The organism is Nitrospira sp. M1 (genome assembly GCF_965152605.1).
The window spans coordinates 2035657-2266342 of sequence record NZ_OZ224217.1 but is presented as its reverse complement, the minus strand read 5'-3'; the positions used below and the strand labels follow the sequence as shown (position 1 = coordinate 2266342).

Genomic DNA, 230686 nt, shown 5'->3' with positions numbered 1-230686 from the left:
TTGGGATCAATCCCAAGAAGAACAGGTCCGTTTGGATCAGAGTGATCATGTCTATGACAATGAGGAGATTACAGCATATGTGAATCAAGTCGCCGCAAAATTGGTACCCTCTAATCTGAAGGATATGGGTTTCCACGCGCAGGTCCAGGTGTTACGTAATCCTATGCTTAATGCCTTTGCGTTTCCGCATGGCGTCATCTATCTCCATACCGGAATCCTCGCACGCATGGAAAATGAAGCACAATTGGCCACCTTATTAGGGCATGAGTTCACGCATGCGAGTCATCGACATGCAATTCAAAGTATGCGTTCCATAAAGTCCACTTCTGACACGCTTGGTACCCTTGGGGTCGTCTTCGTCCCGTTTGGTCTTTTAGGAGGCTTAGCGATGGTCTTAGGCAATGTTGCAGGAGTTGCGGCGGTAACTGGCTATTCGCGTTCCTTTGAGGCGGAAGCAGATCGAGTAGGGTTGGACCTTGTGGTCGCGGCAGGATACGACCCCCATGAATCACCAAAGTTGTTTGAACATTTAAAGCATGATCTCGAGGAACAAGATCTTGATGAAGCATTTTTCTTTGGCACGCATCCTCGTTTAAATGATCGGATTGAGGAATATCAGGAGATTCTCGAAGAACGATATGCCACACAATCTGGTGTCACGAATCAAGAAACATTTCTTACCGTCATGCAGCCGTTGTTTCTGGATAATGCGAAGCTGGATGTAGCGAGTGGTCGGTTTGCTTCGGCAGAGGCAGGGATTCAACGGTATCTCTCACGTCACCCTCATGATGCAGAGGGTTATTATTGGCTAGGGGAGGTGTACCGACAGCGTGGAGAAGAGGGTGATGAAGAGAAGGCCATTCAGACGTTCTCTCATGCGGTCGAATTATTTCCGAGTTTTGCCGACCCTCATCGAAGTTTAGGAATCATGCATTTTAAACGTGAACAGTGGAATGACGCGGAAAGTCATTTGAGACAGTATCTCTCTCTTTCCCCAGCGGCATCGGATCGGGAGTTTATTCAAAGCTATGTCAAGCAATTACAACAGAAATAATCTTTGGGCCCTCAGTTTAGTCGTCCTGGTGATTAGTGGCTGTATGTCACCAACTTGGGAACCCGTCAAGGGGCAGCTCCAAGAAGAAGAGTTGAAGGTAGAGGTTGTTCCTCCACAGGGATGGTACAGATTTCGGGATTCGAGTGACGATATTATTTTCACCAAGCATGGGCTAGAGCTTCAGCACATACGTGTGTCAAAACGACTTCTGGTCGACCTCAATGAAGATACGAAAAAAAAGCTGTCAGCAAAAATGCTGCCCCATGAAGTAGCGAATTGGGTCAATGATGGTTTTCTCGCTAATCCGAGCTTCATGAATCAGCATGTGTTGAAAGTTCGCTTAGCCAACATTGTCGGTCGTTCTGGCTATCGATTGCTTCTGTCTTTCAAGACGACGGAAGGTTTGACCTATCGAGTTCTTCAATACGGGTATCTTGATAAAGAAACTCTGGTTCAATTGTCGTATGTAGCGGTGAGCCGTGCCTATTTTGATCAAGCAGTCTCCACCTTTGAACAAGTCGTTGCGTCATTTCAGGAGATGCAGGAAACTCCCGAAACGTAAAATTGAGAATAGGGAGGAAATTGAAGATGAAATGGATAGTCTTAGGGCAGCTATCGTGAATGTAACCCGTTTCTCATAGACCGGATGTGATTCAATCAATAGGTTTATTCAAAACCAGCTATCAACTTCATCGTCTAGCTCAGCCTTACAGGTTTTCAGTTGTTTATTGTACCGCATGGCACGCCGCCGCACTTTCTTGCCGACACCTTTCAGCCAGGGCTTTCGTTGATAGGTCTTTCGCTGATATCCGCCACGCCCTTCATGATAGGCTAAATACTGCCGATAGGCATCCCACTTGGAAAGCTTGAGCCGTTTCTGCGTCCCGTCCGTGTACCAGCCAATAAAATCAATCGCGTCTTCGAACTCATCACGATCGGCTCCCCAATTATCCGTGTCTTCCAGATATTCCTCCCATGCAGGATCCTGCGCCTGTGCATATCCATAGGCGGACGAATTTCTCGGCAACGGAATAATCCATAAGAACCACTCACGTGGAGGCTGCGCATCATCGATAAAGCGTGATTCCTGGTGCATGAAGGCCATCATGATATACATGGGCGTGCCCCATTTTTCTTGCGCATCACGAGCCGCTTCATACCAGTCCGTTTCACCAAAGAAAATATGGCAAATGTTATCGGGGTTACTCGGTATATACGTGGCGCACCCCGAGAGCAACATGGCGGTGCTGACAATAAGGATTCGTATGATAGACATGCTTACGGTATTGAGTGGATTCCGATTCACGCAAGAGACGTGTTGAGTGAGTATATCAAATGATTTAAGACCTCTGTGAACTCACCACGAGTGAACCAAAGGTCCATTGGTTTCTTGCGAATGTGCGAAACAAACTTCTTCAATATTCTATAATTTGAAATGACTTGTTCTGTAAGCCTCTCAGTCTCCAGGCAGACTTCACATACACCAATTGACAAGTTATTTCCAAATGATATCTTAGTGGTATTCATTGGGGTACGTTCGTTTAAACATATTGTTTTATGTAGATTCCTAAGCACGTATTTTTAAAAGAACACGATGCCTATGGATATGGCCTAGAAATGGCATGTCCTTTTTTCAATCTCTGGGTAAAACATACTGTTCACTGCGTATTCGTAGCCACGAAAGGTGTGGCGAGCATTCTTGTGAAAATTATATTATGATTTATCGAAGAAAATCTATTTCGCAAAAATGACAGTACAGAATTTAATCGATACTTAAAAATATGGGCGGGGAGGGATGTGCTCAATCGCGCCTGATCGTTCGAGCGAAATTGCACGACAAAGTGCTTCATCCAACCGAACGCTCGCTCATCATAAGCCGGGATTAAGTGGTTGGCTCGTACGAGGGGGAAATCCTGCTGAGTAAGATGTTCTGCGCGGCTTGTCACTCTTCATATCGAAGAGACTAAAAATAATCGAATGCCTATTGATGGCGAGCAGAATAGTCTGCAAACGATTTTAATCTGAACCTATAGCAATTCTATTCTTTATGAGGAGCGGGAATTGATAGCAGGCAAGATAAGACGTAACCTCTTATTATTCGATACAAATACGAAAGCAAAGTAACGAGAGAATACCATGCTACAATTCAACGTATGAAGGGCGACACTTGGAAGCATGTGCACTGATTCACTTGTCCTTATTTTTAGAAAATATAAATATATAAAACTAGATTTGACCCCATGGCATGTTCATCATGATATGGGTCATGATCCGAGCCATCATCTCACGTCTATTTGTCGTCCCGTTTCCAGGGTCGCATTCAGACATGCTTCATCTTACGTCTGACAGCTTTGCTGCCGAAGACACACAACACTTACTCGTCCTCGGACCTCCTGGATCCGGCAAATCCTCCTTGCACAAAGAGAATGTCAAACTAGAATTGTGTGACATCATTGACATCCGAAAGATCAGTACTCCGGAAGCATGGAGGGTTGAGGAGTACCGAGCCTTGGTCAGTAAAAAGCCCATCATTGTTCTTGACCACTTTGAACATGCGTTCGGGTCTCCTGCCCATGACCAAAACAAATGGAATTTAATCGAACGATTGCTCACTGAAAACAAGACGCTCCACATTCTTTCCAGCGTTAACCCTTTAAGCGATATCCCATCTCGACTCCGACTCCCGGGTGTGCATGAAACGGGAAGCCAGGGCAAACTTGACAAAGAAAACGGCAATGTCGAATATTCATCGATGCCTCTAGCAGCAGACCGTCCCCTTGACTGGGCAAGTTTATTACGAGGTTTTGCCTTGTGTTATTACCGGAAACCTTTCGCTCGCCTCAAGAATACTGAGGAAGGGGACGCAACTGCTAAACTTCAACACTTCCAGGAGGAAGCCGCTGAAGATAAACACCTTCATCGTCTTGGGGAATGGGTGCTAGGAAAAAACAGAGAATTAGATGGATGGGGGGACGCCGATATCGTTCCGCAATGGCTGGGCCTGGCTAAACCGTATTATCAGGCTAGGTGGGAATCCTGTACGTTAGAAGAACAACTAGCCCTGTTTCATCTCGCCAAAGATGGGTTTCTCCATGCTCACCATCCTGAGTTTCCTCGCCTATTCTTGAAAGGGCTCGTTCAGCTAACACCTAATTTACGATTGATGAATGACAGTTTCCGATTGTTTATTTTGTCGGCAGGGTTTAAGGCGCAGCTAGATAGATTCAAACACGAACAGATTCATAGCACATGGAAATCCTTGAAACAGCCGCTGATGTTGGTGCTAGCTGTGGTGGTGCTTTTCCTATTCGGAACCCAAGAGGAATTAAAAACTTCTTTCAATGCCGTCTTGGGCGTGCTTCCGTTCTTGCTCCCCATCCTTTCTGAATTGCTTGGCCATATGGGACAGCGAGCCGAAGGTGAGCAATCCAGTTAAGAAAGATTTACCCAGCCTCACTGGTCAAAAAATCAGTAAGGTTGTTGTGCAAAACCCTGAGAAATGCGTTCTGATAATACACAGGAAAAAGCCGGGCAAGAGTTCGCGTGGATTTTCAAAACCAGCTATCAACCTCATCGTCTAACTCCGCCTTGCAGGTTTTGAGTTGTTGGTTATACCGCATGGCACGCCGCTTCACTTTCTTGGCGACACTTTTCAGCCAGGGCTTTCGTTGATACGTCTTTCGCTGATACCCGCCACGCCCTTCATGATAGGCTAAATACTGCCGATAGGCATCCCACTTCGAAAGCTTGAGCCGTTTCTGCGTCCCGTCTGTGTACCAGCCAATAAAATCAATCGCATCTTCAAAGTCATCACGATCGGCCCCCCAATTATCCGTCTCTTCCCGATAGTCTTCCCACGCAGGATCCTGCGCCTGCGCATATCCATAGGCAGACGAATCTCGCGGCAACGGAATAATCCATAAGAACCACTCACGGGGTGGCTGCGCGTCATCGATAAATCGCGACTCTTGGTGCATGAAGGCCATCATCACGTAGATTGGCGTGCCCCATTTTTCTTGCGCATCACGAGCCGCTTCATACCAGTCCGTTTCACCAAAGAAAATATGGCAAATGTTATCGGGGTTGCTCGGGATATACGTAACGCAACCCGAGAGCAACATGGCGGTGCCGACGACAATGATTTGTATGATCTGCATGCTAAAGTATTAAATGAATTCCGATTCACGTAAGAGACGTGTTGAGTGAGTATATCAAATGATTTAGAAATCGTGTGAACTCACGACAGTGAATCGTCAAGCAGTTTTTTGCGAATATGCGAAACAAACTTCTTCAGTCTTCTATACTTTGAAATGACTTGTTCTGTAAGTCTTAGCCTCCAGGCAGATTGACAAGTTATTTCCGAATGATATCTTAGTGCTATTCATTGGGACACGTTCGTTTCGAGATATTGTTTTATCTAGATTCTTGAGCACGTATTTTCAAAAGAACATAAGGCCTATGAATCTGGCCTAAAAATGGCATGTCATTTTTTCAATCGCAGAACACTACATACGGTTCTCAGTGTATTCGCAGCCACGGAAAGGTGAGGCGAGCATTCGTGTAAAAGATAATATTGTGATTTATCGAAGAAAATCTATTTCGCAAAAATGACAGTACAGAATTAAATCGATACTAAAAAATATGGGCGGGGAGGGATGTGCGCAATCGCGCCTAATCATTCGAGTGAATTTGCACGACGAAATGATTTATCCAATTGAACGCTCACCCACAAGAAATCTGGATTTGTAGGAATGAGATTGGGTGACAATGAATTAATCAAGGGCTAATCTATGAATATTGTTCTAGTTGTTGGGTAGCAGTGGATACTGCCATTGATGATTGGTATATCGCCACTTAAGTAAACATTATAGAGAATTGACAAGGTCGAGGAGCAGGCATCACTAGTTCTGACGCAGTCGCGTATTCAATTCGACGAAAGATGTAAGCCCATTTCTTTTAGATGATTAATTTAAGTAACTCGTTACCAAAAAGTATTCCTGAGCTTGATTTGCGTTGTTCTGTAGCAGGGACAAGATCAGGCATCATTGCTTTGTTACTTTCAATGCTTGCGATGTCTTTAGTGCCTGCGCTACAAGGTGTCAAGGCGTTAAATGCTCTTGAAGAATATGTGGTTCTCAGAGCTAATCTTGAACTAGCCATTAACCTTTTTGAAGGAACCCCATGCTGGCGTCAGATTAGGGGAAGTGAAATTGGTCAAAAAGCAGCTAAGGTGTGGAACCTTGATGAATTTGTTGATCATCCTTTTCCCTGCTTTGGAGATCTTCCGAGCAGTGCTAGTAGTAATTCTGACCTAAAGAAAAAGAAAGAAGTCATTCCTCAGATCCTAAAAGAAGACGATGCCACAAAACTCAGAGATTCCCTTGCTCCGCTCCCTAAGCCTACAGGATTCAGAGTTCAAGTCCAAAAAAGTGAGCCCTTATATTCTTTGAAATTAGTTAATTTAGCGCTCGACAATCTTGATAACCAAAACCTTTTAGAAAAAGCCAAATCTGTCGCTTCATATAAATTAAAGCATTCTATTATTAGATGGGAAACTCTCCGAACTCGGTTGATTTTGAAGAAGGTTGAAGGTTTTGTCAAATACGAATTTAAAAAAGAATCTGCTAAATCAAGTCATTTGACTTCTTCATATAAATTCTCAATGAGTGGGGCAAAGCATTCAGAAATATTGACATATGAAACTGCTAGACAGTTGGCTAAGTATGAAGTTCCTGATATGAAGCTGATTGATGAAATAAGAGAGCAAAAGGCTTGGGTTCGTTTACCCCGGAATCCACTCCTTCTGCAACCTGCAGTAGGTGCTACCTTTTTGGAGTTCTCCATGTTTCTTTCGGTTGCGTATTATTGGCTAATTCTACAAGAAGCAAGACAGTCAAAATTTTATCCAGCTCCTGGAACGCTTTTTAGGATGTTTTCACGCACAAGATTTTCTCAAAGTATATTTCTAATTTTTGTATTACTCCCTTGTGTCTCTGCAATAATACTAGCCCAGGAGTCGAACACGATAAATTTTTCAAATATTGAGTGGATTGAGGGCATTTCTTTGAGTCTGGATTGGATCTTCGCTTGGCTTATTGTCATTATTTCAATTGCCATTCTAGGCATGACTTTTGGGGATGCTTATCATGCCAATCGAAAAGATAAGTTGCCAGATAATGAGCTTCGGTCTTAATGAGCTGTTCTTGGCTTTGGGTAGAGTAGAGAACTGGCACTGACTTGGAGCTGCTCTCGAACGGTTCGGTGCACGCACCTACTTTGGACCTCAGCAGGCAAGACTGGCCAGCCCTCCCTCATCAAACCGTGCATGCAGTTTTCCCGCACACGGCTTTCCGATGTTCTTCACACCAAGGCATGCGCCGAGCGTCAGCTCGGTCCCACAGGAACCTTGAAAATGGGGTCAAGTCACTTGTTTTAGAATGAATAGTTGCTCCTCAATTGGCGATATTGGTATTAGGGTCAGATCTAGTTCTATACAATATTCCTGTAAGGAAATATTTTCAAAGCATCGACAGAAAGATGGGTGAGACGTTTATTTTGGCCCACATTTGCCCATCAAATCGTTCCAACTCCACGTAGTGTTATGCTGTAATTGCCCTTGGCAATTAAGCTGATCTCTGGTAATGTATATACAAGTGAAATGCATGTGGAGGCATGGAAATGAGTGCACATAATCTATTGCGTAAAGCTAAGCCCGTCAATGTTCGAGAGGCCCAGGCCCAGCTCTCGAAGCTGATCAAGTCGAAATCTCCTTCGATGGTTCTCTCCCATGGCAAGCCGGTTTCATTTCTCGTTCCTTATGACGACATGCTGGATTTAGTGGAAACCCTTGACGAATTAAAAGACAAGAAAACGCTCGGCGAAATCGAACGTGCGCGAAAGGAGTATTCACAGGGAAAAGCCGTTCCGGCGGAGCAGCTCTTCAAGAAAATGGGTTTCTAGATGGCGTACGAAATCGTCTTCCCAAGTGAACGGGTTGAGCGCCTCTTCCAAAAATTCTTAACAAAGATTCCTCCCAACTCCCAAGAAACCATCATTGGTGCCATTCGATCATTCAGTACTCATCCACGACCACAAGGTAAGCGTATTAAAAAGTTATCCGGCGAGCTAATTGTGTCACAATTTGTTGCGCAGTACAGGCTGCGGGTGGATTCGTACCGTGTGTTATACGATATTGACGAGCAACGGAAAAATGTTGTGCTCCTGAAACTCGCAAAGCGAGATGAACAGACATACAACTAAAGAGTAAGTATGCGCTTGTTTCTTTTTTTTACTTCTAGGTGCCCTATGTCTGTAAAAGGATTGAGTCAAGTGTATACACGAGTCTAAGGCTATATTAGATAGAGAGTTGGGTGATCGGCCTGAAGTTAACGCCGATGATGCAATACTCATTAGAATCTTAACGGATCACAGGGGAAATCATGTTTGGAATCATTCGCAATATTGAAGGTGAAAGGATCGACTATACATTCCATCGAGGCGATCCAGAGAAGAAGGATATCGTTATTATGGGGCATGGGGTCACGGGCAATAAAGATCGCCCATTTGTTGTTGCGCTGGCTGAAGCATTGTCAACCGACGGTATTCCAGCGCTCAGAATGTCGTTTTCCGGCAACGGCAATTCGGAAGGACGATTCGCGGACTCCACGATCTCAAAGGAAGTGGAAGACCTGGGTTGCGTGATCGACGCGCTTGCCGGATGGAACATCCTGTATGTTGGGCATAGCATGGGCGGAGCTGTCGGAGTTCTTCGGGCAAGCACTGACACTCGCATTGTCGGACTCGTTTCACTTGCCGGAATGGTGCATACGAAAGCATTCACGCAGCGCGAGTTCAGTGATGTGACGCCGGATACGGGCTGTATGTGGGACGAGCCGACATGTCCGCTGTCGCAGGCGTTTATTGATGACACCGAGGCCATTGGAACCGTTCTTCCCCGCGCTCCGTCAATTCAGGTTCCCTGGCTGCTTGTCCACGGAACCGAGGATGACGTGGTTCCCTTCCAGGACTCGCTCGACATTTACGAACAAGCCAATGACCCCAAGCAGCTCGTACAGATCGAAGAGGCAGACCACGTGTTCTCCGAGCACACACTGGAGATGGTCAAGATCGTACATGAATGGGTTCGGGGGCAGGTCGGAGGCAGTTAAGTCCGTCTTGTTTCAGATGAGGCAGCGAAATCCAATCAGCAACATTGTCGGGATAGAGAGATGAGCCGTCGCATAGCTTTTAGGGCAGTGCTGCCATTCATTTTTCCTCTTTGAGTTGATACATCTCGTGGCATGTTAGACATTTGCTCGTGATAGCCGATAAGCGCTGAAGGATGTGCTGAGTTGTTGTCCCAGCAATGATTATATCTGCCAGTTCGTCGAAATCACGATGTACCGACATTCCGAGCTGCTTCATAGGAAGTGGAAGCTTGAGCAGGAGGGTGAGATTGTCATCGGCCGCCATCTTCATCCCTGCCGAGCGGGCAGCTTCTGCTGCTTGTGCATGTCCTTGAGTTGGCTCAGTATCACTCAATCCCGTCACGATCCCATTCACAGCCCGTAACAGTTGCCGCATTTCCGTCAGAATAAAGTCACGTTCGACTGGCGTAAGCAGCACAGCGGTTCGACCATCGGGAGAAGGAGCCGTTGCTCCATTGATAAAAACCCAACCCAGTACCCCAGCGCTGATCAACCAGAGTACAAGAGCGATTCGGCCAAGATATTTTGAGAATACAGTTGGAAATGACAATTGGAGTCTCCTGAGAAATTTGAGTTATGCGTGGATTTTAAGCATGAGTGTAGGGATAAGACTACATCATTAGTAGGTCAATCATATGGAGTCTATAGCCGATTCAATTAACTTCCGTACCCTTGAAGCGTTTGATACCGCGTTGAAAGTCTTCATGGTTTAACTGGAACTTATTTGGATTCGCTATAGTATAGCTCTTGTCCACTGCGTTGTCTGCGTATATCACGAAATGGCCCCTGATACAGACAGTGATGGAGGGTAAATTTGTCGTAATTATCAAAATGATACCGTTCTTTCCTTACCCTTTCCAAAGACAACGTTCTCTGCAAAAAATTCTAAAATTGCTCAAGTCCTTTTGTCTAAAACGGCTTTCATGTATAACCCTAGACGTTTGTGTGAAATGTCGCCTTCTAAAATGAGGGGTTTGACTTGGTATGATGGTAGTTGAATCCTGGCCAATCAATTGATGAGCCGACTGATATGTCGAGGTCATTTTGATGCCTGCTGATATCGATAAATTCTAGTAGGATAGATTATACGTACGCTTGTGAGTTGTACTCCAGATATGACCCATAAGGCATCTTGAAGCTAAGCACGAGGTTGATCATCTTTCAAAATTCGTTCGGGGATAACGAATAGATGAATAGTGTAGGTACGTGATTCATCATGGTATTTTTCGACGCTTGTTACGACGGGATACACATAACATGGTGCTTGTGCATTCAAGTTGTGGAATGGTTTCCAGGTTAGATTATATCCTCCCTTGCCAATACGAAATGCCCAAATCTCACTCGCTAGTTCGTCGGCCCATTCCATGTTTGAATTTGGATCATTAGTGGTAGACTTCCAGTACTGGAACATCTGATCTAATGTGATATTGTCTTCGATAGTTTTCTCTAAATCTGTGAAACCAAAATGCCTCAGTCCAAAGTCAATTCCACCTGAAACTGTAAGAGATTGTCTTAGTATCTGAGCGAAGTCTTGCTTTTCAGATTTGGTGTCGTGTTCTAGGCATTTAGTATAGTTCTCATAGGAAAGACGGAAACAGATCTGTGACCATCTCGGTTCTTCCTCATATGGCTCTGGTTTACGTTCAGAAATTGGCTTACTCCTATGCTCTTCCAGCATGGCATACAGATCATTAGCCTCACTTTTGGTATAGGCTTTCCACGGTTGTGATTTTTCGAGCTGAACTGCGGCATAACCAGGAAAGAAATTAGGTTTATGGAATAGATTATCAATGAATTTTTGTACTTCTAATATATTACGCGTGTCCACAAAGAAATGACACATCCCAGCTGGAATCCGAATATTTGGTGAGTCTTCCAGGACTTGAAGCACTATTGTATTGGTCGGAACTTGAGGGCCATGTGCCGTACCGATCTCAGAATCACATTGGCCCCAATCAGCATTTGTGTCGGTGAACAATAAAATAACAAGGTGACATTCCCAAAGGAAATTGACGATTTCGCGACCAGAAGAACTCACAGTTTCTCCCGAAGGTTTCTTTGAATGCGACAACATGACTTTGAAAAAGCTCCAACTCTCAATCTTATCTTTTAACTTTTCAGCTAATGCAATATCTTCCACTCGAGAAGAAATAAAGATGCTCAGTTCGGGCACTGTTTGGTTTACAGGTTTTAAGTCTGCTGAACCTAACTTGGTTGCGGTTTCACTCAGCTGCAGATATAGCTGCTGGCTCTGATTTTCGATATAATCGTTATGGCTCTGTTTTTTGAACCCTTCCTCTTCAGGATCAGGGGAAACTGGAGGATGCCCAGGGAAGAAGCTATCTTTGGTGAAAAGCGAATGTACAAAACGACGTATTTCAATTTCCTCTAAAGGGACTCTCATACTTGATTGTCCAATGCTCGGTTCATCTTCAAAGATCTGAAATGTAACGATACGTGGAGGATTCGAGAGTGTTTCAGCTATTCCAATTTCTCGAGCGACCCACTGCCAGTTGTGGCTTGAACGTGTAAAGATGTGAATTAATAAATTACAGTTACTAAGGTTTTCCTTAACGCTTTGTTCAATATTGTCCCCAGGAACTACACCCCCTTCGGGTCTCGAAGAAGCAAAAATGTGATCTGTACTGAATCCCCATTCTCGTAGTCTTTCTGTAATAACGGAAGCAAATTCACCATCAGCATGCCGATGGCTAATGAACACTTTTAGTTGTTGAAGGTCAGCCGCAATCACTTGTGATATCTCAGAATTGCTTGAAAGGTTACTTATGTCGGTTGTAACTGACATGGTTCCTGCTCCTTCTAATGCCTTGCTGACAATGTTGGTGGCTAGATGATAATGCTGAACGGTATCTCATTGATTGTTCTTGAGGAAACAAAGTGCACAAAGTAGACCATTGTATAATACTGCGTAAAAAAATAGTTTTTCCTTACTTTAAAAATGATGACTTCCTAGAAAGACCTAGGCTACTTGCAAGAAAGATACATTTTGTATCTAAATTGATAGTTTGAATTTTGACATTTTTTTATGAGAGTCTAGGTTCAAGGGAGAATTCCAGGGTATTTGTATTTACTCCCAATTATTATTGAGGTGGGTGCCTTAAGAGGAAGAAAGGAACGTAACTAGATAGTCTGTTTGAATGTATATTTTGTTATATTCTTCCTTGTGATCTGGAGTGAAGGACCACCATGTCCTACCATCGAGGTAGGTTTCACATCTGTTTCTGTCTTACATCATTTAATTCCTGTGTAAACTATGTTCGAGTATCGACGAATGTTACTCACTATTATCCTCCCTTGGCTTCTTTCCGTAGAGGGGGAATATTGAGTGAGGGAAAGATTGAGTGAGGGAAAGATTGATCAGTTTGTCTTGCTTCGAACTGTTTTAATTGAGAGTGAAATGTATTTTCGTGGATTGTCTAATGTGTAATCTGCACAAACTTATTGGGATTGCCGACATTCCAATTGGTGAGCAGACTGATATGGGCAAATCTACCTTGATGTACCGACAAAGGTATCAATAGTTTTCAGATAGATGATTACCCCGAAAGACCTAAGGCTAAAGTGAAGAAGGTGAGTACCTTTGAATATGTTGGTGAATATCGGTATGGTCTGTCTTGTCTCGTTGAAACCTCAAGCGTTGTGATGTTTACCTTTTTCTGAACGTGGAGATTGTATGAAAAACCTCAGCCCCTTCGCTGGAAAACCACCCGAACCTTCCATGCTTGCCAATATTCCTCGATTAGTAACCGCCTATTACACCGGTCGTCCAGACCCGTCGGTGCCCGAGCAACGAGTAGCTTTCGGGACATCGGGGCATCGTGGTTCCTCGTTGAAGCTGTCATTTAATGAAGCTCATATTTTTGCAACGGCTCAGGCTATCTGTCTGTACCGTCAGCAACAGCGCATTGACGGACCGCTCTTTTTAGGAATGGATACGCATGCGCTTTCAGAGCCTGCGTTGGTCAGTACGCTGGAAGTGTTGGCTGCCAATGGTGTAGTGGTGATGGTGGACCGTGATAACGGGTACACGCCGACTCCGGTTATTTCCCATGCCATCCTGACCTACAATCGAGACCGGAAGCGAGGAGTCGCCGATGGCATCGTGATTACTCCTTCACATAACCCACCTGAAGATGGCGGATTTAAGTACAACCCGCCCCATGGCGGTCCGGCTGATTCCGACGTGACTGCGTGGATTGAAAAACAAGCCAATGCGTTACTGGCGGATGACCTACGCGGGGTGAGACGCATTTCGTATGAGAAGGCCTGCCGTGCATCGACCACCAAGCCGTATGACTATGTGGGTTCGTTTGTTGAAGATTTAGGCTCAGTAATCGACATGGAACTGATCCGGGGTGCGCAACTGTCCATTGGAGTTGACCCGCTTGGTGGAGCGGGTGTGGCCTATTGGGGACCCATATCCGAGCGATATCAGTTTGCCGTTACTGTCGTGCATGAAGAGGTGGATCCCACGTTTCGCTTTATGAACCTGGACTGGGATGGGAAGATTCGTATGGACTGCTCTTCCCCGCATGCCATGGCCGGGCTTATTGCCTTGAAGGATCGTTTTGATATTGCGTTTGCGAATGATACCGATCACGACCGGCATGGGATTGTGACCCGGAGTGCGGGGTTAATGAATCCCAACCATTATCTCGCGGTGGCTATTTCTTATCTGTTCACCCAGCGCTCTGGCTGGGGGAAGGATGCTGCGGTTGGGAAGACGGTCGTTAGTAGCGGGATGATTGATCGAGTGGCTGCCAAGTTAGGACGACGTCTCGTTGAAGTACCGGTCGGATTTAAGTGGTTTGTGAATGGACTGCGTGATGGCTCTATTGGTTTTGGGGGTGAAGAGAGTGCCGGGGCCTCGTTCCTTCGTCGTGACGGAACGGTGTGGACAACGGACAAAGATGGAATCATCATGGATCTGTTGGCGGCAGAGATGATGGCTTCTAGCGGTCGTGATCCGGGGCAACTGTATCTCGATCTCACGAAAGAGCTAGGAACTCCAGTGTACGAACGCATTGATGCGCCAGCCACGCCTGCGCAGAAGGCCATTCTCAAGAAACTGACGCCTCAGCAGATTCAGGCATCGGAATTAGCGGGGGAGAAGATCACCAACATTGTGACCGAGGCGCCGGGAACGGGCAGTGCGATTGGTGGCTTGAAAGTAATGACCGAAAATGGATGGTTTGCCGCTCGCCCGTCGGGAACGGAAGATGTCTATAAGATTTATGCAGAGAGCTTTCGAGGCGAGCCGCATCTCAGAGCAATTCAAGAAGAAGCGCAGGCTTTGATTGCAAAGGTCTTGGCGTCGGCATCATAGTAGGAGGTGACATCTCAAGTCAGAATATGTATAGCGAATCCAAATACGTTCCAAACGGAAAAATAGAACTATAGCGAATCCTCATATCAGTATGCTTGACCACGATACATGCAAGGCCTCGTGGTCTTCACATACATTTGACATCATCACTCAATAATCCAACTGCCCTCTGGATTATAGGTGTCCAAGTCTAGTTGAGCCACCCTGACTTTCCCTGCGGAATTATAGCGAAACCTAATAACTTCCACCCGAATTGACATCATATACACAGCGCAAAAACACACGTCGTACAGACTAAAGTAAATTGGAACGGCTATAAGGACTTCAAGGTATCGAAGTTCATGGATCGGCTATAGCTCCGCGCTGTACAACGTTTGAATCAGCGGAAGTTATTGGAAATGGCTATAGAGGAGTCGATTCTCTATGGGTTTCCTGAAGTGGTCGATCTTGAGACGCTGACGCCCTGAGGCGCTAGGGGGCCAGTAAGTGAAATATGACTGAACCGAGGGAAATGATCATCGCCGCAAGACTGAACTGGAAGGCGCGTTGATAATGTGATTTGGTCTCTATGGCAGACTGTTCGAGCGCGGCAACGGTGTGTTGCAATTGTTCGGCGAGTTCTTTGACATGGGTGGCGTTTTGAGAGGCGGCCGCTTGTAACTCACGAATCTGTTTTTGCAAGACGTCGGTTTGATCCGCTGTGGCATTCGCTCCTTTTTTTGTAAAAGCTGGAGCCGTGGCCGAAATAATTGTCCCGATGTGTGGAAGCACTGCCTTGAGCGCTGGAATGAACCATGTAGCCATAAACATATCCTTATTTTACTCCACACCATCAACTTTGACGAATGACTCTACACAATATGCTGTACCCGTTGACGTGTGTCAAAGCCGTGACGATGAAGCGACAGCGATATTCAACCCTTTTGTATGAGGTGCTGATTATCATATGATTTTTACACATCTTGATCAGTATTCAAGAACACTCGGTATAGGGAAATCAACACGACAACTCAGTCCTTGATGAATTCAGCAGATGCATGAGCGGATAACTGAGAAGAGGAGATCGATGGGGTTACTATTTCAAGCGGAATTCCTCAATGCAGGATTAAGGAATTCCGCTATGCTCGTTGTGCAAGGCTATTTAATTCGCTGCATCTTCCATTTCTTCACCAGCGTCTTGGATATCTTCGCCGGCACCCTCTAGGGTATTACATCCAGTGGAAAACAAAAACACGGCTAGCAACAACATTCCCCAAGCTCCGATCTTCTTTGTCGGCATGTGAATCTCCTTATGATGAATAGAATGAATAAATCACGCCCACCAGTTTAGCATTATAGCCGTTCCAATTTACTTCCGTCTGTACGAGGTGTGTTTTTGCGCTGTGTACATGATGTCAATTCGGTTGGAAGTTATTTGGTTTCGCTATAATCTGGTGAGTTTTCTTCGCGACGCACAAATCCTTTGTGTTAAGTAGCGAGAATACAATAGCACTACTCACGAGAGTTGAGATATGGATAAGTCCGAACCATGCGAGACCTTTTTGTCTAAGGTCGCCCACATGATTCCTTGATATCATTCACTCCAAATACTCTAAATATTCTCCCTTGGTTTTTCCTTCCAAAGAACTGAATCCTGCATGGGTTCTTGACATTTAAATTTTTAAAAACGTTAAGTGTTCTTACGTCTGGCCGATTGGAACGGCCTTCATCGACAACGCTATGCGCTTGCGTGGAATATCGACTTCCATAACCGTCACTTTGACCTGCTGATTGACTTGGACAACGGTGTTCGGATCACTAATAAACCGATTGGCAAGCTGACTGATATGGACGAGGCCATCTTGATGTACGCCAATATCGACAAAAGCGCCAAAGGCCGTCACGTTCGTAACGACACCGGAGAGAATCATGCCGGGTTCAACTTGTTCGATGCTTTGCACGCCTTCATCGAATCGTACCGGTTCAAATTGTTCGCGTGGATCACGGCCTGGCTTGGCCAGTTCGGTTAGAATATCCGTCAACGTCGGTTTTCCGACATCCTCTGTGATGTATCGATTGAGGTCGATGGTTTTTTGCCGATCCGGGTCTTTCATCAATTCTTGTACGGTACAGCCCAAATCTTTGGCCATCGCATGAACGACAGGGTACCGCTCAGGGTGGACGGCACTGCCGTCTAACGGATGTTCACCTTCTGGAATACGTAAAAATCCTGCGGCTTGCTCATACGCTTTCGCCCCCAAACGTGGGACGTTCTTTAATGCCGTACGGCTTTCAAATGGGCCATGTTCCTGTCGATAGGCCACGATATTTGTCGCCAGTTGCGGCCCCACGCCAGACACGGCGGTAAGGAGTTGTGGACTGGCCATGTTGACGTCCACGCCAACCCGATTCACACAACTAATGACCACATCCTGAAGACGTTGTTTTAAAATCGTTTGATCAACATCGTGTTGATACTGCCCAACTCCGATGGCTTTGGGGTCGATCTTTACGAGTTCAGCTAACGGATCCATCAAGCGTCGACCGATTGACACCGCTCCGCGTACCGTCACATCCTGATCAGGGAATTCTTCACGAGCCACGGCTGAGGCAGAATAGACTGATGCTCCGCTTTCGTTGACCATCACGAGGGGAATAGCTGCCGGTAAGGATAACGTACGAACAAACGTCTCAGTTTCCCTCCCTGCGGTTCCATTCCCAATGGCAATGGCTTCAATCTGGAAACGCGTGCATAGCGCAATCACGGTTTCTCCCGCTTTGGCAGTGGCCGCAGCTCCCTGATGCGGATAGATGGTCTCAGTATGACGGAAATTGCCTTGACGATCGAGGCAGACCACTTTACATCCTGTGCGAAATCCCGGATCGATGGCTAACACATGTTTCTGACCTAAAGGTGAGGCCATCAGTAATTGCTGTACGTTTTGCGCAAAGACCTCAATGGCCGTTTGATCCGCACGAGATTTGGTCGCCACACGGGTCTCCGTTTCCATCGAGAGTGATAACAGGCGAGTAAAGCTGTCTTGAATGGCCAATGTCACCTGATCCGATGCTGGCCCCTTGCCTTTGAGGAAGAGACGGTGGAGAAGCGCGCGGGCTGCGGCTTCAGGGACGATCACACGAAAGGTCAGATACCCTTCCTGTTCCCCTCGACGCATGGCGAGTACGCGATGGGAGGGGGCGGTGGCCACGGGTTCCTCCCATTCGGCATAATCCCGATACTTGCTCCCTTGCACATCTTTGCCGCGCATCCCCGTGGTTTTGAACATCCCGTGTTCCAAGTACAACGCACGCATGGAGGCGCGAGCCTGCTGATCTTCGTTAATCCATTCAGCCATAATATCGCGTGCGCCGGCCAAGGCGTCATCTCCCGACTCTACGCCCTGGTCTGGGTTGAGATATTGAGCTGATTCCGTTTCGAGATTTATGTCGGCACCTTGCGCCCAAAGGGTTTGGGCTAGAGGCTCAAGACCTTTTTCTTTCGCAATCATGGCACGGGTACGGCGTTTCGGTCTGTAAGGCAGATACAGATCTTCTAAATCTGTCATCGTATGCGCGTTGTGAATCTGACTCTGGAGATCATCTGTGAGGTTGCCTTGTTCTTCAAGCGAAGCCAAAATCGCTGCGCGTCGTTTATCTAATTCGCGCAGTTGTGCGACTCGATCACGAATAGACGTAATTACTACTTCATCTAACCCACCGGTTTTTTCTTTTCGGTAGCGTGCGAGAAACGGGACCGTTGCACCGTCATCGAGCAGTTCCACCGTAGCTGCCACTTGTTTGCTGTGAATACCGAGTTCCGAGGCGATGGTGTTGTCATGTACTTCTGATTGCATAGTGTTCAGATATCCTTGTTATTGGAAGGGAATATACGATCTCAACATAACATAGGCTCTAGCCATTTCACATAAATTCCGATAGTTGCACCTCATTGTTGACTGAGGTTCATGTGGTCATGGAATAGAAATGGCGTGGAATGGTTATCGGCTACAGTCAACGCTACACTGTGCGTTCATATCTAGAATCTCGTCACTGTATTCTCCAGCGATTTCTTGACATGCGTAGATTGGCCGACTAGGCTTTCGGCCAACATGCTATCGATGGATTGTGGAGGATCTTCTCATGCCACGAGTGATTGAACAACCGTCAGTGATTACCGCAGCGGGCAATAAACCAAAACGTATTGAGGAATATGCAGGACGAGTCGCGACTCACGACGAATCCATCAGCGTGGCGCGGATGGTGTCGCCGCAAGGCTGGGTGGAACCGGGCCAACGTCCAGATTTCACCGAAACGACTGTGGTACTCAGAGGCATGCTTCGTGTCGAGCATGAGCAGGGAACCATTGAAGTTCGTGCTGGGCAAGCCATTGTATGCTCACCGGGAGAGTGGGTTCGGTATAGCTCACCTGAGGAGGGTGGGGCGGAGTATGTTGCCGTCTGCGTACCAGCTTTTTCTCCTGACACGGTTCATCGAGATCCTGAGTAAAAGGTCCTCGGTCGTCTCTGTTGCCTGTATTTCACATTTTGGGGATGTGCGTATGATCCGTTACGCTGTCGATGGTGACACGCTTGCCTAAGCGCATCTCTCTATTTCTTGGCATAGACGAATATGGCATACTATCTCAAGCATAGAAGTCGGTTTTCTTCACAATTTCACATGGAGGTGCCAGATGGGACCAACGAAAGCCGTGGTGAAAGATGATGGAATTTACGACGCAAAAACAGGGGTACTCATCAAAGGTGAGTTGACGACGCATGAAGCCATTCAAGATTATGCCAATCATCATTACATCGCGTTGCCAGTTGTCAATAAAGCTTGTCAGCCGTGGATGCTAGATGGGCAACCGATTTACTGCCTGCGCGGGACACGATATGAAAACCTTCAAGACGAAGTCATGCATCTCACGCAATGTCCGGATTGTGGAGGTATGGGTATCCGGGATGATGAACCCATTGTGGAATCCGACTGTATTCGATGTGTGAGTTGTGGGCATGAGTTTGATGCACGGTTAGAGATGATGGAAAGTTAGGGGGCCTAGGTCTCCGCTTCAATATCCCCGAAACATCCTGTTGGTAATTCGTGACAGCATAGCTGCGCGTAAGGCCCATTTCGACTGGTCCATTTCTTACATCCTCTAGGTACCTGTCCTAACCTCATGCCCATATCGTCTGATGTGTCATTTGGTGCCTCCTTACAAAGTGCTCACCGCCTGCGTTTTTACGAACAACATACCCGCATCGCGATTGCGATGATTTTCATCGTGTTTGTTCTTCCACTGGCTGGCGTCTTTCTTCGTGGATTATCCGGCGCAGTTTGGGGCGTGGGCCTTTCCGTCTTGGCCTATTACCTTGCTCCGTATGCTGTACTCAAGCTTCGCTCACATATACTGTTGTAGTCGTAGGCTGTTGTGAGCAGGGTAGGGTGACGTATTGAGTGATGATTTCAAATGTATGTGAGGACCACGAGGCCTTGCATGTATCGTGGTCAAGCATACTGATATGAGGATTCGGTATAGTTCACAAGACACGAGCATTGCGTGAATGCTGTAGAGCCTTGAGGATCTTTCAGGGTCGACATTGGTATGCTCGTGTTTCTACGTTAAGACTTTTACTGCAGGTTTTACGGTGTTTTTGATACGACTGTGGGGAATGGCATACGAATCTGTATCGCCGACTCCGTGGTTGAGAGGTTTGTGTTCTGGTTCCTTGATGAACGGTAAAGCCAGGAGGCGTAGGACGGTGAGTTGCGTCGGATTTCTAAACTGTTCGAGACCGAGTGGCATATACTCATGGCCCAGAGATGGGTTACGCTGGTAGGTCCGAAAAGCACGATCCCAGCATGACAGATTAAACCCATAGTTACGATTGGTCTCTTCTGCGAGTACCGAATGATGTATACGATGCATATCCGGTGTGACCACAAGCCATCGAAGCCACTGGTCCATCGACAACGGAATTCGAATATTGCTGTGGTTAAACATGGCTGTCGCATTGAGCAGGACTTCAAATATCAGTACCACACCCGGTGAGACGCCAATGACGATAATCGTTCCCATTTTGATGAGCATCGAGATGCCCATCTCGCCTGGATGAAAGCGTACGCCGGTGGTCACATCGAGTGCGGTATCGGAATGATGCACTTTATGGAAACTCCATAAAAATGGAATAGTGTGAAAGAGTACGTGCTGTCCGTACACAACAAGATCGAGCATGATAAGGGCAATGAGACTTTCGACCCACTCTGGCCACATGACAAGGTTGAAGAATCCCCATCCGGTTGTTTCAGCGAAGATCGCCGTCCCGATTCCCCCGGACATAAAGAGCATGCGCAGGACCAGGACATTGATGCCGGAGATCCCTAAATTAATCACCCAACGTGTTGATTTCTGTGAAGGAGTTTGCCGTCGTGGAGCGAGGGATTCCCAGCATCCCATCAAGATGAGAATACCGAGGAAGGCTGATATGCGAATGAGAAGGTCAGTGTTCACTCAGGACGTTTGCTCAGTTGGGGTTCGTGAACAATCTGGTTGTGTATTCTTATATATTTCGGTCACTTTCATTACATTCTTAATGGATGTGTGTTGCTTGGCTCGCTCAAGCGGGTAGGGAAGTTCTGTGTTCCAGACAAAAATCTGGAAGATCGATGGTCCAGGGTGAGATAGGATCGATCAATTGTGACGAAACTGGCGTCAGTGAGTCGGATGCGTCTTCCTGACGTGATAAAGACGAGGCGGGTGCGTTAAAACTTTGATGCTGCAAGACTTTTAATGAGTTGGAGTTTGAACGGGAGTTGTTCTTCGAGCAGTCGAATAGCTGGTAGAGTTCGGCCCCACTCCCAACATGCAATGCCAACAACACTCCCTACAATGTCTGCCAGAAGATCTAGGACTTCAGTGCTGCGCAGTGGGATAAACCATTGATGGAACTCATCCGTGCACCCGAATAGTGCAACAACGATGACGGTGAGAAACGCCGCAAACGGCCCTAATTGCCTTCCCCAAGAGAATCGAATCGCTCGATAGGTCAGTAAGCCGAGTATCGTATACTCAATGAGGTGGACGATTTTATCGTTCATTTTCGTAAAGAAGCTAACTGAAACTGAGAGATAGGTCTGGGCGAATGTTTCGAAATGCATTTTGGGCATTGATAATGAGGAGATGAAGACAATCGCTCCGGCATAGACAAATAACGGAAGCCAATAACAGATGAATGCGACTGTCCGTTGATCCTGAGGCGTGGAAGGTTGTGTTGTCATTACGATGTTTTGGGGGACCGTAGTGTTCCCTGGCGGTCTTTTGACCTCCGGCTTTTTCCCTATTTCCTTCATGAACAGGTGTGTATTTCGTTTCGAGTAGTTCTCAGACTTTCTCACCGCACATAGTACCGATACCACTCTGACTGGTCATTTGCAAGGGGGCGGCTTCTCACTGTGTTGCCGCCTTATGTTCATCAGCATATTCATGTTCTGTGGACTCAATATGTTCAGAATAGATGGGTAAAAGAAACCGGCTCTGATAGTGCACGCCCTGCTGTTCTGCCGTGACTTCCAGTTCCCAATAGGTCGCTGGGCGTTCGCTGGGTGTTGAGGAAAGGGTGGTATCGTCTGGGAGTATCCAGAGCATGTCAAGGTCAGCTTCGGCATGCCCATTGCCAGGTTCTAGAATTTGGATGTCTTGATATAACTGATAGCAGACGACGACCGACCGTGTATCGTGTCGTGCGTGATCTGATAAGTAGACTTCCTCAATACATCGCAGAGTGAGGTGAAACGTTGAGATATTCGTGGGAACATTTTTGAGTGTCAGGGACATCGGATTTCCCAGGAAAAAGGGGAAATCGTTAAACGCGAGTTGGCTATTGCCGAATCTGAGATATTGTTTAAGTTTCGCCACGAATCGGTCGCCCACACTCAAGATGATAACGAGGTCGAGCAGACCTACGATACCCTGCCAAAAGAATGAACGCTCTTCCCAGGAAAAGGCAATCCAATGAAACGGTGAAAGAAACAGGCTGAACAGGATAAGTGCGGCAAGGCTTCGAAGGGCGCTCTTGAGATAATTGTCGGTGCTTCCCCACGCTTGCCAAGGATAGTCCCAGAGCCAAGGGGTTGTAGGTAACTGTTGTTGCCCATGTTTCCTATTCCTAATACGCTGTAAGTCTTCAAATCCAAAGACGATGAGCCAGATGCCACCGCTCACACCTGTTCCACCACCAACCCCTAGAACCCACAATGGGATATAGATTGGAAATGGAGAGCCAGCTATCCATCCCATGCGAATGAAAAGAATGGATAGGCCCATGATGACGAAGAACAGTCCAACGGCTATGGCCAGCTTTCCATAGAATACCCTTCTATGAAGCGGATGGTGGTCTTTCAGCAGGATGCGTGTGGCGAGGGCTTGTTCGAGTTGCATATGGTGATGTGTTGTATGAAAACGTATGAGCGTAATTGTTTATCGTTTTTTCACAGCATTGAAGGATGTGACAATCATCATTGTGTGAGTTGATTCCTGCGGTACGAACACGAATCTTTCGAATGCCTATTATGACGATACCGCTCTCAATGTCGACGCCTTGTTAGGGCCGGTGTGTTACCGGTCTGGCAACAGGTAAGGACGAAGTATCAGCGAGAAATTGATCAAGAATATTTGTGAGTGCATGATTATAGGCCTCAATTGCGGCAGCAATGTCATAGCTGTGCGTGGGTTCTTCAACATGATACGTGCGTAGCAGAACGGTTTCACGTTCTCGCATGTGCGACAAGCCAAGCTCCATTTCGATGATGACGCGTGGTGAATCATCGACAAGGCGTTCGAGTTTTGTCATGCGGCATGAGAATCGGTAGTCCGCTTTGACGCGCAAATCTGGCGTGACAACGTGTGTGGCCATGCCTGAATGACGCAGGTACTGGGCGATTTGTTGTTGTATGATCAGCGTCGGTGAGTCGATCCAATGGTGATAGGCATGACGATGGACTTGGGCGGTTCCCGTCGCTGTACGGTAGAGCAAATGCCGTTCGCTGGTGAGAGCATCCGCCCAGGGTCGAGTGATTTGGAGTGTGCCTTGTAACAGGGGAGAGGTGAATGATGATTCCGGTGGCGGGAGTTCTAAGCGATAAAAATGATCTTGTGGTGCTGGTCCGCCGACACATCCCCCTAAGAGTACTGCTGTACCGATTACGAGTGTCGAAATGTATTGTGTGATCATACGTTGCATAATGATGCCCTACTCATCGACTATGAATTGACGTTGTGTGCCTATCCGTAAAACAGACCTAATTGGTCTATTCAGGCTCATTGTCTGATAGTTCCGTTCATTCGTGAATTAATCGTGCACAATGGCGTGGTCGTCACGAAATTGTTTGCCGCGAATAATGACTCCAGGATTTCGTCTCAGCTCGGATGTAAATTCATTCATGTTTCGTGTCGTGGCTTCGAGGTTATAGCTGATTTCTTGTGCATGACTCGCCATGACCTCCAATGTGTGATGGAGGTCACTGATCGACTGCTCGATATGTTGCTGATTTTTAACTAAGAGTGTATTCATCGAATAGACAAGTCGGTCTACACGCTTTGAGGTTTTCCGAAAATCAGTGGTGAGATCCGACACATTACCGGATGCGGATTCGACATTGCTGAGGATCGTATCGACATGGCCTCCGCTTTGGGCGATGAGTGTGTTCAGTTGATTGGTGGTCCCGTTTAACTGGGCGGTAAAGGTTTTGAGATTGCCGAGAATAACCGGTGCATCTTGAGCCAGAATTCCCAGTGAGTCAGTTCCGTCAGTGAGGTTGTTGAGTAACGGTTTGAGACTGGTGTTAGCCAGCTCTCCAAGTTGATGAGCGACCGAGGTCATTGTGGTGAGGATATTCGTGGCTCCTTGACTAGGAATGCGATCGCCGGGTTGTAGTATTTCAGGTGAACGTCCGTTCTGGATATCAATGACCATGGCAGAAAGAAATCCGGCTTGGGTGATGACGGCGAGACTATCCTTTGGAATATTCCAGTCCTCGCGAACCGCAATGCCTAATCGATACACCGAGAGATCTGATCGCCGAGTGAATCGAATTGTTTCAATCTCCCCAACAGGATAGCCTTCGTAGAGGATTTGCGCGCCTTCGGTCAGACCCATCACATTCTCAAATTCGAGATAGTAGTGATTGGTTGGCTGAGCTATCCCAGACAGCATGCCAAGCCACACCACTAATGTCGCAAGCAACGTTACAAGAACGGTGCCGACGATGAGGTAGTTCGTTCGAGAATCGCGCATAGGTTAGTCCCGAGGTTCTTAGATGGGTTCCCCTGTGAGTCGTGCCAGATATTCATCGGGGTCCAGTGTCGTTTCTTCAAAGCGTCGATTGAGTAGATCTTGAATGCGTGTATTTGTGGAGGCCCGCACTTCATCGACGGATCCGATGGTGAGAACCTCGCCTTTATCCAGGACGGTGATCCGGTCGGCGATCCGAAATGCACTCTCAAGCTCATGCGTGACGACGACAATTGTCATGTTGAGCGCCTCACGGAGTTGCAGGATGAGTTCATCTAATGATGAAGAGACGACAGGGTCGAGGCCCGCTGAGGGTTCATCGCAAAACAGTAGGGCCGGGTCCATGATGACGGCCCTAGCAAAGGCTGCGCGTTTGAGCATGCCGCCAGATAATTCAGATGGCATGAGATGTTCGAACCCTGCAAGATTGACGACTTCTAATTTCATGCGTACCATAATGGCCATGGTCTTTTCGTCCAGATTGGTGTGTTCACGAAGCGGAAGCATGATATTTTCTCCAACCGTCATTGAACTGAAGAGGGCTCCTCCTTGAAAGGCCACACCCAATTTTCGGTAAAACCGTGTGAGTTCATGATGACTCATTTCTCCGATGTTTTGGCCAAGAAGCCGAATGCATCCTGCGCTCACGCGTTCTAACCCAATGAGATGCCGTAATAACGTGCTTTTCCCCGAACCACTTCCTCCCATCACGACCATGATCTCTCCAGGTTGAATATCGATGTTCACATGATTGAGAATTTTGCGGGAACCATAATGCGTGACGACGTCTTTGACCTCAATCACCGGTGTCATGTGGCTCGTCTCAGTCGTCATAGTTCTCATTATTTCGTTAGTATGAAGACGATGAGTAAGTCTGCAAGAATAATCGCGAGGATCGAATGTACGACAGCATTTGTCGTGACGCGTCCAACACCTTCTGCCCCTCCAGTCACAGATGAACCATTAATGACTCCGACGAGGGTGATGAGTGCGCCGAACACAAGGCTTTTGCCTAACCCATGCATGACATCATGTATGTGTAATAGAGACATCGTTTGTTGAAGATATCTGCTGAATGAAATCCCAAGATCAGTCGTGATATACAGTCCCGCCCCGCTGAGCGCGATGAGATCCGAGAACCACGTCAGAGCCGGAAGCACGATGAGCATGGCGATGAAATTCGGAACGACTAAGAAACGAATCGGATTCACCCCCATGACTCGCAAGGCGTCCACTTCACTATGAATGGTCATTGTACCCAGGCGTGCGGCTAATGCCGCCCCAGATCGTCCGGCCACTAAAATTCCTGTCATGAGTGGAGAAAATTCTCTGACGACAGAAAGTGCGACGCCATAGGTCACTTGCTGCTCCGCCCCAAACGCTTTGAGGGCCACGATACCTTGAATGGCCAGCATCAGGCCGATAGTGAGAGAGACAAGCGCAATAATGGGGATCGCCCGGATCCCAACTTCCATGATTTGCGCAACAATTGGTGCAAGGTGAACCGCTTGGTGATGGCGACGACCGAGCAGGAGCCAGTAGCCGGTTTGATACACGAGTGAGGCTCCGAATCCAATTGAATCGACCAATTGAATCGTGCGCTGTCCTAAGGCTTCGACCTTTCGAATGATTGGATGTGAGAGAAGTTCAGAGGTTGGCATGTTGCGCATGTTCCAAGGTTTCGTGAATCATAAAGACCTTATCAAGACGTGCCATCTGCAACACACGCAAGACGGCTGGGCTTGTCGAAATGAGCACGAATGCCACATCGGTTTTTTTTGCCCGTTGATAGGCTTCAACCAGACTGGCAATGCCTGAGCTGTCCATGTAGGTCACGGCCGTGAGGTCGACAAACACTTTCGTGGCTTGTTCGATCACCTCCAAGAGTAGGGTGCGTGCTGCGGGTGAATTCTCAAGATCGATTTCCCCACTGAAGGACACAATGTGACCATCCGGCTGCGCGTGTATCGAATGTTCCATAGAATTCCCCTTTTTATCAACGCTGGTAGATTAGGTGAATCGCTTGTGCATGTGAAGAATATTGCCGTTTCCATCAGGTGCACATTCCACTGAGATATCATCCATAATGTGATGGATAAAATGTCCTCCGAGCCCTCCTGGACGAATGTCGCGTAAGTCACGAAGCTTTATGCAATCGGCGTCAACCGGCGGTGCATAGTCTCGCAAGGTAATATGTAGGTCATGTTGCTGATGTTGCACATACAAGATGATTGTTTCTTCGGTTTCCTGTCCGTACGCATGTCGAATGATGTTTTGGCAGGCTTCATCAATGGCGATCACGACCTGCTCAATCGTGTCGGGACAGTATCCCAATTGTGTCAGTGTTGCTCGCACCTTCGCCCGTGTGTTTTTTAAGTTCTTTGCCTGAGCTGGAAATCGGTGGACGAGTGCATAATCATCAGACGTGTGTGTTTCAAAATGGTTCATGCGTCGTGTGATCCTGAAGGATGTTCCACTGCAAGAATCGAAAGGTCATCGTGCATGTGACCATGCTGAGTCCAGCTGGATGCAGCCGTGGCGATGGACTCGACGCTTGCTTGGAGATTGATGTGGCGTGTGTGTTGAAGCGCGGCAACTAATCGGGCCTGGCCAAATATTTCTCGTTGTGAGTTCATCGCTTCGATGACGCCGTCAGAGTACAGATAGAGTCGAGAGTCGGATTCAAGTTGTATCGTGCAATCTTCATATTGTTCGTCTTCGAAAAGACCAATTGGGAGGCTAGGAGCTTCACCGATGATTGGAGCTTGATCATTCGTGCATACAATAGGCGGTGGATGGCCAGCGCAGACGTATCGAAATGTTCCGTCCCGTGTGTCGAGAATGCCATAGACAAGGGTGAAGTATTGATGCTCACCTTTGCTCATGGGAAACATATCATTGAGGCGAGTCGCGACTTCAGCAGGAGAGGTGAGAGTGGGCATTTCACTTTTCGTGTGTGACTGAACAAAGAGACAAGATGGATCATTGCGTGGAATGAGGACACGACTGAGTGTGACCGAGAGCAAGGATGCTGGAACACCATGTCCGGTGACGTCTAAGACATACATGCCAACTTGATGATCATTGAGGGAGAACACGTTTAATGAATCACCTCCCAGCTCTGCACAGGGACGATAGGTCCAGGCAAAGGTTGCCCCTGGGATGTTCGGCGCGACATCCGGCAGTAAGGCTTGTTGGACACGTGCGGCGGCAGCCAGGTCTTGCTTCATTCGTTCGTTGGCTTGTTGAGTCTGTTTCATTGCGAGACTGGCAGCTTCTTCTGCACGTTGACGTTCACGGATTTCTTGTTGAAGCGTGACAATCGTCTCTTCGAGTTGTATTTGTAGGTGGCGTAATTTTAAATGCGAGGTCATTCTGGCAAATGTTTCTTCTAATTGGAGCGGCTTATTGACGTAATCTACGGCTCCGACAGAAAAACCTTTGACTGGACTGACATGATCATCGGGAGATTTCATGAAAATGACGGGAATGTCATGAATGATATCTTGCGCCTTGAGCCGCCGACAGACTTCAAACCCATTCATGCCAGGTATATTGACATCCAACAGAATCAAATCAGGCTGTAGCAACTCACATTGTTGCAAGGCGGTTTCGCCATCTTGTGCGACGATCAGTTCAAATCCAAATGCCGAAAAACATTGGAGCAGTGTTTCCACGTTGTCTGGCATGTGTTCGACCAGGAGAATTTTCCCGAAGTTTGGGGCATGCTCTGTTCGTCCGTCTTGATTGGATGGAAACGATTGGGACATTGGCATTCGATACGTTTCGTTCGTGTTTGTTAGTGCATGATGATGCTGGTTATAATCGTATGAGAGACAACCTGGCAGGCTGCTTTCTATAGTTTTCGGATAAAGGTCTTCTTTTTATGATAGGCCGGAGTCAGATTCTTTGTTTTTTCAGTTTTGGATATGTTCATGCTCGTCATTTTGTGAATGTGAAACACGCACATGTGGTTTCAGGGATTCGCTGACCTTGTCCTCGTGCTTCACCTCGGGTTCATTCTCTTTGTGCTCCTAGGAGGCTTGTTGTGTGTGCGTTGGCGTTGGATTCCCTGGCTGCATCTCCCTGCTGTGCTATGGGCTGTCGCGCTTGAATTTGGCGGCTGGATCTGCCCCCTCACGCCACTTGAGAACAGCCTAAGGCGGAGCAGTGGTGAGGCTGGGTATTCAGGCGGGTTTATTGAACACTATTTGATGCCGGTCATCTATCCAGCCGGACTGACTCCATCGATACAATGGTACCTTGGGCTTTTCGTGGTTCTTCTGAATCTTGGCCTCTATAGTTTTGTGTATTCACGAAGGGGAACAGTCATGTAGAGTATGCGTCATGTGGAACCGCCGACATATCATGGAAGTGTTTGGATATCCTGTTGTAGTTGAATAAGGAGTGATGCAGTGCATACGTTGATGATAGACAAAATTGTATATGTGGCCTTCCTGACGATTCTCTCCTTAGCAGGACATGACGTCGTGTTGGCCTATGAAGAAATTACGGTAAACGATGGTGCTGAGGTGAGTGGAACCGTGACGCTATCCGGACCAGTACCGCCTCCGTTTAGCTTTCAAGTGACGATGGGAGCGTACCCGGAGCACTGTCAATCCATTGCGGATGAAGAGGGAAACGTGCTGCTACCGCGTGCAAGGGTCTCACCGGCTTATGAAGTTGCGGATGTTGTAGTCTTTATTCAAGGGCTGGAACAAGGAAAGTCTGCTCCTGAGAAAATCCCAACACTAAATGTGAATCGGTGTCAGTTTGATCAACTCGTGATGGCTGGTATGGACGGCTCACAGTTGCGTGTCATGATGAATGATTCAGTGCTTCATCCGCTGCGCGGATGGGAAATGTTGAGCAACGGGCGTATCCCATTGTTTACATTTTCTAATTTAGAAACCGGCGAAGAAAAGTCCGCGAAGCTGACGACTCGGAATAGTGGCATGGTAAAGGTCGAATGTGATCAACATCGATTCATGCAAGCGTGGATCCTTGTTCCACTCAATCCTTACTTTTCGACGACAGATGAGACGGGACACTTTACGATTACGAATATTCCGGCTGGGACGTATACTGTCAGCGCATGGCACCCATCACTGGGGTATCTCGAAAAAACGCTTACCCTCAAGAGCGGTGAACAACAAGACCTTGGGTTTGTGTATGAAACTTCAGGGTCTAATCCTTCATAATGTTCCTGCATTACTAGCACGTCCACAACCCGAATTCTGGTTGTGTTGATACACACGTTACTCAAACGCTAGAAAGAAAGGCATAGACTCGGACCATGATACCAAATCTTATGAAGAGACAGATTCCTATATTACGAAACAATCAAATGTTTCTATTGGCCTTCATTGTGTTGGGCGTGTTCGGTGGAACGTCGATTGTATGGTCGGCCCAATCGCCTCAGAATAAAATTACGTTTGAAAATCACTCTGGGCAAAATGCTGTGGTGAAGTTGATCGGCCCAACGAAAGTGGTCGTGAGTCTTGTCAGGGGGCAAAAGCGCATTGTTCGTGTCGCTGAAGGAGACTATCATGTCTTGGTGCGCTACGGGAGTGGTCCCAAAGAATACAGTTACACCAAAAGCGCTTCATTTTCTGTCGATCAACCTGATAATCAAGTGTCGATTATCACATTCACGCTTCATCGCCGGAGCGGAGGAAGTTTTCAGTCGCAGCCTGTTTCAGGAGACGAGTTTGAAGGGAACGCTCTGACATCGTTGCCTTCTTCGGACTCTCCTTCGTCTACGCCTTAAGGAATTGTTGTGCCAAAATTTATTGAACAACCCTCTGTAATCCCACCACCCGGGAAGAATCCGAAACTCATTGAAGAGTATGCTGGACGAGTTGCAACGCACTCAGATGTGTTGAGCCTGGCAAGAATTGTGTGCCCAGCGGGATGGTCTGAAGTTGGTCAGCAACCAAAGTTCACTGAAACCAAGGTTGTGCTCAAGGGGATGCTACGGGTTGAGCACACGCATGGTGTATTAGACATTCGTGCTGGGCAGGCCGTGATTTGTGAAGCTGGTGAATGGGTTCGCTACAGCACGCCTGAATCTGATGGGGCAGAATATGTCACTGTCTGTGTCCCGGCATTTTCTCCTGCCACGGTTCATCGTGATTCACAATGAATCTATCTAATCTGGCACAGGGGTCACGGTCGGATGAGGTATTCTTATGAGCATACGAGCACATGCCGAGGCTGTGTATGATGGACTGAAAGCATTGTTTGGAAATCATGATGCCGATCAGGTCAAAGCCAAGATTGAACGTGATCTTCGCCATATCATTCCTCATTGGACCGATCGACTTCCTGACTGTCCAGGATGGTATTGGTTGAAAGCGCCAGGTGTTGGCGACCCACAGCTCTTATATGTCGGACATGGTCGGATCGATACGAAGTTGATGGCCGACTTAGGCCCTCCGAATCATCTTGTCGATGTGCAGCGCGTCAAAGGCCAGTGGGCAGGCCCCTTGGTTCCTCCAACCTAAGTAGAGTATCCCAAAGAACGAATTCTTGCAGTTTTGCCTATGTACTGTGGCCAGTCCGGATTTGGCGATATCCCCAAAGACCAAGGAGTCCGCTGCCTAGTAACAGGACTGTTCCTGGTTCAGGAACCGCAGACACTTGTCCTCGAATTGCTCCAGATGGGTCATTTTCAGTATGAAGATTAAGGTAGAGTGGAACTTCTTGACCGGCTTGAGCATTCAAAAGCGCTGGAACAAAGTCCGTGAGCGTTGCGCCTCCATTGCCTTCAGATTGATCCCATTCACCTGTGACTGTCGTGGTGCCGTTGGCATTGAGGTTAGCCATCGTGTCGCCATCTAGATCTGAACTCGGACCGAAAATTCCAAAGACGACTGGTCCATTGAACCCTCGATCTTGGTTGTGGAAGTGGAGGGCCGAGACAGATTCCCCTCCTAGTGGGTTTGGTGTGCCGAAGTTCTGAAAATCAAATCCGCTATCCAATGTAATCACATACGATAATGAAAAGGTTCCATTGCTATGGTTTAGCGTCATCTGGGCTAAGCCAGTGAGTGGAGAATTCGTCGAGCCAGCTGGAGCGACTTCTTGAGAACTGTTTAGAAAAGCCGTGAAGGATACCGCGTTGGCAGGTGTGAGTGCACCCATGAACAGCATGAGGGTACAAGCGGTTAGCATGGAAAATATGATGGTCGGGTATTGGGTTCTCTTCCTCATTGTAAGCCTCCTTGCCTATAAGGTTGTGAAACATATATGGATGAGTATAAAGGGACCCGTATCCTAGCGTGTTCGTCAAGGTTTAGGCAACGGCGGCCCTGGCGATCGGAAAATTTTCACCTCTTGAGTCATGCAAACGTGTGTGTGTCGTGTACCTTGCATGGTATCGAAATCTGTAGGGAGATACCAGGGTATGCCCTATGATATTCATAGTTACTTTTCTAATGTTGCCATATCGATCACGAAGCGAAAACGTACATCGCCACGCACGATACGTTCATAGGCCTGGTTAATGTCGTGAATGGAGATGATCTCGACATCCGATGTTATTCCATGTTCTCCACAGAAGTTCAACATGTCTTGTGTTTCTTGGATGCCGCCAATCAGTGATCCAACGACACGACGTCTACGGAGGATGAGGGAAAATGGATCGATTGACAAGGGGTGTTCGGGTACCCCGACGACAATCATCGTTCCATCGGTTTTCAGTAACTCAAGATACGCATTGAGATCGTGAGGCGCAGAAATCGTATCAATCATAAAATCAAATTTTCGTGCATAGCGTGCGAAGACCCCGTCTTGAGAGGTGACCACATAGTCTGTGGCACCAAGATGCTCAGCTTCGAGCTGCTTGCTGTCCGTGCGACTGAAGACCGTCACGTCAGCTCCGAGTGCACGTCCAAGCTTTACCGCCATATGTCCAAGGCCTCCAAGTCCCATGACGGCCAATCGATGCCCCTTTCCAACGCCCCATTGACGGAGTGGGGAGTACGTCGTGATGCCTGCGCAGAGCAGTGGCGCGGTTCCTTCAATTTCTAGCTCAGAAGGAATGCGCAAGACGTATCCTGCATCGACAACGATGTGGTTGGAATAGCCTCCATAGGTCATGTCGCCTTGTTTGTCTCGTCCATTATACGTCAGAATCATTCCGGTATCGCAGTATTGTTCCTGCCCTTGGGTGCAAAATGTACATGTGCGGCAGGAGTCCACGAAACACCCAACACCAACAATGTTGCCTTCTTGAAATGTTGTGACTGCCGATCCAACCTCTTGAATGGTTCCGACAATTTCATGTCCAGGGACCATCGGGAATAGTGAGTCTCCCCATTCATCTCTGGCTTGATGGATATCCGAATGACACACGCCACAATATCGAATGTTGATTAAGACATCATGTGTGCCGACTGTTCGGCGTTTGAAGTTGAAGGGCTCAAGGTTGCTTCCGGCTTGTAACGCGGCAAATCCTTTAGTCGCGAGCATCGTGGTCGTCCTCCTGACGGTCTGTGTGGCCTGGCGATATGTGAAAGATGAAAAATGCTCCTCATGATGACATAATCAGGAGTGATTCGTCGAGATAATGTGGTTGATGGCGTACACGGGTTGATAGATTTATTATTATAGATTTGGCTAGGAGAACGTATGATGACGTATGTGCATCTCGGACGATCTGGACTGAAAGTGAGTCGTCTTTGCCTCGGAACCATGAACTTTGGACCGGAGACGACAGAGCCTGATAGTTTTGCAATCATGGATCGAGCGCTCGAATTGGGAGTCAATTTCTTTGATACGGCAAATGTCTATGGGTGGAAAACCGGGGAGGGGATTACCGAGCAAATTGTGGGACGGTGGTTAGCGCAAGGGAACGGCCGTCGAGACAATATTGTGCTGGCGACAAAGGTGTTTGGCAGAATGGGTGAAAGGCCAAATCAGTCACGACTCTCAGCTCGACATATTAAACTGGCATGTGAAGACAGTTTACGTCGTTTGCAGACGGAGTATATCGATCTCTATCAGATGCATCATATTGATCGTGAGTCGCCATGGGAAGAAATTTGGCAAGCGATGGAACAGTTGTGTCGTGAAGGAAAAGTGCTCTATGTCGGCAGTAGTAATTTTGCTGGTTGGCATCTGGCTCAAGCTCAGGAAATGGCCAAGAGCCGTCATTTTTTAGGTCTCATCTCTGAACAGAGTTTATATAATCTGAATGATCGAATGATTGAGCTAGAAGTGATTCCTGCGTGTGAAGCCTATGGCATTGGGCTCATTCCCTGGAGTCCGGTGGCTCGAGGGTTATTAGCAGGAGCATTGACCCCTGCGACAAGCGGTCGACGTGCCGATGAAGATTTGCAGAAAGCTATACAGACATGTCGGACTCAACTGGAAGCCTATGAAGGCCTGTGTCGAACGCTTGGAGAAGAACCGGCAATCGTGGCATTGGCGTGGTTACTTCACCAGAAGGCTGTGACATCACCGATCATTGGACCTCGCACGTTGGAGCAATTAAATAGCACGATGCGAGCGAGGGAACTCACATTGTCGGAGGACACGCTCAAGAGACTGGATGAAATTTTCCCCGGTCCAGGTGGGGCTGCTCCGGAAGCATATGCATGGTGAGAGGGCATGCGTACCGAAGAGCGGTAGCCCCGACAGAGAGTCGGAGCTACCGAGATGGGCGCTGTAAGGTCTTAGTAATGACCGGCTTTCTTATATACGAAGACATTATCGGGAATTTCATGCTTGATAGGAGTATTCCGACGGATAATATCAGCCAATGTGGTGTTCTCTAATTTTGCTACTTGTCTTCTCGAAAATGCATGTTGGTACCAAAATCGATCACCGTCTCTGAGACGCTCAAATTGATCTTTGAGGATCCTAAAAAACAATTTGCCGACCATGGCTCGCCGATGATGATCTTCTGCGAGTCCCCCAATCCAGACGTCAACATCTTCGACTGACAGATACGCGTTCGCAAGGCGTTGTTGCAGAGCGACGTCCGATGTCATGTCGGCGAAGGAGGTTGCTGGATTCAAGCCCATGGCTATTCGAACGCCATTATAGCTTTAGAGGCCGTGGTCTCGTCCTCGTTGGATATTCAGTGAAGCGAGGTCAAAGCCACCGTTTCCTGGAAGTCCGAAGAGAAAATTTCTCACATCGTCGATGACATACGGATCAATGTTTTGAGCCCGTTGACTGGCCAGGCCACGAAGCACAGGCGCGATACCTTGTTCTGTTGTGATTCGCCAAGGAGCAAAAAACGCTTCTCGAAGCGGTAGGTGACCAGCACGAATGGGCCTGCCGTTTTTCTTTAAGCGTAGGAGTTGTGGTGAGAGCATGCTATGACCGAATCGGTAGGCAGCGGTGGAGAACACATTGGCAATACTTGGATTGACCCATGGTTTGTATCCGCGATATGGGCGCAAAGCATGTTTGCCAAGGAGAACAGGAAGAAATTCGTTGTAGGTAATGACTTGTATAAGCGCGCCGACCTTTCGTCGTGCTCGTTCGTATATTTCATCTCCCGTCAAGGCGCGATGGTTGTGTCGAATTATTTTCGCAAGACGGTTATGTTCACGTACGAAAAGTGTGTGCATAGCGGTCAACCCTATCTGTTCATTTGCTCGAATATCACCAGCTAAAAACAAGCTTGGGTCTGGCCCGCCAGCATTGGGAAGGCCGGCAATGTTATAGGGAAGAAACCGCCCTTTACTCATTTTCAGTCGACCGGTTCCATCGTTCGTTCGGAGAGCATGTGCGCGAATCGGGTCAGAACCATACACCATCGACGCATCAAGTAATGCTGTAATGTGATTTACCTGTTGCCGAGGTGTATTCTGGAGGTCAGCATACGCCGAGCGTGTGAATGGCATGACTTGGGTGCCAGTATTATGGGGATCAAAATGAGTATCGCCGGTTGGAATTTGGATGTTATGGGGTTCCGTCGGGTGTGCTTCTTCCGTGAGATCAATATCATGATCGATGAACTGTCCCCATTGCCAAACAAAGTCGGAGGCGTGTTTTGCATTTTGCGTGAGATGAGTTTGTGCCACAACAATATTTGAAATGGCGCGTGCACTTAATCGATTCGTACCACTTGGTTCCTTCTTTCCATCAGTGTAATCAGAGTCCATAAGACGAAGGAGCGGCGTGTTGGCACGGCCCCACTCTGGATTGTGTATATTCGTGTTTTCCCCATCAATGGTCCGTGGTTCAAATGCTTGCAGATCCTGGCTGCTGACTCCTAAGGCCGTCACAAGGGTCATCATCATAAAAGCCGCACGTTGTAATCTGTTTGATTGAGGCATTTTTAACGCAAATGTGGCCTGTCGAGTCGCCATATTCCCTCCTCTGTCGATGCTTCTCAGTAGTTTAGGTTTTGGTGAGTTGTAGGTTTCCTTGCCTGATATACAACCCTAGACTATACAGAGTGCATTTCTCGTAACTATTCCTCGAAAGAGGGGATGATTCATTTCTCGTAGCGATGGAACGGCGATATTTTAGGAGAGTACAGAAGGCAAAAACATAGAATATGTCACGATGAACAAACGACATTGGGATTTGGAGGAAGAAATTGGAAAGTAACACAGAGGGAACCTGTATTACGTAGGTAGCAGTATTTGGGGAGGCCTAGCCTGAGCGGCGTCAATGTTCAAGAGTCATTACAAGAATCGCGTCACTCGTGATGGATTTGTTCACAAACATTACCTACCCTGTTGTTTGGATTCTAACGCAGCCCACCGTGCGTAGAGCTGTTCCACGGTTTGTGTGGCCGCTTTAAGTTTGTCGTAAGCTTCCTGTAATTTCACGTGATTGGATGCAACGTCGGGATCTTCCGTCTGTGCAAGACAAAAGTCTCGTGTGGTTTCCGCCTTGAGGATTCGAGACTCCATGGCGTCGTATTCTTTCTGCTCTTTAAAGGATAGCTTTTTCGCTTTGACTTTTGGTGTGGATGTTTCGTCTCCTGTTGTCGCCGGTGTTTTGTTTTTTTGTTTTTTCGCTTTTTTCTTTCGAAGCCAAGATTCCCATTGTTCATATTCGGCAAAGAGCCCGTATGCGCCATACCCATCTAATCCGACAAATTGCGTACAGACTTTCGTGAGCATAAAACGGTCATGCGTAACCAGGACCAAAGCACCGGGAAATTCCAGCAAACTTTCCTCTAGCGTTTCTCGGGTTGGGATATCCAGGTCATTGGTCGGCTCATCGACAATCAACACATCGGCTGGTTGTAACATTAGGCGTGCGATGACGGCTCGAGCCTGTTCGCCACCAGAGAGTAGTCGTGTCGGGAGATCCAACTGCTCAGGTTGAAATCGAAAGCGTTTGGCCCAACCGGTGATATGAATAGTGTTTCCACGGTATTCCACGGACTGCCCCGTATCCGACAACGTTCGTCGTAAAGTTTTTTCCGGGTCAAGTTGCGCACGGTTTTGATCAAAGTAGACAATTTTGAGGTTTTCCGCATGTCGAACGGTGCCCTGATCGGGGGCAAGTTCTTTTGCAAGGAGTTTGAGCAAGGTGGACTTTCCAGAACCGTTATGTCCTACGATGCCCATGGCCATTCCCGGCGATAGTAAAAGCTCAAGATTGTGAATCAGCGTTCGTGATCCGAAAGATTTTGTCAGGTCTGTCACCTCAATTAACTGTTTGGTGCGGCGCCCGGAGGAAACGAAGTCAATTGTGGTTCCCTCTTGTCGAAGGCGTGTGGCGGTTTCCGCGAGTTCGGCTTGAAGTGCATGTGCGGAGTCGATGCGATATTTGGCCTTAGTGGTTCGTGCTTTGGGGCCACGGCGAAGCCATTCTTCCTCACGACGGACTTTCCCTGCCAATGCTTGAGCTTGTTGATGTTGAGTGTGATGATGTTCTTCGCGTTGCCGCAGGAATTGATCATAGGTGCCCGTGACCAGCAAAAGTCCATCGACGTATCGGGTGTTGATTTCGGCAATTTTGTTGGTTGCATGTTGAAGGAACCACCGATCATGGCTGACCATGATCCATGGCCATGGTGCTTGTGACATCATGTGTTCTAACCACTGCAAGCCTTCCAGATCCAAGTGGTTCGTGGGTTCATCCAGCAACATGATGTCCGGATCTTGGACAAAACCGCAGGCAATCGCCAGTCGTTTTCGCCAACCACCAGATAATGGCGCAACGGGTTGATCCCCATCCTCAAATCCAGTCTTTCCTAAAATTTCTTGCACACGAACCACAGCTTCAGTGCTTTCCATGCCAGAGCCAATGGCCGAACGTTCCATTTCTTCTATGATCGTCGAGCCTGGAGTAAATTCTGGTTGTTGCGGAACATAAGCCATTCGAAGATGTTGGCGGCGAGTGATGGTCCCATCATCTGGTTGTTCGAAATCAGCAAAAATTTTGAGAAGGGTGCTTTTGCCTGATCCATTGGGACCGATGATGCCGATGCGATCTTGTTCTGAGACGCCAAGCGTTAAATCATTAAATAACTGTTTCACGCCAAAGGCTTTTGAGAGTTTCTGTCCGTAAATAAGCGCTGCCATAGAAAACCCTATTCACACATTATGAAGTAATGAGCTGTGTAGAATGAAGACCGAGAGTGATTCGCTATTGTTGCCGTAAAAATCTTGGGCGATCTCTGAGGGCAACCATTCGAATGAGGTCTCTGACGGAAAGTATTCCCACAATGTTGCCATTTTCTGTCACTGGTAAGTGGCGGATCCATTTTTCCGCCATTAAATCACTGGCGTCATGAACCGTTCTATTAATATCAATGCCAATCAGCGGCTGGTTCATGATTGAATTGACGTAGACTTGCTTGGGATCATGATTGTAGGCCATGACCTTCTGGATCAAATCTCGTTCTGTCACAATACCGATCATTGCTGAGTTTTCTGTGATGAGTAATGCGCCGATTTGTTTCTCGGCCATTCGCTGAGCCGCGGTGAAGATTGTTTCCTCTCCAGAAATTTGCTCGATCGTTCGTCGCATGAGTACGCTCAGCGGACGGTAGACATTATCGAGTTCTCGAATCGGGCCTGAATCTGCGTAGACGAAATGTCTCACGAGATCACGAATGGAAATCAACCCTACAATCTCATCTCCGTCAGCAACGCAAAGGTGCCGAACGCCTTGCTGTTCCATGAAATGACTGGCGTCAAGCATGGAACGATTGGAGGCAATGGTATGGAGGGGCGTCGTCATGATCTTCGCGACAGGAGTCTTGGAATTTACGTGATCGAGGGTCATGACTTTGCGAACTAAGTCAGTTTCGGAAAACACTCCAATGATCGGCGGCTGTCCAGCTCCAGAGGTTTCCCTATGAACCATCAAGCACCCTATGCGTTGTTCAGCCATCTTTGCCGCCGCCTCTATTGCACTCGTGTGTTCATTCACAGTTTCAAGATCTTCTTGCATAAAATCAGCAATTGGTGCTGATGGCAGGTTACTCATAAATCCTCCTGTATGGTGATCTTTGTAGAGACATCATGGCCGCGTCATTGGATGCGCATATGAGTCACATACGCACTTCGTCTCTTTATCTCATCATCTTTGATGGGCAAGTTTGTGATCATAATAATCTGGCGACTATACCATAGTTGAGGAATTGGAGGTATGGATGAGACCTAAGAATTTTTCCGGACATCGTTTTGGGAGATTTGGGCAGCATGAACAGTCTCTACCGTTTGGGAGGTCATGATCCCTAAGCGGCAGAGGGAAGGAGGGCGAAGGGCAGGACGGGATTTTCAGGATGACAGTCTCGATTGTCCTTACTTTTTGACGAATTCGAGGTTAAGCGTCACTGGGTGTTGCGGGGTAATGGTTACATTGTGTTTCTGGGTTCCAAGAACAGGATGCCATACAACCATGGTGTAGGTTCCAGGTGGAATCTGATCGATGTTGAACCGCCCCTGTTCATCCGAAATCGCGAAATATGGAGAGTCCGCAACATAAAGCCAATTCTCCATGAAGTCATGTCGATCACACGTAATGGCCACGACCCCGGGTTGTTTGAGCTTCTTATGCGTGAATGTTTCATTGAGAGTTCCTAAGGCTGGGATGCCTCGATTATGGACGGTCTTGAGAATCGTCGCCTTATTTCCTCGCAACACGTAGGTATGTAGTGTGTGTTTGATTGAATCGTTATTGGTGAACTGAATGGGTTCATCTCGAGCGAGTACGCCGGTAAATGGGCCAAAATTACATTTTTTTGTTCGGACTTCAAGATCGAGGGTGTCGCCTGCACGATAGTGAAACTCTCCCTGGCCTGGACGGTCAGCTCGAATATGTTTTTCCTCAAACGCCTTGCCGCGTGTAATGCCTTCAAGGGCAATGACGGCTCCTTGTAATTTTCCATCGTTCACCGACACTTTGGTTAACGACCGTGTTTGGCCACAAATTTCTGGGTTTTTTTGAACGGTAAATGTGCGTGGGGCTAGGATTTTCCCTTCAAACGTTACGTGACCACTGAGTGTGCCTGGATTGACTACTTCCGTTGTCTCATAGGCGAATAGAGGGTTCCATAACCCAAGACTCACCAACGGGACACTAAGCCAAAACGTATATCTTGCATTCATGATCGTACTCCTTATGAAATCCTAGCCCACAGCCGTATAGCGATACCTAGAGAATGTATTAATGAATAACTTGCCAGCCAACGGTCACAGCCCAGTCCGTCTCGAGTTGAGGGCCATCTAAGTTTTGATAGATCGGTACGCCGCCTTCGACTCCGAGTCGATGTTCCAACCCAAGAAATTCCGGTAATAAGAAATTCACGCCTCCCATGATATCCAGTTGTTTTCCACCCCGCAGATCAGGGTCGGCGGTAAACACCAGTTGCTGAGCCGCAGGTCTGGTAATTCTGGTATCTTGCCCGTCGTAATCAAACCAATGCCGCCATTTAAATCGTACTGAATTGCTGATCCAATTGGTCCAGGCATAGGCTCCGTAGGCTCCAACTTCATAGGCATCACCCTTCGAATACCCAGCCTTATTTCGAGCGATTCGGTATGTTCCAAGCGTTTGGAATCCCCAAGAGGCGTTCCCTTTTGCTCCACCGTAGGTCAGGCCGGGAAGTAGGTCGACGGTACCCGACCCCAGTTGCATGGGGTAGGGAAGTCTAATGACTCCAAGTGGAGTTGTGCCTTTATGCGTAATGTCGCCGGTGGGCAAGCTCACGTTGAAGTTTAAATGGAATCGGTGCGCTCCAATACTTGGTGCTTCAAAGGCATAGAGGCGCCATAGCGATCCAATTTTAAAATCTCCAGCTCCTTCTGTTCGTGTTCGGAATTTTGCCGCGCCAAGTGGCGTCCCGGCGACATGGTCCATGTTGTTACGGAGATATGGCAGCATGGCGGTAAGCGTGAGGGTATCGTTCACGCCATACATGGCGCCGAACATATGCATTTCCATTCTCATGAATGTCGGGATGACCGCAAAGCCTTGAGCACGGACATCTGCCGGAGATAATCCTGAGGTTCCGTCTCGGATACCATTCATTTCCATTTGCATATATCGATAAGAGAACATCAGCTCTCCTACATTGTGCGTATGCTCGCCCATCATGCCAATCGGGCCGTGAGAGTCTGCGCGTTCAGGGGTATAAAAGTTTCCAATAGTCAGTTGTTCGCCATTGTTCGCCAGTCGTTGTGATAGGGATTCTTCGAATCCATCGAACATGCCATCGAGGAGAGCGGCCAAGCTATTGCCACTACTGATGGTGAAAATGAGGACGCAGGTAAGGGTGATAATTCTCGGTACCCGGCGCCGTCTATATGAACTTTTAGAATGGTGATACATAACAGATAAAATTCCTTCGTATTGCATAATGGTATGTATAAATAATATCGCTGCATGCGGAAGTAACGATCATGTTGCACAGTCGCGTATGGCGAATGCATGCAGCGCAATACGCTGACCTACAGATCAAACAAGTCTCTTTAGTTGAAATTTACGAGAACGATACAACTGGGGAAAGATCAGAAGGAGGCGCACGAGGGTTGGAATAGCGAGAAAAGACGATTTCTATTGAAGTCAGGATGGGCAAATCAACATCAACACTGGTAAGCGCTGGCTCACGTAATTCAAAGTCGATGGTTTGCAGGACATGGCCTGCCGCACACATCCATGAACAAATGTTATTCGAATGCGTGGTTGCCTCATGATGAGCTTCGTGATGTGTGCTGTGAGTGGTGGCTTGTACGGTGAGCGTACCGCTGACAAATAAAAAACACGTCAGGAGAGTTAGGATGAGGGCAGGATGTAGAATTCGTTTCATATGCACATAGGCCTTTTTCTGTATCCTACGTATAATTTAGAATGCCTGTCAAGAAAACCGCCTTATTGAGGGTTCAGTCCCTGTCCAACCTTCGTGCCAGCAATATATCCAGTGGCCCATGCCCACTGAAAATTAAATCCTCCTATGCGGCCGTCACAGTCAAGTATTTCTCCAACGGCATAGAGGCCTGGGATTTTTCGAGATTCCATCGAATTGATATTGATTTCTTGTAATGGAATGCCACCGGCGGTGACTTCGGCAAAATTCCACCCACGTGTTCGTTCAATTGGAAGACGTAAGCCCGTTAAGATGTGCGTTAACATTCGTCGAGCGGTTCGTGTCAGTTGACTGATTGGTAAGGCCGAAAACTCCACGTTGGCTGTATGGGGATTGGCCGATACCGTCATTTCTGTTGCGACATAGGTGCATAACGTTTTGGCCACTCGTTGAGGAAGACGTTTCGAGAGTAGCGCAACAAGCGTTTTTTGAGGGTCATGTGATGCTTCATCAATAAGCCAGCGATCAATTTCTTCAAATGTCTGATCTGGAAAAAATGACAGCAAAAGTGTTGCGTCAGATCCTTGCGCTTGTCCCTTTATCCAAGATCGACTGGCATCCATGATGGCTGGTCCGCTCACCCCAAAGTGCGTCCAGAGCAAACTTCCCGTTCGACGGTCAGCAATTCTACCGTCACTGGTTGTCGTGAGTGTGACGTCGTGTGATGTCCCTGAGAGCTCTTTATGGAAAAAACTTTCAGAAAGTACGAGTGGAACTAGAGCCGGATCACATTCAGTAATCGTATGGCCAAGCCGTTGCATGAGGTTCCAGCCTGACCCGTCAGACCCGGATTTTGGCAAAGACTTTCCTCCAGTGGCCATAATGATTCGATCTGCTGTCATCACGCCTTCGTCTGTTTCAAGAGCAAAATGATCAGGTGTTTTATGGATGTCCTGGATTCGGTGCTGTGTTCGTATGACTATTCCAAGCTCCTCGCATCGACGTAGGAGAGCATGCAGGACGGTCCGTGCTTTATTGGAAACGGGAAAGATCTTTCCTGTGGCTTCTTGTTTCAGTGGCACTCCCATGGATTCAAACCATCGCATCGTGTCCTGTTCAGTGAATCGTTTCAATACGCGCTCAACGAGTCGAGGTGGAGCGTGGAAGTCCTTGGAGGTAACCTGTACATTGGTCACGTTACAACGCCCTCCGCCCGATACTAAAATTTTTGCTCCAATCGAGCGAGCGCCGTCAAAGAGCACCACTCTCAGGTCAGGCCTCGCTTCTGCGGTAAAGATGGCTGCCGCCAAACCTGCAGCGCCGGCTCCAACGATGGCTATCTGAATATCAGCGGGCATTGTGACGTATAGATGGCAGTGCTTGTGACATGATGTGTGGCGTGCAGATCCCCGTTATCGTAACGGAGATGCTCGACGGAAGAAACACATATTTAAAGATTGGATAGTGTAGGAAATATGTTGTCGAGAAGGTGTTTGGAGCTGGTTCAGGGTAGCACCAGCTCCAACGAAAATGAAGGCTTTGTTCCTGGATCGACGCTTGATCGTGAAGCGTGTTACGAGGTTAGTGTGGCCATTGTTTCCATTCTTGCGTATTCGAGTCAAACCACCAATCTGGACCATTGAGATAGAGTTTCTTGTGGCAATCCAATGTTTCTCGCATGGAATTATTGGGCCATTCACGCCATTTCTGAGCGCGAGTCGCAGAGTCAGACCACCAGTCCGGACCACTTAGATACAGGTCTTTATACTCCTCCAAACTATGAGATGCATTTCTCGACGGCCATTCTTTCCATTCCCGAGTGTTTGAGTCAAACCACCAGTCCGCTCCGTCTAAAAACATTTGCTTATGGTCCTCTAATGTCTGTCTTCCTTGTTCGTCAAAATCATCCTGATGGGTGTCGCAATAGTCGCCATGGGTATTTTGAGCCATAGCATGTGAGGCAAATAAACACGAACAGAACAAGAGCAGTGGAATGCAGAGGTGCTTGGATCTCATGGTATTTCTCCCGTTCGAATAAAAGGGTATAAATTGTGAGTGAAAAAACGGACCATACGTGACGGTCTCTACCGAGGTTCAACATTCCATTCCTGAAAGAATGGGAGTTTCAACCTGTTGTTGGGAACCTTTTTACGTGACGAGGGGGAATCTTCGAGGGGGATCGTATCTAACCATGAATCTCTGTCTGAAAGCAAGAACACGGCAGTGGATGAATGTGTGGAATATTCAGTCGATGGATAGAGTCATGGAACTGCACACATATTCTCCAGTTGTTCTTTCGTGGGAATCGTATTGATGATGCGAGTGCGGCCTTGGTTGCATGTCACCGTTCCTTCTGTCATGTGTCCATAGGTTTTTTTAACAACACGACGTCTTGGTCGACAATCAGTAGCTGCGCTTGCCATTTGTTCGCCAACCATTGAAAGGTCGGCTGTGAAAAAAAACAGACGTGCGTCAGGTCGTTTTTATAATGCCATGTCGTGAATGCCTGCTGATTATACACGCGTTTTGTCATGATGCCGAAGAGACCCCCAGGCTTGAGGATATTCCATAATGCGTCTAACTCTTCTTGAGGACGGTGAAGATGTTCAACCACTTCGGACGCGGTGATGAAGTCGTATGTTTCTTGAAAAACTGAACGATCATCTGCATAAAAACAATCGTAGAGTGCAACGGAGTGCCCGGCTTCTTCGAACATCACGGATAGAGTTGGGCCGGGGCCGGATCCAAAGTCGAGACCATGACTGTGGGAGGGGATGTGGCGATGCATAGGGATGAAGATGCGGCTCAGAAAAGATCGATAGGCGTGATCCTCTGGTGAATTTTGGTGATGGTCATAGGCGGATTTTTCCGTTTCACTCGAAAGATATTGATGTGGCGGGACAAAGACCAGCTGACATGTGTGACATAAATAAAAGTTTCTTCTGTTGTCACGGTGATAGGTATCGTGAATATTGACGTGATGGCAGAGAGGACACGGAGAGCCAAGAGTCATAGTCTGGGCCGAGAGCGAGTAGAGGTTATCTTTCGTCCTGATTCGCGCAGTCAATGCATAAAAGAACGGTGGGGTCAAATGCTAATCGTTTTGGGTGAATGTCCTCTTCGCATCGTACGCACAATCCAAATGCCTGCGTTGCTATACGTTGTAGCGCGGTTTCAATTCGCTGCTTTCGTAGTTGTCTTCGTTGTTGCGAGTCTTTGGCCATCGCTTGATGTTGAAGGGCATCCATTCGTGAGACACGGCCGATTTTTGTTTGGTCTAATTCGACGGTTTGCGCCGCTTCATCTCCGGTTGCTTCGATTTGCAAAATTTCATCGCGAAGGGTTAGGAGCTTCTCACGAAAATGTTCGATGTCTAAGGTTGGGTGATCCACATTGTCCTCTTGTGTGCCAACAATAAAAGAAGCCTGGACTTGTCAAATGAGTGTGTGAACAGAATGGGTGGGTGTTAGGGCCTTAGCACCCAACGAGTTCATCAATCCCACTGTTGCCTCCGATGTTGAGCAGTAAGGTGAGATTTCCGCTTGAAAGTTTGGTGAGTTCCATATGTGTGTCTTGTTGGGAATTTGTTTCTTGGGTATCGATAATGAGTGTCGCTCCGTTGGTGGTCACGGTGCGAATCTCCCAGTTCCCCAAAGACAATTGCTTATCCGCCGCATACATGTGCATTCCACTTCCTTGAATGTTCATATAATATTTCGCCTGGCTACATCCTCCGGCTCCCCACATTCCATGATAGTCCCTTGGGATAGCCATTTGAGCATTTCCGAGTGTAAGACTTGTGATGAAGGCTCCAACAACTACGCTGAATATCAGAGTTTTTTTCATAGGATCGTCTCCATACGGGGGATTCTTGTCGGCAGTCTGAGCGATGTAAACATCGTTGAATCGTCCATCATAATCCAGCGCGCTGATTCTGTTGAGTTTCGTCTAGTCATTCGCTTTTAAAAACTATACGATCTCTGAATCAGGAACAATCTTGAGTTCGACGGATCTGTTGAGATGTGACTGTGAATTGTCTGTGTAATCTAACGAAAATTCTGCTCTATGTAAAACAGATTTTGTGATACGATTAGAGGTATTCAAGATTGTAGTCTCTATCAAAGCCTGACAACCCTATGGCATATAGCATTCTACAATTGCTGAATGGTACATTCCCTTTTTCTGACATTCCCTGTATCCTGTTTCTTTCGTTTCTGCAGAAATACGTACGAGCAGATACAGTGAGTCAATAGTGATGTGACCATTGACTTGAAGACTGTAAGACCAGATTTGCACTATTACTTCTTACCGATAACGGAGCGTTCATGACAGACAACTCAACAACAGGCACCTCCAATGAAATTTTTGTGCGTGACTGCCTTCCACGACTCCATGAATTATCCAACAATCTTTGGTGGAGTTGGACTCCCAAGAGTCGGCAACTGTTTGAAGTCTTTGACCAAACTCTATGGCGTCTGACCCATCATAATCCTGTCAAACAACTTCAAGAGGTGAAGCCTGAGCGCCTTCAACAACTAGCCGAAGATGTTGTCTTTCGCCGGCGTTATGTTGAGGCCTTTAAGACCTTTGATGAGTACATGGCCAGTCACGAACATTGGTTTGGAACGAATTATCCAGCGTTTTCGAATGCACCGATTGCCTATTTTTCAGCAGAATTTGGGCTTCATAATTCCGTGCCTATTTATAGCGGCGGCCTCGGCATTCTCGCAGGCGATCATTTAAAAGAAGCCAGTGATCTTGGAGTTCCTCTCGTTGGTGTGAGTTTTATGTATCGCCAATCCTATTTTCGTCAAGTTATTGGGTTGGATGGGTGGCAGGAGGCGAAATATGAAAACCTCAACCGACATGACCTACCGATTCAGCCGGCGATGACGGATGCGGGAGAGCAATGTCGTATTACCGTGAAATTGAACCACCGCTCGGTCACATGCGTAGTCTGGAAAGTGTTTGTTGGACGTGCGTGCTTGTACCTGCTTGATACGGATGTACCGGAGAATATGCCTGACGATCGTTTGTTATCGGCACGACTGTATGGTGGAGATCGAGCTGTCCGGTTAGCGCAAGAAATGATCTTGGGCATTGGAGGGGTACGAGTTCTCAGAGCTTTGGGCATACATCCTCAGGCGTGGCACGCCAATGAAGGCCATGCCGCATTTCTCCACATTGAACGGCTTCAAGAATGTATACAAAAAGGGATGGCGATTCCCAGAGCAATTGAAGCGATTCGGCAAAATTCCGTCTTTACGACGCATACACCCGTTGAGGCTGGCCATGACTTTTTTTCGCGTCACCTCATCGAAGAATACTTCGCCGGGTTTTGGAAGCAATGTGGTTTTTCACCGCAAGCCTTCTTTGAGTTTGGGAAGCATCCGAAAGACTCTATCGACCATTTTCACATGACGGCGTTAGGGATGTACTTTTCTTCTCAGGTCAATGGGGTCAGTGCCGAACATGGCCGTGTCTCTCGTCGAATGTGGCAGTGTCTCTGGCCTGACCTTCAAGAACACGACGTGCCCATTCATCATGTGACGAATGGTGTGCATGTGCCAACATGGATTGCTCCAGAGATGAATCATTTATATAGCAAATATCTTGGGCCAGACTGGATGTCGGGGTCAGATAATTCTGCGATGTGGCAGCGAATTCTTGAAGTTCCAGACCATGAAATTTGGGACGTTCGTCAAGTCCTCAAGCGCAAGTTATTAAATTTCATTCGGCATCGTACTCGTTCAGGTTGGGCATCTGGTCGTCTGCAGGCTGAGCAAGTGATGGCAGGTGGAACATTTCTTGACCCCTATGCTCTTACGATTGGGTTTGGTCGAAGATTTGCCACGTATAAGCGGGCCAATCTGTTGTTTCGCGATCTTGATCGTCTTCGAACCATTCTTCAAGATCGATGGCGACCCGTGCAATTCATCTTTGCCGGTAAGGCCCATCCTGCCGATGAGCCAGGCAAGCAGTTGATCCACGAAGTCTATCGCCATGCGCAATCCAGAGATATGGGTGGTCGCATTGTATTTTTAGAAGACTACGATATGCATGTGGCGAAGTTTCTCGTACAAGGCGTCGATGTGTGGTTGAATAATCCGCGTGCTCCGTTTGAAGCCAGCGGGACGAGTGGGCAAAAAGCGGCCTTGAACGGCGTGCCGAATCTCAGTGTCTTAGATGGCTGGTGGAAAGAGGGGTATGATGGTTCCAATGGATGGGCATTCCCCACGACATCGGAACAATTAGATGAACAGGCTCAGGATGATTATGATGCGAATGTTCTCTACAATGTTCTGGAAGAAGAAGTCATTCCCCTCTATTACCAAAGTGACCAGGACAGAGTTCCGCATGGTTGGGTGACAATTGTGAAAAATGCCATTCGCACGAATGCACCGCAGTTCAGTGCTCGTCGAATGTTGAAGGAATATGTCGATAAATTCTATGTGCCGCTGTTACGTGCAAACAGCGAACCGTCTGAATCTGTCGAGCAGATTGAATCGACAGGTTGATGTCCTGCGAATAGAAGTCTGCGGAATGTGTGTCCGCATTCTTCATTGGGTGCGAGCTAGGCATTATCGGCTTGAGGAGTGGGAGTCGGTAAACATAAAAGAATGGCTTTCTGAGGTAATCCCAGCTATTCGACTGAAACCCAACCCATCCCAGTGAGCATACGAGCGGAAGAATACTTAAAAACCAATTCCAATGCTGAATCCGCCTCCGGACCGTCCCCCTGTCCCTCCGCCTCCAAAAATACTCCAGTGAGGTCGAGGGTGATTATTCGGCGAATTCTTTTCCCAAACATGCAGATGTTGAATCGTTAATGTCGGATACTGATACTCTGTCTCATCGAGTGAAGCGCGTTCCGATCCTGTCATCTCGCCAACGATGGTCACACGGGTGTTGGATGGAAATGTGGCTGGATCCAGGAATCTTTCATTGAATGCGAGAAATCGACCATTGGATGTCGTTCGTTGCTGCCGTGGTTGTTGCCACTCATTCAACGGTAATTGAAGGATTTCAAGCCGAGTCCCGCCGTCTACGCTTTGCGCATGCAGGACTTCACCTCCAACGAGAAGCCACTTGCCTGTATGACTGTCTGGGTTTTGCATGACTTGGGAAAAGGACAACTGTCTGTCGATTCGAGATTCGAGTGCTTCCGGGATGATAAGGGATGAGGAGGTGCATGCTGGTATGAATATGAGGCAAGGAGCAAAGAGCAGTTTGAAAATTTTATATCGAAACATGTATTGATTCTATCAGAAATAATGACAATCCGGCTGAATGGTTTCTTCCCAAGACTCAATATCGTGTTAAGATAGGAAACTGAATACTCGGAAGCCCAAGTTTCTGTCAAATTGAAAGTACGTATTGTACACATCGAATGATGTTTCGATCTATTCTCTTGACAATACTGAAGCATGAGGCGATTTCCTTGATAGAAAAACTAGGACGGAAGTACTGTCGTATGAGTTTGATATGAAGAAAATTTGGTTTCTTCTTTTCATTTTTCTCCTTGGCATTGGACTTGGGCTTGGCGCGCCGTCTGTTGCGCCGAAGTATCTTGGCAAGTATTTTCCGACAGGACTTTCTGCAACACGTTCTGGGGTTCAAGGTGTAGTCGTAAAAAAACAATCTGAAGAAACTCGTCTCTTACTCACCATTTCAGCTCCCGATGGTGCGATGTTGGTGACATTTGAAAAACGAATTACCGAAATTTCCCTCCTAGTGGACGAAGGAGATGTTGTCACATTGGACACCAGAGTCTATGCTCCATTTGTGATTGATCCGCCGATTCTTCGTGTGCAAAAAACAGGCGAATTTTCTCCTCACGTGCCAGAGCCTGTATCCGATGACGTTCCTGCTGACTTCGACCAGCCGGTTTCTCCTGCGTTGCCTAGTCTTCCTGCGCCTGAACCCCTCACGGATGAGAGCGATGAACCGGATGAGAACGATGGGCCTTCAGATGCCGCTACTCCGTCGGTTATTACCGATCCACTGTTTTAATGAGTCGGGGTGCGTTCAATCTGTCTGTCTGATCGTACCGTCTCTTTTTTTCTATCTCAGATGCGTGTAGATCAAGCTATACCTTTTCCTAACCTCTTCCGCTCAGGTAAACTATAGCCGTTCCAGTTATGCCGAATCCACAGGTTGTCCTATTGAATGCTGATTGACCCTTCGTTATTGAACCGTCAACCGTCTGCCGGGCATCCAAGCGGGCATAACCTTCATCATGATCAGCGTGTTTTTGCGCTGTGAACATGATGTAAATTCGGTTGGAAGTTATTTGGTTTCGCTATAGCCCTCAGTGAAGTTCTTGAACTGAAAGGAAATAGATAATGGAGTTTAACCCTGGGTTTCAAGTGTCGTTGAACATGCAAGGTCAATCATGTCTTGTCCTCGGTGGCGAGGACGAAGCCGTGGAGAAAATTGAACGGTTGTTGGACGCTGGAGCAAAAGTCACGGTCGTGCATCCCACGCTTCATACCATTCTTCGGAAATATACCGCGTCTGGCAAAATCATTCATCGCGGAAGAATGTTTCGTATCACCGATGTTCAAAATGGAGTGACTGCGGTGATGAATACGGTAGCCGAGGATCATGATCTGGCCAAACAGCTCTATGAGCTTTCAAAATCTGAACATTTTCTCGTGTGGTCCATTGACCAACCCGACCTTTCAACGTTCACGATGCCGGCTTTGGTCAAGCGAGGTCATTTGCGAGTGGCGATTAGCACCAGTGGGGCCTCACCCTCACTCGCCAAAGCGCTTCGGCAGGATTTAGAGGTGGTATTGGATGAAGAACTTGTTGATATACTCAGCTGGCTTTCTACGGTTCGTGAAAATCTTCGTGATTCGGAACCAAGTCCGAGCAAACGACGAGAACAACTTCAAGCGATTGTCGAGGGATTCCGTCTTTCGGGCACACTAGAATATCCGAAAGCCTGGCAGGAACAACAGTTAGCGCATTCAGTAAAGGAGTCATAGGTTATGGTGTTGTTAGAATTTAGTATGTCGCCACTTGGAAAAGGTGAAAGTGTGAGTAAGTATGTGTCACGATCTTTAGATATTATCGATAAAAGCGGTGTAGATTACCGACTGAATCCGATGGGAACGGTTTTAGAAGGGGAGTGGGATGAAGTCTTTGGTGTCGTGAAACAATGTTATGAACGCATGAAGAAAGATTGTGGGCGAATATCTTGCGTGGTAAAGGTCGATTACCGTCAAGGGAAAAAAGGTCGACTGGGTGGCAAGGTGGCCAGTGTGGAAAAGAAACTTAAGCGAAAACTAAAAACCTCATAAGGATAGCTCTTCACTGCACTCACCTGGGGTTATTCAGATAGGCGTATACACGTGATGGGCTCGAGCCCCAATATTGCAGAGGACTTCATACGGGATTGTGCCCAGCCAGTCAGCTATATCTCTCGCCGAAATTTCCTCCCGTTGTTGTCTTCCCAGTAGCACCACTTCTTCGCCAACACTGACTTGTGCGAGGTTAGTGACATCAACCAGCATCATATCCATGCATATTTTTCCAACGATTGGAACCCGTTGGCCTTGAATGAGTACGATGCCTCGGTTCGAGAGACTGCGAGAGTAGCCATGGGCATACCCGACTGGCAAAATGGCTATTTTTGATGCTCGAGTTGTCTGGTAGCTTCGGCTATAGCCAATGAACTCCCCCGACTTGGCGGATTGCACATGAACAACATGCGTTGCCACTTTCATGACCGGTTGTAACGCAATATCGGTGTCGTGTGCCTTTCGTGTTGTATATCCATAGAGCAGGAGGCCCGGACGAACCATATTGAAATGGGATGAGGGATAGTACATGATTCCAGCGCTGTTGGCCGCATGAATCATGGCAATAGCATGCCCTGCATTTTTCAATTGTGTGAGGACTGTTTGAAAGCATGCTAGTTGAGCCTTGGTGAATTCCTGTTGAGAGTCATCAGCATCCGCAAGATGTGTCATCATTCCTTCAACAGCAAGTTTCGAGGCAAATGGCTGTGCGTCAAGGAGCGATACCACGGATTCTGCATGAAACCCCAGTCGCCGCATTCCCGTATCGATTTTAATATGAACGGGGTATGAGGGAAGATGCGGGTCAAGGCATTCAGCCAGTGCATGGGCTATGTCTTCATTGGAAAGCACTGGAGTCAGTCGATGGTGCAGTAGTTCAGGAATTTGGTTTGGAATCAGTCCACCCATGACAAGAATGGGTTGCGTGACCCCTTGCATGCGTAATGCACTGCCTTCTTGAACGGTGGCCACGCCAAAACGTTGAACCCCCAGGTCAATCAATGCACGGGTGATGGTCTTGGCTCCATGGCCATAGGCATTGGCTTTGACAACGGCAAGAATGTCGCATGCAGGGTGCAAGAGGCGGCGGACTTCTGAGAGATTATTGGCTAACGCCGAAATGCTGATTGTGGCGGTAATGGGCGAAAGGTCTAAAGGGGTAGACTGTCTGGAAACTGTGGGTGGAGGTGTCACAGAATACACTCTAAATTTCGAGTATCTCCTCTTCTTTTTTCTTTAACAAATCATCGACCTTATGTATATACGTATCGGTCAACTTTTGGTTGTCAGCTTCAGCTCGCCGAAGATCATCTTCGGAAATTTCTCCATCTTTCTGAAGATGTTTTAACTCGTCATTCCCATCTCGACGAAATCCCCGTATTTGAATTTTTGTTTCTTCTCCATACTTCTTGCACAGTTTCACGAGTTCTTTTCGCCGTTCTTCGCTCAGTGGAGGGATAGGGAGGCGAATGAGTTTTCCGTCGTTTGACGGCGTCACGCCTAATTCTGACGTGGTTAAAGCCCTCTCAATATCTTTAATGATTGAGGGATCCCACGGTTGTATGTGTATGAGGCGGCTTTCCGGAACAGAAAGATTGGCGACTTGTTTGAGCGGTGTCGGCGTTCCATAGTACTCAACCGTAATATGGTCGAGGAGGGCGACTGATGCCCGACCTGTGCGTAATGTCGTGAATTCTCGTTTGAGATGGTCGATGGCCCCTTCCATGAGCTTCGTGACTTTTTGAAGTGATGCATGTGCCATGACAAGACGTCCTTTTACTGAATTGTAGCATTATGAGCGACGCGAGTCCCAATGGTTTGTCCTTCGAGCAGGCGACGAATATTACCTGATTTAGTCAAATCGAAGACAATGATTGGAAGGTTATTGTCCATACACAAGGTGATGGCCGTCGCATCCATGACTTTCAAGTTTTTATTGAGCACGGAGAGAAACGGCAATTCTGTGAATCGTTTGGCTTCCGGGTGGGTCACCGGATCGGCATCATAAATTCCATCGACTTTCGTCCCTTTCAGGATGACATTCGCTCCAATTTCCATGGCTCTGAGCGCAGCGGCCGTGTCAGTGGTAAAGTATGGATTTCCCGTTCCCGCAGCAAAAATGACGACGCGTTTTTTTTCTAAATGTCGGATCGCTCGCCGACGAATATAGCCCTCTGCAAGTTGCCGCATTTCAATGGCTGAAAGGACCCGTGTGGCAACGTTTTTTGCTTCGAGGGCATTTTGCAGTGCGAGCGCATTGAGCAAGGTTGCAAGCATGCCCATATAGTCTGCAGAGGCTCGCTCCATTCCAGAGGCGCTTGCCGCCAAACCTCTGAAGATATTGCCTCCGCCAATGACGAGTGCCACTTCCACGCCCATGGTCATGACATCTGAAATCTCAGAAGCCAAATTATCAAGAATGGAAGGTTGAATGCCGTATCCCTGATCACCAGCCAACATTTCCCCACTAATTTTGAGAAGAATGCGCTGATATTGAGGAGGGTTCATTCCTGTCCCAACTGATAGCGGATAAACCGTGTCACAAGAATATTTTCACCGAGTTTGGAAATTTTTTGGGTTAACAATTCTTTGATAGAGGTGTTTGGGTCTTTAACAAAACCCTGCTCAAGCAAACATTGTTCTTGATAAAACTTTTCAAGCTTTCCCTGAACGATTTTATCCCAGGCGGCTTCAGGTTTTCCCATCTCTTTGGCTTGTCCCTCGTAGACGGACTTTTCGCGTGCAATGATGTCTTCCGGAACGTCTTCTCGCTTGACGTAGTTTGGGTTTGCCGCAGCAATTTGTAAGGTCAGGTCTTTTGAGAGAGCAGAGAATTCTTCGTTGCGGGCAACGAAATCTGTTTCGCAATTAATTTCCAACATCACCCCGATTTTTGAACCAGGATGGATGTAGGCATAGATCAATCCTTCTTTCGTCTCACGTCCAACCTTTTTTTGAGCAGCCGCCAATCCTTTTTGCCGCAAATGGTCAATGGCTTTTTCGATATTATTATCATTTTCTTGAAGAGCTTTTTGACAATCAAGGATCCCTGCCCCGGTCTTGCCACGAAGCTCTTTCACCAAGGCAGCAGAACTAGCCATGAGTGAACCTCTCCTTTTTGATGTGTAGGTGTGGGTCGTTACTCTATGTATGATAAAACAGGACTCTACGTTAGGGCGTCTTGACACTCTCTGTGCTGTCAGCCGCAGTTCGTACTGAGAGCATTTCCGCCATCACGCCATCTTCGCCGTCAGCCGACTGCTCCTGTTTTTTGCGAAGTTCAACGCCTTCAATGCAGGCATCGGCGATACTCGACGAAAAGAGTTTAAGCGAACGTATCGCATCATCGTTGCCAGGAATAGGGTAATCAATTCCATGAGGGTCGCAATTGGTATCAACGATCGCAATAACGGGAATTCCTAGGCGGTTGGCTTCTTTCACTGCGATATGTTGTATTCTGGTATCAAGGACAAAAATACAACCTGGAAGGTTTGACATGTCCTTGATCCCGTTGAGGTACTTTTGTAATTTACTTCGCTCTTTTTCCATGCGAACGATTTCTTTTTTCTTCAACCGCTCGTAGGTGCCGTCCGTTTCAGCCTCTTCAAGTTTCTTCAGTTGTCCGATGCTTTTACGAAGTGTTTGAAAGTTCGTCATCATCCCACCTAACCATCGTTGGTTGACGTAGAACATCTCGCATCGCGTCGCTTCTTCTTCGACAATATCCATGGCCTGGCGTTTTGTTCCGACAAATAACACCGACTCCCCGGAGGCGACAGTGTCACGCACAAAATGATAGGCCTTTGTGAACAAATGTAAGGTAATTTGAAGATCAATAATATAGATGCCGTTTCGTTCACCAAAAATATACGGTTTCATTTTGGGATCCCATCGATTGGTTTGATGCCCAAAATGTACGCCAGCTTCCAACAGAGATTTAATCGTTACCATAGTAAAGCTTTCCCACCCCCTTTCATGTGATTGGAAAAAGAACCGGTTTTGTCACGATTATGTGACGGAATTTAATATATTCTTGCTATGCTGATCCGTGTTCGAGAAAGAAAAGCTATCAGGTGCCAGATGGCAAAGAAGACTGTACAAAAAGACTTTTACATTCACAAACTTAGAAAGATTAGCATAGAGTCTGTTTTAATTCAAGCAAGCAAAGGCCTGGAACTGGTGATGCCTGGAGGCATTTTTAAAAAATGTTCGTCTCGTATTTCTTTTGACTCCCTTGTTTGAGGCTCTGTATAGTCCACTCGTTTATACGATCAGACCTAACGTATGCGAAGAAGGGAAGTGAACGATGGTTGAAATTCCTGCGAAATTATATGTTCAAGCACTCGCCAAGAAAGCCAAAGAGGCGGCACGGCCATTTGCGCGGCTTTCGAGCCAAGTGAAAGCACAGGGGCTTGAAGCCATGCTTACAGCATTTCATGAGAATAAACAGACATTTCTTGATGCCAATCGACAAGACTTAGAGCAAATTTCCAAAGATATGGATAAGCAAGTCTACCGTCAACTCGTGGAGCGGGTCAGGGTGTCGGAGGAGTCTTTGGAGAAGATGGGTGAATGGTTTCGGCGGGTGATCGAATACCCAGATCCTATTGGTGATATATCCGCGATGTGGATGACGATTGATGGGGTACAAGTTGGGCGTGTTCGAGCCCCCTTGGGAGTTATTGCGGTTATTTCAGACATGGCTCCTCATGTCACGCTGGAAGCCTTTGCCATGTGTTTGAAAGCCGGAAATGTATGCCTCTTTCGAGGAGGGAGTGAATGGTTCCATACCAACAAGGCCATTGCGGAATGTTTCATCAAAGCGGGGTCTGATAGTGGATTGCCGGATGGTGTGATGACCTTTATCGATCGGCCACAGCCGGAGGCCGCCCTGGAACTTGTTCGCTTAGTGAAGTATGTGGATGCGGTCATTCCTCGAGGGAAAACATCATTGAGAAAAGGTATTTTAGAACAAGCCAAAGTGCCGGTGTTGGGGTATGATGGTGGTCTGTCGCATGTGTATGTCGATGGCGATGTTGATATTCCATTGGCCCAAACCATCGTCGTCAATGCCAAAGTCCAAAATCCTGAGGCGTCGAATTCCGCCGATACGGTGCTGATCAATCAAAAAATCGTCCGGCACCTCCTTCCGGGATTGATGCGGCGTTTACTGGATGAATTTAAGGTGACGCTCACGGGGTGTCCGAAAACGGTGTCGATTATGGGAATCATGGCTATGACCGGCCATTTAGGCATTAAAGAGGCAACCGAGAAGGACTGGAGCGAGAAATATCAGTCGTTAACCTTGAACATCAAAGTGGTCAATGATCTTGATGAAGCGCTTGCCCACATTGGGCAATTCAGCCCTGGACATACGGATTCGATTGTGACGAGGAATTATGAGACGGCCATGCGCTTTGTCCAGGAAGTCGATTCAAGTGCAGTGATGGTGAATGCGTCGACCCGTCTTCATGGTGGTGAACAGTTTGGGCTGGGTCCTGAACTTGGTATGAATACCACGCATTTCCATGCACGTGGTCCCGTAACCTTTGACACATTAACTACAGAAAAGTTTGTCGCACTGGGGACGGGGCAATTGCAGCAACCGCATCCTGTACCTCAGGCATATCAAGATGCCATGATGTTGTCAGCAAAATTTTAAACGGTTCCTGAACCGTAGGATTGTTCGTTAGACATGGGGACACCACTTTCACAGATTGAACTCTCGCAAAAAATTGAACAGTATTTGCAGTCGTGGGGCCTGAAGTTATTCAAGGATGAACCTGACTATTTTGCATGGCAAAGAAGCGTCTTATCGCCAACCGATCTGTCTTCCCTTCAGCAATTAATCCAGTATCGACAAGATCAGAATAATGCAACCGCCGACATTCAATTTTACGACCTGGCGGCCAATCCAGATATTCTTCCAGTACTGTATAGCCAACGGTATAACTTCTTTGCTGAAGTTGCCGTTGCGATCGCACCGCGATTGTCTGCTGCGCGACAAGTGCTTGATTTTGGATGCGGGGTAGGCATTTTGACAACGTTTTGGGCCACATTGTTTCCAGATATTGAATTTGTGGGCATTGATCGTTCCTCGCATTCCATTGATGCGGCCTCACAGCAAGTCGCTCAACGAGGGTTACAGAATATTCGTTTTGAATGTTGTCAGATTCCTCATGACAAGATGACGGGAACCTATGACTGTCTTGTCTCGACGCATGCGTTATTTCAAGCTGAAGATTCCCCAGGCCTGTGTAGTGCAGATTGGAATACGTTTGAGCGAAACCATGATGCCGCACGTCAGCTTGTCGCGGAAGAAACGACGGGCATTGGAAAACGCATGGATGCCCTGTGTGAACTCTTGGCCGTCAATGGGAAAATGGTACTCTGCGAAAAAACTCGGCATTTAGGGCGAAGAGTGTTGTTGCAACAGGCGTTCGCTCGACGGGGATTTTATCCAGTATCGACCCCGGTCTCTTTAGGCTATGAGATGGTGGGAGTGCAAGTGGAAGATGGACCGCTGTATGAGATCGTTCGCGAAGGGCAGGAGCAGACGCTGACCTGGCATGAGAAACCCGAATGGAAAGAAGGCCAAAGCCTCTATGATTGCTCCGGCGTCATCGCCGGTCACATGGTCGAAGCCTTAGGTATTTTTCAACGCACGACATCTCATGACATTCAGCTTAATCATGTGGTTGGTTGCTGTACGTTGCAAGCAGGAATTTGGCGAAATGCCATAGCCTATGGCTCTCTGTCAACGACGTCTGGATTCCAAGGGCTGTTGCTGGGAAGCGTACGGGATATAGCGGTCATAGTAGAAAGCTGGAAACGCTTTGCACAGATGACGGAATCGGAAATTCTGGAATCGATTCAGCAGGTTTGGGGGAAAGACGAGGCAACGCCTCCGCAAGACCCTGTTCCCGCATATGAAAATCATACGATTGCCGCACAGGAGGTCTGGTCGGCCTTGCCAGATCGCACGATACAAGAAGAGCAAACATTTCGTGAGCCCGACGGCCGTGCGATGCACGTTGAATTGGGGAAGAGCGGCCCGCTCACCTATATCTACTGGGCGAACACCTACGATCAACGTCAATTAATGCTCGTGGGTTCTCTCCATGATGATTGGTTGGTCGCGTACTACCAAGAATCACTCGCCGATATGCAGACGACTTCACACTTCTAATCTTCTCTTTTTTTCTATAGCCGTTCAGATGTTCGTCCGCTAGTGGTGGCCACCGGGATAATCGTGTGTCGCGTGACTGCTGATTCATGAATCCACGATGGGATGATTTGAAAGGCCACATGTTTTTCGTGAGCGAGGCATCCAAGGGCACGATAGAGATGTTCTTGCGAATGCTTGCTCAAAGAGTCCCAGCCTTGCGAGACGGTTATTGAGAGGACGATCCCATCATTCCACATCTGGGTCACAATGCCGTCGGTCATGCTTTGAAAGATCTGTTGATTCGTCGTCTTTGGTTGGCATTGCGTTTTCGTTTGTTGTTGTGCGTCAAGATGAACCGGCACAATGTGGATAGAGAGCGTCCAGGCGAGTAGGCCCACAATTCCCACAACGAGTCGCTTGATGAATGGCTTCATTGTTGTCTATTTCGTTTTCTCGTGGAGCGTTGGCTTATTTTCTCATGGCCTGCTGTCGCCTGTGTCATGCACAGGAAGCGGTTGAGGTGTTAGCTTGGAACGTTGTTCATCGACGCAGTGTGGCGTAATTCGTGGCAAAAGGTAAATACCACAAAAGAAGGGAAGACGGTTCGTGGGCACTATTTCTTGGAAAGTTGGTAATGCTGTGGGCTGCAAGAAGGAATGGTGGCGGTGGAGGGTCTCGAACCCCCGGCCCGCGGCTTATGAGTCCGCTGCTCTACCACCTGAGCTACACCGCCACAAAGAAACGGAAAACCTGCACGTGCTCTTTCAAGTTGTTATCTTCCCTTCTATACCATAGGTGTAGGCGTTCGCTCAATTCAGCTTGCCGTATAAAACGTCATCTGGAGAAAATAATTGTTTCTGGTGAATACGTCGACTGATCGTTCCGGCTCTCGCCTCTCTGTGAGTGCATCAAAACATGAGCTATTCCATAAACGGTGGAAACACGCTATTCCCTTTTATCTTGTTTGGGCGGTTTCGCATGTTCTTTTGCTCTTTGTTCTCAAGCTCGCGATTTTTGCTACCGATAAGGAGTCAGAAAATGCGATAAAAACTGGACGTATCGTATCGTGATGGTATAAAAATATTAACTTAGGTATTTTAACGTGAGAATGAGATGTTAGGTACCGTTGCCGCTCCTCAAGTATATATAATTTCCATAATTAGTGTTTAGATCTTCCCTCGCATGCCAATGCCTGATACCCCCACTATAAAGAACACGACTGCAATGGTTGGGCGTCAACCCATCTATGGAAATCGCGTCGATGTGTTTGCGTATGAATTATTGTATCGAAGCGGAGAAGCCAATCAGGCAAATTTTGTCGATGGTGATGCCGCGACAGCGAATGTCATGCTCAATGCCATGTTGGAAATTGGCCTTCAACCCATCGTTGGCAATCATCTCGCGTTTATCAATATGACGGAAAATCTTATTTTGAGCCAACTCTGTCAGACGTTGCCCAAAGAACAAGTGGTGTTAGAGATTCTGGAAAACGTGAAGCCGACAGAGCAGATCATCGAGGCGCTAACCGCATTAGCCAATCAGGGGTATACGATCGCGCTTGATGATTTTATTTATCATGACTCATTGCTGCCGTTAGTCAATATCGCGAATATTGTCAAAGTGGACGTGATGGCGTTGTCCCATGAAGAGATTGCAGAGCATGTTCTGTGGCTACGACAATATCCCATTAAACTGTTGGCGGAAAAAGTTGAAACCCATGAGGATTTTGAATTTTGCCAAGGACTCGGGTTTGATTACTTTCAAGGGTATTTCTTTTGTAAACCGAATGTGATTGCTGGAGCGCGAGTGCCTCCGAATCGCATGGCAATCTTAATGTTACTTGCGAAATTACAAGAACGTGACATCGAAATTACGAAAATTGAGAAAGAAATAAAAAGTGACGTCTCGCTGAGTTATAAGTTATTGCGATATGTAAATTCCGCCTATTGTGGGTTGCCGAAAAAAGTTGATTCCATTGCACAAGCGGCCTGTATGGTGGGGATTGATAAGCTCAGGATGTGGGTAACCTTAATGAGCTTGGCCAGCATGGAGGAGAAACCCTTTGAATTATTGGTGACAGCTACCGTCCGTGCCTACATGTGTGAACAACTCGGACGAGCGCTTCAGCAGGATGCCGTCGATCAGTTTTTTACCATTGGCTTATTCTCAGTCCTGGATGGGTTTTTTGATTGTGAATTGTCCGAAGTGCTTGATTCGTTGCCATTATCGCCGGAAGTGAAAGGTGCGTTGTTGGAACGAACGGGATTGTTGGGCCAAGTGTTGGGATGTGTGATTGCCTTTGAGCAAGGAAAGTGGCAAGACGTGGCCTGTGAGAATATCGATCCGTCCGTCATTCAGAATGCGTACATCGAAGCAATCGGATGGTCAACGCAGATTTTAGGCAGTATGAGGGGGTAAGACCGACGGCAGGGCAACCTCTGTCGTGGGATAGACGTGAGTTTATTCGTGTAGAAGAGTGCAATTCGTCAAAAGGCCGGAGGCTGGTGCCGGCTATGTTCGTCGCTTATCGTCAAGTTCTCCCGCCATTTTCTGTAATATCCCAACGGCTTCTTCGTTGAGCTCATCCGTATCCTCTGCCTGTTCCGGTTCTGGAAGTTGTTCAGCCGAGGTTGGAGGAGCTGTTCTGTTGTGCAAGTCCTCTGCGATGGCCTCGTCTGATTGATCAACTTCTTTCAGGATGGCTGAGAGTCGTTGTAACGAAAAAATCGCACGCTCATGCGACGTCCACATGCCAGCATGTTCACTGTCATGAATTTTGCTGATAGAAACCCAGAATTTTGTTTCCTCAGCTTCGGGGATTCTTCGCATGACAAAGGCTTCAAGTTTTTCCATTAGCTGTTCTTCTGTCCGTTCCTGTCCGCCATAGGCGACGACGGATCGTTCAAGCGGCTGTGTTGACAGCGTTTTTAGCGTTATCTGCCAAAAATCCTGTCGAGGTTCCGCTGCGTGGGATGCTGCCGATTCACCACCCGAGTGGCCATTGGTGCTCTGGAGGGATTTCTGTATGGACGTCAGGTATAGATGCAGCGCCTTTACTTTTCTTGCCGCCAAACTACCTAAGGGAATTCCCCATATGTGTGCAATCTCATGGTCCTTAAGGGGCGTGCTTCCAGAGATCAGGAAGTCTTGCTTGGCCACCTTGAGTTGCCGTCGTTGCCGCTCCTGTCTTCGAAGAAGGAGTTGATGCTCAAACAGTAATCGTTTTTTCTGATAGTCTTCGTCCGGAATTTCGCCTTGTTCAATCGCGCGACTCAGTTTCCGCATGTTTTGTTTGAGTAAGGCTGTCATGGCTTGCGCTTTATTGTCAGCCTGCGTTTGCTGGTCAATGCCAAAATCCTCAGTCATGACCCGTTCGAGAACTTCGATTTCTTTGGCTATGTACGCTAGGAGTAGCTCAAGGCATTCGACTTGAAGTCCTGGTCGCTCACGTTTTTGCCGAAGGAGTGTTTGATACTGTGAGGCTCGACTTGAAACATTAACGATTGCTTCTTTCGAGAAAAGGTTTTCTTTTGGTTGTTCGCCGGACATAAACCGAGAGTCTGGTTGGTCGGCTGCCATAAACTCAATTTCTTCTTGAGCAAGAGGGAAGTACTGGAGCAGCAACAAGCGAAGCATTGTGCGATTTTGAATGGGAAGCTCATTCAAGGATGATTCAATATGATTATACGCTAAAGTTGGCATGTGGTATCCGTATGTCCTAGTTGGGAATCTCGTTTGGAAAGAATTGCTTGAAGGTCATGACTCTTGTGATTCATTCAATGTTTCTAAATATGTTGCGGCATGCTCACGAAGTTGCTGTACTGTGCCTGTGACGTAGAGTTCTCGAGGAATAGGGACGGTAATGAGTTCAGCAGGGTTGACGCCCCGTTCTATAGCCCAATCTTCATCAGCGTAGAGCGTGACTGCGCCATCTTTATCTCGTCGAACGAGGAGTGTATTTTCTTCATCTTCTGCCATAATGAGGGGTCCTTTGCATGTGTGTTTTTAGATACCATACCCATGTAAAGACTGTCAAAATGCCTGTACTTCATGGGTATTTTCTTCTCTCAGCTCTCGCACACTTTCTCGATTCCATACAATATCGAAAGAGAATTCAAGGTATGGATGGAAGTCAGGTCATCACAATCCGCAGTCTTGGATATTATGTATTCATAGGAGGGTGTTCTTCAGTCTGTCGTAATATAGCGAAACCAAATAACTTCCAACCGAATTTACATCATGTTCACAGCGCAAAAACACACTGATCATGATGAAGGTTATGCCCGCTTGGATGCCCGGCAGACGGTTGACGGTTCAATAACGAAGGGTCAATCAACATTCAATAGGACAACCTGTGGATTCGGCATAACTGAAACGGCTATATCGATACGGTTGTAAAGGGGAGGAGGCATTCGCGACGTAACGTGTGGAAAGTTATTGATCAGCCAAGGTTTATAGCTGAAGGCGGGCTTACCTCGAAGTTGAGACCATAGGCTTCATGAACATATTCCGAACACCTTTCCTCAAAAGAACTAGAAAAAGCGCATGTCTGTGGTGCAGCTGGAAGACAGGTTAGACCAGTCCGTGGGGAGGATTTAACCTCCTAATGTATCAACCATCTCTTTCAGACTTTTCATAATGCAGGTAAAAATCGGAATATCGCGTTTGGTATATCGACTGCCTTCAGCTTCCCGAAGGGCCATGACCAGATCGAGGAAGTCCTCTGGAGAGTCAGTTTCAAATGCGACGACAAATTCTTGATCATCAAGACCAAATGAGTAGGTGGTATTGAGCTTCACCGATGGGTAGCGGTGACCGATTTCAATGTGTTCATCCATCATGCCCTGCCGGGCAGCTTTTGACATCAAGTACCAATCTCGTGTTTTTTCGAAAGGATAGACGAAGATATACTTTGACCGCCCTGGAGTAATCTTCAGGCGCCGACCCTCTTGGTCTTCATGGCTGTGATTATCAACATAGACAGACCGCTTGGTCATTGCCAGGTAGGAGTAGGGGGTGGTGAGGTATTGCCCTAAGCCTGTTGCGAGCATCTTCGAAGTCATTTCTTGAAAGAGCTCGAGTTCATAGCTAATACGCCACAGAAGGAAGTCGCAATCTCCTCGAATGCCGACAGTGGTATATGGAACGACAATGACTTTCCCTGCATATTCTTCGACTGCTCGAATGAATTCTTGTTTGCCCGCATCTCGTTCATCTTTCGGAAGACGACGCCATTGTGGGTCAACTTTATAGTAGGAAAAATTTACAAATTGACGCTTGGCGGGTTGTTGACTAGCCATGGAAATTCCTCCGACTCCAATGTCAGGATTGGTATGAAAAACGATTTTTACTAAAGCCTAGGCCTATCTAGCACCTCTTCTGTAAATTTGTCAATATTTCTCTGCAATTTGAAAGTGATGCGCAAGGCGCGGTCTCTTGAATCACGCATGTTTCGTGAAACGAGAACGTTTTGTGAAATTCATTAATGTAAAGTCTTACCTTAAGTTTTACCTTCTGCATTTTTATTGACAGGCCATGCGAGATTTGCTATCCGCATCGAGGGGAATATTCTATGTGTGCATTTCGATATCTTCTGGTCAGTCTTTTACCACGTCTCATGCTGTACGCCTCAATCCTCATGGCGGCTGAAACGGCTCATGCCATCGTTGTGAATCCAACACACACCCAAGTTCAAGCGGCGATTGCGAAAGGACAGGCGGCCGTAGAGTCAAAAACTCCTCCGTCGCAACTGTACTGGCGGTTTGGCTCAACAGAGACTTTACGTCCGCATGGGTTTATCATGACAAAACTTGGTGGGTTGGCAGTGCTCTCTGCGCACTATGCGTTTCGAGTCGAGTCCCCGACAGAGCAGGATATTTCCAGGATTACGAAGGGTACAGCTCTCCAAGTCAGTGTCACCGTGTTTGGACTATTGCCTGAGTTTGCGAAGGATAGTTATATGGTCCTGAAGCAGGGAGAACGATTAATCAAGCCGATGCATGTTCGATTTGATGCACAAGCCCATCGAAGCGATGTTTGGCCGAACGATCCACCATTTCAAGCGAAAGTGGTTGCCTCTTTCCCCTATGAACTCTTCAATCCTTTACTCCCTACAACGATTACAGTCTTTCCTGGTGTAGGTGGGGAAGTACATTTTGACTTGGATTTCTCAAAAATTCCTTAAATAACCCATTGTCGTTTTCATGATTTTCCATGATTCGGTCTCGGCCCAAATCCATAAGAAAGGAACATCGTGCCTCGTAAAACCCTGAATGCCGAAATTATAGCGATAGGGTCGGAATTTCTTCATGGTCGCCGCCTAGAGTCAAATTCCATTTTCCTTGCTGAAGGCCTGGCCAAATGCGGCATTGAAGTAGAGTGGAAGAGCTTGGTGGGCGATAATGAAACACACATCGCCCGTGCGCTGACAACCGCAGCTCGTCGTGCCTCTGTTGTTGTTGTCACAGGCGGGCTTGGGTCAACCGTCGATGATTGTACACGGGAAGCCGTGGCTACGGTGACCGGGCGAACATTGCGACGACGCTCGAAAGCCTTTGCTGCCTTGAAAGCACGCTATGCCTCTCGAGGGAGGCCATTGACGAAAGCTGTGGCTCGTCAAGCATGTCTTCCGGTTGGAGCGGACATGCTTGAAAATCCGGTTGGTTCAGCCCCCGGTTTTCTTCTTGAATGGAAGCGATCTTTGATCCTGGCCCTTCCAGGCGTTTCAAAAGAGGCTCAGGCCATCTTCGAAACTCAAGCGGTTCCGCGCTTGGCAGCACGGGTTACTCAATCATCAATATTACAGCAGAAACTGTTATCGACCGTTGGACTCACGGAGTTACAGATTGATGCGTGTCTGCAACCCATCATTCGTCAGTCCCAAACCATTCAGCTAAGCCTGTTAGCCTCGGCTTTGGGCGTTAGCGTGATTCTACGAACCTGGTCTTCGCAAGGACCAGGAGGTTCGGGAAAGCAAGGCTTCTCTGAGTTCGAGAGTCTCGTGTCAGCTGTTCGCCAGTCTCTCGGTGACAGTGTCTATGCAGAAGACGAACAGGCCATGGAAGAGGTGGTTGGACAGCAGCTCACATCCGCCTCTTTAACCTTAGCGGTTGCCGAATCATGCACTGGAGGACTGATTGGCCATCGTCTCACGCAGGTTTCTGGAAGCTCTACGTATCTCGATCGATCCTGTGTGTGTTACAGCAACCAAGCCAAGCACGATCTATTAGGCGTTCCCACGAAACAGTTGCGACGGTATGGAGCGGTGAGTACGCCAGTCGCCAAAGCCATGGCCATGGGTGTACGTACGCGAAGTCAAACGGATCTAGGCTTAAGCGTGACAGGAATCGCTGGGCCTGGAGGCGGGACGGTGAACAAACCTGTGGGACTTGTGTGTATTGGTATTGATGGACCGTATGGGACCGCGACCAAGCAGTTTCAATTTTACGGTGATAGGCAGGATGTGAAAATGCGAGCCTCTCAAGCCGCGTTAAATATCCTTCGCTTATATCTTTTGCGTACCTTCAACTCTTAGATTCTTCTATGTCGATACGCACATTTCTTGCCATTGATGTCAATTCCAGAGTTCGCGAGGCTCTTCAGCACTTTCAAGATCAAACCGACTCGCTACTTTCCGTCAAATGGGTATCGCCTGAGTCCATGCATCTGACCGTGAAGTTTCTTGGTGATATCGAATCTGAACAGGTTTCGGTGTTGCAGGACCTGCTTCAAGAAGTCACCAAAGAGACGGCGACGTTTTCGCTAAGGCTCAAGGGGATAGGGGGATTTCCCTCGCTGTACAAACCGAGAATCTTATGGGCCGGCGTATCTGGTGAGATGGCTCGTTTGAATACATTGGTATCATATGTTGAATCGGCACTCAGTTCCATTGGGTATGCACAGGAGGCGAGGCCCTACCATCCACACCTCACGCTTTCTCGAATCAAATCCGGTTCCCGGGAGATCGGAAAGGTGTTTAACACATCCGATCTACTCAAAAAAGAATGGGTGTTTGGGGATGTCACCGTCGATCGACTCTGTTTATATCACAGTCAGCTTTCGCCCAAGGGGGCTCTCTATTTACGTTTGTGGGAATTACCGTTCCAAAAGTCTCGAGATTAAATATGCGTCGTCAGGTAGTATGTGGGCATCTAAATTCTTGAATAATTAAAGGAGATGTCGAAATGAACATGAAGGTTTTGGTAGTTGCCACGGTCTTGTGGGCAATGACTGGCGTCTCAACATATGCCGAGACCCCTGATAACCATGTGACGGTTCTGACTTCTGGATATGTTCGACCCATTGAAGGGCAAGAGTTTCTTCCCGGCGTACAACCTGATGGTGTGCGAAAGGTCGCGAGCAGCATTTCGGTTGTTCAGGGAAAAGACCTTGTGCTAATCGTCGATCCCGGCATGGCTGCTGCGGGTGTCTGGGATGATAATCTTGCGACCCTTCAGGCACTCGGCATTACTCCAAAGGATGTCACGCATGTATTCATCAGTCACCACCATCCAGACCATACGACGCATCTGGGACTATTTCCCAATGCCACAATTGTTGATTTTTGGGCAACGTATAAAGATGACCTTTGGAAAGATCACCCCGATCCCTATGAATTAGCCCCGGGAGTCAAAGTTGTCCGTACGCCAGGTCATACGGATGAAGACGCAAGCTTGTTGGTAGAGACGATTGAAGGGAGCTATGCGTTCACGCATCTCTGGTGGGGGCCAAAGCTTGCGCCCAAGAAAGATCCGTTAGCGGAAGACCCCGATGCCCTTCAAGAATCCCGGCAACGCATATTGCTGCAGGCGGACTGGATTGTTCCAGGGCATGGAAAGACGTTCCACAATCCTCATCGAAAAGAAGCGGATATTACAAAGAAGCAACGCGAGACATTGCTTGCCGCCGTTAAAAAAGCGAGCGCCGCATGGGTTGAAGCCTTTAACAAAGGTGATGCCGCAGGGTGTGCACATGTCTATGAAGCCAATGCCATCATGTCCGCCAAACCCTTTGGGACATTTACTGGTCGGAAAAATATTCAGGCATTTTGGAAAAAATTGATTGCGGAGGGATATGCAAAGGTCCGGTACGATGAACCGACGATTGAGGTCATCAATGCGAACACGGCGGTGGTTTCAGCGAATTGGGAAATGAACAAAGCGCATGGGGTGATTACAAAAGAACTGTGGGTTTTACAAAAAAACGGTCAGGCCAAGCTCAAGGTCGATGCATTTAAAGTGCTGGGCAATAAGTGAACTCTGATTATCCGGTCACGGAAACGTCCTGAGGGTATGCGATTCGCCCTGTATCAGGAACCCGTGCATGGGTATTTTCTTCAAACATCTCTTTGCAGGTTCAATATTTCCAGTCCATCTCAATGGCGCTTTCCGGTTTCCCCCCGGTCTACTGGCCCGTAGGTTTGGTGGTTCAGCGAGAGACTGTGGCTTATGCAAGAGATCCTGTCGCGTAATTGTGACCGGCAAGCGTCTAATCTGAAGTATTTATGCGTATTTGTGGAATCCCACCCATTTACCTCTTCTCCAAGGTTCGGTATGATAAAGTCCTCCACGTAGATTGAAGACCCAAAAGACGATTCATTTACAAAAGGATCACGAATGAGTAACCAGGCTGCTGAAAAAGATGGAAAAAAACGTGCACTTGATCTTGCCCTGACGCAAATTGAAAAGTCGTTTGGCAAAGGTGCGATCATGAAGCTCGGAGGGGCCGAGGTACAGGCCGATATTCCAGCCATTCCAACTGGATCGCTGGGACTGGATTTAGCCCTTGGTGTTGGGGGATTGCCTCGTGGGCGTGTGGTCGAGATATTTGGTCCTGAGTCTTCAGGGAAAACTACGTTGTGCCTGCATGTGATTGCGCAGGCGCAAAGGGCTGGCGGTGCCGCAGCCTTCATCGACGCAGAGCATGCGCTTGATATTGCGTATGCCAAGAAATTAGGGGTTGAAACAGATGATTTACTCGTGGCTCAACCCGACACGGGAGAGCAAGCGTTAGAGATTACCGAAACCTTGGTGCGAAGCGGGGCCTTAGATGTCATCGTCGTCGACTCAGTGGCGGCGTTGGTGCCGCGAGCGGAAATAGAAGGAGAAATGGGCGATTCTCACATGGGTTTACAGGCCCGACTGATGTCTCAGGCGCTTCGTAAGCTGACAGGGGCTATTTCCAAATCGCATGCCACCATCATTTTCATTAACCAAATACGGATGAAAATTGGCGTCATGTTCGGTAATCCAGAAACGACCACAGGTGGAAATGCTTTGAAATTTTATTCGTCAGTCCGTCTCGATATTCGACGCATCGAATCGATTAAAGAAGGTCAGGACGTGATGGGAAATCGTGTTCGCGTCAAAGTCGTCAAAAATAAAACGGCGCCACCATTTAAACAAGCCGAATTCGATATTATGTTTGCTGAAGGGATTTCGAAAGTCGGCGAACTCGTCGACTTGGGTGTAGATCGACGAATTGTGGACAAAGCCGGTGCGTGGTATTCCTATAAGGAAGAACGTTTAGGACAGGGACGAGAGGCGGTGAAAACGTTTTTGAAGTCCAACCCAGATATTGCTGCGGACATTGAAAGACAGATCCGAGAAGCCGCCGGCCTCGTTTCCCCAACTGCGAACTCAGAACAGACAACGTCTGAACCAAAGGTTGTCGGGAAAAAGGCTGTGGGAAGCAAAGGGTAATATCAATCATCGAAGAGGTATGCATCGTTTTGGTTGTCTCTCTTATCCACTGTGCATGTGTTAATTCATGACTCTTTCTGCCAATGATCTTCGTCAGTCGTTTCTCGATTATTTTTCAGCGCAGGGCCATACCTCTGTCCCAAGCGCTCCTCTCATCCCCCAAGCCGACCCCACGCTCCTGTTCACCAACGCTGGCATGAATCAGTTTAAGCGTGTGTTTCTTGGTGAGGAAACACGTGCGTATGCCAGGGCGGCCAGCATTCAAAAATGTATGCGTGCTGGAGGCAAGCATAACGATTTGGAAAATGTTGGATATACGAATCGACACCACACATTTTTTGAAATGCTCGGTAATTTTTCGTTTGGTGATTATTTCAAGGAAGAAGCGATTGTGTTTGGGTGGGAATATCTGACTGACGTTGTTGGCTTGCCGGTTGAGCGTCTCTGGGTCACAGTCTATCGCGAAGATGATGAGGCCTTCGATCTCTGGGAACGGCGCATGGCGGTGCCGTCTTCTCGTATTATTCGGCTTGGCGAAAAAGACAATTTCTGGCAAATGGGAGACACCGGACCGTGTGGCCCATGCTCTGAGATTCATATCGATCAAGGTGAAGCCTTAGGGTGTGGTCAATCGACTTGTGGTGTGGGTTGTGACTGCGATCGATATCTTGAGATATGGAATCTCGTCTTTATGCAATATGACCGTGATGCATCAGGGACTCTTCATCCATTGCCAAAGCCGAGTATCGATACTGGAATGGGGCTTGAGCGATTAGCGGCGGTGAATCAAGGGGTGACTTCGAATTTTGATACTGATCTCTTCCAGCCGCTCTTACAGTCAATTGGCGAACGGACAAAGAAGACGTATGGCCAGGATCCAAGCACAAATCGATCAATGCGGGTGATCGCCGATCATTTGCGAGCCATGACCTTTCTCATTGTCGATGGTATTTTGCCTTCCAATGAAGGGCGAGGCTATGTGTTGCGACGTATTCTCCGACGGGCTTCCCGATATGGTCGTCTTTTGGGTTCTACGGAGCCGTTTTTATATGAACTCACCCAAAGCGTTGTTCAAGAAATGAAGGTGGCATATCCCATGCTTGAACAAAGTGCGTCCATTGTGACTGAAGTTGTTCAGCGTGAAGAAGAACGGTTTATTGGCACATTAGAGCAAGGGACGCCCATCCTCGATCGCCTTGTGAATGAGGCAAAAACGCAAGGGTTGAGCACGCTTGAAGGGGAGACCGTGTTTAAGCTCTACGATACATATGGATTCCCGTTAGATCTTGTAGAGGATGCGGCTCGTGAAGAACATTTAGCATTAGATCATGAAGGGTATCAGCGTGCGCTGAATGCTCAGCGTGAACGTGCGAGAAAAGCGACAACGTTTGTGTCGTCCGAGATGAAACCGTATCTGAAAGAACTTAAAACCCTGGCTTCCCCCACAACGTTTATTGGGTATCAATCGTACGATGGGGAGGGAGTTGTTCAAGCCATGTTGCGCGAGGAACAATTGGTTCAGGATGTGACCCAAGGTGACGAGGTCGAGTTGGTTCTGGAGACGTCTCCGTTTTATCCAGAAGGTGGAGGACAAGTCGGCGATCAGGGCATGCTCATTGGCCCGAATGGTCAAGTCCAGATTCACACAACATCAAAAAATGATCTTGGGTATTTTTTGCATCGAGGGAAGGTTCTTGAAGGAAGTATACATGTTGATGATGCTGTGCGCACACACGTAGATGTCACAACACGAATGGATGCCGCGAGAAATCATACGGCCACGCATCTGCTTCATGCTGCATTACGTGAACTGTTAGGCCCCCATGTCAAGCAGTATGGATCGCTTGTCGCCCCGAATCGCTTACGATTCGATTTTGCTCATTTTAAGCCACTGTCTTCTCGAGATATTGATGACATTGAATCCCTGGTGAATGAGCAAATACGAGCAAACACAGTCGTTCAGACGAATGTAATGGGCATTCAGGATGCGATCGATGAAGGAGCGTTAGCCTTTTTTGGAGATAAGTACGGCACTGAAGTTCGTGTGGTCGGCGTCGGGTCCTTCAGCAAGGAGTTATGTGGTGGAACGCATTGTACGCAGACGGGAGATATCGGCATCTTTCGAATCGTCTCGGAAGGGGGGATATCCGCTGGGGTTCGTCGAATTGAGGCTCTTACCGGTGCTGGCGCGTTACAGTATACGAAACAGGTTGATGAACACGTACGTCAACTTGCGGCATTGATGAAAGCCAGTCCCAACGATTTGATTGCGAAGACGCAAAAAACCCTCGCGACGCTTAAAGACACGGAACGTGAACTCGAACAGCTCAAAATGAAGCTGGTTGCCAAGGAACAGACTGATGCATCTATTGAGTCTCGCGTTATTCATAATATGCAGGTGCAGACGCAACGGGTAGATGGGCTGACCATGCCGGAGTTGCGAGCGCTTTCTGACAGAATTCGTCATACCGTTCCGAGTGGCGTATTGGTCCTTGGCTCGGCCAAGGATGGGAAAGTGTCGTTGTTGGTGATTGTTACGAAAGATTTAACACAGCGCATCAAGGCAGGGGATGTCGCAAAATCGATTGCGACGCATGTCGATGGTTCAGGAGGTGGTCGTCCGGATATGGCGCAAGCCGGTGGAAGTCTGCCGGAAGGCATTGACCCGGCTCTTTTGAAAGTCTTTGAATTTGTTGAAGAACATGGAAAGTCATAGTCATTCGCTCAATTATGGAACACTGAACCATGCTGCGTGTTAACTTATCCGGGATATAACCGAAAGTAACAGTATCCCTCATCATCGTTGCATTCTTCTTGAACTTTCTGTATGTGTCGATGAGCCGGTAATGATCCAAGATCTTCGGAAAGTCTTGAAACACGCACATGATCGCGTCATCAATCGACACATAATGCGAACGTATTGAAGACTTCGTGTGAAAAAACTCTTCTTTATCGCTCTTCTTCTATTCCTTACAGTGCTCACGAGCACTCTTCTACTCAATCGACCCGCTGGAGATTCAGGCACGACACAGATCGTGAATATTCAACGAGGTATGTCGCTGGGAGAAGTGGCTCAATACCTCCACGAGCAAGGCCTTATTGCCAATGCTCAATGGTTTCGCGTTATGGGGAAACTCACAAGGGCTGATCGGAAAATTCAACCAGGAGAATACGAGCTACACGCAGGATTAACGCCAACAGAAATTCTTTCGCGACTGAAGGAAGGCAAAGTGTACTATCATGCTGTCACTATTCCCGAAGGGTATACGGTGCGTCAGATTGCTGAGGTGCTGTCAGACAAGGAGCTGGTTGATGAAGCACGGTTTCTTGCGCTGACACAGAATGCAAAATTTATTACGAGTCTGAATATAGAGGCCAAGAATTTAGAAGGCTACTTATTCCCTGATACCTATTTCGTGGCTCGCTTGACACCTGAAGAAGAGATCATTCGAACATTTGTTCACAGATTCCGGAAAGCATTTTCTCCGGAATTGCAGACGCGGGCCAAAGAAATGGGAATGTCCGTCCAGGAAGTCTTGACGTTGGCATCCGTGATTGAAAAAGAGACGGGTTTGTCGCAGGAACGATCAATGGTTTCCGGAGTTTTTCATAATCGTTTGGCCAAAAATATTCCGCTTCAAAGCGATCCTACTGTGATCTATGCGATTGAAGCCTTTGATGGAAATATCCGAAAGCGTGATTTGTCTATCAAGAGTCCCTATAATACCTATCAGGTGCGAGGCCTTCCTCCTGGTCCCATTGCGAATCCAGGTGAGGCGTCCATTCAGGCAGCGTTGTATCCAACTCCATCAGACTATGTGTACTTTGTCTCCAAAAATGATGGAAGTCATAAATTTTCTGTGACGTTGGCTGAACACAATCGCGCTGTCCAAAAGTATCAAAAAAAACTGCGTAAACAAGCTTCCTGAACATAGGTTCCGCTACCCATGAGCATTGAAAAAAACCTCCAAGAACTTGGAATCGTTCTTCCATCGGCTCCTAAGCCTCTGGCTGCCTATGTTCCAGCGTGTTTAGCTGGCGACTTACTTTTTGTCAGTGGGGTTCTTCCCTTTCAGAATGGGAAGTTGACCATGACGGGCAAGCTTGGTCACGAGTTGAATGTCGCGCAAGGCTATGAGGCTGCGCAAACAGCGGTACTCAATGCGTTGGCAATCATGCAACAAGAACTCGGGACCTTGGAGCGAGTCAAGCAGATTGTGCGAATGACCGGACATGTGGCTTCGGCGACAGGATTTTCTGAGCAACCAGCTGTGATCAATGGCGCCTCAGACTTTTTGGTGAAAGTGTTCGGAGAGGCAGGACGACATGCTAGGCTCGCCGTCGGAGCGGCTGAACTTCCACTTCATGCTCCCGTCGAACTTGAATTGATTGTTCAAGTGACCGTGTGATACGGACGTTGGAATGCGTAATAATTCCTTGCTCTACACAATCTTTCAGTAGGGCTCTCTCATTTGGTGCCTCATGAATCAACTTTCAACCGCCAGTTCTCCTTTCGCCATGCTGCAGTTTCTTCCGGCTCTCCTGTACGTTGTTTGACTCCCCAAAAGACTGCTTGATATAGTCTTCGCAAGGTACTAGATCGCATAAAAGTGCATGTTATAGCCGTTTCAAATAACTGCTGCTGCTTGAAACGTTGTCCCTCGCTGGGTGAGTTCTGTTTTCCTGTTGGGAACGTATTTGGATTCGCTATACTAGGAACTATTTTGAGTTTTCGGCCATAGAGGCATCTCGTCGTCTTTTTTTTGAGTCCTGCGTATTATTACCCTCTACCGAACTCTAATTTTTTCACATCATAAAAGGTGTATTGGATATGAAGAATGCATTGGCTTTTTTAATAGCGGGCTTCGTTGTATCTGTCGGTGTACCCACCATGAGCTACGCGGAACTTCACCCGGAGTCAGGTCCTTTGGGGACGACAGTCACAATCAGTGGTGGTGAATTTGGAGACTTTCAATCCACACAAAAAAATCGGGTTGAGTTCAATGGCGAATCGGCACTTGTTCAACAATGGGAACCTGACTTTATTATGGTCAAAGTTCCACTGAAGACCACAACTGGGAAAGTAACCGTTATCAATGGAGAAACCAAAGTTGAAGTTGGGTCGTTTGCTGTTCAAACAGTCCAGATTCATAGCCTTGAACCAGAGACAGCCGAGGCTGGATCAACCTTGATTATTCACGGAAAAAACTTCGGCAATACCGCTGGTTCACGCGACCCCAATACGATGTTTGGAGTCAATCAAGTATTGGTGAACGGCATTCGGGCTCAAGTCCAAAAGTGGCGTCCCAATAAAATTGAAGTCGCGATTCCAGCCAATGCGAATACCGGAAATGTGGAGGTTCGTTTAGCCTCATCGGACCCTCTGCCTGACGGATCGTGTTGTGCCCCAGTTGATTATATTCTCAGCAATACCGTTCCTCTGACGGTTATCCCGAAAATTTCGCTTCAACCTACAGAAGGTCCGGTAGGCAGTAAGGTTGTATTGTCTGGGCAAGATTTTGGAGACAGTTTACCGACAGATGCTGCGGTGTTAATCGGTGGCCAGCCTGCTGGTATTGCACAATGGACGAATCGTACGATTGTGATTCATGTTCCGCTTAACGCAAAAAGCGGTCCGGTGACATTAACGAATCGAGGAGATACCCGTGAGGTTGCCCATTTTACCATTCAGCAGAGTGAAGTGTCTGAACTGAGTCCTGCCCGTGGGCCAATCGGTACATTACTGACGATTAAGGGCAAGCATTTTGGAGTACTCGCTGAAGCGGGAGCAACAGCCTACGCCTTTGACTTCGAGACAGGGGGGAATGGCGTTGATGTGGGTGGGGTTCCGGCAGTTATTCATCGTTGGCTTGATACCCAAATTGATGTGTGGGTTCCCTTTAGTGCCAAAAGTGGAGATGTCGTGGTCAAGAGAGGGGCATCCATTCTTCGTCCCGATGGTACATGCTGTCAAGAGCGAGAAGTCGTAACGCTCGTTGCCGGCACATTTTCTGTTGTTGAACCTACTGTCACCTCATACTCTCCCAAGTCTGCAGGGTTAGACGAGGTCGTTACGATCAAAGGATCAGGATTTGGCAGCTTTTTGAAAATTGCCGAGCCGACGAAATTGAGTATCAATCAGAAGGGACATGACTGGGAAATATATCGTTTAGATGCTGATATCTCACGAAGTGAAGTCCTCCTCAATGGTCTTGCCGCGCAAGTTGTGTCTTGGAGTGATAAAGAAATTCAAGTTCGCGTTCCCCGAAGACAAGCATTCGGGGTCACGAATCCCGAGGGCATTAATTTGGACTTGCTGCACGGAGAACTCGTCGTCAAACGCGGTTCGTGGGATATTTTAGAGAACAAGAAATGCTGTACCCCCAAAAAATGGATTTCTGCAGTTGCCGGACCTTTTACGATTTTAAAACGTGGGTTACCGGATCCAAGTGGCTTCAATCCTAATTTTCATTTATCCGATTAAGTCTGATCGAGTTCATGGGAGTGTGTAACTTGAAACGAATATTGACGTTGTGGTGCGTGCTTGTGGCGATCTGTGCTTCTGCTGTCAGTCAGGTGTCCGCGAATTCAAAGCCTGTGACCGCGAGTATTCAAGATAGTGGAACGAAAGTGACGCTTCTTGATACGCACTTTACAGGCAAGGCGAATGGATGGGTTGTTGGGGCAGGTGGAACAATCTTACGAACGCAGGATGGTGGCAAGAGCTGGGCTCCGCTTCCTCGTCGTACAAATGTTTTGCTCACGGTCGTGACGTTTGTCAGTGAGCAGAATGGGTGGGTTCTTGGGCAAAATGGAACCATTCTTCATACAACGAATGGAGGGAAAGTCTGGATCCCGCAAGTGAGTGGGACGAATGCCACGTTGTACGGTAGCCATTTCCTAGACTCACAGACAGGATGGATCGTTGGAGCCAGGGGAACGATTCTGTTTACCACTGATGGCGGAGAGAGTTGGGATGATCAAGGAAGTGACACGACCGCAGATCTATTTGGAATCACGTTTATCGACGAAACGACTGGCTGGGCAGTCGGGGCGTTAGGCGTCATATTAGTGACGAAAGATGCCGGAAAACACTGGACCTTGCAATCTACAGAACAAAGCCCGGCAACGTTTTTTGATATCGAATTTATCAATGCTCGCATTGGATGGGCTATTGGAACGCAAGGGTCAATTTTCCAAACGATCAATGGAGGCGAGACCTGGAATGACCAGACTCGCCCATGTGGAGCTCCGTGCATTAAACCATCTGATCTCGTCAAAATTTACTTTATGGATAAAAAGACAGGGTGGATTATTGGAGAACGTGGCATTCTTCTCTATACAGAAGATGCTGGTTTTACCTGGACAGAATCTGAGCCAGTCAGCCCTGTATCTCTGTATGGTCTTTCTTTTCCTAATCGCGTAAATGGCTGGGCTGTTGGGGATCAAGGCACGATCGTAAAGTTTACTCAGATTGGTTCGGATAGCCAGTAATTGTTTTAAACGTTAAGTGATTTAAGCGTTCTTGCAGCATGACTAACCCGGTTATTGCTGCGGTTTCCGATCGAAGGATACTCTCGCCGAGCGTTACTCTAGTCATGTTTGCAGTTTCTGCCTTTTGGAGTTCGTCCTGACTCCATCCCCCTTCTGGTCCAATTGTTAGGACAATATTTTTCCTTGCGAGTACGTGTGGGTTAATTGGAAGAGCATGTCTCTTACTATCTATCGCTTTTTCTCGTTCTGTGAACAACAAGTTGATATGAGTTTCTGACAGGCCTTGAAGAAATACAGGGAATGTTTGCGGGTTGAGAATGCTTGGATAATCCCAACGCTCAGATTGTTGGGCAGCTTCCAGAGCAATTCGCTGCCATCGTTCCCGGTGCGACTTCATGGAACTACCCCCTGTTCGGCTTTGCACTCGTTCAGTGATGATTGGCGCTATGGTGTTGACACCCAATTCGGTGGCTTTCTGAATAACCCAAGCCATATGCTCACCTTTTAACACAGATTGAGCTAGCGTAATGCTGGGTTGTGCTTGAGGCGGGCCAAGCACGGTTTCTTGAACATCACCAATGAGCGCCTGTTTGGTAATGTCGGTTACTCGTATAGAATATCGCGTACGTCGTTCGTCACATACCGTGACTAGCTGTCCTGGACGAACACGTAGACTCTTCACAATGTGGGTATAGAGGATACCCTCAATGGTAATGCGGTGATTGTGGATTGTCGTGGAGGAAACAAAAAAAACCGGCATAGGAAAGATCCGCCGGATATTGATAGCGGTGATGTCGCGCGTTATTCAAACAAGTTTTTGACTTTATCGAAGAGGCCTTCTCCATCGCCTTGATCGGATAAGACGTTACTCTCTTGGGCAAAAGCCATAAGTAGTTCTCGTTCTCGTGGAGTGAGTTTTGTCGGGATTTGCACTTGGACTCGAATCAGTTGATCGCCTGGTTGACCATTTTTGACGCTGGGAATCCCCAAGCCTTTCAATCGAAGGACCTTATCGGGTTGAGTTCCCTCTGGAATTTTGACCATCGTGCTCCCTTTGAGCGTTGGAACTTCTACTTTTCCTCCAAGGGTGGCCGTGACAAAATGCACAGGAAGCTCGTAAAGGACATCGTTGCCTTTTCGTGTGAAAAACTTATGTGGCTTGACAGATATCGCAACGTATAAATCTCCTGGAGGCCCACCATTTGAACCGTGTTCTCCCTCGTGGGCGAGACGAAGCCGCATGCCTGACTCCATTCCAGCTGGAATCGTCACGGACAATGTTCGCTCTCGATATACCCGTTTCTTTCCACGGCATTCTCGACAGGGGTCCGATATGATTTGTCCTGATCCTTGGCACTCTCCACATGGCCTATTTATGGTGAAAAATCCTTGCTGAAGTCGAATTTGCCCAACGCCTCGACATGTGGTGCAGACTTTAACTGACTTGTCAGAATTCGCTCCAGTTCCATGGCAGGTGTCACATGTTTCCCACCTTGGAATTTTCAGCTTGGCTTCTTTGCCTGTAACGGCTTCTTCAAAAGAAAGTTCAAGATTGTATTGAAGATCGGTGCCAGACTCAGCTCGAGATCGTCCTCTCCCGCCACCAAAAAACCCTTCAAAAATATCTCCGAATACATCATCAAATCCACGGCCAAAATCAAATCCTTCTGCACCACCAAAACCTTGTGGACCTCCTGAATGTCCGAACATGTCATACTTTTTTCGTCGTTCGGCGTCACTCAGAATTTCATAGGCCTCACCGGCTTCTTTGAATTTGTCTTCTGCAGCCTTCTTTTTCGTTGCATCGCTTTGAAGGTCGGGATGATGCTGTCGAGCCAGTTTTCGAAAGGCTTTTTTAATATCGTCGTCTGAAGCATTTCGATCGATGCCGAGTACTTCATAATAATCGCGTTTTCCAGTTTGTGCCATTATGTCAGAAGTATCTCCATGTCAAAATGATTGTATGTGCCAGACTAATCATGTGTGCGTCATAGGTACTCACTCTAGTTATTCTACTTTATTTTGCTTCTTTGTCGACTTCCTCAAATTCCGCGTCAACAATTTTCTCGTCGGAATTTGAAGTCGTATTCTCACCGCCGCTCGTGTCGTCAGACGGGCCTTCTGAGGCTCCCGATGTGGCCGCATCCGCTGACGCTTTCTTGTACATTTCTTCTGCAAGTTTATGTGAAGCCGTCGTGAGGTTTTGCATTGATGATTGAATGGCCTCAGCGTCTCCACTCTCCAATGCAGTCTTTAAGTCTGCAATGGCGGTGGTAATCTTCGTTTTCTCTTCTTCGTCAACTTTGTCACCATGTTCAGATAAATTTTTCTCTGTACTGTAGATGAGTGTGTCGGCTTGATTTTTGAGCTCAACGAGTTCTCGCTTCTTTTTATCTTCTTCGGTATGGGCTTGTGCGTCCTTAACAAGTTGATCGACTTCTTCTTTACTCAAGCCGCTAGATGCTGTGATTTTAATGGACTGTTCTTTTTGGGTGGCCATATCCTTTGCGGAGACGTGGACAATGCCATTTGCATCAATGTCAAACGTCACCTCAATCTGCGGCAGGCCTCTCGGTGCAGAAGGAATACCGACTAAATCAAATTGTCCTAACAACTTATTGTCGTTGGCCATTTCACGTTCGCCTTGAAAAACCCGAATTGTCACAGCGGTTTGGTTGTCAGCGGCCGTGGAGAAAACTTGGCTTTTTTTCGTTGGAATCGTCGTATTTCGATCAATGAGTCTCGTGAAAATTCCACCTAAGGTTTCAATGCCCAATGACAGAGGTGTCACATCAAGAAGGAGGACATCTTTTACGTCACCCTTCAGTACACCACCTTGGATAGCTGCTCCTATTGCAACGACCTCATCAGGGTTGACACCCTTGTGGGGTTCTTTTCCGAAAAACTCTTTTACCCGTTCGATCACTTTGGGCATTCGAGTCATCCCGCCGACGAGAACGATTTCATTGATATCACTGGCAGAAAGGCCGGCATCTGACAAGGCTTTTTTGCATGGGTCGATAGAGCGCGTGATCAGATCATCAACAAGCTGTTCTAACTTGGACCGTGTCAATTTAAGGACAAGATGTTTGGGGCCACTGGCATCGGCCGTAATGAAGGGCAGATTGATTTCCGTTTCTTGTGAAGAGGATAATTCAATTTTGGCCCGCTCTGCGGCTTCCTTCAGTCGTTGGAGGGCCATGCGGTCTTTTTGAAGGTCAATGCCTTGATCTTTCTTGAATTCTTCAACGAGCCAATCAATGATGCGAAGGTCAAAGTCATCACCACCGAGAAAGGTATCGCCATTTGTGGATTTGACTTCAAAAACTCCATCGCCAATTTCAAGAATTGACACATCGAATGTTCCGCCACCTAGGTCGTAGACGGCAATGCGCTCATCTTTTTTCTTGTCGAGCCCGTAGGCGAGAGATGCTGCCGTTGGCTCATTGATGATGCGAAGCACATTGAGGCCGGCAATTTGTCCGGCATCCTTCGTGGCCTGTCGTTGGCTGTCATCAAAGTAGGCCGGAACGGTAATGACCGCATCGGTGACTTTCTCTCCGAGATAGTCTTCCGCCGTTTGTTTCATTTTTTGGAGAATCATGGCAGAGACTTCTGGTGGGCTATGACGTTTCCCACGAATTTCAACGTCGACATCACCATTCGCCGCTTCGACAATTTTATACGGTAGCCGTTTGACGGCATCGGCCACTTCGGCAGCACTAAACTTTCGTCCCATCAGTCGCTTGACGGAAAAAATGGTATTTTCTGGATTCGTAATGGCTTGTCGTTTGGCAATTTGTCCGACTAACCGTTCATCTTTATCGTTGACGGCAACAACCGACGGAGTCGTTCGGCCTCCTTCTGAATTGGCAATGACACTAGGATCTCCACCGCTCATTACTGCGACGCAAGAATTCGTTGTCCCCAAATCTATTCCAATAATCTTACTCATGCTCTTATCCTCCTTCGGTACAGCTCTGTTCGCTATTAGTGTTTGTTTCGTGATCAGATTGTTGTTTGGCGACAGTCACCATCGCCGGTCGAAGAATGCGTTCATGTAAAAAGTAACCCTTTTGATATTCTTCAATGACGGTATTCGGTGGCGCTGTGTCTGACTCGACCTGCGCAACAGCTTGATGTTTAGCAGGGTCAAACGGTTCGCCAAGGCTGGAAATTTGCTGAAGTCCCAGTTTTGTCAATGATTCAAGGAATTGTTTATGGGTCAAGACGACGCCTTCGAGTAACGCCCCAGTGATATTCTGTTCTTGTGCAGATTGGATCGCCCGCTCCAGATTTTCGAGCGTTGGAAGTAAATCTTTAATCAATTTTTCATTGGCAAATTTGATTGCGTCGCTTTGGTCCCTCTGCGACCGTCTTTTGTAATTATCAAACTCTGCGGCCAATCGTAAGTACTTATCGTGATTTGTGTGTGCTTCTTCAGTTTTCGCTTTGAGGTCTTGCTGAAGCGTCTCAAGATCGTTAAGTGTTGGTGTTTCTTGAGCGACGTCTTCCGTCTGTTCAGTAGAAGAGCAGGGGGTCTCCCCTTTGCTCTCGGGAGCATCTTCCTGAATGGGTTGATCGCTAGTGCTCATAAATAGCCTTTTCTCCTCAAATGACATCAGAACAAACTCATGTGAGTCCCAGATAGTCATGGGAAGAGTTAAAGTCAACCCACTGGCTGAAATTTCCTACATTTTTCAGTTTTTTGCGAGGAAGTTGACGAATTTGTGGTGATTCACGATGAGATAGTGGTTCGTCGATACAGGAGTTCCAAGCCTTCAAGTGTGAGATTTGGCCTGACTTCATCAATCGTAGACGAAATTTGAGAAATAATTGACGCTAAACCGCCAGTTGCGATCACATAGGTCGTTTGCTTGATCTCTCCTTGGATTCTTCGTACTAATTCATCCACAAGTCCGGAATATCCAAAGATAAGACCTGATTGCATACTGGTAATCGTATCGGTCCCGATGACCTGAGGTGGTTGGGCTAAATCAATCACGGGGAGCTGGGCAGTTTGAAGGTGAAGCGAATCCGCAGAACTTTTTAGGCCTGGAGCGATTGCACCACCTAGGTATTCACCTGAGTCCGTGACGGTGCAAAAGGTTGTCGCTGTTCCAAAATCTACAATAATAAGCGAACGTTGGTAGCGAGCAAAGGCTGCCGCGGCATTAACCAGTCGATCTGTTCCAATCTCCTGAGGGTGTGCGTAGCGCAAGGTGAGTCCAAGTGGGCTTTTAAAAGATGCCAGGATCGGACTTTGATTGAAAAATGCTTTGACCATTGACTCAAAAACCACCGTAATAGGTGGCACGACACTTGATATGATGCATCCTGTAATATCCGAAGGTTGTAGGCCATGAGCGTTGAGTAGGGAAAGTAAGAGAATCCCGTACTCATCAGTCGTTTTCGTATGATCTGTAGCGAAGCGCCAGGCCGCACCAAGATGCTGCTGTTCGAATATTCCACCAACGATATGACTATTTCCTATGTCAATGGCAAGAAGCATAATTCGCTACATTCCCTTGCTTGCGTAATTAATCTACTTTTCCGACTTTGTGCATACGCCGTGAGGATTTTCGAACATGAAAAACATCGCCAGAACGTATCGGGATAATTGCGTGACGACTCTGATTGTCGGATGGCATAAGGTGGAGTTCGCCATTTTGGCCAATATCGACCGCTCTCCCTTCTAATCTCTTGCCAGAATGAAGGTGGACTTCAATGGCACACTCTAATGTTGTGCACCGTGCAATATACTGAGATCGTATAGCCTCAATCGGTTCTGAATGCAATCTCGTATAGTGCGATTCAACGTTTGCCAGAAAGGTTGAAAGAAACGAAAGTCGATCAAATTCTTGCTGGCTTTCCAGTTTCAAGGATGTTGCGGTGTCTCGTAATTCTTCGGGAAAGTCGTTTGTATCACTATTCATGTTAATGCCAATTCCCACCACAATGGCCCCACCGGCCTTTCCTTGTTGTCGAACTTCACAGAGTATTCCGGCTAATTTTCTATCGTGAATCAAAATGTCATTGGGCCATTTAAGAGAGATTGAACATTTTGCTGTCAGCTCAAGGCTTTCGGCAAGGGCAATGCCGGTGACTAAGGGAATCCAAGAGGCGTGAGCTTTATAAGTGGCATGCGTTAAGACAATGGAAAAATAAAGGTTTTTTCCTGACGGGGAATGCCATGTTCGACCTTGCCGTCCTTTTCCTGCAGTTTGACTTTCAGCAAGAATGACGGTGCCATGAGGGGTGTGACCTTGTGCGGCCTCAAAACCTAATGTATTTGTTGAGGAAACCTCATCGTAGATCAACGTCGGTCGACCAATCGCCTTGGTCGAGAGCATCGATTGAAATATCTCCGAAGAGCGGGACGTGGATTCTGACGGAGCGTTACGCATTGAAAGATGCACGACGGCGACTTGCATAATCAAGAGAGGTGAGAGAAAGGCTCAGATCCATGGATCGGGCAGAGTGGGTTAAGGCTCCTATGGAAATAAAATCGGCTCCAACCTTCGCCATCGTATGAACAGTCTTCAAAGTGATGCCTCCTGATATCTCAGTCAGGGCACGTCCGTCTATCAGCTTAATTGCTTTACGAAGAAGTTGAGGAGACATGTTGTCGAGGAGGATACTATCAGCACCACCCTGAAGAGCAGCTTGAACTTGAGCGAGCGTTTCAGTTTCAACGCAGACTTTCAGGTGAGGGGGCGCATGTTTTTTTGCCAAGCGACAAACTGCCTCAAGGGTTAGTCCGTGTGAGTTCAGTAAGGCCAAATGATTGTCTTTAATGAGAATCCCGTCTTTCAAGGATTGTCGATGATTGTTCCCGCCCCCAAAAGTCACGGCTTGTTTTTGCAAATATCGTAATCCAGGAATGGTTTTGCGAGTATCAAGAAGCTTCGTTGAGGATGCACTCGCTGCAAGGCAAAATTGATGCGTGAGCGTAGCGATCCCCGATAAATGCTGTAGGAAATTTAAGGCTACACGCTCTGCTTTGAGGAGAGCCCTGGCGTTTCCCGATATCGTACAGCAGACGGTTCCTGCATCGATCATGTTTCCATCTTTTTGTAAGTCCACAAACTTTAAGGATCGATCGACTTGCGTAAATACTTGTCGTGCGACCTCTAGTCCCGCAATCACCAAGTCTTCTTTGGCTGTAATGGTCGCCTTGGCTTGTTTGCGAGGCGGGATGAGAATATTGGTGGTGACATCTTCATCAACCGAGTCTTCTTCCAATGCAAGTTTAATCAGCGAACGAATGTGAGTGTTGTGTGCGGACATGGTCACAGCGAAGGTTATCCGAGGATCGATGAGAGCTGGTCTTCACTGCTGGCCAGCAGAGTTAATTCCTCGGTCAGGGCTTTGAGACGAGTTTGCGATTCAAGAATCACATCTGGTTCGGCTTTGTCAGTGAAGTTTTTTGACGCAAGGCGAGCTTGTAAGCGGCTCGCTTCTTTTTGTTTCTCTTGTGCTTGTTTCCGCAAACGATCTAACGCACGTTGTAAGTCAATTTCCTGATCGATCGTGGTTCCAACCGTAATGGAGCCCATGACAAGGCGTAGGACATTGTGAGTAGACCAAGTATCGGCTTCAGTTACGGTTACGGCTCCGCGAGTCAGATGCGTGATGTACGGTTTCAGTGTATTGAGGGTCGCACGTTCCTGTGGGCTTGTTGAGGTTCCCCAGAAGGTCATGGGTTGGACCGGTGAGCAATTGAGTAAGGCCCGGCTTGTGCGTGAGGCATTCACGAATTGTTCAAATATGTGAAAGTCTTGTTCCGTTGTCTGGGAATTCCAGTCTTTTTTTTCTGTCGGAAAAGGTTGCGTCACGATGGATGTTCCTGAGTGAGGAAAGGCTTGCCAGAGTTCTTCACTCAAAAATGGCATGAAGGGATGAAGCAGTCGTTGAATGATTTCAAATGATTCAAAGAGTGTCTGTCGAGTCGATTGAGCTTCTTCAGACTGTGGATCCTGAAAGGCCGGCTTGACTAATTCAATATACCAATCACAATATTCGTGCCAGAGAAATTGATAAAGGGTGGAGGTGGCTTGATCAAATCGGTACTCTTCCAAAAAATTTGTACAGTCACGAATCGTGTGGTTCAGACGGCTAAGAATCCATCGATCGGCGAAGGATCGTTCTGACACGGGGAGTGTCTTTCGTGCGCCATCACCATAGAGTGCGATGAAGCGAGCCGCATTCCATATCTTTGTCACAAAGTTTCGATAGCCCTCAATGCGTCCTTCTGCAAGCTTAATGTCGCGTCCGGGTGAAGCCATAGACGCTAAGGTAAATCTCAAAGCATCGGTTCCATACTCCTGCATCTTCGTTAGGGGATTAATGACATTCCCTTTGGACTTACTCATTTTCTGACCTTCGGCGTCTCGGACGAGGGCATGAATATAGACGTCACGAAAGGGAGCTTCATTGGTAAATTTCAATCCCATCATGATCATGCGTGCGACCCAGAAGAATAAAATATCGAGTCCTGTGACGAGTGTTGAAGTTGGATAAAAGGTTTTTAGGTCGACATGTTCTTTGGGCCATCCAAGAGTAGAAAATGGCCAAAGCGCAGAAGAAAACCAGGTATCCAGGACATCTGGGTCTTGGAGGAGGTCGTCACCTCCACAGCGAGGACAGGTAGTCGGTGTTGTTCTCGAGATGATCGGAATGGCTTCGGGTGCGATAAAGCCCGTCATTGTTGAAGCTTCAAAGCTCTTTGAGTCTTTGTCTTGGCTTGCTTGATCATTCACAGGGAAATGCAGGTGGTCGGCATTGCAGGTCGTGCAGTACCATGCTGGAATCTGATGTCCCCACCAAATTTGGCGCGAAATGCACCAATCTTTCACATTCCGCATCCAACCAAAATAGTTGCCTTTCCAGCCGTCTGGAATGATTCGAATCTTTCCCGACTCAACGGCTTCGATAGCTGGGTCGGCAAGCGGTTGAATTTTCACAAACCATTGAGGAGAAGGGTAGGGCAAGACGATCGTTTTGCACCGGTAGCATTTTCCAATGGCCATGGTGTGATCTTCAACCTTCTCCAGTAACTCGATATTCTCTAAAGCCTCAACGACAAGTTTTCGAGCTTCTTGTTCGCTTTTACCGTGAATACGGTTCCTGAGATCTGAATCAATATCCTCCGGTTCGAATAGTTCCGCATCAATTCGAGCTCTGTGATCAAAGATTGGTTTTGACGGAAGATGTAAACGTTTGCCGGCTTCTTCATCATTAAAGTCACAGGCCGGAGTGATTTTTACGGCCCCTGTGCCAAATTCTCGATCGACAAGGATCGCGTCGCCGACAATTGGAATCCTTCTCGATGTGAGAGGTAAGTCAATGTAGTGCCCAATGAGGTGATTGTAGCGTGGATCTTCAGGATGAACGGCAACGGCTGTGTCGCCTAGCATCGTCTCTGGTCGAGTTGTAGCAATCGTGAGGAAGGAGTCCTCTTTCCCATTTACAGGGTAATGAATGTGATACAGCTTTCCCTTGATGGTTTCATGTTCTACCTCGATATCTGACAGTGCAGTGAGGCATCGTGGGCACCAATTAATTAATCGTTCTCCCCGGTAGATCAGCCCCTCTTGGTACAGCGTGACAAAAACTTCACGTACTGCATGAGATAATCCTTCGTCGAGGGTGAAGCGTTGACGGCTCCAGTCGCATGATGCCCCCAACTGCTTGAGTTGCTCGATAATGGTGTCGCCGGATTGTTGTTTCCAAGCCCAGACTCGTTCAATGAATGCTTGGCGACCAATGTGTTCTCGAGAGCTTCCCTCAGCTATGAGTTGTCGTTCAACCACATTTTGTGTAGCGATACCGGCATGGTCTGTTCCGGGAAGCCAGAGCGTCTTATACCCTTGCATGCGCTTCCAACGGACCAAAATATCTTGGAGTGTGCTATTTAGTGCATGTCCAATATGCAGAGAGCCTGTCACGTTGGGAGGTGGAATGACGATCGTGTAGGCTTGTTCAGGCCCATCAGTTTTTGGCGTAAAAAGGCCCTCATCAATCCAAAATTGGCCCCAGCGTTTTTCAACTTCCTGAGGGTCATACGTTTTATTGAGTTGTGGTGGGGACATGTGCCTTTAACGAATTGTAGTGAAGAAGCCGATCTTATCATGCGCTTAAGGGGGCTTCAAGCAAGGACAGTCCTACTTGTTGGTGCATGTGGTGTTATGATATAGATCATGTCGAGTGTTCCTGTTGTCAAAATGATGTGGAGGAGTTTATGCCTAGAGGCCGACAAAAAGATCGTGATCTTCGAAAGAAACATCGAAAAAATAAAGACCGCTTAAAGGCCTTGGAGCGCGAAGGCAAAACAAAAAAATCCAAATAAAAGAGAGATGCGGTTCTCTCTTGCACAGATTACTTGAGTCTTTGTTCTCAGTTAGTACTACGTTTCCCCAACAATCCTACGTATATCAATATTTATGTTTATAGCTGTGCTTTTTCATGGCATCAGCTATGAATCGTTGCGCTTTTTCGAACACCGTGACTCCATCAGTTGAATCCGCCTCTTTTGTCTCATTGAGTTTGGATTGGGCTGCGAGATTGTTAGGTCAACTATGAAAGAGATGCCTCATTCAGTGATAAAAGTGGTGTTCTTTGATGCCGCTGGGACCCTCATTCATATCAATGGGTCGGTGGCCGATGTCTATCTTCAGTATGCTAAGCGTTATGGCGTACAGGCCACACCTGAGTTAGCCGGTGCGATTCAATCCGCCTTTTCTCAGGCGTTTCGAGATGCGCCTCCTGCTATTTTTCATGTTTCGCAACCTGAAAAATTAAAGCAATGCGAACGGCTATGGTGGTTTGATATTGTTCATGCCGTATTTTATCGCGTTGGAATGTTCGAGCGATTTGACGAGTACTTTGAGGAAGTCTATGAGGCGTTTGGCACTGGCTTGCATTGGAGAACAGACTCGGAGTTAGTTCCTGTTCTCCAAAGATTAAAAGAGCTTGGCTATGAGTTAGGTATTATTTCAAATTTTGATACCAGACTCTTCCAGATACTCGAAGATCTTTCGCTCAGACCGCTGTTTGATACCGTGACCATATCAAGTCTGGTGCAGTCCGTAAAACCGGCAAAACAGATATTTCACTACGCCCTAAATGAGCATGCCATAGAACCGCATGAAGCCTTACACATTGGTGACAGCTTGAAAGACGATTGGGAGGGTGCGACCCAAGCGGGTCTTCATGCTGTGTTGTTGAATGGTACGACGGAATCTCGTCAGTCACCCCCGCGTATTCAAAGTTTCACTCAATTGCCAGAATTTCTTGCCAATATTTCTTCCAGATGAAACGATGGTCGGCAAATTTCCGTCGTCTGAAGCATGAATGATGATCAAGGTCTCGTTTGGCTCTGGCCTAGCTACTCTTCTCACGCAATAACAGTCACTCATTTGGATGTTTCCTGATTGTGGAGGCTTCTACGTCGATCTGGCAGCCTCAAGTTGTTTCTTTATCGAGTCAATCCCAACATACTCTCTCTCTCAGTGGAAGCTTTACACTTAAATATAAATACCTATTAACATCTCGAGACCTCACATGTCGATATGTCTTTTTAGACGTTACTCTATGGAATATTAGGAGAACACATTGTACGACATAATGAGATGAAAATGATCGTTGATGTCTCATCTATTCTTACTTACCTAAATCTGAATTATTATTGTGTTTTCTGCATCATTACATATGCAATTTACGATTTCCTCGCTTCCCAGTTTGTAGCATCCTTGGTATCGGGAACATCTTTACTTACAATCACAACCTAACCTCACTTGACCTTCTTGCGTTTATTACGTACTGTGCTTGTCAAATTCTTATAATTGACCATGCCTTATGGGTTTTTGCATGTCGTACATGCAGAGAAGGGGACCCACCAATCCGTGAATTTTTTTGCTATTAGCGGACTGCTAAACGGTATTGCAGCGATTAGTCTTGCAATTCTTGTGTATACACGTTCGCCCAAGGATCCTCGTCACTGGTCGTACGGTTTACTAGGACTGAGCATTGCCGTCTGGAGTTTGGCCTATTTCAGTTGGCAACTTGCAAGCACGCATGATACCGCACTTGTCTTCGCCAGGTTACTCATGGCTGGAGCCATTTTTATCCCCGTGACACAGCTGCATCATGTTTTATATTTGACCAATGACAGTGATCGCTTAGGGACAGTCTTGAAAGGTACCTACCTTATGGGTGGGTTTTTCTTACTGGTTGATGCGACCCCCTATTTTGTTGCTGATGTTCAGCCAGCTAGCTATTTCTTATTTTGGCCGCAACCTGGCCCATTTTTTCATTTGTTTTTAGTATGGTGGGGAGCCGTCGCATTATATTCGTGTTATCTGTTAGCGCTGGCGTATCAACGGGAAAAACGGCTTCGTCGGAAACAGTTTTTTTATCTGTTAATTGCTTCCATCGTTGCCTATTTGGGTGGCGCAACAAACTTCCCTCTCTGGTACGGAATTGAAATCCTTCCATATGGAACAATCTGTTTTACGTTCTATGTCGCTTTAGTCGCGTACACGTTACTACGCTATCGTTTAATGGATTTTTCGGTATTTCTTGAAAAAGGGCTCAGCTATCTCGCAGTCTTGTTGTTGATCTCGCAACCAGCGTACCCGGTCTTACTCCTTGCTCAAAAGTCGGTATTTGGAGCGATCAGTTATCGTTATTCGATGGTGCAGTTATTTGTTCATTTGTTAACGGTTGCAGGGGCCTACCAAATGCGGTTAGGAGCTCGTCGCTCTGTATCGGGTACCGTGTTCAGAGGGCAAGATTCCAGCATGAAAGCACTTTCTCAATTTTCAACAAATATTTCGACCTTACAGGACATGAATCTATTGGGTCAGGAAATTGTCAATACGTTAAGCCGTGGTATGCGTGCACACACGGCTATACTTTATGTCTTAAACGAAGAGAAAAGTATCTATACGCAAGTCTCAGACTTTGGGGACAGTGTTAATCATGGTGTGTCGAATGTGACATTTGCGATTACTGACGACCTTCCACGTTATTTGTCAATCGTGCAAACTCGGGTTTTCTGTCAGGAGCTGAAGCAGTCATTTCCCGATCAATGGAAGCAACGTGTGTTGATAGATCTGGAGAAATTGGGTGCTGATGTCTGTTTTCCTTTTATTCGGAAGAATCGATTGTTGGGGTTCTGTCTCATTAGTCCCTGTTCGCCTGAGTCGTTTGAAGCGATTGAAGCCTTGGGCTTTGTCTCGACCTTGGTTCGTGAGGCGGCACTCGCGCTTGAAAATTCCATACTTCGTGAAGAAGTCATTCGTTCCCAGGCCATTGTGCGACATATGGATCGCTTACGATCGCTTGAGACCATGTCAGGTGGATTAGCGCAAGAACTGACAAACTCGCAATCTTCTATTAAGGCTTTTGTTCAATTAGCACAACTACGAAAGAATGATGAAGAGTTTTTAGGCCGATTCCAGACGGTTATTTCTTCGGATGTCCTGCGTATAGAAAGTTTGACCAAAGAGATCAGAGAATATGCCAGCCATGAACTGTCAGGAGAACACACCCAAGAAAACATGAATGAGCTTGTTGAGTCGTGTGTTGCCTTTATTTCTCTGAATCTAGACTATCAGCACATTAAAATTGAAACATCACTCGATCATGAAATTCCCACGATGTATTTTCGGCGGCAGGAAATGCGACAGGTGCTCTTTAACTTGCTGCTCCATTATATCAATCGAGTCAACAATGTTGAGCCGATGGAAAAGTCTCTTTTTCTTAAGACGCAAAGCATTACGAGTTCGACTGGCGACAAATGGATTCAAGTCGAGCTTTCAGACATTCAAGTTGCGCCGACCTTCGATGTGTTGTTGCCCTCATTTCATTCAGGCGAAAGCACCTATGCGGGTTTAGAAAAATCCGACCTTGATGATCACGGCCTCACCATAGCTCGGGAAATAGTTGGAATGTATGCCGGATATATTCAGGTATATAGTTCGAAAACCGGTGAACGACTGGTCTTGCTCAGTCTGCCAGTCGTCACAAAAAGTAGAAGTCTGCGTATTCGGGAGCAGCAGTCTCTGCTTTCTTCTTCTTGATTGGATTGGATGTGTTTGAGCATGTCAAAACATCATAGGACTGTTCACATCAGTGATAGAGCCAAACATTCAAGGACTATTCAATTCTTTCACGACACGTGCTCTCTGCCTGTGATGATACTTCTTAGGCTATGAATAAACTGACAACCTATACATCCGATCAATATCGGTTGCTTGTCGAACATATTCCCGGCATTGCCTATACGGCAATCTTAGAACAAGACGGGATTGTCTTTCGCTATATTAGTCCACAAATTGAGACGATCTTAGGTATTCACCCATCTGAGTGGATTGATAATCCTGAGCAGTTCATGAAACACATTCATCCCGAGGATCGTGAACGTGTTCGGCCAGAGCATCGAGCCTCTTTTCAAACCCAGGAGCCTTTTCGTGCAGAGTATCGTGTGATCGGAAGCGATGGGCACACCTTATGGTTTCGAGATGAGGGCAACGTAATGAGGGGACCGGATGGTGTCTCTTTTCTCCTTCAAGGTGTCATGCTCAATATAACTGATCAGAAACGTCTTGAAGATGAATTATTACGTTGGGATCGAGAAGCTCGCACCTTGACCGATCATCTTCCAGATATTATTGCACGGCTTGACCCTCGTGGAAGATTCTTATATTTAAACCGCTGGTTCGATGCGAGTCGTGACGTTGTGCCAGAGTGGTATTTGGGTAAAACCGCGACTGAATTAGATGTTCCTGATACGATTTCATTTTTCTGGGAAAAGTCTCTGCGCCGGGTTTGCCATGAGAAAACCATGGTGATCATTGAATTTTCTTTCTCATCTTCTGATGGACAAAAATTCTTTGAGTCGCGCTTAGTCCCAGAATGGGGAAACTCTGGCGGCATCGATAGTATTTTGATTGTGACAAGGGACTTAACAGAAAAAAAGCTCGCAGAAGTTTCTCTCCAGGAAAGTGAAGAGCGGTTTCGTCAATTGGCAGAGTCGATTGCTGATGTGTTTTGGCTCGTCGATTCCGTTTCACAACAGTTTATTTATGTAAGCCCAGTATACGAAAAATGTTGGGGGTCTTCTTCTCAAGAGCTGTATCACAATCCTGAAGCGTGGATGGCGGCAGTGCATCCTGAGGATCGCATGAGGGTTGAGCGAAGTTTTTATCAGAAATTGGGAGAAGGGACCTTGGACATTGAATATCGAATTTTACTGCGCGATGGCGAGATTCGATGGATTCATGATCGTGCGTACCCTATTCATAATAAAGAAGGAAAGATTTATCGCATTGCAGGGATGGCGGAAGATGTGACCATTCGAAAGCAATTTGAAGAAGAACGGTTGCGTGTGAGTAAGCTTGATTCCTTGGGGTTACTGGCTGGAGGCCTTGCTCATGATTTCAATAATCTTCTTACGGCGATCTTAGGGCAACTGTCGCTCGCTAAGTTTTTTATTGCGTCCGACAATCCTCTTTTCCCTCGACTGAATGAAGCGGAAATGGCCTCGTTACGTGCCCAAGACTTAACTCAACAATTATTGACATTTGCCAAGGGTGGGACTCCCATTCGAAAGCCAGCTTCTCTCAGTCAAATTGTTGAGGAAAATTCTCGATTTGTGTTGACCGGCTCGAATGTGAAGTGTGAGTTTCATATCACCAAAGAATTATGGACTGTCGAAGTTGATGTTGGTCAAATTAGCCAAGTCGTGCAAAATCTAGTCATTAATGCGATGCAGGCCATGCCTGATGGTGGCACCATCACCGTGTTTGGTCAAAATATTACCATTGAGAGTGAAAGTAGTTGGACTCGAGGCCATCTCTCTGTCGGTCATTGGGTGAAAGTTTCGTTTATGGATCAAGGGGTCGGGATTCAAAAAGAACATGTGAGCAAAATTTTCGATCCGTATTTTACCACTAAACCAAGTGGGCATGGCCTGGGATTGGCGACGTCCTCCTCCATTATGAAGAATCATGGAGGGAGTGTAGCGGTTGACTCAGAAATTGGCATTGGCACAACATTTACGATATTCTTACCCGCTTCTACTGAAAGTCAGATTGCCATGCACAAACCATCCACGCAAATACGTATTGGGCATGGAAATATTCTGATCATGGATGACGACGCTCCAATTCGAAAAGTTCTAAGTGAGATGCTGGAAGTCTGTGGATATTCGCAGAAAACAGCAACGAATGGCGAAGAAACTCTCGCCGTGTTTGCGCACGCTCAAGAGCAAGGCACCCCATTTGATGCGGTCATACTCGATCTGACGATTCCTGGCGAGATGGGTGGCCGGATTGTTATTCAGAAATTGCTCAAAATAGCTCCATCAGTCAAGGCCATTGTCGTGAGTGGTTATTCCAATGACCCTGTTCTTTCGAATTTTCAAGAGTATGGTTTTCATGGAAGAATCTCCAAGCCATTCAGACTTGGTGAAGTGAGTGAAGTCCTCCATTCAGTCCTTTCGAGTTAGTTTCTTCTTTACGTTTCTCGCAATAGCCTATCTCCCAAAATTTATTTTTTGTGCCGATGTGTTCTGACTCTTTCCGAGTGTTTTGGTTTTCAACGTGTTCCTGTCGTTTCTAAATGACGTATTCGAGTTATGTGTAAATGAATACCAGAAATGACTCTCCCTTGCCTTCTTTTTGAGAAGGCAAGGGAGAGTGCCGTGATCTATACATGACTCATGCATGATTGTTCACAGACTAAATGGGTGTATAAGGATGCCATATTGTTTGTAGCAATAAGAACTCAAAGCTGTATGATAATCCGTTGTATTGTGTTCTTTGAGTCTCATGGTTCTACTATCATTCGAACTTTCATCAATGTGCCTCATGCGCAAAGCAAACCTGATTGTTCCCTGACCTGTACCTGCGCCTAAGTCGTACAGGCTCTGGGGTCACGCGAGAGTCCGCCAAGCTTCTTGAGGGGGATTGACCAATATGGCTAGGCATTGACGATATGCAAAAACAGATTCACGCCCTCTGGTTCCTGTTCGATCCAAAAGTTTTTTGGTGAAACCCCACATTCAATAGCTAATCGACCAAGGGTCTCGCGACTGCGATGAAACAGGACCCAATCAAAAAAGTCCATGTAACTTTGCGTTGGATTGTTTTCAGAGAAATTGCCGATCACCAGTTTCCCATTTTTTTTCAATGCACCAAGAAATCGCGTAAGCATTCTTTTAAACAATTTCTCATTGAAGTAATCAAACAACCCACCAGACCAAATGAGATCATAGTGTTTTTTTGGCGAAAACCGGCACACATTTCGGTGAATAAATGAAATGCGTTCAAGGTAATCACCGCAAAGTGATTGAGCATACTGAATGGCGGTCGCATCCTGTTCGACGCAATCAATATGGATTTTTGAGTTCCCAATGACTCGAAACGATTCGAGCATATCTCGTCCAGGGCCACTGGCGAGATTTAATACAGAGGCTCCCTGGGGGTAAGCGAGTTTGAGATCCCACATTTCTTCTAAAAAATAGGACAACCTGTTTTTGACTGCCTTAAATGCCGGTTGATAGTGAACAAACCGATCCCAATTCTGAAGCTCTGGAATTGGAGAAAGGTGATTTCTGTAAATTTTGTCAATTATTTCAAAGTCTCCAGCATACCCATGTGGTTTCAGATAGCCCAGTCCTTGAATCGTTTCACGTGAAAGTGATTCCCCAAAAGCTACCAGAATTTCTTGCAACTGTTCTTGAGTGACGGACGCTGATTTTCGAGCCTGTGCCAGAAGATCTAATGCAGAGTTCAAGTCGTCATAATCTGCGAGAGTTGGACCGCCTTTGCTAACCAGCTTTGAAATGTACTGGCAGAGTGCATGAAATGTATCCTCCGTAGATGATGGGACAGCTGAAGAAACAGGGTTGATGAACAGACTCCCAGAAATAGTAGACATAGGACCCTCCTTTGAATTAAAAGCCCATCCAATGAATTTTGAATAGACCAATGGTAATGTTGTGAAAAACGACAAGACTGTTGAATGAAAATCGTATGAGGCTTGAGACAGAGTGGGAAGGTAGTGGAAAATGAAAGTCGAGCTCCCTGTATCTTAGAAACACTCTAAGAAAGGAACGGTAACTTTTGGACCTGCCCGCACAATCAGGATCGAAAGTGAAAGATTTTTTAGGTATTACATTCGGTATGAATTATGGCAAGGAATTATGGGAAATACACTGAGACTTGAACAGTCGTTAATAAAGAGATATTCCCTAAGAATACGGTACGGCTTGTTGTAATAAGGCAAGTATGCACTGTTCTCACCACACGCGAAAATAGTTTGCGTTTGTTGTAATATATAGCGGTGTTTTCTTTATGTACGAACAGTTCACTGGGAAGAGAAAAGTATGTCCTTACTGGCATGCATCAAGGTTAGCGGAATTCTTCGTAGATTGTCTAGTAAGGGGGAGCTTGGGGAGGCGCGTACAGTGTTGTTAGTCAATGGCTCTGCAAAACGACGTCACCGGCATGCTTCAATGGCAGTCTTTTAGAATGTACTTGACTCCATCGATTTGAACGAAAGGCATGATCATGCCAAGGTCTGAATTGTCATGAGAGAACGCGTACATTACTGATTCTTGAGGAATCAAAAACCCTGTATACAGAATAGTAATTTCAATTTCTTTACCTTGCTTCGCTTGGGCTTGTAATTTCTTCAGGAGACCCTTTGAGGGAATCGCAACCATTTCAGACGGTATGTTTACGGGTTTAAATCGTACGATTCCCCACTTGGTTTTTGTGAGCATAGGCCCGACAGCAATGCGAAATCCTTGGTGTTGATCATCATACTTTCGCAAGATCCCACTCCAAAAAAATGCGATATGCGCCTTAAGGAGTTGATGCCCATTTCTTGCTTCGTCACGTGCTCGATTGAACTGGAATATCCGCGCCCCATGTTCAGCTTCAGGGGGATCATGTAAGGATTCCCAATTTGGAGGGACTCCTTCTAGCTCAGTCAAAAATCGATCCAACGCCGATGCGGTTAGAAGGGGGCGAGTGGACGGAACGATTAAATTTTGTATCGATGATTCTGGAACTTGAACGAGTTGGCCAATGCCTGTAGATTCCGTTGCAAAAGCATGGGTAAGCATTTCTCCAAGACTCAACGAAATAAAAAAGACGAGTATGTGAATAACATGAAGAAGCATTTTCATGGTGAGTTTCCTGGGAAAAGCATGCGTGAAGAGTATAACATAATATCGCAAGCCGATTTTTTGCAAAGCTGGTAGACTGTCATCGTAATTGTGGGACAGAACAACATGTCGGTTCGTATGTCAAAAGAATGGCCAGTGCACTCAGAACGCGTACGATATGTGTGGACGGCCTCCTATATTGAGTCATTAATGATTTGGCGGCAGGCTCGAAGGAATCCTTGCTGAGGTTATTTATGGAAGAAGTGAAAAGCACAGGTCAGCCTTTGGACGATTACTCACGAGTCATTCTCTTCGATGGAGTGTGCAATTTTTGCAATGCCACTGTGGATTTTGTCATCCGCAGAGATCCCCAGAGAAAATTTATGTTTGGCACCTTGCAGTCTGAACCGGGACAGCAAATTTTACGAAGGAATAATTTTGACACGCAAGACTTCGAAACATTTCTTTACCTTGAAAATGGGCAGGTTTTTACAAAGTCGACGGCAGCCTTACGAGTCGCAAAAGAACTGACGGGCATGTGGCCTCTTCTGTATGTCTGCATTGTCATTCCCCAGGTTATCCGAGATTTGGTCTATCAATTTATTGGACGCCGGCGATACCAGTGGATGGGGAAGCGCGAAAGTTGCCGACTCCCCGATGAGAGTGAACGTGCCCGTTTTGTCTAGTCGTCAGTGCGTCATCATTCTACGGAATTGCGTATGAGCACTGCCTTGCAATCTGCAACAGCCCTCCATACAATCCAGCTGTATTATGGCTCGTTCTGATCGATTACCCAGCAACACTTCTTCTAAAAAGAAAAAGTCGGTAAAAATAAAACCTTCCCCCCTTTTAGATCCTCGTATCAAGCGAAAATTTCAAACACAATTATTGAAATGGTACGGCGAGTTTGGCCGTGATCTTCCCTGGAGGCGAACCAATGATCCGTATAAAATCCTTGTCTCGGAAGTGATGCTTCAGCAGACTCAAGTAGACCGGGTTGTTCCCAAATATCATGAATTTTTACAAAAATATCCAACAGTTGCGGACCTTGCTGCGGCCAAACCTCAGCAGGTACGAGAGACATGGTCTCCATTAGGGTACAATATTCGTCCCTATCGCTTACATAGTATTGCCCGTGAATCAATGGCACGGTACGGGGGAGAAATTCCGAAAGATCCAGATGAATTATTATCCTTAAAAGGGATTGGCCGGTACACAGCAGGGGCTGTACGTTCATTTGCATTTCAAGAAGATGCTGCGATTCTTGATACGAATGTCATGCGAGTGCTGTATCGCGTATTTGTGGGAGAAGGGGACCCCAAGACTCAAAAGACAAAGTTATGGGCTATTTCAGAAGAGTCTATCCCTAAAGGGAAAGGCTATGATTTCAATCAAGCATTAATGGATTTTGGCGCAATGGTCTGTACAGCGAGAAAGCCGTATTGTTTGTTGTGTCCGATGCAGAAGTTCTGCAAAGTGTTCCCATATAAAGCTCCCTAACACGTAGTTAGCCATGAAACCTCATCTTCAGGTTGGTATCGCGTTGATCGTACAAAATGGGTATTACTTGATTGCACAGCGCAAGCCGGATGTCCATTTAGGGGGGCTGTGGGAATTCCCAGGAGGGAAATGCCAAGAGGGGGAGTCACTTGCGGAATGTGTGTCTCGAGAGGTTCTCGAGGAACTCGACATTGAGGTAAGCCAGCCCGTACATTTTCTGACGAATCATCACGACTATGCGGAGAAAACGGTTGAATTGAATTTTTTTGAATGTTCAATTATCCGTGGCAGGCCAAGGGCTGTGGAATGCGCAGATTTTTGTTGGGTGAAGCCTGAGAATTTTCATGAATTTGAATTCCCTCCAGCCGATATTCCGGTCATAAATAGGCTCCGCACGCACGCGGCTCACTCATCATTGCAATAGCAGTGTTTCATGACGACTGAATAGGTGTGTGGGTAACCGTTTCTTTTTTACCGAAAGAGCCGATCCTCCAGAATATGCATCTGCTTGCAGTGGGGGAGAGTATTCAGTTGAAGCCCTGGCAATCGTACACATGAGGGTTTTGCACTTATCCAAATGGAGCTGCAAATTTCCTCGTTGCTGGCACTATAGCGAATCCAAATACGTTCCAATAAGGAGAATATCACGAACTCCGCGCGGTACCACATGAACATACAGGAAGGTTCTGCCCGCCTGGATGACCTACAGGCGATTGACGATTCAATAACGAAGGGTTATAGCGAATCCCAAAAAGTTCCATACAGGAAAATACAGCGAACTCCGCGCGTTACAATGTTTCCACCAGCGGAAGTTATTTGAAACGGCTATAACCAGCATTCAGTGCGACGACCTACAGATTCGGCATAACTGAAACGGCTATAGAACAGAAAATCCTGGCAGTTATATTTTTCTTGGAAAGTATGTGAACATGCTGGTGCTCGGGAATGGTGAGAGTCCGGTGTGTCTACTGACGTAGCCCGCAAGATCTCGCGATGCCGTCCTGATATCTAGACCATTGACGTAACGCTTCATCCATTTTCTGTAAGACAATCTGTTGTTGTTCAGCTTCAATTGTGTGATGAATGATCATGTCGTATATCGCACGGCGATTGACGGGTTCAACGATCTGCTGGACGCGTATATAATCCATGTGTTTGGGCGAGAGTCCTTGGTATTCGACTAATGGGTGCTTCATAATAATATCCTCAATCTCGGCTGGAGATTTTGGCCCCTTAGGATACATGACATCATCTGGATCCATGGATGTGCCTTCGACAAAGACTGTTAACACGGTAGCTCCGACAAGCCAGTCTTCATCTTCACAGACTTGATCCAACCATTCACGATAGATCCTACTGCTCGACAGAAGTTTCACATCGCGGAATCCTGATCGGTCGAATCCCAACCCGATCATCATTTGCAGAAAGAGCTCTTGATGCGGTTGCTGAAAGGAAAGACCGCCTGTCTCTTCTTCATAAATCGTGGTAGCCAATCGTCGACGAACTTCCCACGGTGGATTTTTCCCTAAAATTCGTGCGAGCAACACGGCGAAATCACGGATATAGACAACATATTCTTGATGATAGAGTTGATGTAGATGATCCTTGGTAATTGTGTTTCCATCGAAATATGTAGAAGCCCAATGCTGCTTGCGGCGTAGCACGTCAAACAACTTCTCACGGAATTGATCAGGGGAGAGAGTTCGCATGATGGTCCTTTACATTCTGCAGGATATGAGAGGAGAGACAATACAAAGCGGAGGTATGTACGGTAGCCACACAACCATCAGCTATTGGAACGGAATTGATTTTTCATTCACAACACTTATAGAATACCACAATATTGAGGAAGCTGTAAGTCTATGGAAACAGTAAATTTAGGAAATCCAGATGAAATCTTAACCTTTTTAGCTGAGGTGTCGCTCAGTGGAAAAGGTGTGACGGCTGACAATCTGATGGATTACGTCTTAGATGAGGGTTTTACGGAACCGACATATCTTCAGGCTAAGGGTGAAGACCCTGAGGCGTATTATAAAGGGCAGCCCAATGCATGGGCGGTCTACCAAATTCGTGAATGGAAACGAGTCTTAATTATTAGCGGAGGTAGTGGGCGAGAGAGAAGAGCTCAAATTACTGAAACTCCCTAATATTTGCCTCGTCCTCTTTCACGTTATCACAGAGTTCGTTCAAAGCCTGCCGGGATAACGGTTGCTCCAACGATAGAAGGCTTAAGTTATTTCCAGCCACCGATTAATCGGTTTTCTTCAAAATACAGGTAGCGATGAGTGATGGTTCCAGCGTCTAGCCAGTCTTCATAGACCCATTCTTCCCGTCTGATTCCTTTAGACGTATAGCTGACATTCATTTGGTATGGTGAGCCCCATGCTTTCATGGCTTGATCACGGGTCATGCCAACAATCACTTTTTTCTCTTGTACATGCTTTTCAAATGTCGGATCTAACAGCGGGGGAATAAGGCCCCAGCCAATCATCCAGAGAAAAAATGCGGTCAGTCCGACATAGAAGACTATTCGAACCGGTCGTCGGCAAAGAAATGGAAGTGGATCAAGCTGAGATGGGAGTGTATCTTTGGGCACGTTATTCAAGGGGAAACGACTTTTAAGATTGTGTGATTGATCAACTGATGCTGAATTGGCTGTATGGTATCAGTAGAGATTTTCAGGGGTCAAGAAAGGGTGAACGATGTTTGTAGAAGTCGAGAGCAATGCTAATTGCGAAACCTCCGTCTTTCTGCGGTTCAAAGAGGTTGCTCCCCCTTCATCTATTACACATATTAAGATCTATGATCGTATTCCACAAGGAGAATGGTGTTTCATTACAGGATGGAGTGATGACCCCGAACAACCGTTGTGTAGGGCCTTTGCTCAGAGGGTGGAAGATTCCGGGGCTGGAATGGCCATGCTCATTTTTGGAGGACCGTACGGGATTCGACTCAAGCTGGAATCGAGCTCAGATGCGTGGGACCTAGAGAATCAATTGCAATGGGGGGAACCGTACTTATTACTCAGTGGGGATGGAGATATTCGGTATGAGAAATTGTAAAAGAGACGTACGAATTGAAAATGTCAAAATGTAATATGGAAATGCAAAAGGGATTGCGTTCTTATATAATTTACATTTTCCACTGTACGCCCTGAATATTGCGTTGCTTCTAGTCCGCATATTGCGGCTGAGGTATAGATTTATTTTTCTCACCTTGGGCAGGCGGAGGTTGGTTCGCAACCTCTTCTGAAAAAGGATTCAATATTGGTTCATGCGTAAGCCGTTGATTGGTTTTCACGATTTGGAGGCTTTGCGTGGTAATTTCCATACGGTCAATTTTCGCATCAAGTGTCAGGAAATCGGGCAGCCCATTAATGGCAAACATCTGATACGCCAACGACCATGGGAGGCTTTCCTTGCCTTGTTCTTTTGAAATAAAAGATGCTTCCTGTGACGGGGCGCCTTTAAATATGAGCAGCCAGAGGTTTGATCGAAAGACCGATGCCGTCGAAGCTGTGGGAGGCGAGAATTCAGAAATTAAGTCAGGGATTTTAGAGAGAGTCACCGCAGGAGTGAACTCAATTTCAACTCGTTTCACGTAAAGCGTCGGTGAGTCCGTACGTTCAGTAAGATCGGGAGTGTAGGCAAAGGAATACCGCACTTGCGTTTCGTCGCGGTTGTAGGTGTACACATCTTCTCCGTTTCCCGGCGCAACAATCTTTCTGAAGTATTTCTCCCAATCTTGGAACGTATAGTAGCTGAACACGCGAAGTGCGGCTTTACGAGAGCGAACAGCCATGGGCATGCCTAATTGCTTGTGTAATTCCGTTTGCTTGAGTCCCAGGTAGCCGTCTTCAAAGTATGCTTTGGCGTGGCTGTGTGCTGGAGTCGACAACTCCGTCAACCCGAAGACGAAAACGACAAGAAAAAGGGTAAGATGTAATTGGATAGGGTAGTTGAACATGAATGAGGTTCCTATTTGCCATCGTATTTGTTACGGTCAAAAGAAGTCAAGAACAGTACAAAAGGTATGGATTTGATCTGTCCATGAAGTCGGTCGCCTCCCGTTAGTGCTAAGGTAGGAAAGTAAACCGATTGTTATGAATGTTGTTTTCTGAGGAGAAAGAGCGAATGTCAAATTTAGAGTCGTTGTTACGTGATCGAATTGTGGTGATGGATGGAGCCATGGGCACCATGATTCAAAAGCATACGTTAGAAGAGCCAGACTTTCGAGGAACTCGATTCGTCGATCATCCAAGTGACGTCAAAGGCAATAATGATCTGTTATCCATCACGCAACCCAAAATCATTCAATCCATTCATCAAGCCTATATGGATGCAGGTGCCGATATTATTGAAACGAATACATTCAATTCCAATATCATTTCCATGGCTGACTATAAGATGGAGTCCTTAGCCTATGAGTTGAATGTTGCGGGGGCACAAGTTGCGCGTGAGGCAGTTAAAGCGGTCATGGCGAAAGACCCGAGTCGTCCTCGATTTGTTGCCGGGTCGATGGGGCCAACGAACAGAACCGCATCAATGTCTCCCGATGTCAACGACCCGGCGTTTCGGGCTGTGACGTTCAATCAACTGGAAGAAGCCTATTACGAGCAAGTGCGTGGGCTGATGGACGGTGGTTCGGATCTCTTGTTGGTTGAAACCATTTTCGACACATTGAATGCGAAAGCTGCGCTCAACGCTATTGATCGCTACTGCCAGGAACAGGGCCAACCTGTCCCGATCATGATATCCGTGACCATTACCGACCAGAGTGGGCGAACCTTATCAGGACAGGTCATCGAGGCATTTTGGAATTCCGTCTCGCATGCCAACGTACTCAGCGTCGGGATCAATTGTGCGTTGGGAGCCAAGCAAATGCGTCCGTATATTGAAGAACTCTCCGGCATCGCGCCAGTGTATATCAGTTGCTATCCCAACGCCGGATTACCGAATGCGTTTGGCGGGTTTGACGAAACCCCTGAGCGCATGGGTGAAGACTTGCGAGAATTTGCCAATAATGGATGGTTGAATATCGTTGGCGGATGCTGTGGCAGTACGCCGGATCACATTCAGGCCATAGCCGAGGCCGTTTCAGACTTACCTCCGCATGAGCCGGTATCGTCCTCTCATGTCACCCGTCTTAGCGGACTGGAAGCCATTTCCATTCGACCGGAAGCGAATTTCATTAATATCGGTGAACGGACCAATGTCACCGGTTCGCCGAAATTTGCCAAACTCATTTTGAATGGAAATTTCGAAGAGGCCTTGGCCGTTGCCCGTCAACAAGTCGAAGGTGGAGCGCAAATTATCGATATCAACATGGATGAAGGCATGCTGGATTCGGAAAAAGCCATGGTGCATTTCCTGCACCTCATTGCCTCGGAACCAGATATTTGTCGAGTGCCTATCATGATTGATAGTTCTCGGTGGTCGGTGATTGAAGCAGGCCTGCAATGTATTCAGGGAAAAGGCGTGGTGAATTCTATCAGTTTGAAAGAAGGGGAAGAAAAATTCAAAGAACAAGCTCGAATCGTCCGGCGGTTTGGTGCGGCAGTTGTGGTCATGGCGTTTGATGAAGTTGGCCAAGCCGATACGGCGGAACGAAAGGTCGAAATCTGTAGTAGAGCCTATAAGATCTTAACCGAAGAGATTCATTTTCCTCCCGAAGACATTATTTTCGACCCCAATATTCTCACCGTGGCAACGGGCATTGAAGAACATAATAATTATGCCGTGAATTTTATTGAAGCCACCAAGCAAATTAAGGCCACGTTGCCGCATTGTAAAGTCAGTGGCGGGTTGAGCAATATCTCCTTCTCGTTTCGAGGGAACAACGTGGTTCGGGAGGCCATGCACACGGCCTTTTTATATCACGCGATCAAGGCCGGTCTGGACATGGCCATTGTCAATGCGGGGCAGCTAGGGGTGTATGCAGAGATTCCCAAAGACCTGCTTGAATTGGTTGAAGATGTGTTGCTGAATCGGCGTGAGGATGCGACGGAACGCCTGGTGACATTTGCCGAAACCGTCAAACAAGGCGGAAAGGTGGTTGTCAAAGACGAAGCTTGGCGGCAAGGCACCGTACAGGAACGCCTTTCGCATGCGCTGGTGAAAGGTCTTGTAGAATTCATCATTGAAGATGTCGAAGAGGCACGTCAGCAATATGATAAGCCGTTGCATGTTATTGAAGGACCGTTAATGGACGGTATGAACATCGTTGGGGACCTCTTTGGCTCTGGCAAAATGTTTCTTCCGCAAGTTGTGAAAAGTGCTCGCGTAATGAAAAAAGCCGTGGCCTACCTACTGCCATTTATGGAAAAAGAGAAGGAAGCCACGGGTAGTAGTGCGCAGGGAAAAGTCCTCATGGCCACGGTCAAAGGCGATGTCCATGATATTGGGAAAAATATCGTGGGCGTTGTGCTGGGATGCAACAATTATGAAGTCATCGATCTCGGCGTGATGGTGCATTGCGATAAAATTTTGCAACGAGCCAGGGAAGAAAAAGTCGATATGATCGGATTGAGCGGACTCATTACACCTTCCTTGGATGAAATGGTTCATAACGCCAAGGAAATGAATCGGGAAGGCTTTGACATTCCGCTCTTGATTGGCGGCGCCACCACGAGTAAGGCCCACACGGCGGTGAAAATTGCTCCTGGCTATCAGCATCCGGTCGTGCATGTCCTAGACGCATCGGTGGCGGTCAATGTCGTGCGGCAACTCCTGAGTCCAGAAGGCAAGGCCGAATTTATCGAGAACGTTCAGGAGCAACAAGCGAAAACCCGTGAAGCTCATAAAAATAAGAAGTCGACTAAACGCTTGCTTTCACTGGAAGAGGCGAGAAAAAAACGGACGGCAATTCAATGGGAGTCGACGGAAATTGCGACACCGAGTTTTCTAGGGACTCGTGTATTTGACGACATGTCGTTGCCGGACTTAGTAGAGATCATCGATTGGACGCCGTTTTTTCATACATGGGAATTAAAGGGCCGGTATCCAAAAATATTCGAAGATGAAACCGTCGGGAGCAAAGCCAAAGAACTCTTTGACGATGCGAAGAAGCTTCTTCAAGAAATTGTAGACCAAAAATTATTTCAGGCCAAAGGCATCTATGGGTTTTACCCGGCTAACAGCGTAGACGATGACATTCAGGTGTATGCTGATGAGTCACGCACCAAGGTCATCACCACCTTCCACACGCTTCGTCAACAAATGGAAAAACCACAGGGCGATGAGAATTATGCGCTCGCCGACTTCATTGCGCCAAAGTCAACAGGGTTACACGACTATATCGGCGGGTTTGCTGTGACGGCGGGACTTGGAGTTCAAGAACTGTGTGAGCGATTTGATAAAGATCATGATGATTACAACTCCATTATGACGAAAGCGCTGGCCGATCGATTGGCCGAAGCCTTTGCCGAATGGCTGCATCGTGACGCTCGAAAAGAGTGGGGGTATGGACAAGATGAAAAATTTTCAAACGAAGAGCTTATTCGGGAACGCTATCGCGGCATCCGTCCGGCACCGGGATACCCAGCAAGCCCCGACCATACCGAAAAGCCTGTCCTGTTTGACTTACTCGATGTGGAAAAACATACCGGGATTACATTGACGGAAACCTATGCGATGTTACCAGCGTCGTCAGTCAGCGGTTTATATTTTGCTCATCCGCAAGCCAAATACTTTGGCGTCGGGAAGATCGATAAAGACCAGGTCAAAGACTATGCCGCCAGAAAACAAATGGACCTGTCGATTATTGAGCGATGGCTGGCACCGAATTTATCGTATGATCCAGATTAAATTATTATTGTCTACCTCTCAATGAAAGTTGATGGGAGAACGCATGAGTTAGACCAAGGCATAGATAGTGGTTTTATAGCTCTTAAACTTTTCATTGGGACCTATAGCCGTTCCAATACACTTCGAACATACTCAAGGTATTAGGACGGCTATAGCCTGAAGGCTTCAGAGCATATGTACTAATGAGAAGTTCACCTACTCATTCACGAAACGTACGGCGGCAAACCCCTTATGAATTGGCGCGGCGTAAGCATTGAGGTCCGAAGGCGTTGAGGTCGATGGGCCTTTGATGTCTCCAGCTGTGATGGGGATGGGCTGCGTCACCTTCAATTTAATCGTGCCTCGAACATCTCCCTTCACAAACTCTGCAGTTTTAACGGCAAAAATGTAGGCTTGATCGGAAGACACCGAAAGCGTTTCTTTGGAAGTTTTCGTGACATTCAAGCCAGCTTTCCCGCCTAAAGGAATGTGTTTAATCGTTTCGACTTCAAGACTGGGAGCAATGTCATGCCCACTTGCAGCGGCAATATGAAGGCGTGTAGCCGAATGAACTTCATAAGCCACAAAGGCCTGTTCCCCGTCATTCAGTGAATCCAGAATTCTTTGGTAAATGGGTTTGGCCTCCCTGGTGCGAAGGAAAGCTTCCAGGTCGCCGATGCCGATTTTCTCGTATCGCGAGTCTAGTTGTTGGACAGACACTTGTTCCGTTAGTTCGAAATCGACGGCAGGTTGTACGCGAAACAGACTATGGAAAAACGAGAGCGCCGCGGATGCGGTTGTGGTGCTGTGTGCTTGGTGGCCACTCAGAATCCCTGGACATCCTTGCAGGGTTCCGCAGTTGTGAATCGGTAAATGAGCGGGATTTCGTTTGTCCGGAGGCAGGAAGTTGAGCAGTCTGTCCACCAAACGGGCCTCTCCAGACTTTCCGACGAGAATTAACGTCCCTGGTTCAACGTCCGTGCGAAGTATAGCCAGCCCATTCAAACCTTTTTTCGTAAAGTATTGTTGAACAGTCTCTTCTGGGTCACAGGCGACGAGGCCGATCCCCAAAAAGAAGAATAGAACCAGGTTGCTGAGAAATCGGCGTATACATGAGAGATGTGAGTTGAATGGAAGTTTCATGGAAAGGTCCTTTTAAATAAACAACCTGATGTTGGCTGTATGAAAATACTTTTTGGCTTCGTGCAGCGGACGGTAGACATCCAGAAGTATTTACTCTGTATTCCCCTGTGAGTCTTGCGCATAAATTCCAGGGAACGCTGCTTTCAAGTCCGGAAGTAATTGGGTGATCGTCTCATTGAGTTTGGCTTTTCTGAGAAACTCGACATAATTGGTTAATACGGTTTTGGTATTAGGATGTTTGAGTCCCAGCCGGACTTTAAGAATCTCATAGGCGCGCTGGTAGAGGGGCTCAGCTTCGGCGTACTGACCTTGTATTCGATAGAGTTCCGCCAGGTTGTTGAGGTTCAAGGCCACTTGGGGATGGTCGGCACCCAAAGCCTGTCCATTGATGGTTAGGGCGCGCTGGTAGAGGGGCTCAGCCTCGGCGTGCTTGCCTTGGGCGTCATAGAGGAGCGCCAGGTTGTTGAGGTTCAAGGCCACTTGGGGATGGTCGGCGCCCAAAGCCTGTCCATTGATGGCTAAGGCGCGCTGGTAGAGGGGCTCAGCCTCGGCGTACTGACCTTGTATTCGATAGAGTTCCGCCAGGTTGTTGAGGTTCAAGGCCACTTGGGGATGGTCGGCGCCCAAAGCCTGTCCATTGATGGTTAAGGCGCGCTGGTAGAGGGGCTCAGCCTCGGCGTACTGGCCGTGTGTGTCATACAAGAGCGCCAGGTTGTTGAGATTCAAGGCCACTTGGGGATGGTCGGCGCCCAAAGCCTGTTCACTGATGGCTAAGGCGCGCTGGTAGAGGGGCTCGGCCTTGGCGTACTGACCTTGTATTCGATAGAGTTCCGCCAGGTTGTTGAGGTCCGCAGCTAGACCCGGATGCTTGGGACCCAAGGCGATTTCGTCGATTTGAATGGCGCGCTGGTAGAGAGGCTCGGCCTCGGCGTATTGGCCTTGCGTTTGATATAAGGCCGCCAGGTTGTTGAGTGCGGTGGCAACATTGGGATGACTTGACCCGAGGAAACCCTCAAAGATCTTGATCACGCGCTGGTAGAGGGGCTCGGCCTCGGCATACTGGCCTTGTGTTCGATAGAGTTCCGCCAGGTTGTTGAGGTCCGTAGCCAGATCCGGATGGTTGGGACCCAGGGCGATTTCGTCGATTTGAATGGCACGCTGGTAGAGAGGCTCGGCCTCGGCGTATTGGCCTTGCGTTTGATATAAGACCGCCAGGTTGTTGAGACTTACAGCCAAGTCAGGGGCATCGGCTTTCAGCGTTTTTTCTCGAAGGTCCAGTGCTTCTTTATAAAAGGGCAAGGCCTCTCTGAATTTTCCCGCTCTATGCCAGGCTTGCCCGAATTCGTTCAAGAATGCGGGGTCTTTTGTGGGCTTAAGCGCGACACGTTTTTGGTACCAGGAAAGTGCGTTCTTGTAGTTCCCGGCATAGATCATATTTCTTCCGCGCGCCAGGTAAATCTTGGCAAGTTTTTCTTTATGCTCTTCTTCGAGTTTTTCGGCTTTCTCGAAGAATGCGTTGGCGTCTTCTAACATACCTTCGGCTTGAGCTTTAATACCAAGTACATAGGGATCGTCATTCGTTGGGGTGAGTTGTTTGGCCAAGATCTGTGCATCTTGAGGAATCTTCGGCTTCTCTGATTTCTCTGGTGCACCCGTCGGCATGGTAGGAATGAGACTCCGTTCTAGCGCCACCAATGTCAGCGCCTCTCGTGTGCTGGATTCCCAACGACGGACTTCTTCTCTCTTATACGCCAGAATAACTTCCTCATGATGACCTCCAACGAGCTGCGGTCGCATCTGTTCCGGTATCTGCCCCTGCTTGTGCAAATTTCTTAGTTGATTAAAACTATAAGTTTTGATTTCCCCAAAGCGAAGAATGCCGTCTCCATTGTCGTCGGCTTTTCGCCAATCTTGTCCCAATGCCTGTAAGATTGTATGGGTAAAGGCGCTAGGTTTTGATCCAGTATTGAGTGTGACGGGATATGAATTTTGTGTTGTGGCGCTCGACGTGAAAATGGTGGTTTTGGCTCCGACTTCTTTGAGCGTCAACGCGCCAGTGAACGCGCCGGTTCCGCTAAAACAGGCGTCGATGATCAAATGTAGTTCTCCAAGATAGGTGGTGTCTCTTGCCGATTCAATTAAGTCTGCGACTTGAATTCCCAATCCATAGTCGAGGTCATTTTGTCCAGCGAGCTGGAGTGAGACGTCCTTGTCATTCGGGCTGGCCACGCCATGCCCACTGTAATAGATGATGACAGAAGCATACTCTTGCAGGGTGCGGATACGTTTGAGTGCGGCGTTGACTTTGTTCTTGGTGGCGGTTGCCCCGATTAACTGTTTTTCGAGCAGCGGAAGGTAGCCTAGAGATTCAAACTGTTTGGCCACCAAATTTCCATCCGTCAGCGTAAATGGCAGTTCCGTTCCTGGAACTCCGGTTTGATCCACAGCGATGACCAGATAGTACTTGGCCTTTTCATTCCAGATCAGGAGTGGACCATCGGCCTGTTCCGGGATGGAAGCAGTGGAGGCGCTTGCCGGTGAGGGTTGAGAATTCAATGCCAGAAGCCACAGACATCCGATAAGTAGGCTTCCCAATCCAGGGAGTATGTTCCGTCCTGGGGAATGTCCCATCCTTGGACCCTTCCAATGAAATCAAGTAAGTGAGAATCAGTATAGCGAGCCGAGATAAAAAGACAAGCCAATGTTACGTAACGACGATGCACATGGAACAAGAGGTGGAATCTATGAGGTCAGCATGACCTAGGGCTATTGGAGGAAAATGGGTCTCTATCCAATCCCTGTAGCCGAAATGAGAAAGAATTGACGGCAGGGGGTTGAGTCTAGGAGTGTTCGCGATGGCAGGAAAAGTTTACATAGGCCTATAAGTCGCTACAATCTTAAGATTATAGGGTTCGTCCTCGAATACGGTTATATTTCAGAATCGTACGGGTGATCTTGAAGATCCAACTATGGTATGGTAAAAATCGTAGTTTTGTGAATTTCCCTATAAGGTTCTGATTATGTGGTGCGGCAACTCATTTCAGCGTTTTTCCTGTTGCGTTCAGATCGGTTGAAGTCCCCCCTCACGCCCATTCGGATACCCCCTTCGAGCATGAGTTTATAAGCTGTATCAATTGTCACTGGATTATCATTTTCCTGTATGAGTACTCTTTACTCAAATAATTACTGCTCGCTTCGTATGCCAGATATTGGCAGATATTACATACCTGACGATGTCTTGGGCTGGCAGGTTCGTCGTCTAAGACGCCCTTGTGTCGATTGAAAGGATTGCACGGTCTATACATATGATGAAATCTCTCCTCATAGGATTCGGTGGCCTGGTTGGTATTGGTGCATTGGTTTGGATGGGTAGCCAGGGCCAATCGTCTAAAGAGTTTGCAGCGGGTGACACGGAACAGGGAGCGACGATTGAAGAACATGCGTCGCCGCTTTCTGTTGACTCTACTGCATTTGCCCAGAACCCAGGTGCGACTCCTTCACACGTTCAAACAGCCGCTGGTGACGTGGAATCTATTCCAGTGCGTGATGAGAGTAAGAGTCTTCCACGCTCATCTTCTTGTGAATCACCAGACCCAAGCTCCTGTAAGCGTCCGCAGGCGACTTCCGAAACGACGATGCTGGTTCACGAAGCTGATGGTGAGCGAGATCGCATTGCTGTACCTTCCCAACGAGCCTGGCGTACAACAGAAGGCCAACGTATAGAGCCGGTCATAAAGACATCATTTGAAGAAGAGGTAAGTGACGTTGTGGATCCAGCAAGGCTGCCAGTACGGCTGAATGATGACATGCGTAACGAACCACAAATATTGCAGTCTGATAGGCTCGTGCGTAAAACACTTGCGCCTGAACTCATTGCTCCTCCGGTCATAGCAATGCCAATTGCCGAGGAACCACTCGACACTCCTGTGATCGATAGTCTGGCTATGTCGACGAATGATGTGTCAGCAGACACGGCTCCTCGCATTCTGGCAACAAACGATGTAGATCGCGAAGACGCTGTCTCTGAGAAAAAAGGATCGACGGCAAGGCCTCGTGGTGATGAGGAGCGTTTTGGATGGGATGAGATTGGGATTCGAGGCGGATTTAATGCCGAATATGTGGCAATTCCACCGACCGAAAAAGAAAGCTTTGAGCAATTTGATATCTTTGGCGCAATGAGATTTCCTACGCAGTATTATTATGATTCGGGCTGGGAAATATATTTTCGCATGAACGGTTCGCTCGGAGCCTTGCGTGGGGACGGCGATCTTGGATTTATTGGGACAATTTCACCGGGCATTGTATTTTGGTATCCCGAGTGGAATATCAGCATCAATGGCGGGCCTGGTCTTGCCTATGTGAGCCGAGAGAAGTATGGCCGACAGGACCTTGGTGGTCCTATTCAAATCGTGGGACAGGGTGGTCTCACGTATTATGTTACGGACCATATTGGAATTGGTTGGCGGTTTCACCACATATCGGATGCCGGCATGTGGGGGTCTGATAATCGTGGGGTTGATGTGAACTTATTTGAATTGACGTATAAGTTTTAACGCGCGTGAATGACGATAGGATTAATCCGCATAGCGTTTCCCATCTTCTGTTGACCACCGTGTCAGTCCGATTTCTTGAGATTCCCAAAGTGCCTCTATTTCTTGGGCCGCGAGATCTGATTCTGTTTGTGCGTCATTTTGTTCGCTTGCCTCTTTCGTAGTTCCCTGTACTGCAACCGGCCCGTTTCCTCGTGGCGTATCTTTCTTTAATGCATTTGTCGGCATATCGATGCTTCCTCCCTTGATCTATGGATGATTTTAGGTTTCTCATCTCATATGATAGCCTATCCCCGCTCATCTTGTCTCAGTCAAGATTTCTTCCGGCCTTTTCTTGAAATACGGCTCTGAGCATTATCCAAGAAACAGAGTTGTGCAACAAAACGCAATTTGATCGATCTTGAGCAGTTCAATTGCATTGATTGAGCCTTTCTTTCATGAACACGCCTGCTCATTTATTGGTGAACCTGGCTTTACTTGGTCGACAAGAGTCGCCGCGTCATCAGTTGTATATCCTTACAGGCGCCATTCTTCCCGATGCCCCGATGTTTCTCTTTTATTTTATTGAAAAAGTACTTCGAAACATTCCAGAACATGTGATCTGGAGTCATGATTACTACCTCGAAGCTTGGCAAAATTTCTTTGATTGTTTTAATTCGCTTCCCTTTATCATCATAGGATTGCTTATCGCATGGATAACCCATTCGAAAGCTGGTCTCTTTCTCTGTACAAGTATGATGTTGCATGTATTTGCAGATTTACCGCTTCATCATGATGATGGACATCGACATTTTCTCCCCTTGTCCGATTGGCGTTTTGAAAGTCCCATTTCCTATTGGGACCCTCAGCATTACGGTCATCTTGTGACAGGCTTGGAAGTCGTCGTTGTCCTTATTTCTGCCATCAGTGTACTGCACGGTACATCGTCATCCCTTACGAAATGGTTTGTCGGAATTGTCGGTATCTCGTACTTCGCCTTCTTTGGGTATGCGCTATGGGTGTGGGCGTAGTGAGGGATGGAAGGCCGATGATCAAGCCATTTATAGAGAAAAGATTAGAGTAGGGAGAAGCGATGGCGTTGCAAACACAACGCGCCCTCTCAACAGTCAAGCATTGAGAAGGCGCGTAGAATTGATCACGAACGACGAGGCTTTATACTAACTGTGCCATTGCTGGTTCTTCGAGCGTTTCTGATGGCTGCCGTGTGTCGGTGGCAATGGATTGAAGCGCTTGGGTAATCCATTGGTAACGCTCTTCTGCCCATAGATTGAATTGCGTTTCTGACTCAAACACAAGATCCCAGGCAGGAGCCGAATCAAGGAGTAAGAGTTGGTGAGGCTGGTTGTCCCCAGGAAAATAGACGACAAGGACCGCTGACTTCCCGATAAGACTAATATCGGTGAACATGTGAATCATGGCTTGCGTTGGCAGGTCAATGGTTCGAGAGGCTGCTTCCACAATTGGTCCATAGACACGATTCAAAAATTGCTGAGTGGCTTCATAGGGAGACTTGGAATGGTGAAGGTGAGAATTGGGAGATTCTCCAAGAAGATTCGTTGTGACATAATCGAGAGCTTCCCAACTGGGGAGCGCCCCTGAATTTACGAGCGAATCAATGAGATATGACATCCAATGTTTTGGTTCTGTTGTCGCGCACTTAGTCATGGGGCTATCCTCACATGTTGTCCCACAGGAGGGAATGGTTTTAGGGATTAAAGGAGTTAAAACAAGCAGGCGGGAATCAGACGAAATCTAAACCTGATACACAGCCGGTCACAAACTCGTAATCCTATAGATAACTGACAACTCTGTCAATGAAATTTTCTCAAAAACAAGGAGTCATCTTAAGGCCTTGACCATGGATTTTCTGAGGACATAGAATGGTCCATCAGTAGAATTTCTGAATAGAAAACACTCGTTGGTTTGTTCATGGTCATTCTCAGTATCGGCCTCAACTCAATCTGACTTAATTTATTGTTGTAGAAGGGTTACCTATGAGAATTGATTACGATAAAGGGGGGTTAATCACTCCATCATTGATCCAGCCTGTCCGTGGTGAGGACAAGCTGACGCCACAACGTCCGAGCAAGGTCATGTTGGTGTTTCCGCCAGATTGGTTTCCCTCTGAACCATACCTGAGTCTTCCGACGCTTACCGCCTTTATTCGCGCGGCCGGCCATGACGTCGTTCAAAAAGATGTCAATCTTGAAATGTATGATTGGTACTTCAGTGGTGATTTTTTAGGAAAAGTTTTAAAGCGGGTTCCGCAACAATTAGATCGACTGAAAAAACTTTCTCGAACCCGTGATCTCACTGAAGCTGAGATTGACCTTCAGATCGCGCTGTGCGAATGCACCAGAAGTCATATCGGCGAGTTAACGGAACGAGCCGAGGAAGCCAAGCGCATTGTTCGCAGTCCTGATCTGTATGACATTAATAAGCTGGAGTGGGCGATCAATGTGTTTCGGGAAGTCACGACCACCATTTCGTTGGTCTATGCCCCTGCGAGAATCTGTATGCCACCAATGGAAACAGATTTGTCCTATAAAGTCTTTATGTCGTCTGAAATTCTTGAGGCGGTGGAAGATACACAAGTCAATGTGTATCGAGATGTGTTTGAGCACATTTTGAAACCGGCCATTGAAGCCGAACAACCGGAAATTATCGGCATTTCGATTGTCCTGCAGCAACAGCTCTTTTCTTCGATGACGTTCTGTTCGTTAATTAAGGAACAGTTTCCGCATATTCATGTCACCATTGGCGGAAACACCGTCACGCGGCTTCGTGACGTGTTGCCTCAGTCTCCCAAGTTGTTTGCCCTATTTGATAGCGCCGTTGTGTATGAAGGCGAGACAGCATTTCTTCGTCTCATCGAAGCAATCGGGTCAAAAGGTGAGCTGGCCAATGTTCCCAATTTAATCTATCGAGACGCAGAGGGTATTCATGTCAGTACGGCGACCTATGCGGAAAATATGGCGGAACTGCCTCCCCCTGACTTTGATGGATTACCCCTCGAAAAGTACTTTGTACCTGATCGCGTCTTACCGTACTTAGCGACACGCGGGTGTTATTGGGGGCGCTGTGAGTTTTGTGATCATGGCGAAGGCTATACGGCAGGCTATCGAACCAAAAAGATTCAAGAAATCATACAGGAGATTTCACATCTCAAAGAAAAATATCAGACACGCCATTTCCACTTTACGGATGAGTCGTATCCACCGGCGTTATTTCGAAAACTCACCAATTCTCTCGTCGAACATAAAATGGATATTGCCTGGACGACGCATATTCGTTTTGAAAAAAGTTTGCTTGATGATCACGTCTGGCAAACGGCCCAGGAGTCCGGCTGTAAATATCTCCATATGGGCTATGAGTCAGGCAGCGAGCGCGTGCTGCAACTCATGGACAAAGCCACGACCCGCGATGTCATTCAACGAAGCTTGGAACTGTCTTCTCGTCATGGAGTCTGGAATCATATTATGGGTTTCTTTGGGTTTCCTGGTGAACGCTACGAAGACGCGAAAGTTTCTACGCAATTACTCGAAGACAATAAAGAACATGTTCATTCAATTGGCTTTGGAACGTTCGATTTGAGTAAGCATACGCCGGTTGCCAAGAATCCTGAAAAATTTGGCGTGACTTTTTATAAGAACCCAGAATGGGATCTGGCCTTGGATTATTATTTTACCGTCAAGGACGGTCTGGGCGTCGAGGATGCCGAGCGGGTGTTTGAAGAATTTGAACGTGAACATTATGAAGGATGGGACCTCAAGATTTTCATCCGTGAGTACGTGTTTCTCTATGTGGCACATTTTGGAACGAATAAGCTTCCAGCCTTGCAGTTCAAAATAGCACCGGAAGACAATCAATCGGTACTGACCTCGGTCTCATAAATTTTCACGTCAGGATTTCGACATGTCATCAAGTTTAATTCAAGTCGATACAGCTTCTCTTTCCTCCACACCTCGAAAAACAATGAAGACCCTGTTGCTCTTTCCTCCGGAATGGGTCCCAACAGCACCCTATTTGGCTTTACCGAGCCTCACGGCCGTGCTGCGAGAGCATGGCCACCATGTCATTCAAAAAGATGTCAATATTGAAATGTATGATTGGTTTTTCACTGATACCTTTCTTATTTGGCTGAAAATACGGATGGATCAGCAACGAAAAACACTTGAAAACATCGAGCAGTCGGGACGTGAATTGACTGAGCAAGAAACCGCGCAACTCGCATGTCTCAGAGCAAAGGCTGAAGTCGATGTCATGGAATTGGCAAGTCGTGCCGAATGGGCAAAGGCGGTCACGCGTGGTGAGGAATTTTATGATGCTGGAAAGCTCGAGTCGGCGCTCAATGTCTTTCGAGAGGTGATGCATTTTATCTCGGCTGCCTACTATCCCGCATCGCTGGTCTTTTATCCGATGGAAAGTAATTTAGGCTATCGCCCGGGCGTTTCCAAAGAAGTGTTTGCCTGTTTAGAAGATGAACAAGTGAATGTCTATCGAGATGTGTGCCAACAGTTGGTCCTTCCCACTGTCAGCAAAGAGGCTCCGGATGTGGTAGGAGTCTCGATTGGAACGCAAATGCAGCTGATGGCTGGATTAACGTTTTGCAAAATGATCAAAGCCGCATTTCCTCATATTCATGTCACCGTTGGCGGAAATGTGATTACGCGGTTACAAGAAGAGATTTCCCAAAAGGAAGAATTTTTCACGGATCTTTTTGATTCGGCGATTATGTATGAAGGCGAACATGCACTGCTCTGGCTACTGGAAGCCTTGGCGGGAGATCGAGACTGGAGTGCGGTTCCAAATTTAATGTTTCGAGGCCAGAAGGGCGTCCAAGTCAGTGAGGAAGTCTATACCGAAAAGACTACCGCCCTGCCATTGCCGGATTTTGATGGGTTACCGTTAGATGCCTATTTTGTGCCGGAGCGTATTCTTCCGTATCTTGCAACGCGTGGATGTTACTGGGGTCGATGTACCTTTTGTGATCATGGTCAGGGCTATTTTGACCAATATCGTGGGAAACCGGCTACTGACGTCGTTCGTGAGGTTGCCGCGCTCAAAGAAAAATACCAGGCAAAGCACTTCTTGTTTGCCGACGAATCATACCCTCCTGCGCTCTTTAAGAAAGTTGTCCAGTTGCTCGTTGAGCAAGATGTGGGGATTAAATGGACCACGTTGATTCGGTTCGAAGAATCGCTTCAAGAGCCTGAGATTTGGAATCAGGCGGTCAAGGCCGGGTGTTGTACGCTCTACTATGGAATGGAGTCCGCCAACGAGCGAGTACTCGAACTCATGGATAAGCATGCGAAAAAAAGTGTCATTGAAAATAACTTACGAGAAGCGGCCAAAGCTGGAATTTGGAATCATGTCATGGCATTTTATGGGTTTCCTGGCGAGACTCGAGATGAAGCCGAAGATACACGACAATTTTTAATTGACAACAAACGATATATTCATTCAACGGAACTGTTCTATTTTGTCGCGTATCGACATACCCCCATGGTACGGAATCCTGAAAAGTTCGGGATCACAATCCACAAACAAGATGAGTATGACATTCCATTGGATTATTACTACACGTTGAATGACTCGACAGGCATTAGCTGTTTAGATGCCATGCAGCTTTGTGAAGAATTTTATCAAAACGACTTCGAACCCTGGGCCGTTCGAGTCAACGCCAGAGAACATGTCTTCCTGTATATTTCAAAATATGGGTCCAACTACCTTCCCCAGATATATGCCACGCAAGCTGGACGAGAGACGCAACGAACTGACGGTGTACAGGGTCTTATCACGTGGCCGATGGCAAAAGCTGAGTCAGCAGAAAAAGATGGGGACGCAGGGATGAGCCGGGTTGTCAGTCATGCAACGCCGTAAGGTTGCTGCAGTTCCTCACGCTGGTGGTTGCGTGCTGCGTAGCCATTCAAGGAGAACGTGATAGGCCGAGTGAATTTCCTTCGTTTTGTTTTCTCCTTTCTTATACATTTCCATGTACTTCCTCGGGTTATTCGTGAGACTCGCATAGCGATTCGGATGCCAGGTGTATAGCAGTTTACGGTAGCGTTCATTGACGGCAGCAAGAGTTACCGTCTCGGGAAGTTCAAAAAGCGTTAAGGCATCTTGAAGGGGTGAAGTATCCATCGACTATAGTCGTTTCAATTACAGCGAAATCGCAAAACTTTCAGCAGAATATACAGCATATTCTCGAGGAAATCCTCTCAAACTCATTTGCAGTCTGTCAATTACACTAGTCAGCATTCTTCTATGAGTCGGTCACTATTCCTTTCCTTTACCGTAATCACGGTATGGAACCCTTTGCTGCCATTCGTCTAATCCTGTATGATGTCATTTCAACTTTTGGAATGACATCTCCTTAATTTAGAGATAGAGGAATTAGAACGCTCAATTCCTCTTGGTCCAAGATGGACGAAACTACCCGCTACCTTCCATTCTATCAAGCTGATGTGTTTACTGACGTGGCTTTCGGGGGGAACCCCGTTGCAGTGTTTCCCCATGCTCCCGATTTATCGAATAGAGAATTTCAACAAATCGCCAGAGAAATGAATCTCTCGGAAACGGTGTTCGTGCAGCCTCCGACTCAAGCCGGCGCAGACTTCAAACTTCGTATTTTTACCCCAACGCATGAAATCCCATTTGCCGGACATCCCGTGCTGGGAACCTGTTTCGTCTTGGGGACTCGACGAGAGATTGCCATTCAAGAGCCGATCACACACATTCATTACGAGTGCAATATTGGTGTTTTTCCTGCCGAGCTCTATGTTCTGAAGGGAACAATTGATCGAGTTGTGATGTCACAGCCTGTTCCACAATTTATTGAATTGATAGATAAGACAGAAGACCAGATTGATATTGCTCAAGCACTCGGGCTCAAGAATGCCTTACGAAATCACAGCCAGTTTCCACTCGAAGTTGTGTCGACAGGCTTGCCGGTTCTCATTGTTCCGCTCCGTTCGTTAACGGCTGTCAAATCGATCGTTCCTGATCATAAGGCCATTGTTGAGATTTGTGAACGCTTTGGCGCGAACGGCATCATGGCGTACAGTACGATGACGGTCGAAGACTCATCGACCGTCCATACACGAATGTTTGCTTCACCCATAGGGATTGATGAAGATCCGGCAACGGGAAGTGCCAGTGGGGCGCTCGGGGCGTATCTTGTGAAAAACGGTGCAGTGGAAGTCGGCCCAACGACAGAAATTATTGCCGAGCAAGGATATGAAATCGACCGACCTTCACGTATCATCATTCAAGTCTTTTCTGATGATGATATCATTCAAGAAGTGAAAGTCGGAGGGCAGGTGGTGATGGTCGCAGAAGGGAAGATGACCCTTTGAAATATATCACGGAAAATTACGGAATTTTCCCCTATGACTACTTCCGCATTTCGCCGACGATGTGCCCCATTTCTGGAAGGATCAATTCTTCCATCGCGAGTTGAACGGCAGCTCGAGACCCCGGAACAGAAAAAATAACCTTCCCGCGATACAGGCCAGCCGTCGCGCGACTCAGCATGGCGGGCGAGCCTATTTCTTTGTAGCTTAAATAGCGAAAAATTTCCCCGAATCCGTCAAGTCGTTTTTCCAGCAAGGCGTCAATGGCTTCATAGGTCGCATCGCGGCGTGAGATGCCAGTGCCGCCGTTAATGATGATGGTTTCTATCGAATCATTTGAAGCGGCTTCTTGTAATACGCGGCTAATTTCTGTTGGTTCATCTTTGATAATGGTATATGAACTGACGCGATGGTGACGTTGATTGAGTAATTGCTGGATGAGTTGGCCACTCGTATCCGTTTCTGGGGTACGGGTATCGCTACAGGTAATGACCATACAGCCGACCTCCTGAGGCCCCGTATCCTTGTGTGCAATATGAGACGGGTTCTCAGTGTGGCTGTGCGTCGCTGAACTGTCTGTGTGAGAGTGATCTGCCATGGCAGTGCGGAAAAGCTTACCCCCAGACGGCGTCTGGTTTTAACTCCGCCACAGGCTTTCCACCTTTAATGTGTTCATCAAGGATTTTCGGCACATCGGTATCTTTGACTTGCGAATACCACGTTCCATCAGGATAGACGACCACAGTTGGGCCCTGTTCACATGGTCCAAGACATGTTGATCCTGTCACCAGAACCTCACCAGGTTGAACGCCTCGTTCGATGAGCCCCATGTTTAACGCCATGAGAAGATTTTGAGAGCCAGCGGCACCACACGATGGTTTCGGGTGGCCTGGGGGACGAGAGTTTGTACAGACTAAGATATGATATTTCGGTTTTGGCATACGGGATTCTCCTTTTTGGGAAAACGTAAACTGCAAGCACGTGATGGATTACAGTTCTAATGGATGATGAGTGACAGAGAACTCATATCACTCTGCATTGTTAGCGAGGGCGAAAGAGTTGCCACATTTCAAGGCATTCATCTGGAAGTTTCCAATGACGAACGCCAGCTATGATCCAATCTAAATAATGGTCTTTAGCCTTAAATTTCCCAATGGCCTGTGCGAAATGGGTCACGACCAATTCTTTCTGCTCGTCCTCTTTGACGATGGTGACTTCTAAATGTCGAAAGGCCCCTTCAGGAAGATCGCCTTCGAATTTGTCTAATTCTTTCAGGTCTTCTTCCGTGATATCAAAGACGGATCCCCACACGCGTTCTCCTTGAGAAGGCGTGATCGTCGCTAACCCGCAACGCCATTGAGAAGACCATCGAGAGAATTGAATAGTGTGGTCTTCCAGATATGCGTGGTAGAGCCACTTGTGCTCAGGAGCTCTTCGTTTCAGCTGAACAGGATTAAGATTGTCTGCATATACAAAAAATTTCATGGTGTGTCATCATCGCTGCTGATGGATAAACAAAAAATGACTTCCTGCTATTAATCCGCTATTTGATCAGTGGCCCATCATACCCCACTATCGGCCTCACTTCCAAGGCTCGCCTGCCACCGAGTGGCATACCCCTTCAAGTGGTTGGAGATCGCGCAAACGAGAATAACACAATATGGGGATTTCGCTTAGTGGGCTATAGCGAAACCAAATTACTTCCAGCCGAATTTACATCATGCACACAGCGCAAAAACACACGTCATACAGACGGAAGTATATTGGAACGGCTATAGCGGATTCGTAGTATTACCATAGTGCCTTCGGGAATTGTCAAGAATAGAAGGACTTGGTGAGGGCATTTATGAGAGATTCTGAAGGCCGTCACACTGATAAAGTCAAAGGAGCTGAGGCTTAGGGGTAGGGTGGAAAGAGAGTGAGAGGCCATGGCTCAATCAATGAGAACGTCCTTACGTTTTGAGCTGAAGAATCAACGCCTCATGTTGCTGATCGAGCCGCCACTCAAAATTATTCAAAAAATTCATCCCCAAGAGCCCATGAACGTTTCTTTTCGATAAATTCGAAAAATCTAAAATGGCTACTTGCAAGTTTTTGAGTTCGGCCTCACCCGATCGAATCGTTTCGACTTGAGTGAGCCATGCGGTTGTTGTCCCATTGGCCGTTTCTGCTGAAATCCGTGAGTAGCGTGGGTCGGCAGTCAGTCCCATGTCAAAGGCCAAGTCTTCGGACAGACTGGTGATGGTGGCGCCGGTATCAACAAGCAACTTGGCAGTGTACAGCCCATTGAGTTCAACAGAGATGATCCAGCCTGACCCATATTGTTCAAGAGGGATGATGACCTGTCCTTCTACATCACTGATGAACGGGGTCGGCTGTTTCTTGGAAACAGACAGAGCGGCAAAGATGGTGTCGACATCCAGGTTCTGTAACGTATCAGGTCCCCATCCCAATTGTTTCAAGACAAAATGCTGGGAGAAGACAAGAATCGAAAAGATGATGGCCCAGCGGATTAACGGAATCTTCAAAATTTTCATATTGTATTGGATCACCTCAATTATGATCCGTGTTCCGTTTTCCTGATGCTTGTGACGGCTCAACCTTCCTTTTCTCCTCGGCTGAATATTTCCTGTGCTTGATTGTTACGATCTGGCATGTGTGCGAATGTGTTTCAGGTGACATCGAATCACAAATCACATTGACTGGTAATTCGTGAAAACCGCACTGATCTTTCTCTGAATCCTCGTAAAATTTGCCTAGGCTAGTGGAAATTCTTGCCTGGCAGTGTCGTTTTGTTCTGATTATTAGCCAATACCGTTGAATCTTCCTCGCTATTCTCCATTGCCATCCCTGGCATAAAGCTTGAAACATATTTCATCAGATGCATCCAGCCTGAAAATTATTTTTTCTTCACAAAGGCTCTCATCATCAAGGATCAATGTGAGTGCACATAGAAATGCATGTGGGCGCGGCGGGGGGGAACGGGGTTCTGTCTTAGTCGAATTTTCTCTTATTGCCGTTGCCCTGTCCTTATTGATTGCCCTGATTGTGGATGTGGCACGAATGGTCTTCGTGTCCCAATTGCTCCAAGAGACGGTCAGGGTAGCTGCACGAGAGCTTGCACTCGTTCCCTTGTCACCGACCATGACATTTGAGCAGGCACTTCAACATCCTGACGTCAAAGATCGAATTTATGATCCAACAGCCTTGCTTATTGAGATCGATCAATTTCAGGACTCGCACCGACTGGAGAAATTCTTGGACGGATTGCCCATTGTCAATCGCATGCTTCGCCCCTTAATGATCGTTGAAGACATGATGTTTGATGGCCAAACACGAACAGTTCTTCGTTTTCCTGGAGTGGTCGTCCAGGAGCGCAAAGAGACTGATCCGCAATCCTGGTCGATTGGCGTGCCTAGGGCAGAGACGTCTGAAGCACGGAATGACGAACCTACCACATGGACATCTGTACTCGAAGAGATTAGAGGGAATCCGGATGATGCTCAGTCAGGGGCCTTTAGCCTCCAATCATCTCCAGATGGAGCACGTGGTGGATTAGTTGCCTTACGAGTCAATTATCCCTTTCAGCCAATGTTTATGAATTGGCAACCTCAAGCAGTCCTGCCAGACTCCGTTGCAAATTCATCCGTAGAACAATCGCAGGAGCTAGCACGTGTTTTACAAGAGAAGCAAAAGTCAACTGGAGGTATGACTGTCACGGATGGGCCAACTCGGGCCGGCGTTACACACATTGTCTCAGGAAGTGTCAAGGAATACCCGCACATCCTTTCTGCGCAAGCCGTGTTTCGACGTGAAGTGTTTCAATGACAATCGGCTGAGACGAGGACTATAGCGAAACAAAATAACTTCCAACCAGATTTACATCATGTACACAGCGCAAAAACACATGTCGTACAGACGGAAGTATATTGGAACGGCTATAGACATATACATCTGTCTGGGTAGACGCATTCCAAAGATCATGAAAACGAGAGCATTATGATATTTCTTTTCATTACGATTCTGACTTGGGGCATTCTGAATATTGGAATGATTGGAATTGAGCGGGGATATGCCACGTGGGTACAAGCGCGTTTATACGCAACGGCGCAATTCTTGGTGCTGGACTCATATTCAGACAATCAACGTCAAGAATCTGGTGAACAGATGACCAAAATGGCTATGGGCCCCCATGCACTGGAGACAGTCGAAACGACATTTCCTCGCCCTGGCGTGACACGGATCCAACTCTCACAAGACATAGGATTACCCATGCAGTCATTGATGATTAGGGCGTCTTCTCCTCAAGCATCATCGTCTATTGAGATGACGAGTTCAGCAACAGCGCAATTGCTGCCAGCAAGGCAAGTTGGGTTATCGCATACAGCTCCGTTTTCTCTCGTGGGAGCACTACCCTATGTTTTGGCCAAAGACGCATGGGAGACCATGACTGAATATGAACCTGTCGATGCGACGATCAATAGCATTGGAGAAATCGTGTATCAAGGAAAAATAATTGGCCAGTTTGCGCAAGTCTTGACGCACATTGGTCAGGCCGTGTCTGCGTCGGAGTCACCTCACATGTCACAGGTTCGTGTTGAGGGGTATATGCCCATCGTGGCAACAATCGGCACCAGAAATCGTGTGGTGGGATTCGGTCATGTTCACCTCGATGGCACACCTCCTTATCTGTCGATTCGCAAGCATGTAAGCACAACTAGAAGTCAGAATGCTTCGACTCAATTAACTGGTCAATTGCCAGCCTTAAGTCAGGAGGAATTGTCCCAGGTCTTTTCACTCAATCGCACACTGAAAGGGGCTATTGTAGCTCCAACGCTCATCTAAGAGGCATTACGATGGATCAGAATGTACAAATATTAATCGTTGGTGAAGACGAGGGGTTACAGGAAGAATTTGAGGCTGCCTTGCAAGGGATGAGTAATCGCCATTGCATCACCTCTTATGCCTCCGATTATCGGCGTGCGGAAGAAATGGCCCTGAGTCGGCAGCCGAATTTAATTTGCGTCGATATGGAGCGAGACTTTGATGATTTAAAACGGTTTACCCACGAGATTCATCAGATGCTTCCAGAGACCACTGTGGCCGCAATGTATCGGCCAGATCAGTTTGGGACTGAACGTTCAGAAAGTGCGGTGGTGATCGATGGCATGCGTGCCAAGATTCAGGACTTTCTGCGACATCCGCTCTCGAGTGCAGAGCTGCGGCAGCTCCTTGATCGTCTCTATACGCCACGAACGATCAAGCCCTCAGCTGCGGGGAAGGTTGTGTCCTTTGTGAGTAATAAGGGTGGCGTCGGGAAGTCCACGTTAGCCGTCAATGCAGCCTGTCTTCTTGCGACACGGCATCCTGGGCGTGTGCTCCTGATCGATGCCTCTCTTCAACTTGGCGTGTGTACCGTCATGCTTGACATGCTTCCGACAACCTCATTGGTCGATGCCGTACGAGAAAAAGACCGACTGGATGAAACATTGCTTCGTCAATTTACGATCAGTCACACATGTGGACTCCATGTCTTAGCGGCTCCAAGCGATGCCCTGGAAGGCTCAGAAATCGATGACGAATCAATCTACCGTATCTTGAATTTTGCTCGACGTACCTTTGACTATGTCATCATCGACACCTTCCCCATTCTTGATAGTACGGTCTTATCCGTCCTAGACCTCTCCGATCTCGTGTATATCGTCATGCAAGGCACGGCTCCCAACGTGATTGCGACGTCGAAATTTCTTCCAGTCTTGGAAGGGTTGGGCATTGCAAGAGAAAAGCAACGTCTGTTGTTGAATCAAAACTATCAGTCATTTACCGGCAATCTGAGTCCTGCAGATATTGAAGAACGATTGACGCGTCGCTTCGATGGTATCTTTCCACACCAAAAAGGAATCTTGGCGGCAGCCAATGCGGGTGTCCCGTATAGCCTTGGTCGAACGAAGCCGTCTGGATTTTCTCGTAGTTTGGCCATGCTGAGTTCTGAGATTGAAGGCTTACAAGGTTCCACGAATGGACAGCGGCTCACGACTCACTCGTTATCAAGTTGGCAGCAACTTGGAGAACTCGTTGGAGGATGGTGGCGTGGATAAGCCAGAAGACGAGAAGACAAAGAAGAATCGGCATTTCTATCGAGAGCGCTTGAATCGATCATCTACGGCTAGCATTGCCTCACGATTACGGACCACGCGCAAGCTTCCGGTAAGCAATTTCCTCAGTGATCTGACGGAAAAAGAACGAAGAGCCCTACAGCGTCCGCAGGCTGACTACATCACCATAAAAAGTATGTTGCAAGAACGCATGTTGCTTGAGATCGGAGAACAAAACCTGTATGCCGGGAGTAGTACAGAGGTGACCCGTGCCATTCGAGAGTTTACCGCGCGCATCCTGACTCAAGAACACATTCCGCTTAACGAAGAAGAACGTCGAAGTCTTGCTGACGAATTGACGGAAGAAACCATTGGCCTGGGGCCACTCGCCCCCTTATTAACAGACCCTGCCGTCACAGATATTCTTGTGAATAGTCCCGCTCACGTCTATGTTGAACGATTCGGTCGGATTGAGTTGACAGACGTCAAATTTTTAAATCGCGAGCATATAGCTCGAGTGATTGAGCGAATCGCGGCTCAAATGGGGCGGCGCATTGATGCGTCATGGCCCATGGCCGACTTGCGCCTCAAAGATGGTACACGTGTCAATGCGACATTGCCGCCGGTATCGACCGATAGCCCAACATTATCCATACGACGATTCGGTCGACAACGATTACGTAAACACGACCTACTGATGTCGGAAATGCTATCTGCCGAGATGTCTGATTTTTTAGATGCGGCGGTTCGCGCGAAAAGAAATATTCTCATATCGGGTGGTACGGGAGCCGGAAAATCCACGGTATTGAGTGCTATGGCCGAATCCATTCCCGTGTATGAACGAATCGTGACGATCGAAGATACGGTAGAGTTAGGCCTCGATCAAGAACATGTGGTTCGTCTTGAGAATCGACCTGAGAATGTTGAAGGGCGAGGGAAAATCACGACGCGGGATTTGTTGATTAATACCCTCCGTATGCGGCCAGACCGCATTATTGTCGGTGAAGTTCGAGGGGAGGAGGCCGTCGACATGTTGCAAGCGTTAAATACGGGGCATGAAGGCAGCATGAGTACCATTCATGCCAATTCACCTCCTGACGCGCTCTCTCGCTTAGAAACAATGGTCATGATGGCGGGTTCAGATTTGCCGTCTTTTGCCATTCGAGAGCAAATCGTGTCAGCCATTCACTTGGTCGTTCATGTGCGTCGATATGAAGATGGCGTGCGGCGCGTTGAGCACGTTTCTGAAATTATTGGACGTGACGGTACGAATATCCTCATGCAAGAGATTTTTTCCTATCACCGTTCTCACGTCAATCAACCCGGGGAACAGGGGTACTTTTCTTCCAATGGGACCATTCCAAAGATGATGGCAGATTTTCAGGAATTAGGCATCACTGTGCCGCGTTCACTCTTTGAATTGAAGAATCATCATGCAGTGGTATGAACTCAGTCTTCTGCTGATCTTCCTCGGATTGGCATGTGTTGCAAGCTATGCCTGGTGGGATATTCGCATTCGACAGGTATATCTCAGACGTCTGGAAGGGTTTTTGTCATCGATTCATGAGCGAAGCTTCCAACGACGAATCCGCCTATTTCCTCAACGATATCGTCTTGTCCCGATGCTTTTGAGTGGTGCCGCGCTTGCGATATTGCTCCTGGGGGATGTTCCGCTTCCGTTTGCTCTTGCTGCGGCGTTACTGACCGGGGTGGTGAGTTACCTACTGGAGACTCACGTTGCCCAACGGCAATTAAATACTATCGAACTACAATTAGCTGATGTCATCGATCTGCTCCTTAGTCTTCTTCAAAGTGGCATGACGGTCCCAAAGGCCATGGAAGCGGCCATGCATGAGACGGCTTATCCTTTGAAGTATTATTTAACAGATATGGTGGGACGTATACGTTTAGGGGACGACCCCGCAACCGTGATTCAACAGATGGGAAAACACATCCCGCTGGAAACATTTCAATTATTTTCCTCAGTGCTCAGTGTCCAGTGGTGGAGTGGCGGAAGCCTCGCGACAACCCTCGTGAATGTCAGTACGATCGTGCGAAGCCGAATCGAATTGGAGCAACGAATTCGAACGCAAAGTGTTGAGTCACAACTGTCCGTCCTCGCCATCCTCCTCATTACCTATGGGCTGTCGTTGATGATGTGGCATGTCAATCCGAAGAACATGGAGACGTTTTTACTCTCAACCGTCGGGTCGTATCTGGGAGCGGGGGCAATTATCGCGCAGACGATCGGCATCCTGTGGATTTCAAAATTGAATGAAATTAAGTTTTAAGACCAATCGATGATTCAATACATTCTTATTCCGACGCTGCTCCTGAGTACCATCATTTGTTTCCTGGGTATTCTTTCCTTGTACCGTCGTCAACATAGTTTAAAGCGGATTCTTGAGTTTTCAGAGTCGGTCAAGGGGGAATCGTTCATCGGTCCTCGAGAGCGCCGAAGTGTGATTCGGCGATGGCTGGCCCTATCTGGGTTTCGTCATTCCGCTGCCCCACTGCTGTTTCTTAGCATCATGGCCTTGTCGACCTGGATGGCACTGGCATGTGTCTTTACGTTGTATTATTTTCACATCGTTGATACGTTCACGCAATCCGTCACAAAATTGCCAGGCAGTTTGGGGTGGGGATTAGGTGTCGTGGTCTCTGCCATGCCCTGGATCGTTTTTTGTCTTATAGGGGGAAGTCCGTATTTTGTCGTGAGAGGCATACGGCAGCAACGTGTGATTGCTGTAGAACAGGATCTTCCACTGTTTCTTGATTTGCTCTCGACGCTGGCAGAAACTGGAATGAATTTTGATTCGGCACTGGCCAAAATTTTGAATTCACACCCATCTGGCCGTCCATTGACTAAGGAGTTTCGTGTGTTTCAACAAGAAGTTTCGTTGGGCATTTCTCGATTGCAGTGTTTTCGGCGACTAGCACAACGTCTCTCGGTTCCTTCCATCTCTCTGTTTACTTCAGCCATCATCCAAAGTGAACAATTGGGGGCTAGCGTGGCGCACACACTGCGTCGTCAAGCCAATGAGTTACGACACCGGCGGCAGGAGAATGCGATGCATCATGCGCAAGGCCTTTCCGTCAAGCTTGTATTCCCCTTGGTCTTGTGTTTCTTGCCGGGAATCTTTTTGTCAACGCTGGGTCCGACCATTTATCAATTGGTACAGATTCTGGGTGGCGTCATGGGGTCGTTTTGATTCCTGCAGTTCCGGTGAACTCTCCTCTCTGATCATTCCTCACATCACATTTTTCTCAAACTCGAGACCATGGCCACTTTCCACTTTTGCAAGACATTTGCAATAACTTGACAGGCGATAAGGGCTTTGTTAGGTTTTGTGCGCTATGAACCAGCGGTCACTATTCTTTCGTCACACCATATTGCGAAAAATTTCGATCTTCGTCGGCTTGATTGTTTTCTGTGTCCTTCCCTTTTCCGGTGCACTCGAAATTCATCACGTCTTTGCCGAGGTTGATCATGATGGCCATGAACATTCTGACTTTGACGTCTGTCAATGGGTGCAACAGCATGCGAGTGGGTTATTCGTCTTTGAGCGACCATTAGCCGACGCCCTCCCTCTCGACATTACCCAAGAACCAGTTGACCATGATTCAGTTATTCCGTCATTTTTCCAGCCCTCTTGTCAGTCACCTCGTCCTCCCCCGTCATCCTGAAGTCCATTTAATCCAACCACACATGTCGGCCTAGGTACACAAGACTTTCTTGAGATGAGTTCGTGTGTAACATGCTGATGTGACGAGTACATTGATTTCGATTATGGAAAAGGATGAAGGAATGCGTCAGATCTCTGTGTCTACACTCATGTATGTATGCTTCGTGATATTCTGTGCGAGTCCGTTTTTTCAGGTGGGTCTGTGGCAAACGGCGAACGCTGAGTCAGGCAACGCAATGTGGAGTACAATCGATCAAGAAGATTCTGGAGTAGAGAGTCCTCTGTACGCTCGACGATTAACCGGGGAGTCCAGCCAGATGATATTGTATGCTGATGCGAATCAGACTGCGGGTTCTGAGCCAGAAGCCGCATCCCCCTCCAGTTCAATGAGCCGTTCCGCACTCGAAGAGCGTCTTCCTGGTGCGAACATCACGTCGGATCCCAAAGACTTACTACCCCGTGCCGGTGGGATGCCGATGGATGTTCCATTAGAACTTGATCAACCTTCCGACCAACGGGAAGCCGCTATACTTGAACGACAATCATTGTTGAATCGATTCAATCCTGCGATCGGTCTCGTGGTTGAAACCATTTTTGGCTATACGCAACGTCGTCAACGCTTTGTTGGGGGAGATGGAGCTGATGCCGGTGCCGATGTCGGCACTCGACTGCCTTCGAGTTTTTCTTCCGCCTTGCGGACGATCGAACTCTTCGCGTCAGCGGAAGTCGATCCTTTTGCGCGTGCGTATTTGATTGCCTCGGGACATGCCGAAGGTATCAATGCTCGTGGTAGCGAAGAATTTGGAAAAGCGTTTTTCGAGATTGAAGAAGCCGCGATTCAATCCACAAGTCTTCCGTATAATGTATCCGTTCGGGGTGGTCGGTTTTTTTCGGATTGGGGATTTCTTGGACGTCGTCATGCCCATGATCTTCCGCAGATCGATGTTCCGCCTTCACTGGCACAAATCTTTGGGAATGGCAATCGAACCGATGGAATTGAGTTGACCTGGTTAGTCCCAGTCCCTTTTTATCTGCAAATCAATACCGGGTATGGCTTTAATTTCGGCCTTCCCGGAGAAGGCCCCTTGGCCGGCCTTCGCCGTCAGGTCATTCATGGGAATGTCCTGTTTGGTTCTATTCGAACCTACTTCGATCTCACCGATGACCAGAATATTGAAATTGGGTTTTCAGGCCTTTTTACTCCACGGTCGCGCGTACCGGAAGCCATGGGCGATGCCTTACTGGCTGTGAGTAGTGACGACCCAATTGATCGACATACGTTGAATCTGGATTTTCACTATCGCTGGTACCCCTTGGGACGTGGGGTACGGCAAAGCTTCGCGCTTCATGGAGAAATCCTCTATGATTATGGTCAGGGGCGGCGCGATGTGTTCGGCAACACAGTTTCTCGAGGCGCCTGGGGAGGGTATACCTATCTTGAATACCGGTATAGTAAACGATGGCGACCGGGGTTTCGCTTTGATTATCATCAGCTGCCGAGCGAACCAGCCATCGTCACGAATCCATCTACTGGATTGGCGGGAACGACGGTGAATGCTTCAGGGAAACGGACGGAAGCCATGACGTTTTCACCGTATATCACCTTTTATCCGAGCGAGTTTCAACGTTTCGTGTTGCAATACAATCATTCGAATTATGGCAATACGTTGGCTGCGAATAACCAAGTTCTTTTTCAATGGCAAGTTGTCATAGGAAGTCACCAGCATGGATTTACGGAAAGAAACTAGGGTCGGTATGGCGAGTATACGTAGACGCGTTGTGAACATAACTCTGATACTGTGCCTGATTCTTCTGAATCTTGGCATGGCAGGACGGCCACCGGTTGAAGACGGTGGCCGTCTTCAGGTTGTCACATCGATTCCAGACCTTGCCGATTTGACGGCAAGGATTGGCGGGAAGTTCGTACAAGTAGAAAGTCTGGCAAAAGGCTTGGAAGATCCTCATGGCGTTCCGGTCAAGCCAAGTTTTCTGCCAAAACTGAATCAGGCCGATGTGTTGGTGGTTATGGGGTTACAACACGAACATGCATGGTTGACGGCTTTAATCGATGTGGCAAAAAATCCGGTCATCCTTCCTGGAAACCCCGGCTATATTGACAGCGCCATTCATATTACGCCGAAGCAAGTTCCGAAAGTTCTTTCCCGACGTGAAGGAGATCTTCATCCACAGGGGAATCCTCACTATAATTTAGATCCGTTGAATGCCAAGTTGATGGCCCAAGCCATTGCCGAAGGCTTAGCGAAGATCTATCCCCCTGGCCAACCTCTCTTTCAAAAGAATGTGAAACGATTTGAACAGACCATTGACGTCAAGTTGCAAGAATGGATGACACGTGCAGCGCCCCTTAACGGCGTATCCTTTATCTCCTATCATCAAGACACGATCTATTTTGCCGAGCGGTTTGGACTCAGGGAAGCCGGACACATTGAAATTCGACCGGGCATCGAACCCACTCAACGTCATCTTGTGAAATTAGTGGAGACTATGAACGAAAACAAGATTCAGCTTGTCCTGAGAGAGCCCTATTTCAGTGATCAGCTTCCCAATTGGATTGCAGAACAAACCGGAGCCCGTGTCGCAAAGTTTTTGATCATGGTGGGGGGCAGTCCCGACGTGAAGACCTATGAAGATTTAATCGAATTTAATCTCCAGTCTCTCTTACACGCTGTGCAAGCTGTCCAATAGTTACAGGGTTCATGTCTGCTATGTCAGAACTATTGTCCTTAGACCATGTCAGCATCGGGTACGCCGAAAAGGTGGTGCTTCGAGATGTTTCCTTGAAGGTATACCCTGGGGCCTCCATGGCCCTCTTGGGGTCCAATGGTTCCGGGAAAACCACCTTTTTGAAAACTTTAGCTGGCATTATTCCAATCTTAAACGGACAGCTTACGCTCAACCGAACATCCAATGGCCAAGCAGTGAGAGTCGGGTATATTCCTCAACGAGCGATGTTAAATGGTCTCTTTCAGTTGAAAGCGAAAGAGGTTGTTGAGATGGGAACCTATGGCACCCTTCGTCCTTGGCAAGGACTTGGTTCGGATGAACGTGACCGTGTGGAGTGGAGCATGAGAGAAGTCGAGATGACGCATTGTCGGAATGAGCCGTATGCCTTGCTGTCCGGTGGACAACAACAGCGACTCTTGATTGCTCGAGCGTTAGCATCCAACCCGGATATTTTATTATTAGATGAACCGCTGGCCAGCCTTGACCAACAATCCATTCAATCCATGTTGGCCTTATTTACCAAACTGCAAGCAGACGTCAATCTGGCGTTGATCTGGGCTGATCATGCCCTTCCAACGCTCGATGGCGTGCTTCGCGATGCGCTCACCATCGAACAGCAAACGCTCACCTGCCAGCAATTGGTTGCTCATGAATCAACACACTAACAATGCCTCTGGGTCGGGAGGAGACGGGTGTTGAGTGACATTTTGTTCATTTTCGATCCGTCCTATGTCTTACGAAACGCGTTGTATGGTGGACTTCTCTGTGGAATGGTCCTCCCCATAGTCGGAGGACTCATGTATGTTCGTCGGATGGTGTTTCTCGGTGTGACCTTACCAACGCTTTCTGCCGCTGGAATTGCCATGGCTATTTTTTGGCACGCCACCTTTCATCCGAAAATTCCTCACAGTGATTTCGGGCTAGCACTCCTTGGTTCAACAATTTTGACAACTGGCACATTACTGCTCTTAGCCATGTTAGAGCGCCATGGTCACGGCATGGTCGAAGGTCGCATTGGCGTACTCTATGTCTTAGCCGGTGCGCTGACAGTCTTGCTTCTGGCGTCGGATAGGATTCCAGAAGTTGGTGCGTTGTCTGTATTGAACGGTCAGATTCTTGCTATTTCCGATGCCGACTTGGGGTTGTTGACTGTCTGTTTTAGCGTGATGATGACACTCTTGTGGTGTTTTCGAAAAGAGTTGCTACTGGTTTCCGTCGATCGCGATTTAGCCATCTCGCTTGGGAAACTCGTGTGGGTCTGGGATTGTGTGCTCTATGGAATTGTTGGAGTCACGATTTCATTGGGAGTGCTCGTCGTTGGCCCGTTGGTGACGTTTGGATTTTTATTGCTTCCTCCGATGATTGCCATGCAAGTCAAAATTGGAATTTGGGTTGCGCCGATAGTGGCTGCCACAATTGGAATACTGATGGCGTTTTCAGGATTCCTCGTGTCGTACCAGCTTGATTGGCCGACTGGTCCAACTGATGTGGTGGTCGGTGGGGTCTTGTTCGGGATTGTGAGTGTGGGGCAATGGTGTATAAAGAAGTGTCGGAGTCCTAAACACGTGCACTCTTAATGATATGCTCTCCTGTCACTCTTCTGTTGACTGCATCTGTTGCTTGAACCGATCGTGTAATTGTTTGAGCGTCCTATTCTGCTCGTCGACTTGTTCTTGCAGTTCCTCAATTTCTTTCCGCAATTCCTGAGTCTCCTGTACCTCGGCGTCTTGCCCACTGAATTCTTTTTGTGTTGGTTGTACGGTTTTGGGGTCAGCCTTTGATGGTGGTTTGGCGGTTGACAAAGTCGTGACATCAATGGCAACAGAGCCGATTACATCTTCAGCATACGTTTCTTGAATGTTGTCGGTCTGCTGTTGGGCCGTAGCTGGAGAAAACTTCAACGTCCAATGTCGTATGTGTGTCGGGGAGAAACTGGCTTTTGATGATAGCTTGTTTTGACGACGGTCGGCTTGAAATGTATGTAATGTTACCCGTAACAGGTTCTGAAAGAGATACAGACTCCCACTCGTCTCGTGTGGGACCATGGCATTGGTGTTTGTGAGTTGAAACCAGACATATTCTTCAGGTGTCGCTTGAGCAAACGCCTCACTCAGCCACGGGATAAGAAACTGTAGCTCTTGATCAGTCAGAACCGGCAACTCCTGTCCTTCACCGCTGACCAATGTCGCCAATAAGGCTTTATCTTCCAGAACGTGAAGTCCTTGAAGTGCCTTGTGTAGAAGAGGAGCGTCAAGGAATGATGGATGAGAAGCTTGAATGGACGAATCGGAAAAGGTCTTAAGCGTCACATGCCCCTGAGGGCTTTCGTGGATGGAGGTCTCGATCTGTTGAACAGACACGCACGCCGACAATGTGACAAACAATCCACACACTATACTGCGCATACCAAAAGAAAACATGGTCGAGTCCTGATTGAACGATAGGCTCATTAATGTGTGTCCGAATACCTGTTCTTTTCAAAATTGTCAACCGGCAGTTTTGCTGATAACCCGGAATCGAGGAGGGGAGATGTGTTCGCCTTTGCAGGTTGGACAACGACTGGGACAGGTCAATCGTTTCCGTTCCCGAAAAACGAATCCACAATGCTGACATCGCGCAGGAGAGATGGTGAATTGGTTCTGTTGATTTCTCTCAAGACTTCTCATCACATGTGCAAGGTGATGTTCCACGTCTCTCGCTGAGCGATCAATCAATATTGCCAGTTCATGCGATGATCGCTGACTGTCTTGAAGTAATTGCATGATCCGTTGACGTAGTGTTTCATGAAGACGCTGCATAGGGAGTCTGAGTCCTCACAGGTTTTTGAGTAGATACCCACGGGCTTACGCCGCGTGGCACTTAAAATTCAAATGCAAGCTGAAGGTGCCCCTTATCTACTTGCTCTTGATGAGCTACGTACCGCCGGATCACCGCCTCATTCAACCCCACGGTCGAAGAGAAGAACCCGGGGGACCACAACACGGCTCCCCAGTAAGTCCGTTTCAGCTCGGGATACCGAAGTCGAAGTTGCCGACTCACATTCGCTTTCATCTTGCCCACAATACTTGAGACAGCATATTTCGGAGGAATCACCAGCACCACATGAATGTGGTCAACCTGCACACTCCATTGTTTGACCTCCACATCAGGGTGATAGTGCTGGATTTTCGATATATGCTCCTCCACAAAGAGCTTAATCACTCCCCGCAAAATGCGTCGCCGATACTTCGGAATCCACACCACATGGTATTGATGCTGATACGCACCATGAGCACTGAGTCGAATCTCCATGCACCAGTGTCATCCAAACCCCTTCATATGGCAAGGAGGCCCCGCTTCCAGCGGGGAGCGCTTTCACCCACGGGCTCACGCCACGTGGTCCTCCGCGCTAGCTTTGATAGATAATCTCAGATCTTCCACTCTTCCACCACATCGGTGAAATATGTACCTATAAAATTTATACATAATATCATTTAGTTATACATACTCAATTATAACGCACTAATGAATTTACATGAAGTCTTATGAGTTCTCTTATATATAGCAAATATGGTGGATGACCATGATATGACATGCAAGATATTGGAGTGGTGCTCGATGTGAGCCCTATCCAATGGCCTGTCCATCAGTTCCGTGCTGTGTCCTCATGGACATGGCTGGCGGCCGGTTTCAGGCGTAACCACCGTATTCCTCACCATTGACTCTAGCAAGCAATCGGAGTAAAAAACATAAGAAGGGTATGCAAAATACCTATCGTTGCTGAGACTGTACATGTATTTTGCCGTAGGCCAAACACGGTTACTTTGAGAACATAGATTTTAGAACGATTGCCACTAACAAGTATTGGAATATTTCAATGGGCTGGAAAACAACGGAAACTCCACTCAATCTCATCCATATTCTGCCTTCTGACGGAGATAACACGAAACCCAAATTGCCGTACGATAATTCTCAGCCTTTGAGAATTCAAGTTGGCGATGAAGCGCCTTCTCTTGGCGTGAAGTTTTTTTCTACAATTGTTGACGCAATTCGAGGAGCAGGCACACAACTTGCGGGCTTGATTCATGCGAGTCTTTCGCTGTGTGGACGTGGATGTCGAAGCATGCTTGGTGGTGTGGCTTCCTGTGTCATGGGTCTATCCGGTCATCTCAAAAATAGCATGAGTGCAAGCGTGAATCTTGTAATCCGATCGGCGCAACAGGTTCGAGAGCGCTCCGATAAAATTAGCGAAGCCATTTGGAATGTCTATAGACGAAAGAGAGAGAGTTCATCCGTCCGGTCTCGGGTTGTTCCAGCAACCATCGAACCACAGCCGTTGTCACCTGCTCCGACATTAGAACGTGACGAGTTACTGTGGGAAGTTCATGCGCTCCGCGATCAACTCACTGCCCAGCGCAATGAGTTCACTCGAGTCAATACACAGATCAGTGAATTGAAGGCCTTAGCCGTTTCCCAACAACAAGTGCTTTTGCATCTGGGTAAAGAGCTTGAATCTATTGAATCCAAAACCGTTCGCCCTGAAAAAACGTTGGCGAAAAAAGTCAAACCACGGTCATCAAAATCCGCCAAGGCGAAACCCTTTCCGTCCTCTGTGCAGTCATCACGACAGAGTTCCTTACGCGTCGATCCGCCTCGATAACCCCCCTGTAGCTTTCTGCATTTTTCGTCAAAGAATAAGACGTTCTCAATATGTTGTATTGAGCGCTGGACTCGAGGAATATAGTATTTAAACCTCACTGAACATCTATAGCGAAACCAAATAACTTCCACCCGAATGTACATCATGTACACAGCGCAAAAACACACGTCGTACAGACGGAAGTAAATTGGAACGGCTATAGTGAGATTCGCGCTCGCTTAAGAAATGGTATAAAGTTCCGAAACGTAGACAACGGCTTCAAGATTTGAGTTTTTTGAATCTAGAAATGCTGTATTGCGTGAAACTCGTAGGCAAGGATTATTGAATGAAGACACCCTTCTCTCGCACACAATTCCGTACACAATTGTTAAGCCTCATGGATCAAAAGCATCATTGGGCTTGGTCCACTTTTTCTGGACCTGCGATTGCCAAAACTCAATTGAAAATACATTATCAGCAAGAGTTTGGGGTTTATGTACGGGACTTTCCAGTATTCCTTGCCCGTATGTATGGGCAAAACCCTCCAGCGGATGTTCGCGGTATGCTGGCAGAAAATATTTATGAAGAAGATACGGGTCGATTGTCGTTAGGACGATCACACCCTGAACTATTTCTCAAAATGATGAAGGGATTGCAGTATCCCGCAAAAGTGTTTTCAAACATCACCTTACTCCCTGCCAGCCGACAGTATCGTCTTTGGCTCGAACGTGTTTCTGTTCATCGCGACTGGATAGTCGGTGCAGCCGTTCTGACCATTTTTGTTGAGGGGAGTAAGAATGATCGAAAGGAAATTCGGTCAGCGACAACACCGATGACGAAAAAACGCCTTGAATCTATCGTTCGGCGACATCCCTTAGTCTGTCATCATGGGGTCTCGCCTGAATACATGGATTTAACGCGAGCACATCAAATGGTTGAAAACGGCCATCGACACGATGCCTATAATATGGTGGTGATGCATGCCACAACCCGATCCAGGCAAGAAGCGATTCTCGTTGCGATAAAGAAATCGTTACGGCTGTGGCTTCGCTATCGTGAAGGTGTTGCAAAGGCCTGTGGGGTCAAGCCTCTTTCCGGGGAAAGCATCTGAGCTGCTTGTCGGTGTTAGTCGCTCCTCGCGAGAGTCGTCGTTGTGTAGTGATGCGCGTTCTTCCATCCTGACACGTCTCTATTATTTTCGTAAATGTCCTGCCTTCTTTCAAATCTCTCGCAGCTTATAGTCGATTCAAATAACTTCCTCATGTTTGACGTGAGTCATGACGCAAGATTCGTCATCTGTGATCAATGAGAACGCATTTGGACTCGCTGTAATTGGTGGTGCATTGTTTTACCTGATGCCTTTGCGCTTGCTTTACTCCTGTAGCTTCCTCCAAGTTCGTAGTGGTCAAATGAGAGTATTTATCGATGCAGGCTTACTCTGAGTCTGACCTGCTTACGGACATTTGACGCGCTTGACTTTTATGGTGAAATGCTTATAATTGCAAGGGGTTTGCAATTAGAGGGGTGAGACGTATGAAGTCAAGTATTGATGAGGATTTACGAGCGGCTGGCCATCGGTTAACTCGAACTCGTCGTGCGGTCTTAGGGGTTCTTGAACGAACCACCTATCCTCTCAGTGCTTCTGAACTCTATGAGCGGTTGCAAAAGAATAAGGTCTCGATCGATCTGGTAACGGTCTATCGAACACTCACGGTTTTGCGTGATCTTGGGGTTGTGGCTCAAATTGAGCTTCACAAAGAAGGTCAAGCCCGTTTTGAGATTCGTCATGGACGTGAACACCATCATCACATTCGTTGCCAAACGTGTGGTCACATTGCAGATTTACTATTATGTCCGCTGAAAAAGCTGACAGCGTTTATTGAAAAAGAAACGCAATTTATCGTGAATGAACATACATTGGAATTCAGTGGTCTTTGCCCGAAATGTCAATAATCCTATGAAAACACTCGGCCCCAAACTTTCAAAAGCTGGATCAATCGCTTCGTTGGTGTGTGCAGTTCATTGTGCGCTCACGCCATTAGCCCTGTTGGCACTTCCTGTCATTGCAGCCCATTCATCGGGTGGGTTAGACGTGCTTTTGGGCGGGTTTCTAGCCGAGACAACCGAATGGTTTTTTGTTGGCATCATTGGCGTACTCGCAGGATTTGGTCTTTTAGCCACCTATCCCTTACATCGCGATATTCGTCCGGCCTATATGACGGGGCTCGGTCTTTTCTTGCTTATTGCCGCGCATGTCTGGATGGTTCCGAGTAGCTTTGGGGAGATTGCACTTGATGTATTAGGCGCGTCTCTCATCGCCTTTGCAGGGTTTTGGAACCGTCGCCTGTGTCATTGCCTTGGTTGCCACACACATGAACATGAGCCAACGTTAGCGGGTCCAACGTTTGAACAAGCCATTGATCCGTCCCTAAGCAAATAGCTTGCTTCCGTTTCTTTCGAACTCTTCACTCATAAGACTATTTTCCAAGGTTTCCCTCCAACTATGGTAGCAGGTTCGGCAAGCTATGACGTAGATACTTGAGCACCTGTGAGGCAAACGTAAGAATTTGAGAATTACAGAGTAGGGGAGCGTTGTAGAGAGAGAATACTCAACTAGGAATGGAGATACAGGACCCACCATTCCCAGCGTTGTGAAGAGTCCAAGAGATTAAGCTGAAAATATCTTCATTGTGCGGGTATGGTAAACGGTATCGAATTACAACGATACCGTTTTTTCTTTAGACGTACGCTCCAGTCCCTCTTGCAATTCGTTGATGACACGTTCGGTTTCATCCCATCCCAAGCAGGCATCAGTGATAGAGACACCGTAGGCTAACTTCTTGCCTTTTTCCCACTTCTGATTGCCAGCGTTTAAATGACTTTCTATCAAGAGGCCCATGATGGCTTCTTGTCCTTGACAGATTTGCTGAAGAACGGTCCGCGCAACATTGGTCTGGCGTGTGTGATCTTTTTCTGAGTTACCATGAGAACAGTCCACCATGATTGGTCTGGAAATTTTTTCGTTCGCCAGCGCTGCGGCAGCTTGGTCAATATCCGCCGGTTGGTAATTCACTTTCCCTCCCCCGCCACGAAGGACAATATGTCGATCGTGATTCCCATTGGTTTTAATGATTGAGGTTACACCGTCAACATTAATGCCGATGAAACTTTGCGGATGGCGTGCGGCAATCATGGCATTGAGGGCCACCTGAAGACCTCCGTCAGTGCCATTTTTAAAACCAACAGGCATCGAGAGGCCACTGGCCATTTCACGGTGCGTTTGGCTTTCGGTCGTTCGCGCTCCAATGGCCGACCAGCTGATCAGATCGGAAAGATACTGTGGCGTGACGGGGTCAAGAAATTCTGTGCCACAGGGGATTCCCATTCCATTGATATTGAGCAGGATGGTTCGAGCTAATTGAAACCCAGCATCGATATCGCAGCTCGTATCTAAATGCGGGTCATTAATCAAGCCTTTCCACCCAACGGTCGTCCGGGGTTTTTCAAAGTAGGTCCGCATGACAATGACAAGATGATCCCGAGTTTTTTCTACCAAGCCTTTTAATCGCTCGGCATATTCGTAGGCCGCTTGCGGATCATGGATAGAGCATGGACCAACAATTACCAGGAGACGATGCCGGTCACGTCCACTCAGGATATCTTGAATGGCTTGACGTGTTTGACGAACGAGAATTTCCGCATCTTCGGGTAACGGATGTTTGTGCTTTACCTCACGGGGCGTCATTAAGGTTCCGATATCGATGATATTGCGGTTATCAATTCGTTCAGTCATGATAAAATTCCTCACGTTATAGCAATAAAATAGGAGTCAAGATCTGCAGATCTTCATCCCTCTTAAAAGTGCAGGCTCTCAAATATACGAATATATGTGTTGTCTCTTTTGGTCATGACCTAGCAAATGTTACGTAATGAAGGGATAGCTTCATTGTAATTCAGCCATGCCGCATTCGCAAGTGACCATGTGGTCCCCAAAATTTTACAAACACTCCACTGCCAATATCTGAAAAGTGGGCGATGCACAAAAGAACACATAGAAGATTCACGAAGTCTCGGTGATTCTAAATGTGCCACACATGAGAATAGTTTCTTCATCAAGCCAGTAAGCCCTCATGGATTGGCCGGATCGCGACAACAACCGAAGCCTATCTACATAGGGGCACACAGTGGAGTCTGTTAATCTATGGGTCTGTTGAAAAAAGCCGTCAGCGGCGTTCTCGCCATTTGGCAGTGCTCACGTAATGCCAGTACGCTGCGCGCGTCCAAATGGCTGCGGCCTTGCTGAACGGACTTTTTTGAACCGCCCCGAGGCTTCTGATAGTCAATATACTCCTGGGTATTTGGGGCTGATGATATTCTCAATATTCAACACTCCCTCTATTGATCGCAAAAGGCGGCTTCGCGTATCCCAAGAAGTTCAAGCGGATTCTATATCTCGCAGCAATGCAGACGGATACGCCAAAATCAAACTAACGCCTACAGTTGCCTTAATCGAGTTTCATGGTGTTTGTACTGAAAAAATTGAGCAACGGTTTGTTGGAGAGACCTTATGGGTGAGTGCTCCTGCATGGAACAGGTATACGGATTGTTAAGACAATCGATGTCTTTCACCTGAATTCTTATTCTGTAACGTGGAGCTTTGTTTCCAAACCCAACGAGTCTGCTTGGATTAGACTGGGTAAGGCTGATTGGGAGTTTTCCGACATGCGACCAAAAGTGAGTATCGTCCTGGAATTTTTCCCTCGAGTTTTCAGGAGTGAATAAAAGTTCATGCCCTACGACATCGAGTCCATCATGTCCAAATAGAGTTGTTGATACTTTGCGACAAATGTTTCCTTGGAAAAATTTTTCTCAATAACCGGATGACAGTTTACGGCATAGTCATCATAATTCTTTATGAGCTGCTGAATAGCCGTCTTTAACGACTCTACGTTTGGCTCAAAGACAAGACCACACTGAAATTTGGCCACGAGGGGAGCTAAAGAACTTGGCGCACTGACCAACACCGGCTTCCCCCATGCTAAGGATTCTATCCCACTATGGGGTGACGGCTTGATACTATGGTATTCAAGGCCGGGAAGGATTGTGGCATGGACGGATTGATACACCTGATCCATTTCAATGACTCCATTTTTCACCTCAACGTTTTTTACCTGAAGTCTGTGTATGTGTTCTTGTAATTCAGGAAGATTTTTCTCCCTCCAAACAAACACAAATTGAACATCAGGCATATGCTTTGCCGCATTCAACATGAGAAAAATACCTCTCGACAAGAGATCATAGCGAGACGTTGGACTCGTGGCAAAAAGAATTGTAAATGGACCAGTAGCGGGAATAATCGGGTTTAATGCGACCCCAGGATAGATTAACTTCACATTCTTGTCATCGATACCGCATTGTCTTAAAACTTCTTGATGCCGTTCGGATTCAACCACAATATATTTGAGTTGGCGTAAGTACGGAATATTCTTTTCCACGTTTGCTAACGATCCCGTATCTTTCGTAATCGTGATGAGCGAATTCATGGAACACAGCGTAGGGGTCAGGAGACGTTCTCCTCCGGAGGCAAAAATATGATTTACGTGAAATTGGGAAGCAAATGTACGTAAGAAAGGCAAAAAAATGAGCGAAAATGGAAGCGGTAAATATTTTGTATTCTGAAAAATACTTACCTTTTTCGTTGTTTTCTGATTGCACGTGATGAGGTTGACTCGATGTTTCCCCTCCATATGACGAACAAGGATATCGACTTCCTTAGAGGCGGCCTCCCATTGAGGGGCATAATTAAATAGCCAAAAAGCAATGCCAATACCTTGTTTGTTATTGTCCATCATTACATTTTTGATATCCAGGTTTTCGTGAACCTGCTTATGCCTCTGTGGAAAATTGCGAAAATAGGAAAAAGTGTCTCCCGAAGGTGCGCATCTCTTTCGGACAGCATGTCGATTGCTTCCTCGCGCTGATGACTGTGCACGTCTTGTTCGCACAATCCAATCGTGCACATAAGATTCAGCGTACTGTTTCTTTAAAATAATTCGGTTTCACAGGTTAATTCTTTAGCCTTTTCGACTGAAACGTCGTTGTAATCTTCCATCCTGCACCTAACTCGATTCCACTGGAGTGCCCGGCAATCGGCAAAATCAGAGGTTTTTTTACTGCATCGAATAAAACCGAGTAGAGGATGGTGGAATGGATGCAGCCAATCAGTACGATGTGGTTGTGTTGAGGGGAAATGGAAGCTCAGTGCATTGGGATTCCATTACACACTTGTATTAATGAGCTTTGCCTGTTGAGAGGTATACCAGTGTAGAAGATCGAGGCGTGCAACATCGGACTCAGACTGAAAGCAAAACTGTACGCCAATGTGGAGATCCGGGGTTGGGTCAATCCATTCAATTTTCCCGGAAATTTTTGAATTATGAGAAGACCCTGGAAGTTGACACGTTAAGATCACCTGCATGCTGGTTACGGCAGGCCACGCGTTTGCCTCAGCCATTAATCGGCAGCCAGTTGGACAGAGATCGCTAATGGTCACGGGAAGAACGGCCAAAACTTTGGATTGATCATTCATAGGACGGACCGTACCTGAAACATCCACAGTAAGGCGTGGGTACACTCTTGCTGCTTGGTGAATGATACTCTCTGGAGGGTTGAGACGAAGAGATTGTGAAGGAATAGATATGTCTTTGATTGTCGTTTCAAACTGGTATGTGTCACCATCGAGAAGTGAACGGCCTTTGACGAGGGAGCCCGGAGTTAAGCGTGGAAGTGGTGAATCTTGAGGCAGTGCGCAAAGAAGGGAGTGATCCATCCCGAGTCCTAATAATTGAGACCGAAGGATAGTCGAATTGGGCTCAGCGGGAATAGTTAGCCAAAGCGTATTGGAACTCGAAGAAAGAAGGGTTCTCATGTCTCAGCCAATGCTCATCTTTCGCGTACAAATCTCAGTCAAAGGCGTGTGACCAATACTGTGCTCAACCACTCCAACATCCAATCGTTCATTGAAATGAAGAGGTCAGTCACTCCAACCAGGCTTCACGTGTATTGCAATTGCTCATGCGACATACACAAAGTCACCCAAACGTATTGAGGCGTTCTTCTCTACTCTTCGGTGCGTTTGAGGAAAAAGCTAAAGAAGGTTCTGAAGGTAGCGTATTTGAGCGATAACAGCAGGAAATTTGAGAAGTATGGGGGTGAGAAGGGGAAGGGTCGGCAATATACCTGAGAGATTAACGTAACGTACGTGTACTATCAGCAATGGCTTCTCGAATAATACGATCCGCAATATCTTCACTTGAAATGTGATAGTGACCTGATTCAAGAGCTTCTTTGATTTTTTTCACTTTTTCTTCTCGAATATCAGGAGTCTGCTGTATCGCATTGATAAGATGATCGTACTCTCCTTGCTCGGACGATAAGCTCAGGACATCCTTGGCGGTATTCTGGGAGGTTGGAGTTAAAGGTTCTGAAGTGGGTGCACTGACTTTGGGTACAATGTGCGTTGATTTGATCGTGATATTGCCAGGAGAAAGATGATTCCCACTACTAGGATCAATGGTCATATTCTGTATCCTCCATATCCTCAGTCATGAATCTACCTGGTAGTATAGATAAAATATCCAAAAATGGGAAGAGAACAATGCCATCAGCAGTATACTTCAACGATGAGAAAAGGGTGAAAAAATGGCAGAACTTATGATACCAGGACAAATTACAACTCTCACAACTCTTGACCCTGGGGAGATTCGTATTATTGAACTGACACTGCCCAAACAGTGGGAGGTCGAAGGAAGCCTGTACCCTGTTCACGATACCATGCGACCAGGAACCGCCTTCCTGACAAAGCCCTGGGGCAGACGTACGGAAAAGCGGCGGAGACGGATGTACACACGCTCCAATTCCAGCATTCATTCAGAGCTTTGCCTAGAGACAATCGTGAACTTCACCCATGTCGAGAAGTCTGACACGTCAGAGTGGTGGCAAACAGATGATTGTGTTGAATGGCAACAATCTGCTCAACCGCTTGATATAAAGGTGGAGTGGAATGAAGACCGTACGGCGCTCAAAATCTATGAAAATAGCCAACAATGTCTAGACACGAACTTACGACTCGAGCCTGACGGCGAGTGGAAAGCCATGCAATTTCTTGCCTTGGCGTTTTCTACCGGGGTTACGCCGTTTCTTTCCTATCTACGCTATATGAAGCACCAGAACTTTGGCCGATCAGATACGCATCCTGGAACAATGTTCCGATTAATTGTCAGTGTTCGCTCACAACAGCAGTTAATGGCACATGAGGAGCTTCTCGCCCTTCAGCATCAATTTCCTGAAAATTTCTGGTACCATCCTGTACTAACAAGAAGTTGGCCAGAAGACTGGCCGTTTACGCGAGGACGGATTATGCATGCGAGGCAGGCGACAACGGAAACGGAGGATGCGGTCATCGATCTCAGTCCGCTATTGGCCATTGTTCCCGAAATTCAGCCGTACCATGTACGGTATTGTGGGAATAAAGCGGGCCTGGCTCAACTACAGCAAGGGATTCAACAGCAAGGGCTGGAGCCACGCAGCATTCGAGCGGAAGTGTGGTAGAGGAGACCGTTTTCCTTGGCACACGTCGAAATGAAAATTCTGTGCGAAATGAATATGAAACGTCGCTAAGCCGATTGGGTATTTTTAAGGGTTAGTGGTCTGGGAATTTCTGGACGACGAATCAGTCGAACCACGGGTTTTCCTAAAAAGGCATGATGCCCACAAATTAAACAGTGCAAACTCAAGGTTGCCAAGAGTTCTTGTTGAAGTTGTTCAAGGTGGACTGTCCGTGAGCCACATCGTGGGCACCGTGGATGTTTTGATGTCGAACGGGCAGGAGCCGAGGTAGATGGTTTTGTTGTTTTGAGGGCATTTCGTTTCATAGTCATGGGCTTTCGTGAGCTGGATAGAGGTTTATGGACGGATGGTTTTGGAATCGGTTTATTCTTCATTACCAGAATGTACGTAACAAGTTTTATGCCATTCCCACTGATGTTCTAATCTCACATAACGGTGCATATCATCGCGAAAGTTAAGGAAACAGGTAGATTGGGAAAATAAGACCGGCAAGTCTTACCCAGCATTCTGGGTTGAAAATAGCCTACAAGAACATCGGCATGCACATAAAAAGTTTAGCGTGATGGAGACGGAGAGCTTGCGGAGGACTTTGCCAGGATAGCGGCAGCTCGCGAGGATAAATTGTCCGCTTCGGGGTATCGCTTGGCCTCGCGAAGCAAATCGGCATATTTTTCGAGAATGGTCACCACGTCACGATGATCGGGGCCACTGAGTTCCTCTTTCAACCGTAAGGCTTTTTTGTACTGCAATTCCGCCTTTGTATATTCCTTCTGCGACCGGTAATAGGAGGCCAGGCTGTAGAGGCTACTGAGCAGTAAGGGATTGCCTTTCCCTAGGTTTTCCGCATGTTCGACAGTCTGGAGCAATTGTGTTTCCACATTAGATCGCGTAGGAGTTGTTCCTGGCCGTGAATGTTCTGGCGATGGAAAACGTGGAGATTGGCGTGAACAGCTTTGCATGGTGAGGCTGACCAGGCAAGCTCCTATGAGAAAGCATGTTGTTATGTGTGGGGGCAATGTCATTCTATATGTGTGCATTGGTTCGCATCTCACAGAGAATTTTTGGTTGATTTTTAGAAATTGTAGAGTGGATGCTCTCTGAATAACAAGTCAGGTTCGTGACGAAACGCAATAACTGGAACATGAGGAGGTAATATTGTGTCTCTTGTTTGGTGTTCGATTTCAGGACATGGGTTTGGACATGCAGCGCAGCTTGTCCCCATACTTAACGAGTTAGGGCGACGGAATCCACAGATGCGGGTGTTGTTACGCACATCGATTCCTGCTGCCTTTTTTCAAGAAACACTTTCTGTTCCCTGGGAATTGTCATATTCACAGCAAGATATCGGCTGCGTTCAAAATGGTCCGCTGCATATCGATATCGAAAAAACATGGAATGCGTATCAGGAATTCCATGAAAATTGGAAAACTCGTGTTAAGGATGAAGTTGTGGCGATGCGACAGGCAAAGCCAGCGCTTGTGTTGTCTAACATTTCGCATTTGAGTATTGCGTCCGGTGTTGAGGCAGGTTATCCAACCTCAGCGTTTGGATCCTTATCGTGGGATCAGGTCCTCGACGAGTATCGTGTCCCAGGCTGTTCGGAACACATCGCCATCATTGAACAGATTCGTCATGGCTATCAAGGCGTCAACATGATGATCCGACCGTACCCCGGTATTCGCATGACAGCGTTTCCTGACGTGATCGATGTCGGGCCTGTATTATTGCCCCGCGTGGAGCCTCAACCAGCTATACGTCATGAGCTCAAAATAGATTCACGCGAGCGACTGGTTCTTATCGCGTTTGGAGGCATCCCGTTATCATCGCTTCCACTGAAGCAACTTGAGGCGGTACACGGATATCGGTTTTTAGTGAGTGGAGCGTTGGACTGTCGTGGATACGCACGAATTGGATCTACCAGTGCCGTCGGGCTTCCATTTCGACAAATCTTGGCTGAAGCGGATATTGTGGTCACCAAGCCAGGGTATGCAACGATCGTCGAAGCTGTACGGCTAGGCCTACCGACGGTCTATGTCAGGCGATATAATTTTGCTGATGAGCAGCCACTCGTCGATTTTGCCCATCGTTATGGACGGGCAGCTGAACTAGGAGTCAATGAGTTTGAGTCCGGACAGTGGGAAAAAACATTAGAGCACGTTCTTTCGCTTCCACTCCCCAATGAATCTATGCCTTCCGAAGGAACGGGAGCTGCCGTTGATCATATTCTGCGCATATTAAAATAAGAGAACAAGCCCTACCACAAGCGTTGCGTGAATGATGTACGATCAGGAGTTAAGGACGGGTAGGGTGTAATAGTCAACGCCTCAAGATTATTTTCAAAATGATAGTCGGCAGTCTCTCGATCTTTCCAAAAAATACCGGTCACTTCGACATAATTTCCCATCGCTATTGAACTCCCACCCTGAGTCCGATCATGTCGGCCAAAGACGATGAGCGATACGGAGTCTTTCTCTAAGACAAAGACAAAATCAAAGAAGAGTTCTGTCTTGTCGAGATGCATTTCTGGTTGTTTCACGATACCGCGGACCGTCACCATTTTTTGATGAAATCGTTCGGGGAATTTTAACAGCGTTTCAATCGAGACAAGTTCCTGATCCATTTCTTCAGGATCTTCAGCCAGATACTCAGTAAAAAACAGACCAGTGCTGGCCGGATTTTTGTATTTCACATTTTGAGGAGCATAGTCGAAAGACTGAAAATATTTGTGGAAAGACAAACGTAAAGAAACCGGAAGTGAATGGGTATGAAGCTGTGAAGAAAGGATGCTGGTCGTGATGGGACTTTGGAATAGTAAAACGCTCAAAATAAGGAGCAAGCCAAGCATGTGCCTCCTAACAATACCTAGAAAACCAATAGTTGCATTTCGTGCGTATATTTAAAGCGAAACATTAGAATTTTCGGTATCTTGTACATAACCAATTCTCAAGTGTCTGTTCAAAAAAATAGCGAGAAAAATAATCGTAACATGTTGAAAGTATTGGAAAGTTGAATATATTTCACCGGATTGGGTATCATAATAATAGATATGACACGTCAAGAACGCTACCAACAACGCCACAAGGCCGCAGGACTCTGCATCTATTGTCCTCGCAAAGCCATTAGTGGATGGTTTTGCGCCCATCACCTGAGAAAGCGCCGAACATCAATGCGTGCCCAAAACGGTAACCGTCCCTGGCATCCTGGTGGCCCTGGCAGACCACCACTCACCAGAAGAGTTCACTAATCTTTCCTCTTACCCATTTCGTTTTTTACCTTCCGCTCAGGTCTATGCTACCTTCCTGCCGTGTACGCAAACGATAGAGTCTCATGGTTTCAACAGAAACGAATTTTCAACACAACGATCATAGACAAGAGAAATTTCAAGTATTACTTTATGGAGGCTTCACTTGCCACGCCTTGATTTTTACGCCGTCCTCGAAGTTGAGCCAGACTCATCACCTGAGCATATCAAAAAAGCCTACCGAAAGCTGGCCCTGCGCTATCATCCTGATCACAACCAAGGGAATTCAGAGGCAGAAATTAAAATTCGAGAAATTAATGCCGCCTATGAAGTACTGAATGACGAAGAAAGCCGGAAAGCCTATGACCGCTTACGCTTTGGAGGCTATCGTCAGCAAGTTGATGGATTTGGAGAGTCAGAGGATGCGACGCCTGACCCGGGAGTAGCCTTCGAAGCCATGGAGCGGACGTTGCGGGAAGAAGCGAAAAAAGACGTCTTTTCTGTCCTGATAAAAGATCAAGCACGAATTAACGAGGAATTGTCGATCATACGGAAACGGGTTGTGGCCAAGCAGGGATACGATACGTTTCAAGAAAGCATTGTTCTGCAAAGAGCCCGAGAAGTCATTCTCACCTTTATTTCGAAAGACATTCTTGCGCGTCGAGAACAATTGTTGGATGTGGCACATCAAATGCTCGTCTCTCAAGAGGTCTGCCAAAGTCACAATGAAAAAGAAGTCAACGCGTTATACAAGCAACTTGAAAAGTTCTATGACGAAGGGTGGGCTGACGGATACCTTCAAGCCTGTCAGTTATTTTATGTCAGACGGTAATGCAATTGAGATCGTACGGAGGATGAGATGGCTGATTCGTTATGGCCGAATATACAAAGATGTTTGATGGAGATTGGTCTCAGCGCCTGACTTGCAAATGAGTGCGATAAGAGGATCATTGGCGTTTGATCGTGAAACTTCTGAGCTTGAAACATCAGACCTGCTGAAATCATCCTTCGTTTCATGGAAGGATGATTTCAGGAAAAGTCTAGCCACAGTTGAAAGAGTAGGGATTTCAGAAGTGTCGTCTTCGATTACACGAGAACACTGAAAAAATCACACCAAGCCCAACCCGGTGTTACATGTGCCCATCGTATAGAGAATGTGCCCCTAGAAGAGCCATGCTAACGCCATTACCCTTTATCTAAGAGAGATGACGTATCCTGTTGTGTGCCTTGCTGTGATGAAAACTGCGATTGCGACAAGGCTTGAGCCGCTCGTGAAATCTCGACTTTGATGCCTTGCTCTTCAGGGTTTCCAGTTTGCAATGCACTCTTTGCCGACTCCTTCTCATCTTCTGGTCGTTGCACGGCAGTTGCTGGCTTACTGGCAGACGAGAGCGTGTTTGCCACCTGACCCAATGGACCTTGGCCCTGTTCAATACCTGTAATATTCATTTCGACACCCCCTTACATAAAATAAACGTGGAATCGTGTGGCCTTGTCCTACCCTTGTCGGCTGGATCCGTATTCACTTGAGTCCGTGAGAACGGAGCAATCTGCAGGCAAAAAGAAAGACCGAGGAACGCCTCGCAAGCTTGAAGAAGAAGCACAGAAAAGAGTGAAAGGAATGTCTTATTAGACAAGAAGATGTCGTGAAGAAGAATGGCTCGACAGAAGAGCGTCGAGTGAGGTACGCATGCGTAGGAAGAATGTTACATCTGTTTCTAGAAAATGTCTGACCCAACGTTCTCTTGTGACTTCTTACTGAAAAATAGACGGCATTCGTGAATATTGGCGGAGGGGGTAGGATTCGAAGTCGCTTAGGTGCTACGCACGCGCTCCCACTAGGGGGCCAGCCCCCTCGTGCCTACGCTGCGCTTCGGTCACCCCATGAAGGGGACACATCCCCTTCAAAACCCCTGTTCGAATCCTAATCCCGTTATTTGTGGAGGTCTTTCGTACGTGCGGCCTTGTAACAATTGAGAAGACGATACATGGTGTGTGGCGGAGGGGGTAGGATTCGAACCTACGGTCCCGTGAAGGACTCCGGTTTTCAAGACCGGCCTATTCGTCCACTCTAGCACCCCTCCAGATTATCTTGCAGAATCTCAGATAGATTATTGTCGGCATTTTTCAGTCGTTGGGGAGTATATGTACGTGTTTCTTGAAAAACAACTCCATATGGTATCGGTCAATACCCCTTACTTACTAAAGCTAGAGAGAGAAAGGCGGCATGCTCTTCTGTGATGCTTGCTTATCCTAGAGTCCAACAATCCATTATCATGGCAAGGCCAACCCTCGTAAACATACTTTTGTCTTTTGGCTGTCTCGTTAAAATCTTTACGTCGATCTGCCAGCCGAAGTTATGCGAAGGCTGGCGGAGGGGCTGGAGTTAAAAGTCTCTGCGGTCACCCCATGAAGGTGACAGATCCCCCTCAAAACTCTTACCCAAATCTCACTCGTATGAATGAAAAGGCCTGGTGCTCAAATATTGTACTGCAATATTTGGTGGTAGGTTGGGTCCATCACCGAGTCGGGGCATCAGATCCCACAAAGAGCGAAAATCTATTAATTGTTATAGTCATATGAAAGCAAGGGCTAGAACAGTTTTTCAAGAGCGACGTTTTTTGTCAAACCTCATGGTGCGTGGGGGATACTGAAAACTCATCTTCTCGTGGCATTCCGAGTGAAAAACGGGGTAGTGCTTTGTAAAATGTGGTCATCCACAAAGCTATGGGAATTTTTGCCCCGCCTCGGTGATGGACCCTGCGTTGGAGAAAAACCAGCAACAGTCATTCAATCCTGGCATCATCACCACGAACGAAGACTGTGTGGACCTCGCGAGAGATCCACACAGAAATCTGAAGGCCAAGCCGTCGAGCAACAAATGAGACATCGAGGCAGGAGGAAGTAGGGGAGTCCATAGTTTAAATTCCTAGCCTTCTAGAACATCGCGGTTAGCGTTTTTTCCCCAAAACCCCTGTGCGCGAATATTTTTGAACCACCTTTGAGCAAAGGTCAGTAATCCTTTTTTCAAACGAGGCCGAACATGCGTTCGACAGCCATTCTCATCATAGTCATAAACAAATTGATGAAGGCCCAAATAGTCATTACGAAACTCGATAGGTTCAGCCATATCTTGTCCAGAATGAATTATGAAAATCATTTCAGGGTCACGCATGAGGTCACCATTCTGTGTACTCCAATGCATAATGGCAATGAGTTCATTCCTATCGCCATCGAGCCCAATGTTTTCAATACTCAACGGCATATAACCGCCAACCGTCACTCTGACCGCTGAATGTCCATCCAACAACAACATAAGATCATGTGAAAACCGCAACATCCCCGTCATGACACTCTCCTTCGTTAATAGACACGGTGAGAAAGAGGAACCGCCAAATGCCCATCAATCAGCTAGCTCTCCCCTAAAAAACGTTTCCTGAACCTCTCACAAAGACCGAGGTTCAGCAGAAGACTGGAAGACAATTGAGGGAAATGTGGAAACGCGAGAGCTTCCGCGCTCATACCTGAGGGTGGTATCGAAGGCAGGAAGGGGGAACGGTCGCCTCCTTTGCCCTCAATTCATCATTGCCTCTGTCCGCGAATGGAAAGGCGGGTAGGGGAGCGAGGACAACCGGAGCGGTTGCCCACGGCATCCAGACGCTGTGGAGATGTGGCCACGCCTGAGCGCGTGACCCACGAACACGACAACTTCATTCCACGTAGTTAAAAGGTTCGGGAAAGAAAAGCAGAAACATGGCCTCCAGCCTAATGGCTAGAGGCCATTGGGTGAGTCCCATTATGCATCCTCGTCCATCATCCACTGACGAGCTTTCTTGAGAACCATTTCGACCTTCGTGAGATCGTGAAGCCCGAAAGAGCTGGTGTCTTTGGGATTGTTCTCACTGTCTACAAACATGCGGGACAAGGTGATGTTGTAATACTGCGCATTCTCACCCTGGTTCAGCCAAATAGCGGCTTTGACATCATGTTCGCGAATGGTGTGAACGGGTTTTGGTTTGTGGGTGGTGTCCATGTGAGCCTCCTGGTTATGTATTAAGAACGCCTTCTGTCGTAAAAGCCCAGAAGGAATTCTTAATAACCAAGGAGAGGCAAGACAGGAAAGATGGGACGCTCAAGGCACGAGAATCATGGGCTGTGCCTGAAGCATGAAGGCAGAGCCCATGAGGTGACGCAGGGCAGGAGGCCTATTTTTCCTGACGACAGGACAACACGCACAAAGGAAAATAGCTTCCTACTCATTGAGACGGTGAGGAGAATCGAGAATGATCAACCGGAAGACAAAAGGATTACGACGAATATGTTGACGGGCAATAAAGATAATAGGAGAACACTGTTATCCAAATGGATACGAAAGGTATCCTTATAGATACAGCGATGTACGCGGAGGGAGACAAGAAAGCACGTAACACCGAGCGAATGTCGTAAATTTAGACCTTTGTCTCTTACGTTTTCGCTTGTGGTATTCGAGGTCCTTATATTGCAGGTTCGCTCTAGTAGGTCGTACTAAATTATCATTTGCCATATGAGCAATGTCTTTAAATTTAGAGAAGAATCCTTACTCAGTTCGTAGCTGCTTTACAAATGGGTCTGTTGTGTATCTGAGCGGGGAGGGGAGTGCGTTGTCGAATAAGAGGTTCTACGCGTAGGGATGCGAGTATGGATGCTTAGCAACCGATCCATCGCCAACGCCCAGGACTGCATTTTCATCAGATAGTTCTGCAATAAGATTGTGCAACATTGAACCCGTTGTTTTCATTGAAGTTGAAGTCTAGTTCCAGAAAGGATCATTTTTGCAACCTTTTTGTTTTTATACTGGGTATTCAACAGAACATGTAGTACAAACGGCACAACATTTTCTATGTATCAAAATAATCTGTTCAAGATTTGGAGGAAAATGCCACAATCTTTTTGTTTAAACAAACATCCTCTTCAAACCGTCGCCCTGGTGGGGTTTCTTAGCCTCTTCGCCATCAATCTTCCACCTACACAGGCTGCTCCCGTTGAACCCATGGCAGGTTCTACGATGTCATTCGATGCTGCTCCTGAAGAAGGCACGAACTACAACAGCGGTGATTGGGGAGTTGCCGAACAAAATGGGGCTGCCACCTACACCTATCGCATTAATGTCCCGCCCGGCCGGAATGACATGGCTCCCGCACTGGCCTTGCGCTACTCCTCACATTCACCCTTGCGTGGTGGTTTAGCCGTTGGCTGGAATTTGCAGATCCCTTCCATTCAAGCGGATCTTAGTTTAGGCGTCACTAACAGTACCCAGTATAAAATTGATTTAGGCAGTGCGTCTGGTCGATTAGTTGAGGTGTTAGATACTTCGCCTTATGGCAATAGTAAGGCTTATCGTGTCCAATATGATAACTCAAATACGCGCATCTTTGCCTCCTATTCTCCTGGCCCTCGATCAGATATCGTAGAATGGGTCGCCCTCACTCCTGACGGCATACGTCACTACTTTAAGGAGTCGAGCAGCCGTCACGTTGGTGGTTTCGCTTGGCACATTGCGAGACAGGTGGATCCCCATGGCAATACCATTCGGTACAACTGGTCAGATATTGATAATACGCATGTTGTTATAGGCGAAAGCCTAACGAGCATTGAATATACCTCGAATGAATCGGCCGGTCTCATCCCTCACGCCAAAGTAGAATTTGAGTATGACCCCATGCAGTTCTGTGTTGATACGGACACCACCACGACCCCTCCAGTTGATAGGATTTCCGAGATACCGATTGGCGCTGCTTACCGTCAAGGTCGTAACAGGCGGCAAAACGTTTTAGACCCATATGAGTTTAAACAGGTCACTGGCGCGCAACAATTATCGGCTGTCAAAATACACGTTCGCGATACCCAAGCAAGTGATTGGCGCTTGAGTCAGAATATTGATTTCAAGTATCAGCTAAAAAGGTCGATACTCACTCCTGCTCCTGGACTAACACAATCAGAATTAAATCCATTGCCACCTCAGTTTAGGAGGTGTGAGCAAAACCCTTTACGCTATCTAACCCAAATTGATATGGAAGCCTTTGGCGCTGATGGGACTGGCACAATCATTCCGCCGATTAACTTTCAATACAATCACCGCATTGACACCTCAGGACCACTGACACGGGGGGGCAACCGTGGGGAACATATGCCCTTGATCGAAGTAAATTCGCCTGGATTCGGACAGGCAGGGACCAGTGGCGGAGAATTCAGTGGCCTCAAAACAACATTGTTAGATATTGATAATGACGGTATTCGTGATCGTGTTTCTGTAATCGAAAAAGACAAGATATGTACCCTGGTTTGGCGCAAAGGTTTATTGGGTGGTGCTTTTGACTCGAAGAGAGAAGCCGCTTTGCCCACTGCGGCCTGGTATCGAGATTGGAGTAATCGTGCTCCCAATCCTTCCATTGATGATAGGGAAGGATGTTCATTAAATGGTCAAATTGCTTACCGTACGGAGCCGTCTACCATCCTTGATGAACCTAACGATAAATATGTCAAAGGTATTGTGAGTTATCACTTTATGGATTACACAGGAGATGGGCGTATAGATTTTATCACCAATACTTATGCTCCTTTTTCTACTCACTGTTCTTACGATCCTTGGGCAACTTCATGTTCTGTTGAGCCGAGAGATCGAAAAATTTCAGGTTTTTCTTCATATCCTTTAGTGCCAGAAAAAAATAACAGATGGCGTGTTTACGCTGGCACGGGTAACCCCGACCAGCCCTTTACTAATAATCTTGCTCGCTCTGGTGTCCCTCCACGCATTACAGTGGACTCACCGTTGCCTTTGCCACCCTCTGCTGGCGAGGAAGTAATAGACTTAAACAAGCACACTAATTATAGCGTTCCAGTCCTTTTTGATCTGGATGGCGATGGCTTTTTAGATATCATTGCCTCCCAAATAGAGGGTCAACGAAGGGGTTCTCAGACATTAGGTAATGAAAAAATAAGATGTCGAAATAAAATTCTATTAAGGATGTGTGATTGGACGGTCTATTTTGGCAACGGAGGATCTAAATTTCCTGAAAGGAATGAGGCTTTTCTCTGGCGTGTGCCAAAAAACATTACTTTAGCCTCTGATAAATGGATCTTAGGGACCGTCGATGGAACTGACGAGTATATTCAGAGCCGCGCTACAGTGATTAATCTGCATGATATGAATGGTGATGGCTTATCTGATTTAATCGTGCAAAAATTCGGTGATGAAAAAATGTATAGCTATCGTAACACTGGAACTGGATTTGAGGGTCAGGCTCATCCAATTAACGGAAGCAGCGTTTTGGAGGAAGCAAAAACTGAAATCAATAATTTTTCAGGTGGCACCCTAACAGATGGCGATCGAGGCTATGTGAGACGGCTGCAGGATTTAGATGGAGATGGCCTCTTAGATATGGTTTGGTTCGAAGGTTCCCAAAACGATATTACTGTCACAAGAAAGGTTAAGGCGAAGTTTAACCTGGGTAATCGCTTTGGCAATGAAGTCACGCTACTTTTCCCAGAGAAATGGACAAGGAGCAAGCGCCTCCTATCTGCAAAATTAAAATCTGGTTATATAAGCACTTGGCATCTCGCGACTGACTTCACGGATGTCAGTGGCGATGGTCTCGCCGATTTAGTTCAGTGGTACGGGAAGAAAATGTCCTATATTAGTAGTCCGGGCTTGCCTAAGGCTCCAGATTTATTGAGTAAAGTGACTAACGGTCGTGGTATGGAGCTCACATTCTCCTATGCTCCCTCTACCGATCCGGAAGTTGTCACGTGGACAGGTAATACCTCTGACCTCGCAAAGGACAATAGTGCCTTACCCCATGTCACCTGGGTGGTTAAGGCAATGACCGTAACAGGTGGGCACAACACACCCCGCACAACGACCCAGCACCGATATCAAAATCCCATCTATTTGTCTGCCGAAGACCTAACTGGCTTTAAAGAACGTAGTAAATTTGCTGGATTTTCAAAAAACATTCAAATAACCAACTATGAAAATGGCACATCAAAGCAGATCATAAAACAATATCACTACAACGGTCTTCATGGCGATCTTATCAACATTCAAACGTTTCGTGACGGCCAATTACATCGCGTTGAAAGAAAAAAATGGGAACATAAGACGTTATTTGATGGCCGTATTCATGTCGCTCTTCCCATCCTCACCACCTCCTGTATGACTAATGCTTCCAACATGAGCGAAAATGATTGTTTTGCTCAAAATGATCACGTACACCGTATTGAACAAACATGGTTACACAACAGCATAAGCCACCAATTCCAAAATACTCATCAGGTCGAAGGGGAGGGGAATACTCAGCAAGCCGATGATCATCGTACTAGCTATCACTATGACCTTCGTTACGGCACTGTAACGGGGCATACCCCCGAAGATTACCGTGTTCGTGTTCGTGAAACGACCGAAGCCATCAGAGGTGCTTTCGCTCCTTTTAAAAACCGTACTGGTCGATCCAGGACCGAATTTAATGACCAAACAGGGCTGCCCGACAAGCGAGACATCTACTTTGACCACACCAGCGTTGCGACCACGAATTTGATATATGATGCAACAACTGGAAATCTGGTCAAAAGACAAAAGCCCGAGCAAAGTTTATCTAACGGCGGCAAAGATTCCGTCTCAAGTTTCAGTTATGACAGTCACCAGCTGTTTGTTCAATCAACAAGTAATGAGTTAGGCCATAAAACAGGCACAGCTCACGATACGGCTACGGGTGTATTGATTAAACGAGTAGGTCCCAATTTTATAAAAACACCATCGGGAATAATATATGACACGGAACGATGGGACATTGACGGATTTGGCCGTGTTCTCTTTCACGATATTTCAATCGATACACTCATCAACGGCCAGGCCAACTATGCAGAACATACTGTGGAGCGATTCACCTACAACGACATGAACTTCCAAAATTCAGGCCAACCGGTTAGCCATCGTGCGGAGCAACTGCGTGATATTGGTGGCACACATTGGATTACAACTGAGCAGGATATGGATGGGATAGGGCGTGTGCTCGAAACCCGCCAATTGTTTAATGGAGACATGGCGACACATACGATTTACCGCTATCGCGATAGCGGCGGCATCGACAGTATAGAAACCCCAGACCCCAGCGACCCGGATAATCGCATCACTTATACGTACGACTACGATGGTCTTGGCCGGGTCACGCGGTTACAACGCCCGGACGATACCAGTATTTCAGTCAGTTATGAGGGGCTCAGCCAAACAATAAGCGAAGTGACGCCCGATAATAGTGGCGGCTCTAAGACCAAACGATCTGACGTATTCGGTCACCTCGTTGAACTACAAGAGCATCACTCGGGCAGTTCTTCAGCGATCACTCGCTATCAATACGATGTTGTCGACAACCTGAAGAAAATCACAGATGCTGAAGGCAATATCACAACAATGAGCCATGACTGGCAGGGCAATCGTATTGGCATAACCCGTGGACAGCGTCACTGGCAATTCCGTTACGACCTCAACAGTAACCTCACCAGCAGGCAATCACCGATGCCTGGAGGCTCTGATCCTGCTCCGTACACTACCACCTATGAATACGATGATCTGGATCGACTGTTAGAAAAGCGTTTCGTTGATATACGCGTCAGTACGGCACCCTCACACACGAACACACCCCCTGCAACAGGCGCTCTAAGTACCACTCTTTACCAATATGATGCAGGGCACAATGGAGTCGGCCGTTTAAGTCAAGTGGATCTACCCTTCGGTGTTGTTATATACGATTATGACGCCCGCGGTCTTATCGCCAGGGAAGAACGTGAATTTAGCCTCGACCAAATCGCCAATATGAGGGCCTCGCAAGTGGTCGAGCGTACTTACAATGCCTTAGGCCAACTGACTGAAAGCGATTGGCAGGGAGAGAAATGGCGTATCAAATATGATGAGCGAGGTTTAGTAGATAGCGTTGACTGGTTTGATCCCACAGCTCCAGCAGCCATCGCGTGGAAATCAGTCGCTAACTACGAACGCGAATTAATAGGCTTACCATTGGCTCGTAATACTGATTTTGGGCAAACACGTCGCTTTACCTATGATGCCCTAGCTCGACCTTTAACCGATTCAGTACAACTTGATGGTAGCATCGAAATGCTCGCTGAACGTAGCTATGAATATACAGGTGCAGGCAACTTGGGTAATGTGGTCGGGAATACCAACGGCGTAAGTGCTAATGCTACCTACACCTATGATCGACAGCATCGCCTTCTGACGGCCGTTGCGCCCAATGGTTATCAAGGTAATTTCACCTATTCGTCTACTGGTAATGTCTTAACTGCCAATGTCGTATCTGCTAATGCAGCTGAAACACGTAACGTTAGTTACAGCTATGGTCAAGTAGACCCTCAAGCCGTCGATACACTACAAGATATCACCACAGATGATAGCTATGCTGAGTTTGCCTACGATAATGTCGGCAATATGACCTGGCGTCGTGCGCCTGATGGTGACACGCTCTTGCATTGGAATGGACAGGATCAAATTCGCCGTGTCGATACACCGGATGGTTCTGAAACCTACTACTACGACCATGCTGGTCAACGGATGTTAGTTGTCAATCCGGACCAGGGTGTACGCTTCTGGTTTGGTGAGCGAGAAATACACTACAAACTGGGCGGAACAGAGACACTCAACTATCTCCATTTGTCAGCGGGTGGCCCCACATTGGCGCGTGTCGAAAACGACACAGAAATTGAGTTGCAATATGCTGATGCACTACAAAATTTAATGTTTTCGTTGGATAAAGACAGTAATGCCACAGCCAGTTTCTTGTACGGGCCTTTTGGTGAAGTGCTCTCTGAAACAGGCAGTGAGGCACATCGCCGCCAATTTAATGGGAAGGAAAATGATGTTACAACAGGATTGCGTTATTACGGCTTTCGTTATTATGACCCACTTGTTATGCGTTGGAATAGTGCTGATCCGCTTTACTTGGCTGTTCCTGAATTAGGACAAAATCAACCGCAGCGGATGAATTTGTATGCGTTTAGTTTGAATAACCCTGTGCGATATTATGATCCGAATGGGAGAAAGGCAAAAGAGACAACTGACGAAAGTCACGTAATTATTGCTTACGGTGAGGATGAAAAAGATAAGGAAACCGAAAAGAGCTTTATGAAGGTTGGGGAAAAGCTAGAGAAAGAACTTATAGAGAAAGATAAAGACGGTAAAGCCATCAAGAAAGGGAAAGTGCGGCTTGTTAGCTTTAAAGACGTAAAAAAGGCTAAGGAGGCCATCGCGAAGGAAGGAGGCAAAGTATCTGCTTTCGTGACTATATCTCACGGAAATCAACGAGGGGCGGCGTCACCCACAAAAGGCTCATCACTAAAAGTAACTGACCTTGCGGAAATAGGCGGTGTTGAAAAAGGTGGAGTCGTAATTGCGATTGGTTGCGGAACATGTGACGGGAGAGGACTCAGTGATTTACATGAAAAAGGAATTGTTGGCGCAGGATTCCAAGGTGATGTAGGATTCAGCAGTGATGGTAATCTCGAGTATCCACCTGGTGGGGAACCTACCAGCCCTGGTGCAACTAGACCTGATAGGGGGACATCCATAAGCTTTAAACCAATCAGAAATTTGATCTTGCAGGCAGGAGAGAGAGTGAACGTAAGCTCCCCTGTCAATGACACAGTTCAGAAGTAGAGTTTCTGGTGGTTTCGGTTTGCCGACGGAACATCGTCGGCGGTATTTTTCCGAGACTGTCATGAGGTCTATCCTCGTTGTATTCGTGTATCCAATCACGGGTTATCTGGCGCACCTGGCGCAGTGATTCGAACACGTAAATGTAGGGTCAGGTTGCTTGCTTCATGATATAGATTACAGTCTCCCCACTCCGTCCCTTTAGCCACTCGTTAGTGCGTGAATTGCTGACTGGTTTGCGCGACCAGCGCATCGACCACATCTAAAATCTTCGGCTGCTGATGTCGCGGTAACGAAGAGATCCACTCAAACACTCCAATTTTTAGTATCCACAAGAATCTTGGAGGAATCGTAAGCAAACACATTAAACTGGCCCCCTAACAATCATGCGGAATTGCCCCACCTTTAACGACCGCTTTTGGCCCAGGCTGTGTCATAACTCACGCCTCTAATTATTTCAGCGCTGGCGTCGGCGCGGAAGCACCTCTCCTTTTTATATTGTTCATTTTGACTGACACTTCGGTTTTGTGGAACCACAAATAAGGGTTCAAGTCACTTTCTTAATAATACGTTTTCTCCCCCTTCCATGCCTTTTCTGCCCAGGCATCTCTGAACCTTGGGAGCATGATTCCCATGCCCCCGCCTCCCACTCTTTCAATTGTTTTGCTTTTAGGAAAAGCGCCAAGAGGAAACCTGTTTCCAGCGAGACCCTTTTCACGCCATTGGCGCTTTGCAGTATTGTTGGCAGCAACCAGCCATTCCCACAGGCGACCATTTCACTCTAGCTCTATAGGGTCCATCACCGAGGCGGGGCACCAGATCCCACAAAGAGCGAAAATCTTTTAATTGTTATAGTCATATGAAAGCAAGGGCTAGAACAGTTTTTCAATGACGACGTTTTTTGTCAAACCTCATGGTGCGTGGGGGACACTGAAAACTCATCTTCTCGTGGCATTCCGAGTGAAAAACGGGGTAGTGCTTTGTAATATTTGGTCATCCACAAAGCTATGGGAATTTTCGCCTCGGTGATGGACCCTAGGTTGTCGTGCTGGCGGAGGGGGTGGGATTCGAACCCACGGTAGCTTTCACTACTCCGGTTTTCAAGACCGGCCTATTCGTCCACTCTAGCACCCCTCCGAAACCTTCCACTCGCATTATGGGGATGAAGTATCAATGCGGATTCTACTGTGTGTCATGGTTCATTATAACTTGCGATAGGTAATTGTGGGAGCATGTTTTCGTTTGGGTGTGCCAACAGAAACTTTCTCTTCTTCTATATTTGCAAAGTCGTTGACTAACCCTAAGACCTTATCTTGAAAAGGCAGGAATCGAACGGCGACTCGATACAGTTGTCGTTCCATGGTTAAATCATAATATTCAATACGTGGCTGTTGAAGATCAAGTGTTTGAAAGACTGATGTCCGTACGCCTTTCGCCATGGGTTGCGGTAGCACCTTGGTGATTCGCTTCCCTAATACATATTCCCCTCCGACTAAATGTACGATAACGGGATTGGGATAGTAGTAGTCGATGTAAATCCCTTGTGCATTCCACAGGAATAATTTCTGTGGTGGCGTAATCCATGCGTTGTCCGAACCAAAGAGCTGGTGTGACAGAAAGGCCCAGGCATGTTTCGACAACCGGGTATCATCCATGATCGTGACAGATAGGTTCTAGATCTTGTGCTGAATCCTCGGCGTTATCGATGTCGTATTTGGTAAATACGGATGAAGCGCATCGGGGATCGTCACCGAGCCATCCGCTTGCTGATAATTTTCCAAGATTGCCACAAGGGTACGACCGACAGCCAGCGCAGACCCATTTAATGTATGGACATGATTGGGCTTGCCTTGTTTGGGGCGATAGCGAATGTTGGCCCTCCTGGCTTGAAACGCCTCAAAATTACTACAAGATGACACTTCCCGATATGTGCGTTGTGACGGGAGCCACACCTCCAAGTCATAGGTCTTCGCTGCGGCAAATCCTAAGTCTCCAGTACAAAGCGCCATGACGCGATAGGGCAACCCAAGTGCTTGTAAAACTTTTTCGGCAGCCGTCGTGAGACTCTCATGTGCGGCATAGGACTCTTCCGGCGTGGAAAAGGTAACGAGTTCGACTTTATTAAATTGATGAACACGAATCAGCCCTTTGGTGTCTTGTCCATACGATCCGGCTTCTCTTCGAAAACAAGGCGTATGGGCCACATATCGGATAGGCAAATCCGTTTCGGGAATAATGTCATTCTGGTAAATATTCGTGAGGGGCACTTCTGCCGTTGGGATTAAAAAATAGTCTTCGCTTGTTAAGTGAAAGGCATCAGTCTCAAATTTTGGAAGCTGTCCCGTTCCGGTCATGCTCGTACGATTGACGATAAACGGTGGAAGAACTTCGGTGTATCCATGTTCTTCTATATGAAGGTCGAGCATGAAATTAGCCAGGGCCCGCTCAAGCTTGGCTCCGAGTCCAAATGAGAGGGAAAACCGAGATCCGGTTACTTTGCTGGCACGCTCAAAATCAAAAATACCAAGTGCCTCCCCCAAATCGTCGTGGGAACGCGGTGTAAAATCAAATGTAGGAGGAGTCCCCCAGCGACGAATTTCCTCATTCGCTGTCTCATCGGCTCCTTGCGGAACAGACTCATGCGGAACGTTGGGAATGCGAAGCGCTTCAGCCTGTAATTGCTCTTCAACCTCTCGCAGTTGTGCTTCAATGCCTTGAATGCGGTCGCCCAGTGTGCGAAGTTCAGTTGTGGCCTCATCGGTTGGCAGTTTTTCCCGTTTGAGTTTCGCCACGGTGTCAGAACCTCGTTTGAGTTGACTGCGAAGCTCTTCGACTGCTGCAATCAACTCCCGACGTTGTTCTGTGAACTGTTGCACCAATGTCCACGACACATCTTTCCCACGTGGACCGAGGTTTTCTTGCAATTGAGCAAGCTGATCTTTTAAAACACGAAAGTCATACATACGTTTACATTCGTAGGGGTTCTCACATTGTTGCTGAATCTACCACTCGTTGAAATTGGAGTCAACGCAAATAGACGTGGCTGGCATTTCATGTGCAAGCCATGTGTAAGCTGAGCACTCTATGCCGTATCACTTTCCTTATGAAGAGGTGTTTGTATGGGGAATCAGTACGCTGATTTTTGCTCTGCTGTGTCTCAGAGTCGTGGTTGTTCGACGGCAACGGCAAGCTGAACAGAACCGCAATGCGACAACTGAAAAATAAGAACATTCATCCATCCAATGCCGTTTGTGTTTTCATGAACCCCTCTTTATAATCAGTCTCTTTTCTCAAAGGAATATAGACATGATCGATAGCGCATCAACACGTTCAGATGGGCGAACGCCCAATCAAATTCGGCCAGTGAAAATTACCCGTTCTTTCACGAAGTATGCGGAAGGTTCGGTACTCATTGAGATGGGTGAAACCAAAGTCATTTGCAATGCGACCGTGGAAGAAAAGGTTCCCTCCTTTCTTCGGGATAAAGGCAAGGGGTGGGTCACAGCGGAATATGGCATGCTGCCTCGTTCCACTCATGATCGCATGCCCCGCGAAGCGAATAGAGGAAAACAAGGCGGACGTACGCTTGAAATTCAACGGCTGGTGGGACGCGCGCTTCGCGCCGTCACAGACACCACGGCGTTAGGTGAACGAACCGTTTGGATTGACTGTGATGTCATTCAAGCCGATGGCGGAACGCGAACGGCCGCAATTACCGGTTCGTTCATTGCACTCGCCGATGCCATGACGAAGCTGAAGGATAAGCAATTGATCAAGCAGCGGCCGCTAAAAGATTATCTTGCAGCTATCAGCATTGGGAAGATTGGCAGTGAGGTTCGTATTGACCTTGCGTATGATGAAGACTCGGTAGCCGATGTGGATATGAACCTGGTGATGACCGGCAAAGGTCATCTGGTTGAAGTTCAAGGGACTGCCGAAGGTGAGCCATTTGAGAAAAAAGACCTCGATGCCTTTCTCTCCATGGGGTGGATTGGCATTCAGGACTTGATCAAGATGCAAAAGGATCTCATAGGAACGTTAGCTTGAATGAGCCCCTTCAAGACCAGGATGTTTTGGTGCTGGCCACGGGCAATCAGCACAAGCAAGAGGAAATCCTTGCCTTGCTCAAGAATCTTCCTGTCACGGTCCTGACGCTTCGAGACTTCCCTCAGGCCCCCGTTATTGAAGAAGATGGGGTGACCTGTGAAGAGAATGCAATCAAGAAAGCCTTGGGTATTGCCAAATTCACAGGGCATGTGACGCTTGCTGATGATACAGGATTAGAAGTGACAGCTTTAGACGGTCGTCCAGGTGTGTATGCAGCGCGGTATGCTGGCGAAAACGCCACCTATGACGATAATTGCCAAAAGCTCCTTCAAGAACTTTCAGGCGTGACCGCTGGACATCGACAGGCCCGTTTTCTTACAGTAGTAGCCATCGCCGATCCTCATGGCGAGATCGATGTCATGGAAGGCGTCTTGGAGGGAGAGATTACGGAAGCTGTTCGGGGTTCTCAGGGTTTCGGCTATGATCCTGTCTTTTGGCTTCCTGACTTCCGCAAGACGCTTGCAGAGATCAGTCTTGAAGAAAAGAATACGATCAGTCATCGTGCCTTAGCCTTACAGAAAGCCAAAGCCTTACTCACGAACAAATGGATTCCACAGATTCAGTCGGGGCGTAGCGCAGCCCGGTAGCGCGCCTGCTTTGGGAGCAGGATGTCGGAGGTTCAAATCCTCTCGCCCCGACCAACTTTCGATTACACTCACCTCTTTCCCTTCTCCAGTCGAATTATTCATTGAATTTTAATCTAGAGAGTTGTGTTTTCACCCCAGCCTAGTTTTTGGAATTTCCCTCAGTACGAACACATGCATCGGTGTGAGAAGGTCTGAAATACACTTCTAGTCATGGTGAACATGGGTACATAATGCTCCCTCGAAATCAAGCTATCTGTGAGTGTTGTGTATTCGGATATTGCCGAGGACTCCGATACCCGAGAGCTTGATGGCGTGTTCGTCGTTATACCAACGCATCCAGGAGTTGATTGAGCGATCGAGTCACGTCCTGCAGCGGGATACTTGTTCCCAACGTCACGCGGAGTTTAGCCGTCCACCGTTGAATCGGTTCGTACTCGTCATTTGTCATTGTCCACCTTCGGGCTCAAATTCAGCTGGAGCAAGGTAGTGTGAAGCATTCATTGAAAATCATAAGAAATTTGACACGCGTTTTATTGTCTGATAACTATTAAGAAAGAGTGGGAACAAGGTCGTTATCACTCTTTTGGTGCAAAGCCTAGACGAAGGACAATGAACGTCCATTTTCCAATTTGGGAATGGACGTTTTTTTTTAGCAAAGTGACTGCATAGTGTGGGATCGAGTAAATGGACGAATAACCAGTGACACGTGTATGCGAAGTATGCAAAAAATCAGGATATCAAAACAACAATTCCGCCTTCGATATATTTGGTGATCATATATGAAGTTGTCGAAAACACCAAAAGATGATTTCCCCGAAGTCGTGAGGCGGCTCAAAGAAATTCTGACTGGTCATGCCAGTCCTGCTGATCGCATTCACGAAGCGTTAAAATTCCTCGGGCGATTTTCTCATCATACCCTATCCAGGCAAACAGTAGCGGATGACTTTTCGTTGAAGAAACAGCAGGCAGAACTTCACGCGCAGAGTACTTCTAATCAGCAGCAGAGAACCGATGTCTCTGGCCCCTTTAACCTTATTGGTAACAGTTTGGTTATGCAAAATATTTATGAAGCAATACGACGCGCAGGTAACAGTCAGGCTACAGTCTTAATTCGTGGAGAAAGTGGAACAGGAAAAGAATTAGTCGCCAAGGCAATTCATACATCGAGTTTAAGAAAAAGCGGTCCCTTCATTCCTCTGCATTGTGCGGCCGTTCCAGACTCCTTAATTGAGTCGACGATGTTTGGCTATGAACGTGGCGCATTTACCGGTGCCAATATGACCCGTCGAGGAAAGTTGGAACAAGCTTCAGGAGGAACACTCTTTCTTGATGAAGTCGGTGATATTCCGCTCAGTACTCAAGTGAAACTTCTTCGAGTGCTTCAAGAGCGGGAGTATGAACGAGTGGGAGGCACTCACCTGCTTGCTGCCGATATTCGAATTATTGCAGCTACGCATCGTGATCTGGAGGCCATGGTCCTTTCCGGGACATTCAGGGAAGATCTTTACTATCGCTTGAATGTCGTCCCGATGATTTTAGCGCCACTCCGCGAACGGCAAGAAGATATCATCCCTTTAGCGGAGCATTTCCTTCGTCGATTCAATCATGACAATCAGCGTGACGTCAAATTAGATACCGAAATGGTCTCCATGCTTTCTCGCTATCACTGGCCTGGAAATATTCGTGAACTACAGAATTGCATAGAACGAATTGTAGTTTTGGCTGATTCGCAGACTGTCACAATCACCGCAATTCCAAAATCATTGCAGCCTTATATGCATCATATTCGGGATGTCACGCTTTCGCCTCAAAAGAACAAACCATCCAAAAGTCTTCGAACATTACCGAAAGATGTGCGAAACCTTGAACGTGAACGTCTTGTGAATGTCTTGCAAGACGTTGGGTGGATTAAGGCCAAGGCGGCACGAAAACTCGGACTTACCCCGAGACAAGTCGCGTATAAAATGAAGAAATATAATATTCATCGTTCCTCCCTATTATCTCAAACACGTGACTAAGTACTGTGTATATCTGCTGTGTCTGATGCACCAACTACGAAAATACGACAAAATTGTCAGATTGAACGAACAAAATTGTAGGAATGTCGGTTTCATGTTTCATGTGAGTGCGCATAACAAAGAGCAGTGCCTATGTGTAATGGGCTATTTTCTTTAATAATCAAACTGGCAAGATTATTGCTCTAAATAATTATGCAATGACAATGATAGTCATTGTATCTAGTGTATGACACAACAGCTGGCAACGGCGCCACTGCTGATGAGGGTGTTGAAATCCCATTTCATCCAGCAGATGGCGCTTTTTTTATGGGCCGGTACATGACACAGAAAAAATTCATTAAAGGATGCACATGCACAAAGTAGATATCGAAAGAATGGTGGAATTGGCAAGAAAGAAGGTGGCGTATCAACAAGCTTCTCCGCTTGGGTATGTAATCCTGTCGGTCTTAGCGGGTATATATTTGGGGTTCGGTATCACATTAATTTTTAGCGTGGGGGCCTCGTTTGCAGCTGCAGAATCTGCATCCGTCAAGTTGGTCATGGGAGCTTCGTTCGGGATAGCGCTGACGCTCGTGATTTTTGCAGGGTCGGAATTGTTTACTGGGAACACCATGGTGTGTTCGATTGGGGTCCTCTCGAAAGGGATCTCATGGTCACAGGTTGGACACATTTTCCTATGGTCTTTTCTTGGCAATTTGATTGGGTCGTTTGGGATTGCCTGGTTGATTGTTCAATCAGGTGTTGTGTCGAAGCCCCCTCAAGTTGATCTGCTCATGAATGTAACGTCCGCAAAAATATTGCTAACAGGTTGGGAATTGTTTGTTCGTGGGGTCTTGTGTAATTGGCTCGTCTGTTTGGCCGTTTGGATGTCGTCACGGATTACGAATGATACGGCCAAGATATTGTTGATTTTTTGGTGTCTCTTTGCCTTTGTGGCAAGCGGGTTTGAGCATAGTATTGCCAATCAATCAATTTTCAGCATGGCCTTATTGCTCCCTCATGAATATGACATAACTCTGTTGAAATTTTTCTGGAATCAAGCATATGTCGGGTTAGGGAATATCGTCGGAGGATTCGTGTTTGTTGGCGGAGCCTATTGGCTCACCAGTCGAGTTTCATTAGTCACAACTTCAGCATCAACACTGAACGGCCCAACAAAGCCCTCAGCCTTTGAATCTGAAGGGGTTCGTAGTGAATCTTTTCATCCCATACATAAGGAACCAACGAATGAATAAAGTGGAAGCTCTTAAAAACGACAAAAATGGGTTGGATATTCGTGAAGACATTGATCGGTTCGCTAGGGCAGGATGGGAAGCCATCGAAGAAGCCGATATTCAACGTTTAAAGTGGCTGGGCTTGTTTCTCCGAAATCCAACCCCAGGCTATTTCATGGTACGCGTGCGAATTCCTGGTGGCCATATCACCTCAGCCCAGCTTCGTACGCTTTCAGAAGTTTCGACGACTTTTGGTAATGGGGTGATTGACGTGACGACGCGGCAACAACTTCAACTCCGTCATTTAACCATTGAAGATGTGCCAGAAGTGTTCAGGCGGATGAGTGATGTGGGATTGTTGAGCCTGCAAACCGGCATGGATAATGTGCGGAATATCATGACCTGTCCGGCGACAGGATTAACGTCAACAGAACTTATCGATACAGCTCCGCTCGTTCGACGTTTGAGTGAGGAAATTATTGGGAATCGAATATATTCGAACCTTCCCAGAAAATTCAATATGGCCATTACTGGATGTCTTGAGAACTGTTTACATCTGGAAACTCAGGATCTGGCATTTGTGCCTGCGACGGTTCAGGAAGAGGGGGTCATGACACCTGGCTTCAATGTGTTGGTAGGAGGAAAGTTAGGGTCGGGGGGATATCGCATTGCCACAGCACTCGATATGTTTGTGAAGCCATCTGAAGTGGTGAGAGTCACATGTGCCATACTTGATGTCTACCGAGATCATGGATTTCGAGAGTCGCGCAATACAGCACGGCTCGCATTTTTGATTGATAGATGGGGAGAGGAACGCTTTCGACTCGAAGTGGAAAATCGTTTAGGGCGACCCTATGCTTGTGCGGGAGTTGATGCTCGAAAGAAATCCGTGAATGATCACATGGGTATCTTTCGAGAAAAGTCGTTAGGACTCAATTATATCGGACTGAAAATCCCTGTCGGACGAATCAACGCAGTTGAGCTTCTCAAAATAGCTCAGATCTCCGAAGCATATGGAACAGGAGAATTACGTTTAGCCCATAATCAAGCCTTTGTCATCCCAAATGTCACAGATAGAAACATTGCAGATCTGGTAGAAGAACCGCTATTGCAACAGTTCGTCTATAACCCTTCACCAATCCAAAAGGGCTTAGTCAGCTGTGTGGGAAATGACTATTGCAATTTGGCCGTTATTGAAACCAAAAGTCGAGCCGTCGAAACTGCAAAAAAAATTGAAGCAAAACTTGGCACAAATCTGAAACCCATTACGATGCATTGGTCAGGGTGCCCTGCCAGTTGTGGGAATCATTTGGTTGCAGACGTTGGATTAATTGGGAAAAAAGTGAAAGTGAAAGGAAAGGTCATCGAAGCCGTTGATGTCTATGTTGGAGGGCGTTCAGGTCCGGACCCAAAACCATCGACAAAGTTACTGGAGGATGTTCCCTGCGATGTGCTTTCGGATGTATTAAGTGGAATTTTACCTTATCATGCCAGGCACAAAATGCATCAAAATAAACAACGAGTTCCTAAAATACAAGAAAAAACTGAATTGACTACATTGCCCCAGAAGTCTGCCTTACGTTCTTCAATGGTATGTCGGCAGTAACAGAGAAATTCCCCCCAATAAGTCGGGAGCCTTATATGTATTGAAAAATAAAGTATGGCCAGAAAAATAGTTGGAGGCAGAGCAATATTACGTCTACGTAGGCACGCTTGAAAATTGATAATTGATTCCAGATTTTTCTTGATTCTTCAAGTACCGTAGCCTTATAGATAGTGTAAGTCTTATTCACGACCAAGTGGATCCCACAGATTCAGTCTGGGCGTAGCGCAGCCCGGTAGCGCGCCTGCTTTGGGAGCAGGATGTCGGAGGTTCAAATCCTCTCGCCCCGACCAACAAGACATACCCACCTTCCCTTCATACCTTTACGGTCAGTCAAATCATGAGTCGACTGGTCAACGTTCTCATCTAATAACACTGTGTTCATTTTGGTATTTACAACGCTAAGCAGGTGCTGTACGTTCATACCATTCATGCTGAACAAGGTCATGATCTTGAATCAACGAGAAACTCGGGGTAGGATACACTCATGCTAGGGTGGTCTTCCTGTTCAGTGGTTGAGCGTGACCCACAACGAGTCAGTGGCGGATGGGTGTTTCGCGGCACTAGAATTCCCGTTCTCGCACTGTTTGAAAACCTTGAAGACGGGGTAGAGCTCACCGAGTTTGTCGATTTGTTTCCCGGTGTCACTCCAGTGCAAGTGCGGACTGTCCTTGCCCATGCCGCAAAAAGTTTAGCCGCTTCGAAAACACCCTAACGTGCGAATTCTTTTTGATCAAGGCATCCCTGTTCCGCTACGTACCCTTCTCCATCCGCATCACGTGGAAACCGTGTTTGAACATAACTGGGGACTGTGCACCAATAGCGAAACACTGAACAAGGCCCAGCAGGAGGGATTCGAGGTGTTCATGACAACCGACCAAAATCATGGCGTGTGCGAAAACGCCAGTGTGCAGACCATCAGGATTGTCGTTCTGTCCTCAACCAGTTGGCCCAAAATCCAAACGGCCACCCCAGCCATTCTCCGTGCCATCGAAGATTCATCGTTAGGTGAACTCACCGAAGTCAGCATTGCCTAAGCTTCTTCTCAAGGTTGGAGAAAAATTCCGCTAAGTATCATTCTTTGGTCCTAGAAAAGTTTGAATCTTTACAACATTAATTCTTGGGGCAATTTCCTGCTACCGTATACCCCGTTTCTTCAGCCAGTCAGAGGCGACCGAAGAGAACTAGGCATTGCGAATGAGCGTGCAGTGTGAACGACCCTTTGGAAGTGAGCCATGGGTGAAACGAACAGCAAAGCGGTTAGGGGTAGAAGCAGCATTCCGGCCTTGGGGACGGCCACGGGAGAGCAATACATGATTCTTGCCTATACTCCTCTTCGAGGCAATCCAATTGTTTCTCTTTTTACTGTCAAGATATTTTGCTATGATCAGACTGAATCTCAAATACGCCGTCAGCAGTCTGTTAATGAGTTATGTAAAATACTGACGAGGACAACCCTTAACAATTGAGCATAGTACATGCGCCCGTAGCTCAGTCGGATAGAGCATCGGCCTTCTAAGCCGAGGGTCGCAGGTTCGATTCCTGCCGGGCGCACCATGTATTCCAATTGACTTGATGTATCGTGCTGTTCGTCTTTTCATCGTGTGCTTCTTGCTACATTTAACCCATTACAGGATTGTATGAAGTATTTCTTCTCGTTCATAATTGTATGTTTTCTGACTGTATCTTTTCTCCCTTCAACCTTTGCCAGTACAGTTTTGGAAAAAGACATCGTGGGTTTTGTCTTCGCTCTGCCTAAAGAGCAGTGGAAAGAGAAGGGTCCGGCATTTCATGCCTGCCCAGATTGCGATGTGCGCTGGGTTGAGACAAAGACTGGAACGGGCATGATGGTGCATGATCAAGTTGCCAATAAACTCACGTCGATTTTCCCTAATTATGCAGACCCGAAGAAGACGCCAATCTTTGTGACCATTGGTATTTTTTTCCCTGTCGGCTGGGAGAAAGACTATCGTTCAGACGATTTTTTACCGGCTCGTGAAGCCCAAGCTCAACACGATATCAGTGGCGAGTACACGGTAGCCGCCACGGCTGCTCGTGGCCCATCAGGATATGAAGGTGTGCTCTATACCATTACGAAATCGCAAGACGAGAAATAATACAAACGACATTCCCTTTCATTGCATGACTTTGCTGTTGTCTCCTAATGCGTGTTGGGTTGTGTACCTAACGACTCGACTCAGGCAGTCCTCTCCCTTTGTTCGATAACGACTCATGCCGAATGCGCTAGCCCATTTTGGAATTCAAGGGGTACTCACGCGATCGGTTGTTCCAACGGCAGATCCCAAAGTCATTTTTCTCGGCTGTGTGCTTCCTGATGTGCCATGGATTCTTCAACGGGTGTTGCTTGGACTTGTTCCCGGCATTGATCCCTACACGCTCCGTCTCTATGTGATTATTCAAGCTTCCTTGTTTATGACGGTGTTTTTGTGTGCGGCCTTCGCCAGTCTTTCAAATACGCCAGGAATCATATTTGGGGTTCTTGCGGCGAGTTCGACGTTTCACCTCGGGCTTGATGCCTTGCAAATTAAGTGGGCGAATGGGGTGCATTTCTTTGCGCCTGTTTCTTGGGAACTCTTTACCCTTGGATGGTTTTGGCCTGAAAGCTGGCCAACCTATCTCCTGACAGGCTTGGGGCTTGGCTATGTGCTCTGGTCATGGAAATCGACAATTACTGTGCAGCCGTTTTTCCTACCATTGTCCTTAAGAAAGAATAGCCTCTGTCTTAGCTTGCTTCTCGTGTATATGACCTTACCTCTCGCATTTCTCGATGGGCCCTTACTTGCGGACAATCACTTCGTGAAGACATTGATCTCTACGGATGCACGCGTTGGACGTCCAGTAGAATTTGATCGAAAGCTGTATCTGAAAGGTTCTCAAGGTGATGTGTTGAAGGGATTTGGTGAGGAGTTCAAGCTTCGAGGGAAGTCCCTCGATCATCAGACGACGGTTTCCATTCGCGGGCGATTTGTCGAGCTCGACACGATTGAATTATTAGATATTCATGCACATGATTCGTGGTTTCGAAATGGGAGCAGCTACATCGGATTACTGGCCCTTGCGGGTATGTGGGCGATAGCAAGTTGGCGGTATTACCAATGTGCGAATCGAGACAATTCGATTCAGTAAGCTCCTATAAGTATAGCGGAGGTCATCTATGGGACATCATCCTGCATTTGAAAAGTTGGTACAAGGTGTCAAAGAACACATTCAGGAAATATCGGTCGATGAGGTAAGGGAAAAGCTTACAAAAGGAGAGCCGTTCGTCTTCATCGACATACGAGAAGATCATGAACGACAAAAGGGATTTGCGGAAGGTTCCCTCCACATGGGGCGAGGTATTCTTGAGCGCGATATTGAAGGTCAAGAACCCGATAAAGATACGATGATCGTTCTGTATTGCGGGGGAGGATATCGTTCCGCATTAGCTGCCTCAAACCTTATGGAAATGGGATATACCCAGGTTCGATCAATGGCAGGAGGGTATAAGGCTTGGAAGCTTGCCGGGTATCCACTCAAAAACGACAAGGAGTCATGATGTACTCAAAATACCCTTAGACGTCAGGCCGACCGAGATGGTACGACCTGACTCAAAGTGAACCGAACAATTGAGGGTGCGTTTCTCTCATTTACTTATATCGTTTGTCGAATTCTTTCACGACCTCATTCGTGATGTCGAGACCGCGTCGGCTATAGAGCACGATTTTCAGCGTGGTTTCACTGCCTTTATCAATAACCATGGCAAAGCCGTGGCGTTGTGCCACCGCACCTGTGGCTGTCTCAATTTTTTTCATATACTCTTGGACGAGTTCTTTTTGCTTCATCCCAAGTTCTCGTTGATATTCCTGACCCCGTTTCTGGAAATCCTGGAACTTCCGAGTAAAGACTTCTTGCTTTTGTTGAAAACCTTTGTCCCCAGACGCTTCCGATTTTTTTAGGTCGTTTTGAAGATCTTCGAGTTCTTTTTGATCGGCCTTCAACACATTTTCCCGGGCTTGGGCATGCTCTTTCAGCGTAGCAAGGGCTCGACTGCCTGCCTTGGATTTTTCAATCACGGACTGTGGGTCAACGATGGCAATTTTAAAGTCTTTGGCAAGGGCCAGCGAACTCGCGCCAAAGTAGATTACAAGACATGCACTGATCATGATCCCAATGATTGATGTAGTCGGACGTAGAGATTGCATTGACGGTCTTAGCCTCCTCATGGTTGTATGCTCCAAGGTCATGTGTCGATTGAAATACGATTACCGGTATGTCTGAGAGGTGAAAATCGTTGTCTTGAGAGTTTTACTGGAGCGAGAGTTAATATAAAGAACGACCTGTATTGATGACTTTGCTGAGAGTAACTAGGGCAATCGTTCGTGTCAAGAGCTATGCGCATTCATCTAACTACCACATATTCTGAATAACCCATTGTTACGCGCATGCAGGAAGTTTTTTCTGCCTACAGTCGAAGAGGAATATGAAAGTTATTTGCTTTGGCGATAGTTTGACCGTGGGGTATCAAGCGCCAACAGCTGCCGCCCCGTACTATCATGAGACACCCTATGGCGAGCGACTCCAAATATGGCTAGGGAAAAATGGAACTGTTCTGATTCGAGGGGTGAATGGCGAGTGCACGGGTGAGATGGTCAGACGATTTTCGAAGGACGTGCTTGCGGTTACCCCTGCCTGGGTCATTATTCTCGGCGGAACGAATGACCTTGGAGCCGACATGAGTCTCACGAACATTTTCAATAATTTAGTCACCTTGTATGAACAGGCGACACATGCATCAATTGCTCCTGTTGCCGTAACGATTCCTTCGCTGCGAAGTTCTTTTGACGATGAGAGTCAGGATTTCATTCAGACCCACATCGAACGGCGCGTGAAACTCAATCAATGGATCAAGGCCTATTGCCTGACAGCACATATTCCCTGTATTGATTTATTTAGCAAGACGAAAGAACAGAACAGTTCGCTGCTCGCAGCCCACTATTCTAATGACGGCATCCATCTTTCCAGTAAAGGCTATGAGCTGTTTGCGGAGTTAGTGTGGGAACACTTGTGGGCTAAACGATACAGCAAGTCCGGATAGTCCGCTCGGACATGAGCGCAGTCACATCGGCAGCACAAACACCGGAGGTTGCTATGTATGACTTACTCTTTTTTCTCACCCGATGAGCTTGATGAAGGTGTGCTTGAGGAAGATCCACCTGATGATCCGGAAGAGGATGATGTTCCGGAGGAAGACGAAGAGCTTGAACTCTTATCACTGGATGACGTCGAAGGTGTCGAAGAAGAGCTGGTATCGGACTTGCCATCTGCCTTGGTTTCAGTGGTTTTCCCTTGAGGTTTCCCGTCTTCGCCTGGCCGATTGGGTTCTTTGAATTTGTCAGAATAATCAGTGACATACCAGCCAGTACCTTTAAACATAATGGCTGGTGACGAGATGAGTTTTTCAACGGGCTCACCTTTTGGACACGAGAACTCCGCACAAGTCGTAATAGGCGGGTCGGAAAACTTTCGTTGCACTTCAAACTTTTCGTTACAGGCAGTACAAATATATTCGTAGATTGGCACAGTGCCTCCTCCTCATTGACTTTCAATATCTATCATTAGTTCCCAGGTAACTCTCTATTTCTCGAAGTCAAGATGCCGCTCTCCAAGAAAACCGCTACTCTAATGCTTGGATCGCATTCGCAAGACGATCCATCCCTTGCTCGATAACTGAGAGAGGTGGGGTATAGGAGAGGCGAATGTGTTCAGGTGCCCCAAATGGTTCTCCCGCAACACAGGCCACCTTGGCTTCGGTCAACAGATAGTGTGCTAAATCGGAAGGCGAGGAAATTGTTCCCTGAGCATGTCGTCGTCCGAATAATGAAGACACGTTGGGCATGGCATAGAAAGCGCCACGCGGGGTTGAACAGGTGACGCCAGGAATGGCATTCAACCGATCGACCATCAATGTCCGTTGTGCACTGAGTTCCTGAACCATGTCGTTGATAAACGGCTGCCCCTCCCGTAACGCGGCTACCGACGCCTTTTGAGCGATCGAGTTGGGATTCGACGTGCTTTGACTTTGAATATGTCCCATGGCGGTAATGAGGTCCTTAGGACCTGCCGCCCATCCGATGCGCCAACCGGTCATGGAATAGGACTTGGAGGCGCCATTCACGACTAATGTACGCTTGGCGATTTCTGGCCCTAAGGACGCAATGCTCGTGTGCTGGTGACCGTCGTACACCAAATGTTCATAGATTTCATCCGAGACTATGAGCAAATCATGACGAAGGGCCAGCTCTGCCACGTTTTCAAGCGTTTTTCGGTCATACATACTTCCCGTTGGATTGCAGGGACTGTTCAGCATGATCGCTTTCGTTTTTGAGGTAATCAGGGAGTCCAACACGTCTGGATCGATAGCATAGTGCGAAGACTCTTCAGTTTTCAGAATGACGGAAGTGGCTCCGGTCAGCGCGATTTGATCAGGATAGGAAACCCAATATGGACTGGGAATGATGACTTCGTCACCCGCCTCTAAGGCAGCTTGGGTGAAGTTGTAGAGCGTGTGTTTCGCCCCGCACGATACTAAGATTTGTGATTTCTCATAGTCCAGCTGATGGGTACGCCGAAAGGTCTCAATGATGGCGTCTTTCAATTCATCAATTCCAGTCACAGCGGTGTATTTGGTGAAATTGGCCTGAATAGCATCGTACGCTGCCTGTTTCACGCAATCGGGCGTATGTTGTGCTGGTTCCCCAGCCGCAAAATCAAACACCTCGACGCCTTGAGCTTTAAGGGCTTTGACCGTTGCGACCATTTGTAAGGTGGGTGAGGCGGCGATTTTTGTCGTGCGTGTTGCGAGTTTCATAACAAAAGATTCACGAGTTGACGTGGAAGCACGATTGTAACCGTTCAGCAACGCCTGGGTGTAAGAAGTCCTGTAACGGACCACCAAGAGAGGCGACTTCTTTGACCATACTCGATGTCAGATATGAATATTCTTCGCTTGCCATGAGAAAGACGGTCTCGACTCCTTCATCAAGCTTGCGATTCAAGAGCGCCATTTGAAACTCATGTTCAAAATCAGAGACGGCTCTCATGCCTCGAATGATCGCCTGAGCACCACGATTGCGAACATAGTTCACCAGAAGACCATCGAACGATTCGACATCCACATGAGATAAATGCTTGGTGGCAATTTTGGCCAACTCAATCCGTTCCTGTATATCAAACAGTGGACCTTTTTGAGGATTTGGCGCAACTGCCACAATCACGTGATCAACCATCCGAAGGCTACGCGCAATTACGTTGGCATGCCCTAGTGTGATGGGATCAAATGTTCCCGGATACACGCCGATTCGCATGAGACTCAGGTCCTGAATGTTGAAAAAAGGTCAAGATTGTATCCCCGTAACGAGATTGTCGCATCTGTTGAACGGAGCCCGCATCTTGCGGTACTACGGTTTTCCAAAAATGTTCCACCACCATCATGCCATCAGGCGCAAGGATTTGTCCTGTTCCTAATTTACACAAGAGTGCTTCAAGGTCTTGATGCTGATAAGGGGGATCCACAAAAATAATGTCAAAAGGGGCATACTGACGCAATTGCGATTGCCGCACAAGTTCCCAGGCATCACCTGCGAGAGTCACAGTATTTGGGGGATCTCCGCATCGTTTCACGTTATCTTTCAACAGAAGCAAGGAGTCGCGATGGTTGTCTACAAATACAACGCGAGCGGCTCCTCGACTCAGCGCTTCTAAGCCAATCGTTCCGGTCCCACAACAGAGATCGAGGACATTCGCGTCGCGGACATCACGATTCAGGATAGAGAACAAGGCTTCCCGAACCCGTTCAGACGTCGGTCTGATTCGATTGCCTGTTGGGGCCTTGAGCCGACGTCCTTTTTGTGTGCCAGCTATCACTCTCATAACGCATATGGCCTTACTTACCCGCCCTAGGGCTTTGTACCGTACCACACCATTTTAGATCATCACAACTCATCATATGAAAGTGGCTTTGACCCTCTTCTTTGGACCTGCGTATAGTGGATGAACGTCTGAAATTGTACGACGTAACCCCTTTTGATCTGCATGCAAAGTCCAGTACATGAATGAGATAAAAAGAAAAATAGGGATTCAATCCTGGCCAAGTTCTGAACGTCCACGAGAACGTCTCTTGCAACAAGGTCCAGAGGCCGTGTCTGACGCACAACTGCTCGCCATTCTCTTGCGTGTAGGGAGGCAGGATTCTTCTGCAGTCCAAGTTGCCATGGAGTTGCTTGAACGACTCGACGGATTGCAGGGACTTTCCAATCGCAGCCTTGAAGAGCTTTGTGCGATCCCTGGGATCGGGCCAGCCAAGGCTGCACAAATCATGGCGGCAGTTGAATTAGGGAAACGAACGTTGTCGACACCGTTAACCACTGGCGTTCGCATTGGCGCTAGTCGTGATCTCTATCAGCATTACTACCCACTCTTACGCGATCTTCGCCATGAAGTCTTCAAGGTTGTGTTGTTGGACGCCAAGCATCGAGTGATTCGGGATATGACCATTTCTCAAGGCAGCTTAACGGTGAACATCGTTCATCCACGCGAAGTGTTCAATGTGGCCGTGCGTGAATCGGCTGCGGCCATCATCGTGCTTCATAATCACCCAAGCGGAAATCCTGACCCTAGCCCGGAAGATTACGCCTTAACGCAACGGTTGGTAACGGCAGGTGATATCCTCGGCATCCAAGTGCTCGATCATGTGGTTATCGGTGACGGCGCCTATATCAGCTTTGCCGACAAAGGGTTGATTCCGTCACCATAGATCGATTCTGTTGTCTCCTCCATTCGCTCTCGCTCATCACACCATCATCTCTGAGTTTTGGTAGATTTTTTCTAGAAATCATGTTAGAACTACTTGTGAATAAAGGATTTTTTGAAATACACCCTTCCTTGGGGTAGGGATGTGGGAAATCGAAAAGTCGAAAGAGGAATCGTATGAAAATTAGTCAAGAAGAAGTCGAGCATATTGCTCTGTTGGCTCGCTTAAATATTCCTGAAAGCGAAAAAGAACTCTTTAGCAGCCAACTGAGCCACATATTAACGTTTGTGGATCAATTACGGGATGTCGACACGGATGGCATTCCATTAACCGCAACGACGTCTCAGCAAGCAAATGTCTTGAGAGACGATGTGCAGAGAGAGTCCTTGACCGATGAACAAGCCACGGCAAATGCGCCACAAGCCGAAGATGGGTTTTTTGTTGTTCCCAAAATTATTGCCGATCGAGACCCATCGTAACGCGCACGCCTATGTATCAACGAGATCAATTGACCGAACATTTGCCTTCTGAACATCACGCCGTGAGGATACTCGAACTGGTCACGCTACCATCCAGCGAGCCCTCATCATTCACCTGTGAGCCCTCAGTCCCTTAGGGGCGCACGAGACACGTATGTACCGGCAACTACTGCGAGCCAAAATTCATCGTGCGACGGTGACGGATTCCAATTTAGAATACGAAGGGAGTCTGACCATTGATGCTGACCTTATGGACGCAGCCGGTATCTTACCGTATGAGTTGGTGATGGTCTCGAATTTACATAATGGTGAGCGGTTTTCCACTTACGCGCTCGCCGGGCCACGCGGAAAAGGTGAAGTGATCCTCAATGGACCAACGGCTCGAAAAGGGGTGCTTGGCGATAAAGTGATTATCTTTTGCTACGAATATTTCCTCGATGACGAAGCCAAAGTACATACTCCTAAAATTATTCAAGTTGATGACCATAATCGCATGCTGGAGACCTCATCGTTATAACGCTGATCGTGGCGAATCATGTGTAAGGCCTTTTGCAATCATTTTTTGATGGAATCGAACGAATCTACATGGCAACCGCACTTTTTAAATTCAGTTTAAAAGAACTCCAGGATCTCTTTACGCAGGGAGATGTTGGTGCGCTCGATATTGCTCGTTCCTATCTCTTGAGAATGAGCCAAGTTGAAAGCAAAATCAAAGCCTATATTACCGTGCCGGACAGAGAACAGCTGCTCCAGGAAGCGGACGCAATTGACACCTCCCTTAAGCAATGGCGGAAAACGCAGCCATTAATGGCAATGCCCCTAGCCATCAAAGATAATATTTGCACACAAGGCACTCGAACGACGTGCGGTTCCACCATGTTGGAACGCTTCATTCCTCCCTACGATGCGACCGTCGTGGCATCATGTCGAGAGCAGAAGTTCTTATTCATGGGGAAAACCAATCTCGATGAATTTGGTATGGGTTCTTCCACCGAACATTCGGTCTTTGGTCCGAGCCGAAACCCCTGGAATCTGAACTATATTCCTGGTGGCTCAAGTGGCGGATCGGCAGCAGCAGTGGCCGCAGACGAATGTGTGGCGGCGCTAGGCACTGATACCGGTGGATCGATTCGACAACCCGCTGCATGCTGCGGGGTTGTCGGGCTCAAGCCGACCTATGGTCGAGTGTCTCGATATGGGTTAGTGGCATTTGCGTCATCACTGGATCAAATTGGCCCAATCACGAAAACGGTGACTGACGCCGCCATGCTGCTCAATGTGCTGGCCACGCATGACCCGAGGGATTCGACCTCGTCGGATCAACCTGCACCCGACTATATGAAGGCCGTTAGGAAAAAAGATGTCAAAAAGCTTACGCTCGGCGTGCCAAGGGAATTCTTTGCTGAAGGGCTTGATCCAGAAGTTGAGCAGCACGTGCAGGAGGCCATTGAAGTTTTTAAAGAGTTAGGCGGTACCGTTAAAGAGGTCTCCTTGCCGACAACTGAATGGGCCATTGCGGCCTATTACATTATCGCCACGGCCGAAGCCAGCTCGAACCTTGCCCGTTATGACGGAGTGAAGTATGGTTATCGAACAAAGGCACGCAAGGACCTCTTAGATATGTATCAACAAACTCGAGCTGAAGGCTTTGGCGCTGAAGTGAAGCGGCGAATCATGCTTGGCACGTATGCCCTTAGTTCTGGCTATTACGATGCCTATTATGGCAAGGCACAATCCGTCCGAACACTCATTACACGGGATTTTGACTCAGTCTTTCAGGATGTGGATTATTTAGTCACACCTGTGATGCCAACGACGGCATTTCCCTTAGGAGAAAAGCTCCAAGATCCGCTGCAAATGTATTTATCAGATATGTATACTATATCAGCAAGTCTTGCTGGCCTTCCTGCGATCTCGATTCCATGTGGGTTCAGCCAGGCAGGTTTGCCGATTGGCCTGCAATTGATGGGGCGTCCCTTTGAAGAGTCCACGATTCTTCGAGCCGCCTACGCCTACGAACACACGACTCAATGGCGAAAGAAACGTCCTGCCATTCGATAACCGAGAAGAAAGGAAACGTTTTCTATGATCGATTTGGCTGCAGTGGCCATTGCCATCGCATTTGTTGTTCTTGTGGCGTACTTGATTCCAACCATTGTACAAATTAAGCGAACCGTAGCACAGTCAGAGCGCGTGTTAACGCGAGTCAATAATGAACTGCCAGGCTTGTTGAAAGATATTCGTGGTACGAGTGAGAACGTCCGAGCGTTGACAGACCAGGCCAAATTTGGTGTCGATCGTGCTTCGACATTATTTGACGCCATGGGTGAAATGGGCCACACGGTTCATCAAGTTCATGAAACCGTACGAGGAAAAGGCGGTTCGATATTTCTGGGATTCTCAAGTCTCTTGGCTGGGATTAAAGCCGCATCGAATAAAATGAAACATCGTGTCTCAAAAGAAGGAGGGAACGAGTATGGGAAATAATCGATCTTCAGCATCTGCAGGATCCGTAGCATTAGCATTTCTGAGTGGAGCCTTAGTTGGGGCAGTTGGGGCATTTTTACTCGCGCCTCAGGGCGGACGTGAGTCACGTGAACGACTCGTTGGCTACGCTCGTCGAACGGGTGAAGATATTCGTGAGCTACGAGAAAAAGCCACGGATGCCTTGGATGACGTAGTATTAAAAGGACGAGACTTTGTCGATGAAGCTTCCTCGGCAGTCAAAGAAGCCATCGAGGCTGGTCGTGACGCCATGCGTCGTGAACGTGATCAACATTCTCATGATTACACTCATAATGGGTAATCTTCAACCATAGTCCTAAGTCCTATGTCATATCAGGTTGTTATCGGTGTCGAGGTGCACGCGCAACTTCGGACACAGTCGAAATTGTTTTGTTCGTGCGGAACGACATTCGGGCGTTCGCCGAATTCTCAAACATGTCCAGTGTGTTTAGGGATGCCTGGCTCCCTGCCGGTTCTGAACCGTCTGGCAGTTGAGATGGCCATTCGGGTAGGGCATGCGCTCAATTGCACCATCAGAGCGGATCACTACTTTGCTCGAAAGAATTACTTTTACCCTGATCTGCCCAAGGGCTATCAAATTTCACAATATGATGAACCGATTTGTGAAAATGGGTGGCTTGAGATTCAGCCGGACGATAGTCCCAAACGCATTCGAATCCATCGTGCGCATTTGGAAGAGGATGCAGGGAAAAGTGTTCATCAACCGGGAAGACCAGCAAGTCGAGTGGATTTAAATCGGACCGGAACGCCGCTCCTTGAAATTGTGACGGAACCAGATATGCATTCAGCAGAAGAAGTGGTGGCCTACTTGAAATCGCTCAGAGATATTCTCATCTATTTAGATGTGTGCGACGGGAATATGGAGCAAGGCAATTTACGATGTGAGCCGAATATCTCGTTGCGACCATCTGGTGAGACACGATTAGGCACAAAAGTTGAATTAAAAAATATTAATTCGTTTCGGTTTGTTCGAGAAGCCATCGACTACGAAGTGCGTCGTCAAACCACCGTCCTTTCAGAAGGCCGAACAGTTCACCAGGAAACCCGACTGTGGGATGAGAATCAAGAAAAAACGGTCGTGATGCGGAGTAAAGAGGAAGCCCATGACTATCGATACTTCCCCGATCCCGATTTATTGCCGATTCACCTTGAGCAAACGTTGATTGAGGAAGTCCGCAAAACGCTTCCAGAGTTGCCCTCGGCTCGAAAACGGCGCTTCATCTCCACGTATCAGCTACCAATGGATGATGCCGAGGTTCTCACATCGTCCAAGTCCTTGGCGGATTATTTCGAGTCGTGCGTTGAAATCTTCCCATCGCCGAAGACCGTTTGTAATTGGGTGAAAGGCGAGTTACTGCGCGAACTCCATGCCCATGAGGTCTCGGCACACGAATCAGCCATCACTCCAGAACGACTCGTACAGTTATTGCGGTTGGTAGAACAGGATACCATTAGTTTAAAAGCTGCACGAGAAATTTTCACAGAACTGTATGCCAGCGGAAAAGATCCAGAAGACTTGATTCAAGAAAAGGGTCTCAGACAAGTGTCTGATGATGACGCGTTGCTGGCGTTCATTCGTGAGGTGCTTGCGAATAATTCAGCGCAGGTGGATCAATACAAGGCTGGCAAAGAAACGGTGCTAGGATTTTTCGTTGGTCAAGTGATGAAAGCTTCAAAGGGGAAAGCGAATCCAGGAAAAGTGAATGCGTTGTTAAAAACCGCATTATCAAAAGAATCTTAATCTAAGGTACGCTTATGATGAGTACGATTCAAACGATTGTTCCACGTATGATTTTAGACTCACGCGGGAATCCCACGGTCGAAGTGGAAGTCACACTGGCGAGTGGAGTTCGTGGCCGCGCGGCTGTTCCGTCCGGCGCGTCGACGGGCGCACGCGAAGCCCTTGAGTTGCGTGATGGCAACAAACGACAGTGGATGGGGAAAGGAGTCAGCAAGGCCTTAACCAGTGTGAGAAAGTCCTTAGCTCCAAAACTTCTTGGCATGAATGCCTTTGATCAAGTCGCAATCGATTCAACCATGATTGCACTTGACGGAACCAAAGGAAAATCGCGCCTTGGGGCGAACGCCATCTTAGGTATTTCGCTAGCTGTGGCGCGGGCAGCAGCGACGGAACTTGGGCAACCTCTCTTTCGCTATATTGGCGGGTTGAATGCACGAGAACTGCCTGTCCCAATGATGAATATTATCAATGGCGGAGCACATGCCGATAATGGTTTGGACTTTCAAGAGTTTATGATCATGCCAGTCGGAGCGGAATGTTTTAGTGAAGCCTTACGCATGGGCACCGAAGTCTTTCATCATCTGAAAGCACTCTTGAAATCGAAAGGGTTGAGTACCGCAGTTGGAGATGAAGGTGGGTTTGCGCCAAGTGTCGCATCGCATGAAGAGGCGCTTGACCTCATTGTGCAAGCGATTAAAAAGGCAGGCTACCAGACTGGTCGAGACATCGTGCTCGCCCTGGATGCGGCTGCAAGCGAATTTCACCACAAGAATACGTATCAGTTCAAAAGTCAGAATAATGCTCGATTATCGTCCGCCGATATGATTCAATACTACCAATCGTTGACGTCACGCTTTCCCATCGTTTCGATCGAAGATGGATTGAACGAAGATGATTGGAAAGGGTGGAAAGATCTCACGACTCAGCTAGGTGATACGGTTCAATTAGTAGGTGATGACCTGTTCGTCACCAACGTGCAGTATTTATCCCGAGGCATTCGTGAGCGGTCTGGGAATGCTATTCTGATTAAACTAAATCAGATTGGGACATTGACAGAAACCATAGAAGCCGTAACATTAGCTAAGAGGGCTGGATTTGGCGTCATTGTGTCGCATCGCTCTGGAGAAACGGAGGATGTGACGATTGCCGATCTGGCGGTTGGGTTAAATACCGGACAAATCAAGACCGGGTCGCTCTCTCGGACGGATCGACTTGCAAAATACAATCAACTCTTGCGAATTGAAGAAGAACTTGGGACCGCTGCTCGCTATGCAGGCAGGACGTGTTTTCCCATAAATTAACGATTGGACATGGGAAGAAATAGAAAGCGAAAAAAGAAAACTCCAGGGTTTTGGGGAGAACTCAACAGCCACTTACCCGTTGTTGCGGGGATGATTTTAGGTGGTGTTTTTCTTGGATATATTTTGTTTACAGAAAATGGAGTTCCCTTATACCTAAACCAAGTTCACGCAGCCGAAGAATTGGCACAGCATATTCAGGAAATTGAACAGACCAATACATTCTTAGAGCAGGAAATCCGTCGAGTGAAGTCTGATCCGTTAAAACTGGAAGAACTTGCCCGCAATCGGCTGGGGATGGTGCGCGACGGGGAAACAGTCTATCAATTCGTTGAACCTCGTCTCAGACAATCCCAATCAACGCCGTAATCGTCTACGATTCTTTTCTCGCATACTCTATATTCCTTCCAAATTGTGTGACGCGCACACTTTTTCCTAATGATGTACAATTGAACACTATGAAATTTGGATCTTTAGTGCTTGTCGGACGACCCAATGTTGGAAAGTCCACGCTGTTAAATGCGCTGGTACGGCAAAAAATTGCAATTATTTCAGATAAACCACAGACGACCAGAACGCGTGTGCTTGGTGTCGGGCATTTCGCAAATGCGCAGCTTGTGGTATTGGATACCCCCGGGCTTCATAAACCCAAACACCAATTAAATCGGAAAATGGTAAGAACCACATTGGACACGCTTCCTGATGCCGATCTGATCTATGTGATGATGGATGCCAACAAACCGCCTGGAGCCGGGGACCGATTCGTCATGGAGCAAGTTGAGGCCGCAACCAAATCCCAGTCGTATGCAGGCATCTTTCTTCTCTTAAATAAAGTCGATGAAGTGGGACGAGCACGCTTACTCCCACTCATTGAACAGTTTCGACAAATTCGTGATTGGTCAGAAATTGTGCCAATTTCGGCGAAGCAAGGAACAAATGTTGATCGACTGATTGAGCTGACGCTCTCGTATCTTCCGGATGGAGAAGAACAGTTGTATCAGGATGATTTTTTGACTGATCAATCGATGCGTCAAATGGCCGCCGAAATGATTCGTGAAAAAGTCCTGCATCATACTCATGCGGAACTCCCATATGCGGTTGCCGTGCTGCTCGATGAATTTATCGAAGAGGATTCGCGTGCTCATGTGCGAGCCACGATATTTGTCGAAAAATCCTCTCAAAAACCGATTATTATTGGAAAGCAGGGACAACGGTTAAAAACGATTGGAACTGAAGCTCGACTGGATATGCAAAAAACATTTGGGATTAAAGTGCACTTGGAATTATGGGTCAAAGTTCGCGAAGACTGGCGAGACAATGAAAACCTTCTCCTTGAACTGGGCTATTGAGAGCGGTCTTGCTAGGAATGGAGTAGTCAAAGGATGTATTTTGACGTATTGATTTCCAATTTAGCAAAATTTTCATATGCCACTCTACAAGACCAAAGCCATCGTGATTAAAAGCCAGCGTTGGGGAGAGGCTGATAGAATTGTGACGTTTTATACAGAACAGGTCGGCAAGGTACGTGGAATTGCACGAGGCGCTCGAAGAATGAAAAGTCGGTTTGGGAGTGCACTTGAGCCTTTTCGACTCGTGGATCTGACGCTGTTTGAAAAAAACGTCGAATCGCTTGCACGAATTAGTCAGGTGGATATCGCTGGGTCCTTCGAGAAACTTCGTGAGAGCCTACAGTTGATGACTGCGGCAGCAAGAATTGTGAACTTCATTCAAGCCGTCACACCCGATCGAGATCCAAATCATGCCGTCTTTCAGACATTGAGTGATGGGTTATCGGCTCTCGAGTCTGGGGATGATCCGGAATTATGCGCCCTATTGTTGCAAATTCATATTCTCGGGATCACGGGATTTCGTCCGCAAATTCACCACTGTACCGAATGTGGAACATCGGCTGACGTTGCGACAATGCGATTTTTTGCGCAGTCAGGGGGCATGATGTGTTTTTCGTGTAGCGAACGATCATTTGATCGTGGGCTCTCGATTTCTCCCGGTAGCATAGCTTTTATCCAGCAAGCCAGGCGACTCCCGTTTGATAAGGTTACTCGACTTCGCGCCAGTGGCCAAATTCGACAGGAAGTGAAGCAAACGATTGAGGCATACGTAGAAGTGGTAGTTGGAAAATCCCTCCCCTCGATGAACCTCTATTCGCAAAATGTTCCTCGTTCCGATCGATTTTCAAGTTTCTCCAAGGAGTATCACTGATGGCAAATGAGACGCTCGAACCAAAAGATATGAATTGGCTTGAAAACGGTGTCTTGGGTATTGAGTGGAGTGATGGCCACCACGGCGTCTACCCTGTACGCTATCTTCGTCAGCAATGCCCTTGTGCGGCATGTGTGGATGAATGGACAGGGGAACTACGGCTCCAACCAGACTCAGTCCCTCTCCTCATTATGGTTCAGGATATTGAAGCGGTTGGACGCTACGCACTTCGGTTTAAATGGAGTGATGGCCATGATACAGGAATCTATTCCTATTCGACATTACGACGTTTGTGCCAATGTGATATCTGCCAGCCTGAAAAACCGCAAAAGCCTCGCGGAAAAGTTCTTCTCTAATTTTTAGGTACGCACGATTTTTCCATACTTGTGAGATATGCGGTCTCAGGAAGGACGACACATCGGCTTGAGAGTCGTATGCACCGGCTCGGATGGCAAACTTGAGAGTGTTGAATAATGCTGATATCGAGCTGCAATATTCCTCGAGCACGTGTTGGATGCCAGAAGCCTCGGGTCGGTTCAAAAAAGTCCGTCCAGCAAGGCCACAGTCATTTTGACGCGCGGAGCGTACTGGTTATACGTGAGCACGGCAAAATGGCGAGAACGCCGCTGGCGGCTTTTTTCAACAGACCCAACTTGAGTTGAGAAAAATCATAACTGTCGTGTGTGGAGATGAGGCTTAGATCGTCGAAGAGACGAGAGAGAATATTACTCGGTAAGGGAGACGCTGCGGAATGTTGGAATTTGGCTGATAGCAGATTTGGCTTCAGCAACATAATAGGCGTATTCTGGCTCTGGGTACCCGTCAATAACAGACTGCAACAAGTCTTGCGCAAGCAGGTAGCTGCCTGATTCCCATGCCGTTTGCCCGGCTTGGAGTGCACAGGAAACGGCCATTGCTCTTGGATCAACTGAAAGTCGAGAGCTTCGAGCCGAAGTCCAATTCTTCAGAAATTTTGGTAAAGGAATAGGGGAATGGTGAATGGTGATCGGTCCAGGTGCTTCTGATAATTGATCAACATACTCCTGCATTTGAAGAGGGTTCCCGTCGACAACGCAGTCATTGTATAGAGTCCACAGACTCATAAATTCTGAGTCTTGGAGACTGAGTTCGCTTTTTTCCGTAGGTTGCAGGCTTTGGCAACCTGACAGGAGGAAGAGCAAAAACAGTCCAACTATGCATTGTCTAATTCGTGTATTCATTCTGTATATCGAGTCCAATACTATTTACTTTTCAAGAAATCTTCTGAAATTACCAAGAGCACAAACGATTGCTCTTCATTACTACGCAAAACAAGTGCCTATGGGGAAAATTAATATAACATATTGAAATATATAAATAAAATACATTTCCATATACTTGGAAAGTTTTCGAGTGTTGTAGTTTTGCAACAAGAGTGTGATCTTTGCCCAACGATCAATTACCGTCGATTTCGATGCCCAGAAGTTTCCTCTTCATACTGACTGGCCAATCGTTTCGTTTCTGGGTGAAGGGTATACCCTTGTCCTTTGGCAATATCACGGGTACGGAATAAGGGGCTAAACATCCCACTCGGGTGGAGATACCCACCACGAAGGGGAACAGATCGATTTTGATGATGAATGAGATGACATGGCACGGGTCGTATACTTGTTAGCCATGCCGCTAAATCTTGAGGATTGCCGATTGAGGCAGAGAGTAGCAGGAGTCTGGCTTGCGTTGGACAAAATATAATTGTTTCTTCCCACACCACTCCGCGTTCCGGGTCAGCAAGATATTGTGATTCATCTAAAATAACCAATCCGAGCGTATTGAGCCGTACATCAACTTCGCCACTGGCAGCATCATAGAGCAAATTCCGTAAAATTTCGGTGGTCATGATCAAGAGAGGAGCTTGCGCATTGTCTCGTCGATCTCCGGTAAGAATCCCAACGTGCTCTGCACCAAAGAGTTGAGAAAACTCCATGTACTTGGTGTTTGAAAGGGCTTTGAGCGGAGAGGTGTAGATCACCGTCCGTTCCTTCGCCAGTGCGTCTTTTGTGGCTTCGATCGCCACAAACGTCTTCCCACTCCCAGTTGGTACGCTCACGATGACATCCGTCGTGGCAAGCTGTGCAACCGCCTCTTGTTGCCACGGGTCTGGATGAAAGTTTCGTTTTGGAGGTACACCAAGACCATCGAGCAATTGAGGGACTGTGACCGCTGGCGGCAAAGGCGAAACCGTATGCTTCGCCTTTGGCTTTTGAGGCGGCCTCTTCTTTTTTTCACTGACAAGAGGTGGTGTGGACAATGATGGTCGCACAGCCATCTGAGTCTGTTGACGCAACACATCAGCTTCTAAGATTGCACGGGATTCCGAAGGGAGTGAGAGCAACACCTTAATTAACCGTTGTTTACCAAGACGAAATTGGCGGTGGATTCGTCCACGAGCAAGGTGGTGAAGATGTCGAAGTGGAAGCGATTCAAGAATCCCAATGAGTTCATCATTCGTCATGGATACCACCTCTTAGGGAAGCTCTTCGAGTACTTCTCGTCGCATTGTCGTAATGGCAGTGTTGGCTGTCTCGGCTAAACTTGGGTGTGACGCCTTGAGCGTCTGCAATTGAGAAAGAAACTCAATGGTTCTGGCAAACAGTCGATACACATCACCCTCAGCCATGGCAGTCATACGTACAAGGGTTACCCATTTGAGTTCCGGGTTACGAACCCACTCATCGGTTAATGCCGCGACATCGGTCCGAAGAAGTGGAGGCTCTTCATAGGAGGCCAGGGAATTTGCCACAGCGCGGACGTGGTGAAGCATCGTGTTGAGGCCAGAACTCATTCGAAGAAACGTTCCAGGTCGATCATCGTCATGCGCAATGCCGGCCATTATCGCAGCCAAAAGAGCAGGCTCAATGGCCGCGAAGGCTTCCATGCGTATGAGTTCGGTGATGAGAAGAGAATGATCGATTCGAATAAGTCGAGCCCATTCACCTTCAGAAGTTAATTCAGACGTGGCAGTTAAATAGCCAAAATGATGTAACACATCACTCTTTTCTTGAAATCGATGCCAAAGCCCTGTCCTCAGCGCTTGAATAGTCTTCGTCAGTCCTTTTTCTTTTTGACGAAGACGTAATGCCGTTGCGTGATCTTTGCGGCATGCGGCATACGAAGAGCACGTTGGACATGAGAATTCATCAGTAAGGACGGCCATCAGTTGTGTGTCCTCGTCCTGTTCGTTCTCAACCAATATGGGTAAGACGGGGAGACCAACGGGAAGGGCATTGAGTTCCTGAGCAAGCCGAGAAAGGGAGTTGGCGGTACACCAGGGAAACACCCGTAGCGGTTTGAATTCGAGCACATGGTCATACAGTTGACTCACCATGACCATCGGACACTCTGTGATCGTGCCTTTTGCACGCAGGATAGAGAGCATCGGATGTCGTTGTCCACGACTGCGGTATTGTCGAAGAATCACGGCGAAGCCTTTGGCGACATTGATGACTCGCCCCGGAGTGAGAAACGGCAGTTGTGCGGATGTGGCGGGAGAATCTTGTTGCATGACCGGACGGCGGGATGTCTTCCTCCGTTTGGCTTGATCATAGATCTGCCATTGGGTGATCCAATCCGTACACACTCGTGGACCATATGGCTGCATCTCTTCATGGATCGTATCGAGATGGTTTTGATGAACTTCCGCTCTCCGGTTTAACTGAAATTGCGCAAAACTTTTAGCCAAAATGCCTTCGATATGGGCAAGGGGATGGGCCTTCAATAGATTGAGGACCATAGGATATGAAATAACAAACTGACTTTCTATTGGTTCCGGATACCCTGTCAGGCCTTTCCCTAAGACCTGAAGGTCTATGTAGGGGGATGGCGTGATCACGACAAACCCAACCAAATCTTTCCCTCTGCGTCCTCCTCGTCCTGCAAGTTGTTGAATTTCGCCAATAGTGAGATCGGAAAAGTCTCGTGCTTTCCGAATGCTCGATTGCGTAATCACGACGGTGCGTGCTGGAAAGTCGACCCCGGCCGCTAAGGTCGTCGTGGCAAAAACGGCATCCAAATACCCTTTTCGCATCAGTTCTTCTATGGCGATTTTCCATGACGGAAGGTGTCCAGCATGGTGTGCAGCTACGCCGCACCGAGCGACCGTCGACATGAGTGGATGTCCGGTAATGCTGGGATATTCGACGGAGAGTTGCTCAAGAAATGTGGCAATCGTGTGAGTTCGTTCTGGAGGGAGGTGTGTGGTGCTGCGCTCAAATGCGGTAATGGCATCGTCGCACGCACGACGGGAGGTTAAAAAGACAATCGCAGGAGTCAGATGCTTTCTGCGAAGAACGTCTACTAAATCGACTGGATGAATAGCTGGTGGCATGAAGGACGATTTATTGTAGCAAGATTTGCTTGGAAGATAAAAGAGAGCCGTTCAATAATATGTTCAATGGTTTCACTGCTATAGCGAAACCAAGTAACTTCCACCCGAATGTACATCATGTACATGGGCAAAAACGCACGTCGTACAGACGGAAGTAAATTGGAACGGCTATAGCTGAGTGTTTATACAAAGATTTTTTGGAAAAAATGAAGAACGAAGAAGAAGGAACAGCAGATGCTGAAAGCTGCAAAGAATGTATCTTTAAGGCCGAGTAATTGGGAACCGATACATTTCTTTAGAGGCAAAAAAAATGGTTGATGTCATTGTACGAGGAGTCAAAGGGGCGACGGTTGTAGACCTTCACGGTCGTCTGGATATTAATGCACGGTGGCATTTTAAGGCCATTATGAATCAGTGTTGTTTGAATGAATCAGAGCATCTGATTATCAATCTGGCTGGATTGACCTTTATTGATAGTGCAGGGTTGGGATTCCTTGTTACGGCCTATATGCAATTTACCGGGTTAAAACGACGAATGACATGGGTTCAACCCAAAGGCTTGGTGGCGACGTTTCTTGATGAATTAAAACTTCAAGAACTCGTTCCTATCTTTGAATCAGAAAAAGAAGCGATTTCCGACCGCTAACCCGCGGCAATTCCTATCCTGTCTTTCCATCCCCTTATCAGTGAATATTGTCAACTCAACGAAAGAAATACTCTCTTGATTACGATCCCTTGCTCAAACCTACGAGTTCGGCTTTGATCGATTTTTCAGAATAATGAAGCGATTTTTTATGCGTTCACGCACGACCTTGACACGAACCTCCCATTCATCAACGAAAAATTGTGTTTCACTCACTTCTTGATTCAAATCTGCACGAATACCAGGGGCTTTATGGAGCTGAAGGAGTTGAGTCGGAATCGCGCTTCTGTGCCCTGAAATCAAAAAGCTAATCACACAACACACCATTGCGCATACCCCAATTTCTATTCCAAATACCTCAAGTGACAAAAGCACTGCAGTGATAGGGGTATTGACTGCACCAGCCAAGAGACCGGCAATACCGAGAGCCGCAAATACGCCAGAGTCCAGAGAAAATATGTGTCCGAATACAGAGCCGGCTGTCGCACCCACAAAGCAAATGGGTAAAATCACGCCTCCACTTCCACCAAAATTTAATGTGATGCTCGTGAGAACAATTTTCAATAAAAATAAATACCAGAGGACGTCGTTCCCTGCGAGCACATCTTGAATGACACGGTCCCCGAGTCCTAAGGCACTCATTGAGGAAATTGACGCAATTCCTAGGAGGGCCAAACCACCAAGAAATGCTAAAACAGGACGGGGGAGGGGGGTGTAGAATGCGGTACGCTTTCCAAGATTGATTGCCTCAATGAGGAGCAACGCACACAGCCCAAAACATATACCCGCGAGTATGGCCCAGAGAAAAAACGAGGAGGAAAAGAGTGTAACGGCTTCGACAGAAGTCGTCCAAAAAGAAATACCGAAAAAAAGCGTCACTTGATGTCCAACAACAGCCGCAATCACCGAAGGTAACAGGACATGGTAGGCAAGTGCTCCAACAAAGAGCGCTTCGACTCCGAAAAATGCTCCAGCAATTGGTGTCCCAAGAACAGAAGCAAATCCTGCACTAATACCGCAAATCACGAGTGTTTTTCGGTCGGCATCTGAAAATCGAAACATCTCTGCAGCCCATGACGCTACGGCACCGCCAATTTGCGCACAGGGACCGACATTGCCGGCTGATCCCCCCGTTCCAATCGTCAGGAGCGTGGCAATGAGCTTTGCCGGAATGACTTGAGACTGGATGCGTCCAGATCGAAGATGGACGGCTTGGATGACACGTTCAACGCCTTGCCCGCCAGCTTCGGGTGCCAGTGAACTCGTTATCCAGGCGGAAATACTTAGCCCGAACGGCAGAAGAAACAGGCTATACGGAATACGTGCGGTCTCTGTCAGCATGATCTGTAACGCTTTCAAAAAAAACGTCGTGGATAAGCCAACCAACAGTCCAACGCCGGTCGCGAGAAGCAACCATTTGAACACAGCTATCAATAAGATAATTTCTTCGGTGACACGCTTATTCATCGTCATAACTCAGCATTGATTGTCTTTTTTGCTTGAATATACGAATGTGACGTTGGGCAGGACAGTCCAAGGAGATAAGAATGGATTCGTAGCATGAGATAACTGACCCTACATTTTGTCATGTGTCAAGGACCAGTCTCTGTCAATTGGGTGGCTATTGATAAACATCGACGATATGTATCAGTGGTCTATTGGACCGGCTAAACAGTTGAAAGTCAATGATTAGAGCGGATGATTGCAATTATTCAGTAATCGGACTTTGAGGAATCATCAGGCGAATTCTCCTGACGCATTTCGCTGGCGAGTAATTGACAGCATGAAATTTTGAATGATAGGTTGCCCGCAACCATCGTCGTCTCATCAATTCATCTCTTCCTACAGCAATATTGGTATGGTATGAGTCCTCCTCGGACATTTGCGCTTCTCTGTTCAGTCGCCTTCTTTGCATTTGTCAGTTACGACCTGGTGCGTCGCCCCGCATTGGCCCTCTTTGCAGGTTCTTTGGGCGCGACTCCTGTCACCATTGGCATTCTCGTTGCCCTTTCAACCGTCACTGGGGTCTTTTTGAAATTGCCAGTCGGCGTCATGTCTGACTTGCTCGATAGGCGCAAATTTATGGTCGGTGGCTTACTGGCCTTTGCGCTTCCACCATTTGTCTATCCATTGATTTCCGATGTCACGATTGTAGGCATACTTCGTCTTGCCCATGGGTTAGCTACCGCGCTGTTTACTCCACTGGCGTTAGCAATGGTTGCGCAAATGTATGCAGAGCGACGCGGGGAAGCCATGGGTTGGTACACCGCAGCCGCTCAGGGTGGAGGCTTACTTGGCCCCCTGTTAGGAGGCATCCTCGTCTATGCCGTAGGCTTTTCATCAACATTTCTTATCGCAGGTATCTTTGGTACGTTGAGTCTTGTGTTGTTTTTATGTATGCCGCGCTCAGTCATCCCTGCCCCTCGACTCAAACGGACGAATCGAAATCTGGCGTCTGAAGTACGACAGGGCATGCAGGATATTGTGAAGCATCGAGGCATCCTCACCACGAGTCTTACGGAAGCCTCGAAAATGATGGCTAATGGCACGTTAATGGCGTTTCTTCCTCTCTATGGTCTTTCAATTGGACTCAATGCCGCACAGGTCGGTGTCTTATTTGGTATTCAAGCCTTGACGTCATTGTTAGCAAAACCTGTCATGGGGAAGGTCTCGGATCGTATCGGACGGCAACCCCTTATCGTGATGGGGTTGTGTCTGTGTGGAACCATGCTCGTACTTATTCCACAGCTGGATACCATGGTGTATCTCTTGCTTGTTTCCGCCATGTTTGGACTTGGCGAAGCCGTGATTACGTCTTCGTCGACCGCCTTGATTGCTGACCTTTCTCACCACGCCTCTCTTGGAGCAGGAATGGGAATGCGGGGAACAATTATGGATATTGGACATGCGAGTGGTCCCGTCATCGCAGGCGTCCTCATTGCAAGCATCGGCTATAGCGGAGGGTTCGCCGTCATTGGCATTTTCCAGTTTATAACCGCGGGAATATTCGGTATGATCATGGTAGGGAACAGGCGACGAGCCATGATATAGTACCGACCAGTATCCCAGAGAATGAGAAGGGGCCAGGGTTGATGAAAGAAGGGGTCGGAACGGGCGATATTATTGTGGGAGTCATTGCCGCGATCGGTGTGGTGGTGATGATTGTGGTGTTTGTCGTAGTTGTAAAAATGGTATTTTTAAGCAAAGATAAAGAGTAACCTGTCGGTCTTTCCAATATGGGAAGACTCACGACATACTGACAAGAGAATAATGTTTAGCGGTATTGTTGAAGAAATGGGCGCAGTCAAGTCCGTGCAAAAAGGGTTGCATGGGACTCGTCTGTCGATACTCGCGTCAACCATTCTTGAAGACATACATATTGGAGAAAGCGTGAGTGTGTCAGGGGCCTGTCTGACGGTGACAGAATTTGGAGAGCAGGACTTTGCGGTGGACGTCTCAACTGAAACGTTGAATCTCACCACGCTCGGATCAACCAGTGTTGGGACTCCGGTGAATCTTGAGCGTGCCATGAAACTCAACGAACGTATTGGAGGACATCTGGTCACCGGCCATGTTGATGGAATTGGCGCGATTCGCCGGCGCGAGCAAGACGGAAATGCGATTCAATTTACCATTGAGGTTCCAGAATCGATTGCTCGATATTGTGTTAAAAAAGGATCAATCACGGTTGACGGCATCAGCCTGACAATCAATGAGGTGTCAGATGCGGCCTTTGCTATCACGATTATTCCACATACGGCGACCGTCACAACGATGGGATTACGACAAGTTGGCGACTCCGTCAATCTTGAGACAGATATGATCGGAAAGTATGTTGAACGCCTGCTTCAATCAACCGGAAAAATTTCTACACGCTCATCTCCTGTCATTGATCGCGACTATCTGCAGAAACGCGGACTCATCTAAGTCACACCCGATTATCATGCTTCGCGACCGCCCACTGCTTCGCCTGTTTCTCGTCATCACGACATTTATCGTGATCGTTCCGATTGTGTTATGGGGTGTTGTTCAATGTTATGAGGTAATCTGTACCTCATGTGAATGCTGCGAAGGCTTGCCCAGGCCACAGCGTCGATGAGCCTGGCCATGATGAGATTTTCGGTTACAGGGACTGCTGTAGTTTTCGAGCTTCGTAGCGCCAGCTGATATCACACGCTTGATGGTACTCAGTCGCTTGTTGATAGCGACGTTTCTCCTGTTCAGTGAGTCTTGCCGGGTCGATGACCTCAACCAATTCCTTGTACCGTTGAAAAAATTGATGACAGGAACGATAGTCTTTTTTCTGAAATGCGATATAGCCCATATAGACGAGGGCATTGTAGTCGTTTGGCTTCACGGTTAAGACGTTTGTATATGCGAATTCTGCTTCGCCCAAGTGTCCCATGCCCATATGAACCGTGCCCAGCCAGCTTTCAATTTGATAGTTATTGGGAGCCAATGCTCGAGATCGTTCGAGGTGGGATAAACTTTCGCGTCGATTGCCCACATGGTAATACGCTTCGCCAAGCATGAGATGAACATGCGCATCGTCTGGTCGTAACGTCGACGCTACATCCAGTTTCTCAATCGCTTGAAAAAACTTTTGCTCCAGTCCTAATAATCGTCCTTCAGTCTTCAACTGCTGAAACGTCGAATCTTCAGATGCCGTTCGAGTAGCGTCTGGGATTGAGACATCATGGGCATTCGTGCATGAGAATAGCAGGAGGATCATCCCAAAAGCGCAAGAAAATTTTAGACAATCGAACATTCGTGCCTCGTGTTCTATAGAATGAATGGATACCTGCCAGCCATGTGTTCGTGAAATAGACTGTGCCAGGAACTGACTGATCCGAAGTCGTTAAAGCCAGAATAATGTGATGACGAGGGGCAGGGCTATACCCCATTTGGGTAGGGGCAGTCCTGAAATGCAGAACGAGATTGAATCACATGAGCTGTAAGTCATGCGGTTTGCTCATACGATTGAAGAGGATCTCTCTTCTCATGTAGTGAACTTTCCCTCTTCAATTAGAGAGGAAAGTGAAGTATCGTATGAGGAGCACAACTAGAGTAACAGAACGCAAGGTCTCCATCACCGCACTGCGGGGCGAGAGAGAGGTGTTCATTCAGAATTGTGCCGCGAATATCTCGGCCGGCAATACACGCGACATGGTCCGACAGATCAATATTGAATAACCTAATGGATGTTCACCCATGAATAGCCCTATGAATGATACGAATGTGCCATCTCTCGCTTTAAGCCGAGGAGTCTCTGCCAGTATTACTCCAGATACGTCGATGCATATGCTCTCACAGCATGAAGTGGAAAAACTCTGTGATGCCAGCCAAGGCGGACTTCATAAGCTGTTCAGAAATAGTGCGTTAGCGGTGTTGACATGTGGGAATGAAACGGATGATACCAAAGCATTTTTCTCACGCTATCAAGACTTTGATATTCGCTTAGAGCAACGGGATCGCGGCGTGAAACTGGAACTGAGTCACGCTCCATCCAGCGCATTTGTCGATGGGGAAATCATTCAAGGGATCAAGGAACATTTATTTTCCGTGTTACGCGACATCATCTACGTGCACAATGAAATTCAGCATAATGCTAAATTCGATTTAATGACCTCTAATGGGATCACGAACGCCATCTTTCATATTCTACGCAATGCAGAAATCATTCACTCTGTTGAAGATCCGCATTTGGTCGTGTGCTGGGGAGGCCATTCGATCAACGAGGTGGAGTATCGATATACCAAAGAGGTTGGGCATGAGCTCGGGTTACGCTCTATGGATATCTGTACCGGCTGTGGACCAGGTGCGATGAAGGGCCCCATGAAAGGGGCGGCCATTGCTCATGCCAAACAACGCATTAAAAATGGGCGGTATTTAGGGTTAACGGAGCCAGGGATTATTGCGGCCGAAGCTCCCAATCCTATTGTGAATGAACTTGTCATTCTTCCAGATATCGAAAAACGTCTTGAAGCATTTATTCGCGTTGGGCATGGCTTTATCGTCTTTCCCGGCGGGGTGGGAACGTTTGAAGAAATTCTCTACCTTCTAGGTGTATTGCTTCATCCAGATAATGCCGAGGTTCCTTTCCCACTGATATTTACCGGCCCGAAAGAAAGTCAGGCATATTTCCAAACGATTGATGCGTTTATCAAAAAGACGTTAGGTGCGGAAGCCGCACAACGCTATCATATCGTCATCGACGATCCACGACGTGGAGTGTCAGAAATAAAGAAAGGGGTACAACAAGTGAGGGAGTTTCGTAAGCAAACACGAGATGCCTTCTACTTCAACTGGCATCTCACTATCGACCATGAATTTCAAAAACCATTTACCCCCACGCATGCGTCTATGGAACAATTAGATCTCTCGGCTGACCAACCGCCGCATATGTTAGCGGCAAACTTACGTCGGGCGTTTTCAGGCTTCGTTGCCGGGAACGTCAAGCCAAAAGCACTGACAGCCATTGAAACGCATGGGCCATTTACGATTCATGGGGATTCAGCGATTATGAAACTCATGGATGAACTCCTACAGTCCTTCATTAAACAACATCGTATGAAAATTGATCAAGAACACTATATGCCGTGTTATCGAATCATCTCGTGACTGTCATTGTTACCGTGATTCATGAATGCGAGAGCACCTGGTGCAAAATGTTTTCACCATTGAATACTGTTCAACCCTACGATCAAAGCGCTCACGCCATCTCCTTCGGTCTTAACTCTCGTGCTATCACTTCGTCTTAGTGCATATAGCCTGACATAGGCTATAGCGAAACCAAATAACTTCCAACCGAATGTACATCATGTACACAGCGCAACAACACACGTCGTACAGACGAAAGTAAATTGGAACGGCTATAGTCAGTCGACTGAACCAAGAACACGTCATGAGACTTGCTAAGGATATGTTGTCTGGTCGGGAGAAAGGTGACGGGATCTTGTATGCAATGCATCAAACAAGAAAGCAGTTCGGGAACACGCAGGGGAGAGAGGTGTTCCTGAGGTCGTCATGAACAACCTCAGGATTCGGTGGCGTCCTACATTGCAGAAACCGGAACAGTCAGCAATTCAATATCATGTTGAGAAGAAGCGGTTTCCGGCGCGACCTGGGACTCTATAATTTGCGAGGCTTCGTCCCAGGAAAATGGGATGCGACGCTTTTCCGTCCCATCACCCCAACGATAGACGAGATCATCGGTTTCTAAGTCATATTCCGGAGTTTCCACATGTTCCCATTTTTCGACGAAGTGCTGATAAAAAATTGTATATAATCCGTGTTCTTTGGGATTATATTGAAATGCGTACATAGGCATGCATTGAATATCCAGATTAGTATGATAATGCTGCAGCCAGATATTATCGCCAAGAATAGCCAGTTTGACATTGGGGTCATCAGAATAAAACTTCACTCTCACATTTTTTTGCGTGGCACGAAGGAGTTTCAGGAAATCAATACTGGCTTTCGTCTGCGCCATCAAACTTTCGAGTGTGATCTCAGGGTGTAAGATCGATCTCGCACGTGCGCGCGCATTCGCACTGCTTGGATTCAGAAGAAGAATTTTCGCTTCCAGGCAATGCTTGAGCACGGGATGAAGGTCACCTGCTGGGTCGACAAAGGTGTTACCCGTTGAACCAATGATCATTACATGGCGAGGGAATCCATGATCTTTAATAAGCGAGGTAATACGGGCTGGGGAGACTCGCCGTCCACCCGGAAAGACATGAACCAAGCCGGCCCCACGAGCCGATCTGGCTAATTGGGAATCACGCAGATTTTGTCCCAAGAAATTCAAGAGTATAATCAATGTAATGGCCACAGTGATTTCGACTGAAACAAGATAGACTTTCTCGCTTTCAATCAACTCCCAATACGTCAAAAACCCTTGAGCCACATACGGTAATAACATGGCGATCATGGCGCTCACACTCACCAGGCCAATGTGATACCACACATCCCCTGCATCATTCAGTCGCCGCCTCATTTCTACAAACCATCGAGAATTCGTCACACGCACTCCTTCATCAGTGAATAGACACCGTTATGCGCGAACCAAGCCACTCACGCAAGTCAGTGGAGGATCGCAGGAACATGTTAGTGGGTAAACCAGAAGTTAACGAAGGGGTCCCAGCCTTCGGCGTCGTGCCTAGATCCGTCCACGACGGCCAGAAATATAGGTCGCACCCTGCCTTAGCTCTATCGGCAGATCGAGGCAAAACCTTTAGGGTATCTCAGAATATTGTATAGGGGGAAGCAACACAATCTAAACAGATGAGAGCTTTTTCAATATATGCTTATGAGGAATGTTGCTGAGCTCTGGTCGCGTTCATGGCTGTGGAAGAGTGATCGGCGTTGCATTTTTTATGACGACCCACACGATAAAAAATTTCAGCACATGCCTCTTGCAGCGTGTGAGAGTGAAAGGGTTTCACAAGAAATCCTTGCGCCCCTTCCTGGAGCAGTTGCCGAAGCATATGAATATCAGACCCACCTGACATGACCCAAACTGGCATGTGATAGCCAGCCCACCGTAATTCATCAAGCATCGTTCGCCCATCCATCACTGGTGTATGCATATCTAATAGAATGACATCGACAGCGTGCCTTGAAACAACATCAAGGCCTTCCTGTCCGTTATCGACAACCCATACGTGATAGCCCCACGCGGCGAATGTTTCATGAAGCATGGTTGCGACAGCTCGATTGCTTTCAACCAGCAACAAAAGAGGGGAAAGATCCTTGACGTCCTTATGGGATTGCGCATTCATGAAAATATTGTGAGATGAATTCATACAGTCCTAGCTCTTTTGTAAAAGTATGAAAAGTGAAAGAGGTTTCGTACAGGTAGTCCTTAAAATGACCCTCCTAAGTAATAACAGAGCATGATGCATGCCTAATCAAGATTCCTCCAAAAATCTCTGGATAACATATTGATTTACAAAATAACTCTTCGCTCGACTGACCTTTGCTCCTCGTGTGACCTGTAGGTTTGGCACGATATACGTATGGTATTCCCTACGTCAGTAAAATAGAGAACTGGCCTCTTGGGGAAACGTCTCAAGAGAGAATTTATTCGCTCCCATCAACAGTTACGATGCATCACACATGACTGTGGAAATGTGCGAAATGAATCTGGCCCGGCTTTTGCGTTCCATAATTTTACTAAAAAAATCACGGTGTGATTCTGCTCAACGATGACCTGGTCTCATCCGATGGGTTCCCAGCAGTCTATCAACAGAGCAGCACATTATTAATTTATGTATCCCCTCGAATAAGGGAGGAGCGTTATGAATCAGATACGCAAAGGCCAATCATGGACTAGATTCTTACTAGTCAGCAGCTTACTGGTCCTGTTACCGCTTGGCACGATCAGTGCGCAACCGGTGGAGTCTCAACCCGCACCAGAGCAATTAGCGGGAGAGAAACTGGAGCCCTTTGCTGGTGCCTATAAGCAGGTTTCAGAAATCAATGCGTCGTATAAAGAGCAAATTGTCGAAGCCGGTGACCCGGCTAAGACACAAGCACTACAAGAAGAAGCAAATGAAAAGATGAATCAAGCCGTTCAAGATCATGGACTCAGCATAGAGGATTACAACACGATATTTAAGGCCATTCTTAATGATGAGAAGCTGAAAGAAGAATTTATGACGGTGTTGAACCGAACACAATGAAACCAGATAATTGAGGAAATCTGAATTTCACTATTTCAGATCGTTATACATAGGCATTGTTCTGAGGACACGAGCAAGCAATGCTGATGTCATCTTGAGTCAATGACGAAAGTTCTGAGTCAGAGGCGATACGCTAATATGACAGAGAGAAGTCTTTCGTGTGACTCAAGATGACATTGCGTCTTCTGACCTGTTTCGGTGAGGAGAAACAGAGAGTTTATCTGGTAGTGTCGAACAAAAGAATAGCAGATTCTAAAAAGTCACCCTTCTCTCATCACTTCTTTTGACTCATAATAGTTTTGTAATGAAAGCGCAATTATGTAGTACAAACGGAATTCTCACTCTGTTTATGCAAAATGTCATGCCTGACCCCAAATGAATCCGTGCATACAATGTATTTTTTATTTGCGCGAGCGCCAAAAACTCTTTGTGCGGCTCGGCTTACCTGACCAGTAACCTAAAATAATCCTGGTTTTTAAGATACTGTCACGAACACACGATGACTTTTTCAGAAGGAAGCGAAAATAGGTTTGTGCTGAACGGAATTATCTCGATTCAGGGAACTGATGTTGGCGCCAGGCTTCATAGACGATGACGGCTACGGCATTGCTGAGGTTCAAACTACGGGAACCGGGTTTCATGGGAATGCGTAAGCATTGGGTTTCCGGAAGCGAGGTTAAGACTTCTTGCGGTAGGCCTCGGGTTTCGGGACCAAAGAGAAGGGCATCTCCAGGTTGAAAGGCCACATTGTGATAGGGGTGGGTGCCCTTGGTGGTGATGCCAAAGACACGGGAAGGTGTTCGTGCTTGTACATAGGCTTCGAGATTGACATGGATTTCGACATTGGCCAATTCATGATAGTCCAAGCCTGCTCGCTTTGCGCCTTTATCCCCCCAGCGAAACCCTAACGGACGAATGAGATGTAGAGGGAATCCCGTGTTTGCGCATAGGCGAATAATATTCCCAGTATTGGGTGGAATTTCTGGTTGGTAGAGGACGATGTCGAGCATGCTTGAAGCTTTTCCTCAACATCCGCCACTCAACCTAAGATACTGATTATAGGTTTGTTGCCTGAAGTGGGCGAGAGATAAAAGGACGGCTATAGTATTTTGATATAATCTCTCGTCTCCAGATTGAAGACGAGAGGATGAATAGGCTTGCGGATTCAATTGTATACGGTTGATATATCTAGAAGGTCTATTCCTCAAGCGTGGAAATATCACCGGGATCTTGTCCCAGTTCTTTGGCTTTGAGGACCCGTCGCATGATTTTCCCTGAACGGGTCTTGGGTAAAGATGTGACGATTTCAACTTCTTTGGGAACAGCAATTTTCCCAAGCTCACTCAACACATGATCTTGAAGATGTTGAATCAAGTCTGGAGTTTCCTTTTGTCCTTCCTTCAGAATAACAAAGGCTTTTATCATTTCACCCGCGGTCTTATGCGGTTTTCCAATGACGGCGGCTTCCACAACCGCATCATGACTCACTAACGCGCTTTCGACTTCTGCGGTACCAATTCGGTTTCCTGCCACTTTCACGACATCATCCGCACGTCCCATAAACCAGAGATAGCCATCCTTGTCTTTGTGACAGACATCACCTGCGGTATAGCACCCCGGAATCGTGTTCCAATACAGGAGATAGCGATCGGGATCGTTATAGATGGTCCGCATCATTGAAGGCCATGGTTTTTTGATGACAGCAAATCCTCCTCCATGGTCGATGCTCTTTCCATCACGATCAACGACATCGGCTTCAATCCCTAAAAATGGACGAGTGGCCGACCCGGGTTTCAGCGCGACGCAGGGCAGGGGAGTCACAAGAATACTGCCAGTCTCTGTTTGCCACCATGTATCCATAATGGGCTTATTGCTGCCAGTCACGCGGTAAAACCATTCCCACGCTTCGGGATTAATGGGTTCGCCAACAGAGCCCAAGACTCGCAATGATGAAAGATCATACTTGCCAGGCCATTCTTCACCAAACTTCATGAGTAATCGCACAGCTGTTGGAGTGGTATAAAAAATGGAGACCCCATAACGTTCAATTAAGTCCCACCAGCGTCCTGGGTCTGGATAATCCGGTTTGCCTTCTGCCGTCAGTATCGTACCGCCATTGAGCAATGGGCCATAGACAATATAGCTATGGCCAGTGACCCATCCAGGATCAGCCACGCAAAAGTAGACATCGTCATCCTTCAGATCGAAGACATACTTTGTTGTGATATAGGTTCCCACCATATACCCGCCATGCACGTGCACGACACCTTTGGGCTTGCCAGTTGTGCCGGAGGTATAGAGAATATAGAGCGGTGTTTCGGAATCTAACGGCAGAGCCTCACAATTCGTGGATTGCTCTTTCAGCCAGTCGATCCAGTCGATTTCTTTCTCTGAATTCAAGGCAGGCCCATTTTTCTCACGTTGGACGACGACGACCTTTTCGACTGTTGGACAATTCTTCACTGCTTCATCGACCACCGGCTTCAGCGGAATGGTTTTTGATCGGTCGTATCCGACATCTGCGGTGATCACCAACTTGGATTCAGCATCTTGAATACGTGCTTGCAGGGCTTTGGCGCTGAACCCTGAATAGACAACAGAATGGATGAGGCCAATCCGTGCACAGGCTAACATTGCGACAATTTGTTCTGGAATTTTGGGGAGGTAAATAGTGACTCGGTCACCCTTCGAAAGCCCTAAGGCTTTCAGTGCGTTGGCACATTTATTGACCTGTCGATAGAGTTCCGCATAGGTGAAAATCCGCTCTTCGCCTTCCTCACTCACCCAGATTACGGCGACTTTATTCTTGCGCCAAGACTGCACATGACGATCAAGGCAGTTATAGGAAATATTACACGTACCGTCCACAAACCACTTAGCCCAAGGATAGTTCCACTCCAACACTGTATTCCATGGGGAAAACCAGTGCAGTTCTTTTGCGACATCTTCCCAGAATTTCTCCGAATCTTCGATCGATTGTTTATACGCCTCTTCGTAATCCTGAATATAAGCTTGGGCTTTAAGCTCCGCCGGTGGCTGAATCACACGACCGGACTTTTGCAGCGTTTCAATATTCTGTTCCATCAGATCACTCCTTGTTATGCTCAGCGAATCGACACAAGAGACTATGAATAATTGGCGGTGACGTTATGCGCTCTCGAGATGCATTATGCTGAGGTTGCTTGCACCTACGCAAGGGTTAGGTCGATTGATGTTCCGGACGGAGAAGGTCCAAAACCGTTTTAACTGGATTAAACGTACTCATCGGAATTTCTACAAAGAGTGTATTCCAATTGGCCATTGCGCCATTCCAGAGCCCAGGCAATTCGAGCGCTTTCAGATCTCGTCCTTGATGAGATTTCATGGAAATAAATCCAGCCTCAGGATTTGAGAAGGTAGGTAAGTCGAACGGCTGCCCTCGGTAGTCTCGAACCCCACAGACTAAATCGACCGGATTAAAGTGTGTCGATGTTTTTAAGATTGCTTGCTGATCGTGTGAGTGCGGATCGACTTGCGATGATTCCACGATTTGCAATGACTGTGAGCCATCGTCGTGCGTCACCCAAAACGGACCACCGCCTGGCTCGCCAGTATTTGGAACCATCCCACAGACTCGAATCGGTCGATTCAATTGTTCGAACAACAATTGTTGTTGGTAGCCGAAGGACTGCGATTTCACTTTTTCTGACATCGCAATGCCGAATGTATGTTCAGCGAAGGCGACAATTTCATGAAAATATTTTTCATCAAGCACGTCTTGTGACAATGCTTGGACATAGTGAAACAGTCGGCGTTGAATCGTAACGAGATATCCACCCAACGCTTTCTTATAATGATTGGATAGATCGACAAGCCGTTGCGGGACCACATTGTCAATATTTTTGATGAAGACGATATCGCCGTGAAGATCGTGAAGATTATGAATGAGTGCGCCATGACCACCAGGGCGAAACACGAGTGTGCCTGTTGAATCTCGAAACGGACGATTCTCACGATCTACGGCAATGATATCCGTCGATGCATGTTGATGGGAAAATGTGATATCGAGCTTCACATTCTGGTTTTCAACTCGACGTCGTATGTCCGCGACATGTTCGAGGACGAGCTGTTCATGATCTGGTGAAACGGTGAAATGAATTCGCACTGTTCCAGAGGTATCTTTCACATACGCACATCCTTCAACGATGTGCTCTTCGATGGGTGTGCGAACATGATCGGTGTAGCGATGAAATTTCAACAGACCTTTGGGGAGATTGGCGTAATTTAAGCCGGGAGCAAAAAGCAGAGTCTGCAATACGGCTTTCCATTGCTGATCAGTAGCCGTAATCCCTTGCGCCGAAAGTTGAGTCTGTAGATCGTCATGAAACGCGAAGGCGTCTAATTGCTGAAAGAATTCGCCAAGCGCCTTGGCATTCTTTGTCTGAGAAAGAAGATCGTGCAGTGATGTGTGTGAACCTTCGTCTTGGTGTTCTTCAAGGGTAGTCAGCAAAGCTTTAAACATTCGACTTGCTGCACCTGAAGCCGGGACAAATTTCGTGACGCGTCCTGACAACGCCACGTCTTCAAAGTGCTGAGCATAGGCGTCTCGCTCTTGAGAATTGAATCGTATAATACCGTCGTTGAGCGTGCAGGGTCGATTCAGAACAGTGTAGGGAATGCCCTTCCGAAAGGTTTCAAGCTGCCGTTCAATCGTTTCACACGTGATACCCTTGGCGTTGAGATCTTGCTGATCGGCTTCAGTGAGTGTGGGCATGTGAAGAATGAATTGTGTTGCTGAGGTTCTCAGAAACGTATGGGGCTCACGAGGATAGTCGTATCCTTCAGAATCGCTTCATAGTCCGTGCGTCTCTATGATTTTATGAAATGGGTATCGTGTTGTCTAGAAAAATCAAGAGGACATAACACGACACAGGAAGGAAGAGTCGTGTGTTTGTACGCGCATTTAATCGTCAGCGCCCCCTTTCATATATCCTAGTCCAATTTTCAAGGCACGACGCGTGATTTCCGTCCATCGATTTTCTGGATACTCGGCTAAAACCTTCGCGGAATTGGGATCTTGAATTGTCAGGTCAGCTATTTTAATCATGCCATCTTCAATTTTCACATCGGCCACAAGCTATCTCCTTTATTCATTCGCCCTTAATAAGCGCAATCAGTGTCTCGAATTATTCCATGCTGGCCAGCCTTGCCGGTTTTCTTGACAGGGTTCGAAGTGGATGATAGCATTTTTCTTAAGTGAGACGCGAATTTACGTCATGTGTCCACGTTTCAAACAATCGCTCATTCGTCATTCATTCACCAGCATAACCGCACGATGAACATCTCACGACAACATGTGCAACGACCATGGCTGCGGCTCAGTTTCAGCCTTCTTTTCATCAGTGTCTTGACTGCATGTGGTGGGCCTCCGAACTGGGTAAAAGAAGGCTCAGGGGCTTTTAACAACGAAGGCGCCAAGTCTATTTATGGAGTCGGTTCTATCGTGGGGGTCAATAATGAGCCTTTGGCTTGGGAAGCGGCTGAAAATCGATCGCGCGCGGAACTGGCCAAAACGTTTGAAACCTATACCGGGTATTTAATGGAGGATTACACCGCGTCGACAACGGCTGGAGATTTCACGAAAACAGCAGAAGAACAAAATATTGAACGCGCCATTAAAACTGTGACCACAGTGACATTAAATGGGGTACGCCCAATTGATCGCTATAAAGATGATGACACCAACAGCTATCATGTCTTAACAAAGCTTTCATTTAAAGATATGCAAGAAGCCTTACAAGAAGCCAGAGAGTTAAGCCACGAAGTGAAAGAATATGTCAAGGAAAATGCCGAACGACTGTTCAAGAAATTAGAACAAGAAGAAGCCAAGCGTTAAAGAGCTTTTCTCGTGAAACACTATTCAGTAAAGGCGAATCTCTGAATCCTATGATGATGACCACTCACCCATCGCGAACGACTTATGTTATTCGGAATGGAATATTTGCGCTCACGCTGCTCATGTTCTTCTCGCTTGTTGGTTGTGGATCTGAAAAAAAAGTCACACGCGTTGATACGGGACTCGTGACCGACTTCAGTGGACGGTGGAATGACACGGATTCTCGGATGGTCGCAGAAACCATGATCAAAGAAATGGTTTCACGCCCATGGCTCGAGAATTTCAGTCGAGCGCATGGACGACAACCCGTGGTGATTGTTGGCTCTGTATTGAATAAGAGTAATGAACATATTAATGTCCAGACGTTTATCACGGACCTGGAGCGGGAGATGACCAACTCACAACGAGTGACGTTTGTCGCCGCAAAGAGCGAACGAGATGAAATTCGTGAAGAGCGGCGCGACCAAGCCGTGCATTCACGAGAAGATACCCAGAAGGGGCCAGGGCAGGAAATTGGAGCCGACTTCATGATGAAGGGGTATATTTCCAATATTCTCGATGAAGCTGATGGAACAAAAGCCGTATACTTTCAGGTGGACCTCGATTTGATCGATCTGAAAAACAATGTCAAGTCATGGTACGGACAGAAGAAAATCAAGAAAATCATTGAGAAGAAGCGATTCCTTTTTTAGTTCGTTCTTATGTATACCCGTGGGTTTGTATCAACGTGATGTCCCTGTTAATCAATCGTCAGTGCCAGACTCTGTCAATCCCAGCACGCTCGCCACGATTCTCGCCTGTCTAATCCCACTTCGGATTTCGGATCGACTACGCTTTACCGCACTGCTCTCTTTCACTTTCTTGTTGTCGGGGTGCAGCTCATTTGGCAGTCACTACTCGAGCGTCGAAAAGAGTTTACTTGCCGGGAACCCGAAGCAAGCCGATCAAATAATTCAGGAAACCAAACAAGACTATGGACAACGGAGCCATCTGTTGTACCTCATGGATCGAGGCATGACCTTGCATCTTGCTGGTCGCTATCAAGACAGTAATACCTTTCTTGAAGAAGCCGATGCCCTCATTGAAGATTTTTATACCACGCGTATTCGAGATGAAGCTGCAGCCATTCTTGTCAATGAAACGCAGCTTCCCTATCAAGGCGATCCCTATGAACAGGTCATGGTCAATGTCATCAAGGTGCTGAACTATGCCCGCCTTGACGATGTTCCTGCCGCATTAGTAGAAGCCAGGCGCATCGATCATCGACTCAATGTCATTGCCGACTCAGTTGAGGACGATACGTATCGTGAAGATCCGTTTGCACGATATATGACGGGAGTGCTGTATGAAGCGGCAGGCGATCCAAACAATGCGTTTATTGCCTATCGAAAAGCCGCTGAAGGGTATCGACTGGCCGAACCGTGGTCGCAGATTACCTTCCCGTTGATATTACAAGAAGATTTATTACGAACAACCAAAACACTGGGGTTGAGCGAAGAGTTTCATGCCTACCAACAGGCCTTCCCTGATGCCTCTGAGCCGTTCGTTCATGAGCAAGACATGGCGCAAATCGTCGTCATCAGTATGAATGGACGTGGACCGACAAAAACTGATCTGTTGCTCGACTTTCCCATTAGTCTTGACGCCTTGCACTTAATGGCGCTGACCAAGCAGGGGTTTGGACGAAGTCACAGGCGAATGCGTGGACCGGATGCGGTGCTCTATGGATTACAAGGTGATATCGTACGCGTGGCCTTACCTCGCGTTCTACAACAATCTTCACCTGTTGCGTACAGTACCATTCGAGCAGACAATGGCGTAGAGTCCTATCAGAGAGATACTCAACGGATGTATGATTTGGATGCCGTCGCCAAAAAGAATTTAGATGATGCCTATACAGCACTCGTGGTACGAGCCGTGGCACGAGCGGCGATGAAAATGGCCGCTGCCGTCGGTATTGGATATGGGGCCCAGGCAGCCGTGAATAAGGACTCTCAGGCCTTGGTAGGACTTGTGGCTGCGAGTGTCGCGAAAATATTTGCGATTCTCACAGAAGAAGCGGACATTCGAACCTGGAGAACGCTACCTGGAGAGTTTCAGGCCACACGACTCTGGGTCCCTCCTGGAACGTATTCCATTACAATCGATTCATACGACGCGCTTGGAAACGTACTTCCCAATTCTGTGACACACGCAATGACGGTGAAGAGTGGTGAGACTCGCTTTCTGACTCAACGGATTCTCAAATAAAACGCGGAACTCAATGGCTATTCCTCACGCAATCATACTGTTTCTTTCAATTGGCATGTGGAGTGTAGGGTTCGGATGCGCATTCTTGGAAGATCGCTCCCGCCCTGATTGGGTTGACGGAATCAGCCATGAATTCCCCCCCGAAACATATTTACTTGGGAGAGGTGAAGCTGACACACGTGCAGTTGCAGAGCAACGAGCCTATGCGGCAGTCGCACGAATTTTTCACGCACATGTACAGGCTCAGATGCAAGACAACGAGATCTATTCACAAGTTGACCAAGGCAATCATAAAAAGGCTAGCCGGCAGTTGACGCTTGACCATCTCACACAGGTCTCAACCGAAAAGGTCTTAGCCGATGTCAAAGTCCTGGAAGCGTGGTCTCGTCCCGATGATGCTCGACACTTTATCTTAGCGGGCTTACATCGCGCCAAAACTGAACGTCTCTTACGCGCACATATTGCGAAATACGATCAGGCGATTCAACGCAATATGGAAGATGGTCGTACCGGAATAGATGTCATCACGAAACTTCGTGGGTTGAAGCGAGCATTACGCGATATGCACCTTCGGCAAATCGTCAATGCAGATTTGCAAATCGTCAGTCTAACTGGAGAAGAAGTTCCCGCGCTGTATTCACTCGCCAGTATTCAACGAGCACTCGACGCGTACTTGTTGAACGATGTGCACATCGATGTGCAGGTGACTGGAGATCAGCAACTGCAACTGTCCCAAGCCATTTGGGATGGCTTAACTCGCGAAGGATTGGTCACTCGCGAGGCAGGTCAACTCGCTTCCCGCACAGACCATTCTCAACAGCCCATCGATGCGTCTCATCAGAAGAGACCGGATTTCCTCATTACCGGGACCTCACGCTTAGAGGATCTCAAGCTGAACGACCCTTTATTCAAATATGTTCGTTGGTGTAGCGACATTCAAGTGATAGAATCAGATGGTCAACGGGTCATCGGTGCGGTCTCTCGCTCAGGACGTGAAGGGCATATCACGCAGCACGAAGCCCGTGTACGGGCTACGCAGGCTATGCAAGAAGCGGTGTCAACGGAAATCGCTCAATCTCTCGCTCGATTTATGTATGATGAACAAACCAAGGGGCTAGCGTCTCCAACATCTTCTTCGTGCCTTCCCTTCAAGTAACGATTGTCATGACCTTGTTCGAATCACTGGGACGACAAAGGAAAGGTTTGTGAAAAAAATCATGATCGCCATCGGCTCCCTGCTCGGCCTACTTCTTCTCCTGATCTTGACTCTTCCATATTGGCTGGATCTCAATCGGTATCGTGAGCAGTACATTCCGATTGTTGAGCAAGCATTGAACCGAAAGGTCGAAATATCGCATATCCGTGCAATGTGGTACCCGCAGATCGGCCTTCAAATCGAAGGCGCAAAGATCTTTGATGATCCCAGCGTAACTCACGCACCCTTTGTCGAAGTGTCTTCAATCGAAGTAGCCGTAAAATGGAAACCACTACTTCAGCGTCGACTTGAAATCCAAAGCTTGACTCTGCATCAACCCAGTCTCACGCTATTTCGCGGAAGAGACAACACATTGAATACCGAAACGCTGGGAAGCGGAAAACAGAAAAGTTCTGCTTCTTCGACGCCTAAAGAATCACGTGAATCGGTCTTAGCCATGCTCGGGGTAGAACAGCTCATGATATCGAACGGTACGGTACGGTACGAAGATCATTCTCGAGAACAAAAACAATCGTATCAGCTTGAAAATATTGAGATGCAGACAGAGTCCGTCCGAATTGGTGCTACCGCTCAATTCTCTGTCCAAGGAACGCTTCTTCCATCACAACTTCCGGTATCATTAGCAGGAACTGTCGGTCCGCTTCAGACTAATTGGGATATCTCAAAGATTGAGATGCGAGTCAATCTTGGCCAATCAAGCCTTAACGCCAAAGGGCATATAACAGATGGAATGCTCGCTCTGGATTTGTCATCGTCAAGGCTTACCTCAAACGATCTTCCTTTCAGTATCTCTCTCGATAGACCAATTGCGTTGACAGAGATCTTTGCTCATGTCCAACTACCGATGGGTAAAACGGATCCACCGACAATATCGACAACCGACATACGTGTTGATCCTCTGCAGTGTCAGCTGAAAATGGGGGAGTCGATTCTCACCGTTTCCGGTCATGCCGTTGGGACGAAGCTGGAGATTCATGGAACGGCTCCAATTGTACGCAGTCAAGATCTTCCAGTATCGCTGCCACTTCATCGTCCTGTGTCGATGCGCACACTCGATGTACACGCGAAAATTGATGGAACCTTGATACATGTCGAGAGGCTTACGGGGAAGATTTTCAATGGTCAATTGAAGACGAATGGCACATGGGACATGCGTTCTGAGATTCCCGCTTTTCAATCAACAGGAACCATTGAACACATCAATATTGACGACGTTCAGCAGGTGCTTAAGCCTACACCAGTTACGTTGCAGGGAACTGGGGCAATGAATTGGGAAGTGAAAGGCACCATTCCTGTGAAACAACCTCCTCACCTTTTTGGTCACGCGCACCTCTCAATCGTCAATGGACAGTTACAGGGTTTTGACTTGCTGGAACAGATTGAACACGTGTTGAAACTCAAAGGCCTCTTGAGTACTGGGCAAGGCGTCACACGTTTTTCACACTTTCAAGGTGACGTTGCATTTCACAACGAACAATTCCCCATTAAGTCAGTTTTGCTGCAAGGCATTGAGGACAACTTTCAGATGCAAGGTGCGGGTGTGGTCATGCGCGATCAATCAATGAACATCAACGGGAATTTGCGATTAGGAGATGCAGTATCAGGAAAAATCACTCAGCGCATGCCAATTGCCAAGATGGCATTAGAGCAAGGCAAGCTTGTTGTGCCATTCACAGTCAAAGGGCATCTCACTGAAGCCACAGTGGGGTTAGACTTTGGATCAATTCAACAACGTCTTCAAAAGCAAATGGGCTCCTCAATGAAAAAGATTCTTGAAGGTGATCCGAAGAAAATGGAAGAAATGTTACAACAAGGAAAAGGACTATTAAAACAACTATTCGGAAAATAAGTACGCTTCACTTTCCCTCACAACACATCTTCTGTTTTGCTTTCTACTGAATGGTCTTAAGGTTTCGAGGAGATGCCGGAGGAATGGTTTCTGCCCACGCTTTCGTATTGCGGCCAACACTCCCCATTGGTGTGATCGACCATTTGGGACTACCCGTCTCAAGACGTTCTTGAAGCGGCGTAGCTGCTTTATTGGCCTTCCAACTGTCTTGTCCACTGAGACCGTCGACCGTATAGGGGGCCAAAAAACTATCGGCCGACAAGGCGATAAAGGCATAACTGTGATCGGGAGCGAGGTTATCTCTCCGTTGAGGAAGTGGTGATATATAGTGGTTAGCAAATGCCGTGAAATTGGGAATCCACTGACCCGTCGATGTTTCAATCGTGGGATCACGATAGGCTTCAACCAGGGTACTCAGGTTTGTCGGGGTCTCATCCAAATTCAGGTGAAATCGCTTTTTGGCCATAAATCTCAAAAGTGTTGTCGTATCCGCGACGTCCATTTGTTTGGCCATCCCCAAAACCACAAGCATAAAGTTCTCTTCCCAAGGCGATGTCGCATGGGTTAATGACCCATCGTTGCGTATTGGCCTTTGCAGAAAATCTTTCGTCCCAGTACTCCATTGACCAAGCGGTGACGGTTGCTTATCGGGAAATAACCAATAGGGATTCGTTGTCCTAACATGTCTTCCCCACCCCCAGACCTCGTCTCTTTCTGGATAGGTGGCAGGAAGATTCTGAACCCCTTCCCAAGCCGTAATATTATTGTGAAGTTTATCGATGAAGTAGGGTTGCTCTGGTTCTCCATCAGGGGAAATAAAGGCCGCATACACAAGGACTTTTAACCCCCAGGCATCCGCTCGCACATTTTGATTGTTTAACAGTCCTTCATTGCCAGGTCTGGCAATATGACTATTCCATCCGGATAATTGCCAACCAAGACGAAAGTTTGCATCCAGTTGAAGGCATTCGAGATAGTAATACTGTCCACTGAACAGATAGGCGGTATAACAGGCATCGGTATGATGACTGGATCCAGTTTCCGCCCATCCATCGTTGGAAATGAGTCCCCTCTGGATCCTGTCGATGCTGTTTCCCGAGTCTAAAATTCCTGCAAATTGGGTCGTCGGCCTGGCATTAATGGAGACAATTCTTCCAAACGTATCTATCGTTCCTGTTCTAAGGTTGACTCCCTGCTGCCAAAGATTTGAATGTCGGCTCCAGGATTGATCAAAGTAGTCTCCGCTTCCCGCTTGGGAATCAGCTTCTCTGAGATGAATAGGGAGACGACCTGCTAGATCTGCATTTCCCAACACCATGGCATAGCCTCGTTCACTCATGGAGTAGAGCCACAGTATTTCCCAGGTGGCTTGCAAGCCTATCCAATCGTTTTTCCCCGGTGCATTTAAGGCCTTGACGTAATTCCCAAGATGATTCGATGCCGTTCCGGTGTTCCTCCCATCCAGGGTACCGCTGTACTGTTGATAAGTTTGATATCGTTGACGTTCAAGGGAAGGAGAGACAGACAACGAGTTATCGTAATGAGGAATAGCGCCTGTCGTGACCAGATAGGCAAGATTATGGTCGACCCTCACCGGTTCTGGGCCATTTCCAATCCAAAATGTTTTATGCCATCGGGATTGCCCAATATGCGTGAAGGTAGGGTGAGTCCATTTTGTGACAGGGTGAGTATGGCCAGCCTTGAGTGTGAGACGATAGGACAGATCTCGCATGCTGTGTGACCGGGTAGAGCTTACCCACATATTCTCAACGGTGTATCCCACTCGTACATGCTTTCCCTGAGGATAAAACCATGATTCAAAGATAGGATGAAGGGCTTTGCTTCCGTCACCAAAGTCTTGGTCCTCGTTACGAGCAGGCGTACGGTCCTCGAGAATAACAGCCGTCACAATCGGCCCCTGCAACCAGTAACGAAACATTCCGTGTTCCAACATCTTCCGTGCCCGCACCGTGCGATCGCGTTTTCCATGCATGTGAATGGTTGCGTCAAAATCGTAATCGGCATGCAACATCTGTGATTGGCTTAGAAATCCTGCATTGTGACCAGTTGACTGATTCACAAATTCAACATCAATCGCACCAGTCAAAGGCAGTGAAGGCACAATAAAGCTCACAATGGCAAATTTTAGGGATCCATCACGCCATCGATTTTTGACATCACATTGGGTCAACACCTTCACACCATTCAATTTAGCCTGAGCAAATTGTGCAATCGTGCCTTTGGGAAATGGACGAGCGATTGAAATGGCTCGCTTGCTTTGAGGTGAAGTGGCTGTATTGAACAAACGAATGGTATTACTCACTAATAGTGAGCCTGGACGTGTCGAGCCAGAAACCATCATGCCTTGCGAATCGGAGCCAGTTGTCTGCTGCCCCGCACTCATGACATCAATACCATCTTGTGCGGCATGGACATTCATATCGGCCATAGCGACGAGAATATGATTGACACCGAAACCGATAAGCAAAGAAAAAAAGATTCGTAACATATGCTTCACGGATACTCTCCCACATCCAATAGGTTTGCTCTGCTAGGTCGATACCTGTTCACATTTCCATCCAAGACTTGAGGTGTCTGATCCAGTTTCGTCAGTCCCTGACGTTTGCTTGGCAAATGCATGTCGATGCTCAATTCTTTTTATCGGTCTCTTTTTGTGAGGATATATCGAAAGACCTTGCCGAATTATTCATTTTTGCCTGTATCATGACATCACCTCCTGGATCAGTTTGTTCTTCTTAGGGCAGACTCCCTCACGCTCAATGCAACTGAGCATCAAAAAACTGCACGTCAGGTTTGAGAGAAAAAAGTTTTGATTTTTGAACCATGCAAACTGGTGAGATTGATAAGGATTACGAACAGGAAAAATCAGTCTGCAATTCTTGAATAATTTCCGTCCATTCTTGAACGTGTGGCAGATACTGCTGAGAAAGGGATGTCGACTCAGATGGCATACTGACATCAAGGCTCGAGAAAATGTTTTGTGCCGTTGCGTTATACTGACTGGCTAACGCCAACAATTGACAGGCTCCAGTTGGAGCTGGAGGTTGCCCACCAGCTTGCTCGAAAAGCGCAATGGCTCGATACCCGTTTTCTTGTGTGCGAAATAAGGCTTCGATCCCCGAGTAGACAGTTTTCCGTGGCAGATCAAAGTCTTTTTTTGCTAAAATGGCGGCCATCATCGCGGCCTTTCCAATTGAAAGGGCAGCTCCATGTGGATCACCACCGGCCATCACATCATTTGCCTGATTTTCTAACCGCTCTAACTCAGCCTGCTCTCCAACAAGCTGAGCGAAAGCTTGTGTGCTGAATCCCAACACGACTGAGAGAATAAAAAAAAGAGGCAATTTCCATAGAGAGCCTTGAGGCAATCGTTCCATGCTTTGACGTGATGTATTCACAGGAGTGAAAGACGTTCAATGATAACACGCTGTTCTGCCCATTAATTCGCTTGTTCATCCATATCGACTTGTTTAATCGTCCAATCCACGGCCAGCCGAAGCTCACTCATGGGTTTTGATGTATCGTAGATCAGCCAAACTTTTTCTTCTAATTTCCTCAGTGGGCCGATCGATTTCCCGTCCCGCAACTTCCCAAGACCCCACACCACTTCGGTCATCACAGGAAAATCAATGTCCTCTGATGACTCTAGATCATCCACCCGCTCGGTAAGGTAATTTAAAATTGGAGGGGTGATGTCATGATCTCCAGTTATGGCGCCAATCGATCCCAAGCCTTTGGCTGCCGCCGCACGGATTGATGAGTCATTTTTCGTATTTGTGAATATACTGGTGAGCACGGGGATTCCAGGACTTCCCGTTGCGGCCAGTGCGGCAATGCTCTCTACCGAATGCGTCTCCTCTTGTTGAAATTCTTTTAAATAGGGTTGCGCTTCCTGTGACTGCAGATTGGGCATGACGGAGAGTATCGTCAACCTTCGGTCTTGAGATGTGTTTGCCCCTTTCAGCAAAGTCAGCAGTCGTTTTTCGTGACCCCATTGTGCGGCAAGTTTGACGGGGAAATCATACTCTTCAAGTTTGTCTTTTAATTGAGCTAAGGCAAAGTCCCCAGTTTTTTTCACATTCGCGGCCTTGGCTGCGGCCCGCACATCGTCAAAGTCTGTCCGGACTTCTTTTTGCCAACCCGAGTCCCTCCCTTCCAAAAAATAGGCAAAGAGGCAGGCAGGGCCCTTCCACAGACGTGCCGGACTGTCAACCTGATCCGCATCACCGCCAGCTCGTGTTGTCCCCGTGGATTTTTTCTGTTCCTCACATTTGACACGAAATTCAACGTCATGCGGTTGCTTGCGATCAGTGACAATCGTGTAGTCAAGTTCTTGTAAGCGACGAGTAATGACGTTGATAAGCGGAGCGGCATCGCCACGGCCTCGTTCAGTCAACGCCAAGACGTTGACAAATATGGTATTCGCGTTGGACAGTTTGGCCTTTTGTTCACGAGAAAAACTGTCCCGAGTCGCTGCAGAAACGTCAGTGATCATCGCAAAGCATAAAAACGCACAGCCGAGTAAAAATATTTCCCGTCTCATCACATGCTCCTCCCAGATCGGTACGTAACGAAGAAGATTGTCAAGCGTTAGAATTCTACGGAATCGGTTCCTTCCTAGCCATCTCATGCAAGACGATCATTTCTTTGCTTACTAGATGATGATGTCGTTGAGTCATTGATAAGGACAACAGATGAGATGCCAAAGCATCGGTTTCTCCGACTTAATGGGAATTTCTAAAAACTATACCTTTCCAGAGCATAAGCCAGCAACTTCTGCCGAGCAATGAACAAATTGGCGTTCAAAAGAATATGTTTCTGCCATATGTGCCAGTATGTGAATGGGAGCAGGCTCATCGTGTGGCACGACAGTTGAGTTGAACCCATGATAAGGGCAGGGTATACTCGGTGAATGTTGAAGAATCAAAAAATCGCCTTTATTGGTGCAGGAAATATGGCTGAAGCGTTGCTGGCCGGCCTTCTGCAATCGCATGCTGTAGACCCATCCAACATTTGGGCCACGGATGTATCGCAAGTTCGCCTCAATTCCATCAAAGACACATATCAGATTCAGGTTGGGACCGATAATACGGATGCCGTGAAATGGGCGACCATTATTATTATGGCTGTTAAACCTCAAGTTCTTCCCCAAGTTCTCCAGGAAGTCAAGACAGGGTTGACAACCTCTCAACTCGTTATTTCAATCGCAGCCGGCATTCCTCTGTCGGCAATCATTGGTGAACTCTCTGAGTCTACTTCCGTGATCCGGGCTATGCCGAATACCCCCTGCCTTGTCCAGCAAGGCGCCACGGCTCTCGCCGCGGGTACAACTGTCACCCAAGACCATATGAACATGGCTGAGGCCATTTTTGAGGCATCCGGCAAAGTTGTGGTGGTTGAAGAAAAGCTGATGGATGCCGTTACTGGGTTGAGTGGAAGCGGCCCTGCCTATGTCTATGTGATGATAGAAGCATTGGCCGATGGTGGAGTCCGCATGGGACTGCCTCGCCACATTGCACATACACTTGCCACGCAAACCGTACTTGGAACGGCGCATATAGTTGTCGAAAGTGGCGAGCACCCCGGACAGTTAAAAGATCGAGTCACCTCTCCTGGAGGAACAACCATCGCTGGACTTCATGAATTAGAGAACGGCGGGGTTCGCGCAACATTGATGAATGCCGTCGCCGCAGCAACGAAGCGGTCTCAAGAGCTTGGGGCGTCACACAACAAAGAAAACGTCTAGTCTTAGTGCCGCGTAGGATTTTTAGAATCTAAGACCACGATCACGTACAGTGAATGTATGTGGTACGTCGTAGACATTCGAAAAAATCACACGTCAGATCCCTTGCCATCCTCCCTTTACATCTACGTCCAGAGGGCTAACATCGGTAATAGCTTCACGCCTCGGCTCACGTTGTAGTGTCGGGAAGAACATATGAATACACACCAAGCATTCCATCCCGAATGGCAGATAGCCGGCATAGCCTAAAATCGGCATTTCGAACACTTGAAAGACGTGAAGATGAGGAATGGCATATTCCCAATGTGCCAAACTATAGACATTCCACAATTCCCAAAGAACTCCACACAGAAGCCCGCCAACGGCTGGCACGACAATCGGTTGCCAATCGCCGCATCGAAGACATTTCAGTATCGAGGCTTGGCCCTGAAGCAGTTGAATCGCTAACATGAGAAGCAATGGGGAGGTCCATAACAGTGGATACAAGACCCTGGGCCAAAGCCCAATACCGATTAGCCCTAGAGAGGCTAACAGCAGGAGGGCCCACCCAAGGAATTTTTCATTCCGAAAGCTAACCTTCCACCAATTGCGAAATGGCGCTGTGATGCAATCACACGACAGTAGGAATTCATAGGTGCCATAAACCGCAGGAAGGACGATGGAGAACGACAGGCTTCCGAAAAACACATAGGCGAAGGCCGAAATCTCTTCGTTCGGCAGGTAATACCAATTTTGAACGAATCGATTCAGATACTCAAACACCCACCAAAATATCGCACTTATCGGAAATAAGCTTAAAAAGATTTTTGACTGATTGACCATAAGACAACGACTCGTTCGCATCATCGTACAGGCATTGATCAAGACAATGTAACTCAGCCAGAGAGGCGTAAAGGTATGAAGTTGAACCGCTGCTATGGCAGGCCATCGTGTCCAGGCCGCCAACCATGCGACGGCTAAGGACCCAACGGCACACCATCCCCAAGTCGGGAATGATCCAGTCGGCGCTTTTTTCGACGAAGGACGAGGAAATGTTATCAGCCGCCAAATAAATGGTGACATCACGAGAACAATGCCAAAGGCGGTAGTCGTAAAAAGTGTCCAGGAAACTTCACCGGGGGCAACAGACCCTGGTCGTGGAGGAAAAAAGAGAAAAGGCCAGATTGATGCTCCTGAAAGCCATGTTCCGAACAGTGGTAGTCCCAGAAAGGTAAGCAGAAGAAGCAGTGAGTGAAGATATCGCATGTGCGAGTCCGCTATGAGAGCAGGCATGACAGGGGAACTGGCTCCTGACCGATTACTCATACCTTGGCCGCCTCAGCCCAGACTACGTGGACCCAAGGCATGTTCTGGTTGAGATTAATTTGGGAAGGTATAGTTAGCACATTCTACGTGTTCAATGCCTTGCTTCAACATTCCAGCAATATCAAGCCCTTCTTCAATGTGTTGAATGTCGGATAATCGTGCGCGAGTATTTGGATGTGGCGGGACGAAAAGGGTGCAACAGTCTTGATCTGGCTCAATCGATGTTTCAAAGGTCTGAATCGCTTGTGCCTGTTCGGTAATTTCGATTTTATCCATTCCAATGAGTGGACGAAGTATCGGCAGCGCCGTGACTTCACTCACGACTTGAATATTGCCTGGAGTTTGCGAAGCGACTTGCCCAAGACTGTCTCCCGTGACAAGGGCCCAGGCCTCCTCTTGTCGCGCTAATTCTTCGGCTATTCTCATCATCATCCGCCTATAGAGCACCACGCGGACAGGGGCAGGCGCACCAAGAACAATCTGTTGTTGAATGTCACCAAATGGCACAAGGTATAACTTTGAGGAAAGTTGATACGAGGTCAATAAGGTGACTAAATCTCGTACTTTTTCCTCTGAGACGCGGGAGAGATACGGACGTCCGTGAAAATGGACAAACACAACCCGGCATCCACGTTTGATCATTCGATACGCGGCAACCGGTGAATCAATTCCTCCCGACATGAGGCATAATACCTTCCCTCCGGTCCCGACTGGGAGTCCGCCAGGTCCTGGCTCTTTATTGAACGCATAGTAGGCTTCGTGTTTTAAAATTTCGATGTAGACCGTTAAATCCGGCTTTGAGAGATTCACACGTTTATCTGTGTGTGCACAAATGTCCGCACCAATTTCCCGATCGATATCCATCGAGGTTTTGGGAAATCGTTTTTCGGCTCGTTTAGTTAGGACACGGAATGTCGTGAATGCATGGGTAGAAATATCTCGCCGAATGGCTTCTTTGAGCTTCGTTAAATCTGATGACGTATATGAAATCGGCGCCGACCGGGCGAAGGAAAAATTCGTCACACCAAATGTGCGAGCCAACGTGTCATGAATGCATTCCCAAGACCGTTCTTCCGGGAAGCTGACTCGAATTCGACCGGGTAAGGCTTCAACTTGGATTGCCTTGAGGTTTCTGAGCGCGGATCGCAGATGGTGGACCATCCGTTGCTCAAAGAATCCGCGATTTCTTCCTTTGAGAGCGACCTCATGATAATGAACCAGTGCGTGAAACATTCAATGCATCATGAAGCGTGAGATGAGATAACGATCAGGTATCGTATTCGAATAGACAATTGTCGACTCGACATTCCGTAACCGACATATTCTATTCGTGCGCATAGCTATGAACATGACACGTGAGATATTACTCGAGACCTTCAAGAAAACGTTCGGCATCAATGGCAGCCATACATCCTGATCCTGCCGCCGTAATCGCCTGTCGATACTGCGAGTCTTGAACGTCCCCAGCGGCATAGACGCCGGGAATATTCGTCGCAGCGCTATGTGGTTGGGTCACAAGATAACCAGCGTCATCCATATCGAGAACACCTCGAAACAAACTGGTATTGGGGGTATGGCCAATCGCCACAAAGATTCCTGCACAAGGAAGATCCTCTATTTCCTTGGTCTTCACATCTTGCACACGGATTCCAGTCACGACATCGTCACCAAGCATTTCATCGATAGTCGTATTCCATCGAAATGAAATTTTCTCATTGTTTTCGGCACGATCCTGCATAATTTTTGAGGCACGTAATGAATCGCGCCTGTGGATGATCGTCACCTTAGTCGCAAACTTTGTGAGAAATGTGGCTTCTTCCATAGCACTATCTCCCCCTCCAATGACGACGATTTCTTTTTCTCGAAAAAAGAAGCCATCACAGGTAGCACAGGTAGAGACGCCATGCCCCATGAGTCGGCTTTCAGAGGGAAGCCCTAAGAGGTTCGCTGAGGCACCCGTGGAGATAATGAGGGTCTTAGCTTGAATCGTCTCCTCGTCATCGATCGTGATGGAAAATGGACGGTTGGCAAGATCAACCTTGGTGACATGGCCTTGCCGAAATGCCGTGCCAAATCGTTCAGCTTGAGCTCGCATATCCATGATCAACTGTGGCCCCATAATGCCTTTAGGAAATCCTGGAAAATTTTCAACATCCGTTGTGATGGTTAATTGTCCACCTGGCTGAGAACCATCAATCAGGAGAGGGGAAAGATTGGCCCGGGCGGTGTACAAGGCGGCGGTCAGGCCCGCAGGTCCAGACCCAAGAATGACAACATTATGCATGAAACGACTCCTTATTCGTTGAAGTACTCCCTTGCCGTGCGACATGCATGGGCTTGGGAAAGGGAGAAGGCTGATGATACTGTGCTATCAGACATGAAAGACACAATGGTTATATTTTTTGTCGAGCCTCTTTTTGAAAGAGACGATACAGGGTTCGAACAATTGGACGTAGTCGCGTCAAGGGCAGTGCCCCGTTGATCACATGATCAGCATACTGTTTTTTTTCAAGAAGCGGCATCTGATGTTGCAATCGACGTATAGCTTCAGCTCGGGACATGCCCGTTCGACGGCATGCCCGCTGAATTTGTATCTGTCGATTGGCGGTCACAACGACGACTCTGTCCATACGTGTGTAGGCTTCTGACTCAATAAGCATGGCGGCGTCATAGATGATCACCGCTTCCGGATTATCCTGAAACACTTGCCGTACCAGGCGAGCCTGCTCACGTGCCACGCGGGGATAGAGAATATCCGTTAATTGCCTGAGCTTACGAGGATTGTCAAAGACGACATCCGCCAGAGCCGCTCGATTCACGGTATTCTGTTCAGTCAATATTCCTCGGCCAAATGTTCGAATAATATCCTTCCAGGCCACTCGGTGAGGTTTGACGACCTCTCGTGTGAGACGATCAGCATCAATGATCCATGCACCATAGTGCTGAAATATTTGCGCAAGGGTTGTCTTCCCCGATGCCAAGCCACCCGTCAGGCCCACGATGAGCATATCGCACCATAGCATAGGATTTTTCCTCGTCACAATCATGACTTAGAGGCGTGTGAGCTCCGTAGCTTGACCCACAGGTATCACATAGGTTATTGCCTTAGAAGACGTATCGGCACATTGTGCATTGACAACGATACCGGGCAACCAGTTTTTTCACTACCTTAGGATCAAATAATGAGAGGGCTTTGTAAACAGCACGTGAAGCACGTAACTTCCCTCACACTCATGCTTGCGACTCTCTCCCTCGTCCTTGGATTTTTAGGACATTCATTCAGTTGGGCCACGTCATCCTCGAAAGCGCAGCCGCCGGATACAGAAGGTTGGACTGTGGCATTAGATGGTACGGGGGCATATCTTTCCATACAAGAAGCGATCGATGCCTCGAAGTCCGGCGATACAATTTGGATCAAGGCTGGAACCTATGCCGAAGATGTCACCGTTCATAGCAAAGAAGGACTCAAGATTATTGGGGAGCGAATGGACTTAGTGGTGCTGACTGGTTTGAAGCGCGTCGGGACTCTCCACATTGGCAAATGGCCCTACGGTGCACAAAATGTCGAAATTCATAATCTCACCGTTCATCAACATGGCGGATTAGGGTTGGGCATTTTCAATGGTGGCGGGATTCTCTTGAAAAAGATTCATGTTCAAGGCATGGTGTTTGGGCAGGAAGTTGAGGATGTGCGCATAGAAGATTGCGTGATAGGTGGAAGTGAAACGACAGGGGTCGCGTTTGCCAACTCTAAGGCCAGCCTTATCGGTAATTTCATTCATGACAATGATCACGGTGTTGCGGTGGGGGGAACGTCAGAGGTGCTCTTAAAGCATAATGTCATTACTCGAAGCTTGTTTGAAGGCATTATGGTCCATGATACGTCCAAGGCTGTGGTGATTCAAAATACGCTTGTGAAGAACGGTGGGGGGATCGCGTTTCATGACACAACGCAAGGTGAAGCGCATGGGAATATTTTGACCGACAGCCAGATTGGGGTTCTTGTCTCTCCGCAAAGTCAAACGGCCTTCTCCTTCAATGTCTTGTTTGCCAATGACGCAAACTATCTGCAAAAAGAAGCGTCGAATGTTCCCGCTCCGCTTGATCGGCAAAGTCAAACCGATGTGAATGTCTCGCCGACCTTTGTGGGACCAGAAGAAGATGATTTTCGCTTGGTATCCGATACAACACTACGAAATATTGGGCAATTCCCTTTCTTGGGCGCATTAGCACCAATTGATTCCGGCAGCTGATTTTTTGTCGTCCCTGGTACATACGACTCATGGTGCGATGTTCATTGTTTATAGCGAAACCAAATAACTTCCAACCGAATGTACATCATGTACACAGCGCAAAAACACACGTCGTACAAACGGAAGTAAATTGGAACGGCTATAATTTACCGACGACTCAAAGATCCGTCCCTCATTGTTCAGTTAGTCCAAGCCTCCAAACGTTCATTCAGCGTGTAAGAATAAGGGTGACATAGAGCCCATTCATTCCTGGCTTGTGTTGAGATCGCATATCTGGAGGGTAGAAAAATATGGACATCAATGAAAAAATTCTCAGAGCCAAACAAAAACTCATGCAGCGGGGTCGAGGAGATTCGGCTCGAGAAGTTGATGAAGACTATGGTGACCCTCGTGTCCCGCCGGGGCAACATGTAGTCAATAATTGGCCTGTGCTGGATCTTGGCTTTAAGCCTGAAATTTCACTTGAAGAATGGAAATTGGAAATTGATGGACACATCGAAAATCCAGTCACCTGGAATTGGGACGCATTTCACGCCCAACCATCTCTAACCATAACCACAGACTTTCACTGCGTCACGAGTTGGAGTCGTTTGGATAACGAATGGGTAGGGGTGAGTTTTAAACATGTGCTCGATGTTGTTCGCCCACTTCCGTCCGTCAAGTTTGTCTTATTTGAAGCGTATGATGATTACACGACGAATCTTCCGTTGTCTGTCTGCCAGGATGATGATGTCTTTCTGGCTTCACAATGGAAACAACTTCCTCTATCGAGAGACCACGGTGGGCCAGTTCGCATGATTATTCCAAAGCTCTACGCCTGGAAAGGCGCGAAGTGGATTAAAAAGATCACTTTTGCCGAGAAGGACCAAAAAGGGTTTTGGGAAGTCCGTGGCTATTCGAATACCGCACTTCCATGGAATAATGATCGATATGGTTAAGCATTGGAAGCATGACTTTGTCACAGACGTGAACGTTTGGACATGCCTCCTCACGTAGAGACTCAACGAATTCCATGGCATGGTGTATTCTATAATTGTTGTGACATAAGGATTGTCCTCCTCTATGATAGTCACAGCGCGAATGCCCTTCCCATTCGCCTTGCATGCGTTCTGGTTGACTGGGTAGGATGTAGGTAATGTTCCACTATCTTGAATGAGGTGATGACAGGATGATATCTCTCAAGCATGTGTTGAGGAAACCGATTTGCGTTTATGGGTTCCTACTGGCTTTTTCCTTCCCACTATTCATCTCTCAGGTTTTTGCACAAGATCTCGCATCATTTTCCAAACACGTCACTCCCCACACCTTAAAAAATGGTTGGACGTTTATTATTGTTGAACGTCCCAAAGCACCCGTTTTTGCATTTATGACACGGGTTAATGTGGGTTCCGCACAAGAACAGAGCGGCCGGACCGGTCTTGCCCATATGTTTGAACATATGGCGTTCAAAGGAACACCACGACTCGGAACATCGAATTATGCGGAGGAGAAAACTGCCCTGAAGAACCTTGAAGACGCATACCTCGCCTATCAACAGGCCAGAGTTGCATCGGATAGCGATCCATCGACCGTCAAGGAACGCAAAGCGCACTTTAAAAAGATGCAAGAGGTGGCCAGCCAGTACGTCGTGAAAAATGAGTTTGGAGATATTATCGAACGCGAAGGTGGCGTCTCATTGAATGCGTTCACGGGGTCTGATGTCACTGGCTATTTCTATGCCTTACCATCGAATAAAGTTGAACTGTTTGCCTATTTAGAGTCTGAGCGATTTCTGCACCCGGTCTTTCGCGAGTTTTATAAAGAACGGGATGTGGTGATGGAAGAACGCCGCCTTCGGACCGAAAGCCGTGCCATCGGTCGCTTGCTCGAGCAATTTATTGCAACGGCCTTTATTGCGCATCCCTATCGCCATCCAGTCATTGGGTTTGCGAGCGACATTCAGTCGTATACCATGACGGATGCCGAAGCATTTTATCGTAAGCATTATGTGCCAGCGAATATGGTGACGGCCATCGTTGGCGATGTGAAAGCAGAGAAGCTCATCCCGCTCTTAGAAGCATATTTTGGAAGAATTCCCGAAGGACCAAAACCAAATCCGCTCAGAACGGTTGAACCGCCTTCTATCGCGGAAAAAACCGTGGTGCTTCGCGATCCTTCACAGCCATTTTACCTGGAGGGATATCACAAGCCAGCAGTAACGCATCCCGATCAGCCTGTGTTTGACGCCATCGACGATATTTTGACAAATGGACGGACGTCTCGCTTCTATCGGTCACTGGTCCGTGATAAACAAATAGCCGTGTCAGCCGGCTCGTATAGTGCCTACCCAGGAGAAAAATACCCACATCTCTGGATCGCCTATGGCGTCCCAAGCCGTGGCGTGAGCAATGCCACCGTACAGGACGCGTTGCGTACGGAGATAGAGCGCATAGTCACTGAAGATGTGACGGATGAAGAATTGCAAAAGTTCCGCACTCGCGCCAAAGCCGGGTTAGTGCGAGCGCTTGGCAGTAACTTGGGATTAGCCATGTACCTAACGGACTATCAAATGTTGTTCGGCGATTGGCGTGAATTATTTACCTATATCGGTCGCTTAGAGAGCGTGACCAAGGCTGACATTCGCCGGGTTGCGGGCCAGATGTTTCAGGAAGCAAACCGTGTCGTTGCCATGATTGAAACAAAACCGCCCCAACCGATCAACACCGACGCAGCAGTTTCAGGAGGTCAGCAACAATGAGTATCCTGTTGAATATCTTCAAAGTGTGCGGTTGTATATGCTTGATACTTTTGCTGAGTCTGTCGCGACAAGGCCCCAGTTATGCTCAAGTTGATCGCGTTGAAGACCTACGGTTTCCACCTCTCTCAGAACTCGAAATACCAGTGCCAACACGCGTGGAGTTGGAAAATGGAATGGTTATTGTCATGATGGAGGACCACGAACTTCCACTCGTCCGTATCTCTGCAAAGATACGGACGGGTTCTCGATTAGAATCAACTTCGCAGACTGGGCTCGCTCAACTGGTCGGAACGGTGATGCGGAGTGGTGGAAGCACATCATTAGCGGGTGATGCGTTGGATGATTTTCTCGAAGGTAAAGCCGCGACCATTGAAACCTCCATCGGTGAAACCGCCGGCACAGCAGCAATGAGTTGCCTGAAAGACGACTTTCCAGATGTGTTACGCGTCTTTGCAGATGTTCTCCGGCATCCATCTTTTGATCCCCAAAAACTGGCTATTGCTAAAAACCAAACGATGGCGGGCATTTCTCGACAAAATGATAATCCTGACGCCATTCTCGGAAGAGAATTTAAAAAACTGGTGTACGGTCAAGACTCTCCCTATGCACGAACGCCTTCCTATGCCACGGTGAGTGCGATCACTCAAAAAGATTTGATCGCGTGGCATACATCCTACTTTCATCCCAATCGAATGATTTTGGGAATCACGGGAGATTTTCAATTAGATTCGGCGCTGAAGATGCTCAAAGATGCATTTGGAAATTGGCCGGCGGGTCCGACAGTCAAAGACATTTCGGTTCCGTATCAAGAATCGAATGCGGCAAAAGTCTTTTATGTTGAAAAAAATGATATGACGCAAGCGAAAATCATGATGGGACATTTGGGGGTCATGCGACGGAATCCCGACTATTACCCCCTGGTCATCGTCAATCAGATATTATCCGGCTCCTTTGGTGCTCGACTGTTTTCAAACGTTCGATCCAAGCAGGGACTTGCGTATGATGTGCACGGAGGAGTGGGGTTTCAGTGGGACTATCCAGGCTTGGCCAGTTTAATGATGTCAACAAAAACTGAAACGACAGGTGCCGGTATTGATGCACTCATTGCCGAATCTCAAAAAATGGTGACGGAGCCGCCCACGGAGGAAGAAGTGACTAAAGCAAAGGGAGCCATTTTAAATTCGTATATTTTTTCCGTGGATTCTCCAGCCAAAGTGTTAGGCAAATACGTCACGCATGAGTATTATGGATACCCTGCCGACTGGTTTGTCCAGTTTCGAAAAGGTATCGAACAAGTGACGACTGAGCAAGTGCGGGAAGCCGTTCGCCTACATTTACGACCAGATAACTTTTCCATCTTAGTCGTTGGCCCACGAAAGGGCACCGCTTCTGCGTTGGCACGATATCATGACGTGCAAGAGGTTGATATCACAATTCAGGAAGCTAGCTAGGCCATTATGACATTGAACTTCCTTCATACATCGGACTCATCTATGAACACACACGTATGTTGGCGGCAGAACATGAAGGTGCTTGTCTGTCTGCTTGTGATGAGTGTCGGGTTGACCGGGTGTGAAACAAACCCGTATACCAAACGCTCTCAACTACTCTTGCTCCCGGATTCGTATATGACGAATATGGCCGCGACGCAATACAATCAAGTGCTTCAGGATCCTGAAGTCACACTCTCGACAAACCCAAAAGAAATTGAACCTGTGAAGCGGGTCGCCGCGCGAATTATTGAAGCGGCGAAACGATCAAAGTATGCAGAAGCCGCGAAAGCATTTAAGTGGGAAGTCTCCGTCATTAAAGATGACAATACGAAAAATGCGTGGGCGATGCCAGGAGGGAAAATTGCTGTCTATACGGGAATCTTCCCTATGGCAAAAACCGAGGCTGGCCTTGCGGCCATCATGGGGCATGAAGTGATTCATGCCTTGGCGCAACATGGTGGTGAACGAATGAGTCAGGGGTTAGTGTCGCAATTTGGCATGACGGCTGCGGCTGTTGCCCTCTCGACGCAAGGCTTCAGTCCGCAAATGAATCAGCTCGCCATGCAAGCTCTCGGGATGGGAGCGCAAGTGGGCGTTCTTCTTCCCTTTAGTCGCAGCCATGAATCTGAAGCTGATTACGTAGGAGTCTTATTGGCGGCCGATGCCGGCTATGATCCCCGGGAAGCCATCAATATCTGGCAACGTATGGCGCAAGCCTCTCAAGGAGCGCCCTCTGAATTTCTTTCAACACATCCAGCGCATGAAACACGCATTGCCGATTTAAAAAAATGGATGCCGGAAGCTATGGCGCTCTATCAGCCTGCCCAGAAGGCACCAGAGAAAAATTTACCGCTGATTCATCCTTCTCCACCGGCTAAGGCCAAAGCTGGTACTCCCAAGGGGAAGACATCATTGCGACGTTAGCGCTGTACGCTTCGTGTCTCAACACAGAGGTCAAGTTTTTCACGACTTCTTATCATTTTCACACACATCATGAATGAAAAATGGCTCTGCCTGCCAGTTCTCCTTGCCTTGTTTGCCTCTGCAGCTTGCGGCCGCAGTGAACCCGTGGTGGAAATTGCGCTTCATCCATCGAAGCCCAATATACTCTACATTGCAACCAATGCGTATCTTTATAAATCAAGAGATGAAGGCGCAACATGGAAAAATATTTCACAAGGGATGACGCATTCGCGTGTGATCTCTTTAGCCATCGATCCGCTATTTCCAGCCAATGTGTATGCGGGAACGAAAGGTGATGCGGTATTTAGAAGTTATAACGGTGGCCAGAATTGGGAATCGAAACGAGCCGGGCTTGAAGGTGTGACGATTTCGTCCGTCGTCCATCAACTCGTCGTTGTCCCTGGGTCCAGTCAACGGTTTTTTGCCGCCACGTCTATGGGTGTGTTTGAGACAGAGACTGCAGGGGAGACGTGGGTCAAACGAATGGAGGGCATGAAGGAAGTCCTCATGGTCGTGTCTCTCAGTATTGATCCTCAGCAACCTCAGACGTTGTATGCGGGAACGAGTGGTGGTGTCTATAAATCGTTAGATGGTGGGCATTGGTGGGACAAGGTCAATAATGGTCTTGTGGATCCCGAGGTTTTGAAATCATCACGAGCACTGGGAGTCACCAAAATACGGATTGATCCTCATCATTCTGAATCCGTCTATGCCGCAACATTAATCGGTCTGTATAAGACGGTGAATGGTGGCCAATCATGGGAGAATATTGGAGAAGATCTTCCTGATCAGATGCTGAGCGACTTACTCATTGACCCCACCAATCCTGATGTCATATATGTCGGGAGCCGAGAAGGAGTTCATCGATCGACGAACGGCGGAACAACGTGGCGCCCAATCAACGAAGGATTGGAAAATCTCAATATTCGAGCGCTGGCCATGAATCCACAGGATTCGCAGGTGCTTTATGTTGGAACAAATGGAAGTGGGCTGTATCGAAGTCGAAGTGGTGGAGAATCCTGGGAGCCAGTTCCATTGATTATCGCTGAAAATTAACGCAACACATCATGTTGGCCGACGCGTTTGATAATTTCTGACGGTCCTATTATGATGCGGTGGTTTCGTGAATGTCCTGCATGAATCTTCATTCATTTTATTGATAAGGAAACTGTAGCATTGAGTGATTCGACACGTGGGCAGAAATTCAAAGACATGACCTGCGCATTTTGTGGAAAACCACAAGGCCCAGGGAAAACCCTCATCCAATCTCCAACGGACCAAACCTGTCCCCAATGTCAGACGCAAGGACATGTGTTCATCTGCCAGGATTGTGTACAACACTGTTCAAAGTTTCTTGCCGGACAACCTCACGTCCATGAGCCAGTTGCCATCCCTGAAGGTCCACTGCCGACGCCTCCAGAAATAAAGGCGGTGCTGGATCAATACGTGATCGGCCAAGAACGCGCGAAAAAAGTCCTATCCGTCGCGGTCCATAATCATTATAAACGTGTCTTTAGCGGGCAAAAATTACAAGATATTGAATTAGAAAAAGGCAACGTGATGCTCATCGGAGCGACGGGGACAGGGAAAACGCTGTTGGCCAAGAGCCTGGCCAAAATTCTTCAAGTCCCATTTGCCATTGCCGATGCCACAACGGTAACGGAAGCCGGATATGTCGGGGAAGATGTCGAGAATGTGGTGTTAAAATTGTTGCAGGCCAGCGACTTTGATCTTGCACGAGCGCAAATCGGGATTATCTATATTGATGAAATCGATAAAATTAGCCGGAAGTCGGAAAGTGCCTCCATTACTCGTGATGTGTCTGGAGAAGGCGTACAGCAGGCGCTCCTGAAGCTTGTCGAAGGGACGGTGTGTAATATCCCTCCGAAGGGAGGACGCAAACATCCTGAGCAAGAATTTTTGCGAGTCGATACGGCCAATGTGTTATTTATCTGTGGGGGAGCGTTTGTCGGATTGGATGAGTTTATCGCTCAACGCACCAATCAAAAACGATTAGGGTTTGGAGCGACCAATGAACCCATTGAAACACATACTGCAGATTCATTAATTGATCGCGTCCGGCCTGAAGATCTCCTCAAGTATGGTCTCATTCCTGAATTTGTCGGTCGTTTTCCTATTCTGTCGACGTTGCGTGACTTAAGCGTTGCAGATATGGTTCGAGTGATGACCGAACCCAAGAACGCGCTGATTAAACAATATCAAGCATTATTCCAATTAGATAATATTCATCTGACATTTACGCCAGAAGCCATACGGCTTATTGCCGAAAAATCCGTCTCGATGAAGACTGGCGCCAGGGCACTCAGAAGTATTTTGGAGGATTTGATGCTAGACATCATGTATGACGTGCCAGCTCTTCAAGAAGTTCGTGAGGTTGTCATCAATCAAAAAGTGGTAGAAGGGACGGCGGCCCCACAATTACTGAAAAAGTCCGCGTAAGCTTTCGTTATTTTTTTGATAAAGAAAATCTGACTTCCCCTCACTTTCCCGCTTGCCTTAGCCAATATATGTTGTAACTTTATTATTGTCCCTTAAACGAATGTTGTCGTGCATGTGCTGCAAGTTGTTATCTATGAAGGAAACATAAGCCCTATTCCAGACGATGTGTCAATATTCAAACTAACGTAGAAATACTGTATCATTTTACCTTCGCTT

General features: G+C 47.3%; 210 protein-coding genes, 6 tRNA genes and 3 pseudogenes (1 of these 219 cut by a window edge). 114 read left to right on the top strand and 105 right to left on the bottom strand.

What is annotated here, in order from left to right:
• Together ACWHX8_RS10315 and ACWHX8_RS10310 are read left to right on the top strand one after the other, a co-directional pair.
• Nucleotides 1–1054 carry the 3' portion of a M48 family metalloprotease gene (locus tag ACWHX8_RS10315; RefSeq protein WP_447968042.1) on the top strand. It extends 125 nt beyond the left edge of the window, so 1054 of the gene's 1179 nt are visible here — the last part of the coding sequence; its start codon lies off the left edge, out of view; the stop codon is at nucleotides 1052–1054.
• 43 nt (nucleotides 1055–1097) lie between these two features.
• Entirely contained in the window at nucleotides 1098–1616 is a 519-nt protein-coding gene (locus tag ACWHX8_RS10310; RefSeq protein WP_447968041.1) for a hypothetical protein, read from the top strand.
• Between the two features lie 108 nt (nucleotides 1617–1724).
• On the opposite strand, the gene ACWHX8_RS10305 is transcribed toward ACWHX8_RS10310, so the two are convergent.
• Nucleotides 1725–2330 carry a transglycosylase SLT domain-containing protein gene (locus tag ACWHX8_RS10305; protein ID WP_447968040.1) on the bottom strand — a complete coding sequence of 202 codons (606 nt, stop codon included), beginning with the start codon at nucleotides 2328–2330 and terminating at the stop codon, nucleotides 1725–1727.
• Nucleotides 2331–3308: 978 nt separating this feature from the next.
• Between ACWHX8_RS10305 and ACWHX8_RS10300 the strand changes: the two genes are divergently transcribed.
• On the top strand, nucleotides 3309–4490 hold the full coding sequence (locus ACWHX8_RS10300) for a hypothetical protein (RefSeq protein ID WP_447968039.1): 1182 nt from the start codon (nucleotides 3309–3311) through the stop codon (nucleotides 4488–4490).
• Between the two features lie 115 nt (nucleotides 4491–4605).
• Here the strand turns inward: ACWHX8_RS10300 and ACWHX8_RS10295 are convergent, their stop codons facing one another.
• Entirely contained in the window at nucleotides 4606–5211 is a 606-nt protein-coding gene (locus ACWHX8_RS10295) for a transglycosylase SLT domain-containing protein (RefSeq protein WP_447968038.1), read from the bottom strand.
• An 803-nt stretch (nucleotides 5212–6014) separates the two neighbouring features.
• Between ACWHX8_RS10295 and ACWHX8_RS10290 the strand changes: the two genes are divergently transcribed.
• The 4 genes from ACWHX8_RS10290 to ACWHX8_RS10275 all read left to right on the top strand — a co-directional run bounded on the left by ACWHX8_RS10290 (nucleotide 6015) and on the right by ACWHX8_RS10275 (nucleotide 9222).
• Nucleotides 6015–7247, top strand: coding sequence for a hypothetical protein (locus tag ACWHX8_RS10290; protein WP_447968037.1), 1233 nt, complete (start codon nucleotides 6015–6017; stop codon nucleotides 7245–7247).
• Between the two features lie 485 nt (nucleotides 7248–7732).
• Nucleotides 7733–8014, top strand: a complete 282-nt coding sequence (locus ACWHX8_RS10285; RefSeq protein ID WP_447968036.1) for a type II toxin-antitoxin system Phd/YefM family antitoxin — start codon at nucleotides 7733–7735, stop codon at nucleotides 8012–8014.
• Nucleotides 8015–8314, top strand: coding sequence for a type II toxin-antitoxin system RelE family toxin (locus ACWHX8_RS10280; protein WP_447968035.1), 300 nt, complete (start codon nucleotides 8015–8017; stop codon nucleotides 8312–8314).
• A 179-nt stretch (nucleotides 8315–8493) separates the two neighbouring features.
• Nucleotides 8494–9222: an alpha/beta hydrolase gene (locus ACWHX8_RS10275; protein WP_447968034.1), complete on the top strand. Its 729-nt coding sequence runs from the start codon at nucleotides 8494–8496 to the stop codon at nucleotides 9220–9222.
• Between the two features lie 97 nt (nucleotides 9223–9319).
• Here the strand turns inward: ACWHX8_RS10275 and ACWHX8_RS10270 are convergent, their stop codons facing one another.
• Together ACWHX8_RS10270 and ACWHX8_RS10265 are read right to left on the bottom strand one after the other, a co-directional pair.
• Nucleotides 9320–9811 carry a hypothetical protein gene (locus ACWHX8_RS10270; RefSeq protein WP_447968033.1) on the bottom strand — a complete coding sequence of 164 codons (492 nt, stop codon included), beginning with the start codon at nucleotides 9809–9811 and terminating at the stop codon, nucleotides 9320–9322.
• A 588-nt stretch (nucleotides 9812–10399) separates the two neighbouring features.
• Complete coding sequence (locus ACWHX8_RS10265; protein WP_447968032.1) at nucleotides 10400–12067, bottom strand: toll/interleukin-1 receptor domain-containing protein; 1668 nt, start codon at nucleotides 12065–12067, stop codon at nucleotides 10400–10402.
• An 888-nt stretch (nucleotides 12068–12955) separates the two neighbouring features.
• Here ACWHX8_RS10265 and pgm point away from each other — a divergent pair.
• Nucleotides 12956–14608 carry a phosphoglucomutase (alpha-D-glucose-1,6-bisphosphate-dependent) gene (gene pgm, locus ACWHX8_RS10260; protein WP_447968031.1) on the top strand — a complete coding sequence of 551 codons (1653 nt, stop codon included), beginning with the start codon at nucleotides 12956–12958 and terminating at the stop codon, nucleotides 14606–14608.
• A gap of 471 nt (nucleotides 14609–15079) precedes the next feature.
• Here the strand turns inward: pgm and ACWHX8_RS10255 are convergent, their stop codons facing one another.
• The 3 genes from ACWHX8_RS10255 to ACWHX8_RS10245 form a co-directional block, all read right to left on the bottom strand.
• Complete coding sequence (locus ACWHX8_RS10255) at nucleotides 15080–15412, bottom strand: hypothetical protein (protein WP_447968030.1); 333 nt, start codon at nucleotides 15410–15412, stop codon at nucleotides 15080–15082.
• Nucleotides 15413–15749: 337 nt separating this feature from the next.
• Entirely contained in the window at nucleotides 15750–15887 is a 138-nt protein-coding gene (locus tag ACWHX8_RS10250; RefSeq protein WP_447968029.1) for an entericidin A/B family lipoprotein, read from the bottom strand.
• A gap of 400 nt (nucleotides 15888–16287) precedes the next feature.
• Entirely contained in the window at nucleotides 16288–18441 is a 2154-nt protein-coding gene (locus tag ACWHX8_RS10245; protein WP_447968028.1) for a Tex family protein, read from the bottom strand.
• Nucleotides 18442–18727: 286 nt separating this feature from the next.
• Here ACWHX8_RS10245 and ACWHX8_RS10240 point away from each other — a divergent pair, with 286 nt between their 5' ends.
• The 3 genes from ACWHX8_RS10240 (at nucleotide 18728) to ACWHX8_RS10230 (ending at nucleotide 20003) form a co-directional block, all read left to right on the top strand.
• Nucleotides 18728–19093 carry a cupin domain-containing protein gene (locus ACWHX8_RS10240; RefSeq protein WP_447968027.1) on the top strand — a complete coding sequence of 122 codons (366 nt, stop codon included), beginning with the start codon at nucleotides 18728–18730 and terminating at the stop codon, nucleotides 19091–19093.
• A 184-nt stretch (nucleotides 19094–19277) separates the two neighbouring features.
• Complete coding sequence (locus ACWHX8_RS10235; protein WP_447968026.1) at nucleotides 19278–19637, top strand: hypothetical protein; 360 nt, start codon at nucleotides 19278–19280, stop codon at nucleotides 19635–19637.
• 126 nt (nucleotides 19638–19763) lie between these two features.
• The gene (locus ACWHX8_RS10230; protein WP_447968025.1) at nucleotides 19764–20003 is read left to right on the top strand and encodes a hypothetical protein; all 240 of its coding nucleotides are present in this window, start codon (nucleotides 19764–19766) and stop codon (nucleotides 20001–20003) included.
• A gap of 198 nt (nucleotides 20004–20201) precedes the next feature.
• Here the strand turns inward: ACWHX8_RS10230 and ACWHX8_RS10225 are convergent, their stop codons facing one another.
• From ACWHX8_RS10225 to ACWHX8_RS10180, 10 genes are all read right to left on the bottom strand, one after another.
• A complete protein-coding gene (locus ACWHX8_RS10225) occupies nucleotides 20202–21095 on the bottom strand; it encodes a sterol desaturase family protein (protein ID WP_447968024.1) in 894 nt (297 codons plus the stop codon).
• A gap of 251 nt (nucleotides 21096–21346) precedes the next feature.
• Nucleotides 21347–21934, bottom strand: a complete 588-nt coding sequence (locus ACWHX8_RS10220; RefSeq protein ID WP_447968023.1) for a VanZ family protein — start codon at nucleotides 21932–21934, stop codon at nucleotides 21347–21349.
• Nucleotides 21935–22031: 97 nt separating this feature from the next.
• The gene (locus tag ACWHX8_RS10215; protein ID WP_447968022.1) at nucleotides 22032–23021 is read right to left on the bottom strand and encodes a hypothetical protein; all 990 of its coding nucleotides are present in this window, start codon (nucleotides 23019–23021) and stop codon (nucleotides 22032–22034) included.
• 163 nt (nucleotides 23022–23184) lie between these two features.
• Complete coding sequence (locus ACWHX8_RS10210; RefSeq protein WP_447968021.1) at nucleotides 23185–23823, bottom strand: ABC-type transport auxiliary lipoprotein family protein; 639 nt, start codon at nucleotides 23821–23823, stop codon at nucleotides 23185–23187.
• A 108-nt stretch (nucleotides 23824–23931) separates the two neighbouring features.
• Nucleotides 23932–24876, bottom strand: coding sequence for an MlaD family protein (locus ACWHX8_RS10205; protein WP_447968020.1), 945 nt, complete (start codon nucleotides 24874–24876; stop codon nucleotides 23932–23934).
• 18 nt (nucleotides 24877–24894) lie between these two features.
• Nucleotides 24895–25707 carry an ABC transporter ATP-binding protein gene (locus ACWHX8_RS10200; protein ID WP_447968019.1) on the bottom strand — a complete coding sequence of 271 codons (813 nt, stop codon included), beginning with the start codon at nucleotides 25705–25707 and terminating at the stop codon, nucleotides 24895–24897.
• A gap of 8 nt (nucleotides 25708–25715) precedes the next feature.
• Entirely contained in the window at nucleotides 25716–26534 is an 819-nt protein-coding gene (locus ACWHX8_RS10195; protein ID WP_447968018.1) for an MlaE family ABC transporter permease, read from the bottom strand.
• Nucleotides 26521–26853 carry an STAS domain-containing protein gene (locus ACWHX8_RS10190; RefSeq protein WP_447968017.1) on the bottom strand — a complete coding sequence of 111 codons (333 nt, stop codon included), beginning with the start codon at nucleotides 26851–26853 and terminating at the stop codon, nucleotides 26521–26523. The genes ACWHX8_RS10195 and ACWHX8_RS10190 overlap by 14 nt, the downstream gene beginning before the upstream one ends.
• A gap of 30 nt (nucleotides 26854–26883) precedes the next feature.
• Nucleotides 26884–27321: an ATP-binding protein gene (locus ACWHX8_RS10185; RefSeq protein ID WP_447968016.1), complete on the bottom strand. Its 438-nt coding sequence runs from the start codon at nucleotides 27319–27321 to the stop codon at nucleotides 26884–26886.
• A complete protein-coding gene (locus ACWHX8_RS10180; protein ID WP_447971837.1) occupies nucleotides 27318–28649 on the bottom strand; it encodes a SpoIIE family protein phosphatase in 1332 nt (443 codons plus the stop codon). The genes ACWHX8_RS10185 and ACWHX8_RS10180 overlap by 4 nt, the downstream gene beginning before the upstream one ends.
• 192 nt (nucleotides 28650–28841) lie before the next feature.
• Here ACWHX8_RS10180 and ACWHX8_RS10175 point away from each other — a divergent pair, with 192 nt between their 5' ends.
• The 5 genes from ACWHX8_RS10175 to ACWHX8_RS10155 all read left to right on the top strand — a co-directional run bounded on the left by ACWHX8_RS10175 (nucleotide 28842) and on the right by ACWHX8_RS10155 (nucleotide 31379).
• A complete protein-coding gene (locus tag ACWHX8_RS10175) occupies nucleotides 28842–29210 on the top strand; it encodes a DUF2784 domain-containing protein (RefSeq protein WP_447971836.1) in 369 nt (122 codons plus the stop codon).
• A gap of 78 nt (nucleotides 29211–29288) precedes the next feature.
• Nucleotides 29289–30074 (top strand): hypothetical protein, encoded by a 786-nt coding sequence (locus ACWHX8_RS10170; RefSeq protein WP_447971835.1) that lies wholly within the window; start codon nucleotides 29289–29291, stop codon nucleotides 30072–30074.
• Nucleotides 30075–30184: 110 nt separating this feature from the next.
• Complete coding sequence (locus tag ACWHX8_RS10165; RefSeq protein ID WP_447971834.1) at nucleotides 30185–30643, top strand: hypothetical protein; 459 nt, start codon at nucleotides 30185–30187, stop codon at nucleotides 30641–30643.
• Nucleotides 30644–30652: 9 nt separating this feature from the next.
• A complete protein-coding gene (locus ACWHX8_RS10160; protein WP_447971833.1) occupies nucleotides 30653–31018 on the top strand; it encodes a cupin domain-containing protein in 366 nt (121 codons plus the stop codon).
• Nucleotides 31019–31064: 46 nt separating this feature from the next.
• Nucleotides 31065–31379 carry a hypothetical protein gene (locus ACWHX8_RS10155; protein WP_447971832.1) on the top strand — a complete coding sequence of 105 codons (315 nt, stop codon included), beginning with the start codon at nucleotides 31065–31067 and terminating at the stop codon, nucleotides 31377–31379.
• 37 nt (nucleotides 31380–31416) lie between these two features.
• Here ACWHX8_RS10155 and ACWHX8_RS10150 read toward each other — a convergent pair whose 3' ends face one another.
• Nucleotides 31417–32088, bottom strand: a complete 672-nt coding sequence (locus ACWHX8_RS10150) for a CHRD domain-containing protein (RefSeq protein ID WP_447971831.1) — start codon at nucleotides 32086–32088, stop codon at nucleotides 31417–31419.
• Nucleotides 32089–32301: 213 nt separating this feature from the next.
• Nucleotides 32302–33348, bottom strand: a complete 1047-nt coding sequence (locus tag ACWHX8_RS10145; RefSeq protein ID WP_447971830.1) for an NAD(P)-dependent alcohol dehydrogenase — start codon at nucleotides 33346–33348, stop codon at nucleotides 32302–32304.
• 162 nt (nucleotides 33349–33510) lie between these two features.
• On the opposite strand from ACWHX8_RS10145, the gene ACWHX8_RS10140 reads away from it, so the two are divergent.
• Complete coding sequence (locus ACWHX8_RS10140; protein ID WP_447971897.1) at nucleotides 33511–34482, top strand: aldo/keto reductase; 972 nt, start codon at nucleotides 33511–33513, stop codon at nucleotides 34480–34482.
• 71 nt (nucleotides 34483–34553) lie between these two features.
• On the opposite strand, the pseudogene ACWHX8_RS10135 reads toward ACWHX8_RS10140, so the two are convergent.
• The 11 genes and pseudogenes from ACWHX8_RS10135 to ACWHX8_RS10085 all read right to left on the bottom strand — a co-directional run bounded on the left by ACWHX8_RS10135 (nucleotide 34554) and on the right by ACWHX8_RS10085 (nucleotide 45958).
• Nucleotides 34554–36128 (bottom strand): annotated as a pseudogene (locus ACWHX8_RS10135) (peroxidase family protein).
• A 438-nt stretch (nucleotides 36129–36566) separates the two neighbouring features.
• On the bottom strand, nucleotides 36567–38381 hold the full coding sequence (locus ACWHX8_RS10130) for an ABC-F family ATP-binding cassette domain-containing protein (protein ID WP_447971829.1): 1815 nt from the start codon (nucleotides 38379–38381) through the stop codon (nucleotides 36567–36569).
• Between the two features lie 64 nt (nucleotides 38382–38445).
• Nucleotides 38446–39291 (bottom strand): CBS domain-containing protein, encoded by an 846-nt coding sequence (locus ACWHX8_RS10125; RefSeq protein ID WP_447971828.1) that lies wholly within the window; start codon nucleotides 39289–39291, stop codon nucleotides 38446–38448.
• Between the two features lie 317 nt (nucleotides 39292–39608).
• Nucleotides 39609–40415 carry a carboxypeptidase regulatory-like domain-containing protein gene (locus ACWHX8_RS10120; RefSeq protein ID WP_447971827.1) on the bottom strand — a complete coding sequence of 269 codons (807 nt, stop codon included), beginning with the start codon at nucleotides 40413–40415 and terminating at the stop codon, nucleotides 39609–39611.
• A gap of 58 nt (nucleotides 40416–40473) precedes the next feature.
• Nucleotides 40474–41637 (bottom strand): transporter, encoded by a 1164-nt coding sequence (locus ACWHX8_RS10115; protein ID WP_447971826.1) that lies wholly within the window; start codon nucleotides 41635–41637, stop codon nucleotides 40474–40476.
• Nucleotides 41638–41788: 151 nt separating this feature from the next.
• Complete coding sequence (locus ACWHX8_RS10110) at nucleotides 41789–42115, bottom strand: hypothetical protein (RefSeq protein WP_447971825.1); 327 nt, start codon at nucleotides 42113–42115, stop codon at nucleotides 41789–41791.
• Nucleotides 42116–42177: 62 nt separating this feature from the next.
• Nucleotides 42178–43470: an NAD(P)/FAD-dependent oxidoreductase gene (locus tag ACWHX8_RS10105; RefSeq protein WP_447971824.1), complete on the bottom strand. Its 1293-nt coding sequence runs from the start codon at nucleotides 43468–43470 to the stop codon at nucleotides 42178–42180.
• A 223-nt stretch (nucleotides 43471–43693) separates the two neighbouring features.
• A complete protein-coding gene (locus ACWHX8_RS10100) occupies nucleotides 43694–44128 on the bottom strand; it encodes a hypothetical protein (protein ID WP_447971823.1) in 435 nt (144 codons plus the stop codon).
• Nucleotides 44129–44468: 340 nt separating this feature from the next.
• Nucleotides 44469–45125 (bottom strand): class I SAM-dependent methyltransferase, encoded by a 657-nt coding sequence (locus tag ACWHX8_RS10095; protein ID WP_447971822.1) that lies wholly within the window; start codon nucleotides 45123–45125, stop codon nucleotides 44469–44471.
• A gap of 25 nt (nucleotides 45126–45150) precedes the next feature.
• Nucleotides 45151–45504 carry a TraR/DksA family transcriptional regulator gene (locus ACWHX8_RS10090; RefSeq protein WP_447971821.1) on the bottom strand — a complete coding sequence of 118 codons (354 nt, stop codon included), beginning with the start codon at nucleotides 45502–45504 and terminating at the stop codon, nucleotides 45151–45153.
• Nucleotides 45505–45586: 82 nt separating this feature from the next.
• Nucleotides 45587–45958 (bottom strand): hypothetical protein, encoded by a 372-nt coding sequence (locus ACWHX8_RS10085; protein WP_447971820.1) that lies wholly within the window; start codon nucleotides 45956–45958, stop codon nucleotides 45587–45589.
• A gap of 479 nt (nucleotides 45959–46437) precedes the next feature.
• Here ACWHX8_RS10085 and glgP point away from each other — a divergent pair, with 479 nt between their 5' ends.
• The gene (gene glgP / locus ACWHX8_RS10080; RefSeq protein ID WP_447971819.1) at nucleotides 46438–48630 is read left to right on the top strand and encodes an alpha-glucan family phosphorylase; all 2193 of its coding nucleotides are present in this window, start codon (nucleotides 46438–46440) and stop codon (nucleotides 48628–48630) included.
• A gap of 177 nt (nucleotides 48631–48807) precedes the next feature.
• On the opposite strand, the gene ACWHX8_RS10075 is transcribed toward glgP, so the two are convergent.
• A complete protein-coding gene (locus tag ACWHX8_RS10075; protein WP_447971818.1) occupies nucleotides 48808–49365 on the bottom strand; it encodes a Slp family lipoprotein in 558 nt (185 codons plus the stop codon).
• A 232-nt stretch (nucleotides 49366–49597) separates the two neighbouring features.
• Between ACWHX8_RS10075 and ACWHX8_RS10070 the strand changes: the two genes are divergently transcribed.
• The 3 genes from ACWHX8_RS10070 (at nucleotide 49598) to ACWHX8_RS10060 (ending at nucleotide 51420) form a co-directional block, all read left to right on the top strand.
• The gene (locus ACWHX8_RS10070; protein ID WP_447971817.1) at nucleotides 49598–50125 is read left to right on the top strand and encodes a hypothetical protein; all 528 of its coding nucleotides are present in this window, start codon (nucleotides 49598–49600) and stop codon (nucleotides 50123–50125) included.
• Between the two features lie 332 nt (nucleotides 50126–50457).
• On the top strand, nucleotides 50458–51105 hold the full coding sequence (locus ACWHX8_RS10065; RefSeq protein WP_447971816.1) for a precorrin-2 dehydrogenase/sirohydrochlorin ferrochelatase family protein: 648 nt from the start codon (nucleotides 50458–50460) through the stop codon (nucleotides 51103–51105).
• Between the two features lie 3 nt (nucleotides 51106–51108).
• Nucleotides 51109–51420 (top strand): MTH1187 family thiamine-binding protein, encoded by a 312-nt coding sequence (locus ACWHX8_RS10060; RefSeq protein WP_447971815.1) that lies wholly within the window; start codon nucleotides 51109–51111, stop codon nucleotides 51418–51420.
• Between the two features lie 33 nt (nucleotides 51421–51453).
• Here the strand turns inward: ACWHX8_RS10060 and alr are convergent, their stop codons facing one another.
• The 5 genes from alr to rpsB all read right to left on the bottom strand — a co-directional run bounded on the left by alr (nucleotide 51454) and on the right by rpsB (nucleotide 55371).
• Nucleotides 51454–52614 carry an alanine racemase gene (gene alr / locus ACWHX8_RS10055; RefSeq protein WP_447971814.1) on the bottom strand — a complete coding sequence of 387 codons (1161 nt, stop codon included), beginning with the start codon at nucleotides 52612–52614 and terminating at the stop codon, nucleotides 51454–51456.
• A 10-nt stretch (nucleotides 52615–52624) separates the two neighbouring features.
• A complete protein-coding gene (gene frr, locus ACWHX8_RS10050; RefSeq protein ID WP_447971813.1) occupies nucleotides 52625–53182 on the bottom strand; it encodes a ribosome recycling factor in 558 nt (185 codons plus the stop codon).
• A 14-nt stretch (nucleotides 53183–53196) separates the two neighbouring features.
• Complete coding sequence (pyrH, locus tag ACWHX8_RS10045; RefSeq protein WP_447971812.1) at nucleotides 53197–53928, bottom strand: UMP kinase; 732 nt, start codon at nucleotides 53926–53928, stop codon at nucleotides 53197–53199.
• Nucleotides 53925–54521 carry a translation elongation factor Ts gene (gene tsf / locus ACWHX8_RS10040; RefSeq protein ID WP_447971811.1) on the bottom strand — a complete coding sequence of 199 codons (597 nt, stop codon included), beginning with the start codon at nucleotides 54519–54521 and terminating at the stop codon, nucleotides 53925–53927. The genes pyrH and tsf overlap by 4 nt, the downstream gene beginning before the upstream one ends.
• A 70-nt stretch (nucleotides 54522–54591) precedes the next feature.
• The gene (gene rpsB / locus ACWHX8_RS10035) at nucleotides 54592–55371 is read right to left on the bottom strand and encodes a 30S ribosomal protein S2 (RefSeq protein ID WP_447971810.1); all 780 of its coding nucleotides are present in this window, start codon (nucleotides 55369–55371) and stop codon (nucleotides 54592–54594) included.
• Between the two features lie 355 nt (nucleotides 55372–55726).
• Here rpsB and ACWHX8_RS10030 point away from each other — a divergent pair, with 355 nt between their 5' ends.
• Entirely contained in the window at nucleotides 55727–57082 is a 1356-nt protein-coding gene (locus ACWHX8_RS10030; protein ID WP_447971809.1) for a glutamate-5-semialdehyde dehydrogenase, read from the top strand.
• A gap of 33 nt (nucleotides 57083–57115) precedes the next feature.
• Complete coding sequence (locus ACWHX8_RS10025; protein ID WP_447971808.1) at nucleotides 57116–58609, top strand: methyltransferase domain-containing protein; 1494 nt, start codon at nucleotides 57116–57118, stop codon at nucleotides 58607–58609.
• A gap of 14 nt (nucleotides 58610–58623) precedes the next feature.
• On the opposite strand, the gene ACWHX8_RS10020 is transcribed toward ACWHX8_RS10025, so the two are convergent.
• Nucleotides 58624–59022, bottom strand: a complete 399-nt coding sequence (locus tag ACWHX8_RS10020) for a hypothetical protein (protein WP_447971807.1) — start codon at nucleotides 59020–59022, stop codon at nucleotides 58624–58626.
• A gap of 223 nt (nucleotides 59023–59245) precedes the next feature.
• A tRNA-Met gene (locus ACWHX8_RS10015) sits at nucleotides 59246–59321 on the bottom strand.
• A gap of 491 nt (nucleotides 59322–59812) precedes the next feature.
• On the opposite strand from ACWHX8_RS10015, the gene ACWHX8_RS10010 reads away from it, so the two are divergent.
• The gene (locus tag ACWHX8_RS10010; protein ID WP_447971806.1) at nucleotides 59813–61006 is read left to right on the top strand and encodes an EAL and HDOD domain-containing protein; all 1194 of its coding nucleotides are present in this window, start codon (nucleotides 59813–59815) and stop codon (nucleotides 61004–61006) included.
• Between the two features lie 93 nt (nucleotides 61007–61099).
• Here ACWHX8_RS10010 and ACWHX8_RS10005 read toward each other — a convergent pair whose 3' ends face one another.
• The 3 genes from ACWHX8_RS10005 to ACWHX8_RS09995 form a co-directional block, all read right to left on the bottom strand.
• Nucleotides 61100–62290, bottom strand: a complete 1191-nt coding sequence (locus ACWHX8_RS10005; protein WP_447971805.1) for a hypothetical protein — start codon at nucleotides 62288–62290, stop codon at nucleotides 61100–61102.
• 54 nt (nucleotides 62291–62344) lie between these two features.
• Nucleotides 62345–62566 carry a hypothetical protein gene (locus ACWHX8_RS10000; RefSeq protein WP_447971804.1) on the bottom strand — a complete coding sequence of 74 codons (222 nt, stop codon included), beginning with the start codon at nucleotides 62564–62566 and terminating at the stop codon, nucleotides 62345–62347.
• Between the two features lie 617 nt (nucleotides 62567–63183).
• Nucleotides 63184–63888, bottom strand: a complete 705-nt coding sequence (locus ACWHX8_RS09995; RefSeq protein ID WP_447971803.1) for a chlorite dismutase family protein — start codon at nucleotides 63886–63888, stop codon at nucleotides 63184–63186.
• A gap of 272 nt (nucleotides 63889–64160) precedes the next feature.
• On the opposite strand from ACWHX8_RS09995, the gene ACWHX8_RS09990 reads away from it, so the two are divergent.
• The 10 genes from ACWHX8_RS09990 to ACWHX8_RS09945 all read left to right on the top strand — a co-directional run bounded on the left by ACWHX8_RS09990 (nucleotide 64161) and on the right by ACWHX8_RS09945 (nucleotide 76782).
• On the top strand, nucleotides 64161–64772 hold the full coding sequence (locus ACWHX8_RS09990; protein WP_447971802.1) for a hypothetical protein: 612 nt from the start codon (nucleotides 64161–64163) through the stop codon (nucleotides 64770–64772).
• Between the two features lie 69 nt (nucleotides 64773–64841).
• On the top strand, nucleotides 64842–66122 hold the full coding sequence (locus tag ACWHX8_RS09985; RefSeq protein ID WP_447971801.1) for a competence/damage-inducible protein A: 1281 nt from the start codon (nucleotides 64842–64844) through the stop codon (nucleotides 66120–66122).
• Between the two features lie 8 nt (nucleotides 66123–66130).
• The gene (thpR, locus tag ACWHX8_RS09980; protein ID WP_447971800.1) at nucleotides 66131–66709 is read left to right on the top strand and encodes an RNA 2',3'-cyclic phosphodiesterase; all 579 of its coding nucleotides are present in this window, start codon (nucleotides 66131–66133) and stop codon (nucleotides 66707–66709) included.
• A 62-nt stretch (nucleotides 66710–66771) separates the two neighbouring features.
• On the top strand, nucleotides 66772–67842 hold the full coding sequence (locus tag ACWHX8_RS09975) for an MBL fold metallo-hydrolase (protein ID WP_447971799.1): 1071 nt from the start codon (nucleotides 66772–66774) through the stop codon (nucleotides 67840–67842).
• A 360-nt stretch (nucleotides 67843–68202) separates the two neighbouring features.
• Nucleotides 68203–69288, top strand: coding sequence for a recombinase RecA (gene recA, locus ACWHX8_RS09970; RefSeq protein WP_447971798.1), 1086 nt, complete (start codon nucleotides 68203–68205; stop codon nucleotides 69286–69288).
• Nucleotides 69289–69355: 67 nt separating this feature from the next.
• Nucleotides 69356–72004 carry an alanine--tRNA ligase gene (gene alaS / locus ACWHX8_RS09965; RefSeq protein ID WP_447971797.1) on the top strand — a complete coding sequence of 883 codons (2649 nt, stop codon included), beginning with the start codon at nucleotides 69356–69358 and terminating at the stop codon, nucleotides 72002–72004.
• Nucleotides 72005–72221: 217 nt separating this feature from the next.
• A complete protein-coding gene (gene mltG, locus ACWHX8_RS09960; protein WP_447971796.1) occupies nucleotides 72222–73217 on the top strand; it encodes an endolytic transglycosylase MltG in 996 nt (331 codons plus the stop codon).
• A gap of 18 nt (nucleotides 73218–73235) precedes the next feature.
• Nucleotides 73236–73697 carry a RidA family protein gene (locus ACWHX8_RS09955; RefSeq protein WP_447971795.1) on the top strand — a complete coding sequence of 154 codons (462 nt, stop codon included), beginning with the start codon at nucleotides 73236–73238 and terminating at the stop codon, nucleotides 73695–73697.
• A gap of 422 nt (nucleotides 73698–74119) precedes the next feature.
• The gene (locus ACWHX8_RS09950; protein WP_447971794.1) at nucleotides 74120–75772 is read left to right on the top strand and encodes an IPT/TIG domain-containing protein; all 1653 of its coding nucleotides are present in this window, start codon (nucleotides 74120–74122) and stop codon (nucleotides 75770–75772) included.
• A gap of 29 nt (nucleotides 75773–75801) precedes the next feature.
• On the top strand, nucleotides 75802–76782 hold the full coding sequence (locus ACWHX8_RS09945) for a WD40/YVTN/BNR-like repeat-containing protein (RefSeq protein ID WP_447971793.1): 981 nt from the start codon (nucleotides 75802–75804) through the stop codon (nucleotides 76780–76782).
• Here the strand turns inward: ACWHX8_RS09945 and ACWHX8_RS09940 are convergent.
• The 8 genes from ACWHX8_RS09940 to ACWHX8_RS09905 form a co-directional block, all read right to left on the bottom strand.
• Complete coding sequence (locus ACWHX8_RS09940) at nucleotides 76754–77542, bottom strand: RsmE family RNA methyltransferase (protein WP_447971792.1); 789 nt, start codon at nucleotides 77540–77542, stop codon at nucleotides 76754–76756. The genes ACWHX8_RS09945 and ACWHX8_RS09940 overlap by 29 nt on opposite strands.
• Before the next feature lie 41 nt (nucleotides 77543–77583).
• Nucleotides 77584–78711: a molecular chaperone DnaJ gene (gene dnaJ, locus ACWHX8_RS09935; protein WP_447971791.1), complete on the bottom strand. Its 1128-nt coding sequence runs from the start codon at nucleotides 78709–78711 to the stop codon at nucleotides 77584–77586.
• Between the two features lie 88 nt (nucleotides 78712–78799).
• Entirely contained in the window at nucleotides 78800–80737 is a 1938-nt protein-coding gene (dnaK, locus tag ACWHX8_RS09930) for a molecular chaperone DnaK (protein WP_447971790.1), read from the bottom strand.
• Nucleotides 80738–80741: 4 nt separating this feature from the next.
• Complete coding sequence (gene grpE / locus ACWHX8_RS09925; RefSeq protein WP_447971789.1) at nucleotides 80742–81377, bottom strand: nucleotide exchange factor GrpE; 636 nt, start codon at nucleotides 81375–81377, stop codon at nucleotides 80742–80744.
• Nucleotides 81378–81520: 143 nt separating this feature from the next.
• On the bottom strand, nucleotides 81521–82294 hold the full coding sequence (locus tag ACWHX8_RS09920; protein WP_447971788.1) for a type III pantothenate kinase: 774 nt from the start codon (nucleotides 82292–82294) through the stop codon (nucleotides 81521–81523).
• Nucleotides 82295–82322: 28 nt separating this feature from the next.
• Nucleotides 82323–83135: a biotin--[acetyl-CoA-carboxylase] ligase gene (locus ACWHX8_RS09915; protein WP_447971787.1), complete on the bottom strand. Its 813-nt coding sequence runs from the start codon at nucleotides 83133–83135 to the stop codon at nucleotides 82323–82325.
• 46 nt (nucleotides 83136–83181) lie between these two features.
• A complete protein-coding gene (gene nadC / locus ACWHX8_RS09910; RefSeq protein WP_447971786.1) occupies nucleotides 83182–84072 on the bottom strand; it encodes a carboxylating nicotinate-nucleotide diphosphorylase in 891 nt (296 codons plus the stop codon).
• Nucleotides 84073–84086: 14 nt separating this feature from the next.
• The gene (locus ACWHX8_RS09905; RefSeq protein WP_447971785.1) at nucleotides 84087–86876 is read right to left on the bottom strand and encodes a valine--tRNA ligase; all 2790 of its coding nucleotides are present in this window, start codon (nucleotides 86874–86876) and stop codon (nucleotides 84087–84089) included.
• A 495-nt stretch (nucleotides 86877–87371) separates the two neighbouring features.
• Here ACWHX8_RS09905 and ACWHX8_RS09900 point away from each other — a divergent pair, with 495 nt between their 5' ends.
• The 3 genes from ACWHX8_RS09900 (at nucleotide 87372) to ACWHX8_RS09890 (ending at nucleotide 93298) form a co-directional block, all read left to right on the top strand.
• The gene (locus tag ACWHX8_RS09900) at nucleotides 87372–88100 is read left to right on the top strand and encodes an HAD-IA family hydrolase (RefSeq protein WP_447971784.1); all 729 of its coding nucleotides are present in this window, start codon (nucleotides 87372–87374) and stop codon (nucleotides 88098–88100) included.
• 588 nt (nucleotides 88101–88688) lie between these two features.
• On the top strand, nucleotides 88689–90869 hold the full coding sequence (locus ACWHX8_RS09895) for a histidine kinase N-terminal 7TM domain-containing protein (RefSeq protein WP_447971783.1): 2181 nt from the start codon (nucleotides 88689–88691) through the stop codon (nucleotides 90867–90869).
• A 131-nt stretch (nucleotides 90870–91000) separates the two neighbouring features.
• On the top strand, nucleotides 91001–93298 hold the full coding sequence (locus ACWHX8_RS09890; protein WP_447971782.1) for a PAS domain-containing hybrid sensor histidine kinase/response regulator: 2298 nt from the start codon (nucleotides 91001–91003) through the stop codon (nucleotides 93296–93298).
• A 473-nt stretch (nucleotides 93299–93771) separates the two neighbouring features.
• Here the strand turns inward: ACWHX8_RS09890 and ACWHX8_RS09885 are convergent, their stop codons facing one another.
• Nucleotides 93772–94731 (bottom strand): class I SAM-dependent methyltransferase, encoded by a 960-nt coding sequence (locus ACWHX8_RS09885; RefSeq protein WP_447971781.1) that lies wholly within the window; start codon nucleotides 94729–94731, stop codon nucleotides 93772–93774.
• A 574-nt stretch (nucleotides 94732–95305) separates the two neighbouring features.
• Nucleotides 95306–95986: a hypothetical protein gene (locus tag ACWHX8_RS09880; protein ID WP_447971780.1), complete on the bottom strand. Its 681-nt coding sequence runs from the start codon at nucleotides 95984–95986 to the stop codon at nucleotides 95306–95308.
• 233 nt (nucleotides 95987–96219) lie between these two features.
• Here ACWHX8_RS09880 and ACWHX8_RS09875 point away from each other — a divergent pair, with 233 nt between their 5' ends.
• The 3 genes from ACWHX8_RS09875 (at nucleotide 96220) to ACWHX8_RS09865 (ending at nucleotide 97889) form a co-directional block, all read left to right on the top strand.
• Nucleotides 96220–96651: a thiol-disulfide oxidoreductase DCC family protein gene (locus ACWHX8_RS09875; RefSeq protein ID WP_447971779.1), complete on the top strand. Its 432-nt coding sequence runs from the start codon at nucleotides 96220–96222 to the stop codon at nucleotides 96649–96651.
• Between the two features lie 85 nt (nucleotides 96652–96736).
• On the top strand, nucleotides 96737–97465 hold the full coding sequence (locus ACWHX8_RS09870; RefSeq protein ID WP_447971778.1) for an A/G-specific adenine glycosylase: 729 nt from the start codon (nucleotides 96737–96739) through the stop codon (nucleotides 97463–97465).
• A gap of 13 nt (nucleotides 97466–97478) precedes the next feature.
• Nucleotides 97479–97889 (top strand): (deoxy)nucleoside triphosphate pyrophosphohydrolase, encoded by a 411-nt coding sequence (locus ACWHX8_RS09865; protein WP_447971777.1) that lies wholly within the window; start codon nucleotides 97479–97481, stop codon nucleotides 97887–97889.
• Between the two features lie 541 nt (nucleotides 97890–98430).
• Here the strand turns inward: ACWHX8_RS09865 and ACWHX8_RS09860 are convergent.
• Nucleotides 98431–99174: an iron-containing redox enzyme family protein gene (locus ACWHX8_RS09860; RefSeq protein ID WP_447971776.1), complete on the bottom strand. Its 744-nt coding sequence runs from the start codon at nucleotides 99172–99174 to the stop codon at nucleotides 98431–98433.
• Between the two features lie 153 nt (nucleotides 99175–99327).
• On the opposite strand from ACWHX8_RS09860, the gene ACWHX8_RS09855 reads away from it, so the two are divergent.
• Nucleotides 99328–99612, top strand: a complete 285-nt coding sequence (locus tag ACWHX8_RS09855) for a hypothetical protein (RefSeq protein ID WP_447971775.1) — start codon at nucleotides 99328–99330, stop codon at nucleotides 99610–99612.
• An 86-nt stretch (nucleotides 99613–99698) separates the two neighbouring features.
• On the opposite strand, the gene ACWHX8_RS09850 is transcribed toward ACWHX8_RS09855, so the two are convergent.
• Nucleotides 99699–100061, bottom strand: a complete 363-nt coding sequence (locus ACWHX8_RS09850; protein WP_447971774.1) for a hypothetical protein — start codon at nucleotides 100059–100061, stop codon at nucleotides 99699–99701.
• 106 nt (nucleotides 100062–100167) lie between these two features.
• On the opposite strand from ACWHX8_RS09850, the gene ACWHX8_RS09845 reads away from it, so the two are divergent.
• Complete coding sequence (locus ACWHX8_RS09845; RefSeq protein WP_447971773.1) at nucleotides 100168–100527, top strand: hypothetical protein; 360 nt, start codon at nucleotides 100168–100170, stop codon at nucleotides 100525–100527.
• Nucleotides 100528–100636: 109 nt separating this feature from the next.
• Here ACWHX8_RS09845 and ACWHX8_RS09840 read toward each other — a convergent pair whose 3' ends face one another.
• A complete protein-coding gene (locus ACWHX8_RS09840) occupies nucleotides 100637–101431 on the bottom strand; it encodes a hypothetical protein (RefSeq protein WP_447971772.1) in 795 nt (264 codons plus the stop codon).
• Between the two features lie 167 nt (nucleotides 101432–101598).
• Between ACWHX8_RS09840 and metH the strand changes: the two genes are divergently transcribed.
• Nucleotides 101599–105270 carry a methionine synthase gene (gene metH, locus ACWHX8_RS09835; protein ID WP_447971771.1) on the top strand — a complete coding sequence of 1224 codons (3672 nt, stop codon included), beginning with the start codon at nucleotides 101599–101601 and terminating at the stop codon, nucleotides 105268–105270.
• A 195-nt stretch (nucleotides 105271–105465) separates the two neighbouring features.
• Here metH and ACWHX8_RS09830 read toward each other — a convergent pair whose 3' ends face one another.
• Both ACWHX8_RS09830 and ACWHX8_RS09825 read right to left on the bottom strand, forming a co-directional pair.
• A complete protein-coding gene (locus tag ACWHX8_RS09830) occupies nucleotides 105466–106392 on the bottom strand; it encodes a hypothetical protein (RefSeq protein WP_447971770.1) in 927 nt (308 codons plus the stop codon).
• Between the two features lie 90 nt (nucleotides 106393–106482).
• Complete coding sequence (locus tag ACWHX8_RS09825; protein WP_447971769.1) at nucleotides 106483–109023, bottom strand: tetratricopeptide repeat protein; 2541 nt, start codon at nucleotides 109021–109023, stop codon at nucleotides 106483–106485.
• 674 nt (nucleotides 109024–109697) lie between these two features.
• Between ACWHX8_RS09825 and ACWHX8_RS09820 the strand changes: the two genes are divergently transcribed.
• Nucleotides 109698–110945, top strand: a complete 1248-nt coding sequence (locus ACWHX8_RS09820) for an acyloxyacyl hydrolase (RefSeq protein WP_447971768.1) — start codon at nucleotides 109698–109700, stop codon at nucleotides 110943–110945.
• A 21-nt stretch (nucleotides 110946–110966) separates the two neighbouring features.
• Here ACWHX8_RS09820 and ACWHX8_RS09815 read toward each other — a convergent pair whose 3' ends face one another.
• A complete protein-coding gene (locus ACWHX8_RS09815) occupies nucleotides 110967–111170 on the bottom strand; it encodes a hypothetical protein (RefSeq protein WP_447971767.1) in 204 nt (67 codons plus the stop codon).
• A gap of 209 nt (nucleotides 111171–111379) precedes the next feature.
• On the opposite strand from ACWHX8_RS09815, the gene ACWHX8_RS09810 reads away from it, so the two are divergent.
• Complete coding sequence (locus ACWHX8_RS09810) at nucleotides 111380–111952, top strand: hypothetical protein (protein WP_447971766.1); 573 nt, start codon at nucleotides 111380–111382, stop codon at nucleotides 111950–111952.
• A 142-nt stretch (nucleotides 111953–112094) separates the two neighbouring features.
• Here the strand turns inward: ACWHX8_RS09810 and ACWHX8_RS09805 are convergent, their stop codons facing one another.
• Nucleotides 112095–112607, bottom strand: a complete 513-nt coding sequence (locus tag ACWHX8_RS09805) for a hypothetical protein (protein WP_447971765.1) — start codon at nucleotides 112605–112607, stop codon at nucleotides 112095–112097.
• 329 nt (nucleotides 112608–112936) lie between these two features.
• Between ACWHX8_RS09805 and ACWHX8_RS09800 the strand changes: the two genes are divergently transcribed.
• Both ACWHX8_RS09800 and ACWHX8_RS09795 read left to right on the top strand, forming a co-directional pair.
• Nucleotides 112937–114835: a B12-binding domain-containing radical SAM protein gene (locus tag ACWHX8_RS09800; protein ID WP_447971764.1), complete on the top strand. Its 1899-nt coding sequence runs from the start codon at nucleotides 112937–112939 to the stop codon at nucleotides 114833–114835.
• A gap of 22 nt (nucleotides 114836–114857) precedes the next feature.
• Nucleotides 114858–116825 (top strand): B12-binding domain-containing radical SAM protein, encoded by a 1968-nt coding sequence (locus ACWHX8_RS09795; RefSeq protein ID WP_447971763.1) that lies wholly within the window; start codon nucleotides 114858–114860, stop codon nucleotides 116823–116825.
• A gap of 15 nt (nucleotides 116826–116840) precedes the next feature.
• Here the strand turns inward: ACWHX8_RS09795 and ACWHX8_RS09790 are convergent, their stop codons facing one another.
• Nucleotides 116841–117089 (bottom strand): J domain-containing protein, encoded by a 249-nt coding sequence (locus ACWHX8_RS09790; protein WP_447971762.1) that lies wholly within the window; start codon nucleotides 117087–117089, stop codon nucleotides 116841–116843.
• 281 nt (nucleotides 117090–117370) lie between these two features.
• Between ACWHX8_RS09790 and ACWHX8_RS09785 the strand changes: the two genes are divergently transcribed.
• A complete protein-coding gene (locus tag ACWHX8_RS09785) occupies nucleotides 117371–118303 on the top strand; it encodes a PhzF family phenazine biosynthesis protein (RefSeq protein WP_447971761.1) in 933 nt (310 codons plus the stop codon).
• A gap of 37 nt (nucleotides 118304–118340) precedes the next feature.
• Here the strand turns inward: ACWHX8_RS09785 and ACWHX8_RS09780 are convergent, their stop codons facing one another.
• The 4 genes from ACWHX8_RS09780 to ACWHX8_RS09765 form a co-directional block, all read right to left on the bottom strand.
• A complete protein-coding gene (locus ACWHX8_RS09780; protein WP_447971760.1) occupies nucleotides 118341–118796 on the bottom strand; it encodes a MogA/MoaB family molybdenum cofactor biosynthesis protein in 456 nt (151 codons plus the stop codon).
• Nucleotides 118797–118914: 118 nt separating this feature from the next.
• Nucleotides 118915–119241, bottom strand: a complete 327-nt coding sequence (locus ACWHX8_RS09775) for a (2Fe-2S) ferredoxin domain-containing protein (RefSeq protein WP_447971759.1) — start codon at nucleotides 119239–119241, stop codon at nucleotides 118915–118917.
• 100 nt (nucleotides 119242–119341) lie between these two features.
• Complete coding sequence (locus tag ACWHX8_RS09770) at nucleotides 119342–119785, bottom strand: gamma-glutamylcyclotransferase family protein (RefSeq protein ID WP_447971758.1); 444 nt, start codon at nucleotides 119783–119785, stop codon at nucleotides 119342–119344.
• Nucleotides 119786–120252: 467 nt separating this feature from the next.
• A complete protein-coding gene (locus ACWHX8_RS09765; protein ID WP_447971757.1) occupies nucleotides 120253–120837 on the bottom strand; it encodes a retropepsin-like aspartic protease family protein in 585 nt (194 codons plus the stop codon).
• A gap of 403 nt (nucleotides 120838–121240) precedes the next feature.
• On the opposite strand from ACWHX8_RS09765, the gene ACWHX8_RS09760 reads away from it, so the two are divergent.
• From ACWHX8_RS09760 to ACWHX8_RS09710, 11 genes are all read left to right on the top strand, one after another.
• Nucleotides 121241–122128, top strand: coding sequence for a TadE/TadG family type IV pilus assembly protein (locus tag ACWHX8_RS09760; RefSeq protein WP_447971756.1), 888 nt, complete (start codon nucleotides 121241–121243; stop codon nucleotides 122126–122128).
• Nucleotides 122129–122299: 171 nt separating this feature from the next.
• A complete protein-coding gene (locus tag ACWHX8_RS09755) occupies nucleotides 122300–123145 on the top strand; it encodes a hypothetical protein (protein ID WP_447971755.1) in 846 nt (281 codons plus the stop codon).
• An 11-nt stretch (nucleotides 123146–123156) separates the two neighbouring features.
• Nucleotides 123157–124398: an AAA family ATPase gene (locus ACWHX8_RS09750; protein ID WP_447971754.1), complete on the top strand. Its 1242-nt coding sequence runs from the start codon at nucleotides 123157–123159 to the stop codon at nucleotides 124396–124398.
• Nucleotides 124319–125842 (top strand): CpaF family protein, encoded by a 1524-nt coding sequence (locus ACWHX8_RS09745; RefSeq protein WP_447971753.1) that lies wholly within the window; start codon nucleotides 124319–124321, stop codon nucleotides 125840–125842. Before ACWHX8_RS09750 ends, ACWHX8_RS09745 begins: the two co-directional genes overlap by 80 nt.
• A complete protein-coding gene (locus tag ACWHX8_RS09740) occupies nucleotides 125829–126686 on the top strand; it encodes a type II secretion system F family protein (RefSeq protein WP_447971752.1) in 858 nt (285 codons plus the stop codon). The genes ACWHX8_RS09745 and ACWHX8_RS09740 overlap by 14 nt, the downstream gene beginning before the upstream one ends.
• A gap of 9 nt (nucleotides 126687–126695) precedes the next feature.
• A complete protein-coding gene (locus ACWHX8_RS09735) occupies nucleotides 126696–127607 on the top strand; it encodes a type II secretion system F family protein (protein ID WP_447971751.1) in 912 nt (303 codons plus the stop codon).
• A 145-nt stretch (nucleotides 127608–127752) separates the two neighbouring features.
• Complete coding sequence (locus ACWHX8_RS09730; RefSeq protein ID WP_447971750.1) at nucleotides 127753–128082, top strand: hypothetical protein; 330 nt, start codon at nucleotides 127753–127755, stop codon at nucleotides 128080–128082.
• Nucleotides 128083–128203: 121 nt separating this feature from the next.
• Nucleotides 128204–129829, top strand: a complete 1626-nt coding sequence (locus ACWHX8_RS09725; protein WP_447971749.1) for a hypothetical protein — start codon at nucleotides 128204–128206, stop codon at nucleotides 129827–129829.
• Nucleotides 129830–129905: 76 nt separating this feature from the next.
• The gene (locus tag ACWHX8_RS09720) at nucleotides 129906–130787 is read left to right on the top strand and encodes a metal ABC transporter substrate-binding protein (RefSeq protein WP_447971748.1); all 882 of its coding nucleotides are present in this window, start codon (nucleotides 129906–129908) and stop codon (nucleotides 130785–130787) included.
• 20 nt (nucleotides 130788–130807) lie between these two features.
• On the top strand, nucleotides 130808–131491 hold the full coding sequence (locus ACWHX8_RS09715; protein ID WP_447971747.1) for a metal ABC transporter ATP-binding protein: 684 nt from the start codon (nucleotides 130808–130810) through the stop codon (nucleotides 131489–131491).
• A gap of 30 nt (nucleotides 131492–131521) precedes the next feature.
• Nucleotides 131522–132403: a metal ABC transporter permease gene (locus ACWHX8_RS09710; protein WP_447971746.1), complete on the top strand. Its 882-nt coding sequence runs from the start codon at nucleotides 131522–131524 to the stop codon at nucleotides 132401–132403.
• A 15-nt stretch (nucleotides 132404–132418) separates the two neighbouring features.
• Here ACWHX8_RS09710 and ACWHX8_RS09705 read toward each other — a convergent pair whose 3' ends face one another.
• The 3 genes from ACWHX8_RS09705 to tnpA form a co-directional block, all read right to left on the bottom strand.
• Nucleotides 132419–133246: a hypothetical protein gene (locus ACWHX8_RS09705; RefSeq protein ID WP_447971745.1), complete on the bottom strand. Its 828-nt coding sequence runs from the start codon at nucleotides 133244–133246 to the stop codon at nucleotides 132419–132421.
• A gap of 66 nt (nucleotides 133247–133312) precedes the next feature.
• Nucleotides 133313–133624 carry a transcriptional regulator gene (locus ACWHX8_RS09700; protein ID WP_447971744.1) on the bottom strand — a complete coding sequence of 104 codons (312 nt, stop codon included), beginning with the start codon at nucleotides 133622–133624 and terminating at the stop codon, nucleotides 133313–133315.
• 61 nt (nucleotides 133625–133685) lie between these two features.
• A complete protein-coding gene (gene tnpA, locus ACWHX8_RS09695) occupies nucleotides 133686–134117 on the bottom strand; it encodes an IS200/IS605 family transposase (RefSeq protein ID WP_447968894.1) in 432 nt (143 codons plus the stop codon).
• 565 nt (nucleotides 134118–134682) lie between these two features.
• Between tnpA and ACWHX8_RS09690 the strand changes: the two genes are divergently transcribed.
• The 4 genes from ACWHX8_RS09690 (at nucleotide 134683) to ACWHX8_RS09675 (ending at nucleotide 137884) form a co-directional block, all read left to right on the top strand.
• Nucleotides 134683–135465: a hypothetical protein gene (locus ACWHX8_RS09690; protein ID WP_447971743.1), complete on the top strand. Its 783-nt coding sequence runs from the start codon at nucleotides 134683–134685 to the stop codon at nucleotides 135463–135465.
• A 325-nt stretch (nucleotides 135466–135790) separates the two neighbouring features.
• Nucleotides 135791–136555: an iron-containing redox enzyme family protein gene (locus ACWHX8_RS09685; RefSeq protein ID WP_447971742.1), complete on the top strand. Its 765-nt coding sequence runs from the start codon at nucleotides 135791–135793 to the stop codon at nucleotides 136553–136555.
• A gap of 422 nt (nucleotides 136556–136977) precedes the next feature.
• Entirely contained in the window at nucleotides 136978–137397 is a 420-nt protein-coding gene (locus tag ACWHX8_RS09680) for a Fur family transcriptional regulator (RefSeq protein WP_447971741.1), read from the top strand.
• Nucleotides 137398–137401: 4 nt separating this feature from the next.
• Nucleotides 137402–137884, top strand: coding sequence for a MerC domain-containing protein (locus ACWHX8_RS09675; protein WP_447971740.1), 483 nt, complete (start codon nucleotides 137402–137404; stop codon nucleotides 137882–137884).
• Nucleotides 137885–138160: 276 nt separating this feature from the next.
• Here ACWHX8_RS09675 and ACWHX8_RS09670 read toward each other — a convergent pair whose 3' ends face one another.
• The 4 genes from ACWHX8_RS09670 to flgM form a co-directional block, all read right to left on the bottom strand.
• Nucleotides 138161–139237 (bottom strand): 3-deoxy-7-phosphoheptulonate synthase, encoded by a 1077-nt coding sequence (locus ACWHX8_RS09670; protein ID WP_447971739.1) that lies wholly within the window; start codon nucleotides 139235–139237, stop codon nucleotides 138161–138163.
• Nucleotides 139238–140237: 1000 nt separating this feature from the next.
• Nucleotides 140238–141296, bottom strand: coding sequence for a glycosyltransferase (locus ACWHX8_RS09665; protein ID WP_447971738.1), 1059 nt, complete (start codon nucleotides 141294–141296; stop codon nucleotides 140238–140240).
• A gap of 425 nt (nucleotides 141297–141721) precedes the next feature.
• On the bottom strand, nucleotides 141722–142372 hold the full coding sequence (locus ACWHX8_RS09660; RefSeq protein WP_447971737.1) for a PilZ domain-containing protein: 651 nt from the start codon (nucleotides 142370–142372) through the stop codon (nucleotides 141722–141724).
• Nucleotides 142373–142691: 319 nt separating this feature from the next.
• Nucleotides 142692–143024: a flagellar biosynthesis anti-sigma factor FlgM gene (gene flgM / locus ACWHX8_RS09655; RefSeq protein WP_447971736.1), complete on the bottom strand. Its 333-nt coding sequence runs from the start codon at nucleotides 143022–143024 to the stop codon at nucleotides 142692–142694.
• A gap of 121 nt (nucleotides 143025–143145) precedes the next feature.
• Here flgM and ACWHX8_RS09650 point away from each other — a divergent pair, with 121 nt between their 5' ends.
• Nucleotides 143146–144054 carry a hypothetical protein gene (locus ACWHX8_RS09650; RefSeq protein WP_447971735.1) on the top strand — a complete coding sequence of 303 codons (909 nt, stop codon included), beginning with the start codon at nucleotides 143146–143148 and terminating at the stop codon, nucleotides 144052–144054.
• Nucleotides 144055–144119: 65 nt separating this feature from the next.
• Here ACWHX8_RS09650 and ACWHX8_RS09645 read toward each other — a convergent pair whose 3' ends face one another.
• Both ACWHX8_RS09645 and ACWHX8_RS09640 read right to left on the bottom strand, forming a co-directional pair.
• A complete protein-coding gene (locus ACWHX8_RS09645) occupies nucleotides 144120–144383 on the bottom strand; it encodes a hypothetical protein (RefSeq protein ID WP_447971734.1) in 264 nt (87 codons plus the stop codon).
• A gap of 243 nt (nucleotides 144384–144626) precedes the next feature.
• Nucleotides 144627–144950 carry a tetratricopeptide repeat protein gene (locus ACWHX8_RS09640; RefSeq protein ID WP_447971733.1) on the bottom strand — a complete coding sequence of 108 codons (324 nt, stop codon included), beginning with the start codon at nucleotides 144948–144950 and terminating at the stop codon, nucleotides 144627–144629.
• 279 nt (nucleotides 144951–145229) lie between these two features.
• On the opposite strand from ACWHX8_RS09640, the gene ACWHX8_RS09635 reads away from it, so the two are divergent.
• Nucleotides 145230–146315, top strand: a complete 1086-nt coding sequence (locus ACWHX8_RS09635) for a hypothetical protein (protein ID WP_447971732.1) — start codon at nucleotides 145230–145232, stop codon at nucleotides 146313–146315.
• 11 nt (nucleotides 146316–146326) lie between these two features.
• Here the strand turns inward: ACWHX8_RS09635 and ACWHX8_RS09630 are convergent, their stop codons facing one another.
• Complete coding sequence (locus ACWHX8_RS09630; protein ID WP_447971731.1) at nucleotides 146327–146917, bottom strand: hypothetical protein; 591 nt, start codon at nucleotides 146915–146917, stop codon at nucleotides 146327–146329.
• 562 nt (nucleotides 146918–147479) lie between these two features.
• Here ACWHX8_RS09630 and ACWHX8_RS09625 point away from each other — a divergent pair.
• The gene (locus ACWHX8_RS09625) at nucleotides 147480–148145 is read left to right on the top strand and encodes a DnaJ domain-containing protein (protein WP_447971730.1); all 666 of its coding nucleotides are present in this window, start codon (nucleotides 147480–147482) and stop codon (nucleotides 148143–148145) included.
• 353 nt (nucleotides 148146–148498) lie between these two features.
• Here the strand turns inward: ACWHX8_RS09625 and ACWHX8_RS09620 are convergent, their stop codons facing one another.
• From ACWHX8_RS09620 to ACWHX8_RS09605, 4 genes are all read right to left on the bottom strand, one after another.
• Nucleotides 148499–148762 (bottom strand): hypothetical protein, encoded by a 264-nt coding sequence (locus ACWHX8_RS09620; RefSeq protein ID WP_447971729.1) that lies wholly within the window; start codon nucleotides 148760–148762, stop codon nucleotides 148499–148501.
• Nucleotides 148763–149309: 547 nt separating this feature from the next.
• Nucleotides 149310–149397 (bottom strand) — tRNA-Ser (locus tag ACWHX8_RS09615).
• 845 nt (nucleotides 149398–150242) lie between these two features.
• Nucleotides 150243–150662 carry a DUF6908 domain-containing protein gene (locus ACWHX8_RS09610; protein ID WP_447971728.1) on the bottom strand — a complete coding sequence of 140 codons (420 nt, stop codon included), beginning with the start codon at nucleotides 150660–150662 and terminating at the stop codon, nucleotides 150243–150245.
• 447 nt (nucleotides 150663–151109) lie between these two features.
• Complete coding sequence (locus ACWHX8_RS09605) at nucleotides 151110–151346, bottom strand: hypothetical protein (RefSeq protein ID WP_447971727.1); 237 nt, start codon at nucleotides 151344–151346, stop codon at nucleotides 151110–151112.
• Nucleotides 151347–152228: 882 nt separating this feature from the next.
• On the opposite strand from ACWHX8_RS09605, the gene ACWHX8_RS09600 reads away from it, so the two are divergent.
• Nucleotides 152229–159014, top strand: a complete 6786-nt coding sequence (locus ACWHX8_RS09600; RefSeq protein ID WP_447971726.1) for an RHS repeat-associated core domain-containing protein — start codon at nucleotides 152229–152231, stop codon at nucleotides 159012–159014.
• Here ACWHX8_RS09600 and ACWHX8_RS09595 read toward each other — a convergent pair.
• The 4 genes and pseudogenes from ACWHX8_RS09595 to serS form a co-directional block, all read right to left on the bottom strand.
• A pseudogene (locus ACWHX8_RS09595) lies at nucleotides 158992–159153 on the bottom strand (integrase core domain-containing protein); the annotation flags it as partial. The gene ACWHX8_RS09600 and the pseudogene ACWHX8_RS09595 sit on opposite strands and share 23 nt — an antisense overlap.
• 907 nt (nucleotides 159154–160060) lie before the next feature.
• Nucleotides 160061–160148 (bottom strand) — tRNA-Ser (locus tag ACWHX8_RS09590).
• Between the two features lie 65 nt (nucleotides 160149–160213).
• Nucleotides 160214–160666 carry a hypothetical protein gene (locus ACWHX8_RS09585; RefSeq protein WP_447971725.1) on the bottom strand — a complete coding sequence of 151 codons (453 nt, stop codon included), beginning with the start codon at nucleotides 160664–160666 and terminating at the stop codon, nucleotides 160214–160216.
• Between the two features lie 18 nt (nucleotides 160667–160684).
• A complete protein-coding gene (gene serS, locus ACWHX8_RS09580; RefSeq protein ID WP_447971724.1) occupies nucleotides 160685–161974 on the bottom strand; it encodes a serine--tRNA ligase in 1290 nt (429 codons plus the stop codon).
• A gap of 121 nt (nucleotides 161975–162095) precedes the next feature.
• Here serS and ACWHX8_RS09575 point away from each other — a divergent pair, with 121 nt between their 5' ends.
• The 4 genes from ACWHX8_RS09575 to ACWHX8_RS09560 all read left to right on the top strand — a co-directional run bounded on the left by ACWHX8_RS09575 (nucleotide 162096) and on the right by ACWHX8_RS09560 (nucleotide 163759).
• A complete protein-coding gene (locus ACWHX8_RS09575) occupies nucleotides 162096–162236 on the top strand; it encodes a hypothetical protein (protein WP_447971723.1) in 141 nt (46 codons plus the stop codon).
• 81 nt (nucleotides 162237–162317) lie between these two features.
• A complete protein-coding gene (gene rph / locus ACWHX8_RS09570; RefSeq protein WP_447971722.1) occupies nucleotides 162318–163058 on the top strand; it encodes a ribonuclease PH in 741 nt (246 codons plus the stop codon).
• Nucleotides 163055–163705: an XTP/dITP diphosphatase gene (locus tag ACWHX8_RS09565; RefSeq protein WP_447971721.1), complete on the top strand. Its 651-nt coding sequence runs from the start codon at nucleotides 163055–163057 to the stop codon at nucleotides 163703–163705. The genes rph and ACWHX8_RS09565 overlap by 4 nt, the downstream gene beginning before the upstream one ends.
• Nucleotides 163683–163759, top strand: a tRNA-Pro gene (locus ACWHX8_RS09560). Before ACWHX8_RS09565 ends, ACWHX8_RS09560 begins: the two co-directional genes overlap by 23 nt.
• 268 nt (nucleotides 163760–164027) lie before the next feature.
• Here the strand turns inward: ACWHX8_RS09560 and ACWHX8_RS09555 are convergent.
• The gene (locus ACWHX8_RS09555; protein WP_447971720.1) at nucleotides 164028–164153 is read right to left on the bottom strand and encodes a hypothetical protein; all 126 of its coding nucleotides are present in this window, start codon (nucleotides 164151–164153) and stop codon (nucleotides 164028–164030) included.
• A 331-nt stretch (nucleotides 164154–164484) separates the two neighbouring features.
• Here ACWHX8_RS09555 and ACWHX8_RS09550 point away from each other — a divergent pair, with 331 nt between their 5' ends.
• The 10 genes from ACWHX8_RS09550 (at nucleotide 164485) to ACWHX8_RS09505 (ending at nucleotide 172096) form a co-directional block, all read left to right on the top strand.
• Nucleotides 164485–165723 carry a sigma-54 interaction domain-containing protein gene (locus ACWHX8_RS09550; RefSeq protein ID WP_447971719.1) on the top strand — a complete coding sequence of 413 codons (1239 nt, stop codon included), beginning with the start codon at nucleotides 164485–164487 and terminating at the stop codon, nucleotides 165721–165723.
• Nucleotides 165724–166073: 350 nt separating this feature from the next.
• A complete protein-coding gene (locus ACWHX8_RS09545) occupies nucleotides 166074–166958 on the top strand; it encodes a formate/nitrite transporter family protein (protein WP_447971718.1) in 885 nt (294 codons plus the stop codon).
• On the top strand, nucleotides 166951–168543 hold the full coding sequence (locus ACWHX8_RS09540) for a ferredoxin--nitrite reductase (protein WP_447971717.1): 1593 nt from the start codon (nucleotides 166951–166953) through the stop codon (nucleotides 168541–168543). Before ACWHX8_RS09545 ends, ACWHX8_RS09540 begins: the two co-directional genes overlap by 8 nt.
• Before the next feature lie 213 nt (nucleotides 168544–168756).
• Nucleotides 168757–168833, top strand: a tRNA-Pro gene (locus ACWHX8_RS09535).
• A gap of 194 nt (nucleotides 168834–169027) precedes the next feature.
• The gene (locus tag ACWHX8_RS09530) at nucleotides 169028–169255 is read left to right on the top strand and encodes a DUF433 domain-containing protein (RefSeq protein WP_447971716.1); all 228 of its coding nucleotides are present in this window, start codon (nucleotides 169028–169030) and stop codon (nucleotides 169253–169255) included.
• 1 nt (nucleotide 169256) lies between these two features.
• Nucleotides 169257–169577, top strand: a complete 321-nt coding sequence (locus ACWHX8_RS09525) for a hypothetical protein (RefSeq protein ID WP_447971715.1) — start codon at nucleotides 169257–169259, stop codon at nucleotides 169575–169577.
• A 443-nt stretch (nucleotides 169578–170020) separates the two neighbouring features.
• Nucleotides 170021–170097, top strand: a tRNA-Arg gene (locus ACWHX8_RS09520).
• Nucleotides 170098–170273: 176 nt separating this feature from the next.
• On the top strand, nucleotides 170274–170657 hold the full coding sequence (locus tag ACWHX8_RS09515; RefSeq protein ID WP_447971714.1) for a hypothetical protein: 384 nt from the start codon (nucleotides 170274–170276) through the stop codon (nucleotides 170655–170657).
• 115 nt (nucleotides 170658–170772) lie between these two features.
• The gene (locus tag ACWHX8_RS09510) at nucleotides 170773–171687 is read left to right on the top strand and encodes a hypothetical protein (RefSeq protein WP_447971713.1); all 915 of its coding nucleotides are present in this window, start codon (nucleotides 170773–170775) and stop codon (nucleotides 171685–171687) included.
• A 28-nt stretch (nucleotides 171688–171715) separates the two neighbouring features.
• A complete protein-coding gene (locus ACWHX8_RS09505; RefSeq protein WP_447971712.1) occupies nucleotides 171716–172096 on the top strand; it encodes a rhodanese-like domain-containing protein in 381 nt (126 codons plus the stop codon).
• A gap of 91 nt (nucleotides 172097–172187) precedes the next feature.
• On the opposite strand, the gene ACWHX8_RS09500 is transcribed toward ACWHX8_RS09505, so the two are convergent.
• A complete protein-coding gene (locus ACWHX8_RS09500) occupies nucleotides 172188–172742 on the bottom strand; it encodes an OmpH family outer membrane protein (protein WP_447971711.1) in 555 nt (184 codons plus the stop codon).
• A gap of 278 nt (nucleotides 172743–173020) precedes the next feature.
• Here ACWHX8_RS09500 and ACWHX8_RS09495 point away from each other — a divergent pair, with 278 nt between their 5' ends.
• Together ACWHX8_RS09495 and ACWHX8_RS09490 are read left to right on the top strand one after the other, a co-directional pair.
• Nucleotides 173021–173635: a GDSL-type esterase/lipase family protein gene (locus ACWHX8_RS09495; protein ID WP_447971710.1), complete on the top strand. Its 615-nt coding sequence runs from the start codon at nucleotides 173021–173023 to the stop codon at nucleotides 173633–173635.
• A gap of 57 nt (nucleotides 173636–173692) precedes the next feature.
• Complete coding sequence (locus tag ACWHX8_RS09490; protein WP_447971940.1) at nucleotides 173693–173890, top strand: hypothetical protein; 198 nt, start codon at nucleotides 173693–173695, stop codon at nucleotides 173888–173890.
• Nucleotides 173891–173967: 77 nt separating this feature from the next.
• Here the strand turns inward: ACWHX8_RS09490 and ACWHX8_RS09485 are convergent.
• The 4 genes and pseudogenes from ACWHX8_RS09485 to rsmD all read right to left on the bottom strand — a co-directional run.
• Nucleotides 173968–174120 (bottom strand): annotated as a pseudogene (locus tag ACWHX8_RS09485) (FmdB family zinc ribbon protein); the annotation flags it as partial.
• A 94-nt stretch (nucleotides 174121–174214) separates the two neighbouring features.
• Nucleotides 174215–175408: a pyridoxal phosphate-dependent aminotransferase gene (locus ACWHX8_RS09480; RefSeq protein WP_447971709.1), complete on the bottom strand. Its 1194-nt coding sequence runs from the start codon at nucleotides 175406–175408 to the stop codon at nucleotides 174215–174217.
• A gap of 10 nt (nucleotides 175409–175418) precedes the next feature.
• Nucleotides 175419–175904 carry a pantetheine-phosphate adenylyltransferase gene (coaD, locus tag ACWHX8_RS09475; protein ID WP_447971708.1) on the bottom strand — a complete coding sequence of 162 codons (486 nt, stop codon included), beginning with the start codon at nucleotides 175902–175904 and terminating at the stop codon, nucleotides 175419–175421.
• Nucleotides 175873–176517: a 16S rRNA (guanine(966)-N(2))-methyltransferase RsmD gene (gene rsmD, locus ACWHX8_RS09470; RefSeq protein ID WP_447971707.1), complete on the bottom strand. Its 645-nt coding sequence runs from the start codon at nucleotides 176515–176517 to the stop codon at nucleotides 175873–175875. The genes coaD and rsmD overlap by 32 nt, the downstream gene beginning before the upstream one ends.
• A gap of 130 nt (nucleotides 176518–176647) precedes the next feature.
• Between rsmD and radC the strand changes: the two genes are divergently transcribed.
• The 12 genes from radC (at nucleotide 176648) to ACWHX8_RS09410 (ending at nucleotide 185969) form a co-directional block, all read left to right on the top strand.
• Entirely contained in the window at nucleotides 176648–177352 is a 705-nt protein-coding gene (radC, locus tag ACWHX8_RS09465; protein WP_447971706.1) for a RadC family protein, read from the top strand.
• Between the two features lie 173 nt (nucleotides 177353–177525).
• Complete coding sequence (gene gatC / locus ACWHX8_RS09460) at nucleotides 177526–177828, top strand: Asp-tRNA(Asn)/Glu-tRNA(Gln) amidotransferase subunit GatC (protein WP_447971705.1); 303 nt, start codon at nucleotides 177526–177528, stop codon at nucleotides 177826–177828.
• 154 nt (nucleotides 177829–177982) lie between these two features.
• Complete coding sequence (gene panD, locus ACWHX8_RS09455) at nucleotides 177983–178345, top strand: aspartate 1-decarboxylase (RefSeq protein ID WP_447971704.1); 363 nt, start codon at nucleotides 177983–177985, stop codon at nucleotides 178343–178345.
• Nucleotides 178346–178413: 68 nt separating this feature from the next.
• On the top strand, nucleotides 178414–179889 hold the full coding sequence (gatA, locus tag ACWHX8_RS09450; RefSeq protein ID WP_447971703.1) for an Asp-tRNA(Asn)/Glu-tRNA(Gln) amidotransferase subunit GatA: 1476 nt from the start codon (nucleotides 178414–178416) through the stop codon (nucleotides 179887–179889).
• 24 nt (nucleotides 179890–179913) lie between these two features.
• On the top strand, nucleotides 179914–180315 hold the full coding sequence (locus ACWHX8_RS09445; protein WP_447971702.1) for a DUF948 domain-containing protein: 402 nt from the start codon (nucleotides 179914–179916) through the stop codon (nucleotides 180313–180315).
• A complete protein-coding gene (locus ACWHX8_RS09440; RefSeq protein WP_447971701.1) occupies nucleotides 180305–180634 on the top strand; it encodes a YtxH domain-containing protein in 330 nt (109 codons plus the stop codon). The genes ACWHX8_RS09445 and ACWHX8_RS09440 overlap by 11 nt, the downstream gene beginning before the upstream one ends.
• 24 nt (nucleotides 180635–180658) lie before the next feature.
• A complete protein-coding gene (gene gatB / locus ACWHX8_RS09435) occupies nucleotides 180659–182095 on the top strand; it encodes an Asp-tRNA(Asn)/Glu-tRNA(Gln) amidotransferase subunit GatB (protein ID WP_447971700.1) in 1437 nt (478 codons plus the stop codon).
• Between the two features lie 17 nt (nucleotides 182096–182112).
• Complete coding sequence (gene eno / locus ACWHX8_RS09430; RefSeq protein WP_447971896.1) at nucleotides 182113–183396, top strand: phosphopyruvate hydratase; 1284 nt, start codon at nucleotides 182113–182115, stop codon at nucleotides 183394–183396.
• Between the two features lie 9 nt (nucleotides 183397–183405).
• Nucleotides 183406–183762, top strand: a complete 357-nt coding sequence (locus tag ACWHX8_RS09425; RefSeq protein WP_447971699.1) for an FtsB family cell division protein — start codon at nucleotides 183406–183408, stop codon at nucleotides 183760–183762.
• Between the two features lie 89 nt (nucleotides 183763–183851).
• Nucleotides 183852–184742 carry a GTPase Era gene (era, locus tag ACWHX8_RS09420; RefSeq protein ID WP_447971698.1) on the top strand — a complete coding sequence of 297 codons (891 nt, stop codon included), beginning with the start codon at nucleotides 183852–183854 and terminating at the stop codon, nucleotides 184740–184742.
• Between the two features lie 76 nt (nucleotides 184743–184818).
• A complete protein-coding gene (gene recO / locus ACWHX8_RS09415; protein ID WP_447971697.1) occupies nucleotides 184819–185613 on the top strand; it encodes a DNA repair protein RecO in 795 nt (264 codons plus the stop codon).
• A complete protein-coding gene (locus ACWHX8_RS09410; RefSeq protein WP_447971696.1) occupies nucleotides 185613–185969 on the top strand; it encodes a gamma-butyrobetaine hydroxylase-like domain-containing protein in 357 nt (118 codons plus the stop codon). The genes recO and ACWHX8_RS09410 overlap by 1 nt, the downstream gene beginning before the upstream one ends.
• Before the next feature lie 369 nt (nucleotides 185970–186338).
• On the opposite strand, the gene ACWHX8_RS09405 is transcribed toward ACWHX8_RS09410, so the two are convergent.
• From ACWHX8_RS09405 to ACWHX8_RS09395, 3 genes are all read right to left on the bottom strand, one after another.
• Complete coding sequence (locus ACWHX8_RS09405; protein WP_447971695.1) at nucleotides 186339–186716, bottom strand: hypothetical protein; 378 nt, start codon at nucleotides 186714–186716, stop codon at nucleotides 186339–186341.
• Between the two features lie 335 nt (nucleotides 186717–187051).
• Entirely contained in the window at nucleotides 187052–188104 is a 1053-nt protein-coding gene (locus ACWHX8_RS09400) for a DEAD/DEAH box helicase (RefSeq protein ID WP_447971694.1), read from the bottom strand.
• A gap of 12 nt (nucleotides 188105–188116) precedes the next feature.
• Nucleotides 188117–189976, bottom strand: a complete 1860-nt coding sequence (locus tag ACWHX8_RS09395; protein WP_447971693.1) for a hypothetical protein — start codon at nucleotides 189974–189976, stop codon at nucleotides 188117–188119.
• Nucleotides 189977–190286: 310 nt separating this feature from the next.
• On the opposite strand from ACWHX8_RS09395, the gene ACWHX8_RS09390 reads away from it, so the two are divergent.
• The gene (locus ACWHX8_RS09390) at nucleotides 190287–190622 is read left to right on the top strand and encodes an STAS domain-containing protein (protein WP_447971692.1); all 336 of its coding nucleotides are present in this window, start codon (nucleotides 190287–190289) and stop codon (nucleotides 190620–190622) included.
• Between the two features lie 99 nt (nucleotides 190623–190721).
• On the opposite strand, the gene ACWHX8_RS09385 is transcribed toward ACWHX8_RS09390, so the two are convergent.
• Entirely contained in the window at nucleotides 190722–192086 is a 1365-nt protein-coding gene (locus ACWHX8_RS09385) for a chloride channel protein (protein WP_447971691.1), read from the bottom strand.
• A gap of 396 nt (nucleotides 192087–192482) precedes the next feature.
• Here ACWHX8_RS09385 and ACWHX8_RS09380 point away from each other — a divergent pair, with 396 nt between their 5' ends.
• The 3 genes from ACWHX8_RS09380 to ACWHX8_RS09370 are packed head-to-tail and all read left to right on the top strand — an operon-like array spanning nucleotide 192483 to nucleotide 194546.
• Entirely contained in the window at nucleotides 192483–193670 is a 1188-nt protein-coding gene (locus ACWHX8_RS09380; RefSeq protein ID WP_447971690.1) for an MFS transporter, read from the top strand.
• Between the two features lie 41 nt (nucleotides 193671–193711).
• The gene (locus ACWHX8_RS09375) at nucleotides 193712–193837 is read left to right on the top strand and encodes a hypothetical protein (RefSeq protein WP_447971689.1); all 126 of its coding nucleotides are present in this window, start codon (nucleotides 193712–193714) and stop codon (nucleotides 193835–193837) included.
• Nucleotides 193838–193889: 52 nt separating this feature from the next.
• Nucleotides 193890–194546, top strand: coding sequence for a riboflavin synthase (locus ACWHX8_RS09370; protein ID WP_447971688.1), 657 nt, complete (start codon nucleotides 193890–193892; stop codon nucleotides 194544–194546).
• Nucleotides 194547–194742: 196 nt separating this feature from the next.
• On the opposite strand, the gene ACWHX8_RS09365 is transcribed toward ACWHX8_RS09370, so the two are convergent.
• Nucleotides 194743–195387: a tetratricopeptide repeat protein gene (locus ACWHX8_RS09365; RefSeq protein WP_447971687.1), complete on the bottom strand. Its 645-nt coding sequence runs from the start codon at nucleotides 195385–195387 to the stop codon at nucleotides 194743–194745.
• Between the two features lie 443 nt (nucleotides 195388–195830).
• Here ACWHX8_RS09365 and ppnN point away from each other — a divergent pair, with 443 nt between their 5' ends.
• Nucleotides 195831–197240 (top strand): nucleotide 5'-monophosphate nucleosidase PpnN, encoded by a 1410-nt coding sequence (gene ppnN / locus ACWHX8_RS09360; protein WP_447971686.1) that lies wholly within the window; start codon nucleotides 195831–195833, stop codon nucleotides 197238–197240.
• 433 nt (nucleotides 197241–197673) lie between these two features.
• Here the strand turns inward: ppnN and ACWHX8_RS09355 are convergent, their stop codons facing one another.
• Both ACWHX8_RS09355 and ACWHX8_RS09350 read right to left on the bottom strand, forming a co-directional pair.
• On the bottom strand, nucleotides 197674–198645 hold the full coding sequence (locus ACWHX8_RS09355) for a hypothetical protein (protein ID WP_447971685.1): 972 nt from the start codon (nucleotides 198643–198645) through the stop codon (nucleotides 197674–197676).
• Nucleotides 198646–198928: 283 nt separating this feature from the next.
• On the bottom strand, nucleotides 198929–199426 hold the full coding sequence (locus ACWHX8_RS09350; protein ID WP_447971684.1) for a response regulator: 498 nt from the start codon (nucleotides 199424–199426) through the stop codon (nucleotides 198929–198931).
• Nucleotides 199427–199921: 495 nt separating this feature from the next.
• Here ACWHX8_RS09350 and ACWHX8_RS09345 point away from each other — a divergent pair, with 495 nt between their 5' ends.
• Complete coding sequence (locus ACWHX8_RS09345) at nucleotides 199922–200305, top strand: DUF4168 domain-containing protein (RefSeq protein WP_447971683.1); 384 nt, start codon at nucleotides 199922–199924, stop codon at nucleotides 200303–200305.
• A gap of 545 nt (nucleotides 200306–200850) precedes the next feature.
• Here the strand turns inward: ACWHX8_RS09345 and trmL are convergent.
• The 4 genes from trmL to ACWHX8_RS09325 form a co-directional block, all read right to left on the bottom strand.
• Nucleotides 200851–201315 (bottom strand): tRNA (uridine(34)/cytosine(34)/5-carboxymethylaminomethyluridine(34)-2'-O)-methyltransferase TrmL, encoded by a 465-nt coding sequence (trmL, locus tag ACWHX8_RS09340; protein ID WP_447971682.1) that lies wholly within the window; start codon nucleotides 201313–201315, stop codon nucleotides 200851–200853.
• Nucleotides 201316–201502: 187 nt separating this feature from the next.
• Nucleotides 201503–203389 carry an acetate--CoA ligase gene (gene acs, locus ACWHX8_RS09335; protein WP_447971681.1) on the bottom strand — a complete coding sequence of 629 codons (1887 nt, stop codon included), beginning with the start codon at nucleotides 203387–203389 and terminating at the stop codon, nucleotides 201503–201505.
• A gap of 115 nt (nucleotides 203390–203504) precedes the next feature.
• Nucleotides 203505–205058: a DUF4301 family protein gene (locus ACWHX8_RS09330; RefSeq protein WP_447971680.1), complete on the bottom strand. Its 1554-nt coding sequence runs from the start codon at nucleotides 205056–205058 to the stop codon at nucleotides 203505–203507.
• 189 nt (nucleotides 205059–205247) lie between these two features.
• Nucleotides 205248–205418 carry a hypothetical protein gene (locus tag ACWHX8_RS09325; protein ID WP_447971679.1) on the bottom strand — a complete coding sequence of 57 codons (171 nt, stop codon included), beginning with the start codon at nucleotides 205416–205418 and terminating at the stop codon, nucleotides 205248–205250.
• Between the two features lie 201 nt (nucleotides 205419–205619).
• On the opposite strand from ACWHX8_RS09325, the gene ACWHX8_RS09320 reads away from it, so the two are divergent.
• From ACWHX8_RS09320 to ACWHX8_RS09300, 5 genes are all read left to right on the top strand, one after another.
• Complete coding sequence (locus tag ACWHX8_RS09320; protein ID WP_447971678.1) at nucleotides 205620–206180, top strand: hypothetical protein; 561 nt, start codon at nucleotides 205620–205622, stop codon at nucleotides 206178–206180.
• A gap of 50 nt (nucleotides 206181–206230) precedes the next feature.
• A complete protein-coding gene (locus tag ACWHX8_RS09315; RefSeq protein ID WP_447971677.1) occupies nucleotides 206231–206872 on the top strand; it encodes a penicillin-binding protein activator LpoB in 642 nt (213 codons plus the stop codon).
• Nucleotides 206873–206933: 61 nt separating this feature from the next.
• Nucleotides 206934–208430 (top strand): COG3014 family protein, encoded by a 1497-nt coding sequence (locus ACWHX8_RS09310; RefSeq protein ID WP_447971676.1) that lies wholly within the window; start codon nucleotides 206934–206936, stop codon nucleotides 208428–208430.
• A 13-nt stretch (nucleotides 208431–208443) separates the two neighbouring features.
• Nucleotides 208444–209586 carry an LPP20 family lipoprotein gene (locus tag ACWHX8_RS09305; RefSeq protein WP_447971675.1) on the top strand — a complete coding sequence of 381 codons (1143 nt, stop codon included), beginning with the start codon at nucleotides 208444–208446 and terminating at the stop codon, nucleotides 209584–209586.
• A 22-nt stretch (nucleotides 209587–209608) separates the two neighbouring features.
• Nucleotides 209609–211495 (top strand): AsmA family protein, encoded by a 1887-nt coding sequence (locus tag ACWHX8_RS09300; RefSeq protein ID WP_447971895.1) that lies wholly within the window; start codon nucleotides 209609–209611, stop codon nucleotides 211493–211495.
• Nucleotides 211496–211538: 43 nt separating this feature from the next.
• Here ACWHX8_RS09300 and ACWHX8_RS09295 read toward each other — a convergent pair whose 3' ends face one another.
• From ACWHX8_RS09295 to ACWHX8_RS09285, 3 genes are all read right to left on the bottom strand, one after another.
• Nucleotides 211539–214013 (bottom strand): hypothetical protein, encoded by a 2475-nt coding sequence (locus tag ACWHX8_RS09295; protein WP_447971674.1) that lies wholly within the window; start codon nucleotides 214011–214013, stop codon nucleotides 211539–211541.
• Between the two features lie 352 nt (nucleotides 214014–214365).
• A complete protein-coding gene (locus ACWHX8_RS09290) occupies nucleotides 214366–214893 on the bottom strand; it encodes a hypothetical protein (protein WP_447971673.1) in 528 nt (175 codons plus the stop codon).
• A gap of 62 nt (nucleotides 214894–214955) precedes the next feature.
• Complete coding sequence (locus ACWHX8_RS09285) at nucleotides 214956–216059, bottom strand: HEAT repeat domain-containing protein (protein WP_447971672.1); 1104 nt, start codon at nucleotides 216057–216059, stop codon at nucleotides 214956–214958.
• Between the two features lie 369 nt (nucleotides 216060–216428).
• On the opposite strand from ACWHX8_RS09285, the gene proC reads away from it, so the two are divergent.
• Entirely contained in the window at nucleotides 216429–217262 is an 834-nt protein-coding gene (gene proC, locus ACWHX8_RS09280) for a pyrroline-5-carboxylate reductase (protein ID WP_447971671.1), read from the top strand.
• A 93-nt stretch (nucleotides 217263–217355) separates the two neighbouring features.
• Here the strand turns inward: proC and ACWHX8_RS09275 are convergent, their stop codons facing one another.
• The 4 genes from ACWHX8_RS09275 to coaE all read right to left on the bottom strand — a co-directional run bounded on the left by ACWHX8_RS09275 (nucleotide 217356) and on the right by coaE (nucleotide 221587).
• Nucleotides 217356–218564 carry a hypothetical protein gene (locus ACWHX8_RS09275; RefSeq protein WP_447971670.1) on the bottom strand — a complete coding sequence of 403 codons (1209 nt, stop codon included), beginning with the start codon at nucleotides 218562–218564 and terminating at the stop codon, nucleotides 217356–217358.
• A 54-nt stretch (nucleotides 218565–218618) separates the two neighbouring features.
• Entirely contained in the window at nucleotides 218619–219797 is a 1179-nt protein-coding gene (gene thiI / locus ACWHX8_RS09270) for a tRNA uracil 4-sulfurtransferase ThiI (protein WP_447971669.1), read from the bottom strand.
• A 130-nt stretch (nucleotides 219798–219927) separates the two neighbouring features.
• Nucleotides 219928–220848 carry a thioredoxin-disulfide reductase gene (gene trxB, locus ACWHX8_RS09265; protein WP_447971668.1) on the bottom strand — a complete coding sequence of 307 codons (921 nt, stop codon included), beginning with the start codon at nucleotides 220846–220848 and terminating at the stop codon, nucleotides 219928–219930.
• 109 nt (nucleotides 220849–220957) lie between these two features.
• Complete coding sequence (gene coaE / locus ACWHX8_RS09260) at nucleotides 220958–221587, bottom strand: dephospho-CoA kinase (RefSeq protein ID WP_447971667.1); 630 nt, start codon at nucleotides 221585–221587, stop codon at nucleotides 220958–220960.
• 183 nt (nucleotides 221588–221770) lie between these two features.
• Between coaE and ACWHX8_RS09255 the strand changes: the two genes are divergently transcribed.
• The 7 genes from ACWHX8_RS09255 to clpX all read left to right on the top strand — a co-directional run bounded on the left by ACWHX8_RS09255 (nucleotide 221771) and on the right by clpX (nucleotide 230470).
• Entirely contained in the window at nucleotides 221771–222817 is a 1047-nt protein-coding gene (locus tag ACWHX8_RS09255) for a right-handed parallel beta-helix repeat-containing protein (RefSeq protein WP_447971666.1), read from the top strand.
• A 290-nt stretch (nucleotides 222818–223107) separates the two neighbouring features.
• Complete coding sequence (locus ACWHX8_RS09250) at nucleotides 223108–223755, top strand: molybdopterin-dependent oxidoreductase (RefSeq protein ID WP_447971665.1); 648 nt, start codon at nucleotides 223108–223110, stop codon at nucleotides 223753–223755.
• 230 nt (nucleotides 223756–223985) lie between these two features.
• Entirely contained in the window at nucleotides 223986–225554 is a 1569-nt protein-coding gene (locus tag ACWHX8_RS09245; RefSeq protein WP_447971664.1) for a M16 family metallopeptidase, read from the top strand.
• A gap of 41 nt (nucleotides 225555–225595) precedes the next feature.
• On the top strand, nucleotides 225596–227005 hold the full coding sequence (locus ACWHX8_RS09240) for a M16 family metallopeptidase (RefSeq protein ID WP_447971663.1): 1410 nt from the start codon (nucleotides 225596–225598) through the stop codon (nucleotides 227003–227005).
• A gap of 72 nt (nucleotides 227006–227077) precedes the next feature.
• Complete coding sequence (locus tag ACWHX8_RS09235; protein WP_447971662.1) at nucleotides 227078–227971, top strand: M48 family metallopeptidase; 894 nt, start codon at nucleotides 227078–227080, stop codon at nucleotides 227969–227971.
• 69 nt (nucleotides 227972–228040) lie between these two features.
• Nucleotides 228041–229066 (top strand): WD40/YVTN/BNR-like repeat-containing protein, encoded by a 1026-nt coding sequence (locus ACWHX8_RS09230; RefSeq protein ID WP_447971661.1) that lies wholly within the window; start codon nucleotides 228041–228043, stop codon nucleotides 229064–229066.
• Between the two features lie 120 nt (nucleotides 229067–229186).
• Nucleotides 229187–230470, top strand: a complete 1284-nt coding sequence (gene clpX, locus ACWHX8_RS09225; RefSeq protein ID WP_447971660.1) for an ATP-dependent Clp protease ATP-binding subunit ClpX — start codon at nucleotides 229187–229189, stop codon at nucleotides 230468–230470.
• Nucleotides 230471–230686 lie beyond the last annotated feature (216 nt).

What these genes read in the sequence shown, in the direction of transcription:
- ACWHX8_RS10310 (WP_447968041.1), top strand. Translation starts at nt 1,098, where the DNA reads ATGTCACCAACTTGGGAACCCGTCAAGGGGCAGCTCCAAGAAGAAGAG.
- ACWHX8_RS10305 (WP_447968040.1), bottom strand. Translation starts at nt 2,330, where the DNA reads ATGTCTATCATACGAATCCTTATTGTCAGCACCGCCATGTTGCTCTCG.
- ACWHX8_RS10300 (WP_447968039.1), top strand. Translation starts at nt 3,309, where the DNA reads ATGATATGGGTCATGATCCGAGCCATCATCTCACGTCTATTTGTCGTC.
- ACWHX8_RS10295 (WP_447968038.1), bottom strand. Translation starts at nt 5,211, where the DNA reads ATGCAGATCATACAAATCATTGTCGTCGGCACCGCCATGTTGCTCTCG.
- ACWHX8_RS10290 (WP_447968037.1), top strand. Translation starts at nt 6,015, where the DNA reads ATGATTAATTTAAGTAACTCGTTACCAAAAAGTATTCCTGAGCTTGAT.
- ACWHX8_RS10285 (WP_447968036.1), top strand. Translation starts at nt 7,733, where the DNA reads ATGAGTGCACATAATCTATTGCGTAAAGCTAAGCCCGTCAATGTTCGA.
- ACWHX8_RS10280 (WP_447968035.1), top strand. Translation starts at nt 8,015, where the DNA reads ATGGCGTACGAAATCGTCTTCCCAAGTGAACGGGTTGAGCGCCTCTTC.
- ACWHX8_RS10275 (WP_447968034.1), top strand. Translation starts at nt 8,494, where the DNA reads ATGTTTGGAATCATTCGCAATATTGAAGGTGAAAGGATCGACTATACA.
- ACWHX8_RS10265 (WP_447968032.1), bottom strand. Translation starts at nt 12,067, where the DNA reads ATGTCAGTTACAACCGACATAAGTAACCTTTCAAGCAATTCTGAGATA.
- pgm (WP_447968031.1), top strand. Translation starts at nt 12,956, where the DNA reads ATGAAAAACCTCAGCCCCTTCGCTGGAAAACCACCCGAACCTTCCATG.
- ACWHX8_RS10255 (WP_447968030.1), bottom strand. Translation starts at nt 15,412, where the DNA reads ATGGCTACATGGTTCATTCCAGCGCTCAAGGCAGTGCTTCCACACATC.
- ACWHX8_RS10250 (WP_447968029.1), bottom strand. Translation starts at nt 15,887, where the DNA reads ATGCCGACAAAGAAGATCGGAGCTTGGGGAATGTTGTTGCTAGCCGTG.
- ACWHX8_RS10245 (WP_447968028.1), bottom strand. Translation starts at nt 18,441, where the DNA reads ATGCAATCAGAAGTACATGACAACACCATCGCCTCGGAACTCGGTATT.
- ACWHX8_RS10240 (WP_447968027.1), top strand. Translation starts at nt 18,728, where the DNA reads ATGCCACGAGTGATTGAACAACCGTCAGTGATTACCGCAGCGGGCAAT.
- ACWHX8_RS10235 (WP_447968026.1), top strand. Translation starts at nt 19,278, where the DNA reads ATGGGACCAACGAAAGCCGTGGTGAAAGATGATGGAATTTACGACGCA.
- ACWHX8_RS10230 (WP_447968025.1), top strand. Translation starts at nt 19,764, where the DNA reads ATGCCCATATCGTCTGATGTGTCATTTGGTGCCTCCTTACAAAGTGCT.
- ACWHX8_RS10220 (WP_447968023.1), bottom strand. Translation starts at nt 21,934, where the DNA reads ATGAAGGAAATAGGGAAAAAGCCGGAGGTCAAAAGACCGCCAGGGAAC.
- ACWHX8_RS10215 (WP_447968022.1), bottom strand. Translation starts at nt 23,021, where the DNA reads ATGCAACTCGAACAAGCCCTCGCCACACGCATCCTGCTGAAAGACCAC.
- ACWHX8_RS10210 (WP_447968021.1), bottom strand. Translation starts at nt 23,823, where the DNA reads ATGCAACGTATGATCACACAATACATTTCGACACTCGTAATCGGTACA.
- ACWHX8_RS10205 (WP_447968020.1), bottom strand. Translation starts at nt 24,876, where the DNA reads ATGCGCGATTCTCGAACGAACTACCTCATCGTCGGCACCGTTCTTGTA.
- ACWHX8_RS10200 (WP_447968019.1), bottom strand. Translation starts at nt 25,707, where the DNA reads ATGACGACTGAGACGAGCCACATGACACCGGTGATTGAGGTCAAAGAC.
- ACWHX8_RS10195 (WP_447968018.1), bottom strand. Translation starts at nt 26,534, where the DNA reads ATGCCAACCTCTGAACTTCTCTCACATCCAATCATTCGAAAGGTCGAA.
- ACWHX8_RS10190 (WP_447968017.1), bottom strand. Translation starts at nt 26,853, where the DNA reads ATGGAACATTCGATACACGCGCAGCCGGATGGTCACATTGTGTCCTTC.
- ACWHX8_RS10185 (WP_447968016.1), bottom strand. Translation starts at nt 27,321, where the DNA reads ATGAACCATTTTGAAACACACACGTCTGATGATTATGCACTCGTCCAC.
- ACWHX8_RS10180 (WP_447971837.1), bottom strand. Translation starts at nt 28,649, where the DNA reads ATGCCAATGTCCCAATCGTTTCCATCCAATCAAGACGGACGAACAGAG.
- ACWHX8_RS10175 (WP_447971836.1), top strand. Translation starts at nt 28,842, where the DNA reads ATGTGGTTTCAGGGATTCGCTGACCTTGTCCTCGTGCTTCACCTCGGG.
- ACWHX8_RS10165 (WP_447971834.1), top strand. Translation starts at nt 30,185, where the DNA reads ATGAAGAGACAGATTCCTATATTACGAAACAATCAAATGTTTCTATTG.
- ACWHX8_RS10155 (WP_447971832.1), top strand. Translation starts at nt 31,065, where the DNA reads ATGAGCATACGAGCACATGCCGAGGCTGTGTATGATGGACTGAAAGCA.
- ACWHX8_RS10150 (WP_447971831.1), bottom strand. Translation starts at nt 32,088, where the DNA reads ATGAGGAAGAGAACCCAATACCCGACCATCATATTTTCCATGCTAACC.
- ACWHX8_RS10145 (WP_447971830.1), bottom strand. Translation starts at nt 33,348, where the DNA reads ATGCTCGCGACTAAAGGATTTGCCGCGTTACAAGCCGGAAGCAACCTT.
- ACWHX8_RS10140 (WP_447971897.1), top strand. Translation starts at nt 33,511, where the DNA reads ATGACGTATGTGCATCTCGGACGATCTGGACTGAAAGTGAGTCGTCTT.
- ACWHX8_RS10130 (WP_447971829.1), bottom strand. Translation starts at nt 38,381, where the DNA reads ATGGCAGCGCTTATTTACGGACAGAAACTCTCAAAAGCCTTTGGCGTG.
- ACWHX8_RS10125 (WP_447971828.1), bottom strand. Translation starts at nt 39,291, where the DNA reads ATGAGTAACCTGCCATCAGCACCAATTGCTGATTTTATGCAAGAAGAT.
- ACWHX8_RS10120 (WP_447971827.1), bottom strand. Translation starts at nt 40,415, where the DNA reads ATGAATGCAAGATATACGTTTTGGCTTAGTGTCCCGTTGGTGAGTCTT.
- ACWHX8_RS10115 (WP_447971826.1), bottom strand. Translation starts at nt 41,637, where the DNA reads ATGTATCACCATTCTAAAAGTTCATATAGACGGCGCCGGGTACCGAGA.
- ACWHX8_RS10110 (WP_447971825.1), bottom strand. Translation starts at nt 42,115, where the DNA reads ATGAAACGAATTCTACATCCTGCCCTCATCCTAACTCTCCTGACGTGT.
- ACWHX8_RS10105 (WP_447971824.1), bottom strand. Translation starts at nt 43,470, where the DNA reads ATGCCCGCTGATATTCAGATAGCCATCGTTGGAGCCGGCGCTGCAGGT.
- ACWHX8_RS10100 (WP_447971823.1), bottom strand. Translation starts at nt 44,128, where the DNA reads ATGAGATCCAAGCACCTCTGCATTCCACTGCTCTTGTTCTGTTCGTGT.
- ACWHX8_RS10095 (WP_447971822.1), bottom strand. Translation starts at nt 45,125, where the DNA reads ATGACTCTTGGCTCTCCGTGTCCTCTCTGCCATCACGTCAATATTCAC.
- ACWHX8_RS10085 (WP_447971820.1), bottom strand. Translation starts at nt 45,958, where the DNA reads ATGAAAAAAACTCTGATATTCAGCGTAGTTGTTGGAGCCTTCATCACA.
- glgP (WP_447971819.1), top strand. Translation starts at nt 46,438, where the DNA reads ATGACAGACAACTCAACAACAGGCACCTCCAATGAAATTTTTGTGCGT.
- ACWHX8_RS10075 (WP_447971818.1), bottom strand. Translation starts at nt 49,365, where the DNA reads ATGTTTCGATATAAAATTTTCAAACTGCTCTTTGCTCCTTGCCTCATA.
- ACWHX8_RS10070 (WP_447971817.1), top strand. Translation starts at nt 49,598, where the DNA reads ATGAAGAAAATTTGGTTTCTTCTTTTCATTTTTCTCCTTGGCATTGGA.
- ACWHX8_RS10065 (WP_447971816.1), top strand. Translation starts at nt 50,458, where the DNA reads ATGGAGTTTAACCCTGGGTTTCAAGTGTCGTTGAACATGCAAGGTCAA.
- ACWHX8_RS10060 (WP_447971815.1), top strand. Translation starts at nt 51,109, where the DNA reads ATGGTGTTGTTAGAATTTAGTATGTCGCCACTTGGAAAAGGTGAAAGT.
- frr (WP_447971813.1), bottom strand. Translation starts at nt 53,182, where the DNA reads ATGGCACATGCATCACTTCAAAAAGTCACGAAGCTCATGGAAGGGGCC.
- pyrH (WP_447971812.1), bottom strand. Translation starts at nt 53,928, where the DNA reads ATGAACCCTCCTCAATATCAGCGCATTCTTCTCAAAATTAGTGGGGAA.
- tsf (WP_447971811.1), bottom strand. Translation starts at nt 54,521, where the DNA reads ATGGCTAGTTCTGCTGCCTTGGTGAAAGAGCTTCGTGGCAAGACCGGG.
- rpsB (WP_447971810.1), bottom strand. Translation starts at nt 55,371, where the DNA reads ATGGTAACGATTAAATCTCTGTTGGAAGCTGGCGTACATTTTGGGCAT.
- ACWHX8_RS10030 (WP_447971809.1), top strand. Translation starts at nt 55,727, where the DNA reads ATGGTTGAAATTCCTGCGAAATTATATGTTCAAGCACTCGCCAAGAAA.
- ACWHX8_RS10025 (WP_447971808.1), top strand. Translation starts at nt 57,116, where the DNA reads ATGGGGACACCACTTTCACAGATTGAACTCTCGCAAAAAATTGAACAG.
- ACWHX8_RS10020 (WP_447971807.1), bottom strand. Translation starts at nt 59,022, where the DNA reads ATGAAGCCATTCATCAAGCGACTCGTTGTGGGAATTGTGGGCCTACTC.
- ACWHX8_RS10010 (WP_447971806.1), top strand. Translation starts at nt 59,813, where the DNA reads ATGGTTGGGCGTCAACCCATCTATGGAAATCGCGTCGATGTGTTTGCG.
- ACWHX8_RS10005 (WP_447971805.1), bottom strand. Translation starts at nt 62,290, where the DNA reads ATGCCAACTTTAGCGTATAATCATATTGAATCATCCTTGAATGAGCTT.
- ACWHX8_RS10000 (WP_447971804.1), bottom strand. Translation starts at nt 62,566, where the DNA reads ATGGCAGAAGATGAAGAAAATACACTCCTCGTTCGACGAGATAAAGAT.
- ACWHX8_RS09995 (WP_447971803.1), bottom strand. Translation starts at nt 63,888, where the DNA reads ATGGCTAGTCAACAACCCGCCAAGCGTCAATTTGTAAATTTTTCCTAC.
- ACWHX8_RS09990 (WP_447971802.1), top strand. Translation starts at nt 64,161, where the DNA reads ATGTGTGCATTTCGATATCTTCTGGTCAGTCTTTTACCACGTCTCATG.
- thpR (WP_447971800.1), top strand. Translation starts at nt 66,131, where the DNA reads ATGTCGATACGCACATTTCTTGCCATTGATGTCAATTCCAGAGTTCGC.
- ACWHX8_RS09975 (WP_447971799.1), top strand. Translation starts at nt 66,772, where the DNA reads ATGAACATGAAGGTTTTGGTAGTTGCCACGGTCTTGTGGGCAATGACT.
- recA (WP_447971798.1), top strand. Translation starts at nt 68,203, where the DNA reads ATGAGTAACCAGGCTGCTGAAAAAGATGGAAAAAAACGTGCACTTGAT.
- alaS (WP_447971797.1), top strand. Translation starts at nt 69,356, where the DNA reads ATGACTCTTTCTGCCAATGATCTTCGTCAGTCGTTTCTCGATTATTTT.
- ACWHX8_RS09955 (WP_447971795.1), top strand. Translation starts at nt 73,236, where the DNA reads ATGAGCATTGAAAAAAACCTCCAAGAACTTGGAATCGTTCTTCCATCG.
- ACWHX8_RS09950 (WP_447971794.1), top strand. Translation starts at nt 74,120, where the DNA reads ATGAAGAATGCATTGGCTTTTTTAATAGCGGGCTTCGTTGTATCTGTC.
- ACWHX8_RS09940 (WP_447971792.1), bottom strand. Translation starts at nt 77,542, where the DNA reads ATGCCGGTTTTTTTTGTTTCCTCCACGACAATCCACAATCACCGCATT.
- dnaJ (WP_447971791.1), bottom strand. Translation starts at nt 78,711, where the DNA reads ATGGCACAAACTGGAAAACGCGATTATTATGAAGTACTCGGCATCGAT.
- dnaK (WP_447971790.1), bottom strand. Translation starts at nt 80,737, where the DNA reads ATGAGTAAGATTATTGGAATAGATTTGGGGACAACGAATTCTTGCGTC.
- grpE (WP_447971789.1), bottom strand. Translation starts at nt 81,377, where the DNA reads ATGAGCACTAGCGATCAACCCATTCAGGAAGATGCTCCCGAGAGCAAA.
- ACWHX8_RS09920 (WP_447971788.1), bottom strand. Translation starts at nt 82,294, where the DNA reads ATGCTTCTTGCCATTGACATAGGAAATAGTCATATCGTTGGTGGAATA.
- ACWHX8_RS09915 (WP_447971787.1), bottom strand. Translation starts at nt 83,135, where the DNA reads ATGCTCTCGACCAAGGCGATTGGTCGACCGACGTTGATCTACGATGAG.
- nadC (WP_447971786.1), bottom strand. Translation starts at nt 84,072, where the DNA reads ATGTCCGCACACAACACTCACATTCGTTCGCTGATTAAACTTGCATTG.
- ACWHX8_RS09905 (WP_447971785.1), bottom strand. Translation starts at nt 86,876, where the DNA reads ATGTCCCCACCACAACTCAATAAAACGTATGACCCTCAGGAAGTTGAA.
- ACWHX8_RS09900 (WP_447971784.1), top strand. Translation starts at nt 87,372, where the DNA reads ATGCCTCATTCAGTGATAAAAGTGGTGTTCTTTGATGCCGCTGGGACC.
- ACWHX8_RS09890 (WP_447971782.1), top strand. Translation starts at nt 91,001, where the DNA reads ATGAATAAACTGACAACCTATACATCCGATCAATATCGGTTGCTTGTC.
- ACWHX8_RS09885 (WP_447971781.1), bottom strand. Translation starts at nt 94,731, where the DNA reads ATGTCTACTATTTCTGGGAGTCTGTTCATCAACCCTGTTTCTTCAGCT.
- ACWHX8_RS09880 (WP_447971780.1), bottom strand. Translation starts at nt 95,986, where the DNA reads ATGAAAATGCTTCTTCATGTTATTCACATACTCGTCTTTTTTATTTCG.
- ACWHX8_RS09875 (WP_447971779.1), top strand. Translation starts at nt 96,220, where the DNA reads ATGGAAGAAGTGAAAAGCACAGGTCAGCCTTTGGACGATTACTCACGA.
- ACWHX8_RS09870 (WP_447971778.1), top strand. Translation starts at nt 96,737, where the DNA reads ATGGCTCGTTCTGATCGATTACCCAGCAACACTTCTTCTAAAAAGAAA.
- ACWHX8_RS09865 (WP_447971777.1), top strand. Translation starts at nt 97,479, where the DNA reads ATGAAACCTCATCTTCAGGTTGGTATCGCGTTGATCGTACAAAATGGG.
- ACWHX8_RS09860 (WP_447971776.1), bottom strand. Translation starts at nt 99,174, where the DNA reads ATGCGAACTCTCTCCCCTGATCAATTCCGTGAGAAGTTGTTTGACGTG.
- ACWHX8_RS09855 (WP_447971775.1), top strand. Translation starts at nt 99,328, where the DNA reads ATGGAAACAGTAAATTTAGGAAATCCAGATGAAATCTTAACCTTTTTA.
- ACWHX8_RS09845 (WP_447971773.1), top strand. Translation starts at nt 100,168, where the DNA reads ATGTTTGTAGAAGTCGAGAGCAATGCTAATTGCGAAACCTCCGTCTTT.
- ACWHX8_RS09840 (WP_447971772.1), bottom strand. Translation starts at nt 101,431, where the DNA reads ATGTTCAACTACCCTATCCAATTACATCTTACCCTTTTTCTTGTCGTT.
- metH (WP_447971771.1), top strand. Translation starts at nt 101,599, where the DNA reads ATGTCAAATTTAGAGTCGTTGTTACGTGATCGAATTGTGGTGATGGAT.
- ACWHX8_RS09830 (WP_447971770.1), bottom strand. Translation starts at nt 106,392, where the DNA reads ATGAAACTTCCATTCAACTCACATCTCTCATGTATACGCCGATTTCTC.
- ACWHX8_RS09825 (WP_447971769.1), bottom strand. Translation starts at nt 109,023, where the DNA reads ATGGGACATTCCCCAGGACGGAACATACTCCCTGGATTGGGAAGCCTA.
- ACWHX8_RS09820 (WP_447971768.1), top strand. Translation starts at nt 109,698, where the DNA reads ATGATGAAATCTCTCCTCATAGGATTCGGTGGCCTGGTTGGTATTGGT.
- ACWHX8_RS09815 (WP_447971767.1), bottom strand. Translation starts at nt 111,170, where the DNA reads ATGCCGACAAATGCATTAAAGAAAGATACGCCACGAGGAAACGGGCCG.
- ACWHX8_RS09810 (WP_447971766.1), top strand. Translation starts at nt 111,380, where the DNA reads ATGAACACGCCTGCTCATTTATTGGTGAACCTGGCTTTACTTGGTCGA.
- ACWHX8_RS09805 (WP_447971765.1), bottom strand. Translation starts at nt 112,607, where the DNA reads ATGACTAAGTGCGCGACAACAGAACCAAAACATTGGATGTCATATCTC.
- ACWHX8_RS09800 (WP_447971764.1), top strand. Translation starts at nt 112,937, where the DNA reads ATGAGAATTGATTACGATAAAGGGGGGTTAATCACTCCATCATTGATC.
- ACWHX8_RS09795 (WP_447971763.1), top strand. Translation starts at nt 114,858, where the DNA reads ATGTCATCAAGTTTAATTCAAGTCGATACAGCTTCTCTTTCCTCCACA.
- ACWHX8_RS09790 (WP_447971762.1), bottom strand. Translation starts at nt 117,089, where the DNA reads ATGGATACTTCACCCCTTCAAGATGCCTTAACGCTTTTTGAACTTCCC.
- ACWHX8_RS09785 (WP_447971761.1), top strand. Translation starts at nt 117,371, where the DNA reads ATGGACGAAACTACCCGCTACCTTCCATTCTATCAAGCTGATGTGTTT.
- ACWHX8_RS09780 (WP_447971760.1), bottom strand. Translation starts at nt 118,796, where the DNA reads ATGGTCATTACCTGTAGCGATACCCGTACCCCAGAAACGGATACGAGT.
- ACWHX8_RS09775 (WP_447971759.1), bottom strand. Translation starts at nt 119,241, where the DNA reads ATGCCAAAACCGAAATATCATATCTTAGTCTGTACAAACTCTCGTCCC.
- ACWHX8_RS09770 (WP_447971758.1), bottom strand. Translation starts at nt 119,785, where the DNA reads ATGAAATTTTTTGTATATGCAGACAATCTTAATCCTGTTCAGCTGAAA.
- ACWHX8_RS09765 (WP_447971757.1), bottom strand. Translation starts at nt 120,837, where the DNA reads ATGAAAATTTTGAAGATTCCGTTAATCCGCTGGGCCATCATCTTTTCG.
- ACWHX8_RS09755 (WP_447971755.1), top strand. Translation starts at nt 122,300, where the DNA reads ATGATATTTCTTTTCATTACGATTCTGACTTGGGGCATTCTGAATATT.
- ACWHX8_RS09750 (WP_447971754.1), top strand. Translation starts at nt 123,157, where the DNA reads ATGGATCAGAATGTACAAATATTAATCGTTGGTGAAGACGAGGGGTTA.
- ACWHX8_RS09745 (WP_447971753.1), top strand. Translation starts at nt 124,319, where the DNA reads ATGGACAGCGGCTCACGACTCACTCGTTATCAAGTTGGCAGCAACTTG.
- ACWHX8_RS09740 (WP_447971752.1), top strand. Translation starts at nt 125,829, where the DNA reads ATGCAGTGGTATGAACTCAGTCTTCTGCTGATCTTCCTCGGATTGGCA.
- ACWHX8_RS09735 (WP_447971751.1), top strand. Translation starts at nt 126,696, where the DNA reads ATGATTCAATACATTCTTATTCCGACGCTGCTCCTGAGTACCATCATT.
- ACWHX8_RS09730 (WP_447971750.1), top strand. Translation starts at nt 127,753, where the DNA reads ATGAACCAGCGGTCACTATTCTTTCGTCACACCATATTGCGAAAAATT.
- ACWHX8_RS09725 (WP_447971749.1), top strand. Translation starts at nt 128,204, where the DNA reads ATGCGTCAGATCTCTGTGTCTACACTCATGTATGTATGCTTCGTGATA.
- ACWHX8_RS09720 (WP_447971748.1), top strand. Translation starts at nt 129,906, where the DNA reads ATGGCAGGACGGCCACCGGTTGAAGACGGTGGCCGTCTTCAGGTTGTC.
- ACWHX8_RS09715 (WP_447971747.1), top strand. Translation starts at nt 130,808, where the DNA reads ATGTCAGAACTATTGTCCTTAGACCATGTCAGCATCGGGTACGCCGAA.
- ACWHX8_RS09705 (WP_447971745.1), bottom strand. Translation starts at nt 133,246, where the DNA reads ATGTTTTCTTTTGGTATGCGCAGTATAGTGTGTGGATTGTTTGTCACA.
- ACWHX8_RS09700 (WP_447971744.1), bottom strand. Translation starts at nt 133,624, where the DNA reads ATGCAGCGTCTTCATGAAACACTACGTCAACGGATCATGCAATTACTT.
- tnpA (WP_447968894.1), bottom strand. Translation starts at nt 134,117, where the DNA reads ATGGAGATTCGACTCAGTGCTCATGGTGCGTATCAGCATCAATACCAT.
- ACWHX8_RS09690 (WP_447971743.1), top strand. Translation starts at nt 134,683, where the DNA reads ATGGGCTGGAAAACAACGGAAACTCCACTCAATCTCATCCATATTCTG.
- ACWHX8_RS09685 (WP_447971742.1), top strand. Translation starts at nt 135,791, where the DNA reads ATGAAGACACCCTTCTCTCGCACACAATTCCGTACACAATTGTTAAGC.
- ACWHX8_RS09680 (WP_447971741.1), top strand. Translation starts at nt 136,978, where the DNA reads ATGAAGTCAAGTATTGATGAGGATTTACGAGCGGCTGGCCATCGGTTA.
- ACWHX8_RS09675 (WP_447971740.1), top strand. Translation starts at nt 137,402, where the DNA reads ATGAAAACACTCGGCCCCAAACTTTCAAAAGCTGGATCAATCGCTTCG.
- ACWHX8_RS09670 (WP_447971739.1), bottom strand. Translation starts at nt 139,237, where the DNA reads ATGACTGAACGAATTGATAACCGCAATATCATCGATATCGGAACCTTA.
- ACWHX8_RS09665 (WP_447971738.1), bottom strand. Translation starts at nt 141,296, where the DNA reads ATGATGGACAATAACAAACAAGGTATTGGCATTGCTTTTTGGCTATTT.
- ACWHX8_RS09660 (WP_447971737.1), bottom strand. Translation starts at nt 142,372, where the DNA reads ATGAGAACCCTTCTTTCTTCGAGTTCCAATACGCTTTGGCTAACTATT.
- flgM (WP_447971736.1), bottom strand. Translation starts at nt 143,024, where the DNA reads ATGACCATTGATCCTAGTAGTGGGAATCATCTTTCTCCTGGCAATATC.
- ACWHX8_RS09650 (WP_447971735.1), top strand. Translation starts at nt 143,146, where the DNA reads ATGGCAGAACTTATGATACCAGGACAAATTACAACTCTCACAACTCTT.
- ACWHX8_RS09645 (WP_447971734.1), bottom strand. Translation starts at nt 144,383, where the DNA reads ATGACTATGAAACGAAATGCCCTCAAAACAACAAAACCATCTACCTCG.
- ACWHX8_RS09630 (WP_447971731.1), bottom strand. Translation starts at nt 146,917, where the DNA reads ATGCTTGGCTTGCTCCTTATTTTGAGCGTTTTACTATTCCAAAGTCCC.
- ACWHX8_RS09620 (WP_447971729.1), bottom strand. Translation starts at nt 148,762, where the DNA reads ATGAATATTACAGGTATTGAACAGGGCCAAGGTCCATTGGGTCAGGTG.
- ACWHX8_RS09610 (WP_447971728.1), bottom strand. Translation starts at nt 150,662, where the DNA reads ATGACGGGGATGTTGCGGTTTTCACATGATCTTATGTTGTTGTTGGAT.
- ACWHX8_RS09605 (WP_447971727.1), bottom strand. Translation starts at nt 151,346, where the DNA reads ATGGACACCACCCACAAACCAAAACCCGTTCACACCATTCGCGAACAT.
- ACWHX8_RS09600 (WP_447971726.1), top strand. Translation starts at nt 152,229, where the DNA reads ATGCCACAATCTTTTTGTTTAAACAAACATCCTCTTCAAACCGTCGCC.
- ACWHX8_RS09585 (WP_447971725.1), bottom strand. Translation starts at nt 160,666, where the DNA reads ATGGATGATACCCGGTTGTCGAAACATGCCTGGGCCTTTCTGTCACAC.
- serS (WP_447971724.1), bottom strand. Translation starts at nt 161,974, where the DNA reads ATGTATGACTTTCGTGTTTTAAAAGATCAGCTTGCTCAATTGCAAGAA.
- ACWHX8_RS09575 (WP_447971723.1), top strand. Translation starts at nt 162,096, where the DNA reads ATGCCGTATCACTTTCCTTATGAAGAGGTGTTTGTATGGGGAATCAGT.
- rph (WP_447971722.1), top strand. Translation starts at nt 162,318, where the DNA reads ATGATCGATAGCGCATCAACACGTTCAGATGGGCGAACGCCCAATCAA.
- ACWHX8_RS09555 (WP_447971720.1), bottom strand. Translation starts at nt 164,153, where the DNA reads ATGACAAATGACGAGTACGAACCGATTCAACGGTGGACGGCTAAACTC.
- ACWHX8_RS09550 (WP_447971719.1), top strand. Translation starts at nt 164,485, where the DNA reads ATGAAGTTGTCGAAAACACCAAAAGATGATTTCCCCGAAGTCGTGAGG.
- ACWHX8_RS09545 (WP_447971718.1), top strand. Translation starts at nt 166,074, where the DNA reads ATGCACAAAGTAGATATCGAAAGAATGGTGGAATTGGCAAGAAAGAAG.
- ACWHX8_RS09540 (WP_447971717.1), top strand. Translation starts at nt 166,951, where the DNA reads ATGAATAAAGTGGAAGCTCTTAAAAACGACAAAAATGGGTTGGATATT.
- ACWHX8_RS09530 (WP_447971716.1), top strand. Translation starts at nt 169,028, where the DNA reads ATGCTAGGGTGGTCTTCCTGTTCAGTGGTTGAGCGTGACCCACAACGA.
- ACWHX8_RS09510 (WP_447971713.1), top strand. Translation starts at nt 170,773, where the DNA reads ATGCCGAATGCGCTAGCCCATTTTGGAATTCAAGGGGTACTCACGCGA.
- ACWHX8_RS09505 (WP_447971712.1), top strand. Translation starts at nt 171,716, where the DNA reads ATGGGACATCATCCTGCATTTGAAAAGTTGGTACAAGGTGTCAAAGAA.
- ACWHX8_RS09500 (WP_447971711.1), bottom strand. Translation starts at nt 172,742, where the DNA reads ATGCAATCTCTACGTCCGACTACATCAATCATTGGGATCATGATCAGT.
- ACWHX8_RS09495 (WP_447971710.1), top strand. Translation starts at nt 173,021, where the DNA reads ATGAAAGTTATTTGCTTTGGCGATAGTTTGACCGTGGGGTATCAAGCG.
- ACWHX8_RS09490 (WP_447971940.1), top strand. Translation starts at nt 173,693, where the DNA reads ATGACTTACTCTTTTTTCTCACCCGATGAGCTTGATGAAGGTGTGCTT.
- ACWHX8_RS09480 (WP_447971709.1), bottom strand. Translation starts at nt 175,408, where the DNA reads ATGAAACTCGCAACACGCACGACAAAAATCGCCGCCTCACCCACCTTA.
- coaD (WP_447971708.1), bottom strand. Translation starts at nt 175,904, where the DNA reads ATGCGAATCGGCGTGTATCCGGGAACATTTGATCCCATCACACTAGGG.
- radC (WP_447971706.1), top strand. Translation starts at nt 176,648, where the DNA reads ATGAATGAGATAAAAAGAAAAATAGGGATTCAATCCTGGCCAAGTTCT.
- gatC (WP_447971705.1), top strand. Translation starts at nt 177,526, where the DNA reads ATGAAAATTAGTCAAGAAGAAGTCGAGCATATTGCTCTGTTGGCTCGC.
- panD (WP_447971704.1), top strand. Translation starts at nt 177,983, where the DNA reads ATGTACCGGCAACTACTGCGAGCCAAAATTCATCGTGCGACGGTGACG.
- gatA (WP_447971703.1), top strand. Translation starts at nt 178,414, where the DNA reads ATGGCAACCGCACTTTTTAAATTCAGTTTAAAAGAACTCCAGGATCTC.
- ACWHX8_RS09445 (WP_447971702.1), top strand. Translation starts at nt 179,914, where the DNA reads ATGATCGATTTGGCTGCAGTGGCCATTGCCATCGCATTTGTTGTTCTT.
- ACWHX8_RS09440 (WP_447971701.1), top strand. Translation starts at nt 180,305, where the DNA reads ATGGGAAATAATCGATCTTCAGCATCTGCAGGATCCGTAGCATTAGCA.
- gatB (WP_447971700.1), top strand. Translation starts at nt 180,659, where the DNA reads ATGTCATATCAGGTTGTTATCGGTGTCGAGGTGCACGCGCAACTTCGG.
- eno (WP_447971896.1), top strand. Translation starts at nt 182,113, where the DNA reads ATGAGTACGATTCAAACGATTGTTCCACGTATGATTTTAGACTCACGC.
- ACWHX8_RS09425 (WP_447971699.1), top strand. Translation starts at nt 183,406, where the DNA reads ATGGGAAGAAATAGAAAGCGAAAAAAGAAAACTCCAGGGTTTTGGGGA.
- era (WP_447971698.1), top strand. Translation starts at nt 183,852, where the DNA reads ATGAAATTTGGATCTTTAGTGCTTGTCGGACGACCCAATGTTGGAAAG.
- recO (WP_447971697.1), top strand. Translation starts at nt 184,819, where the DNA reads ATGCCACTCTACAAGACCAAAGCCATCGTGATTAAAAGCCAGCGTTGG.
- ACWHX8_RS09410 (WP_447971696.1), top strand. Translation starts at nt 185,613, where the DNA reads ATGGCAAATGAGACGCTCGAACCAAAAGATATGAATTGGCTTGAAAAC.
- ACWHX8_RS09405 (WP_447971695.1), bottom strand. Translation starts at nt 186,716, where the DNA reads ATGAGTCTGTGGACTCTATACAATGACTGCGTTGTCGACGGGAACCCT.
- ACWHX8_RS09400 (WP_447971694.1), bottom strand. Translation starts at nt 188,104, where the DNA reads ATGACGAATGATGAACTCATTGGGATTCTTGAATCGCTTCCACTTCGA.
- ACWHX8_RS09395 (WP_447971693.1), bottom strand. Translation starts at nt 189,976, where the DNA reads ATGCCACCAGCTATTCATCCAGTCGATTTAGTAGACGTTCTTCGCAGA.
- ACWHX8_RS09390 (WP_447971692.1), top strand. Translation starts at nt 190,287, where the DNA reads ATGGTTGATGTCATTGTACGAGGAGTCAAAGGGGCGACGGTTGTAGAC.
- ACWHX8_RS09385 (WP_447971691.1), bottom strand. Translation starts at nt 192,086, where the DNA reads ATGAATAAGCGTGTCACCGAAGAAATTATCTTATTGATAGCTGTGTTC.
- ACWHX8_RS09380 (WP_447971690.1), top strand. Translation starts at nt 192,483, where the DNA reads ATGAGTCCTCCTCGGACATTTGCGCTTCTCTGTTCAGTCGCCTTCTTT.
- ACWHX8_RS09375 (WP_447971689.1), top strand. Translation starts at nt 193,712, where the DNA reads ATGAAAGAAGGGGTCGGAACGGGCGATATTATTGTGGGAGTCATTGCC.
- ACWHX8_RS09370 (WP_447971688.1), top strand. Translation starts at nt 193,890, where the DNA reads ATGTTTAGCGGTATTGTTGAAGAAATGGGCGCAGTCAAGTCCGTGCAA.
- ACWHX8_RS09365 (WP_447971687.1), bottom strand. Translation starts at nt 195,387, where the DNA reads ATGTTCGATTGTCTAAAATTTTCTTGCGCTTTTGGGATGATCCTCCTG.
- ppnN (WP_447971686.1), top strand. Translation starts at nt 195,831, where the DNA reads ATGAATAGCCCTATGAATGATACGAATGTGCCATCTCTCGCTTTAAGC.
- ACWHX8_RS09350 (WP_447971684.1), bottom strand. Translation starts at nt 199,426, where the DNA reads ATGAATTCATCTCACAATATTTTCATGAATGCGCAATCCCATAAGGAC.
- ACWHX8_RS09345 (WP_447971683.1), top strand. Translation starts at nt 199,922, where the DNA reads ATGAATCAGATACGCAAAGGCCAATCATGGACTAGATTCTTACTAGTC.
- trmL (WP_447971682.1), bottom strand. Translation starts at nt 201,315, where the DNA reads ATGCTCGACATCGTCCTCTACCAACCAGAAATTCCACCCAATACTGGG.
- acs (WP_447971681.1), bottom strand. Translation starts at nt 203,389, where the DNA reads ATGGAACAGAATATTGAAACGCTGCAAAAGTCCGGTCGTGTGATTCAG.
- ACWHX8_RS09330 (WP_447971680.1), bottom strand. Translation starts at nt 205,058, where the DNA reads ATGCCCACACTCACTGAAGCCGATCAGCAAGATCTCAACGCCAAGGGT.
- ACWHX8_RS09320 (WP_447971678.1), top strand. Translation starts at nt 205,620, where the DNA reads ATGAACATCTCACGACAACATGTGCAACGACCATGGCTGCGGCTCAGT.
- ACWHX8_RS09315 (WP_447971677.1), top strand. Translation starts at nt 206,231, where the DNA reads ATGATGATGACCACTCACCCATCGCGAACGACTTATGTTATTCGGAAT.
- ACWHX8_RS09305 (WP_447971675.1), top strand. Translation starts at nt 208,444, where the DNA reads ATGGCTATTCCTCACGCAATCATACTGTTTCTTTCAATTGGCATGTGG.
- ACWHX8_RS09290 (WP_447971673.1), bottom strand. Translation starts at nt 214,893, where the DNA reads ATGGAACGATTGCCTCAAGGCTCTCTATGGAAATTGCCTCTTTTTTTT.
- ACWHX8_RS09285 (WP_447971672.1), bottom strand. Translation starts at nt 216,059, where the DNA reads ATGAGACGGGAAATATTTTTACTCGGCTGTGCGTTTTTATGCTTTGCG.
- proC (WP_447971671.1), top strand. Translation starts at nt 216,429, where the DNA reads ATGTTGAAGAATCAAAAAATCGCCTTTATTGGTGCAGGAAATATGGCT.
- ACWHX8_RS09275 (WP_447971670.1), bottom strand. Translation starts at nt 218,564, where the DNA reads ATGAGTAATCGGTCAGGAGCCAGTTCCCCTGTCATGCCTGCTCTCATA.
- thiI (WP_447971669.1), bottom strand. Translation starts at nt 219,797, where the DNA reads ATGTTTCACGCACTGGTTCATTATCATGAGGTCGCTCTCAAAGGAAGA.
- trxB (WP_447971668.1), bottom strand. Translation starts at nt 220,848, where the DNA reads ATGCATAATGTTGTCATTCTTGGGTCTGGACCTGCGGGCCTGACCGCC.
- coaE (WP_447971667.1), bottom strand. Translation starts at nt 221,587, where the DNA reads ATGCTATGGTGCGATATGCTCATCGTGGGCCTGACGGGTGGCTTGGCA.
- ACWHX8_RS09250 (WP_447971665.1), top strand. Translation starts at nt 223,108, where the DNA reads ATGGACATCAATGAAAAAATTCTCAGAGCCAAACAAAAACTCATGCAG.
- ACWHX8_RS09245 (WP_447971664.1), top strand. Translation starts at nt 223,986, where the DNA reads ATGATATCTCTCAAGCATGTGTTGAGGAAACCGATTTGCGTTTATGGG.
- ACWHX8_RS09235 (WP_447971662.1), top strand. Translation starts at nt 227,078, where the DNA reads ATGAAGGTGCTTGTCTGTCTGCTTGTGATGAGTGTCGGGTTGACCGGG.
- ACWHX8_RS09230 (WP_447971661.1), top strand. Translation starts at nt 228,041, where the DNA reads ATGAATGAAAAATGGCTCTGCCTGCCAGTTCTCCTTGCCTTGTTTGCC.